This window comes from Streptomyces sp. NPDC016309, assembly GCF_043077235.1.
Lineage (GTDB): Bacteria > Actinomycetota > Actinomycetes > Streptomycetales > Streptomycetaceae > Streptomyces.
The window spans coordinates 1-230686 of sequence record NZ_JBIBSG010000002.1; the positions used below are offsets into that span (position 1 = coordinate 1).

General features: G+C 74.6%; 178 protein-coding genes and 6 pseudogenes (1 of these 184 cut by a window edge). 99 read left to right on the forward strand and 85 right to left on the reverse strand.

From position 1 onward, the window contains the following. Positions 1 to 192: 192 nt before the first annotated feature. The 3 genes from ACF068_RS04725 to ACF068_RS04735 all read right to left on the reverse strand — a co-directional run bounded on the left by ACF068_RS04725 (position 193) and on the right by ACF068_RS04735 (position 5006). Entirely contained in the window at positions 193 to 1815 is a 1623-nt protein-coding gene (locus ACF068_RS04725; RefSeq protein ID WP_392272700.1) for a DHA2 family efflux MFS transporter permease subunit, read from the reverse strand. 148 nt (positions 1816 to 1963) lie between these two features. Further along, positions 1964 to 3307, reverse strand: coding sequence for a salicylate synthase (locus tag ACF068_RS04730; protein ID WP_392272701.1), 1344 nt, complete (start codon positions 3305 to 3307; stop codon positions 1964 to 1966). A gap of 67 nt (positions 3308 to 3374) precedes the next feature. Beyond that, positions 3375 to 5006 carry a (2,3-dihydroxybenzoyl)adenylate synthase gene (locus ACF068_RS04735; RefSeq protein ID WP_392272702.1) on the reverse strand — a complete coding sequence of 544 codons (1632 nt, stop codon included), beginning with the start codon at positions 5004 to 5006 and terminating at the stop codon, positions 3375 to 3377. Positions 5007 to 5385: 379 nt separating this feature from the next. Between ACF068_RS04735 and ACF068_RS04740 the strand changes: the two genes are divergently transcribed. The 15 genes from ACF068_RS04740 (at position 5386) to ACF068_RS04810 (ending at position 33357) form a co-directional block, all read left to right on the forward strand. Beyond that, complete coding sequence (locus ACF068_RS04740; protein ID WP_392272703.1) at positions 5386 to 6177, forward strand: thioesterase II family protein; 792 nt, start codon at positions 5386 to 5388, stop codon at positions 6175 to 6177. Between the two features lie 30 nt (positions 6178 to 6207). Beyond that, positions 6208 to 7089 (forward strand): hypothetical protein, encoded by an 882-nt coding sequence (locus tag ACF068_RS04745; RefSeq protein ID WP_392272704.1) that lies wholly within the window; start codon positions 6208 to 6210, stop codon positions 7087 to 7089. After that, positions 7086 to 7595 (forward strand): hypothetical protein, encoded by a 510-nt coding sequence (locus tag ACF068_RS04750; RefSeq protein ID WP_392272705.1) that lies wholly within the window; start codon positions 7086 to 7088, stop codon positions 7593 to 7595. The genes ACF068_RS04745 and ACF068_RS04750 overlap by 4 nt, the downstream gene beginning before the upstream one ends. Then, positions 7592 to 9145 carry an amidophosphoribosyltransferase gene (gene purF, locus ACF068_RS04755; protein WP_392272706.1) on the forward strand — a complete coding sequence of 518 codons (1554 nt, stop codon included), beginning with the start codon at positions 7592 to 7594 and terminating at the stop codon, positions 9143 to 9145. Before ACF068_RS04750 ends, purF begins: the two co-directional genes overlap by 4 nt. After that, complete coding sequence (locus ACF068_RS04760) at positions 9142 to 9828, forward strand: class I SAM-dependent methyltransferase (protein ID WP_392272707.1); 687 nt, start codon at positions 9142 to 9144, stop codon at positions 9826 to 9828. Before purF ends, ACF068_RS04760 begins: the two co-directional genes overlap by 4 nt. After that, the gene (locus ACF068_RS04765; protein ID WP_392272708.1) at positions 9825 to 11582 is read left to right on the forward strand and encodes a fatty acyl-AMP ligase; all 1758 of its coding nucleotides are present in this window, start codon (positions 9825 to 9827) and stop codon (positions 11580 to 11582) included. Before ACF068_RS04760 ends, ACF068_RS04765 begins: the two co-directional genes overlap by 4 nt. Continuing rightward, positions 11579 to 13291: a type I polyketide synthase gene (locus tag ACF068_RS04770; protein WP_392272709.1), complete on the forward strand. Its 1713-nt coding sequence runs from the start codon at positions 11579 to 11581 to the stop codon at positions 13289 to 13291. The genes ACF068_RS04765 and ACF068_RS04770 overlap by 4 nt, the downstream gene beginning before the upstream one ends. Positions 13292 to 13321: 30 nt before the next feature. Continuing rightward, positions 13322 to 17410: an SDR family NAD(P)-dependent oxidoreductase gene (locus tag ACF068_RS04775; protein WP_392272710.1), complete on the forward strand. Its 4089-nt coding sequence runs from the start codon at positions 13322 to 13324 to the stop codon at positions 17408 to 17410. Further along, entirely contained in the window at positions 17407 to 20442 is a 3036-nt protein-coding gene (locus ACF068_RS04780) for a type I polyketide synthase (protein WP_392272711.1), read from the forward strand. The genes ACF068_RS04775 and ACF068_RS04780 overlap by 4 nt, the downstream gene beginning before the upstream one ends. 74 nt (positions 20443 to 20516) lie before the next feature. Continuing rightward, on the forward strand, positions 20517 to 22139 hold the full coding sequence (locus ACF068_RS04785; RefSeq protein ID WP_392272712.1) for an MFS transporter: 1623 nt from the start codon (positions 20517 to 20519) through the stop codon (positions 22137 to 22139). Between the two features lie 291 nt (positions 22140 to 22430). Next, positions 22431 to 23027 carry a LuxR C-terminal-related transcriptional regulator gene (locus ACF068_RS04790; protein ID WP_392272713.1) on the forward strand — a complete coding sequence of 199 codons (597 nt, stop codon included), beginning with the start codon at positions 22431 to 22433 and terminating at the stop codon, positions 23025 to 23027. Positions 23028 to 23212: 185 nt separating this feature from the next. Continuing rightward, on the forward strand, positions 23213 to 26803 hold the full coding sequence (locus tag ACF068_RS04795) for an amino acid adenylation domain-containing protein (RefSeq protein ID WP_392272714.1): 3591 nt from the start codon (positions 23213 to 23215) through the stop codon (positions 26801 to 26803). Beyond that, a complete protein-coding gene (locus ACF068_RS04800; protein WP_392272715.1) occupies positions 26800 to 30921 on the forward strand; it encodes an amino acid adenylation domain-containing protein in 4122 nt (1373 codons plus the stop codon). Before ACF068_RS04795 ends, ACF068_RS04800 begins: the two co-directional genes overlap by 4 nt. Then, on the forward strand, positions 30914 to 32575 hold the full coding sequence (locus ACF068_RS04805; protein WP_392272716.1) for a condensation domain-containing protein: 1662 nt from the start codon (positions 30914 to 30916) through the stop codon (positions 32573 to 32575). Before ACF068_RS04800 ends, ACF068_RS04805 begins: the two co-directional genes overlap by 8 nt. Further along, complete coding sequence (locus ACF068_RS04810; RefSeq protein WP_392272717.1) at positions 32572 to 33357, forward strand: thioesterase II family protein; 786 nt, start codon at positions 32572 to 32574, stop codon at positions 33355 to 33357. Before ACF068_RS04805 ends, ACF068_RS04810 begins: the two co-directional genes overlap by 4 nt. Before the next feature lie 34 nt (positions 33358 to 33391). Here ACF068_RS04810 and ACF068_RS04815 read toward each other — a convergent pair whose 3' ends face one another. Continuing rightward, positions 33392 to 33637 carry a hypothetical protein gene (locus tag ACF068_RS04815; RefSeq protein ID WP_392272718.1) on the reverse strand — a complete coding sequence of 82 codons (246 nt, stop codon included), beginning with the start codon at positions 33635 to 33637 and terminating at the stop codon, positions 33392 to 33394. 265 nt (positions 33638 to 33902) lie between these two features. Here ACF068_RS04815 and ACF068_RS04820 point away from each other — a divergent pair, with 265 nt between their 5' ends. Both ACF068_RS04820 and ACF068_RS04825 read left to right on the forward strand, forming a co-directional pair. Next, positions 33903 to 34580, forward strand: coding sequence for a response regulator transcription factor (locus ACF068_RS04820; RefSeq protein ID WP_392272719.1), 678 nt, complete (start codon positions 33903 to 33905; stop codon positions 34578 to 34580). Positions 34581 to 34590: 10 nt separating this feature from the next. Continuing rightward, positions 34591 to 35985 carry a sensor histidine kinase gene (locus ACF068_RS04825; RefSeq protein WP_392272720.1) on the forward strand — a complete coding sequence of 465 codons (1395 nt, stop codon included), beginning with the start codon at positions 34591 to 34593 and terminating at the stop codon, positions 35983 to 35985. An 18-nt stretch (positions 35986 to 36003) separates the two neighbouring features. Here ACF068_RS04825 and ACF068_RS04830 read toward each other — a convergent pair whose 3' ends face one another. The 3 genes from ACF068_RS04830 to ACF068_RS04840 form a co-directional block, all read right to left on the reverse strand. After that, positions 36004 to 38061, reverse strand: coding sequence for a phosphocholine-specific phospholipase C (locus ACF068_RS04830; RefSeq protein ID WP_392272721.1), 2058 nt, complete (start codon positions 38059 to 38061; stop codon positions 36004 to 36006). 163 nt (positions 38062 to 38224) lie between these two features. Next, complete coding sequence (locus ACF068_RS04835; RefSeq protein WP_392272722.1) at positions 38225 to 38785, reverse strand: quercetin 2,3-dioxygenase; 561 nt, start codon at positions 38783 to 38785, stop codon at positions 38225 to 38227. A 134-nt stretch (positions 38786 to 38919) separates the two neighbouring features. Beyond that, positions 38920 to 39366 carry a MarR family winged helix-turn-helix transcriptional regulator gene (locus ACF068_RS04840; RefSeq protein ID WP_392272723.1) on the reverse strand — a complete coding sequence of 149 codons (447 nt, stop codon included), beginning with the start codon at positions 39364 to 39366 and terminating at the stop codon, positions 38920 to 38922. 258 nt (positions 39367 to 39624) lie between these two features. Here ACF068_RS04840 and ACF068_RS04845 point away from each other — a divergent pair, with 258 nt between their 5' ends. The 3 genes from ACF068_RS04845 to ACF068_RS04855 all read left to right on the forward strand — a co-directional run bounded on the left by ACF068_RS04845 (position 39625) and on the right by ACF068_RS04855 (position 42911). Then, positions 39625 to 41190, forward strand: a complete 1566-nt coding sequence (locus tag ACF068_RS04845; RefSeq protein WP_392272724.1) for an SDR family oxidoreductase — start codon at positions 39625 to 39627, stop codon at positions 41188 to 41190. Between the two features lie 144 nt (positions 41191 to 41334). Continuing rightward, positions 41335 to 42708, forward strand: coding sequence for a cryptochrome/photolyase family protein (locus tag ACF068_RS04850; protein WP_392272725.1), 1374 nt, complete (start codon positions 41335 to 41337; stop codon positions 42706 to 42708). 59 nt (positions 42709 to 42767) lie between these two features. Then, complete coding sequence (locus ACF068_RS04855; RefSeq protein WP_392272726.1) at positions 42768 to 42911, forward strand: hypothetical protein; 144 nt, start codon at positions 42768 to 42770, stop codon at positions 42909 to 42911. 45 nt (positions 42912 to 42956) lie between these two features. Here the strand turns inward: ACF068_RS04855 and ACF068_RS04860 are convergent, their stop codons facing one another. Next, positions 42957 to 43916, reverse strand: coding sequence for a GlxA family transcriptional regulator (locus ACF068_RS04860; protein WP_392272727.1), 960 nt, complete (start codon positions 43914 to 43916; stop codon positions 42957 to 42959). 115 nt (positions 43917 to 44031) lie between these two features. On the opposite strand from ACF068_RS04860, the gene ACF068_RS04865 reads away from it, so the two are divergent. From ACF068_RS04865 to ACF068_RS04880, 4 genes are all read left to right on the forward strand, one after another. After that, entirely contained in the window at positions 44032 to 45090 is a 1059-nt protein-coding gene (locus ACF068_RS04865; protein ID WP_392272728.1) for a saccharopine dehydrogenase NADP-binding domain-containing protein, read from the forward strand. A 59-nt stretch (positions 45091 to 45149) separates the two neighbouring features. After that, positions 45150 to 46076, forward strand: coding sequence for an NAD-dependent epimerase/dehydratase family protein (locus tag ACF068_RS04870; RefSeq protein WP_392272729.1), 927 nt, complete (start codon positions 45150 to 45152; stop codon positions 46074 to 46076). Positions 46077 to 46424: 348 nt separating this feature from the next. After that, the gene (locus ACF068_RS04875; RefSeq protein WP_392272730.1) at positions 46425 to 49652 is read left to right on the forward strand and encodes an amino acid adenylation domain-containing protein; all 3228 of its coding nucleotides are present in this window, start codon (positions 46425 to 46427) and stop codon (positions 49650 to 49652) included. 10 nt (positions 49653 to 49662) lie between these two features. Further along, positions 49663 to 50895 carry a cytochrome P450 gene (locus ACF068_RS04880; RefSeq protein WP_392272731.1) on the forward strand — a complete coding sequence of 411 codons (1233 nt, stop codon included), beginning with the start codon at positions 49663 to 49665 and terminating at the stop codon, positions 50893 to 50895. Here ACF068_RS04880 and ACF068_RS04885 read toward each other — a convergent pair. The 3 genes from ACF068_RS04885 to ACF068_RS04895 form a co-directional block, all read right to left on the reverse strand. Beyond that, on the reverse strand, positions 50859 to 51296 hold the full coding sequence (locus ACF068_RS04885) for a hypothetical protein (protein WP_392272732.1): 438 nt from the start codon (positions 51294 to 51296) through the stop codon (positions 50859 to 50861). The genes ACF068_RS04880 and ACF068_RS04885 overlap by 37 nt on opposite strands. Before the next feature lie 218 nt (positions 51297 to 51514). Further along, positions 51515 to 52003: a hypothetical protein gene (locus tag ACF068_RS04890; protein ID WP_392272733.1), complete on the reverse strand. Its 489-nt coding sequence runs from the start codon at positions 52001 to 52003 to the stop codon at positions 51515 to 51517. A 2-nt stretch (positions 52004 to 52005) separates the two neighbouring features. After that, a complete protein-coding gene (locus tag ACF068_RS04895) occupies positions 52006 to 52659 on the reverse strand; it encodes an ABATE domain-containing protein (RefSeq protein ID WP_392272734.1) in 654 nt (217 codons plus the stop codon). Positions 52660 to 52747: 88 nt separating this feature from the next. Here ACF068_RS04895 and ACF068_RS04900 point away from each other — a divergent pair, with 88 nt between their 5' ends. From ACF068_RS04900 to ACF068_RS04910, 3 genes are all read left to right on the forward strand, one after another. After that, positions 52748 to 53536 (forward strand): MBL fold metallo-hydrolase, encoded by a 789-nt coding sequence (locus ACF068_RS04900; RefSeq protein WP_392272735.1) that lies wholly within the window; start codon positions 52748 to 52750, stop codon positions 53534 to 53536. Between the two features lie 142 nt (positions 53537 to 53678). Next, a complete protein-coding gene (locus tag ACF068_RS04905) occupies positions 53679 to 54593 on the forward strand; it encodes a diiron oxygenase (RefSeq protein ID WP_392272736.1) in 915 nt (304 codons plus the stop codon). A 24-nt stretch (positions 54594 to 54617) separates the two neighbouring features. Further along, positions 54618 to 56267 (forward strand): FAD-dependent oxidoreductase, encoded by a 1650-nt coding sequence (locus ACF068_RS04910; RefSeq protein ID WP_392272737.1) that lies wholly within the window; start codon positions 54618 to 54620, stop codon positions 56265 to 56267. 14 nt (positions 56268 to 56281) lie between these two features. Here ACF068_RS04910 and ACF068_RS04915 read toward each other — a convergent pair whose 3' ends face one another. After that, positions 56282 to 57874, reverse strand: a complete 1593-nt coding sequence (locus ACF068_RS04915; protein WP_392272738.1) for a peroxidase family protein — start codon at positions 57872 to 57874, stop codon at positions 56282 to 56284. A 142-nt stretch (positions 57875 to 58016) separates the two neighbouring features. Beyond that, positions 58017 to 59339, reverse strand: a complete 1323-nt coding sequence (locus tag ACF068_RS04920; RefSeq protein WP_392272739.1) for a cytochrome P450 — start codon at positions 59337 to 59339, stop codon at positions 58017 to 58019. A gap of 215 nt (positions 59340 to 59554) precedes the next feature. Here ACF068_RS04920 and ACF068_RS04925 point away from each other — a divergent pair, with 215 nt between their 5' ends. The 6 genes and pseudogenes from ACF068_RS04925 to ACF068_RS04950 form a co-directional block, all read left to right on the forward strand. Beyond that, positions 59555 to 60547: an acyl-CoA desaturase gene (locus ACF068_RS04925; RefSeq protein ID WP_392272740.1), complete on the forward strand. Its 993-nt coding sequence runs from the start codon at positions 59555 to 59557 to the stop codon at positions 60545 to 60547. A gap of 170 nt (positions 60548 to 60717) precedes the next feature. After that, entirely contained in the window at positions 60718 to 61947 is a 1230-nt protein-coding gene (locus ACF068_RS04930) for a beta-ketoacyl-[acyl-carrier-protein] synthase family protein (RefSeq protein WP_392272741.1), read from the forward strand. 126 nt (positions 61948 to 62073) lie between these two features. Continuing rightward, on the forward strand, positions 62074 to 62310 hold the full coding sequence (locus ACF068_RS04935; protein ID WP_392272742.1) for an XRE family transcriptional regulator: 237 nt from the start codon (positions 62074 to 62076) through the stop codon (positions 62308 to 62310). A gap of 549 nt (positions 62311 to 62859) precedes the next feature. Beyond that, positions 62860 to 63252 (forward strand): DUF2267 domain-containing protein, encoded by a 393-nt coding sequence (locus ACF068_RS04940; RefSeq protein WP_392272743.1) that lies wholly within the window; start codon positions 62860 to 62862, stop codon positions 63250 to 63252. A 79-nt stretch (positions 63253 to 63331) separates the two neighbouring features. Then, positions 63332 to 63892: a VanZ family protein gene (locus ACF068_RS04945; protein WP_392272744.1), complete on the forward strand. Its 561-nt coding sequence runs from the start codon at positions 63332 to 63334 to the stop codon at positions 63890 to 63892. Between the two features lie 31 nt (positions 63893 to 63923). Further along, a pseudogene (locus ACF068_RS04950) lies at positions 63924 to 64040 on the forward strand (MarR family transcriptional regulator); the annotation flags it as partial. A gap of 163 nt (positions 64041 to 64203) precedes the next feature. On the opposite strand, the gene ACF068_RS04955 reads toward ACF068_RS04950, so the two are convergent. Both ACF068_RS04955 and ACF068_RS04960 read right to left on the reverse strand, forming a co-directional pair. Further along, positions 64204 to 64488 carry a hypothetical protein gene (locus ACF068_RS04955; RefSeq protein ID WP_392272745.1) on the reverse strand — a complete coding sequence of 95 codons (285 nt, stop codon included), beginning with the start codon at positions 64486 to 64488 and terminating at the stop codon, positions 64204 to 64206. Between the two features lie 39 nt (positions 64489 to 64527). Then, the gene (locus tag ACF068_RS04960) at positions 64528 to 66747 is read right to left on the reverse strand and encodes a hypothetical protein (RefSeq protein WP_392272746.1); all 2220 of its coding nucleotides are present in this window, start codon (positions 66745 to 66747) and stop codon (positions 64528 to 64530) included. 499 nt (positions 66748 to 67246) lie between these two features. Here ACF068_RS04960 and ACF068_RS04965 point away from each other — a divergent pair, with 499 nt between their 5' ends. Beyond that, positions 67247 to 68266, forward strand: coding sequence for an isopenicillin N synthase family dioxygenase (locus ACF068_RS04965; RefSeq protein ID WP_392272747.1), 1020 nt, complete (start codon positions 67247 to 67249; stop codon positions 68264 to 68266). 63 nt (positions 68267 to 68329) lie between these two features. Here ACF068_RS04965 and ACF068_RS04970 read toward each other — a convergent pair whose 3' ends face one another. The 13 genes from ACF068_RS04970 to ACF068_RS05030 all read right to left on the reverse strand — a co-directional run bounded on the left by ACF068_RS04970 (position 68330) and on the right by ACF068_RS05030 (position 86306). Then, a complete protein-coding gene (locus ACF068_RS04970; RefSeq protein WP_392272748.1) occupies positions 68330 to 69133 on the reverse strand; it encodes an endo alpha-1,4 polygalactosaminidase in 804 nt (267 codons plus the stop codon). Further along, entirely contained in the window at positions 69130 to 70089 is a 960-nt protein-coding gene (locus ACF068_RS04975; protein WP_392272749.1) for an NAD-dependent epimerase/dehydratase family protein, read from the reverse strand. The genes ACF068_RS04970 and ACF068_RS04975 overlap by 4 nt, the downstream gene beginning before the upstream one ends. Positions 70090 to 70096: 7 nt before the next feature. After that, complete coding sequence (locus ACF068_RS04980; RefSeq protein WP_392272750.1) at positions 70097 to 70810, reverse strand: NDP-sugar synthase; 714 nt, start codon at positions 70808 to 70810, stop codon at positions 70097 to 70099. Between the two features lie 31 nt (positions 70811 to 70841). Then, positions 70842 to 71843, reverse strand: coding sequence for a GDP-mannose 4,6-dehydratase (locus ACF068_RS04985; RefSeq protein ID WP_392272751.1), 1002 nt, complete (start codon positions 71841 to 71843; stop codon positions 70842 to 70844). A 108-nt stretch (positions 71844 to 71951) separates the two neighbouring features. After that, positions 71952 to 73271 (reverse strand): hypothetical protein, encoded by a 1320-nt coding sequence (locus tag ACF068_RS04990; protein WP_392272752.1) that lies wholly within the window; start codon positions 73269 to 73271, stop codon positions 71952 to 71954. After that, on the reverse strand, positions 73268 to 74779 hold the full coding sequence (gene pelF / locus ACF068_RS04995; protein ID WP_392272753.1) for a GT4 family glycosyltransferase PelF: 1512 nt from the start codon (positions 74777 to 74779) through the stop codon (positions 73268 to 73270). The genes ACF068_RS04990 and pelF overlap by 4 nt, the downstream gene beginning before the upstream one ends. A gap of 85 nt (positions 74780 to 74864) precedes the next feature. Beyond that, on the reverse strand, positions 74865 to 77027 hold the full coding sequence (locus ACF068_RS05000; RefSeq protein ID WP_392272754.1) for a hypothetical protein: 2163 nt from the start codon (positions 77025 to 77027) through the stop codon (positions 74865 to 74867). 431 nt (positions 77028 to 77458) lie between these two features. Beyond that, the gene (locus ACF068_RS05005; protein ID WP_392272755.1) at positions 77459 to 77995 is read right to left on the reverse strand and encodes a hypothetical protein; all 537 of its coding nucleotides are present in this window, start codon (positions 77993 to 77995) and stop codon (positions 77459 to 77461) included. Positions 77996 to 78313: 318 nt separating this feature from the next. Continuing rightward, positions 78314 to 79504, reverse strand: coding sequence for a PP2C family protein-serine/threonine phosphatase (locus ACF068_RS05010; RefSeq protein ID WP_392272756.1), 1191 nt, complete (start codon positions 79502 to 79504; stop codon positions 78314 to 78316). 336 nt (positions 79505 to 79840) lie between these two features. Continuing rightward, positions 79841 to 82180: an Orn/Lys/Arg decarboxylase N-terminal domain-containing protein gene (locus ACF068_RS05015; RefSeq protein ID WP_392272757.1), complete on the reverse strand. Its 2340-nt coding sequence runs from the start codon at positions 82178 to 82180 to the stop codon at positions 79841 to 79843. A gap of 101 nt (positions 82181 to 82281) precedes the next feature. Beyond that, positions 82282 to 83871: a SpoIIE family protein phosphatase gene (locus ACF068_RS05020; protein ID WP_392272758.1), complete on the reverse strand. Its 1590-nt coding sequence runs from the start codon at positions 83869 to 83871 to the stop codon at positions 82282 to 82284. 1 nt (position 83872) lies between these two features. Next, complete coding sequence (locus ACF068_RS05025) at positions 83873 to 84457, reverse strand: methanogen output domain 1-containing protein (protein WP_392272759.1); 585 nt, start codon at positions 84455 to 84457, stop codon at positions 83873 to 83875. A gap of 178 nt (positions 84458 to 84635) precedes the next feature. Further along, on the reverse strand, positions 84636 to 86306 hold the full coding sequence (locus ACF068_RS05030; protein WP_392272760.1) for a sigma-70 family RNA polymerase sigma factor: 1671 nt from the start codon (positions 86304 to 86306) through the stop codon (positions 84636 to 84638). A gap of 166 nt (positions 86307 to 86472) precedes the next feature. On the opposite strand from ACF068_RS05030, the gene ACF068_RS05035 reads away from it, so the two are divergent. Next, positions 86473 to 87273 (forward strand): DUF1206 domain-containing protein, encoded by an 801-nt coding sequence (locus ACF068_RS05035; RefSeq protein ID WP_392272761.1) that lies wholly within the window; start codon positions 86473 to 86475, stop codon positions 87271 to 87273. 80 nt (positions 87274 to 87353) lie between these two features. On the opposite strand, the gene ACF068_RS05040 is transcribed toward ACF068_RS05035, so the two are convergent. Further along, positions 87354 to 89123, reverse strand: coding sequence for a S8 family serine peptidase (locus ACF068_RS05040; RefSeq protein ID WP_392273259.1), 1770 nt, complete (start codon positions 89121 to 89123; stop codon positions 87354 to 87356). Between the two features lie 345 nt (positions 89124 to 89468). Between ACF068_RS05040 and ACF068_RS05045 the strand changes: the two genes are divergently transcribed. From ACF068_RS05045 to ACF068_RS05055, 3 genes are all read left to right on the forward strand, one after another. Then, on the forward strand, positions 89469 to 90041 hold the full coding sequence (locus ACF068_RS05045; protein ID WP_392272762.1) for an antibiotic biosynthesis monooxygenase: 573 nt from the start codon (positions 89469 to 89471) through the stop codon (positions 90039 to 90041). Between the two features lie 123 nt (positions 90042 to 90164). Next, positions 90165 to 90584 carry a VOC family protein gene (locus ACF068_RS05050; protein WP_392272763.1) on the forward strand — a complete coding sequence of 140 codons (420 nt, stop codon included), beginning with the start codon at positions 90165 to 90167 and terminating at the stop codon, positions 90582 to 90584. Positions 90585 to 90706: 122 nt separating this feature from the next. After that, positions 90707 to 91066 carry a phage holin family protein gene (locus tag ACF068_RS05055; protein WP_392272764.1) on the forward strand — a complete coding sequence of 120 codons (360 nt, stop codon included), beginning with the start codon at positions 90707 to 90709 and terminating at the stop codon, positions 91064 to 91066. Here the strand turns inward: ACF068_RS05055 and ACF068_RS05060 are convergent. From ACF068_RS05060 to ACF068_RS05070, 3 genes are all read right to left on the reverse strand, one after another. Then, positions 91063 to 91581 carry a hypothetical protein gene (locus ACF068_RS05060; protein ID WP_392272765.1) on the reverse strand — a complete coding sequence of 173 codons (519 nt, stop codon included), beginning with the start codon at positions 91579 to 91581 and terminating at the stop codon, positions 91063 to 91065. The two genes, ACF068_RS05055 and ACF068_RS05060, sit on opposite strands and share 4 nt — an antisense overlap. A 289-nt stretch (positions 91582 to 91870) precedes the next feature. Beyond that, the gene (locus ACF068_RS05065) at positions 91871 to 93445 is read right to left on the reverse strand and encodes a glycerol-3-phosphate dehydrogenase/oxidase (RefSeq protein WP_392272766.1); all 1575 of its coding nucleotides are present in this window, start codon (positions 93443 to 93445) and stop codon (positions 91871 to 91873) included. Continuing rightward, on the reverse strand, positions 93442 to 94041 hold the full coding sequence (locus tag ACF068_RS05070; protein WP_392272767.1) for a TetR/AcrR family transcriptional regulator: 600 nt from the start codon (positions 94039 to 94041) through the stop codon (positions 93442 to 93444). The genes ACF068_RS05065 and ACF068_RS05070 overlap by 4 nt, the downstream gene beginning before the upstream one ends. A gap of 74 nt (positions 94042 to 94115) precedes the next feature. Here ACF068_RS05070 and ACF068_RS05075 point away from each other — a divergent pair, with 74 nt between their 5' ends. Together ACF068_RS05075 and ACF068_RS05080 are read left to right on the forward strand one after the other, a co-directional pair. Further along, positions 94116 to 95711 carry an FAD-binding oxidoreductase gene (locus ACF068_RS05075; protein WP_392272768.1) on the forward strand — a complete coding sequence of 532 codons (1596 nt, stop codon included), beginning with the start codon at positions 94116 to 94118 and terminating at the stop codon, positions 95709 to 95711. Positions 95712 to 95764: 53 nt separating this feature from the next. Then, a complete protein-coding gene (locus ACF068_RS05080; RefSeq protein ID WP_392272769.1) occupies positions 95765 to 96646 on the forward strand; it encodes a diacylglycerol/lipid kinase family protein in 882 nt (293 codons plus the stop codon). A gap of 204 nt (positions 96647 to 96850) precedes the next feature. Here ACF068_RS05080 and ACF068_RS05085 read toward each other — a convergent pair whose 3' ends face one another. Further along, positions 96851 to 97747: a GNAT family N-acetyltransferase gene (locus tag ACF068_RS05085; RefSeq protein ID WP_392272770.1), complete on the reverse strand. Its 897-nt coding sequence runs from the start codon at positions 97745 to 97747 to the stop codon at positions 96851 to 96853. A gap of 217 nt (positions 97748 to 97964) precedes the next feature. Between ACF068_RS05085 and ACF068_RS05090 the strand changes: the two genes are divergently transcribed. After that, entirely contained in the window at positions 97965 to 98642 is a 678-nt protein-coding gene (locus ACF068_RS05090; protein WP_392272771.1) for a hypothetical protein, read from the forward strand. Between the two features lie 10 nt (positions 98643 to 98652). On the opposite strand, the gene ACF068_RS05095 is transcribed toward ACF068_RS05090, so the two are convergent. Then, positions 98653 to 100896, reverse strand: a complete 2244-nt coding sequence (locus tag ACF068_RS05095) for an MMPL family transporter (protein WP_392272772.1) — start codon at positions 100894 to 100896, stop codon at positions 98653 to 98655. Between the two features lie 289 nt (positions 100897 to 101185). On the opposite strand from ACF068_RS05095, the gene ACF068_RS05100 reads away from it, so the two are divergent. Next, positions 101186 to 103030 carry a glycoside hydrolase family 15 protein gene (locus ACF068_RS05100; protein ID WP_392272773.1) on the forward strand — a complete coding sequence of 615 codons (1845 nt, stop codon included), beginning with the start codon at positions 101186 to 101188 and terminating at the stop codon, positions 103028 to 103030. Between the two features lie 146 nt (positions 103031 to 103176). Beyond that, complete coding sequence (locus ACF068_RS05105) at positions 103177 to 103401, forward strand: hypothetical protein (protein ID WP_392272774.1); 225 nt, start codon at positions 103177 to 103179, stop codon at positions 103399 to 103401. Positions 103402 to 103403: 2 nt separating this feature from the next. Here ACF068_RS05105 and ACF068_RS05110 read toward each other — a convergent pair whose 3' ends face one another. Beyond that, on the reverse strand, positions 103404 to 104435 hold the full coding sequence (locus tag ACF068_RS05110) for a lactonase family protein (protein WP_392272775.1): 1032 nt from the start codon (positions 104433 to 104435) through the stop codon (positions 103404 to 103406). A 67-nt stretch (positions 104436 to 104502) separates the two neighbouring features. After that, on the reverse strand, positions 104503 to 106569 hold the full coding sequence (locus ACF068_RS05115; protein WP_392272776.1) for a discoidin domain-containing protein: 2067 nt from the start codon (positions 106567 to 106569) through the stop codon (positions 104503 to 104505). 200 nt (positions 106570 to 106769) lie between these two features. On the opposite strand from ACF068_RS05115, the gene ACF068_RS05120 reads away from it, so the two are divergent. Beyond that, positions 106770 to 107156 carry a VOC family protein gene (locus tag ACF068_RS05120; protein WP_392272777.1) on the forward strand — a complete coding sequence of 129 codons (387 nt, stop codon included), beginning with the start codon at positions 106770 to 106772 and terminating at the stop codon, positions 107154 to 107156. A 65-nt stretch (positions 107157 to 107221) separates the two neighbouring features. Here the strand turns inward: ACF068_RS05120 and ACF068_RS05125 are convergent, their stop codons facing one another. The 3 genes from ACF068_RS05125 to ACF068_RS05135 all read right to left on the reverse strand — a co-directional run bounded on the left by ACF068_RS05125 (position 107222) and on the right by ACF068_RS05135 (position 112696). Beyond that, positions 107222 to 108067: a C40 family peptidase gene (locus ACF068_RS05125; protein ID WP_392272778.1), complete on the reverse strand. Its 846-nt coding sequence runs from the start codon at positions 108065 to 108067 to the stop codon at positions 107222 to 107224. 134 nt (positions 108068 to 108201) lie between these two features. Further along, positions 108202 to 112161, reverse strand: coding sequence for a helix-turn-helix domain-containing protein (locus ACF068_RS05130; RefSeq protein ID WP_392272779.1), 3960 nt, complete (start codon positions 112159 to 112161; stop codon positions 108202 to 108204). Between the two features lie 169 nt (positions 112162 to 112330). Beyond that, a complete protein-coding gene (locus tag ACF068_RS05135) occupies positions 112331 to 112696 on the reverse strand; it encodes a hypothetical protein (RefSeq protein ID WP_392272780.1) in 366 nt (121 codons plus the stop codon). Between the two features lie 228 nt (positions 112697 to 112924). Here ACF068_RS05135 and ACF068_RS05140 point away from each other — a divergent pair, with 228 nt between their 5' ends. Then, complete coding sequence (locus ACF068_RS05140) at positions 112925 to 113680, forward strand: ZIP family metal transporter (protein WP_392272781.1); 756 nt, start codon at positions 112925 to 112927, stop codon at positions 113678 to 113680. 23 nt (positions 113681 to 113703) lie between these two features. Here the strand turns inward: ACF068_RS05140 and ACF068_RS05145 are convergent, their stop codons facing one another. Together ACF068_RS05145 and ACF068_RS05150 are read right to left on the reverse strand one after the other, a co-directional pair. Next, a complete protein-coding gene (locus tag ACF068_RS05145) occupies positions 113704 to 113928 on the reverse strand; it encodes a hypothetical protein (protein ID WP_392272782.1) in 225 nt (74 codons plus the stop codon). Positions 113929 to 114114: 186 nt separating this feature from the next. Then, a complete protein-coding gene (locus ACF068_RS05150; protein WP_392272783.1) occupies positions 114115 to 114780 on the reverse strand; it encodes a TOPRIM nucleotidyl transferase/hydrolase domain-containing protein in 666 nt (221 codons plus the stop codon). Positions 114781 to 115112: 332 nt separating this feature from the next. On the opposite strand from ACF068_RS05150, the gene ACF068_RS05155 reads away from it, so the two are divergent. The 3 genes from ACF068_RS05155 (at position 115113) to ACF068_RS05165 (ending at position 126769) form a co-directional block, all read left to right on the forward strand. Next, positions 115113 to 115922 carry an alpha/beta hydrolase family protein gene (locus ACF068_RS05155; protein ID WP_392273260.1) on the forward strand — a complete coding sequence of 270 codons (810 nt, stop codon included), beginning with the start codon at positions 115113 to 115115 and terminating at the stop codon, positions 115920 to 115922. Positions 115923 to 116154: 232 nt separating this feature from the next. Next, positions 116155 to 118974, forward strand: coding sequence for an AAA family ATPase (locus tag ACF068_RS05160; RefSeq protein WP_392272784.1), 2820 nt, complete (start codon positions 116155 to 116157; stop codon positions 118972 to 118974). A gap of 169 nt (positions 118975 to 119143) precedes the next feature. Then, positions 119144 to 126769, forward strand: coding sequence for an SDR family NAD(P)-dependent oxidoreductase (locus ACF068_RS05165; RefSeq protein ID WP_392272785.1), 7626 nt, complete (start codon positions 119144 to 119146; stop codon positions 126767 to 126769). 69 nt (positions 126770 to 126838) lie between these two features. Here ACF068_RS05165 and ACF068_RS05170 read toward each other — a convergent pair whose 3' ends face one another. Next, positions 126839 to 127633: a VOC family protein gene (locus tag ACF068_RS05170; RefSeq protein WP_392272786.1), complete on the reverse strand. Its 795-nt coding sequence runs from the start codon at positions 127631 to 127633 to the stop codon at positions 126839 to 126841. A 146-nt stretch (positions 127634 to 127779) separates the two neighbouring features. Further along, the gene (locus ACF068_RS05175) at positions 127780 to 129468 is read right to left on the reverse strand and encodes an FAD-binding oxidoreductase (protein ID WP_392272787.1); all 1689 of its coding nucleotides are present in this window, start codon (positions 129466 to 129468) and stop codon (positions 127780 to 127782) included. Positions 129469 to 129570: 102 nt separating this feature from the next. Here ACF068_RS05175 and ACF068_RS05180 point away from each other — a divergent pair, with 102 nt between their 5' ends. Together ACF068_RS05180 and ACF068_RS05185 are read left to right on the forward strand one after the other, a co-directional pair. Further along, complete coding sequence (locus ACF068_RS05180) at positions 129571 to 130119, forward strand: DUF2165 domain-containing protein (RefSeq protein WP_392272788.1); 549 nt, start codon at positions 129571 to 129573, stop codon at positions 130117 to 130119. 144 nt (positions 130120 to 130263) lie between these two features. Further along, positions 130264 to 133407, forward strand: a complete 3144-nt coding sequence (locus ACF068_RS05185) for a BTAD domain-containing putative transcriptional regulator (RefSeq protein ID WP_392272789.1) — start codon at positions 130264 to 130266, stop codon at positions 133405 to 133407. Between the two features lie 64 nt (positions 133408 to 133471). Here the strand turns inward: ACF068_RS05185 and ACF068_RS05190 are convergent, their stop codons facing one another. Beyond that, positions 133472 to 134068 carry a Type-2Aa cytolytic delta-endotoxin gene (locus ACF068_RS05190; protein WP_392272790.1) on the reverse strand — a complete coding sequence of 199 codons (597 nt, stop codon included), beginning with the start codon at positions 134066 to 134068 and terminating at the stop codon, positions 133472 to 133474. A gap of 144 nt (positions 134069 to 134212) precedes the next feature. Here ACF068_RS05190 and ACF068_RS05195 point away from each other — a divergent pair, with 144 nt between their 5' ends. The 3 genes from ACF068_RS05195 (at position 134213) to ACF068_RS05205 (ending at position 137062) form a co-directional block, all read left to right on the forward strand. Next, the gene (locus ACF068_RS05195; RefSeq protein ID WP_392272791.1) at positions 134213 to 135163 is read left to right on the forward strand and encodes a glycoside hydrolase family 5 protein; all 951 of its coding nucleotides are present in this window, start codon (positions 134213 to 134215) and stop codon (positions 135161 to 135163) included. A gap of 233 nt (positions 135164 to 135396) precedes the next feature. Further along, positions 135397 to 136227 (forward strand): ammonia-dependent NAD(+) synthetase, encoded by an 831-nt coding sequence (gene nadE, locus ACF068_RS05200; RefSeq protein WP_392272792.1) that lies wholly within the window; start codon positions 135397 to 135399, stop codon positions 136225 to 136227. A 91-nt stretch (positions 136228 to 136318) separates the two neighbouring features. Further along, positions 136319 to 137062, forward strand: a complete 744-nt coding sequence (locus tag ACF068_RS05205; RefSeq protein WP_392272793.1) for a PIG-L deacetylase family protein — start codon at positions 136319 to 136321, stop codon at positions 137060 to 137062. Here the strand turns inward: ACF068_RS05205 and ACF068_RS05210 are convergent. Beyond that, positions 137052 to 138497: a pyridoxal phosphate-dependent aminotransferase gene (locus ACF068_RS05210; protein WP_392272794.1), complete on the reverse strand. Its 1446-nt coding sequence runs from the start codon at positions 138495 to 138497 to the stop codon at positions 137052 to 137054. The genes ACF068_RS05205 and ACF068_RS05210 overlap by 11 nt on opposite strands. Before the next feature lie 201 nt (positions 138498 to 138698). Here ACF068_RS05210 and ACF068_RS05215 point away from each other — a divergent pair, with 201 nt between their 5' ends. From ACF068_RS05215 to ACF068_RS05265, 11 genes and pseudogenes are all read left to right on the forward strand, one after another. Next, a complete protein-coding gene (locus ACF068_RS05215) occupies positions 138699 to 139676 on the forward strand; it encodes an NADPH:quinone oxidoreductase family protein (protein ID WP_392272795.1) in 978 nt (325 codons plus the stop codon). Further along, positions 139673 to 140854, forward strand: coding sequence for an acyl-CoA dehydrogenase family protein (locus ACF068_RS05220; RefSeq protein ID WP_392272796.1), 1182 nt, complete (start codon positions 139673 to 139675; stop codon positions 140852 to 140854). Before ACF068_RS05215 ends, ACF068_RS05220 begins: the two co-directional genes overlap by 4 nt. After that, the gene (locus ACF068_RS05225; protein ID WP_392272797.1) at positions 140833 to 141909 is read left to right on the forward strand and encodes an acyl-CoA dehydrogenase family protein; all 1077 of its coding nucleotides are present in this window, start codon (positions 140833 to 140835) and stop codon (positions 141907 to 141909) included. Before ACF068_RS05220 ends, ACF068_RS05225 begins: the two co-directional genes overlap by 22 nt. A 119-nt stretch (positions 141910 to 142028) precedes the next feature. Then, positions 142029 to 143633, forward strand: coding sequence for an ABC transporter substrate-binding protein (locus ACF068_RS05230; RefSeq protein WP_392272798.1), 1605 nt, complete (start codon positions 142029 to 142031; stop codon positions 143631 to 143633). A gap of 23 nt (positions 143634 to 143656) precedes the next feature. Further along, positions 143657 to 144622 (forward strand): ABC transporter permease, encoded by a 966-nt coding sequence (locus tag ACF068_RS05235; protein WP_392273261.1) that lies wholly within the window; start codon positions 143657 to 143659, stop codon positions 144620 to 144622. Continuing rightward, a pseudogene (locus ACF068_RS05240) lies at positions 144615 to 145480 on the forward strand (ABC transporter permease). Before ACF068_RS05235 ends, ACF068_RS05240 begins: the two are co-directional and overlap by 8 nt. A gap of 41 nt (positions 145481 to 145521) precedes the next feature. Continuing rightward, positions 145522 to 146421, forward strand: coding sequence for an ABC transporter ATP-binding protein (locus ACF068_RS05245; RefSeq protein ID WP_392273262.1), 900 nt, complete (start codon positions 145522 to 145524; stop codon positions 146419 to 146421). Then, positions 146414 to 147076: an ABC transporter ATP-binding protein gene (locus tag ACF068_RS05250; RefSeq protein WP_392272799.1), complete on the forward strand. Its 663-nt coding sequence runs from the start codon at positions 146414 to 146416 to the stop codon at positions 147074 to 147076. Before ACF068_RS05245 ends, ACF068_RS05250 begins: the two co-directional genes overlap by 8 nt. A 95-nt stretch (positions 147077 to 147171) precedes the next feature. Continuing rightward, positions 147172 to 147984 carry a hypothetical protein gene (locus ACF068_RS05255; RefSeq protein WP_392272800.1) on the forward strand — a complete coding sequence of 271 codons (813 nt, stop codon included), beginning with the start codon at positions 147172 to 147174 and terminating at the stop codon, positions 147982 to 147984. A 41-nt stretch (positions 147985 to 148025) separates the two neighbouring features. Next, a complete protein-coding gene (locus ACF068_RS05260) occupies positions 148026 to 148892 on the forward strand; it encodes an ANTAR domain-containing protein (RefSeq protein WP_392272801.1) in 867 nt (288 codons plus the stop codon). Between the two features lie 245 nt (positions 148893 to 149137). Next, positions 149138 to 149332 carry a hypothetical protein gene (locus ACF068_RS05265; protein WP_392272802.1) on the forward strand — a complete coding sequence of 65 codons (195 nt, stop codon included), beginning with the start codon at positions 149138 to 149140 and terminating at the stop codon, positions 149330 to 149332. 26 nt (positions 149333 to 149358) lie between these two features. Here ACF068_RS05265 and ACF068_RS05270 read toward each other — a convergent pair whose 3' ends face one another. Both ACF068_RS05270 and ACF068_RS05275 read right to left on the reverse strand, forming a co-directional pair. After that, positions 149359 to 150606: a phosphodiester glycosidase family protein gene (locus ACF068_RS05270; protein ID WP_392272803.1), complete on the reverse strand. Its 1248-nt coding sequence runs from the start codon at positions 150604 to 150606 to the stop codon at positions 149359 to 149361. Between the two features lie 162 nt (positions 150607 to 150768). Then, positions 150769 to 151536 (reverse strand): aminoglycoside N(3)-acetyltransferase, encoded by a 768-nt coding sequence (locus tag ACF068_RS05275; RefSeq protein WP_392272804.1) that lies wholly within the window; start codon positions 151534 to 151536, stop codon positions 150769 to 150771. A gap of 283 nt (positions 151537 to 151819) precedes the next feature. Here ACF068_RS05275 and ACF068_RS05280 point away from each other — a divergent pair, with 283 nt between their 5' ends. Then, complete coding sequence (locus ACF068_RS05280; RefSeq protein WP_392272805.1) at positions 151820 to 152191, forward strand: SAV_915 family protein; 372 nt, start codon at positions 151820 to 151822, stop codon at positions 152189 to 152191. A gap of 12 nt (positions 152192 to 152203) precedes the next feature. Beyond that, positions 152204 to 153545, forward strand: a pseudogene (gene lysA, locus ACF068_RS05285) (diaminopimelate decarboxylase). A gap of 27 nt (positions 153546 to 153572) precedes the next feature. On the opposite strand, the gene ACF068_RS05290 reads toward lysA, so the two are convergent. From ACF068_RS05290 to pgm, 5 genes are all read right to left on the reverse strand, one after another. Then, positions 153573 to 154163, reverse strand: a complete 591-nt coding sequence (locus tag ACF068_RS05290) for an ATP/GTP-binding protein (protein WP_392272806.1) — start codon at positions 154161 to 154163, stop codon at positions 153573 to 153575. Further along, a complete protein-coding gene (locus tag ACF068_RS05295) occupies positions 154150 to 154515 on the reverse strand; it encodes a DUF742 domain-containing protein (RefSeq protein ID WP_392272807.1) in 366 nt (121 codons plus the stop codon). The genes ACF068_RS05290 and ACF068_RS05295 overlap by 14 nt, the downstream gene beginning before the upstream one ends. Beyond that, positions 154515 to 154913 (reverse strand): roadblock/LC7 domain-containing protein, encoded by a 399-nt coding sequence (locus tag ACF068_RS05300; protein WP_392272808.1) that lies wholly within the window; start codon positions 154911 to 154913, stop codon positions 154515 to 154517. Before ACF068_RS05300 ends, ACF068_RS05295 begins: the two co-directional genes overlap by 1 nt. Further along, positions 154910 to 157279 carry a nitrate- and nitrite sensing domain-containing protein gene (locus ACF068_RS05305; protein WP_392272809.1) on the reverse strand — a complete coding sequence of 790 codons (2370 nt, stop codon included), beginning with the start codon at positions 157277 to 157279 and terminating at the stop codon, positions 154910 to 154912. The genes ACF068_RS05300 and ACF068_RS05305 overlap by 4 nt, the downstream gene beginning before the upstream one ends. A gap of 362 nt (positions 157280 to 157641) precedes the next feature. Further along, positions 157642 to 159282 carry a phosphoglucomutase (alpha-D-glucose-1,6-bisphosphate-dependent) gene (gene pgm, locus ACF068_RS05310; protein ID WP_392272810.1) on the reverse strand — a complete coding sequence of 547 codons (1641 nt, stop codon included), beginning with the start codon at positions 159280 to 159282 and terminating at the stop codon, positions 157642 to 157644. 159 nt (positions 159283 to 159441) lie between these two features. On the opposite strand from pgm, the gene ACF068_RS05315 reads away from it, so the two are divergent. Then, positions 159442 to 159876, forward strand: a complete 435-nt coding sequence (locus tag ACF068_RS05315) for a DoxX family protein (RefSeq protein ID WP_392272811.1) — start codon at positions 159442 to 159444, stop codon at positions 159874 to 159876. A 36-nt stretch (positions 159877 to 159912) separates the two neighbouring features. Here the strand turns inward: ACF068_RS05315 and ACF068_RS05320 are convergent. Further along, positions 159913 to 160758 (reverse strand): annotated as a pseudogene (locus tag ACF068_RS05320) (oxygenase MpaB family protein); the annotation flags it as partial. Between the two features lie 154 nt (positions 160759 to 160912). Further along, positions 160913 to 161308, reverse strand: coding sequence for a DUF5997 family protein (locus ACF068_RS05325; protein WP_392272812.1), 396 nt, complete (start codon positions 161306 to 161308; stop codon positions 160913 to 160915). A gap of 57 nt (positions 161309 to 161365) precedes the next feature. On the opposite strand from ACF068_RS05325, the gene ACF068_RS05330 reads away from it, so the two are divergent. From ACF068_RS05330 to ACF068_RS05345, 4 genes are all read left to right on the forward strand, one after another. Next, positions 161366 to 162127, forward strand: a complete 762-nt coding sequence (locus tag ACF068_RS05330; protein ID WP_392272813.1) for a LysR family substrate-binding domain-containing protein — start codon at positions 161366 to 161368, stop codon at positions 162125 to 162127. 185 nt (positions 162128 to 162312) lie between these two features. Beyond that, the gene (locus ACF068_RS05335) at positions 162313 to 163086 is read left to right on the forward strand and encodes a maleylpyruvate isomerase N-terminal domain-containing protein (RefSeq protein WP_392272814.1); all 774 of its coding nucleotides are present in this window, start codon (positions 162313 to 162315) and stop codon (positions 163084 to 163086) included. 160 nt (positions 163087 to 163246) lie between these two features. After that, positions 163247 to 164455: an RNA ligase gene (locus ACF068_RS05340; RefSeq protein ID WP_392272815.1), complete on the forward strand. Its 1209-nt coding sequence runs from the start codon at positions 163247 to 163249 to the stop codon at positions 164453 to 164455. 3 nt (positions 164456 to 164458) lie between these two features. Continuing rightward, complete coding sequence (locus ACF068_RS05345) at positions 164459 to 165376, forward strand: AAA family ATPase (protein WP_392272816.1); 918 nt, start codon at positions 164459 to 164461, stop codon at positions 165374 to 165376. 96 nt (positions 165377 to 165472) lie between these two features. Here ACF068_RS05345 and ACF068_RS05350 read toward each other — a convergent pair whose 3' ends face one another. Together ACF068_RS05350 and ACF068_RS05355 are read right to left on the reverse strand one after the other, a co-directional pair. Further along, complete coding sequence (locus tag ACF068_RS05350; protein ID WP_392272817.1) at positions 165473 to 165859, reverse strand: transglycosylase family protein; 387 nt, start codon at positions 165857 to 165859, stop codon at positions 165473 to 165475. 74 nt (positions 165860 to 165933) lie between these two features. After that, complete coding sequence (locus ACF068_RS05355) at positions 165934 to 166788, reverse strand: alpha/beta fold hydrolase (protein ID WP_392272818.1); 855 nt, start codon at positions 166786 to 166788, stop codon at positions 165934 to 165936. Positions 166789 to 166869: 81 nt separating this feature from the next. On the opposite strand from ACF068_RS05355, the gene ACF068_RS05360 reads away from it, so the two are divergent. The 3 genes from ACF068_RS05360 (at position 166870) to ACF068_RS05370 (ending at position 172766) form a co-directional block, all read left to right on the forward strand. Then, complete coding sequence (locus ACF068_RS05360; RefSeq protein WP_392272819.1) at positions 166870 to 168093, forward strand: MFS transporter; 1224 nt, start codon at positions 166870 to 166872, stop codon at positions 168091 to 168093. 75 nt (positions 168094 to 168168) lie between these two features. Continuing rightward, entirely contained in the window at positions 168169 to 170298 is a 2130-nt protein-coding gene (locus ACF068_RS05365) for a SpoIIE family protein phosphatase (RefSeq protein ID WP_392272820.1), read from the forward strand. A gap of 2 nt (positions 170299 to 170300) precedes the next feature. After that, positions 170301 to 172766: a SpoIIE family protein phosphatase gene (locus ACF068_RS05370; RefSeq protein WP_392273263.1), complete on the forward strand. Its 2466-nt coding sequence runs from the start codon at positions 170301 to 170303 to the stop codon at positions 172764 to 172766. Here ACF068_RS05370 and ACF068_RS05375 read toward each other — a convergent pair. From ACF068_RS05375 to ribA, 5 genes are all read right to left on the reverse strand, one after another. Then, positions 172738 to 174306, reverse strand: coding sequence for a sulfite exporter TauE/SafE family protein (locus ACF068_RS05375; protein ID WP_392272821.1), 1569 nt, complete (start codon positions 174304 to 174306; stop codon positions 172738 to 172740). The genes ACF068_RS05370 and ACF068_RS05375 overlap by 29 nt on opposite strands. Further along, complete coding sequence (locus tag ACF068_RS05380; RefSeq protein WP_392272822.1) at positions 174303 to 175679, reverse strand: tetratricopeptide repeat protein; 1377 nt, start codon at positions 175677 to 175679, stop codon at positions 174303 to 174305. Before ACF068_RS05380 ends, ACF068_RS05375 begins: the two co-directional genes overlap by 4 nt. A 98-nt stretch (positions 175680 to 175777) precedes the next feature. Further along, positions 175778 to 177331: a DUF4331 domain-containing protein gene (locus ACF068_RS05385; RefSeq protein ID WP_392272823.1), complete on the reverse strand. Its 1554-nt coding sequence runs from the start codon at positions 177329 to 177331 to the stop codon at positions 175778 to 175780. An 88-nt stretch (positions 177332 to 177419) separates the two neighbouring features. Beyond that, the gene (locus tag ACF068_RS05390) at positions 177420 to 177974 is read right to left on the reverse strand and encodes a hypothetical protein (RefSeq protein WP_392272824.1); all 555 of its coding nucleotides are present in this window, start codon (positions 177972 to 177974) and stop codon (positions 177420 to 177422) included. 106 nt (positions 177975 to 178080) lie between these two features. Next, positions 178081 to 178779, reverse strand: a complete 699-nt coding sequence (ribA, locus tag ACF068_RS05395; protein WP_392272825.1) for a GTP cyclohydrolase II — start codon at positions 178777 to 178779, stop codon at positions 178081 to 178083. A gap of 65 nt (positions 178780 to 178844) precedes the next feature. Here ribA and ACF068_RS05400 point away from each other — a divergent pair, with 65 nt between their 5' ends. Continuing rightward, entirely contained in the window at positions 178845 to 179606 is a 762-nt protein-coding gene (locus ACF068_RS05400) for a creatininase family protein (RefSeq protein WP_392272826.1), read from the forward strand. Next, positions 179603 to 180550 carry a RibD family protein gene (locus ACF068_RS05405; RefSeq protein ID WP_392272827.1) on the forward strand — a complete coding sequence of 316 codons (948 nt, stop codon included), beginning with the start codon at positions 179603 to 179605 and terminating at the stop codon, positions 180548 to 180550. Before ACF068_RS05400 ends, ACF068_RS05405 begins: the two co-directional genes overlap by 4 nt. Before the next feature lie 36 nt (positions 180551 to 180586). Here the strand turns inward: ACF068_RS05405 and ACF068_RS05410 are convergent. The 5 genes and pseudogenes from ACF068_RS05410 to ACF068_RS05430 all read right to left on the reverse strand — a co-directional run. Beyond that, a pseudogene (locus ACF068_RS05410) lies at positions 180587 to 181474 on the reverse strand (lysylphosphatidylglycerol synthase domain-containing protein); the annotation flags it as partial. Continuing rightward, a complete protein-coding gene (locus tag ACF068_RS05415) occupies positions 181387 to 182253 on the reverse strand; it encodes a class I SAM-dependent methyltransferase (RefSeq protein WP_392272828.1) in 867 nt (288 codons plus the stop codon). The gene ACF068_RS05415 and the pseudogene ACF068_RS05410, both read right to left, overlap by 88 nt. Continuing rightward, positions 182250 to 183365 carry a glycosyltransferase family 4 protein gene (locus ACF068_RS05420; RefSeq protein WP_392273264.1) on the reverse strand — a complete coding sequence of 372 codons (1116 nt, stop codon included), beginning with the start codon at positions 183363 to 183365 and terminating at the stop codon, positions 182250 to 182252. The genes ACF068_RS05415 and ACF068_RS05420 overlap by 4 nt, the downstream gene beginning before the upstream one ends. A 101-nt stretch (positions 183366 to 183466) precedes the next feature. After that, on the reverse strand, positions 183467 to 183865 hold the full coding sequence (locus ACF068_RS05425) for a 6-pyruvoyl tetrahydropterin synthase family protein (RefSeq protein WP_392272829.1): 399 nt from the start codon (positions 183863 to 183865) through the stop codon (positions 183467 to 183469). Between the two features lie 82 nt (positions 183866 to 183947). Continuing rightward, positions 183948 to 184928, reverse strand: a complete 981-nt coding sequence (locus tag ACF068_RS05430) for a zinc-binding alcohol dehydrogenase (protein ID WP_392272830.1) — start codon at positions 184926 to 184928, stop codon at positions 183948 to 183950. Positions 184929 to 185055: 127 nt separating this feature from the next. On the opposite strand from ACF068_RS05430, the gene ACF068_RS05435 reads away from it, so the two are divergent. Continuing rightward, positions 185056 to 185997 (forward strand): CDP-alcohol phosphatidyltransferase family protein, encoded by a 942-nt coding sequence (locus ACF068_RS05435; RefSeq protein ID WP_392272831.1) that lies wholly within the window; start codon positions 185056 to 185058, stop codon positions 185995 to 185997. Here the strand turns inward: ACF068_RS05435 and ACF068_RS05440 are convergent. Continuing rightward, on the reverse strand, positions 185975 to 187666 hold the full coding sequence (locus ACF068_RS05440) for a sulfatase (protein ID WP_392272832.1): 1692 nt from the start codon (positions 187664 to 187666) through the stop codon (positions 185975 to 185977). The genes ACF068_RS05435 and ACF068_RS05440 overlap by 23 nt on opposite strands. Positions 187667 to 187935: 269 nt before the next feature. Between ACF068_RS05440 and ACF068_RS05445 the strand changes: the two genes are divergently transcribed. Next, entirely contained in the window at positions 187936 to 188502 is a 567-nt protein-coding gene (locus ACF068_RS05445; RefSeq protein ID WP_392272833.1) for a PadR family transcriptional regulator, read from the forward strand. 61 nt (positions 188503 to 188563) lie between these two features. Beyond that, positions 188564 to 190294 carry an acyl-CoA dehydrogenase family protein gene (locus ACF068_RS05450; protein ID WP_392272834.1) on the forward strand — a complete coding sequence of 577 codons (1731 nt, stop codon included), beginning with the start codon at positions 188564 to 188566 and terminating at the stop codon, positions 190292 to 190294. A gap of 85 nt (positions 190295 to 190379) precedes the next feature. Here the strand turns inward: ACF068_RS05450 and ACF068_RS05455 are convergent, their stop codons facing one another. Beyond that, positions 190380 to 191003, reverse strand: a complete 624-nt coding sequence (locus ACF068_RS05455; RefSeq protein WP_392272835.1) for a TetR/AcrR family transcriptional regulator — start codon at positions 191001 to 191003, stop codon at positions 190380 to 190382. 209 nt (positions 191004 to 191212) lie between these two features. Here ACF068_RS05455 and ACF068_RS05460 point away from each other — a divergent pair, with 209 nt between their 5' ends. Continuing rightward, positions 191213 to 192667, forward strand: a complete 1455-nt coding sequence (locus tag ACF068_RS05460; protein WP_392272836.1) for a glyceraldehyde-3-phosphate dehydrogenase — start codon at positions 191213 to 191215, stop codon at positions 192665 to 192667. Positions 192668 to 192772: 105 nt separating this feature from the next. Here the strand turns inward: ACF068_RS05460 and ACF068_RS05465 are convergent, their stop codons facing one another. The 8 genes from ACF068_RS05465 to ACF068_RS05500 form a co-directional block, all read right to left on the reverse strand. Continuing rightward, positions 192773 to 193129, reverse strand: a complete 357-nt coding sequence (locus ACF068_RS05465; protein ID WP_392272837.1) for a DUF6204 family protein — start codon at positions 193127 to 193129, stop codon at positions 192773 to 192775. Between the two features lie 64 nt (positions 193130 to 193193). Further along, positions 193194 to 194180, reverse strand: a complete 987-nt coding sequence (locus ACF068_RS05470) for a TauD/TfdA dioxygenase family protein (protein ID WP_392272838.1) — start codon at positions 194178 to 194180, stop codon at positions 193194 to 193196. A gap of 74 nt (positions 194181 to 194254) precedes the next feature. Next, the gene (locus ACF068_RS05475; RefSeq protein WP_392272839.1) at positions 194255 to 195589 is read right to left on the reverse strand and encodes an LLM class flavin-dependent oxidoreductase; all 1335 of its coding nucleotides are present in this window, start codon (positions 195587 to 195589) and stop codon (positions 194255 to 194257) included. A gap of 88 nt (positions 195590 to 195677) precedes the next feature. Further along, entirely contained in the window at positions 195678 to 196592 is a 915-nt protein-coding gene (locus ACF068_RS05480; protein WP_392272840.1) for an ABC transporter permease, read from the reverse strand. Next, positions 196589 to 197437 carry an ABC transporter ATP-binding protein gene (locus ACF068_RS05485; RefSeq protein WP_392272841.1) on the reverse strand — a complete coding sequence of 283 codons (849 nt, stop codon included), beginning with the start codon at positions 197435 to 197437 and terminating at the stop codon, positions 196589 to 196591. Before ACF068_RS05485 ends, ACF068_RS05480 begins: the two co-directional genes overlap by 4 nt. Positions 197438 to 197445: 8 nt before the next feature. Continuing rightward, positions 197446 to 198567 (reverse strand): ABC transporter substrate-binding protein, encoded by a 1122-nt coding sequence (locus ACF068_RS05490; RefSeq protein ID WP_392272842.1) that lies wholly within the window; start codon positions 198565 to 198567, stop codon positions 197446 to 197448. 97 nt (positions 198568 to 198664) lie between these two features. Next, on the reverse strand, positions 198665 to 199225 hold the full coding sequence (ssuE, locus tag ACF068_RS05495) for an NADPH-dependent FMN reductase (protein ID WP_392273265.1): 561 nt from the start codon (positions 199223 to 199225) through the stop codon (positions 198665 to 198667). Positions 199226 to 199513: 288 nt separating this feature from the next. Beyond that, a complete protein-coding gene (locus ACF068_RS05500; RefSeq protein WP_391815688.1) occupies positions 199514 to 199612 on the reverse strand; it encodes a putative leader peptide in 99 nt (32 codons plus the stop codon). 377 nt (positions 199613 to 199989) lie between these two features. On the opposite strand from ACF068_RS05500, the gene ACF068_RS05505 reads away from it, so the two are divergent. From ACF068_RS05505 to ACF068_RS05535, 7 genes and pseudogenes are all read left to right on the forward strand, one after another. After that, positions 199990 to 200760: a GntR family transcriptional regulator gene (locus tag ACF068_RS05505; RefSeq protein ID WP_392272843.1), complete on the forward strand. Its 771-nt coding sequence runs from the start codon at positions 199990 to 199992 to the stop codon at positions 200758 to 200760. 36 nt (positions 200761 to 200796) lie between these two features. Next, positions 200797 to 201024 (forward strand): ferredoxin family protein, encoded by a 228-nt coding sequence (locus ACF068_RS05510; protein WP_392272844.1) that lies wholly within the window; start codon positions 200797 to 200799, stop codon positions 201022 to 201024. A 13-nt stretch (positions 201025 to 201037) separates the two neighbouring features. Further along, entirely contained in the window at positions 201038 to 202399 is a 1362-nt protein-coding gene (locus ACF068_RS05515) for an ABC transporter substrate-binding protein (protein ID WP_392272845.1), read from the forward strand. Beyond that, positions 202396 to 203223 (forward strand): annotated as a pseudogene (locus tag ACF068_RS05520) (ABC transporter permease); the annotation flags it as partial. The gene ACF068_RS05515 and the pseudogene ACF068_RS05520, both read left to right, overlap by 4 nt. Positions 203224 to 203429: 206 nt before the next feature. Next, entirely contained in the window at positions 203430 to 204197 is a 768-nt protein-coding gene (locus tag ACF068_RS05525; RefSeq protein ID WP_392272846.1) for an ABC transporter ATP-binding protein, read from the forward strand. Between the two features lie 11 nt (positions 204198 to 204208). Further along, positions 204209 to 206926, forward strand: a complete 2718-nt coding sequence (locus ACF068_RS05530) for a fumarate reductase/succinate dehydrogenase flavoprotein subunit (protein WP_392272847.1) — start codon at positions 204209 to 204211, stop codon at positions 206924 to 206926. A gap of 625 nt (positions 206927 to 207551) precedes the next feature. After that, a complete protein-coding gene (locus tag ACF068_RS05535; protein ID WP_392272848.1) occupies positions 207552 to 208307 on the forward strand; it encodes a DUF2637 domain-containing protein in 756 nt (251 codons plus the stop codon). Between the two features lie 76 nt (positions 208308 to 208383). Here the strand turns inward: ACF068_RS05535 and ACF068_RS05540 are convergent, their stop codons facing one another. Together ACF068_RS05540 and ACF068_RS05545 are read right to left on the reverse strand one after the other, a co-directional pair. Continuing rightward, positions 208384 to 208641 (reverse strand): helix-turn-helix domain-containing protein, encoded by a 258-nt coding sequence (locus tag ACF068_RS05540; RefSeq protein WP_392272849.1) that lies wholly within the window; start codon positions 208639 to 208641, stop codon positions 208384 to 208386. Further along, entirely contained in the window at positions 208641 to 209138 is a 498-nt protein-coding gene (locus ACF068_RS05545) for a DUF2975 domain-containing protein (RefSeq protein WP_392272850.1), read from the reverse strand. The genes ACF068_RS05540 and ACF068_RS05545 overlap by 1 nt, the downstream gene beginning before the upstream one ends. Before the next feature lie 187 nt (positions 209139 to 209325). Here ACF068_RS05545 and ACF068_RS05550 point away from each other — a divergent pair, with 187 nt between their 5' ends. The 8 genes from ACF068_RS05550 (at position 209326) to ACF068_RS05585 (ending at position 216819) form a co-directional block, all read left to right on the forward strand. Next, positions 209326 to 210384 carry an RICIN domain-containing protein gene (locus ACF068_RS05550; RefSeq protein ID WP_392272851.1) on the forward strand — a complete coding sequence of 353 codons (1059 nt, stop codon included), beginning with the start codon at positions 209326 to 209328 and terminating at the stop codon, positions 210382 to 210384. A gap of 683 nt (positions 210385 to 211067) precedes the next feature. After that, complete coding sequence (locus tag ACF068_RS05555) at positions 211068 to 211490, forward strand: acyl-CoA thioesterase (RefSeq protein ID WP_392273266.1); 423 nt, start codon at positions 211068 to 211070, stop codon at positions 211488 to 211490. A gap of 133 nt (positions 211491 to 211623) precedes the next feature. After that, entirely contained in the window at positions 211624 to 212238 is a 615-nt protein-coding gene (locus ACF068_RS05560) for a hypothetical protein (protein ID WP_392272852.1), read from the forward strand. Positions 212239 to 212523: 285 nt separating this feature from the next. Further along, complete coding sequence (locus ACF068_RS05565; protein WP_392272853.1) at positions 212524 to 212925, forward strand: ATP-binding protein; 402 nt, start codon at positions 212524 to 212526, stop codon at positions 212923 to 212925. Between the two features lie 57 nt (positions 212926 to 212982). After that, positions 212983 to 213330 (forward strand): STAS domain-containing protein, encoded by a 348-nt coding sequence (locus tag ACF068_RS05570; RefSeq protein WP_392272854.1) that lies wholly within the window; start codon positions 212983 to 212985, stop codon positions 213328 to 213330. Between the two features lie 133 nt (positions 213331 to 213463). Next, entirely contained in the window at positions 213464 to 214672 is a 1209-nt protein-coding gene (locus tag ACF068_RS05575; RefSeq protein ID WP_392272855.1) for a phosphatidylserine/phosphatidylglycerophosphate/cardiolipin synthase family protein, read from the forward strand. A 168-nt stretch (positions 214673 to 214840) separates the two neighbouring features. Next, positions 214841 to 215689: an RNA polymerase sigma factor SigF gene (locus ACF068_RS05580; protein WP_392272856.1), complete on the forward strand. Its 849-nt coding sequence runs from the start codon at positions 214841 to 214843 to the stop codon at positions 215687 to 215689. Positions 215690 to 215853: 164 nt separating this feature from the next. Continuing rightward, positions 215854 to 216819, forward strand: coding sequence for a YihY/virulence factor BrkB family protein (locus ACF068_RS05585; protein WP_392272857.1), 966 nt, complete (start codon positions 215854 to 215856; stop codon positions 216817 to 216819). A gap of 56 nt (positions 216820 to 216875) precedes the next feature. On the opposite strand, the gene ACF068_RS05590 is transcribed toward ACF068_RS05585, so the two are convergent. The 4 genes from ACF068_RS05590 to ACF068_RS05605 form a co-directional block, all read right to left on the reverse strand. Then, positions 216876 to 217391 carry a MarR family winged helix-turn-helix transcriptional regulator gene (locus ACF068_RS05590; RefSeq protein WP_392272858.1) on the reverse strand — a complete coding sequence of 172 codons (516 nt, stop codon included), beginning with the start codon at positions 217389 to 217391 and terminating at the stop codon, positions 216876 to 216878. 221 nt (positions 217392 to 217612) lie between these two features. Next, positions 217613 to 218038 carry a DUF6003 family protein gene (locus ACF068_RS05595; protein WP_392272859.1) on the reverse strand — a complete coding sequence of 142 codons (426 nt, stop codon included), beginning with the start codon at positions 218036 to 218038 and terminating at the stop codon, positions 217613 to 217615. A gap of 86 nt (positions 218039 to 218124) precedes the next feature. Further along, positions 218125 to 220608 carry a GAF domain-containing SpoIIE family protein phosphatase gene (locus ACF068_RS05600; protein WP_392272860.1) on the reverse strand — a complete coding sequence of 828 codons (2484 nt, stop codon included), beginning with the start codon at positions 220606 to 220608 and terminating at the stop codon, positions 218125 to 218127. An 80-nt stretch (positions 220609 to 220688) separates the two neighbouring features. After that, positions 220689 to 225203, reverse strand: a complete 4515-nt coding sequence (locus ACF068_RS05605; RefSeq protein ID WP_392272861.1) for a HAMP domain-containing protein — start codon at positions 225201 to 225203, stop codon at positions 220689 to 220691. A gap of 407 nt (positions 225204 to 225610) precedes the next feature. On the opposite strand from ACF068_RS05605, the gene ACF068_RS05610 reads away from it, so the two are divergent. Next, on the forward strand, positions 225611 to 225961 hold the full coding sequence (locus ACF068_RS05610) for a PRC-barrel domain-containing protein (RefSeq protein WP_392272862.1): 351 nt from the start codon (positions 225611 to 225613) through the stop codon (positions 225959 to 225961). 408 nt (positions 225962 to 226369) lie between these two features. Here the strand turns inward: ACF068_RS05610 and ACF068_RS05615 are convergent, their stop codons facing one another. After that, a complete protein-coding gene (locus ACF068_RS05615; protein WP_392272863.1) occupies positions 226370 to 226873 on the reverse strand; it encodes a MarR family winged helix-turn-helix transcriptional regulator in 504 nt (167 codons plus the stop codon). Positions 226874 to 226975: 102 nt separating this feature from the next. On the opposite strand from ACF068_RS05615, the gene ACF068_RS05620 reads away from it, so the two are divergent. Then, the gene (locus ACF068_RS05620; RefSeq protein WP_392272864.1) at positions 226976 to 228142 is read left to right on the forward strand and encodes a PP2C family protein-serine/threonine phosphatase; all 1167 of its coding nucleotides are present in this window, start codon (positions 226976 to 226978) and stop codon (positions 228140 to 228142) included. Between the two features lie 92 nt (positions 228143 to 228234). On the opposite strand, the gene ACF068_RS05625 is transcribed toward ACF068_RS05620, so the two are convergent. After that, a complete protein-coding gene (locus tag ACF068_RS05625; RefSeq protein ID WP_392272865.1) occupies positions 228235 to 228672 on the reverse strand; it encodes an ATP-binding protein in 438 nt (145 codons plus the stop codon). Between the two features lie 206 nt (positions 228673 to 228878). On the opposite strand from ACF068_RS05625, the gene ACF068_RS05630 reads away from it, so the two are divergent. Next, entirely contained in the window at positions 228879 to 229094 is a 216-nt protein-coding gene (locus ACF068_RS05630) for a hypothetical protein (RefSeq protein ID WP_392272866.1), read from the forward strand. Positions 229095 to 229176: 82 nt separating this feature from the next. Further along, on the forward strand, positions 229177 to 230355 hold the full coding sequence (locus ACF068_RS05635; protein ID WP_392273267.1) for a PP2C family protein-serine/threonine phosphatase: 1179 nt from the start codon (positions 229177 to 229179) through the stop codon (positions 230353 to 230355). Positions 230356 to 230362: 7 nt separating this feature from the next. Here ACF068_RS05635 and ACF068_RS05640 read toward each other — a convergent pair whose 3' ends face one another. Further along, positions 230363 to 230686, reverse strand: partial view of a DUF418 domain-containing protein gene (locus ACF068_RS05640; RefSeq protein WP_392272867.1) — the final stretch only. It continues 906 nt past the right edge of the window; the window shows 324 of its 1230 coding nt (coding positions 907–1230); its start codon lies off the right edge, out of view — the gene reads right to left on this strand; its stop codon occupies positions 230363 to 230365.

A 230686-nucleotide genomic window follows, 5' to 3' on the forward strand; every position in this document is an offset into this window, starting at 1 on the left:
CGACCTTGGTCATGCTGACGTGGGGGTCGCGGACGAAGCAGTCCAGGGCGGCGGCCACGATGGTCGCGATGCTGCGCTCCGCGTCCGCACGGCGGACCTTCCGGGGTGGCGTGGGCATGGGGAAGCGTAGGTCACCTCCTTCACGCGGTGCCACGACGGCGAGAGCCGGGTGGCACCGCGCATTCCGTCAGGTCAGCGGGGGGTTCGGGCGCCGGAGGGCTGGGTCGGGATGCCGTCGAGCCGCGCGTCGGCGGCGGGCCCGTCGCTCCCCTTGCCCTTGGGGAAGAGGAACAGCGCGACGAGGATGCCGGCGGCGGCGACACCGGCGCCCGTCAGCATCGAGGGCGCCATGCCCGCGACGTACGCGGAGCGCGCCGCCTCGGCGAGGGCCTGGCCGGCCTGCGCGGGAAGGTGCTCGGCGACCGCCAGCGCGGCTCCGACCGAGTCGCCGGCGGTGTCCATCGCCCCGTCCGGCAGCGCGGCGCCGGGCGCGCTCGCCGCGAGGTCGTCCCGGTACGTGCCCGACAGCAGGCTGCCGAGGACCGCGACGCCGAGCGCCGAACCGAGCTGCACGGCCGCGCTGTTGGTGGCGGAGCCGACACCCAGGTCGTCCTCAGGGAGCGAGCCCACGATGGCGTCGCTGGTCGGGCCGATGATGAAGCCGGCGCCGAAGCCCAGGAAGAGCATCGCCGCCAGGACCCGCCCGTAGCCGTCACCGCTGTCGGTGGTGGCGAGGAGCAGCAGGGACACCACGGCGAAGGCGAGGCCGGCGGCGGCCAGCCACCGGGTGCCGACGTGCTGTCCCAGGAACGAGGCCAGCGGGGCGGCGATCAGGATGATGAGCGCGGTGGGCGCGATGCGCATACCGGTCTCGCCGGCGTCGTACCCCAGCACGAACTGGAGGTACTGCACGAGGACGAACAGCGCCCCCAGGAGCGACAGCAGGCCGAGGAAGACCAGGATGTTGCCGACGGCCAGGCGCCGGTGCGCGAAGATGCCGAGCGGCAGCATCGGCTCGCGGGCGGTGCGCTCCCGCACCAGGAAGCCGGCGAGCAGGACCGCCGCGACGGCGAAGCCGGCGAGGACGGGGGCGCTGCTCCAGCCCTCGACCGGGCCCTCGATGATCGCCCACAGCAGGGTGCCGGTGCCCAGCACGGAGAGCGCGGCCCCCGCGAGGTCGAGACGCCGGGCCACGGCGGCACGGGAGTTGGGAACGATCTTCAGCGCCACCAGCAGGGCCAGGATCCCGATGGGGACGTTGATGAGGAAGACGGAGCCCCACCAGAAGCGGCCGAGGAGCCAGCCGCCGACCAGCGGCCCCATGGCGAGACCGACACCGATCATGGCGGACCACAGGCCGATGGCCTTCATGCGCTCGGCCGGGTCGGTGAAGACGGTGCCGATGATCGACAGGGTGGCGGGCATGATCAGTGCCTCGCCGACGCCCATGACACCGCGGGCCGTCATCAGCGAGGCGGTGCTGTCGGAGAAGGCGGCGACGGCGGAGGCGCCGGTGAACAGCACCAGTCCGGCGAGGAAGACGGGCTTGCGGCCGAACCGGTCGGCGAGGCTGCCGGCGAAGAGCATCAGGCCGGCGGCCATCAGGCTGTAGATGTCCACCAGCCACTGCAACTCGCTGGTGGAGGCGCCCAGTTCGGCGACGAGCGTGGGCAGGGCCACGTTCAGGACGGTGACGTCGAGCCCCACGATCAGCAGGCTCAGGCACAGGACCGCCAGGATCGGCCAGCGCAGCGGGTGGCCTTGCGCGCCGGCTCTGGCGGCGGCGGTGGGGGAGGGGGACGGGACGGAGGGCACGGACGTACTCCTTAAGTTGAACACTGCTGTTCGGGTTCAGGGTAGTGCCGGGCCCCGTGCAAGTCGAACAGTGCTGTAAAGAAAACGGCGTCCGCCGGCCGGTGGGAGCGCCGGACCGCGGCCCGGTCGCCGGCCCGGCCGGCTCCCGTCAGCCCTTCGCCACCGGGACCAGCGTGCGGGAGATGCTGCGCAGCTTCTCGCAGGTCTCCTCCAGCTCCCGCTCCGGGCTGGACTGTCCGACGATCCCGGCACCCGCCCGCAGCCAGGTCCGCCCGCCCTGCCGGAAGACCGTGCGCAGCACCAGCGCGGCGTCCAGGAATCCGTCGCTGCCGACGGTCAGCACGGCGCCGCTGTAGAGCCCGCGCGGTTCGGCCTCCAGGTCCCGGATGGTCCGGTAGGCGGCGTCCTTGGGCACCCCGGAGGCGGTGACCGCCGGGAACACGGCGGCGAGCGCCGGCCACGGCCCGCGTCCGGTGACGCGCAGCTCCCCGGTCACGCGGGAGGCGATGTGCTGGACGCTGCCGCGCTCCTTGACCGTCATGAACTCCTCGGCCCGCACCGAACCCGCCCGGCAGACCGTCGTCATCTCGTCCCACGCGACCTGCACGGATATCGCGTGCTCGTAGATCTCCTTGGCGTCCCTGAGCAACTCCGCCCGGCGGGAGGCGTCCTCCTCCCGGTCCCCGCTGAGCGCCCGGGTGCCCGCCAGCGGCTGGGTGGACACCCGGCCGCCGGGGGAGACCTCCACGACGGTCTCCGGGCTGAAGCCCACCGCCTCGACGCCGCCGAGGTCCAGCAGGAAGGAACGGGCCGGGGAGTTCGCCGACCGGCCGGCGAGGTAGGTCGCCGGGAGGTCCAGCTCCGTCTCCACCGGCACGGTGCGCGAGAGGATCACCTTCTGGAGGTCCCCGCGCCCGATGGCCGCCACCGCGCGGGCCACCGACTCGCCGTACGCCCCCTCGGTCCGCTCGCGCAGATCGACCCGCAGCACCTCCGGCCGGTCCCCTCCGGAGTGCGCGGGCGCGGCCGCCAGCAGGGCCGTGACCGCGTCCTCGTCCCGCTGCCGCCCGCACCGGACCTGAGCGCCGTCCGCCGTCAGACGCACCTCCGTCTCCGGGACGACCAGGTGGACCAGCGGCTCCTCGCCCAGGTCCGCCGCGTCCCCGGCGAGCGCGTACGACAGCTCGAACGTGGCCCAGCCGTAGGCCCGCCAGTCCGCGAACGGCAGGGAGGCCAGCGCCTGGTGGACCGTCTCCAGCGGCTCGCCGTGCCACGCGGTACGGGTACGGGTGCCCCCGTGCTCCAGGGTCACGTGGGACCGGTCGACGACCACGGTGGCCCGGGCGCCGCCGGCGTACCACCAGGAGCCGTCCCGTTCGTACACCACGTACTGCTCGTGCGGTCCGTCGCCGGCCAGGCGCGCCGCGGCCTCGGCCGGGCTGCCGGTGAACGGGACGAGGCTGGTCCCGGGCGACACGGTGGTGGTGGACATTCTGCGGTCTCCTTGACGTACGGATGCGGTGTGGGGCGGGGTGGGGCGGGTCGGCGGTCGTGGCCGGTCAGCGGCCGTTGCCGGCGGGCTCGGCCGCGAGCCGCGCGAGGGCGCGCTTGTCGGCCTTCCCGACCCCGGTGACGGGCAGCGCGTCGATGAAGCGGACGAGGTCCGGCTTCTTGTACGGGGCGAGGCCCCGCTCGTCGAGGAAGGCGTCCAGGCCGGGCTCGCCGAGGTCCGTGTGCCCCTCGCGCAGCACCACCCAGGCGCAGGTGCGCTCGCCGAGGTACTCGTCGGGCACGGGCACCACGGCCGCGTCCAGGACCGCCGGGTGCGCCCGCAGATGGCCCTCCAGCTCGTCGGACGAGACCTTGTCGCCGCCCCGGTTGACCAGGTCCTTCTTCCGGCCCTCGATGACGATGTCGCCATCGGGCAGGACCCGGACGAGGTCGCCGGTGCGGTAGAAGCCGTCCTCGGTGAAGGCGGTCCGGTTGTACTCCTCGGCCCGGTAGTAGCCGCGCAGCGTGTACGGCCCCCTGGTGAGCAGTTCACCGACGGTGCCGGGCGGCACGTCCGCGCCGTCGGCGTCCACCACCCGGACCTCGTCGTCCGGGCTCAGCGGCCGGCCCTGGGTGGTGGCCGTGCGCTCCGGGTCGTCACCGGGCCTCGTCATGCTGAGCAGCCCCTCCGCCATCCCGAAGACCTGCTGGAGCTCGCAGTCGAGGGCGGAGCGCACCTGGCGGGCGGCCTCCGGGCCGAGCCGGGCGCCGCCGACCTGGAGCAGGGCCAGGCTGCCGAGGTCCTCGGGGGCCCACTCGGCGGCCTGCGACCACAGGGCGGCCAGCGGCGGCACCACGGCGGTGAGGGTCACCCGGTGACGCTCGATCAGGGGGAAGGCGGTGTCCGGGTCGGGGGAGGGGCTCAGCACCACCGTGCCCCCGGCGTGCAGGGTGCCGAGCACCCCCGGGCAGGCGAGCGCGAAGTTGTGGGCGACGGGCAGCGCGGCCAGGTAGACGGTGTCACGGTCCAGGCCGCACAGCTCCGCGCTGGCGCGGATGTTGTAGGCGTAGTCGTCGTGGGTGCGCGGGATCAGCTTCGGCAGCCCCGTCGTACCGCCGGAGACCAGCAGCACCGCCGGGTCCTGGGGGTCCGGCGCGGGGAACGCCACGGGTCCCGGCCGGTCGCGTCCGGCCTCCTCCACACCGGCGAGCGAGGTGTACGGCCCAGCGTCGCCGGCCACCAGGACGTGACGCAGCCCCGGCGACCGCTCCGCCACCTCCCGGGCGAGCTCCCGGTAGTCGAAGCCGGTCGCCGGGTCGGTGTCCGGCACCACGTAGGCCACCGCCCCGCTATGGCCGCAGAGGTGCACCGCCTCGCTGCGGCGGTACGCGGGCAGGCCCAGCACCGGGACCGCGCCGGCGCGGAGGGCGCCGAAGAGCAGGACGAAGAAGTCCACGGTGTTGGGGAGCTGGACGACGATCCGGTCGCCGGGCGCCACCCCGAGGTCCACGAGTCCCGCCGCGAGGTGCCCGGCGCGCCGGTCCAGCTCGGCGTACGTGACACGCCGGTCGCCCGACACGAGGGCGGTGGCCGTGCCGGACGCCCCGGCGTGCCCGGTGAGGAAGTCCCCCAGCGGGCGGCCCCGCCAGTACCCCGCCCTCCGGTACCGCTCCACGGCCTCGGCCGGCCATCGAACCATGTCCACGTGAATCCCCGCTCCCGTCCCGAATGAACTCGTGGGAAGTATTTGTGACACACCCACAGCCTTAACGCCGCCGTAAAGACTTCCTTGTTCGAAATGGCGAAGGCAATCCGGATTAGATCACCGTTTCGCAAAATCGGGAGCCCGGATGGCGCAAATCCACGGGAGGATAACGGGACATGTGCGCCTACATCACCCATGACCCGGGCGGGTATTGCCCCTTCGGGTACCCACCTTCCGGGCGCCGCGTTTTTCCCGTACGTTCGAATGCGTCGCCGCTGGATAACCGAACTCGGCACAGCGGCCCACGTGCTGGACCAGCACACGGAATTTCTCATTCGCTCGACTCCGGGCACACTGTGGAAGGGCGACCCCCTTGGTCAGGTACGGGCTGACGTCGCGGGACCGGACGACCGATCCGGCACGGTCCTGGTTGCGCGTCCCGCTGCCGCGCCACCGTCCCGCCCTGCGGCTGGTGTGCTTCCCGCCCGCCGGCACCACGGCGGACTTCTACCGGGCCTGGCCTGACGGCCTGGCCGACCACGTCGAACTGGCCGCCGTGCAGTACCCCGCACGGGGCGACCGCCGCGGCGAGGCGATGCCCGACCACCTCGAAGGGCTGGCCCGCCCGGTCGCCGAGGCCCTCGCCGCCGCCGCGGACGCCCCACCGGTGCTCTTCGGCCACGGCATGGGCGCCGCCGTCGCCTTCGAGACCGCCCGCCTGCTGGCCCGCGACCCGGGCTCGGCGCCACGCGCCCTCTTCGTGTCGGCCCACCCCGCGCCGATGGAGGACCGGCCCCGTGAACCGGCGCCCCACACCGACGAACCCGTCGTCGCGCCCCGTCACATGAACAGCACCCGTCCGGAGGACCTGCCCCCGGCCACCGTCCACGCCGACCTCCGGCTCGCGGACCGCTACCGCTACCGCCCCGGGCCGCCCCTGGACTGCCCCCTCACCGCGATCGTCGGCACCCGCGACACCCGCGTCACCGCCCGGCACGCCGCCGGCTGGCGCCACTGCACCACCGGCCCGTTCACCCTGCGGGCCATGCCGGGCGACCACTTCTACCTCGTACCGCGCCGCACCGCGCTCGTGGCCTTCCTGCTCACGAGCCTGGGCGCCCGGGGAGGACCGGCGGCCCGCCCGGCCGGGCGCACCGCCCACTGACCGTACCGACCCCTGCTAGGAGACTCCTCCATGGCGGCTCCCGCCCCCACCCGCCCGGACACCCAGGTGCTCCAGGACGTCCACACCCAGGTCCTCACCCAGGTCCCGTACAACAGCGCCGCCCAGTACCACCTGCACTACGGGACGGGGAGCTCACCCGAGCGGTTCGGCACGGCCTGCGCGTGGCAGACCTTCACCGCCGGCGAGCGGGTCGCCCGGCGCACCGGGGCCGTGGCCGAGTACCGGGTCGGCGGCCGCCACGTCTGCGCGCTGTACGACGACGGCGACACGCTCACCGTCCTCGACCCCTACCTGATGCACCGGGCACCCCTCCGCCTCTCCCGCGCGGACGCGGTCGACGGCACCGTCCGCGCCGAGGCGGAGGCCTACCCGCTGCGCCGCCGCCCGGACGGCTCGCCCGCGCCGTCCTCCCTGCGCGCCGCGTGGAACCCCGGCGACGGTGTGCTGCGGCTGCGCTACCTCCGCTACAGCCCCCGCCTCGACGACACCGTCACCCACCGCGCCTACACCATGCGCCCCGGGGACACCGTCCGTGAACTGCCCGTCCCCGCACCGCTCGTACGGGAACTGCTGCTGCACCCCGAACAGAACAACCTGTCGCTGCGGGCCGTCCACCCCGGCGACGACGGACTGACGGAGATCGCCCTGCCCTTCTCCGGCCGCCCCCGCGGCGCCCTCGCCGACCCCCGCGCCCTCATCGGCCGCGACAACCAGGGCGCCGTGAGCACCTGGGGGACCGCCGCCTTCGCCCGCGAACTGGAGCGCGTCGCCGAGGCCGTGCGCGCCGGCACCGACGAGGTGGTCGACCACCTCCTCGAAGCCGCCGCCCTGTACGACAAGGCCGCCCCCGCCGCCCTCACCGTCCCCGCCTACTCCCTGGAGGACGCGTGACCACCCCCCGCCCCCGCAGCTACTTCCTGGCCGGCCTCATGCAGGGCGCCCGCCCCGGAGCCCACCTCGCCGACCAGGGCTACCGTGACCGGCTCCGCCGCAGCATCCTCGAACGGCACCCCGACGCCGTGGTGCACGACCCGCACGCGCTGATGCGCGACTGGATCGGTGACCGGGAGGAGGCCGTCAGACGGGGCCACGCCGCCCTGGCCGACGCACCCGAGGTGCGCCGTAGCGCCCACGACCCCGCCGTCACGGCGCTCATCGACACCTTCCACCGGCTGACCCGCGTCGCGGCCGCGAGCGACGTATGCGTCGCCTGGCTGCCGGACCACGAACCCAGCATGGGCACCGCCGCCGAGATGCTCAGCGCCCACCGCGCCGGCACCACCGTCGTCGCCATCACGGAGATGCGGCAGAACCTGGCCGTGCTGGCCTGCTCCGACGTCATCCTGCCCGACGTCCCGGCGTTCGAGCGCTGGCTGAAGGAGGAGGACGGCGCTTGAGCGGGACCAGCGACGAGGCGGCCAAGCCCCGCGAGGCGTGCGGCGTCGCCGGGGTCTGGGGCCTGTCCGGGGACGCCGCGCCGCTGGTGCGCGCCATGCTGACCGCGCTCCAGCACCGGGGACGGCAGAGCGCCGGCATCGTCGCGTGCCGGGACGGCCGGATGACCCGCCGGGCCGGCGCCGGCCGGGTCGCGGACGTGTTCCCCACGCCCGCCGGCCTGCCCCCGGGGCCCGGCGCCGTGGGCCACGTCCGCTACGCCACCTCGGGCGGCGAACGGGGCACAGCCGGCCGGCCCGCGTCGCCCGACGCCCTCGCCCAGCCCGTCACGGCCGGGCCGCCCGGACGTCCCGCCCTGGCCGTGGCGCACAACGGCACCCTCGTCGACATCGCCTCCCTGGCCGCCGCCCACGGCGTGGAGCCGGACCCGGCGGACTCCGACACCGCCGTCCTCACCCGGCTGCTGCACACCGTGCGGGAGCGGCACGGCGCCGACGTGCCCACCGCGCTGCACGACCTGCTGCCGGCGGTCACCGGCGCGTACGCCCTCGTCCTCACCGACGGCGAGCGCATGTACGGCGTCCGCGACCCGCACGCCTTCCGCCCCCTGTGCCTGGGGCGGCTCGGCGACGCCTGGCTCCTCGCCTCCGAGACGGCGGCACTCGACGCCGTCGGCGCCCGGCTGGTGCGGGAGCTGGAACCCGGCGAGGTCCTGGAGGCCGGCCCCGCCGGGATCCGCAGCAGCCGGCTGACGGCACCCGGGGCGCGCCGCGCGAGCTGCCTGTTCGAGTACGTGTACTTCGCCCGGCCCGACTCGCTCGTGGGCGCCCGGAGCGTCTACCGCACCCGGTACGCGGCCGGAACGGCCCTCGCCGACCACGCCCCGCCGCCGCCCGGCACGGTGGACCCCGTCGTCGTCGCCGTCCCGGAGACCGCCCGCGTCGCGGCCGACGGCTACGCCTGGCGCGCCGGACTGCCCACCGTCCAGGGGCTGCTGCGCCACGACGGGGCGGGCCGGTCCTTCATCGCCGGCACACCGGGCGAACGCGCGGCCGCCGTGCGCGCCAAACTCACCGCCGTACCCGAGGCGGTGGCGGGCCGGTCGGTCCTGCTGGTGGACGACTCGCTGGTGCGCGGCACCACGATGGCGGCGGTCACCGCCCTGCTGCGGGACGCCGGCGCACGCGACGTCCACCTCCGCGTCGCCTCCCCGCCCCACCGCTGGCCCTGCTTCTACGGCATCGACACCGCCCACGGCGGCCCGCTGTACGCCGCCGGCCGGACCGACGAGCCGCTCGCCCGGGGACTGGGCTGCGACACGGCGGGGTTCCTCCCGCTGGACGCGCTCCTCGGCGCCGTCGGCAAGGACGCCGGCGACCTCTGCACCGCCTGCCTCGACGGCCGCTATCCCACCGCCGTACCCCTCGGCACCCCCACCGCACGGAACCCCGCCCCGGCCCCGGCACCGGGCAACGCACCGGACAACGCACCGGATCGCGCGCCCGGCCGCGGACCGGACCACGCACCGAACCACAGGAGAAGCCTGCCTTGACGACGACCGTGGACAACAACCCGCAACTGGAGAGCCGCAGCGGCAGGTTCTTCGCCCGCTACTACGACCGCATGACCCAGCGGGCGGAGGAGAAGTGGGGACGCCCCCTGCGCACCCTCATGTTCGGCGAACTCACCGGCCGCGTCGTGGAGATCGGCGCCGGCTCCGGCGCCAACCTGCCCTACTACGCCAAGGCCGACTCGCTGGTCGCCGTCGAGCCGGCGAGCGAGATGCGCAAGAAGCTCGCCCGGCGCGCCGGGGAGGCGCCGTGCGAGGTCGAGGTGGTGGACGCCTGGGCGGAGCGGCTCCCGTTGCCCGACGACACCTTCGACACGGCCGTGTGCACCCTCGTCCTGTGCACCGTCGTCGACCTGCCGGCCGCCCTCGACGAGATCCGGCGCGTGCTCAAGCCGAACGGACAACTGGTGTTCTTCGAACACGTCAGGTCGCCCGGCGTCGTCGGTCTGCTCCAGGACGTCCTGGCCCCGCTGTGGCGGCGGGCGGCCGGCGGGTGCAACGCCAACCGGCGCCTGCTCACCGCCCTTCGGGACGCCGGCTACCAGGTGCGGGTCCACGAGGTCGTACGCCCCTGGCCCCGCTACCCCACCAACACCCCGTACGTGCGCGCCACCGCCGTGCCCCTGCCCCGGCCGACCACCCGCGACCGATCGGAAGCACCGTGACCGTCACCCCCCTGCCCGGCACCCCCGGGCTCGCCGCCGCGGTCCGGGACGCCGCACGCCGGCACCCGGGCCGTACGGCCATGACCTTCGTCGACTACACGGCCGACCGCGCCGGAACCCCGCGCGACCTCACCTACGGCCATCTGCACGGCAAGGCCCAGGCCGTGGCCGCCGAGCTCAGCCGCGTCACGGTCCCCGGCGACCGGGTGGCGATCCTCTGCCCGCACACCGCCGACTACGTGGCCGCGCTGGTCGGCTGCCTCTACACCGGCGTCCTCGCCGTGCCGCTGTACGCCCCGGAGGCGTTCCGCACCGACGAACGGCTCCGCCTGGCCATGGCCGACTGCTCGCCGGGCGTCATCCTCACCACCACACCCTTCGAACGTCCGGTACGCCAACTCCTCGCCGACGCACCGGAACTGGGCGAACCCGCCGTCGTATGCGTCGACGCGGTCGACCCGTCGCTGGGCCGCCGGGTCGTGCTGCCCGTCGCGGAACGCCCCGACGACATCGCCTACCTCCAGTACACCTCCGGCTCCACCAGATCCCCGGCGGGCGTCGAAGTCACCCACCGCAACCTCGCGGTGGGCGCGGACCAACTGCGCGAGGCGCTCGACGTGGGCCCGGACGCGCGCATCGCCGGATGGCTGCCCTTCTTCCACGACATGGGCCTGCTGATGATGATCGCCCTGCCCCTCGTCACCGGCACGCCCGCCGTCCTGATGGCACCCTTCTCCTTCATCCAGCAGCCGGTGCGCTGGCTCCGGACGATCGGCGAACACCGCGTCACCCATTCCGTGTCGCCCAACTTCGGTCTCGACCTATGCGCCGACCGCGTCCCCGAGCGCGCCCGCGACGGCCTCGACCTGTCGTCGCTGCGCGTGCTCGTCAACGGCTCGGAACCGGTCCGCGCCGCCACCCTCGACCGCTTCACCGCCGAGTTCGCCCCCTACGGCTTCCGCCACCGGGCGCACCGCCCCGGCTACGGCCTGGCCGAGGCGACGCTCGCCGTCACCCTCACCGGGCCCGGGGCCCCGCGCGTCCTCACCCTGGACCGCGCGGAGCTCGCCGGCGACCGGGTACGGCCGCTGCCCGACGGGTCCGCCGACGGCTACCGGGTGGTGAGCTGCGGCACCCCGGCCGGACAGGAGGTCCGCGTCGTCGACCCGCACACCGCCCGCGACGTGTCCGCGGACCGCACCGGCGAGGTGTGGGTGCGCGGCGCGAACGTGTGCGCCGGCTACTGGAACCGCCCCGAGCGCACCGCCGAGGTCTTCGGCGCCCGCCCGGCCGGCCCGGCGGAGGACGGGACCTGGCTGCGCACCGGCGACCTGGGCTTCCTCCGGGACGGCGAGCTGTACCTCACCGGCCGGCTCAAGGACCTCATCGTCGTCGACGGCCGCAACCACTACGCCGCCGACCTCGAACTGACCGTGCAGGAGGCCGACCCCGCCGTCCGGCACGGCCATGTCGCGGTCTTCCCCGTGGGACTGCTCGACGGGGCGGGCGAACGCGCCGTCGTCGTCGCCGAACTCGACCGCCGCTACGAGGCGCCGCGACTGGAGGCCGTCCGCACCGCGATCCGCACCTCGGTCCTCACCCGGCACTCGCTCGACGTGCACGACGTCGTCCTCATCCGGCGCGGAGCCATGCCCAAGACCACCAGCGGCAAGATCCGGCGTGCCGCCTGTCGCGACCTCCACCTCGCCGGGGAACTCGCCGTCGTCCGCACCGATCCGGTGGGGGCGGTGTGACCGGGGAACTGCACGCCCTGCTCGTCCGCCGCGCCGCCGCCCGCGCCGGGATCCCCGAGGACCGGGTGGACCCGGACCTGCCCTTCCAGGCGTACGGCTTCACCTCCCGGGACGCCGTCGCGCTCTCGGGCGAACTGGAGGAGCTCCTCGACCGGCCGCTCGCCCCCACCACCCTGTGGGAGCACCCCACCATCCGGCAGCTCACCGCCCACCTCACCGCCGGATCGCCGGAGCCGACGGGGGCGTCGGAGCCGACACGGCCGCCGGAGCCGGCCGGGCCGTCGGGCCCGCCCGGGCCGGTGCGGCCCGTGGGGCCGGCGGACGCGGCGGCCGGCGGTACGGCCCCGGCGGGCGGCGGCGTCGTACCGGTGACCGGAGGGGCGGTCCCGGTGGCCGCCGGCGCCACCGCGCCCGACGACATCGCCGTCGTGGGCATCGGCTGCCGGCTGCCCGGCGGAACGCATTCGCCGGACGCGTTCTGGGACCTGTTGCTCTCCGGCGGCGACGCCGTGGGCACCGTCCCCGACGACCGCTGGGACGCCCACCGGCACACCTCCCCGGCCCACGCCGCCGCCGTCGACCGGGCCTGCCGGCACGGCGGCTTCCTCGACGACATCGACGGGTTCGACGCCGACTTCTTCGGCATCTCCCCGGCCGAGGCCGCCGAGATGGACCCCCAGCAGCGGATCCTGCTGGAGGTCGCCTGGGAGGCGCTGGAGCACGCCGGGCTGCCGGCCGACCGCCTCGCCACCACGCGGACGGGCGTGTACGTGGGTGCCTGCGCCGACGACCACGGCCGCGCCGCCCTGGAGGACCTGCCGTCGATCGGTCCGCGCACCGGCACCGGCGCGGCCATGAGCATCCTCGCCAACCGCCTGTCGTACGCCCTCGACCTGCGCGGTCCCAGCATGACCGTGGACACCGCCTGTTCCTCCTCCCTGGTCGCGCTGCACCTGGCCCGCCGGGGGCTCGTGGCGGGGGAGTGCGACACCGCGCTGGTCGGCGGGGTGAACCTGCTGCTCTCGCCCGGCGTGACCCTCAACTTCGGCGAGAGCGGGGTGCTGTCCCCCGACGGCCGGTGCAAACCCTTCGCGGCCGCCGCCAACGGCTACGTCCGCAGCGAGGGCTGTCTGGTCGTGGTCCTGCGCCGGCTCGCCGACGCGCGGCGCGACGGCGACCGGATCCTCGCCCTGGTACGCGCCACCGGCACCAACCAGGACGGCCGCTCCAACGGCCTGATGGCACCCAACCCGGCGGCCCAGGAAGCCCTGGTCCGCGAGGTCTGGGACGCCTCGGGACTCGACCCCGCCGAAGCGGGCTACCTGGAGGCCCACGGCACCGGCACCCCCCTGGGCGACCCCATCGAGGCCTCCGCCCTCGGCGCCGCCCTGGGCCGCCGGCGCCGCCCCGGTTCCCCGCTGCGCATCGGGTCGGTCAAGTCCAACCTGGGCCACCTGGAGGGCGCGGCCGGCCTGGCCGGCCTGGTCAAGTGCGCCCTGGCCCTGCACCACGGCCGCATCCCGGCGACCCTCCACCACACCGGCCCCAACCCTCGCATCCCCTTCGCGGAGCTGGGGCTCGCCGTGGCCGACCGGCCCCTCGCCTGGCCGCGCGGGCACCGGCCCCGCACCGCCGGGGTCAGCTCCTTCGGGTTCGGCGGCACCAACGCCCACGCCGTGCTCGTCGAAGCCCCGCCCACGCACCCGTGACCCACACCGACCGAGAGTGGACGACCGCACATGAAGCACGGAGAAATGCCCTTCGCGCTCTCCGCCCGCACACCCGCGGCCCTGCGTGAGAACGCCGGCCGGCTGGCCCGCTGGCTCACCGAGGAAGGCGCCGGCACCCCGCCGGCCGACGTGGCGCACACCCTCGCCCGCCGCCGCGCCCACCTCACCGAGCGCCTCGTGGTGCGCGCCGCCGACCGCGACACGCTGACCCGGCTGCTCGCCACCGTCGCCGAGGGCGGTGAGCCGGGCCCGCTCGCCGTGCGCGGCAGCGTGCCGGACACCAGGGGCACCCGGCCGGTCTTCGTCTTCTCCGGGCACGGATCGCAGTGGGACGGCATGGGGACCCGGCTGCTCGCCGAGGAACCGGCGTTCGCGGCGGTCATCGACACGCTGGAGCCCGTCGTCCGGCAGGAGACCGGCCTGTCCCTGCGCGCGCTCATCACCGAGGACGGCCTGGCCGCCTCCGGGATGGACCGTGTGCAGCCCGCCGTCCATGCCGTCCAGGTCGGACTGGCCGCCGTGTGGCGCGCCCGCGGGATCCACCCCGGCGCCGTCATCGGCCACTCCCTGGGCGAAGTGGCCGCCGCCGTGGTCGCGGGCGCCCTCTCGCCCGAGGACGGGGCGCGCGTCGTGTGCCGCCGCTCGCGGCTGATGGAGGAACGGCTCGCCGGCAGCGGCGCCACCGCGCTGGTCGGACTGAACGCCACCGAGGTGCGCGGGCGCCTGGCCGGCCGGCCGGGGGTGTCCGTCGCCGTCCACTCCTCGCCCCGCGCGTGCGTCGTGGCGGGCGTGCCCGAGGCCGTGGCGGAGTTCGTCGCCGAGTGCCGCGAACAGGAGCTGCTGGCCCGGCTGGTGCCCGGGGTGCGCATCGGCGCGCACAGCCCGCTGGTCGACCCGCTGCTCGACGAGGTCCGTGCCGCGCTCGCCGGCATCACCCCCGGCCGGCCGGACGTCCCGTACTACGGCTGCACCCTGGACGACCCGCGCGAACGCCCGGCACTCGACGCCGCGTACTGGGCGGCCAGCCTGCGCCGCCCCGTCCGGCTCACCGAGGCGGTGGAGGCCGCCGTCCGGGACGGACGCCACGTGTTCCTGGAGGTCTCGCCGCACCCCGTCGTCGCCCAGTCGGTCCTGGAGACCCTCCTGGAGGCGGACGGCACACGGCGCGGCCGCGGCACGGTGCTCGGCACCCTCGCCCGGGGCGCGGACTGCGGCGACGCGCTGGCGGACACCCTGGCGGCCCTGCACTGCGCCGGGGTCACCCTGCCGCGCGAGGCGGTGCCCGAGGGCCGGCCGGTCGCGCTGCCCACGTACGCCTGGCAGCACCAGAGCTTCCCCCGGCCCCGGCGCACCCCCGTCGAGGCCCCCGGCCACCCGCTGCTCGGCCACCGGGTCACGCTGCCCGGCACACCCGTGCGGCACGTCTGGCAGAACCGGGTGGACACCGCCCGGCTGCCGTGGCTCACGGACCACCGCGTCCACGGCACCGCGGTCCTGCCCGGGACGGCGTACGCGGAACTCGTCCTGGCCGCGGCCTGCGAGGCGTTCGGCGCGGCACCCGGCGCGGTGGCGGTCTCCGGGCTGGTCCTCGCCCGGCTGCTGCCGCTGACGGAGGGCGTGACCCTCACCACGACGCTGGAGGAGGGCGCGGACGGCACCGGCGGCACGGTCACCGTCGTCACGGGCGCGGCCGGCACCAGTACGACCCTCGCCACGGCCCGGGTGACCGCCGGCCCCGCCCCCGCCGGCCACCCGGCCGACCACGAAGGTGCGGCCGGTCACGGCCTCCTGGCCGCCGCCGGCGTCCCGGCCGACGACGGCCTCCCGCCCACCGGCCGGGAAGGCACCGCGTACGAACCGGCCGACGTCTACGCCGCGCTGCGCGCGCTCGGGCAGGAGCACGGGCCGGCGTTCGCGTCCCTCACCGAGGTACGGGTGGCGGACGGCACCGCGACCAGCCGGGTGACCCGCCCCGCCGCGCTGCCGCCGGACGGCCGCTTCCACCTCGAACCCGCCCTCCTGGACGCCTGCCTGCACGGGCTGGGCGCCCTGGTCCCCGCCGGTACGGAGGGGACGTACCTGCCGACCGGTGTGGCGGAACTGCGCTTCTCGGGGCACCGGCCGGCGACGGCTTTGCTCTGCCGGGCCCGGCTGCGCCCCGGCGCACCCGGCGTCCTCGGCGCCGCTCCCGGTGGTCCCGGCGCGGAACTGTGGGCGGACGTACGGATCACCGACGAGTCCGGGGCCCCGGTCGCCGAACTGACCGGCGTACGACTCGGCCGCGTCGGTGAGGAGGCGCTGCCCGTGGACGTCGCGCCCCTGCTGCACGGGCTGCGCTGGGACGCCGTCGAGCCGCCCCCGCCCCGGCGGGCCGACGGGCAGCGGCTGCTGGTGGCGGGCGGCCGCCCCGGCGACCCCGCGCGTGCCGCGCTGCTGGACGCCCTCACCGCCGCGGGCGCCTCCTGCCGCACCGTCGACCGGGACGACGCCTGGGACGGCGCCTGGGACGTCCACCCGCTGCCCGCGGGCGTGGTCCTGACGGCCTGGGAGGGGCCGGTCGAGCCCGTGGACGTGGCGGAGTGCGCCGAGCGGAGGGTACGCGCGGTCCTCCGGGCCGTCTCCGGGATACTCCGCGCCTGCGACGAGGCGGGGACACCGCCTCCGCCGCTGACCGTCCTGACCGACCGGGGACAGCGCACCCGGGACGCCGAGGCACCCGATCCCGCGCAGACCGCGCTGCGCGGGGTGGTCCGGACTCTGCGCCTGGAGCGCCCCGGACTGCGCGCCCGCATCATCGACCTCGACGGGTCCGGCGCTCTGCCGGCCGACGAGATCCTGGCCACCGACGGCCCCGACGAGGTGGCCTGGCGGGACGGGGTCCGCCTCGCGGCCACGCTCGTCGCCGAGGCGCCCCCCGCCCCCGCGCCCGGCCGCGAACGCGTGGTCGTACGCCCGGGCGGCGGCTACCTCGTCACCGGCGGCACCCGCGGCCTGGGCCTCGCCACCGCGCGCTGGCTCGCCGAGAACGGCGCGGGAGCCGTCGTGCTGGGCGGACGCGGCGCACCCGCCCCGGACGCCGCCGAGGAACTGGCGCGCATCCGGGCGATGGGCACCCGCGTCGAGCTGGTGCCCGGCGACATCGCCGAACCCGGCACCGCCGAACGGATGCTCGGCGTGCTGGCCGCCACCGGGGCGGCGCCGCGCGGGGTGGTGCACACGGCCGCGGTCATCGAGGACGCGGTGGTGACCGACCCCGACCCGGGACGGCTCCACCGGATCTGGGCACCGAAGGCGGCGGGCGCCTGGCGGCTGCACGAGGCCACCAAGGACGCCGCGCTCGACTGGTGGGTCGGCTTCTCCTCGCTGGCCTCGCTGACGGGCTCCCCGGGCCAGAGCGCGTACGCGGCCGCCAACGCGTTCCTCGACGGGGTGGTGGCGCTGCGGCGCTCGGCGGGACTCCCCGCTCTCACCGTCAACTGGGGCCCCTGGGGCGAGGTGGGGGCCGTGCGCGACCGCACCGTCCCCGGACTCGGCATGCTCACCGTACGGGAGGGGTTCGCGGCCCTGGAGACGCTGCTGGCGCGCGGGACCGGGCAGGCCGGGGTCGCCCGCCTGGTGCCCGGCGACTTCCTCGCCGCCCACCCGGCGGCCCGGCACTCGTCCTTCTTCTCCGCGCTCACCGGCGCCGAGGGGCCGGACGACACCTTCGACCGGGCGGCGCTCGCCGCCATGACGAGCCAGGCGCGGAGCGAAGCCGTGCGCTCCCGCACCCTGCTCAGCGTCGGCCGGGTCCTCGGCTTCACCGACCCGGCGGGCGTCGCCGACCGTCCGCTGGTGCACCTGGGCCTCGACTCCCTGGCCGCCGTACGGATCAAGAGCGCCCTGTACGACGACTTCGCGGTCGACGTCCCGGTGGCCAGGCTGCTCCAGGGCGCCAGCGCCACCGACCTGGCGGACCAGGTGACGCGGGCGCTGGCCGACGGCGAGGGGCCGGACCGGGGAGCGGCGGACGCCGTACGCGACGCGGCACGCCGGGCCGGGGCCCGCACCCGCACCGCACGACCGCGCCGCCGTGGCGCCCAGGGGAGGAACGCATGACCGACGCACCGCACCCGGACGGCGCTGCGGAGGCGGTGGCGGTCGTGGGACTCGCCGGCCGGTTCCCCAAGGCCCGTGACGTCACCGAGTTCTGGGCCAACCTCAGCGCCGGCCGCGACTGCCTCGACGACCTCGACGACGACGAACTCCTGGCCGCGGGCGTCCCCGCGCCGGTGCTGGAGCACCCCGGCTACGTCCGCCGGGCCGCCGTCCTCGACGGGCACCAGGAGTTCGACGCCGACTTCTTCTCCCTGCCGCCGGCGACCGCGGCGGCCATGGACCCGCAGCAGCGGCTGTTCCTCCAGAGCTGCTGGCACGCCCTGGAGGACGCCGGGCACGTCCCCTCCCGCCACGACGCCGCGGTCGGCGTGTTCGGCGCGCCGTCGTTCAGCGGGTACTTCGGGTACAACCTGCTGTCCCACCGGGACCCCGCCGAGTTCCTCGGTGCCGGTACGTCGACCGCGCTGATCCACGCCCTCACCCTGACCGACCCCAACTTCTTCGCCACCCGCGTCGCCCACGCCCTGGACCTGCGCGGACCGGCCCTGACCGTGCAGACGGCCTGCTCCGGCTCCCTGGTGGCGGTGCACCTCGCCTGCCAGAGCCTGCTGTGCGGCGAGAGCGACCTGGCCCTCGCCGGGGGCATGACCGTCAAGGTGCCGCACCGCGTCGGCTACCTCCACGAGCCCCAGTCGATGATGTCCGCCGACGGGTTCTGCCGGCCGTTCGACGCGGGCGCCAACGGCACCGTCTTCGGCAGCGGCGGGGGAGTGGTCGCGCTCAAGCGCCTGTCCGACGCGCTCGCCGACGGCGACCGGATCCGCGCCGTGCTGCGCGGCACCGCCGTCAACAACGACGGCTCCCTGAAGATGGGCTTCACCGCCCCCAGCGTCGAGATGCAGGCCGCCGTCGTCGCCGAGGCCCTGGCCGTGGCGGGCCTCCACCCCCACGACATCGGTTACGTCGAGGCGCACGGCACCGGCACCGCCCTGGGCGACCCGGTGGAGACGGCCGCCCTCAGGCAGGCCCTGGACCCCGAGGGGGACCGTACGGCGCCCTGCCTCATCGGCTCGGCCAAGGGGAACGTCGGGCACCTGGAAGCCGCGTCCGGGGTGGTGGGCCTGATCAAGACGGTGCTCGCGCTGGAGCACCGGACCCTGCCCGGGACCGCCCACTACAAGGAGCCCAACCGCGAACTGCGCCTCGACGGCACCCCCTTCGAGGTGGTCGGGGGCACCCGGGCGTGGCCCGGCGGCGGACCGCTGGCCGCCGGGGTCAGCTCGCTGGGAGTCGGCGGCACCAACGCCCATGTCGTGGTGACCGAGGCACCGCCGGCGGCCCCCCGCGAGGGCACCCCCGGTCCCGGAGCCGCGGCGCCGGTCCTGCTCGTCAGCGCCCGCACGGCCGACGCCCTGCGGGAGGCGCGCCGGCGGCTGGCGGACGCCCTGGAACCCGGCGCCGACCTCGGGGACGTGGCCCACTCGCTGGAGCGGGGGCGCGCGTCCTTCCCGTATCGCACGGCGGTCACCGCCCGGGACCCGCGGCGGGCGGCCGAACTGCTGCGGTCGGACCGCGCGCCCGCCGAGGCCCCCGCGACCGCTCCCGGGATCGCGCTGCTCATGCCGGGCCAGGGCGCGCAGTACCCCGGCATGGGGAAGGGCCTGTACGCCGCCGGGGGCACCTTCCGCCGCGAACTCGACCGGTGCGCCGCTCTGTTCGCGGCCGAGACGGGCACCGACGTCCGCGAGGCGCTGTTCGGGGCGGGCGGGGACGACGGGGCCGCGCTGCTGCGCACCGACGTCGCCCAGGCCGCCCTCTTCGCCGTGGAGTACGCCCTGGCGGGCACGCTCGCGGAGTTCGGGGTGCGCCCTTCGGCGCTCGGCGGGCACAGCGTCGGGGAGTTCGCCGCGGCCTGCCTGGCCGGGGTGATGGAACTCGGCGACGCCGTCCGGCTGGTGGCGGCCCGGGGCCGGCTGATGGGCCGCGCGCCCGCCGGGACGATGCTCCAGGTGCGGCTGACGGAGGACCGGGTGCGCGAGGACCTCCCCGGCAGCGGCCTGGAAGTGGCCGCGGTGAACGAGCCGGAGGCGTGCGTGGTGGCCGGGCCGCCCGCCGCGGCCGCGGAGTTCGCCGGGCGGCTGGAGGCACGGGGCGTGGAGGTGACCGTGCTGCGCACCGCGCACGCCTTCCACACCACGGCCATGGACGAGGCGGCGGCACGGTTCGCCGACGTGGTGGCCACCGTCCCGCTGTCCGCGCCGGCCGTGCCGCTGGTGTCCAACGTGACCGGCGGGTGGATGACGGCCGCGGAGGCCACCGACCCGGCGCGCTGGGCGGCGCAGATGCGCGGCACCGTGCGGTGGGCGGAGTGCGTACGGACCCTGCTGCGCGGCTCCGCGCGGGTGCTGGTGGAGGCGGGACCGGGCCGGTCCCTCGGCTCGGCCGCCCGCCGGGGCGACGCGTGGGGGCCGGGGCACCGGGCGGTGAGCGCCATGCGGCACGCCCGGGAGGCGCTGGACGACGGCGAGGCGCTGTCCCGGGCGCTGGGGGCGCTCTGGGAGGCGGGCGCCGACCTCGACTGGTCGGCGGCGCGGCACGGGGGCGAGCGGCCGGTGACGCTGCCGGGCTACCCCTTCCGGCGGGCGCGGCACTGGACGGATCCGGCGTACCCGCCGCGGGTGCCGGGCTCGTCGGGGCCGGCCGGGCCACTGTCGTCGGAGTCGGAGTCGGAGTCGGGGTCGGGGTCGGGGTCGGGGTCGGAATCGCCGTCGCCGGTGGTGCCGCCGTCGCCGGCCGGCGAGGCGGACGTGGTGGCGGTGCTGGCGGAGGTCTGGTCCGAGGTGCTGGGCGTGGTGCCGGTGCGGCCCGACGACGACTTCTTCGACCTGGGCGGGGACTCGATGCTGGCGTCGCGGGTGGCGGCACGGGGCCGGGAGCGGGGCCTGGAGTTCGAACCGAAGGACGTCTTCGAGCTCCCGACGGTGGCGCGACTGGCGGCCAGGGTCCGGCCCCGCTCCTGTCCAACAACATGAACAACGCTGTTCAAATTATGGGCCGGGTGCCCTATGGTGAACCTTGACAGTGTTGTTCAAGTTAAGGAGTTCGGGTGAGCTCGGAGAGTCACACCCACGCGGATCCGGCCGGGGCGGGGCACCAGCCCGCGACCGCTTCCCCCGGCGGTGCGCACGGCCATGGGGACGCCGCCGGCCATGGGCACGGACCCGGGCATGGCCACGGACCCGGGCATGGACACGGGCACGGCCACCACGGTGACGGCCCCGCCGGTCCGCCCGACCCGCGCCGCTGGCTGATCCTGACGCTGCTGTGCATGGCCCAGTTCATGCTCATCGTCGACGTGACCGTGGTGAACGTGGCACTGCCCACGATCGGTGACGAACTCTCCCTCGGCGCCGGGTCCCTGACCTGGGTCGTGACCGCGTACACCCTGTTCTTCGGCAGCCTGCTGCTGCTCGGCGGGCGGGTCAGCGACCTGCTCGGCCGGCGGCGCGTGTTCCTGGCCGGTCTGGCCCTGTTCACCGCCGCCTCGCTGGTGTCCGGACTCGCGGAGAGCGGTGGGGTACTGATCACCGCCCGTGCCGCCCAGGGCGTGGCTGCCGCGATCATGTCCCCGGCGGCGATGGCCCTGGTGATGTCGGTCTTCCATGGCCCGGAGCGCAATCGCGCGCTCGGGGTGTGGGCCGCGATCGGCGGCACCGGTGCCGCCTTGGGCGTGCTGCTCGGCGGGGTGCTCACCTCCGGCCCGGGCTGGGAGTGGGTCTTCTACATCAACGTCCCGATCGGCGTCCTGGTCCTGATCGCCGTCCCGGCCATGCTCAAGGAGCAGCCGGCCGGACAGGAGCACGGGCACGGCCACGGCCACGGTCCGGGCGGTGCGCCCGGGGTGGACGTCCCCGGGGCGCTCACCATGACCGCCACCCCCGCGCTGCTCATCTACGGCCTGGTCCAGGCCCGCGACCACGGTTTCGGTGACACGTCCGCCTGGCTGCCCCTGGTCGGGGCGCTGGTGGGGGCCGTCCTGTTCGTGGTGGCCGAACGCTCCGTGTCCGCGCCGCTGGTGCGGCTGCCCTTCCTGGCGCGCCGCTCCCTGCTGGGCGGGTGCCTGGTGATGCTCGCCGCGTCGGGTGTCCTGATCTCGGCGTTCTTCCTGTGCTCGTTCTACCTCCAGCACGTGCGCGGCTTCTCCGCGCTCACGACGGGTCTGGTGTTCCTGCCGGTCGCCGTGGTCACCACGATGGGCGCCCACCTGGGCGGGCAGGCCGTCGCCCGGCTCGGCTGGCGGGTGACCGCCGGGGGCGGGCTCGGCATCGCCGCCGCGGGCGCCCTCCTGCTGACCGGGCTCGACCGCGAGGGCAACGCCTGGGCCGAGGTCCTGCCCGGCTTCCTGCTGCTCGCCTTCGGCCTGGGCGCCGGCTTCGTGTGCGCCATCACCAGCGCCATGCACGGGGTGGAGCACGCCGACGCGGGCCTCGGCTCGGGACTGGTCAACACCGGTCACGAACTGGGCGCCGCCCTCGGTATCGCGGTCGTGGCGGCCATCGCCGGGGCGAGCCTCGAGGGCGGTGGGGGAGCGGGCGTGCCGTCGGTCGACGGTTTCGGGGCCGCGTTCCTCACCTGCGCGGTCATCTCCGCCGTCGTTGCCGTGGCAAGCCTGGCCCTGCTCCCGCAGGGGCGCCCGGACCCCTCGGCGGGTCCGGTGTTCGCCCACTGACCACCGGCCGCCCGTGCGCCGGGTCGGAGCGCTCCGGCGGGAGGATTTCCCGCCGGGGCGCGCCACCACACCGCATAATGTTCCCCATGGCAAATTTGGGCAAATACTTTACATAAAATGAAGCTTGACTCCCCTGCTCCTATGGTCAATAGTGGGCGCGGTTCTTGGCTGAAATTTGCCGACCCAGGGGGAGGAAACGTGCAAGGTGAACGCCAAGGTGCGGAAGAAGACTGTAGTAACGTTCTGATAGTTGATCCCGATCCGGTGTCCCGGGCCTTGGTCCGGAAATTCGTGGAAAACGGCGGACAGGCCGGCCGGCTGATGTCGGCGGCGTCCGCGGCCGACATCCCGCTCGACCGGGCCCGCGGGCCGCTCAGCCTCTTTCTCTCGTCCGACGCCGGAGTGCGGGACCTCTCGCTGCTCGGCCCGCTGCTGTCCGCCCCGTCCACCCATGTGGTGCTCATCGTGCGGTCGCTCGTGCAGGGCCAGCTCGACACCGCCCAGTGGGTCCTCGCCGACGTCGTCCTCCGCCTGGAGGACCTCCCGCGCTCCAGCCTGCGGGAAGTGCTGAGCCGGCAGCGACGCGGAACGGTGGCCGTCTCGCCCGAGGCGCTGCGCCAGGTGGTGCAGCTCGCCTCCACCGCCGCCGAGGGCACGCCCCGGCGGCCCCGGCTCACCGAGCGGGAGACCGAGACCCTGTGGGGCGTCGCCCAGGGGCTGAGCAACCGTCAGATCGCCCGCGGCATGGGCATCACCGAGCATGGGGTCAAGCGCCACCTCGCCAATGCCATGGGCAAGCTGAACTGCCAGAACAGGGCCTCGGCGGTCGCCGTCGCCCTGCGCAGCGGCCTGCTCCAGCTGAGCGACGTCGCGACCGGCGTGTCCTGACGCCGGCACACGACCGGACCGGGTCGCTCGACCGTCCGGAAAGCACTCTCCGCCGCGGTGTGAAAATCCGCCGCCGCGTGAGGAAAAGTAGGGGACAGGTTCCGTAAATGGCACCGAATCATTCTTTTGCAAGAGGTGGCGAAGCCATGCAGTTGCTGCTGACAGACCTCCCGTCCGCTCCGGAAATGCCGACGGTGGCACGCACGGACACCGCTGACGACGGCGGGACCATGCAATACGGGCAGTTGGTCGAGCGGCCGGACTGGGATTCCTTCACGCAAATATCGACCGGCCGGAACATAGCCCCGGCGGTCGCCGCGGCGGCCGCCGCCGCCGATGTGCTGCGCCTGTGGTCGAAGCGTCCCGACTTCTCGCTCGACCTGGTCGTGCCCGACGGGAGCGGGACCCGCACCCTCACCTTCGAGGCGCCCGGGAGCGGCGACTCCTTCGCCGTACGGGCCGGCCGGGTCGGCCGGCAGCTCGACGACGGTCCGGTGGCCGGCACGGCACCGGACGCACCGGCCGGGACGCCGCTGCTGAGCTGCCGTCTCACCGAGGAGGACGGCGGCCTCGCGGTGACCTGGGAGACCCGCCGGGGGGCGTTCCCCGACGGCCTGCCCGAGGACATCACGGCGGTCTGCACCGACCTGCTGACCCGGCTCGCCCGCGACCCCGGTCTGTGGGACGCCCCCGGCAGGACCGCCTCCCTGCCCAGGTGGCAGCGGGAGGAGCGCGACGCCGTCAACGACACGGCCGCCGACATCCCCGCCACGACGCTCTGCGGCCTGGTCGAGGCCCGGGCCACCGCCACCCCGGACGCCGTCGCCGTCCTCGCCGAGGACGGCCGGCTGACCTACCGCGAGGTCGTGGAAGGCGCCCGGAGACTCGCCCGCCGCCTCACCGCCCTCGACGCCGCCCCCGGCGAACTCGTCGCCGTCGTCGTCGACAAGGGCCTCGCGCAGGTCCCCGCCGTCCTGGGCGTCACCCTCGCGCGCGCCGCCTACCTGCCCATCGACGCGCAGTGGCCCGCCGCCCGGCGGGCCCAGCTCATCGAGCAGGGCGGCGTCCGCACCGTCGTCACCACACCCGTACTGCGCGACCGGCTCGAATGGCCCGCCGGCGTAAGGCTGGTGACCCTGGAGGACCCCGAGGTGCGGGAGGCGGACGCCGGACCGCTGGACGTCGCGCCCACCCCCGACGACCTGGCCTACGTGATCTTCACCTCCGGTTCCACGGGTCAGCCCAAGGGCGTCGTCATCGACCACCGTGGCGCCGCCAACACCGTCCAGGACATCAACCGGCGCTTCGGCGTCGGCCCGGCCGACCGGGTGCTCGCCCTGTCGTCCCTCAGCTTCGACCTCTCCGTCTACGACGTGTTCGGCACGCTCGCCGCCGGAGCGGCCGTCGTCATGCCGGCCACCGGCCGCGTCCACGACCCGCTGCACTGGTCGGACCTGGTCGAACGGCACGGCGTGACGATCTGGAACTCCGTCCCCGCGCTCATGCGGGTCTGGCTGGAGGCCCCCGTCCCGCCCCCCGCCGCCGCGCCGCTGCGACTGGTGCTGCTGAGCGGCGACTGGATCCCGGTCTCCCTGCCGGACGCGATCCGCGCCCCGTACCCCGGCGCCCGCGTCATCAGCCTGGGCGGGGCGACCGAGGCGTCCATCTGGTCGGTGCACTTCCCGGTCGGGGAGGTGCCGCCCGAGTGGAGCCGCATCCCGTACGGCACGCCGCTCGCCAACCAGACGCTGCACGTCCTCGACCACGCCCTCGACCCCTGCCCCGTGTGGACCACCGGCGAGATCCTCATCGGCGGCACCGGAGTCGCCCAGGGCTACTGGGCCGACCCGGTCCGGACGGCCGAGCGGTTCATCGTCCACCCGAGGACCGGTGAGACGCTCTACCGCACCGGCGACCTCGGCCGCTACCTCCCCGGCGGCGACATCGAGTTCCTCGGCCGGGAGGACACCCAGGTCAAGGTCAACGGCTACCGCATCGAGCTCGACGAGATCGCCGCCGTCCTCCGCCGCCAGTCCGGCGTCGGCGAGGCCCTCGTCACCGTCGACACCAACCCCGCCACCGGCCGTGGCCAGCTCGTGGCCTACGTCCTCCCCGAGGACGGCTCGGCCGCCGCGACCGGCACCGCGACCGGCACGGACACCGCCGGCGACGTCCACGCCGGTCCCGGCACGGGCACCGACACCACGGTCACCTGGCCCACGGTGCTCGACGCGGCCCGCGACGAACTGCGGCGGGCCACCGCCGAACTGGCGCCCGCCATCGGCACCTTCCGCGACCTGTGGCACCGTCTGGAGGCCCTCGCCCCCACGGTCATGGCCCGCAACCTCGCCCGGCTCGGCGTCCTCACCAGCGACGGCGGGACGGCCACCGCCGACGACGTCGTCGAGCGCCGCGGCGTCAAGCCCCTGTACCGCGGACTCGTCGCCCAGTGGATGGCGGTCCTCGCCGACCGGGGGGACCTGCGCGCCACCGGCCGGCCCGGCGAGTACCGCGCCGAACGGGCCCTGGACGCGGACGCCCTGGACCGGGAGATCACCGCCGTGCTCGCGGACCTGAGCGCCGACGGCTCCGACGGGGTGCTCCTGGAGTACTTCACCTCGTGCGTCGAGCGCCAGCTCCCCCTCCTCCGGGGCGAGGTACGCCCCCTCCAGCTCCTCCTGCCCGACGGCGACTGGCGCGTCACCGAGGCCCTGTACGCCGCCAACCCGGCCGCCCGCCTCCAGAACCGGATCGCCGCCCGCGCCGTCCGCAGCTTCGTCGAAGGCCTCCCCGGCGACCGCACGGCACGGATCCTGGAGGTGGGCGCCGGCACCGGTTCCACCGCCGACGCCGTCCTCGCCGAACTGCCCGCCGGACGCGCCGAGTACCACTTCACCGACCTGTCCACCGCGTTCACCGAGACGGCCAGGAAGCGCTACGAGGACACGTACCCCTTCGTCACCTACGGGCTGTTCGACATCGACGCCGACCCCGGCACCCAGGGCCTCGCCCCCGGTGGCGCCGACGTCGTCGTCGCGGCGAACGTCCTCCACGACGCCAAGGACCTGACCCGCACCCTGGCCGCCCTCCGCGGGCTGCTCGCCCCCGGCGGGATCGCCGTCCTGATCGAGGGGACGTTCAACTCCCCCCTCAACATGATCAGTTTCGCGTTCCTCGAAGGCTTCGGGAACTACCAGGACCAGCGCGAGGCCACACTCCTCACCGTCCCCCAGTGGCAGGAGCACCTGACGGCGGCGGGCTTCGCCCGGGTCGTCCCGGTGCCCGACGGCGCCCCCGCCGTCGACGCCCTCGTCCAGCACGTCCTGATCGCGGGCACCGGCTCCGAAGGGACCTCACTCGACCTCACGGCGCTGAACAAGGTCCTCGGCGACCTGCTCCCCGAGTACATGGTCCCCCACCACTACCTGCTCATCGACGAACTGCCGCTCAGCGCCAACGGCAAGGTCGACCGCTCCGCGCTGCCCACCCCGTGGAAGGAGTCGGCGCCCGACCGGCGGACCGGACCGCGCACCGACCTCGAACGGCGGCTGTTCGAGATCTGGCGCGACGCACTGGGCCACGACGAGTTCGGCGTCGAGGACAACTTCTTCGACCTGGGCGGCGACTCGCTCCACGCGGTGCGCATGGCCGGCCGCTTCCGGACCGACCTCGGCGTCGAGCGGACCGGCGACGAGGCCATCGACATGCTGTTCGACGCACCGACGATCAGGGAGCTCGCCGTGATCCTGTCCCGCGACGCGAAGGCCGACGGATGACCGACCACGCACCCTTCCCGCTGACGCCCCTCCAGGAGGCGTACGTCGTCGGCATGTCGCGCATGGTCGAACTGGGCGGCTTCCGCCCGGGCTACTACGTCGAGCTCGACATGGTGAACCTCGACCCGGCCCGCGCCGAACGGGCCGTCGACCGGCTGCTGCGCCGCCACGGCCACCTGCGGACCGTCGTCGACGGCAGCGGCACCCAACGGGTCCTCGGCGAACGGGAGACCCTGCCGTACCGGCTCGTCGTGGAGGACCTCACCGGCCTCGGCGGCCCCGAGCGCGAGGACCGGCTCACCGCCACCCGCCGGCGCATGTGCGACGAGGGCGTCGACCCGGCGCACTGGCCGCTGTTCGACCTCGTCGTCCACCGCGTGCGCCCCCGGCGGTTCCGTGTCCACCTCGCGATGAGCCTGCTGCTCCTCGACGGCCGCGGCATCCGCCAGGTGATCGACGAGTGGCGCACCTTCTACCACGACCCCACCGCCGAGCTGCCGCCGCCCGGGCTCACCTACCGCGAGTGCCGGCTCAGGCTCGCCGAGCAGGAGGACACACCGGAGTACCACCGGCAGTGGCGGTACTGGGAGGAGCGGCTGGACACCCTCCCGGACGCCCCCCGGCTCCCGCTGGCCACCCAGCCCTCCGCCATCGGCACGGTACGGTTCACCCGGCGCACCCACCGGCTGAGCGCCGCCCAGTGGCAGCGGCTGTGCACCGCGTTCCGCCGGCACCGGATCCTCCCCACCACCGCGCTGCTGCACGTGTTCGCCGAGGTGCTCGGCGCCTGGGCCGACACCCCCCGCTTCAGCCTGAACATGCTGCACCAGAACTGGGCCACCAGCCGCCCCGAGATGGCCGGGGTGATGGGGCAGTTCGGCGCCACCCTGCCCCTCGAAGTGGACCTCGCCCGGCCCGGCGACTTCTGGGAACGGGCCAGGGGCCTCCAGAAGCAGGTGCTGCGCGACCTCCAGAACGCCGACGTCTCCGGCGTACGCATCACCCGCGAACTGGCCGCCCGGCGCGGCTGGTCCTCGCGGGCCGCCCTGCCCTACGTCTTCACCAGCATGCTCAAGGCCGCGTCCCCGGCCGGACGGCGGGAGCCGGCGGCGCCGGCCGGTGAACGGCTGGCGTGCCGGGAGGTCACCAGCGACCTGCGCACCCCGCAGGTGCTGGTCGACAACCAGTTGCACGACGGGACCGGCGGCGGCGTGGACTGCGTCTGGGACGTCGTCGACGAGGCCTTCCCACCGGGCCTCCCGGACATGATGTTCGAGGCGTACGGGCGGATGCTCGACGCCCTCGCCGGTCCCGACGGGGCGGCGGGCGAACCGGATCCGGTGCCCGCCGGCCACCGGGCCGTGGTCGCCGCCCTCAACGAGGCGGCCGGGCCCGCCCCGGCGGAACGGCTGGAGTACGGCTTCCTCCGCCGGGCGGCGGCGCGGCCGGACGACCCCGCCGTCGTCTCCGCCGCCCGCACCCTCACCTACGGCGAGACGGAACTCCTCTCCAGAGCCGTGGCCGCCTGGCTGTCGGCCCGGGGCGTGGGCCGCGGCGACGTCGTCCCCGTGGTGATGGCCAAGGGCTGGGAACAGGTCGTCGCCGTCCTCGGCGTGCTGCGCTCCGGTGCCGCGTACTGCCCCGTCGACGCCGCCCTCCCGGCCGACCGGGTGCGGCACCTGATGGAGTCCTGCGCCGCCCCGGCGGTGCTGGCGCAGTCCCACACCGGCCTCGGCGACGAGCGGTTCGGCACCCGGCCCGTGCTGTCCGTGGACCTGGTACGGCCGGGCGGGGAGCCGCTGCCCGCCCCCGCGGGCGCACCGGACGACCTCGCCTACGTCATCCACACCTCCGGCTCGACGGGCCTGCCCAAGGGCGTCATGATCGAGCACCGCGCGGCGGTCAACACCGTCGCCGACATCAACCAGCGGCTCGCCCTGGGGCCGGAGGACCGGGTCTTCGGCATCTCCTCCCTGAGCTTCGACCTGTCGGTGTGGGACGTCTTCGGCGCCCTCGCCGCCGGCGCGGCCCTCGTGCTGCCCGCCGCCTCCTCCCGGCCCGACCCCACGGGCTGGGCGCGGACGGCGGCCACCTACGGGGCGACCGTCTGGAACTCCGTCCCGGCACTCGCCCAGATGCTCGCCGAGGTGGTGGAGAAGCGGCCCGCGGACGCACCGCCCGTGCGCGCCTTCCTGATGAGCGGCGACTGGATCCCGCTCGCCCTGCCCGACCGGCTGCGGGCCCTGTGGCCGGACGTCCGGCTCATCGCCATGGGCGGGGCCACCGAAGCGTCCATATGGTCGAACATCCACGAGATCGGGAAGACCGACCCCGACTGGCAGAGCGTCCCCTACGGCGTTCCGCTGCGGAACCAGACCATGAAGGTCCTCGACCACCGGATGGGCCTCCGGCCGCCCTGGGCCGCCGGCCGCATCCACATCGGCGGCGTGGGGCTCGGTGCCGGCTACTGGCGGGACGAACAGCGCACCGCCGAGCGGTTCGTACGCCACCCGGACACCGGTGAACGGCTCTACTGGACCGGCGACCTCGGCCGCTACCGGCCGGACGGCACCATCGAGTTCCTCGGCCGCGAGGACCGGCAGCTCAAGATCCAGGGCTTCCGGGTGGAGCCGGGCGAGGTCGAGGCGGCCGCCCGCGAGCACCCCGCCGTGCGCGAGTGCGTGGTCAGCGGGGTGCAGGGGTCCGGCGGACAGCGGCGCCTGGTGGCGCTGGTCGTCCCCGGCGAGGGCGAGCGGCTCGACGACCGGCAGGTGCGCGCCCATCTCGCCTCCCTGCTGCCCCACTACCTGGTTCCCGGTCGGATCCACGTGCTGGACCGGCTGCCACTGACACCGAACGGCAAGGTCGACGTGGCCGCCGCGCTGGCCGCCGCCGACCGGGCCCGCACGGCACCGGACCCGGCCACCGCCGGGGACGGCACGGCCGGCGGCGAGCTCGTCGCCCGGCTGGCCGCGCTGTGGGCGGAACTGCTGGACCTGCCGGCGGTCGAACCCGACGGCGACTTCTTCGCCCTCGGCGGCAACTCGCTGCTCGCGCTGCGGATGATCGACCGGATCGACACCGAGCTCGGCGTCGAACTCCGCTTCGGCGAGGTCTTCGAGGCCCCGACCGTACGGGCGCTCGCCGGGCGGATCGAGGAACGCGACCGGGTCGCCTCCTGCCGGGTGCTGCTGGCCGGCGGCCCCGGCACCGGCGCGGGCCCCGACGGGGGAGCGGCTCCCGGCACCGCAGCGGACCCGGGCACCGCAGCGGCCCCCGGCACCGCAGCCGACCCCGGCGGCGAACTGTTCCTCTTCCACCCGGTCGGCGGTTCCGTCACCAGCTACACGCCGCTGGCGCGCGTCTGGCCGGGGCGCGTCCACGCCTTCCAGAGCAGGGCCCTCGCCGAGGGATCGGCCACGGCACTCGCACCCGACCTGCCCGCCATGGCCGCCGCCTACCGCGAGGAACTCCAGCGCGTCCGGCCCGAAGGCCCATACCTGCTGGGAGGCTGGTCCATGGGCGGGGTGCTGGCCCACGAGGTCGCCCGGCAGCTCACCGCCCAGGGCCACCGGGCCGCCGTCGTGATGCTCGACAGCGACGTGTCGGAGGTGCGGGCACCCGCCACCGAGGCCGAGCGGCACCTGGAGTTCCTCGCGGACCTCGCCGGCGGGCGGTTGCCCGGCGCGGTGCGGACCGCGATAGAACAGGCGCCGCCCGGCAGCCTCGCGGACACCGGGGCGCGGCTCGCGGCCGAGCACGGCTGGCTGCCCCCCGAGGCCGCCGCACGCCGGTACGAGCTGCTGGTGCGCGTGCACTCCCACAACCTGGCCGTGCTGGCCGCCCACCGGGTGGCCGCCTCGACCGTGCCCACCCTGCTGCTGGTGGCCGGCGAGGTGGACCGGCCCGACCCGGTGCCCGCGTGGCGCGCCGTCTGCCCCGGCCTGGAGGCGGAGGTCTGGCCGTACGACCACTACTCGATCGTGGACCCCGGAGTGCTGCCGTCCGTCGCGGCCCGGATCACCGCGTGGCTCGGCCGGACCCCGGCACTCCGGGCGCCCCGGCAGCGCACCCCCGAAGGCCTCCCTCACACACTGGCAAGGACCGCCCATGAATGACCTGTCCAAGGACGACGTCCGGCGCGCGGCCGCCGACGTCCTCGGTGTGGAGCCCGGCTCGATCCCCGACGAGGCGAACCTGATCGGGCACGGCATGGACTCCATCCGGATGATGAAGCTCGCCGGAGGATGGCGGCGCGCCGGGGCCTCCGTCACCTTCCGCGAGCTGGCCGAACAGCCCACCGTGGCGCACTGGCACGCCCTGCTCACGGCCACGGCCGCCACCCCCGGCCCCCCGGCGGCAGCCCCCGCGGCGCCGCTTCCCGCCGTCGACGGCTCGGCCGCCTTCGACCTCACCCCCGTGCAGCGCGCCTACTGGATCGGGCGCCGCGAGGGCATGACCCTCGGGGGCGTCGGCTGCCACGCCTACCTGGAGCTCGACGGGGCCGGCGTCGCACCGGACCGGCTGGAGACCGCCGTACGGCAGGTCCTGGCCCGCCACGGCATGCTGCGCGCCCGGTTCCTGGACGACGGCCGCCAGGTCGTCCTCGACGAGAGCCCCTGGACCGGCCTCACCGTGCACGACCTCGGCCGCTCCGGGGCGGAGGACGCCGAGCGGGCCCTCGCCGGGCTGCGGTCGCGGCTGTCCCACCGGTTGCTGGACGTCTCCCGCGGCGAGGTGTTCGACGTCCAGCTCTCCCTGCTCCCCGGCGGCCGTACCCGCATCCACGTCAACATCGACCTGCTCGTCGCCGACGTGGCCAGCATCGAGATCGTCCTCGCCGACCTGGCGACCGCCTACCGGGACCCCGGGAAGCTCCCCGCGGCGCCCGCCTACGGCTTCGCCCAGTACCTCCGGGACCACCGCGCCTGGTGCGGCTCCGCCACCGCACCGGGCAGCCCGCTGGCCACCGCCCGCGCCTACTGGCGCGAGCGGATCGCCGGGCTGCCCGTGTCCGGGCCGCGCCTGCCCCTCGCCGTGCCCCCCGAGCGGATCACCCGGCCGGTGTTCTCCCGGCGCTCCTTCCGGGTCGGCGCACCGGCCTGGGACCGCATCACCGCCGCCGCCCGCCGGCACGGACTGACCCCTGCCATGGTCCTCGCGACCGCCTACGCCGAGGTGCTGGGGGCGTGGAGCGAGGAGCGGCGCTTCCTGCTCAACGTGCCCCTGTTCGACCGGCAGCCCCTGGACCCGGCCGTCAACGACATGGTCGCCGACTTCACCAACCTGGTGCTCCTGGCGGTCGACCTGCGGCGGCCCGCACCCTTCGCCGAACGGGTGCGGGACCTCCAGCGGCAGATCCAGGAGAACGTCTCCCACGCCCAGTACTCCACCCTGAACGTCCTCCAGGACCTGCGCCGGGCCAACGGCGGCCGGCGCGTCGGCGCGCCCGTCGTGTTCGCGTGCAACCTGGGCTCGGCGTTCGTCCGCCCCGAGGTCCGCGGCGAGTTGGGGGAGTGGACCTGGATGCTCTCGCAGACCCCCCAGGTATGGCTGGACCACCAGGTCTACAAGGTCGACGACGAGGTGCTGCTGGCCTGGGACGCGGTGGACGAACTGTTCCCCGCCGGGCTGATGGAGGACATGCTCCGCGCCTACGAGGACCTGCTCGGCCGGCTGGCGGCCGACGACGACGCCTGGTCGCTGCCCGCCGGGGTGACGGCGGGGACGGCGGCCGGGACGTCCGGTCGTACCGGGGAGGAAGCGCCGTGAGCACGCCCGTACCGACCGACACCCGCTGGCTGCGGCGCTTCCACCCCGCGCCCGGGGCACCCCTCCGGCTGGTGTGCTTCCCGCACGCGGGGGGTGCGGCGGGGTCCTTCCACTCCTTCTCCAAGGGGCTGTCCCCGGTCGTGGAGGTCCTCGCGGTGCAGTACCCCGGCCGCCAGGACCGCCGGTCGGAGCCGGCCCTGGACGACATCGGCGGGCTGGCCGACGGCATCACCGAAGCCCTCCGGCCCGTCCTCGACGAACGGCCCCTCGCGCTGTTCGGGCACAGCATGGGCGCGGTGCTGGCCTACGAGACGGCCAGACGGCTCGAACACCGGCTGGGCGCCCCGCCCGTCCAGCTTTTCGCGTCCGGCCGCCGCGCCCCCTCCCGCCACCGCGACGAGCGCGCCCATCTCCTGGACGACGCCGGGCTGGTGGACGAGCTGCGCTCGCTGGGCGGCACCGACACGGAGGTCCTCGACGACCTCGACGTCCTGCGGCTGGTCCTGCCCGCCGTACGCGTCGACTACCGGGCCATCGAGACCTACCGCCACCACCCGGCCCCCGAGCCGAGCTGTCCGGTCGCCGTCCTGCTGGGCGAGGACGACCCCAGGGTGACCCGCGACGAGGGGGAGGACTGGCACCGCCACACGACGGGCCCCTGCACCCTGCACACCTTCCCCGGGGGGCACTTCTTCCTCCGGGACGCCGAGGACGCCGTCGTCCGTCTCGTCCGCGACCGGCTCCGTCCCCTGCTGCCGGCCGGAGCGGGTGTGCACATCTGAACTGCCGTCGTGTCCTTCCCAGGTCGTTTCCCTCCTAGGAGCGGTGCGCTCCGGAGAGCGGCGTGTCGCGGGAGCTGGCGCACTGCGCCCGCTCGCCCGGCGGCCGTTCACCCGGCGCCCGTTCGCCCGCGCAGCCCTTGGTGTCCTGCCGGGGCGAGAGGTAGAAGCCCAGCAGCAGCCAGCCCGCCAGCAGGAGCAGCAGGAGGGCGGGAGTGAGCAGGAGCCAGCCCGGAGCCGATCGGCTGCTTCTGCTGCTGCGAGTGGGTAGTGGCCAAGGCACCGTGGCCTGCCTCCCGTGATGCGGACTGCGGATCATTGCCCACATTAAGCCGTAGCGGTACGGGAAGGTGCCGAGCGGTGAAAACGGACGTCACCGCCCTGCGCGCGCCTCCCCGCGCCGCACCTTCCGAGGCCCGTCCTCCCGCCTGCCGTCCGTCACGACCGGTATGCGCCTCACGGACGCACGGTCACGTCCGGCGATTTCTCATCTAAGATCCACGGAGGGGGCCGGGGGTAGCCTCCGGAAGAGGACTCGGTGGACGTTCGTGCGCATACTTCTGGTTGAGGACGACGAGCGCGTGGCTGACGCACTGTCGGAGATCCTCGGGCAGCACGGTCACGCCGTCACATGGGTGCCGACCGGCGCGCGTGCGGTGGACATGGCGGGGGCGACGGAGTTCGTCCTCCTGGACTTAAACCTTCCGGATCTCGACGGCTACGAGGTCTGCCGCCGGATCCGCGCCTTCTCGCCGGTCCCCATCATCGCGGTGACCGCGCGCTCGGAGGAACTCGACCGCGTCCTGCTGCTCAAGGCCGGAGCCGACGACTACGTGGTCAAGCCCTACGGCATCCGCGAACTCCTGGCCCGGATAGAGGCGGTCACCCGGCGCAGCGGACTCCGCCCGGCCGCCGAGGCCGCACCCCGGCCACTCCTCGACGTGGGCCCGCTGTCCGTCGACGTCCGGGCCCGCCAGGTGACCCTCGCCGGCCGCTCCCTGTCGCTGACCGCCAAGGAGTTCGACCTGCTCGCCATGCTGGCCGAGGAGAGCGGCGCCGTACGGACCCGGGACGCCATCATCGAGCGTGTGTGGGAGGACAACGGGTACGGCTCCAGTCGCACCCTGGACGTCCACGTCTCGGCCCTGCGCGCCAAGCTCGGGGACAAGCGGTGGATCGAGACCGTCCGCGGGGTGGGCTTCCGTCTCGTCGAGCCCGACCAGTGAGGCCGGTGGCGTGCAGATACGGCTGATGTTCACGTACCTGTCGCTCACCGCGCTGATCCTGCTCGTCCTGGGGGTGCCCCTGGCGCTCAGCTACTCCATGAACGAGTACCACCACCTCGAAATGGTGCGCCACCAGGCGGTGGAGGACTTCGCCAAGGACGCGGCGACCGTCCTCACCGGTGAGTCGCCGGACGACCTCGAGGACCGTATCCGGGCCTACGACCGCCGCTACGACACCGCCATCGTGGTCGTCGACCACAAGGGCCGGACCGTCCTGACGTCCCGGGCGCCCGCCGGCGAGGTGACCGGGGCACTGGGCCCGCGCCTGCCGAGGGCGGTGCGCGGGATCCCCACCGGTATCTCCAACGACCGCCGGACCACGCTGCGTCCCGACCCCGTGCTCTACGCCGAGCCCGCCTACCGGGGGGAGATGGTCGTCGGCGCGGTCGGTGCCGTCGTCTCCACGACCTCCCTGCGCGACGACATCGTCCACCGCCTGTTGCTCCTGCTGGCCGTGGGGGCGCTGGCGCTCACCGCCGTGGCGCTCGCGGGCATCCCGCTGAGCCGCTGGCTGCTCCGCCCGATCGAACGGCTCGACAGGACGGCCCAGGCCATCGCCGACGGCGCGTACGACATCCGGGCCCGCTGCACCCAGGGCCCGCCGGAGATCCGGCGCCTCTTCCAGGCGTTCGACCGGATGGCGGACCGGCTGATCACGCTGCTGAACGCCCAGCGGGCGTTCGCCGCCGACGCGTCCCACCAGATGCGCAACCCGCTGACCGCGCTGCGGCTGCGTGTGGAGGCGCTCGAACCGTGGATCAGGCCCGAGGGCGCCCGGCAGCTCGAACAGGCCGTCGCCGAGGCCGAGCGGCTGTCCGCCATCCTCGACCAGATGCTGCGCCTGGCGCGGGCGCAGGGCCCCGACCAGCCCAAGGAGCGGACCGACGTGGCGACGGTGGTGGCGGAACGGATCACGGCCTGGAGCGAGGCGGCTGCCCGCAAGGGAGTGGAACTGGTGGCCTCCGGGGACGGCCCCGCCGTCTGCGCGTCCGTCCCCGGGCACCTGGAGCAGATCCTCGACGTCCTGATCGACAACGCCCTCCACGTGTCCGAGGAGGGGCAGCGCGTTCTGGTCCGCTACGGCACCGGCGGCGGCTCCGTCCGGATCCGGGTCAGGGACGAGGGCCCCGGCATGACCCCGGACGAGTGCCGGCGCGCCCTCGACCGCTTCTGGCGCGGCAGCAACTCCGCCGACCGGGAGGGGTCCGGCCTCGGCCTGGCGATCGCCAACGCCCTGACCGAGGCCAACCGCGGCTCCCTGCGCCTGGTGCCGGCCGCGCCGCCGGCCCGGGGCGTGGACGCCCGGGTCACCCTGCCGCCGTGGAGCCGGCGGGAACCGGCCTGACGCGCCCGCCCCGCCCGGTCAGGTGGTGAGGATGCCCGGGTCGCTGATACCGGGGGCGCCGGTCTCCACATGGCCGGCGAACCGGCGTACGAAGTCGGCGGTGGCGGCGGTGACCGTCACGTCGTACCAGTGGCCGCCGGCGCCGAGGTCCACGGTGTGCCGCACGGTCGCCCCCCGGGGGACGGTGACGGTGTGCGCCCCGCCGCCGTAGGCGTTGGTCACGGTGAGACGGGCCTCGCCCGTGCCGGCGTGGGTGAACGTCAGGTCGAGGTTGCCGGTGGTGCCGTTGTGGCGGGCGGTGACCTCCGGGCCGGCCGCCTTCCCGGGGTTGCGGAAGCGGCGCAGGAAGCCGTTCGGCCCGTGGACGGTCAGGTCCGTGACCCCCTTGGAGTACCGCGTGTTCCACGTGTCCGTCAGGGACTTGCCCGCCTCGGTGGTGTAGGTCCAGGGGGCGTCGGTGCGGTTGGCGGACGTCACGTGGAAGTGCGCGCCGGCCGCCGGGCCGCCGCTGAAGGTGAGCCGGTAGGTGCCGGCGGCGGTGTCGGCGGCACCGTCGACGTACGGGGCGTAGGCCAGCGGACGGGTGGGCCGGCTGCCCGGCTCCTGGCGGGGCATGGTGCCGACGGCCGGGGCGGTCGGCCTGAAGTCGGGGTGGCGCTCGCGATCCGGCGGGTAGTAGCCGGCGGTCGGCGGCAGCGCGGCCGGGGTCGTCCGTGTCCGCGCGAAGTCGAAGGCGGAGGTCAGATCACCGCACACGGCGCGCCGCCAGGGCGAGATGTTGGGCTCGCGCACCCCGAAGCGGCGCTCCATGAACCGGATGACCGAGGTGTGGTCGAAGGTCTCGGAGCAGTTGTACCCCCCGGTGCTCCAGGGCGAGACCACCAGCATCGGCACGCGCGGGCCCAGCCCGTACGGCCCGGCGACGAACCCGGTCCCGCCGGGGAACCGGTCGAGCGCGGTCGGCGTCGTCGACAGGCCCTCGGCGGGGCCGGACGGCGCGTACGGCGGTACGACGTGGTCGAAGAAGCCGTCGTTCTCGTCGTACGTGATGAACAGCGCGGTACGCGCCCACACGTCCGGGTTCGACGTCAGCGCGTCCAGCACCTGGGCGATGTACCAGGCGCCGTAGTTGGACGGCCAGTTGGAGTGCTCGGAGAACGCCTCCGGGGCGGCGATCCAGGACACCTGGGGCAGGCGTCCGGCCCCGACGTCGGCGCGCAGCCGGTCGAACAGGCCGTCGCCCGCCTTGGCGTCCGTCCCGGTGCGGGCCTTGTCGTACAGCGGGTCGCCGGGCCGGGCGTCGCGGTAGGAGGTGAAGTACAGCAGGGAGTTGTCGCCGTAGTTGCCGCGGTAGGCGTCCCCGATCCAGCCCCAGTGGCCGGTGGCGTCGAGACCGTCCCCGATGTCCTGGTAGACCTTCCAGGACACCCCGGCCGCCTCCAGGCGCTCGGGGTAGGTCGTCCAGCCGTAGCCGGCCTCGGCGTTGTCGAGCACCGGACCGCCGCCCGAGCCGTCGTTGCCGGTGTGCCCCGTCCACAGGTAGTAGCGGTTGGGGTCGGTGGAGCCGATGAAGGAGCAGTGGTACGCGTCGCAGACGGTGAACGTGTCGGCCAGGGCGTAGTGGAAGGGGATGTCGTCCCGCGTCAGGTACGCCATGGTGGTGGCCGTCTTCGCCGGCACCCACTGGTCGTACCTGCCCTTGTTGAACGCCTTCTGGCCGCCCGCCCAGTCGTGGTTGAGGCCCTGGAGGAACTCCATGCCGAGGTCGTCGCCGGCCGGCCGGAACGGCAGGGTGACCTTGCCGGCGGCATCGGCCTGGTGCCAGACGGACCTGCCGCCGGGCAGGGTGACGGGGCGCGGGTCGCCGAAGCCCCGGACGCCCCGCAGCGCTCCGAAGTAGTGATCGAAGGAACGGTTCTCCTGCATCAGGACGACGATGTGCTCCACGTCCTGGAGCGTGCCGGTGCCGCCCTGGGCGGGGATGGCGGCGGCCCGGGCGATGCTGTCCGACAGCATGGTGAGGGCGGCGGTGCCCCCGGCGAGTTGGAGGAAGCGGCGGCGGTTGAGATCTGCCATGGGTGCGTTGACCTCTGCGGGTGAGGGGGCGGCGGCGAGGGGCGCCCCAAGGACAACGTGCGTGGGGTACCGCACGGCGGACGCTCCATGACTGCCCGCCGTACGGCGGGCGAACGCCCCGTGCGGCACCCCTCCGAGCCGTGGCGACGCGCCGGCCGAACGGTCACTCGCCGGTGCGCCACCGGTGGTCGGGCAGGTGGCGCACGTCGAACTTCTCCTCCGCGGCGCGCCACTTCTCGGGACCGGGGAAGCGCGGCTGGTGGGGGAGGGTGACCTCCTCGGTGGGCGCGCCGAGGTTCTCGAAGAACCGCTCGAAGGTGGTTCCCGCGCCGGCGGCCACGCCGACGACCCGGCTGTGGTGGCGCTCTATGCGGTAGGCGTGCGGACAGTTCTTTGGCACGAAGCCGAAGTCGCCGCTGGTCAGCAGCTTTTCATGCTGCTCGCCCCGAAGGTCCTCGGCGAACAGGCGCACCGCGCCGTCGGTGACGTAGAACACCTCGTAGGTGTCCGCGTGGACGTGGGTGGGGATGAGGTCGCCCTTGGGGCCTTCGACGGTGAAGAAATTGAAACCGTTCTCGGTCTGCTCGCCGCCGGCGTAGACGGTGACCAGGTCGCCGATCAGGTGGGCGCGGTCGCCCATGCCCTTCTCGAGGAAATAGGGGACGCCCGGCTCGGTGGGAATGTGCGAGCGGGAGCGGTGCCGGGTGGCGAACTCCATGGTCATGGGAGACCTCCGAAAAAGGGGAAGAGATTGTCAGGCTACCTGACAGTCTCTTCCCCCTGAGGTCGGGGCAGGCCCCGGCCGGTGGGACGGCCACCCCCGCCCCTCGTGTGCGCCGTTCCGGCGGACGACCGCGGCTACCGGGGCACCTCGACAATCGGCGGCTCTCCCCGAGCCGCGCCCAGCCCCTCCCGCAACGCGGTGACCGTGGCGGCGCCGATCCGGTCGGCCAGGACGTCCTCGATGACGGCGATCGCGGCCAGGGCACGCCGATGCACCCGGCTGCCTTCGGCGGTGGGGCGGACCAGGCTGCTACGGCCGGAAGCCGGGTCGTGCACCTGCTCCAGCAGCCCCATGGCGACCAAGCTGCGCACGGCCTGGTGCGCGGTCTGCCGAGTGACCCCGATCCTGCGGGCCAGCTCGGAGATCGAAGTTCCCTCATCGGCGAGCACGGCGAACACCCCGGCCTGCGCCGCGGTCACCGATTGCTCGCCGGCGGCCCGCATGCTGGCCAGCAGCGCCTCTTCGAACCAGCGCTTGGCCTCGGCGAGCAGTTGGGGCAGGTTCGGTGCGGGCTCGCTCATGGCTCCTCTAAAGACAGGGGATTGCGAGCATAACCGCCGCTCGACGCCGCCCCTCGGCATCGCCGGGCCGGCCGGGCGGAGCGCGGATTCCGGCGGCCGGCGCGGGCCGCGCGCGGCGCGGAGCCGGCACCCGGGCCCGTGCATCCGGCCGGGCGTCCCGGGGGGAAGTCGTACGGGGCCACGACAGGCACCGAAGCGGCGTTGCGGTGATGATCGGCCGGAGGGGCACCATGCCGGACGACCGGGAAGGAGCGGACCGTGGAGACGGGACGGGTTGAGCACGGCGAGGGGCTGCACTGCCTGGTGACCGGTGCGACGGGCTACATCGGCGGACGGCTGGTACCGCCGCTGCTGGCCGCCGGACACCGGGTCCGCTGCCTGGCCCGTACCCCCGCCAAGCTCCGCGACCACCCCTGGGCGCACGACGTCGAGACCGTCCGGGGCGACGTCACCGACCCGGCGTCCGTCGCCGGGGCGATGCGCGGTGTCGACGTGGCCTACTACCTGGTGCACGCGCTCGGCACCGGGGCGGGCTTCGAGGAGACGGACCGCACGGCGGCGCGCGTCTTCGCCGAGCAGGCGCACGCGGCGGGCGTGCGCCGGATCGTGTACCTGGGCGGACTGACACCCGAGGGCGTGCCCGAACACGAGCTGTCCCCGCACCTGCGCTCCCGCGCCGAGGTCGGGCGGATCTTCCTCGACGGGCCCGTGCCCGCCGCCGTGCTGCGGGCCGCGGTGATCATCGGCTCGGGTTCGGCCTCCTTCGAGATGCTGCGCTACCTGACCGAGCGCCTCCCGGTGATGGTCACCCCGAGCTGGGTGCACACCCGCATCCAGCCCATCGGGGTACGGGACGTGCTGCGCTACCTCGTCGGCTCGGCCCGGATGCCCTCCGACGTGAACCGCGCCTTCGACGTCGGCGGGCCGGACATCATCACCTACCGGGACATGATGCTCCGCTACGCCGCCGTCGCCGGACTGCGCCACCGTCTGATCCTTCCCGTACCGCTGCTCACCCCCCGCCTGTCGAGCCACTGGATCGGCCTGGTGACGCCGGTTCCCGCGTCCATCGCCCGCCCGCTGACCGAGTCGCTGCGCCACGAGGTGGTCTGCCACGAGCACGACATCGCGCGGTACGTGCCCGACGGCCCCGGCCGGCCGCTGCCCTTCGACGAGGCGCTGAAGCTCGCGCTGACCAGGGTGCGGGACGCGAAGGTCGCCACCCGCTGGTCCTCGGCCTCGGTGCCCGGGGCGCCGAGCGACCCCCTGCCCACCGACCCCGACTGGGCGGGCGGCAGCCTCTACCAGGACGAGCGGCACCTCTCCGTGGACGCGTCCCGCGAGGCCCTGTGGAGGGTGGTCGAGGGCATCGGCGGGGACAACGGCTGGTACTCCTTCCCGCTGGCCTGGGCCGTCCGGGGCTGGCTGGACCGCTTCGTCGGCGGCGTCGGCCTGCGGCGCGGACGCCGGGACGCCGAGCGGCTGCGGGTGGGCGACTCGCTCGACTTCTGGCGGGTGGAGGAGATCGAGCCGGGGCGCCTGCTGCGGCTGCGCGCCGAGATGCGGCTGCCGGGCCTCGCCTGGCTGGAGATGTACGCCGAGACCGACGGAGACGGCCGCACCCGCTACCGCCAGCGGGCGCTGTTCCACCCGCGCGGCCTGTCCGGGCACCTGTACTGGTGGAGCGTGTCGCCCTTCCACGCCGTGGTCTTCGGGGGGATGGCCCGGAACATCACCCAGGCGGCGGCGAAGGGCATGGCGGCCCGCGCCGGCACCCGCCCCCCGGGACGGCGTGTCCGGAGGAGGCACACCGCCCGGAGGTGACGGGAGCCGCCCGGCACCCCGTACGGCCGCCGCCCCCGCCCCGCACCCCGCCTCCGCTCCGTGCGCCCCGGTGCTCTCCGTCCGTTCGCCCGTTCACCCGTTCACCGTTCACCCCGTTCACCCCGTGCCCCCAGGAGTGGCGCCATGACCGTCGCGGTCGTCCTGTTCACCTCGGACCTGCGCCTGCACGACCACCCACCGCTGCGGGCGGCGCTGCGCGCCGCCGACGAGGTCGTGCCGCTCTTCGTGCTCGACCCCGGCATCCGTGCGGCGGGCTTCGACGCCCCCAACCGGCGGGCCTTCCTCGCCGACTGCCTCGCCGACCTCGACGCCGGTCTGCGCCGGCGCGGCGGGCGGCTCGTGGTGCGCTCGGGACCCGTGGTGCGGGAGGTGACCGCCGTCGTCGCCGAGTGCGGGGCCACCGAGGTCCACCTCGCGGCCGGCGTCACCCGTTACGCCCACCGGAGGGAGGAGGCGCTCGCCAGGGAACTGGAGGCGCGGGGCGTCGCCCTCCACGTGCACGACTCGGTGATCACGGCCGTGGCCCCCGGTGTGCTGACCCCCGCGGGCTCGGACCACTTCGCCGTCTTCACCCCGTTCTTCCGCCGCTGGTCCCAGGCCGCCCTGCGGGACCCCTACGACCCGCCGCGTGCGGTCCGCGTCCCCGCAGCCGTACGAGGGGAGGACCCGCCGTCCCGCCACGACGTCACCGGCGTCTCGCCGGGCCTCGGGCCGGGCGGGGAGACCGCGGGCCGGGACCGGTTCGCCCGCTGGACGCGCTCCGGGCTCGCCGCGTACGCCGACCGGCAGGACGACCTGGCCGGGGACGCCACCTCCCGCCTGTCGCCCTACCTCCACTTCGGCGCGCTGTCCCCCGTGGAGCTCGCGCGCCGGGCGTCGGCGCACGGGGGGCCGGGCGGCGAGGCCTTCGTACGGCAGCTCTGCTGGCGCGACTTCCACTACCAGGTCCTCGCCGCCCGTCCCGCCGCGTCCGTCCGTGACTACCGGACGCGCCAGGACCGCTGGCGCACCCCCGAGGAGGCGGCGGAGGAGATCACCGCGTGGCGGGATGGCCGCACCGGCTACCCCGTGGTCGACGCCGCCATGCGCCAGCTTCGCCACGAGGGCTGGATGCACAACCGCGCCCGCCTGCTCACGGCGAGCTTCCTCACCAAGACGCTGTACGTCGACTGGCGCATCGGCGCCCGGCACTTCCTGGACCTCCTGGTGGACGGCGACGTCGCCAACAACCAGCTCAACTGGCAGTGGATCGCCGGCACGGGCACCGACACCCGGCCGCACCGGGTGCTCAACCCCGTGATCCAGGGCAAGCGGTTCGACCCGGAAGGGGAGTACGTACGGCGCTGGGTGCCCGAACTGCGGTCCGTCGACCCGCGGCGCGTCCACGAGCCCTGGCGGCTGCCCGAGGCCGAGCGCGCCGCGCTGGACTACCCCCCGCCCCTGATCGACCTCGACGCCGGCCTCGCGCGTTTCCGGCAGGCACGGGGCCGGTCCTGACGCCCGCCGCCGCCCGCGGCGGTTGCACGGCCCCGGGCCGTCTCGGCAAGGTGGCGGGCATGGACGTCCTCTTCGGGCCGCAGGGGGAGCGGGCCCACCAGCGCGCCCGTCCGGCCCGGAAGGCGGCCGGCACCGGGGACGCGGCCGGTACCGGTGACGGGACCGGCGACGACGGGACCCGCTTGCCCCCGGGTGCCGGCTGAGCGGAACCGGCGTGTGCGCGTACGCCCCGGCGTGCTCCCGGCGGGTCAGCCGGAACCGCCGGGGCGGGCGCTGCGGAAGGTGCGCCGGTAGGTGTCCGGGGGCACGCCCACGCTGCGGTGGAAGTGCCGGCGCAGGGTCGTGGCGGTGCCCAGGCCGGTGGCCGCGGCGATCGACTCGACGGTGTCGTCGGTGGTCTCCAGGAGCTCCTGCGCCCGGTGGACGCGCTGCGTCAGCAGCCACCGCAGCGGAGTGGTGCCGGTGACCGCCGTGAAGTGGCGGGCCAGGTTGCGGGAGCTCATGTTCGCCCGGCGGGCCAACTGCTCCACCGTGAGCGGCTGGTCCAGGCGCCGCATCGCCCAGGACAGCAGGTCGGCGAGGGACCGGTCGCGCGGCTCCGGCAGCGGCGTCGCGACGAACTGCGCCTGGCCGCCCGCCCGGTGCGGCGGCACCACCAGGCGGCGGGCCACCTGGTTGGCGACGGCCGCCCCGTGGTCCAGGCGCACCAGGTGCAGGCACAGGTCCATGGCGGCCGCCTTGCCGGCGGAGGTGAGCACCCGGCCGTCGTCCACGTAGAGCACGTCCGGGTCGACCCGGACGCGCGGGTACCGGGCGGCCAGCGCCGGGGCGTGCATCCAGTGGGTGGTGGCCCGCCGTCCGTCCAGCAGCCCGGCGGCGGCCAGCACGAAGGCGCCCGTGCACAGCGACGCCACCCGGGCCCCGGCGTCGTACGCGGCCCGTACGGCGTCCACCAGCTCGGTGGGCGGGTCCTCGTCCGGGTCGGCGCACGCCGGGACGATCACCGTGTCCGCGTGGACGAGCCGGTCGAGGCCCGCGTCCGGCTCCAGGCGGAACCGCTCGCCGACCCGTGCCCCGGCCGGGCCGCAGAGGGTGAACGTGTACCAGGGGTCGGCCAGGTCGGAGCGGTCGACGCCGAACACGTCGCACGCGGCGGCGAGTTCGAAGTGCGGGACTCCGGCGGAAACGGCCAGCGCGACGGTCCTCATGTCCGAAAGTGTACGGGTGCGGGCATTGCCGCCACTCCCGGCCGGCGCCCCGGCCGCAGCAGGATGGCACCAGTGATCGATGCGTGTGGTCGGAACGGAAAAGGGGAGACATCCGATGGGAACGACTCAGACGGTCGCGGTCTACGGCGCCTACGGGCACACCGGCCGATTCGTGGTGGCGGAGCTGGTGGAGCGGGGACTGAACCCGGTCCTGTCCGGACGGGATCCGGACGGGCTCCGCGCGCTCGCGGAGTCGTTCCCCGGCCTGGAGGTCAGACAGGCGTCCGTGGACGACGCCGCCGCCCTCGACGCCGCGCTGTCCGGCGCCGCGGCGGTGATCAACTGCGCGGGACCGTTCGCCGCGACGACCGCGCCCGTGATCGAGGCGGCCCTGCGCGCACGGATCCCCTACGTCGACGTGGCGGCCGAAGTGGAGGCGGTGGCCGACACGTTCGCGCGGTTCGACGGGCCCGCCCGGGACGCCGGCGTCCTCGTCGTACCGGCGATGGCCTTCTACGGCGGCCTCGGCGACCTGCTCGCCACCGCCGCGGCGGGCACCTGGGCACAGGTGGACGAGGTCCACCTGGCGTACGCGCTCAGTAGCTGGCACCCCACGTCCGGCACCCGCAAGTCCTCCCGGGTCTCCCGGAGCCGGCGCGAAGGGCGGCGCCTGGTGTTCGCGGACGGCCGGCTGCACCTGCGGACCGACCGGGCGCCCACCGGGCGGTGGACCTACCCCGCACCGGTCGGCCAACGGGACGTGGTGGGGGAGTTCACCACCGCGGACAGCGTCACCATCCCCCGCCACGTCACCACCCGGGCGGTGCACACGGTCATGACGGCCGAAGCGGTACGGGACGTGCTCGACCCGGACGCCACGGCGCCGGTGCCGGCCGACGAGCGCGGGCGCTCCGACCAGACGTTCCTCGTCGACGTCGTCGTGCGCTCCGGCGGCGACCGGCGCCGCGCGGTGGCCCGTGGCCGGGACATCTACGCCGTCACCGCGCCCCTCGCCGTGGAGGCCACCCTGCGCGTCCTCGCCGGAGAGGTCACGAGGACCGGTGCCGCCACCGCGGGGGAGGCCTTCGACGCTCCGGGCTTCCTCCGCGCGCTGTCCCCGCACCTGTCGTTCGAGCTGGGTCCGGTCGAGTCCGGCGAGCCCGCCCGCACATGAGCCCCGGGCGACCGGGGACCACCCGAGGCCGTGCGCGGCACGCGCGTTAGTGTGCGCGGATGAGTCTTCATGTCGTCATCGGGTTCGGGCCCGCCGGGGCGGCCACCGCCCGGCTGCTGGCCCGTCAGGGCCATACCGTACGTGTCGTCACCCGGTCGGGGAGGGCCCCGGAGCCGGGCATCGAGCACCTCGCGCTGGACGCGAGGGACGGCGAGCGGCTGAGCGACGCCGCACGGGGCGCGGCCGCCATCCACGGCTGCGCCGCGCCGCCCTACCACCGCTGGGCGGCGCAGTGGCCGCCGCTGGTCGCCTCGCTCTGCTCGGCGGCCGAGGCGACCGGGGCCGTCCTGGTCCTGCTGGGCAACCTCTACGGCTACGGGCCGGTGGACGGCCCCCTCACCGAGGACCTGCCCCTCGCCGCGACCGGCACCAAGGGGCGGGTGCGCGCCGCCGGATGGGAGCGGGCCGCCGAACTGCACGAGCGGGGCCGCATACGGGCGGTCGAGGTCCGGGCGTCGGACTTCTTCGGGCCGGGCGTGACCGACGGCGGCCACCTCGCCGCGCGGGTCGTGCCACGGCTGCTGCGCGGCAAGCCCGTCACCACGCTCGGTGACCCGGACGCCCCCCATAGCTGGACCTACGTCCCCGACGTGGCCAGGGCCCTGGTGGAGGTCGCGGGCCAGGAGCGGGCCTGGGGGCGTGCCTGGCACGTGCCGACCGCACCCGCCCTGTCGGTGAGGGAGATGGCCGCCCGGCTGGCCGCCGAGGCGGGCACCGGGCCGGTCGCGGTGCGCCGTCTGCCGCCGGCCGTCCTCACGGCCGGGGCGATCGTCTCCCCGCTGCTGCGTGAACTCAAGGAGATTCGTTACCAGTTCGACCGGCCCTTCGTCCTGGACGCCCGTGCCTACGAGGCCGCGTTCACGGTCCGGGCCACCCCCCTGGACGAACAGGTCGAGGCCACGGTGGCCTGGTGGCGCGGCCGGTGAGCCGAAGGGGCGCCGTTCGAGAGCACCCCGGAGGCGGACCGGGCACGGGAGGGAGGACGCCCGACCTGCGAGAGTCCGCACAACACGCCGGTGTTTTCCCGGCGTCGCCCGCCGTCCCCCTGTGATGCCGTGCCGCACCGCCGAAACGCCCCCCACCGGGCCCTGCGGCCGCGCCGGGGCCGTGGCGGCACGGACGCCCGTCCTCCCGCGCGGCCGTGCCGCCCGGTGATCCCGCCCCGCGCGCCCGCCGCGCGGCCGCCCCGCGACCGTACGATCCCGTCGGCCGCACGGGCGGCGCGATCATGACGGCGGCAGACCGGCGGAGGCGGCCGGGAGGGGAGCGGTCCGATGACCACCGACGGCGCGACACGAGCGGCGGACACGTACACCGGCACCCGCCCGCCCGCGACCCCCGGCCCCTACGAGCGGTCACTGGCGGACCTGTTCGCCGACGTGGCGCGCGCCCACCCGCGGCGGTGCGCGGTGGCCGGGCGCGAGGTGAGCCACACGTACGCCGAACTGGCCGCGCTCGCCGAGCGGTTCGCGCGGGGGCTCATGGCGTACGGGGTGGGGCCGGGGTCCGTCGTCGGCGTCATGGGCCGGCGCGGACCGGAGTCCTGCGTGGCGATCCTGGGTGCCGCGTACGCCGGCGCCCCGTACCTGCCCCTGGACGCGTCGCTCCCGGCCGACCGGCTGGACGCCATGCTGGAGGACGCCGGCGCGGCGGTGGTGGTCCGGCTGCCGGGGACGGACCGGGCCGGGACCGGCCGGGTGCCGGTGCTGGACCACCAGGACGTCCTGGACGCCGGCGGCTCCCGTGCGGCGGCGGCGTCCGGCCCGCCCGCCCCGCCCCGCGCGGCGGCGACGACGCCCGCGTACGTGATGTTCACCTCGGGCACCACGGGGCGCCCCAAGGCGGTCGCGGTGCCCCAGCGCGGGGTGGCGAGGCTCGCGCTCGGCAACGGCTTCCTGGACGTCCGCCCCGAGGACCGGGTGATGCACGCGGCGGCCCTGTCGTTCGACGCCTCGGTGCTGGAGACGTGGCCGGCCCTGCTGAACGGTGCCTGCCTGGTGCCGGTGGCCTCGGAGGTGCTGCTGGCGCCGCACGCGCTGCACCGGTTCGTCGTGCACGAGGGCATCACCGTGCTGTTCCTGACCACCGGCCTCTTCCACCTGGTGGCCCGGGAGCGGCCGGAGACGTTCGCGGGGCTGCGCTACGTGGTGACGGGCGGTGAGGCGCTGCGGCCCGACGCCGCCCGCCGCGTCCTCGCACGGGGCAGGCCCCGGCACCTGGTCAACGCGTACGGGCCCACCGAGGCGGCCTGTGTGGCGCTCGCCCACGAGGTCACCCGGGTGGCCGCCGACGCGACGTGCGTCCCGGTCGGTCGCCCGATCGCCGACACCGTCTGCCATGTCCTCGGCGAGGACGGGAAACCCGCCGCGACGGGCGAGGTGGGCGAGCTGTGCATCGGCGGGGGCGGCGTCGCCCACGGGTACCTCAACGATCCGGACGGGACCGCCCGCCGGTTCGTCACCCTGGACCCGGCGTCCGCGTCGGACCCCGTCACCGGACCCGGCGTACCCCCGGGCGGCGGACCGCGACGGGTGTACCGCACCGGTGACTTCGTGCGCCGCCGCGCCGACGGGGTGATCGAGTTCTGCGAGCGCCGGGACGACCAGGTCAAGGTCAGGGGCTTCCGCGTCGAACCGGAGGAGGTCCGCACCGCCCTGACCCGGCATCCCGAGGTGGGGGACGCGGTCGTGGTGGCCCGCGAGGACGGCACCAGCCGCGCCCTGCACGCCTACGTCACCCCCGCCGGGCCCGGACGGGCCCCCGCCGCACCGGAGTTGCGGACGTTCCTCACCGAGGCGCTGCCGGCGTTCATGGTCCCGGCCACCTTCACCGTGCTCGACCGGCTGCCCCTCGCCCCGAGCGGCAAGGTGGACCGTGCCGCCCTCCCGGCACCCGCGGCCCCCGCCCCCGCCCGCGTCGCCGGCACCGGCGCCGCCGGCCCGGACCCGGAGGCTCCCGGCGGGCACGGCGCCGGGCCGGGTTCCGTGGCCGCCGCGGTCGCGGCGGCCTGGGCGGACCTCCTGCCACTGGGCCGGGCCGAACCGGACGACGACTTCTTCGCGTGCGGCGGCAGTTCGCTCCTGGCGGTCCGGCTCGTGGCCCGCGTGCGCAAGGCCCTGGGCATCGACCAGCGGCACGGCTACGAGCTGGTCACCCGGCTGCTGGACGAGCCGACCGTACGGGCCTTCACCGCCGCCGTCGAAGCCGTCGCCGGCGACACCCGGGATCCCGGTGACACCGGGGTTCCCGGCGACCCGGGTGATCCCGGGGCGCGTGGACCGCGGACCGCGCCCGTGGACCGCTGGCGCCCCGACCTCCACTGGGACATGCCGCCGGTCACCGGCGCCGCCCCCCGCCCGCGGTGGCGGGCCCCCCGGCACGTGTTCCTCACCGGAGCCACCGGGTTCGTCGGCGCCTATCTGCTGCGTGAACTGCTGGACCGTACGGACGCCGACGTCCACGCCCTGGTCCGCGCCCGGGACTCCGCGCACGCCCTGGACCGCCTCGTCCGGGCCCAGGCGCGCTACGGCATCACCCGGCCGCTGCCCGCGCACCGGGTGCGCCCGCTCGTCGGGGACCTCACCCTGCCCCGCCTGGGCCTGGGCGAACGGGACTGGGAGGAGCAAGCCGCCCGCGCCGACGTGGTCCACCACTGCGGGGCCGAGGTCAACTTCCTGTACCCGTACGAGAAGCTGCGCGCCGCCAACGTGTACGGCACCCGCGAGGTCATCGCCCTGGCGGCCCGCCGCGCGGTCCCGCTGCACCACGTGTCCACCGTGGCGGTGGTCCACGGCATGGGCGCCGCGGGCCTGCGGACGGTCACCGAACGGACGCCGCTCAACCACGTCGAGCTGCTGTCCATGGGGTACACCGAGAGCAAGTGGGTCGCCGAGGAACTCGTCCGGGGCGCGGGCCGCGCCGGTCTGCCCGTCACCGTCCACCGGCCGTACGAGGTGTCGGGCGACACCACCGGCCACACCTGGAACAGCGGCGCGGCACTGTGCGAGTTCTTCCGCGTCATCACCGAGACCGGTCTGGCCCCGGATCTCGACCTCCCGCTGAACCTGGTGCCGGCCGACTTCGTCGCCGGAGCCGTCGTCCACCTCGCCACGCACCGGCGGGCGGTGGGCCGGACCTACCACCTGACCAACCCGCGGCCCGCCGTGCTCGGCACCATGGTGGACCGGCTGCGCGCCCACGGGCACCGGATCCGCACCGTCGGCTACCGGGAATGGGTGGACGCCATGACCGCCGAGCTGGCGCGGCGGCCGTCGCACCCCTTCAGCCCGTTCGCCGAACTGTTCACCACCGGGACCACCGCCGGCGGCACCACGGTCACGGTGCAGGAGCTGTCCACCGCCGGCCACGCGCCGCTGCTGGACCGTACCGGCCTGGAGACCGACCTGGCGGGGAGCGGCCTGACCTGCCCACCGGTCGACGCCCGCCTCCTGGACGCCTACATCCGCCGGTTCCACGCCTCCGGCTTCATCCCCGCCCCGTGAGAGGACGACCGTGACCGTTCTCCCCCCGCCCGTCCCGGACCTGACCGATCCCCGCACCTTCCTGCCCGAGCCGCCGCACGAGCTGTGGGCAGCGCTGCGCCGCCGCGACGGTCTGCACCACCAGGAGCGGGACGGCGCGCCCGGGTTCCACTCGGTGACCCGCCACGCCGACGTCGACGCGGTCCTGCGGGACTCGGCCACATACAGCTCCGAATGGGGCATGACACTGGACACCGCGCTCGGCGAACGGGACGCGGCGGCCGGCCGGATGATCGAGCTCACCGATCCGCCGCGCCACCGGCGGCTGCGCCGGCTGGTCAGCGGCGGGCTGACCCGCTCGGCCGCGCACACGATGGACGGGGTGCTGCGCCGGTACGTCGACCGGTGGGTCGAGGACGCGGTGCGGGCCGGGCGGACCGACTTCGTGGCGGCCGTCAGCGCCCGCGTACCGGCGGCGGCGACGGGGCTGCTGCTCGGCCTGCCCGAGCCGGAGTGGCGGCCCCTGTCCGAGCACGCGAGCCGCGCGGTGTGCGGCTCCCTCGCCGCGCACGACCCGGCCGCCGGTGACCTGACGGCCCGGCGCCGGTCGACGGCCACCGCCAACGGGCAGCTCCTCGCGCACCTGGCCGGTCTGATCGAGGACGAGGACCTCCTGGCCGCCGACGGGCTGGTGCGCCGGCTGCTGGAAGGGGAGATCGACGGCGACCGTCTCACCCGCGAGGAAGTGCTGCTGAACTGCCTCAACCTCGCCATCGGGGGCAACGAGACCACCAAGAACGCCACGGCGGCGGGAGTGGCCGCGTTCGCCCGGCACCCCGAGCAGTGGCAGTGGCTGCGGGACCACCCCGAGCACCTGGACCGGGCCGTCGAGGAGGTCCTGCGCCACACCACCCCGCCCCTGCACCTGGTGCGGACGGTGACGTCCCCGGCGGTGCTGGGCGGTACCCGCCTGGAGCCGGGCGACCTGCTGTGCCTGTGGCTGCCGTCGGCCAACCGCGACGAGGACGTCTTCCCCGACGCCGACGACTTCCGGGTCGACCGCGCCGACAACCCGCACCTGGCGTTCACCAGCGGCCGGCACTTCTGCATGGGCGCGGCCCTGGCCCGCACCCAGATGCGCCTGGTCTTCGGGGCACTGCTGGAGCGGGTCGCCCGCATCCGCCCGGCGGGCGCCCCGGCCCGCCGGGCGTCGAACTTCGTCGCCGCCTACGACAGTCTGCCGGTCACCCTCGTCGCCGGCTGACCCCGGCGCACGTCCCGCGCCCGGCCGGCGCGGGCCACGGCCGTACCGAGGAGGGCGGCGGCGGTGAGCAGCCCGATCCGGTAGGCGTCGGTCAGGCCCTGCCACGCCAGCTCGCCCTGCTGGTGGACGACGAAGCCGTCGTAGAAGAGCCAGCACACCGCGGTGCAGAGGGGGACCGCCCGGGGGTGGGCCCGCAGCCCCAGGGTGGCCGAAAGCGCGCAGTACGCGACCAGCGCGACCGCCGGGTGCCGCAGCCCGCCCACCGCCCCCAGTACGGGCAGCAGGTAACCGGACCCGACGAACGCGGCCGCGCACACGGCGGCGGTGGAGTACGTCCACGGTGCGGAATCCTCACCGGGGCGGACGACAGTGCCCAGGGTGCGCCGCAGAACGCCGACCATGGCCTCTCCTCGGTTCCAGCCGTACGCGTGTCCCGCCGTGCCGGGCGCCGGCGGTACGCCCACCGGTGCCGTCCACCACTGTGGGACCGCGGCACGGCCGGGACAAAGACGTCGACCGGCCATGTCCGCCGCCCGGGGGGACGCGTGCCGCGCCCGCCCGGAGGGGTGTGACGGGGCGCGTGCCGGACCCGGTGCGCCGGGGGGCGCCGGGCGCCGGGTCAGGCGCCGTCGCGGAGGACGACCACGTACCGGTCGTCGTAGGGGGCGCCCTCGTCCTCCGGCAGCAACCGCAGCTCCAGGGGCGCGCGTTCACCGGGGAAGCGGACCTCCACGTACGCCTCCTTCCCGCCCGGGGAGAACGCGGCCGTGCCCGGGCGCCGTGCGGCGTCGTGCCAGCGGGCGACCCAGCGCTCGGCGTCGTCCTCCGTGCCGCCCCCGTCCCCGGCGAGTTCGGCCAGGCCGGCGGCGTCCCCGTCCTTCAGACGGGCCAGCACGTGCTCGGTGGTGGCGAGGCTGCCGGGGGTGGGGCGCCCGGTGACCGTGAGGTCGAGGGCGGCGGTGCCGTCCTTGACACGGCCGGGCGTTTTGTCGGTGACCAGGGCGTCGCAGCCGCCGAGCAGCGGTACGAGCAGGACGAGTCCCAGGGCCGCGGCCCAGGTGCCGCCCGCCCGTCCCGTCCCGGCGCCGGGCCGGGTGCCGCGTGCCACGTTCACTCCTCCCCGGAGCCCGGGCCGGAGCCGGAGTCGGCGCCCGGGCCGGAGCCGGCGCCCGAGCCGGTGCCGGTGCGGCGGGCGTAGGCGCGGGCGGCGCGGGCGCGGTCGCCGCACCGGGTGGAGCACCAGTGGCGGCGTCCGTGGCGGATCAGGAACCGGTTGCAGGGCGGTGAGCCGCAGGCGGTGAGGCGCTCGGCGTGGGGGCCGGTGAGCAGGTCGGCGGCGTCGGCGGCCAGGGTCGCCACCGCGTGGTCCACGATCTGGGTGGTGGGGTGCGGGGCCACCCGGTAGGGGCCCTTCCTGTCGTCCCACTGCAACAGCGGGGCCGTGGGCACCCGGTTCATGGCGTCGTTGAGGGCGCCGACGGCGGCGGGGAGCGCGGGCACCGCGGCGACCCGGGACGCGAGCAGCGATCTGACCTGCTCCCGGAGCGAGCGGAGCTGTGACGCGCACATCTCCCGCATCCCGGCGTCGGCCGGGGCCAGCCCGCGGTCGAGGAGCCACCGGTTGGCCGCCGCCGGGGTGCCCAGCAGGTCGGTGAACTGCCCGCCGGGCAGTGCGACGGCGCTGTTGGCCAGGGCGAGGGAGAGGTGCCGCTCCTCGCCCGGCGCGGGCGGCGGGGCGGGCTCGGCCGTCGGGATTCCACTCATGGGTCTCATGGTACGCCTTGCCGTCATCCGTGAGAAACGTCTACTGTCCTCTCACGGATAGAGTTGATTTCAACCGTGAGGAACTGTCATGCCCTCTTCTGCTGCGACCGTTGAAGCGCGTTTTCCCGTCCGGGTGTTCGGGGGCCCGACCGCCCTCTTCGAGTACGGCGGCCTGCGCTTCCTGACCGACCCGACCTTCGACGCCCCCGGTGACTACGGGACGCCGGGCCGCCCCGTGCTGACCAAGACCGCCGCACCCGCCGCCGCTCCCGCCGGCCTCGGCCCGGTCGACGTGGTCCTGCTGTCCCACGACGAGCACGCCGACAACCTCGACACCTCCGGCCGGGCGCTGCTGGCCGACGTGCCCCTCGTCCTCACCACTCCGGGCGGCGGCCGGCGCCTCGGCGCCCGGGGGCTGGCCGACTGGGAGTCCGTCGAGCTGGACCGCCCCGGCGGTGGCACGGTCACCGTGACCGGCGTCCCCGCCGTCCACGGGCCCGGCTCCCGCGAGGAGGTCGAGAGCGTCACCGGGCAGGTCGTCGGCTTCGTCCTCACCGGGGAGGGGCTCCCCACGGTCTACGTCAGCGGCGACAACGCCTCGCTCGAAGCGGTCCGGTCGATAGCCGACCGCTTCGGCCCCGTGGACACCGCCGTGCTCTTCGCCGGGGCGCCCCGCTTCCCGGTCCTCTACGACGGCGGGCTGCTGGTGCTGGACAGCGTCCAGGCCGCCGAGGCCGCCCGCGTCCTCGGGGCGCGCCGGGTCGTCCCCGTGCACTACGACGGCTGGGCGCACTTCACCGAGGGGCGTGACGCGCTGCTGGCCGCCTTCACCGCTGCCGGGCTGGCCGACCGCCTCGACTGGGGCCACCGGGGCTGACCCGGGGGCGGCGCGGCGGCCTCGTGGAGATTTCTACCGAGGGGTAGGCCGGGGCGGCCCTCCTGCTGTACGGTCCGTGCGACGGCTTGCTTACATCTTGTCTAACAAGCGGGGGATCCCGCTCGATTCGAGGAGCACCAGCATGGCCAGCAGCACCGTCCGGCCGGAGAACCGGAACGGACCCCACGCACCCGAGGTCGCCCGCCGCCTGCTCGACTCGGCGGCGACGCTGTCGTACGACCCGGCCACCGAGGTGGACTGGGACACGCCGCTGGACAAGGACTTCCACGGCGCCAGCCCCGAGTGGAGCACCCTCTACGGCACCGCCTACTGGCGGGAGATGACCGAGGCGCAACGCAAGGAGCTGACGCGCCAGGAAGCCGCCTCGGTGGCCAGCACCGGCATCTGGTTCGAGATGATCCTCCAGCAGATGGTGCTCCGCGACATCTACGCCAAGGACCCGACCGACCCCCGCTTCCAGTGGGCGCTCACCGAGATCGCCGACGAGTGCCGGCACTCCATCATGTTCGCGCGCGGCGCGCAGAAGCTGGGGGCACCCGCCTACCGCCCGCACCGTGTCGCGGTCGAACTCGGCAGGGTCTTCAAGACCCTCGCCTTCGGAGAGGCCGCGTACGCCGCCATCCTCGTCGCCGAGGAGGTGCTCGACGTCATGCAGCGCGACTGGATGCGCGACGAGCGGGTCGTGCCCTTCGTCCGCACCATCAACAACATCCATGTCGTCGAGGAGTCACGGCACATGAAGTTCGCCCGCGACGAGACGCGCAAGCGCCTCGCCCGCGCCGGACGGCTGCGCCGCCGCGTCCACGCGGTCCTCGTCGCGATCGCCTCCTACGTCATCGTCACCAGCATGGTGAACAAGGACGTGTACGCCCGGACCGGACTCGACCGGAAGCGCGCCGTCCGCGAAGCCGCGGCCAACGAGCACCACAAGGCCCTGATGCGGTCGAGTTGCGCCGGACTCATGGAGTTCCTCGCCTCGGCCGGGCTGCTCACCAAACCGGCCCTGGTGTTCTACAAGCGCGCCCACCTGATCTGACCGCGGCCGGACCGAGCGGACGACATGACCTACGCCATCACCCAGACCTGCTGCGCCGACGCCACCTGCGTCGCCGTCTGCCCCGTGAACTGCATCCACCCGACCCCGGACGAACCGGAGTTCGGCACCACCGAGATGCTCTACGTCGACCCGCGGTCCTGCATCGACTGCGGCGCCTGCGCCGACGCCTGCCCGGTCGACGCGGTGTTCCCGGCCGACGCCCTGCCCGCACCGCAAGCGGACTTCGCGGCCGTCAACGCGGCGTACTACCAGGACCGCCCGCCGCCCCCGCCCGCCACCGGACCCACCCTCCACCCCTGGGGCGGACCGGACTTCGCACGCGGCCTCCCCGCCGACTTCGCCCCCATCCGCGTCGCCGTCGTCGGCACCGGCCCGGCCGGCATGTACGCCGCCGAGGACCTGCTCCTGCACACCAACGCCGAAGTGACCCTGATCGACCGGCTGCCCGTCGCCGGCGGGCTCGTACGGTACGGCGTCGCCCCCGACCACCCGGGGACCAAGCGGATCGGCGACGCCTTCGCCCGCTTCCGCTCCCACCCCCGCGCCCGGACGCACCTGGGCGTCGACGTGGGCCGGGACGTCACGGCGGAGGAACTCGCCGCGCACCACCACGCCGTCGTCTACGCCGTGGGGGCCCCGGCCGACCGCGGCCTCGGGATCCCGGGGGAGGACCTGACCGGCAGCCACTCCGCCACCACGTTCGTCTCCTGGTACAACGCCCACCCCGACGTCCCGGCCGACACGGTCCGGCCGGCCGGCGAACGCGTCGTCGTGGTCGGCAACGGCAACGTCGCCCTCGACATCGCCCGGATCCTGGTGTCCGCCCCCGAGACGCTCGCCCGTACCGACATCGCCGACCACGCGCTGACCGCCCTGCGCGCGGCCCGGGTCCGCGAGGTCGTGCTCCTCGGGCGCCGGGGCCCCGAGGACGCCGCGTACACCGCCTCCGAGCTGCGGGCCCTGACGCACCTGGACGGCGTGCGGCTGGTCGTCGACGACCATGACCCGCGCGTCGCCCGGGCCGTCGACGGCGCCCGGCCCGGCGAGAAGGCCGCGCTCCTCCGGGACGTCCCCCGCGAACCGGTCGACTGGACGCGCCCCCCGCCGCCCGGACGCCGCATCGTGTTCCGCTTCCACTCCGCGCCCGTGGCGGTCCTCGGCGACGGCGCCGTCGCCGCCGTACGGGTCACGGGCCCCGCCGCCCCGGCGGACGTTCCGGCGGGCATGGTGCTGCGGGCGGTCGGGTACCGCGGGGTACCGGTGCCGGGGCTGCCCTTCGACGACGCCACCGGGACCGTGCCGCACCGGGCGGGGCGCGTACCGGGCCCGCCGGGCACCTACGTCGTCGGCTGGGTCAAGCGCGGCCCCTCGGGCGGCATCGGGACCAACCGCACCTGCGCCGCCGAGACCGTCGGGACCCTGCTCGCCGACGCCGTCGCCGGGGCGCTGCCCGAACCGGCCCGTACCGCGAAGGACTTCCGACGGCTGCTGCGCGGCCGTGTCGGCGACGTCGTCGACGCCCGGGGGATGGCCGCCATCGACCGGGCCGAGCTCGCCGCGGGCGAGCGCGAGGGCCGGACCCGGGTCAAGATCGCCACGGTCGGGGAACTGCGGGCGACCGCGCGACGCGGCCGCCGGTGGGTGCGCCCCTGAGCGAACGCCCCCGCCTACCGCGCGTGCTTCACCCCGAGCGACACCAGGTGGCGCCCGTCGTCCTCCGGCAGGTTGCGGTGGACGACGTCGGACAGCGAACGCGTCCGGCGCAGGATCTCCATCCCCTCCGGCGAGAACGTGGCCGGGGTGAAGAGCCGAGGGGAGAGCAACGGATTTGTGAGGGCCTCGGAGAACGCGTCGATCCCGATGATCCGCCCGAGCAGGTTGCCGAAGAGGCTGCCGTGCCGGGCGTCCTCGGCGAAGAGGCCCACGTACAGGTCCAGCTCGTCGACGCCGCCGTACAGGTCGTGCAGCGCCTCCCGCACCACCGGGTCCCCGGACACCTGGCGCAGGTCGGTCGCCCGGGGGAAGCCGAAGTGCTCCCGGTAGTCGTTGTACGAGGCCACCTCCAGCTCCCGGCCGACCTCGACGCTCCGGGCCTCGACGGGCAGCAGCAGGGGGTCGGTGTTGAACAGTCCCATCCGGCCGGCGGGCTGGCGCGACAGGTCGTCGAAGAGCGGCCCCATGCCGCGCTCCTCGATGACGCGGCCGTTGGCGAGGGTGTGCATCAGGGGCACGTCCTCGCCCGCGATCCGGTACGACGACGGGATCAGGCTGTGCCAGCGGTACACCAGGCTGAACTCGATCGTCGACCAGTTCTCCCGGTGCCAGCTCGACTTCACCGTGCGCCGCGGATCGAGCCGGAACCGGAAGTGGAACGGCGTCAGGTGGTTGATGTACTCCTCCAGCACCAGCCGGATCGTCATCACCACCAGGATGTTGCGGGTGGTCTGGAAGACGCGTTCGTCGTCCCACGACGGGTGGGCGCGGGCCAGCAGGCCCGCGATCCGGTTGTGCTCCCGCAGGAAGAGCACGTTGACGAGCATGGGCCCGAGGTGGGCGTGCGCCCGGTCGCCGCCCGACGCGAAGACCGTGTCGCGCAGTGGCTCCGGCACGTCCTCCCACCGCGCCGGCCTGAGGGCGCCGAACTCCGCCTTGATCCGCCCGCCGTCGCACAGCAGGGGAGGGAACTCCCCGCCGTTGACGGTCCGGCTCTTCAGCCGGCCGCCCTCGAACTCCCGCAGGCAGGCCGTCATCTCCTGGGTCGCGCCGTAGAGCTGCACCATGTCGATGGTGTGCGGCGAGTCGGTGCGCCGCGGGTCGCCGCCCCTGCCGTGCCCCCGCAGGAACCCGTCCGTGAACCACTGGGCGAAGGCCGGCAGCAGTGCCGTCGACCGGGCGCAGGACCGGCCCTCGCCGTCCCGGCGGAACAGCTCGGCCGCCCGGTGCGGGGTCGGGCGGCCCGGGTGCGGCGCGCTGTCCGGGGGCAGGTGCCGGCCCACGTACGACCGGTCCGTCAGGGAGACCCACGAGGTGTAGGGCGCCAGCGTGCTCAGCGGGTTGGGCCGGGGCGGCGCCTTGAGGATGGCGAGGTCCGTCAGCACCGCGTTGGTCCTGCGGTACAGCCACCGATTGCCCTGGACGGCCCGCCACAGGGGCGCGTAATGCGTGAGTACGTGCGCCTCCACACGGTTGCGCAACCCGTCCCTGGAGGGGTCGCGGCCGTCCTCCGCCCCGGTGCGCGCGCGGCGCGCGATGGTGGTCATCCGTCCCTGCTCCCTCGTCGGTGCGTCAGGTGCGTCAGGTGCGTCAGGTGCGTCAGGTGCGTCGGGTGTGGCGGTGCGTCGGGTGTGTGGCAGGGATGTCCGCCGCGCCGGCGCGGTGACCGGGTCCCGGCGGGCGGTAGCGTCACGAGGACGGCATCGCGCCCGCCGTCACCGTGTAGTGCTGGGGGTACGGCGTGCCCGCGAAGTCCAGCTCCCGCTCGGCGCCCGGCAGCGGCCTGATGCCTGGCCGCAGCAGCACCCGCCGCACCATCTCGGGGACGATCGCCCGGGCCGGGTACTTGCCCACGCACTCGTGCGCCCCGTACCCCAGCACCATGTTGTGCACCGGGGTCCGGTCCGGCCGGAAGGCGTACGGGTCCTCGACGACCGTCTCGTCGAACATCGCGGACGCCATGTGCGCGTGCACCACGGTGCCGGGGGCGAGCCGCGTGGCGCGCGGGGTCCCGGCGGCCAGCACGTGCTCGCGGACGCACAGCCGCGGCGTCGACGGCACGAAGGGGTGGAACCGCAGGGCCTCCCAGACGAAGCCGTCGAAGCCCGCCGGGTCCTCCTCGGCCGCCGCGCGCTCGGCCCGGGCCAGCTCCTCGGGGCGTGCGGCCAGCTCCTTCAGGGCCGTCACCGCGCACTGCGCGGCGTTCTGCTGGTAGCCGATCAGAAAGCCGACGAGCTGGTTGTTGATGCGCTCGTCGGTCAGCTCCGGCCCGGTCCCCGGCGGCAGGGCCGTACGCAGCATCCGGCCGAGGACGTCGTCCGTCCCGCCGTCCGCCGCCCCGGACCCGCCGTCCGGCCCGGCCCCGGCGGCCCGGCGCCGCTGGATGACGCCCGCCACGATGTCGTGCAGTTCCTTGCCGGCCGCGACACCCGAGGCGTGCACCTCCGGGTCCCGCTCCTGGTTCACGAACACCGCCCGCTGCACCCGCTGCGACAGCGTGTGCAGCACCTCCACCGGCACGTCCGTGAAGCCCAGGTACTCCACCGCCACCCGGGCGGCCACCGGGGCCGCGTACTGCCGCACGTGGTCGAAGGTGGTACGCCCCTCGATCCGCGCCACCGCCACCGCACGGTCCAGGGCGTCGTCGGCGATCCGCGCGGTCAGCCGGCGCACCGGGCCGAAGTCCTCCGCGGGCAGCATCAGCCGGGCGTGCGCGCGGTCGTGCCCGTGCAGGTCGGCACCGTCCCGCGCCAGCATGAACGGCCCGTGCAGCGCCTCCTCCAGCACCGGCCCGTACACCCCGACGGTGAACACCTCGGGGGTGGACAGCACCTCCACCACATCGGGCATCCGGGTGACGAAGACGCCCGCCGGTGTGTCGAACACCGGCCGCTCGGCCCGCAGTTCACGCAGCAGGGCCGGACCGTCCGCCTTCATCCGCCGCCTCAGCAGACCCACCCGTCCCGCGGCGTCGGTCTGCGGGATCGCGTCGTACGCCGCGAGGAACTCCATGGGACCACCCAGACGTCATCGGGCGACACCGAAGCGGTCGCCGGCGGATGCCCTCCCATTACGGCACGGCGCCCCCGGGGGCGCACCCGGACCGCGCCGGCGGTGTGAATATGCGCGCAGCACGCCGTCCCGGCCGCGCGCCGCCGCCCCGCCGCACCACCGGCGGCCCCAGCATGGACCCGAACCCGCCCCGCTCGGTCCAGGAGGCCGCACGCATGCTTCGACGAGGCGAACCCCCGAAGACGGCCACCGGCGACCCGGGGGACCCACCCACCGGCACACCGCCCGGCACCGTGCCGGTGTCGGGCGCCGAGTACACCGGCTACCTGGTCGGCATCATCGTCCTGCCCTTCCTCGTCCTGGCGGCCGCCCTGCCCTTCGCGTGGAACTGGGGCGCGAGCGGCCTCGACCTGGCCCTCGGGCTGGTCATGTACGCGATCTCCATCGCGGGCATCTCCACCGGCTACCACCGCCACTTCACCCACCAGTCCTTCAAGGCGAAACGGCCCCTGCGTATCGCCCTCGCCCTGGCCGGCGGCATGGCGATGGAGGGACCTGTCTCGCTCTGGGTCGCCGAGCACCGCCGCCACCACCAGTTCTCCGACCGTGCGGGCGACCCCCATTCCCCCTGGGCCTTCGGCACCGGGCGCCGCGCCCTGCTGCGCGGCCTGTGGCACGCGCAGATCGGCTGGTTCGCCCGCCGGCGCCGCGCCGACCTCGACCACTACGCGCCCGACATCCTCCACGACCCCGACATCGGCCGGCTGGACCGCTGGTACTGGCTGACCGTCACGGTGTCGTTCGCGCTGCCCCCGCTGGCCGGCGGACTGTGGACCATGTCCTGGCAGGGGGCCGCCACCGCCTTCTTCTGGGGCAGCCTGGTGCGCTACGCCGTCGTCCACCACGTCACCTGGTCGGTCAACTCCCTCGCCCACGCCTTCGGCCCGCAGCACTACCGCAGCCGTGACCAGTCGCGCGACACCGGCTGGGTCGCCCTCCTCACCTTCGGCGAGGGCTGGCACAACCTGCACCACGCCGACCCCACCAGCGCCCGGCACGGCGCCCTGCGCGGACAGCCCGACGCCACCGCCGCCCTCATCCGGCTCTTCGAACGCCTCGGCTGGGCCCATGACGTCCGCTGGCCCGACAAGGACCGCCTCGCCTCCCGCATGCTGCCCGGCACGACCCCACGTTGGAGTGAACGGTGAGGTCACCCCGCGTGTCGCGGTGACCGACCGGGCCCGGCGCGGGCCGGCGTGGGGTAGGCAGGGTCCGACCGTTCCCCACCCCCGCACAACGCCACGCACCCCCGTCCCGGGACGCCACCGGCCGGACGGGCGTGCACGGCCGTGCATGCCCCACCTCCGGAGGCCCCCCGTTGGACCCGCGCACGCGCGACGTCGCCGTCACCGGCGTCGGGCTCCTGTCCCCGGCGGGGACCTGCCCCGACTCGAGCTGGGCCACCCTGCTGCGCGGCGCCTCGGTGGCGCGCCCCGACCCCGTGCTCGCCGGGCTGCGCACCGACTTCTCCTGCGCGGTTCCCGACTTCTCGGCCCGTACGGTCCTCGGGCACGCCACGGCGCGCCGCCTGGACCCCTACGCCCAGATGGCGGTGGTGGCCGCCCGGCAGGCGGTGGACGACGCCGGACTGGACCCCACGGGGTGGCGCGGCGACCGGGTCGCCGTCGTCCTCGGCGTGGGCAGCAACAGCCTGCACTCCTACGAGGAACCCTTCCGGCTCCTCCGCGAGAACCGCGGCGACCGGGTCTCGCCGTACCAGGTCACCCGCAGCGTGCCCAGCATGGCCGCGGCCGAGGTGGCGCTCGACCTCGGGGCGCACGGCGTCAACTTCACCACCAGCAGCGCCTGCGCGTCCGGGGCCACCGCCCTGGGCACCGCGCTGGACCTGCTGCGGGCGGGCCGCTGCGACATCGTGCTGGCCGGCGGCAGCGAGTCGGCCCGCAGCCGGATGACGACCACCTGCTTCGGCCAGATGCGCGCCATGTCGTCACGCCGCTCCGACCCCGCCACCGCCTCCCGGCCCTTCGACGTCGAACGCGACGGCTTCGTCCCGGGCGAGGGGGCCGCCGTGATGGTCCTGGAACGCACCGACGACGCCCACCGGCGCGGCGCGGCGGTACGCGGCTACCTCGCCGGCTACGGGGCCAGCGCCGACGCCCACCACCCCGCCGCCCCGCACCCGGAGGCGCGCGGGGCCGAGGCGGCGGTGCTGGCGGCGCTGGCCGACGCCGGCTGCACGGCCGCCGACATCGACCACGTCAACGCGCACGCCACCTCCACCCCGCTCAACGACGTCACCGAGGCCCGCATGCTGCGCCGGCTCTTCCGGCACGACCCGCCGGTGACGGCCAACAAGAGCGTCATCGGCCACGCCCTGGGCGCTGCGGGCGCCATCGAGGCCGTACTGACCCTGCTGAGCCTCCAGCACCGCACGGTCCCGCCGACGGCGAACCTGACGCGCCAGGAACCCGGCGCGGAACTGGACGTCGTCACCGGGACGCCCCGTGCCGTCCGGATGCGCACGGCCCTCAGCACGTCGTTCGGGTTCGGCGGCCAGAACACCGCCCTCGTCCTCCGCGCCCCCTGAACGAAGCGGCACACGGCGCCCCGTGGCGGCCGGCGGCCGGGGGGCAACCGCCGGCCGGGCGGGGCCCCGCTACTCCGAAAGGGTTGGTTCCCGTATGACGGCGGTCGGCCGGGGCAGGCGGGATACATGGCCGACCTTGGAGAACTTCTGCGAGTAACCATGCGCCGCCGTCACCTGACCGCGCAAGCTCTTGCGGACCGGACCGGTATTCGCACTCCGCGTATCAGGGTGTTCGCCCAAGATGGCGCACAGGGCCCTGTTCCTCCCACCGAACTGGAATTGGCCGAGATCGCTACGGCGCTGAGGCTGCCGCTCACCGACATCCTTGACGCCGCCCGTAGTCCTGCCGGGACGATGGCCTGACACCTGAGTCCGCCGTGGTGGTAATGCCGGTGATGCTCCGCAAGGATCGGTAAGCAGCGACGATCGTTTGCGGTTCTGGATCACTTTCCGCGCAGTGCGATAGCGATCAGGAGTGCTTCGAGTGCCTGGAGGGCTGTCGCACTACCTGGCGCCGCTGCTCGGCGCCGTCCGCCCAGCCAGTCGCCAGTTCTGATCCGTCCTGGAGCACACGGTGCACTGCGAGCCCGGCCGACGTGCGGAGCAACGTCGGGAGTTCGGGCAGCAGTCCTCGCGATGGGGCTGACCGGGAGGACTGGCGACGAGCGCGCGGAGGCAACGGCTTCGGAGCCGTCTCCACCATATTCCTCACACCAAGCGCAGCCGAGGCCCGCTTGCCTCAGGAAGGCTCCATCACGACGCGCAGGCTTCACCCACTCGAAGGAACCCACTGCTCCGACGCGAGCTGGTGCAGGATTGCCGCCCAGGATGCCGGGTAGCTGGACGGTCACCCTGCGTATCCGCCACCTGTCCGGTGGTGCTGCGGTGGAGACAGCGAAGGAGGGAGCGTTTATGAACGCGTCCGTGGAAGTGCTGCTTGATCGGGTCCAGGAGCGCGGAGGTTACGCGGTGCGCCAGGAGGCGGCCGGAGCGGTACAGAGTGTGCTGGAGGTGCTGGGCGCGCATCTGGTGGGTGATGACCGCACGGACCTGGCCGGTCTGCTGCCCCGGCAGTGTGGCCCGCTGCTCACCGACATCGCCCCGGCCAGTGAACCCCTGACTCCTCGGGGTTTCGTCGAGGCGGTCGCCGCACGCAGTGACGTCGATGTCGCGCAAGCTCGCCGCGCTGTCACCGCGGTGCTCGCCACGGTCGCAGAGGTGGCCGACGACGCACTGCTGCGCCGCATCCTCACCCAACTTCCGCCAGGCCACGCGGGGCTGTTCGGCCGTACGGACCCTGTGTGAACCCGCCGCACACCGAGTAGCCCCCTCCGAGCGGGTTATCGGACGGTGCAAGCAGACCAACCCTGACTGGGGGCTCGTGATGGCACGGACAGTCCTGCACGACAAGACCGCGAAGGAACCAGAAAGACAAAACCTCCCCGGCCAACCGCCTCTCTCCAAGCGCGGGCGCGCGGTGGCCATGCTGCTGGCTCTCGCCGGGACTGTGATCTTCGCAGTGCTACTGGCCCGGCTGACGCTGGAGTCCTCGGCCGCTTCCGCACCGTTGACGCACACCAACCTGCGGCCGGGTGACTCCATCCGCGACTATCTCGCGCAGTCGGCCTTCCGTGACACCGTCAAACAACTTGGCGGCAACGTTGTGCTGGGCATGCCGTTCGGTCTGCTACTGCCAGTGCTGGTGCCCCGCGCCCGGGGACTCGTTCGCGTCATAGCGGTCACCGCGCTGGTGATGACGCTGGTCGAGTTGATCCAGGGCGCACTTATCGCCGGGCGTGCATTCGACGTCGACGATGTCCTGCTCAACACGACGGGCGCCCTCCTCGGCTACCTGCTGATCGGTCGCCGCCTGGGCCGCGCTGTCCATCCCCGCCGCCGGCACTGGTGGCACCGCTTCACCAAGCAACCGACCGCCGTCAGCTAGCGGTGGGCTGGGTGCGCCCCCATGAGCGGGGCATCCGGCCGAGGCCGGACGGACTGTTGCCTCGCTGCTGTCCTGGCTTCCTCAGGATGAAGCCGACCGCGCCACGGCCCCCAGCGGCCACAGCCACCAGCCACACGCCACGGCTTGAACGTGGTGAGATGCCGACGGAATCGGCGCCGAGGGCGCCAGTGCAGCGGCGGGCGTCATCGACGGTGTGAGGACAGCTGAGCTGCTCTCAAGCGTGAGAATCTGCGAACCTGTGCGCTTTCGGTTGCGGGTCCCGCAAGCTCGCGCCGGGACCGGCAGATCCGTCAGGGCACGCGGCCGGCCACCGCCGGGCTGCCGTCCACGGCCCGGGCCGCGTGCCTGCCGAGGACGGCCGCCGCCTCCGCCAGGTCCGCCGCGGCCGCCCGGCAGCACTCCGCCTGCCGGCGCAGCGTGGGCACGCACCAGTCGGGCACCCCGGGCCGCCCCTCCAGCGCCGCCGCCCGCTCCAGCAGCCGGCGTGCCGTACCGGTGAGCACCTCGGCGTCGGCCCGCAGCCGCGCCTCGTGGGCGGCCGTGCCGCCGTCCCCGCCTGCCGGGTCCACGGTCATCCGGGTACCTCCCTCTCCTGGCGTCGTCCTGCCCGCAGCTCAGCGGGGCAGGGGTGCCCCCGCCCCCCGGCGGGCCTGGTACTCCGGCGTGCTCAGCACGCACAGCGGCCGCGCCCCGTCCAGCCCCAGCGCCCGGGCCTGCCGCACCAGCGGCTGCTCCGCCGCCCCGGGCCCCGGCGCGCAGCGCAACCGCAGCCGGGGCGCGGCGTGGAACCGCTGGCGTCCCGCGCAGTGCACCATCGAGCGCAGGGTGGCGTCGGCCGTACGCCCGTACAGCACCGAGTCCACGTGCGGGGCCGGCAGGTACGGGCCGAGGTCGCCGCTCAGCGCGAGGAGCGGCGGGGGCGCCTCGCCGTCCGGCCCGGGGCCCGACCCGGCCAGCACCGCGTGCAGCCGGTTGCCCGCCAGCCGCACGTCCACGAAGGCCGTCCCGGCCGGCTGGCCCCACACCTCCCGGCTCACCGCCGCCGCCTCCTCGGACGTCACGGCCAGCGCGGTCACCTGGCGCCCGGTGCGGCGGGCGTCCGCCCGGCGCAGCAGCTCGCGCAGCACGTCATGGGCGCGGGGCCGCCACAGGTCGTTCACCAGCACGGCCAGGCTCAGTTCGCGGTACGGACCGAGGCTCGCGCAGCGGTGCTCGTACGCGGACAGCGCCACCAGGACGCGCCGTCCGAACCGGCTCGGGCTCATCCACGAGGTCCCGGACAGCAGACCGGCAGCCCGGTCCGGGTCCACGGCGAACACCGCCACCACGGCCGTCGAGTCGTAGTAGCGCACCGGCACCTCGGCCGGGCCCGCGGAGGTGTCCACCGTGCTCACCGGCACCGCCATCAGGGGGTACCCCTGCGGCGGGTTCGCCCGGTCCTTGAGCTGGTACACCTGGGAGCGCAGCACCGGCCCCCGGTACGGCGCCAGCGCCTCGTCGATGTCCCGCCGGGCCTCGTCCAGGTCCGTCTCCAGGTTCCCCATGTACGTGCCGAGCGAGTGGCAGAGCGGGAAGTCGTGACTGGGGTCGGTGTAGTCCACCTCGTACCAGTCGGGGTGCGGGGTGAACACCGCCCCGGAGCCCGCGCCCCTGCCGTCCAGGGTGGGCACCAGGTCGTGCTGGTTGGTGACGCTCGCCACCCAGGTGCGGGCGTCGGCGGGCCTCTTGTTGTCGATCGGCGACCCCACGGCCACCACGTGCGTCACCCGGAAGCGGCGGCAGAAAGCGCCGTTCTGCGCCAGGTTCATCAGGGCGATGCCGCCCTCGCTGTGGCCGACGAGCGCCAGGTCCGCGCCGGCGGGCAGCCCGTACTCCTCGATCGCCAGCAGGATGCCGCGGGTGTACGGGGACTCCGGGTCGAACAGGTTGCTCCACGCGCCGACGAAGTCCTGGGGCGAGTCGTTGCGCGGCTTGCCGGGAGCCATCCCGGGCGCCTGGAGGACGTGCCGCACCACGCCGTCGGGCCCCCGCACGTCCTGGATCAGGATGCGCCCGTCCGTCCCCAGCAGGTCGATGTTGCGCAGGAACCCCATGAGGGAGCCCTCGCCGGCGAGCGACCGCCGCCCGTCCTCGGCCAGGTCCACCGCGACGGCGGCCCCCTCACCCGCGTCGAAGGCCGCCAGGTGGCGCGCCGAGATCCCGAACCACGGATCGGCGTGCAGCGCCTCACCGGTCGCGATCTGCCAGCCCACCTCGTCGTTGAGCGGGTTCTCGTCCAGCAGCGCCCGGATCGCCGACAGCTCCGCGAACAGCGGCGCCACCGTGGACATCGCCCGCTCGGCGCCCTTGTCCTTCAGCAGGGCCCGCAGCGCGCGCAGCGCCTCCACGTCCCGGTCGCCCGTCACGGCGTCCATCAGGCGCCGTACGCCCGGGTCCCGCCCCAGCTCCGGGTGCTCCGCCAGCACCGCGGCGGCACGCAGCCGCAGCGACGTCACCGCCACCCGGTTCGCGAGGCTCTCCCGGCCGCAGACCTCGCCGGCCTGGCCCACCCGCCTGAGCACCCCGTCCCCGGCGCCCAGCGCGAAGCCGAGCCCCGCCTCGCTGGTCAGCGCCCGGACGAGCGCCCACTGGGCGGCCATCCCGGTCCGCGGGTGCCGGAGGCTCGACCGGGTGAACCGGGACGAGCCCAGCACCGCCCCGGTCCGCGCGGCGACGTCCCGGATCTCCCGCGCACCGCGCGACACCTCAAGGGCCGCCTCGCGCAACAGTCGCGCGGTCCCGGCCGCGTCGGCCGCGCCGGGGTGCCCGGCACCGGCATGGTGGTGGGACGCCATGGCGGCCTCGCAAGGACGTGAGAGCCGGGCCGACCGGTTCGGCCCCTCCCGGCCGATCATCGGCCCTGCCCTCCGGCCGCGCATCCCGGGACCCGTCCGGATCCGGACACGGCCCACGGGCACGGGGGGTGAGCGTCACCGGGCCCGGCCGAGCGCCTCCGGGCCACGGCCGAGCGGCGCCGGGCCCGGGCGGGCGGCGGGCCCGGCGCCGTGGGCGGGGGCACCGCCGCCCGGTGTGGCCAAGATCTCCGGGCCGGCCGCCCCGGCCCGGGTTAAGCTCACCGGGTGACTCTTCTCGTGATGCGCCGGCACGTGGACTACGTGCGCGTCACGACCATGAGCTGTCTGCCGCAGGACTGACCTCTTCCTCACCGTCCCCACCGGTCCTGTCGCGGACACGCGGCCCCTCGGCACACCCCTGCCGACCGGCCCTGCGTACCCCCGCGATCCCGCCATCTCCGGGAGCAGGGCCTCGTCACCGCAGAAACGGAAGGCCATCATGCCGTCCATGCCACCAGCATTCCCGGGCTCCCTGCCCGTCATCGATCTGTCCTTGGCCGACGACCCCGAGACCCGGGCGGCGTTCCACAAGGAACTGCACGACGCCGCGCACCACGTCGGCTTCCTCCACCTGACCGGGCACGGCATCAGCTCCCCGGAGACCGACCGGATATTGCGCCTCACCAGGGAGTTCTTCGCACTGCCGGAAGCCGACCGGCTGGCCGTCAGCAACCTGCGCTCGCCGCACTTCCGCGGCTACACCCGGATCGGGCACGAGCTCACCGGCGGCCGCTCCGACTGGCGCGACCAGCTCGACGTCGGCGCCGAACGGCCCGCGCCCGCGGTGGGCCCCGACGACCCCGCGTACCTGTGGCTGGAAGGCCCCAACCAGTGGCCGGCCGCCTTGCCGGAGCTGCGCTCGGTGGTGCTCGACTGGCAGGAGCGGCTGGCGGCGGTGGCCCACCGGCTGCTGCGGGAACTGCTCGTGTCCGTCGGAGCGCCGGCCGACTTCTTCGACGAGGCGTTCGCCGACCGGCCCCACCTGCACACCAAGCTGATCCGCTACCCCGGGTCGGCCCCCTCCGGCAGCGGCCAGGGGGTGGGCGCGCACAAGGACTACGGCTTCCTCACCCTGCTGCTCCAGGACGACGTGGGCGGGCTCCAGGTCCGCTCCGGCGACACGTTCCTCGAAGTGCCGCCGCTGCCCGGCGCGTTCGTGGTCAACCTCGGCGAGCTGCTGGAGATCGCGACCAACGGCTACCTCGCGGCGACCGACCACCGTGTCGTCAGCCCGCCGGGCGCGGTGGAGCGCTTCTCGGTGCCGTTCTTCTACAACCCCCGCCTCGACGCGGTCATCGACACCGTCCCCGGCGCCTACCTGAGCCGGGCACCGGGCATCGCGCACGACCACACCAACCCGCTGCACGCCGAGTACGGGCGCAACGAGCTCAAGGGCTGGGTCCGGGCCCACCCGGAGGTCGCCCGCCGCCACCACCCCGAGCTGGTCGGCGCCGGCTGACCCGCCCGGGCGGTACGGGGGGGCGGCCGCGCCACCGCCCCCCCCGCCCCGGTGCCGTCCCCGTCAGCAGGCCTGGCGCCAGGGGTCGAGCCGCAGCCGCTTGCGCATCGACGACAGGCCGAGCCGGCGCGTCTCGGCGCAGAAGTCGCCCGGCGCCAGCGCGTACTCGACGTGGAACACCGCCTTGCCCGCCCGGACGAACGGCACCAGCCGCGCGCACTCGTCGAACTCGGCGCACTGCTCGTTGACCGCGAAGTCGAACCGGCCCACCAGCTCCGGGATCTGCGGCAGGTCGTTCTTCAGCCCCACCGACAGGCCCCGCCGGTGCGCCGCGTCGGCGATCATGCGGTTGTACGCGAGCTGGTGGGCCGCCCGCAGCGGGAACCCGGTGTCATGGAGGTACCCGTCCATCAGGTCCGGCTCCACCGCGTCGAAGCCCTTGCGCCGGCACATGTCGAGCCGCCGCTCCATCAGCGGCCGCAGCACGTCCAGGCGCCGGACGTCGAGCCAGCGCTCACCGCTCCAGCCGTTGGGCCTGCCCCGTACGGACGCGGGGAAGTCGTCCTTGTCGGGCCGGAAGTCCTCCCACGCGCCGGCGTTGAGGTAACAGATGACGCGGCGCCCGTCGCGGTGCAGCCGCGCCACGTCCCCGGCGGTGTTCTCGAACCCGTCGATGTCGTACACGGGGACGTCGGCCCGCGGATCGACCCGCCCGTCGAGCTGCCACTGCCAGGCCGTGCCCGGGCGCGGCACCCAGCGCCCCGCCGGGGGCCGGGGTCCGGCCGGTGCCGTGCACCCGGCGACCACCACCAGCACCACCGCGAGCAGCGCCGTCCACCGCGCCCCCCGTCCGCCGGACCCGGTCACCGCACCGTGCCCCTGCCGGACTCCGGCACCGCACCGGCCGGCGCCTCCGGTCGCGCGGGCGGCCGCGGACCGGCCAGGTCCGCCCAGAGCGCGGCCACCGAGTCGTCCAGGCCGAAGCGGGGCGACCAGCCGAGCGCCCGGCGCGCCGCCGAGACGTCCGAGCACTGCCACGCCACCGCGGCCGAGCGGGCCGACCCGTCGCCGGCCTCCTCGACACGGCCCGGGAAACCGGCCGTCCGGACCAGCCCGTGGACCAGGTCCCGCACCGGAACCGCCCGCCCGCCGCCGACGTTCAGCACCGGCGGCACCGGTCCCGGCCGGGTCACCGCCAGCTCCACCGCGCGGGCGACGTCCCGTACGTCCACGAAGTCGCGGTACCCGGAGAGGTCGCCGAGCCGGACCACCGCCTCCGCGTCCCCGCCCGCCCGCAGCAGCCGCCGCGCCAGCCCGCCCGGCAGCCCCGCGGCCGGGGCGCCCGGGCCGACCGGGTTGCCCACCCGGAGGACGACGGCGTCCAGCCCCGAGGAGGTGACGGCGACCGTGCCGGCGAGCTTGGTGGCACCGTAGGGGGCCACCGGCCGGGTCGGCGCGTCCTCGGTGACCGGCTCACCGGGCCGGCCGGGGCCGTACTCGGCGGCCGAGCCCAGGTGGACCAGCCGGGCACCCGGCACGGTCTCCCGCAGCGCGGCGCACAGCACGGCGGGCCCCCGGGCGTTGACCTCCGCCAGTGTCACGGGGTCGCCGCCCACGGCGCCCGCGCAGTTCACCACCGCGTCGGGAGCGAGCGCGGCGAGCGCCTCGGCGAGCGGACCGGTCCGGACGGTCGCGAGGTCCACCACGAGGTCCGAGCCGGGGGACCGGCCGCCCAGGAGCGGCCGCACCCCCTCCACGGCACGCAGCCGCTCGGTGACGTGGGCCCCCAGATACCCGGTCGAACCCAGGACGAGGATGCGCATGAGGTGCTCAGGCTCCCTTCAGCAGCAGCGACTGGTGGGTGGTGAACTCCGCGTTGGCGCGGTCGTAGTCGTCCGGGCGCCCGATGTCGAGCCAGTAGCCGTCGAACTCGTACGCCGCCGGGGGAGTCGGTGTCTTCAGCAGGTCCAGGATCAGCTCGTCGAAACCGAGCGGCAGTCCCGGGGTGTAACTGTCCAGCGTGGAGCGCGACAACCCGTACACCCCCATGGAGACGCGGTAGTCGAGGCTGGGCTTCTCCCGGAAGCCCACCACCTTGCCCGCGTCGGTGGTCAGCACCCCGAAGTCGATGTTCACCTGCCGGGAGTAGGTGGCGATGGTCAGCGGAGCACCCCCGGCGCGGTGCCGGTGCAGCAGATCGGCGTAGTCGAGGTCGGTCAGGACGTCCCCGTTCATCACCAGGAACGACTCGGGCAGCCGGTCCCGCATGGTCAGCAGCGGCCCGATGGTGCCCAGCGGGCTCTCCTCGGTGGAGTAGTCGACCTCCATGCCCCAGCGCGAGCCGCTGCCGACGTAGGCCCGGATGATCTGCCCGAGGTGGCCGATGGCCAGGGTGCAGCTCGTGAAGCCGGCCGACGCCAGTTGCCGCAGCACGATCTCCAGGATCGCGTGCCGGTCCCCGATGGGAACCAGCGGCTTGGGCAGCGCCGTGGTGTACGGCCGCAGCCGGACGCCTTTGCCCCCGGCGAGTATCACGACGTGCATGGGATACCTCCCTCTCCATGGGCCCATTGGGTCAGATGTTGTAGATGTCCGTCTTGTAGCGGGCGAGGTGCGCCGGGTCGCGGAAGAACTCGACGGTCCGGGCGAGGCCCTGCTCCAGGTCGTGGGCCGGTTCCCAGCCCGTCGCCTCCCGCAGCCGGGTGGCGTCGGCGACCAGCCGCATGACCTCCGAGGCGGCGGGCCGGATGCGCTGCGCGTCCTCCTGGACGTCCAGGTCGGCGCCCATCACCTTGCCGACGAGCCGGACGAGGTCACCGACCGAGATCTCCTGCCCGGTACCGGCGTTGAAGGTCCGTCCCACCACACGGTCGGCCGGGGCGGTGCCCACGGCGAGGAACGCCCGGGCCGTGTCGGCGACGTAGCAGAAGTCGCGGGTCGGCCGCAGGTCGCCGAGGGTGATCGTGCGCGACCCGGCCGCGACCTGACCGATGACGGTCGGGATCACGGCACGCATGGACTGGCGGGGGCCGTAGGTGTTGAACGGACGCAGGGTGACCACCGGGGTGTCGAAGCTCGCGTGGTAGCTGTCCGCGAGCCGGTCGCCGCCCGCCTTGGAAGCGGCGTAGGGGGACTGGGTGTTGATGGGGTGGTCCTCGGTGATCGGCACGGTCCGGGCGGTGCCGTAGGTCTCGCTCGTGGAGGTGTGCACCAGCCGGGGCGTGCCCAGGACGCGCACCGCCTCCAGCACGTTGAGGGTGCCGGTGACATTGGTGTCGACGTAGCTGTGCGGCGCCCGGTAGGAGTACGGGATGGCGATGAGCGCGGCCAGGTGGTAGACCGCGTCCGCCCCTTCGGCCAGGGCGCGCACCGAGCCGGGGTCGCGTACGTCCCCCAGGACGATCTCGACCTGGTCGAGCACGTCGCGCGGCAGCACCTCCAGCCAGCCGTACGACGAGAAGGAGTTGTACTGCGCCATGGCGCGGACCCGGTGGCCCGAGGCCACCAGCGCCTCGGTCAGGTGGGAGCCGATGAAGCCGTCGGCCCCGGTCACGGCGGCGAGCGGTGCGGAGGTCACGTGGTCGTCCTTTCGTCCGGTGTGCGGTGTGCGGTGTGCGGTGTGCGGCCGGCGCTCGTGCGCCGGCGGTCGCGGTGCGTGCGTGGTGCGGCGGTGCGCGGAGCGGCCTCAGGCGTGGGCCGAGGGGCGGCCCAGCGCGTACAGGGCGAGGCCCGCCAGGGCGACGGCGGCGACGGAACAACAGGCGGTCAGCAGCCATGGCCACGGGGGCGAACCGGTGACCGCCGCCACCGTCACGGGCGCCGCCGCCCCGAGACACACGACCGCCGGGGACAGCCCGACACCGAAGGCCTGCAACAGCAGGGCCGTCCACAGGGTCGCCCCCAGCGCGGCCAGCTCCCCCACGGGCGCCCCGGTCAGCAACGCCGCCGGTACGAGCAGCGCCAGATACGCCACCAGACAGACCGTCAGGGTGCGCGCCGACCGCAGCCGGAACCCCCGGGGCGTGGCCGACGCCCGCAGCGCCGCCACCGACAGGCCCCGGAACCGGTACAGCAGCCACTCGGCGGGCCCCATGCTGACCGTCAGCGCGATCACCGCGTACGGGTGGCGGGCTCCCTCGGACAGCACGAGCGCCCCGGCGGCCAGCCCGAACAGCCCGTACGGCAGGGACGCCAGGTACCCGGTCCGGGCCGGCCCCGGCACCGCGGCCGACCGGAGCGCGTCCCGCACGGCGTGCGCGGCCAGGGCGGTCGACGCCACCAGGGTGAGCAGGGGCAGCCCGATCCGCGGGCCCGTACCCGGCTCCCCGTACAGCAGCAGCGCCCCGCCGGCGACGAGCGGCGACAGCGCCGCCGCCAGCAGCCGCTCCCGGCCCAGCACCAGCAGCACGCCCGCCGCCGCGAGGTACACGGACTGGCCCACCGCGAACAGGACCGCCGGCCCCGGCCCCACCATCAGCAGCGCGGCCAGCACGGGGAGGGCCGCGCCCACCGGGGCACCGGCCCGCAGGGTGAGCCCCGCCTCCCGGCGCCCGGCGGCCAGCCGCACATAGGTCCGGTGACTCAGCGCCTGGCCCCAGGCCCACGACAGCAGACCCGCGACGACCAGGGCGGACACCGCGCCCGCGCCCCGCCACAGCGGCGCGGTGAGCGGGTAGGCGAGCCCGGGCAGCGCGAACACCACACCGCGCAGGGCGCAGCGCACGTGGTCGGGCGCCCAGGGGTCCGTCGCCGGGGGAGGCTCGGGGAAGGCCCGGGGCACCCGCCGGTAGAGCTCCTCGGCGAGCGAGAAGATGTCGGGGTGCCCGTAGCGGGCGCGGATCTGTTCACCCGTCAGCCCCTCCGATTCGAGGAGCGCGGCCACCTCGTAGGGGTGCACCGCGGGGGCCGTCCGGTCGGCCAGCTCGGCGGCCAGTTCGTCGACGGGCCCCGCCAGGCGCAGCGAGACCGTGTCGCTGTCCGGCTCGGGAACGGGCCGCCCGCTCATCCGGCCACGCTCCCGTGCGCCGTGAGCCGCTCGCGGTCCGCGCGGGGGACGGCGCCCGTGCCGGCGGCGGGCGAGGAGAGCTCCAGGTAGATCGAGCGGAAGGTCTCCACGGTCTGGCGCAGCGTGAACTGCTCGATCACCCGCAGCCGTGCCGCCTCGCCCATCTCCGCCCGGCGCGGGGCGTCGGTCAGCAGCTCCAGCGCCGCGTCGGCCATCGCCCGCGGATCGCGCGGGGGGACGACGAGCCCCGCGGTCCCCACCGCCTCGCGGACCCCGCCCACATCGGTCGAGACGGTGGCCCGCCCGCACGACATGGCCTCGATGAGCGTGAAGGGGAACCCCTCGCTGATGCTGGACAGCATCACCACGTTGCCCGCGGCGTAGGCGTCCCGGATGTCGTCCACCCGCCCCTCGAAGGTCACGCCGTCGCCCAGGCCCAGGGACCGCGCCAGCTCCTCGCACCGCTCCCGGTAGGCCTCGCCGCCCCGGGGCGTCCCGCCGAACAGCCGGAGCGCGGCCCCGGGTATGCCCTCGCGCACCAGCGCGAAGGCACGGATCAGCGTCTCCAGGTCCTTGATCGGGTCGACCCGGCCGGCCCAGCTCAGGGTGGGCCGCTCCGGTTCCGGCCCGGCGGCCGGGAACGCGGCCGGATCGACGCCGTTGTAGACGGTACGGATCAGGGCGGGATCGGCGCCGCCCTGCTCCTCCCACAGCCGGTTGTAGCGGTTGCCGGGCGTGATCAGAGCGGCGCGCCGGTAGGTCTCGCCGGCCAGCAGCCGGAAGAAGCCCAGCATCACCGCCTTCACCGGCCAGCGGTAGGCGCCGCCGCGGTAGCCGATGTACCGCTCGCGCAGGTACACCCCGTGCTCCGTCAGCAGCAGTGGCACGCCGTGCAGTGCGTTGGCGGCGAGGCCGGGCAGCGCGGCGATGCCCCCGCTGACGGCGTGGGCCACGCCGTGCCGCGGCGGGTCCGCCGCCAGCGGACGCAGGGCGTGTTCCAGGAGGTTCGTCGCCGTGACGGCGTCGTGCAGGGTGGGGCGGGACTCCCGGACCGTCAGGCCGGGGCGGTTCCACACCCCGGTCAGCACGGCCACGGCACGGTCGGTCCCCAGCGCCGGGGTGAGCAGCCCGTCGCGGGCGGCGTGCGCCAGCTCGTGGAGCGCCGGACCGAAAAGGTCCTCCTGGGCGGGGTCGAGCAGGGCGGTGAGGAAACGCTCGTACGCTCCGATCAGCCGTCGCCCGCGGCGGCCGCCCGGGGCGGAACCGGTGGGCGTCGGCCCCCACATGGGGACCGACACGGGCTCGGCCACGTGCGGCGGGATCTGCCAGACGAGGGGTTCACGACCCGTTCCCGTCACCGCGATCACCTCGAAGTCGATGTCGGGCATGCCGCTGACGAGCTGGTCGCACCAGACGCTGACCCCGCCGTGGCTGTGCGGGTACGTGCCTTCGGTGAGCAGGGTGACGTGCGCCGCGCCGGTGCGCGGCGCGTGGTGCGTTACGTGCATGGACGTGCTCCGCGGCAGCAGGGATCGGCCCGGGAGGGCACCGGTGGCGGACCGGTGCCCGGGCCGGGTGGGGAAGAGGGTGCGGTCAGTGCCCGGGGCCGTACGGCACGGGCCGGGCGACGCCCGCGGGCACCGGGGCGCGCGGTGCCGGCCGGGTCGGGACCGGGGCGCGCGCGGTGTCCTGGGCGCGGGCCGTGTCGTGGGCGGCGGCGGCCGCGCCGGGCAGCGTCAGGGACGTCGTCCCGTCGGCGCCGCCCGCGACCCGTCCCGACGTGGTCCCGGCGTACGGCTCCCCGAACGGGGTGGCCCCGTCCCCGGTGCCGATGACGGTCCCGGCCGGCACGGTGGCCGCGACCGGGAGGCCGGCGGGCGCCCGTACGGTCACGGTGTCGCCGATCCGGTAGCCGGTGACGTCACCGGCCCGCACGGCGGCCTGCCAGGCCGCCCGGTCGCGCAGCTCGGCACCGATGCCGCCCATCGGCAGGTTCACCAGCGGGGCGTTGTCGGCGTGGAGCCCGGCGTACCGGTCCAGCACCCCGTCGAGGACGGGGTAGCCGATGCGGTCCTCGGCGAGGTTGGACTGGTGGATGAAGTGCGGCCGGGGGTCGCCGGACAGCACGTGGCCGAGCGCGACCCGGGTCTCCAGCGGGACGATGTGCCCGGTGTAGCCGGTGGTGGTGTCGAGGGGCCGGTCGAGGCAGGTGGTGCCGGCGAGTTCCTCGCACAGGCCGCTGCCGCCCTGGGCACGGCTGGTGTAGATCCAGTTGTACTCGTCGACCTGCTCGGCGACCCGGCCCGCGTTGTAGAAGATGTTGACCGGGTGACGGGCGACGGTGAGGGCGGAACCCACCGCGCGCTGGCCGGGGTCCCGCGAGTTGTCGGCCCCGAGCCAGGCGATGCCGTTGCCGGTGAGCGAGGGCGCCAGGTTCGGGTTGTCCTGCGGCTGCTGGGGCAGCAGCTTGAGCCCCGAGTGCTCGCCGGTGACCAGCTCGTCCGGGCGCAGCGGCAGCCCGGCCCGCTCGGCCCAGGTCCGGTTGTCGGCGATCTGGTGGTCGATCTCGGCCCGGCTCACATATCGGGGGGAGCCGTCCGCGTCGGTCGCGCACTTCCACGGCACGGTGCCGACGTCCTGCTCGCAGCCCAGGTACGGGTGATCGTAGGTGTGGTTGATCCAGCGGAAGGCGTCCCGGTCGGCGACCAGCCGGTCGGCGGCGGGGTCGGCGCCGCCGTGCTCCTCGCGGTGCTCCACGCTGCCGCCGCCGTTGAACGCCATGTCCAGGGTGAAGCCCCGGTCGCGCGACCACCGCACCGCCTGCTCGACGTCCGCGGCGGTCATCCGGATCGGGTCCGGGGTGCCGGTGCCGGGGCGGCAGTCGACGTCCCCGGGGGTGCAGTCGAGCGTGGTGTCCCAGCGGTCGTCGGCGGCGAAGACGTCGTCCACGTGGACCGCGAAGTAGTTCCGGGACGTGCCCAGCCGGGTCTGCCGGGTCATCCAGTCGACGATTCCGCGCGCCAGCAGCCGGAACTGCTGCTGGTACCGGTTGTAGGCGAAGGTCACCACCAGTTCCCGGCGGCCGTCGTGGCGGTACTCGCCCACCAGCACGCCCCGGGTCTGCCGGCCCGGCACGGGCGCGTCGACGTAGGTGGTGAAGTCGGCACCGGCGGCCGGCCGGGAGAGGAAGGCGTAGCTCTCGTTCACGGTGGGGGAGTTGTCCTCGAAGGGCACGGTGCCGTCGAGGTAGCCGAACGGCCCGGCCTTGCCCGCGGCCGTCACCTGGGCGCGGACCCCGTCCACCGGGCCCAGGTGGCCGCCGTTGACCGGGTACTCGAGCCCCACCTGGGGCCTGGCGTAGGTGTACGCGTCGACCTGCGGGACCGCGTAGGTCCTCTCGTACGCGACGAGCGCCGCCATCTCCCCCGAACCGGCGGCGAAGGGCGCGTCGTCGGGCAGCACCACCGCCTGGTACTTCGCCCTCGGGCGGCCGTCGACCGTGTCGGCGAGGAACGCCGCGTCGACCACGGGCCGGTCCGGCCGGGTGAGGTCGACGAGCGTGTACGGCGTGCCGGCGCCGTCCAGTTCGGCGGCGACCGCCGCGGTGGCCGGCCCGCCGTCCGTGACGACCAGCACGCGCAGGTCGACGCGGGGCGCCGGGTCCGCCGCCGCGGCCGTCGCGGGCGTGACCGCGGATATCGGTCCGAGTAACAGCGCGCCCATGGCGAGCGCGGTCGTGCGCAGAGTCCGCCTCATGCGGTGATGTCCCCTCCCGGAAGGGCGGTCCGCCTCCCCGGCGGTCGCGCCCCACCCCCCAGCGTCACGGACACCCTCACGGCTGCCGTTCCGCTCCGACGCGTCACATAGTGCGGCCTGTGTGGAGGATTCGTGAGCGCGATGTGGAACATGACGGAAAAGCGCAGGTGCCTCCCGGCGCGGAGGCGGTTCTCCGGGGCCCTCTCGGGCCCGTGCGCCGGACCCTCGCGGACCGGCCCCGCGCCCGGCACGGCGCTGGTGTCACGGGCGGGCAATCGCTTGCTCGCGGGAGCCTCGGCGGCCCCGTGCCGGGGGCCTTTCGGCGGTCCGGGGCGGGCGCGGCGACCGCTGCCGGTTTTCGGCCAGACGGCGGGGCGGCCGGTCGCACACGAGGTGCGGCCGGCCGCCCGACGGGGTCCGGGGCGGACGGGTCAGGAGCGTGCGGCGGCGGTGGCCGGGGCGCAGGCCACCCGCGTCTCGGGGGTGTTGACGACCATGTCCTTCGTGGCCTGACCGTTGTTGTGCTCGTAGTACAGGTACGAGTAGAAGCCGATGTTCCCGTTGCAGCCGGAGTCGGCGGCCAACTGCACGGTGAGCGTCACCGTCCGGGTGGCGCCCGGGGCGAGCGGGATCGCGTAACCGACGCCGAGGCTCGTGCCGCCGGTGCCCGAACACGTCACCCCGTCGCCCGTGCAGGAGGTGAAGGCGTACTTCAGGTCCTTGCGCTGGGTGGTGAGCCAGGTCGGCTGCACCGACTGGTAGACGAACCAGATGTCCGTCTCCTGGTTGTTGGTGAACGTCATGGTCAGGTTGACCGTGGAGCCCGGGGTCACGCTCTGCTGGTCGGCGGTGAACGTCAGGTCGGCCGCGGCCGGTTCGGCGGCGGCCGCCGGCCCGCTCAGGCCGAGCAGGGCGACGAGAGCGAACAACGCGGTCAGGGTCACTCGTGCGAGGTGTGTGAGGCGCATGGCGCGGGAGGTTAGGTCACGCCCGGCGCGCCCGTCTGCCCCGCCCGGCGCGGCCGGCGCCGTCCCCGGCTCGAACCGCACACGGCCCGGTGGCCCGGCCGGCGGGCGTCCCGGCCGCCGGCCGGAGCGCATATGCCCCGGATGGGGGCCCGGGGACGCCGGGCGACGACTGGTGACTCTGCGCACGCAAGCGATTGCCGCACGTCGTGAAGGAATGGCGTATTCCGCCACGTTGCGCGTCCCTCCAGCCCATGCTCCGGCCCCGCGACGAACCGCGCCCACGGGCGTACGCGGCGCCCGTCCGTCCCGCGCGTACCCCTACGCGTACTGGGGGGCGCGACGACCGGCCGCGTCGGCGCCGTACCAGTCCAGGCACAGCGCGGTCGCGTCGTCCTGGAGACGGTCCCGGCAGGCCGTCCGCACCGCGCCCACCAGGGCGGTGACCGTCTCGCGGGGATGCAGACGGCGGGTGTCCCGCACCAGCGCGGGCAGGTCGACCCCCGACGCGGCACGCTCCTGCATCCCGTCGGTCAGCATGACCAGCCGGTCACCGGGGCGCAGCTCCAGCTCCTGCACCCGGTACGGCGTCCGGGAGGGCACCCCGAACGGGAGGTTGACGGACAGGGGGAGTTCCTCCACCGTGTCGCCGCGCATCCGCAAAGGGCGCGGGTGACCGGCGTTGACGAGCTCGAGGCGGCCCGTGTCCAGCCGGATCCGGAACAACTGGCCGGTCGCCATGCCGTGGCTGTGGTCGACCAGGGCCTGATGGGCCCGGCGGGCCTGCTCCGCGATGTCGCACCCGGCCCGCCGGGCCCCTCTCAGCGCACCGACCAGCAGGGTCGCCAGCAGCGCCGACTCGGTGTCGTGCCCCATGGCGTCGGTGATGGACAGGTGCAGTGTGTCGCGGTCCAGCGCGTAGTCGTAGGTGTCACCGCCGATGTCGTCGGCGGGCACCAGGCCGCCGGCCACCGAGAACTGCGCCGCCTCACAACACGAGGCGGACGGCAGCAGGTTGTGCTGGATCTCGGCGGCCAGACTGGTCGGCGTGGTCCGCCGGCTGCAGTGGTAGAGATCGGTGAACCGCCGGTCGGTGACGATGATGTACGCCAGCGCCCGCGCCGCCTCCCCGACCTGGCGCAGCACCGCGTCGTCCGCGTGGGGGAGCGTCATCTCCAGCACCCCGATGCAGTCCCCCCGGTTGGTGACCGGCGCGACGATCCGCCGGGCGTCCTCCCCGTCCGGCTCCTCGTGCAGGCGTTGGGACAGCAGCACCTTCTCGTACACACTGCCGCGCAGGCCGATCCGGGTCGTGCCCCGCTCGCTCTGCACCCCGTCGGCGACGGCCAGCCGGACGAGCTGCTCCCCGATCAGGTCGGCGAACAGGAAGGAGACGCACACCGCGTGGAAGCGCTTCTGGAGGTGACGGGCGACGACGTCGACCGACTCCACCGGCGAGGCGTCCGCCGCCTCCGCCAGGACATCGCCCAGCCTCAGGTCCTCACCCTCCACAGCGGCCTCCCTTCGCTGCCGCTACTTCTTCCCCCGGCCGTCCGGTTCTCACCCGGACGCTGCCCGCCGCGACGTACATCACCCCCGTACCGGAGGGCCGCGACCGGCGGGGGGGGGGGCGCCCCCCCCCCCCCCCCCCCCCCCCCCCCCCCCCCCCCCCCCCCCCCCCGCCCCCCCCCCCCCCCCCCCCCCCGGCCCCCCCCGCGCCCCCCGCCCGCCGGCCGCCCCCCGCCCCGCGCCCCCCCGCCACGACCAACCCCCCCCCCCCGGCGGCCCGCCCCCCCCGGGGCCGGCCCCCCCCCCGCCCCCCCGCCCCCCCCCCGGCCCGCCCTCCCGTCAAGCCGGGGACACGCGCACACACTCGATCAGGTAATCCCCGGTCGCGGGGTCGACCGTGACGCCGTGGGCCTCGCTGTGGAAACCGGGGAAGGCCCGGTCGAACGCCTCCAGCGCGCCCAGGTACCGCAGCAGCGGCCCGTCCGCCGCGCCGGTGGACTCCCCGGGCATCAGCACCGGGATGCCCGGCGGGGTCACCGTCACCATGGCGGCCGCGACCCGCCCGGCGGCCTCGCTCAGCCGCAGCCGCTCGGTGCCGCCCCGGATCAGTCGCTGGTAGCACTGCCGGGGCGGCGCGACCGGCTCGGGGAGCTGCTGGAAGGCCGTGTCCAGCGCGCTGATCAGCCGCGCCCCGGTGAGGTGCTCGTGCATCTCCTGGCACAGCTCGCGCAGGGTGGCCCCGCAGTACCGGCGCGGGTACTGCTCGACCAGATCGGGCAGCACCTGGTCCAGCGGAGCGTCCGTGTCGTACAGGGCCTTGAAGTCCATCAGGGCGTCCATCAGCGTGCCCCACTTGCCCTTGGTGATGCCCATGGAGAACAGCACCAGCGTGGTGTAGCTGTCGGTCTTCTCGACGACGATCCCCCGGGTGGCCAGGTACGCGGTCAGGACGCGTGCCGGGATGCCCCACGGCGAGGTCTCACCCGTGGCGCTCACGCCCGGGCAGGTCAGCGTCACCTTGATCGGGTCGAGCATGCAGTAGCCGTCGCTCAGGTCGCGGAACCCGTGCCAGGGCGCGCCGGGCTCCAGGTGCCAGCAGGACGGCTCGCTCCGCAGCAGCGCGGCCGGCGCGTCGGCGAAGTCGAGACGTTCCCCGGTGGCCGGATCGGTCACCGCCTCGGGCTGCCACACCCCGAAAAACCACCCGGGACGGTCACCCGCGCCCGCGACGCGCCGTGCGGTGCGCACGACGGCCTGCCGGAACCGGATGGCCTCCGTCACCGCCTCGTCGATCAGCCACTGCCCCTGCGGACCGTCCATCATGGCGGTCGCCACGTCCAGCGAGGCGATCGCCGGATACAGCGGCGAGGTGGTGCCGTGCATCATGAACGCCTCGTTGAACCGCTCGTGCGCGACCGGCGCCCGGGGCGCCGACTTCACGTGGACCATCGCGGTCTGCGAGAGCGCGGCCAGCAGCTTGTGGGTGGACTGGGTGGAGAACACGGTGGGGCGCTCCGGTCCGGTGAAGGTCTCCGGGCCGACGGCCATCCCGTAACGCCCCGCGTACAGGGGATGGAAGCGGGCGTAGGCGAACCAGGCCTCGTCGAAGTGCAGGCGCGGCGTGCTCGGCGCGAAGGCCCGGGCCGCCGCGACCGTGTCGTAGCACAGCCCGTCGTACGTGGAGTTGGTCAGCACCGCGTACTGCGCCTCGCGCGAGACCGCCCCCGCCGTCAGGGGATTGGCCGCCACCCGGGCGGCGACCGCGGCGGGGTCGGTCTCCGTCGGGGGCAGCGGCCCCGCCAGCCCGTACCCGTTGCGCGTCGGGACCAGGTACACCGGACGCGCTCCGGAGATCACCAGGCCGTGCAGGACGGACTTGTGGCAGTTGCGGTCCACCAGCGCGATCTCGTCGGACGTGACGCAGTAGTGCCCGACCATGCGGTCCGCGGTGGAGTCGCCGTGCAGGACGAAGTACGTGCGGTCGGCCCCGAAGACCCGGGCGGCGTTGCGCTCCGCCTCACCGATGGGACCGTTGTGTTCGAACAGCGAGCCCAGTTCCCCGACCGAGATCGACAGGTCGCTGCGGAAGAGCCGCTCCCCGAAGTAGTCGAAGAACGCCCGGCCCGTCGCCGACTTGAGGAACGCGACGCCCCCCGAATGGGCCGGAGTGTGCCACGAGTACTGGTGGGCGTCGTCGAACCGGCGCAGCGCCTTGAAGAACGGCGGCAGGATGTCCTGGTGGTAGGCGCGCGCGGCGGTGACGACCCGGCCGGCGATGAACGCGGCGGTGTCCTCCAGCGGCCAGATGTACCCGACCACCGCCTCGGAGACCCACAGCGGCAGCCGCTCCAGGTCCTGGTCGGAGTCGTCCGCCATCAGCAGGAAGACGGGCAGGTTCTTGAACCGTCGCTGGATCCGGCGCAGCACGTCGGCCCCGCCGCCCTCGCCGTCCCGGTCGTCCTCACCGTCACCGCCGCCCGGCAGGTCCCAGGCGACCACGGCCGCCGCGAGCCCCGACTCCGTGTGCAGGGTGGCGCGGGCCTCCCGCGCCCCGGCGGCCCACCGGAGCTCCATGCCCTGGTTCTCCAGCTCCTTGCCGATGCGGCGGAGCTGCTCGGTACTGACACCACCGCCCAGCGGGTTCTCCCGCACCGCCAGCAGGACCGTGCCGTTCGCCATGACGTCCGCCTCCTCGATAGGTGGGCCCCCGGGTTGTATCCGCGGCCCGCGGCACAGTCTTGTGGCGTCATGGCGGGAAATGCCGCTCTTCGCCCCGTGCTTCACCCGCAGGGGGGCACCCCGTCGCCGCCCGGCGGGAAACGGACGACCAGCAGGGCCCGGTCGTCGGGCATCTCCGTGTCGGGCTGCTGGTGCAGCAGCAGCTCGCAGGTGCCCCGGGCGTCGAGTCCCGCGGTCGTGGCCGCCGTCCGGGCCAGCCGGTCGAGCCCGACGTCGAGGCACTCGCCCCGGCGCTCGATCAGGCCGTCGGTGTAGAACACCAGCGTGGCGTCCGGCGGGACGGTGATCTCCGCCTGCGGGTACCGGGTGAACGGCACCGGGCCGAGCGGCGGGGCGAGCGCGCCCTCCAGGTACGTGGTGGAGCCGTCGCCGTGGACCAGCAGGGGCGGGGGGTGCCCGGCCCGGGTGTAGCGCAGGGTCCGGGTGCGCCGCTGGTAGGTGGCGTAGCAGGCGGTGGCCATGAGGCCCTCGTGGTAGGTGCCCAGGAAGTCGTTCAGCTCCGCCATCACCGCCGGCAGGTGCTCGCCCAGCCGCCGGGAGATGCTGCGCAGCACGGTGTTGATCTGCGCCATGGCCGTGGCCTCGGCGATGCCGTGCCCGGCGACGTCCCCGATGGTGAAGCCGACGACGTCCTCGCCCAGCGGGTGGACGTCGTACCAGTCGCCGCCGACGTCCACCATGTGCGTGCCCGGGGCGTAGCCGCTGGCGATGTCCAGGCCGGAGACCTCCGGCAGCCGGGGCAGCAGACTGCGCTGGAGCCGTACGGCCAGGCGGTGTTCGTGCTCGAACAGGCCCGCCCGCCGCACGGCCTGGGCGATCTGCTGGGCGATGGCGGTGATGTGGTCGGTGTCCGGCTCGGCGCCGGCGGCGTGGTGGATCACCAGGCTGCCGAGCACGACCCCCTCGGCCTCCAGCGGCACCCGCAGCGCGGTGTCCGGCAGGGGGGCGGCCGGCGGGGCGCCGTGCAGCCGGTCGAGGTCGGTCCAGGCCGCGGTCGTGACCGGGAGGGTGTCCGAAGGGGCCAGCGACGGCACGATGCGGCGCGGGTGCAGCTCCAGGGTCACCCCCGCCGCGTCCAGGGCCTGCGGCGCGCTCTTGTGCACCGCCTCGCACACGTCGGTGAGGTCGGCGCTGGACGCCAGCGCGGCCGTGAGCCGGTAGAGGCGCTGCATCCGGGCGCGGGCCTCCGTCTCGCCGCGCAGCAGCCGGTCCCGCTGCTCGGCGATGGCCCGGCGGTAGGCCATCTGCTGGTGCATCAGGCCGACCCGCTGGCTCAGGGCCACGAAGCGGTCGCTGATGTCGAGCCGCGACAGGTGCAGCTGGAGGGCCGGCTCCGGCCCCTGCCACCAGGTGGCGCGCGCACCGTGGCACCGCAGGCGCACCGGGGTGCCGTCCGCGTCGGGCACGGTCATGACGCCGGGCAGGGGCGATCCGCTGCGCAGCCACTGCTTCAGCCGCTCCGCCACCCGCTCCGGGTCGAGCACCAGTTCCAGGAGCTGCGCACCGGGCCGGAGGGTGCCCACCGTGCGGCGCGTGGCGGGGTTGACGGCCAGGATGGTGCCCGAGGCGGTGCACACCACGACCGCGTGCGGGAGGAGCTTCGCCATGGCGCGGAACGCCGCCAGGTCCATCTCACGCCCCGGCCGGGGGCGTAGGGGCGGAGCCGCCGTGACCGGCCGGCGCGGCGGGGCCGGGCGGGTGCTCGTCGCCGAAGTACTCGCGGCCCGGCTCGTCGTCCATGTCCAGGTCGGGCGTGAGGTGCACCACCACCCGGCAGCCGGAGCTGCCGCGGGCGATCGTCTCCTCCAGCTCGACCCGGGCGTATCCGAGGTTCTGGGCGGCGATGGTGCCGAAGATGTTCGACGTCATCATGCACATCGACTCCCTCCCCAGCACCTTCTCGGCGAACGGACAGCTCCGGCTGCCCAGGACGATCCGCTCGTCGTCCTGGGAGATGACGTAGAAGTCCCCCTCGATCCGCTGCTTGAGGTCGACCATGACATCGGCGACCTGCTCCCGGGTGAGCCGGCGCACCCCGAGGGCGCCGGCGTAGGCGTCGTTGATCTGCGAGCCGACCGACTGGCCGACCAGACTGATGTAGCCGGAAGCCTCCTCCAGACCGACCACGGACTCCAGCGACGTCGCCAGCTCCCGGATGAGGCCGCGCATGAAGACGTCGCGATCGAGGCCCACGTCCGCCGCCTTCGCCGGCTTCACGGCCGCTCCCTTCCACGCGGTGGAGCACCGTGCGGTCAGCCGGCGCTGCGTCATCGGCGGGGCACACGATCCCGCCGGCCCCGGTTCCCGAGGATAAGCCTCTCGTCATCCTTCGCTGAACCCTCTGCGCGGCAACCCCTCGTTCGGGGCATGGCGGAAGCCGGCGCGGCCCGCCCGCTCAGCCGCGCGCGCCGAACACCTGCGTCCACCACGGCCCGCCGGACCCCTCGTGGAGGCCGAGGCCGATCTCCTTGAACGAGCAGTTGAGGATGTTGGCCCGGTGGCCCGGGCTGTTCATCCAGGAGTCCATGACCGACGCGGGGGTCTGCTGGCCCCGGGCTATGTTCTCGCCGTACGTCGACCACTGGTAGCCGGCGGCGGTGATCCGCTCGCCCGGGCCCTCGCCGTCGGGGTTGGTGTGGTCGAAGTAGTCGCGTGCGGCCATGTCGTCGGAGTGGCCGCGGGCCGCCGCGTCCAGCAGGCCGTTCTGGCTCACCGGGCCGCAACCGTTGTCCGCCCGGGCCGAGTTGACGAGCGCGGTCACCTGCTCGGCGAACGAGCCGGACGGCGCCTGGGGCCGTTCGGGCCGCGGCGCGGAACGCGTCCGGGCCGGCGTCCGCTCGGGGCGGGGCGCCGACGCCGTCCGGCTGGGCGACGGCTTCTTCGTCGCCGGGGGCGAGGCCGAGGCGGAGGGCGACGGGCTCGCGGAGGCGGACGGGGACGCCGAGGCGGACGGGCTCGTGCTGGGCCGGGCCGGTGAGGCCGGCGGCGGCAGCGGAGCGCGGGAGGGGGCGGTCGCGGTCTCGGTACGCACCTGCCGGGCGCCCTCCTCGGGCTTCAGTAGCTGCCACCCGGCCACCCCGCCGCCCGCCACCAGCAGCGCCGCGGCGGCGGCCGCCCCCCGGCGCTGCCGCCGGCGCCGGGCGAATCGTTCCTGCCGCCGATTGCCCGGCCCGTCGCCGGCCCGTCCGCCCCGTCCGCGTCCCGCCCCGGGAGCGGTCGCCGGTGCCGCGGCCGATCCCGCCGGGGAGCCCGACCCGGCGAGCACGAAGGCGTCCCCGTCGCCGGCCGGCAGCGCCGCCCCGGCCCCGGCCAGGGCGGCCCCCAGCGGCACCAGGCCCAGGCCGACCAGCAGCCCCTCGGCGGGCACCAGTCCGGCACCGTGACCGGAACACACCGTGCAGTCGCGCGCGTGCCGTGCGATCCGCTTGCGCCACAGCGCGGACGGCACCCCGTCCCAGCCGGCCAGCGCGTCGTCCAGCAGCACACAGCGCGGCCGGGCCGCCAGCGCCCGTACGACGATCCGCGCGGTCTCGAGCTGGGCCTTCATCCGCTGCACGCGCACGGCCGTGTGCTGGGGCGTGAGCTCCATGGCGTCGGCGACCTCCGCACGGCTGAGCTCGCCCGCCGCCTCCAGCCACCACAGCGACAGCAGCTCCCGGTCGGCGTCGTCCAGCCACCGGGTGGCCTCGGCCACCTCCCGCCGCTGCCCCGACAGGCCCAGCCGCAGGATGGTCAGGTCCACGAAGTCGGCGCCCGGGTCGGCGAGGTCGGCCGCCTCGTGCGGGGCGCCGGCGAGCGCGGGGTCGAAGCGGTGGTCACGTATCTGGTTCATGGTGATGGCCACCAGCCACGACCGGAACCGCTGCGGGTCCCGCAGCGAGCCGAGACCGCCGAGCGCCCGGATCATCGTCTCCTGCACCACGTCGTCCACATCGGCGTGGCCGCTCAGTGCCCGCCCCGCGATGTTGTAGACGAGCGGCAGGTACGCCGCGACGAGCTCGTCCTGCGCCCGCTGGTCCCCGGCCCGGGCCGCCTCGACCAGCCGTACCTCGTGTGTCTGGCTCATCCCTCGCTCCTCTTTCCCCCCGGACGGCCGTCCCGCCCGGTACATGGGAGACCGGTCGGCGGGCCGGTGATAACGAAAACCACGGAGGACTTCGGGAATCCGCCCCCGGGCCGCCCCATTGTTTCCCGGCCGCTTCCCGGGGCAGCGGGGGAGGGGAGGTGTCGAGGTGAGCGTACGCAGCAGGGCGAAGGGCAAGAGCGGCAGAACCGCGGTCGAGGTCGCGGGGCGGTGGGGGTTCGCGGCACGGGGGGTGATCTTCCTGCTCGTGGGCGTGCTCGCGCTGCGGATCGCCTTCGGCGACAACGGCGAGCAGGCCGACCGGGGCGGTGCCCTCACCGAGGTGGCGGCGCAGCCCCTGGGGTCGGTGCTCCTGTGGCTGCTGGGCGTCGGCCTGGCGGGGATGGCCCTGTGGCAGCTCACCGAGGCGCTGTGGGGACGCAAGACCACCAAGCGCGTGCTGGCGGCCGGCAGGGCCGTCTTCTACGCGGTGGTGGCGTGGTCGGTGTTCGTCTTCGCCGGCGGTGACCACAGCAGTGGCGGCGGGGAGAGCGACCGGCAGTCCCACGACATGACGGCGCGCGCCCTGGAACTGCCCGCCGGGCAGTGGCTCGTCGCGGCGGCCGGTGTCGCGATAGCGGTCACGGGCGTCGTGGGCGCGGTGCAGGCGGTCCGCCGCAGCTACCGCAAGCACCTCCGCCTGGGCGAGATGAGCGCCCGGGTGCGGACCGCCGTGGACGTGGCGGGCGTCGCGGGCGGAGTGGCCCGCGGTCTCGTCTTCGTCGTGGCGGGCGGCTTCGCCCTGCGCGCGGCGGTCACCTACCGGCCGAGCGAGGCGAAGGGCCTGGACGACACGATCCGCTCCTTCGCCGACACACCCGCCGGCCCCTGGCTGCTCGTGGTCGTCGCCCTGGGCCTCGCGCTGTACGGGCTGTTCTCCTTCGCCATGGCGGTGTGGCGCCGGGTCTGACCGGTGCAGCCCGTGACGACGCCGCCGCACGCCCCGCGCCGGAGGCGGGACGCGCGACGGCGGGCCGTCGGACGCGGGGATCAGAAGGTCAGGTTCCAGGCGTCGATCGTGCCGGTGTCCTGGGTCGCGATGTCACGGACCCGGAGCTTCCAGGTGCCGTTGGCGGCCTCGGCGGAGGCGTTGACCGTGTACGTCTTGGCCACGTCGTCCGTGCCGTCGTTGTCGGCGAAATCCTCCAGCGGGTAGACCGTGCCGTCGGGCGCGACCAGCGAGAGGACCAGGTCACCGCGGTAGGTGTGCCTGATGTCCACGCCCACCTTGAGGGTGGCGGGCGCGTTGCCGCTCAGACCCGAGACGGTGAGGGGGCTGTCCACGGTCGCGTTGTCCGCGATGGCGACGTCCGTCGTGGACTCGAAGTACGAGCCGGGCGGGGGCGTCGTACCGGAGACCGCCTTCAGCGCGTCGGTCTGGCCCTCGCCGAAGAAGCCGTTCTTCGCCGTGGTGCCCGTGCACCGGGTGTCCGAGGGGCAGGACGTGTCCACGGCCTGGACGCCCAGCCGGGTGCGGAGGTCGGCGGGGGTGGCGGCCGGGTCGGCGCTCGCGAGCAGCGCGGCCACACCGGCGACGTGCGGCGACGCCATCGACGTACCGTTCATGTTGCCGTACTTGCCGCCCGGGAGGGTGGAGTAGACACCGGACGCACCGTCGCCGCCCGGGGCGGCGATGTCGATGACGCCGTTGCCGTAATTGGAGTACGACGCCTTGACGTTGCCCTTGCCCATCGCGGCCACCGTCACGACGCCCGGGAGCTCGGTGGGGATGTCGAGGCAGGCGTTGGTGATGGTGCGCCGGACGGGGGTGGAGTCGTTGGGGCTCTCCGTGTCGACCGTCTTGTTCGCCAGGTCGAGGTTGGAGTTCCCGGCCGCGGCGACCTGGAGCGAGCCGCGCTTCTCGGCGTACTCCTGCGCACGCCGCACACCCTCGATGATGGCGGCCTGGTCGGCGTTGTCCGGGCAGTTGAACTGCCACGGGTCCGTGTAGTAGCTGTTGTTGGTGACCTTGAAGCCGTGGTCACCGGCCCACATGAAGCCGCAGACGGTGTTCTCCGCGAAGAACAGGCTGGTGCCCGGTTCGGCGATGCGGACGGAGGAGATCTTCACCCCCGGGGCCACGCCGACGACACCCTTGCCGTTCTTGGCGGCCGCGATGGTGCCGGCGACGTGCGTCCCGTGCGTACCGACGTCACGCCAGGCGCCCGCCCGCGTGTCCGCCCTGCCGTACGCGCAGGAGACGGAGTCCGCCGCGTTGAAGTTGGGGGCGATGTCCTGGTGCTTGTCGTCCACGCCGGTGTCGAGCACACCGACCTTGACCGTCGCCGAGCCGGTGTTCACGGCCCAGGCCCGGTCGGCCTTGATCTGCGTCATGTCCCAGCGCGTCAGGCTCTCGGCGAGCGTGGTCGGCGACTGGGCCGGGTTCGCCGGGAGGGCCGGGTCGTACGCGTCGGCCGGCACGTCCGAGGTGCGGGTGGCGCCGACCTGCTGCACGCCGGGCACCGCGCGCATGGCGGAGGCGAAGCCGGCCGAGGCGGAGTGGGCGACGATCACGCCGATGGCGTCGTAGGAGGCGAACACCGAGCCGCCGTTGGCGGTCACGGCGGCCCGGACGGCGGAGGTGTCGCCGGGAGTGGTGATCACCAGGTGGGCACGGGTGCCGGCGACCCACGCGGCGGTCGCCGCGGGTGCGGCCGGAGCGGCGGTGGTGGCGGCGGTGGCGGGAACCCGCGGCGCGGCGCCGAGGGCCGCGGCGGGCGTCCCCAGGGCGAGGGTGGTGCCGAGGGCGGCCACGGCCACCGTGAGCGGCTTCGCCGGGAGCCAACGGGATATGTGACGTATCAACGCGTCCTCCGAGTCCCGGCGTGCTGGTCGGGCCGCCGGGCCGAATGTGTAAGGGGCGAACGCAAGATGTCAGACCGGCGAACCCGCTGAGAAGGAGGGGAAACCCTTGCTGCTCCCGTACGGGACACGAGGGTTGCCGGCCCGCCCCGCGTCCTGACCCCCGCCCGGCCGGGGCTCCGCCCGGCCGGTGCTCCGTCCCGCGCCCCGGCCGGGCCCCCGGAGCGTGGGAGGGGAGCGGGACGTGCGGCGGGGCGGCCCCGTAGAGTGCTCCCGGGCGCGGCACGAGCATCAGGAGAGCAAGTGACTGCGGTGAGTCTTGAGCACACGGCCGTGCCCGCCGACACCGGCGAGGTGACCTTGCTGATCGCCCGGCAGGTGCAGCCCGGCTACGAGGCCGCGTTCGAACGCTGGGCGCGCGGCATCCTCGCCAGCGCGGCGGGCTTCCCCGGGCATCTGGGGCACGGCCTGTTCCGGCCGTCCGCCGAGGGCGCGCCCTGGTTCCTGGTCCACCGTTTCCGGGACGCCGCCGCGTGCCGCGCGTGGCAGGAGTCGCCGGAGCGGGCGGCCTGGTTCGCCCGGTGCGAGGGCCACCACCACACCGAGATCGCGCGGCGCGAGCTCACCGGGATGGAGACCTGGTTCGCCAAGCCCGGAGCCACGTCGCCGGCACCCCCGCGGTGGAAGATGGCCATCAGCGCGACCCTCGCCATCTACCCGATCTCCCTGCTCGGCGGCTACCTCCTGGTCCCCCGTCTGACCGGACTGCACCCGGTCGTCAGCAGCGCGGTGATCGCCTGCGTCTTCAACGTCCTCATGACGTACGCGGCGATGCCGGCCGTGAGCCGGCTGCTGCGCGGCTGGCTCGGCCGCTAGGTCGTGTCCGCAAAGTCTCGCCTGGCCCGCGGTGTCCGGCACGCGGACGGTCCCTAGGACCACCGTGCCGTTGCGCCGTGCCACCGGTCCGCGAGGATGGGGGCGAACAGAAAGGGGCACAACGTGGCATCTCGCCTCAACCCGTACATCAGCTACGACGGCAACGCGCGCCAGGCCTTGGAGTTCTACCAGCAGGTCTTCGGCGGTGACCTCACCCTCAACACCTACGGCGACTTCGGCGCCGACGCCCCCGGCCGGGCGGAGAAGATCATGCACGGCATGCTCGAGACCGACCGCGGCTTCACCCTCATGGGCGCCGACCACCCGCCCGGTTCGGAACACCGGCCGGGCAACGACATCGCCGTCAGCCTGAGCGGCGACAGCGCGGACGCGGACACCCTGCGCGGGTACTGGGAGAAGCTCTCCGACGGCGGCACCGTGGCGGTGCCGATGGAGGTCCAGATGTGGGGCGACGAGTTCGGCATGTGCACGGACCGCTTCGGCATCACCTGGATGGTCAACATCGGGCAGTCACAGGGCTGAACCCCCGGCGGCGGGGGAGGGCCGGGCCGCCCACCACGGTGCGCGGCCCGGGCACGGCCGGGCGCGGCGCGCACAGGGGCCGGCCCGGCATGCCCCGGGTGCGGCGGGGTACGCGCGCTGTCATGGAGCAGTCGGTCCCGGACGTACACACCTCGCTGCGCGAGGACATCGACACCGCGCGCGAGGAAGCCGCCCTCGGTGTGGCGGAGGCGCGGCACGGCATGGCGGCGCTCGCGGCCGGCGGCGCGTGCGGCCTGCTCGCCCTCTGGTCGGCGCACCAGGTGCTGCTGCGCGGCCTGGAGCGCGTCTGGCGGCCGGGGCCCGCCGCCGGCGCCCTGACGGTCGTCTACGCCTCCGGCGCCTCGGCCCTCCTCCACTACGGCTCGAAGCGGCTGCGGGTCGCCCAGGACGCGTCCCGTGAAGCCGTGCACGCCTCCGTCGACGTGGTGCGCCACGTGGTCGAGGAGCTGAAGGACTCCTAGGCCGTGCGCCGGGAGTCCCCCGATCGGCCGTCCCGGTCCAGGACGGCCAGCAGGGCCCGCGCCTCGGCGTGCGCGCGGGGGACGTCGACGTCGTCGCAGACCACCTCCAGGCCGAGGGACGTCATGCCCGGCCCGCCAGGGAGGGCGTAGTACGACTGGTACGCGAAGTAGGCCCGCAGCTCGTCCTCCGGGTCGCGGCCCACCCACAGCGTGGCGAAGCGCTGTTCCTCCACCGGGCCGTGCGCCATCGCCCTCGTCACCGTCTCCGCGAGGTCCATCCGGTACTCGTAGGGAGCGGGCGCCGGCGGCAGGGCGAGCACCGCCCGGGCGAACTCCCGGGCGTGCGCCGCGTCGTCGAACGCCAGCAGCTCGCTGAACACGGGCAGTCCGGCCAGCAGCAGCCAGCGCCGCGGCCCGTCCCCCTCGGCCGGCTCGTGGGCGACGGACAGCACCGAGGTGCCCCCGTCCGCCCCGTCGTGCCGCCACGCGTAGGTGAAGACCTGCTCGAAGTCCACTCCGTCCCCTTCCCGCCCCTCCATGGTGCGTCCACCCGTCCACCGCCCCTGACGGCAGCGGTGCGTGAGGGCGCGTCACCCGCCCGTTACGGGGTAGGCGCGGAACGTGACACGACACGACCACCACGGCGACCGCGCCGACCACGAAACGATCAGGAGGCATCGATGAATACCATCATGGCCGCTTCGCAAGACGCCTCGGCCGCACCCGCGTGGCTGCACGTGACGGTGATGGCCGTGGCGGTGCTGGTCCTCTTCTACAGCCTGGCCCGCCGCAGCAACTGAACCCTCATGACGTCCGCAGCACCTCGCCGGCCGTGGCCAGGGCCGCCCGCCGGTCGTGGGGCACCATGCCGATCCGGGTGCGGCGGTCGAGCAGGTCGGCCTCGTCGAGGGCGCCCTCGTGCCGTACCGCCCAGACGAGTTCGGCCACCGTGACCGGGTGGCCCGGGACCACGGGGCGGGCCAGGTCCGGGTCGGCGACCCCCAGGGCGTGCACCGCCGGGGCCTCGGTGCCGTAGCGGCGGACCAGCCGCCCGGGGACGTCCAGGGCGGCGAGCGTCGCCGGGGCGGCGGCCCCCACCAGGGGCAGGCGCGCCGTCCGGCAGGGGCCCGCGGTGAGACCCCGCGCGGCGACGGCCGCGTCCAGCGCGTCCTGCGCCATGCGCCGGTACGTGGTGAGCTTCCCGCCCACCACGGTCACCACCCCGTCCGCCGACGTCAGCACGGCGTGCTTGCGCGAGATGTCCGCCGTACGGGACGCGCCCGCCGTGGCCGAGGTGTCGAGCAGCGGCCGCAGCCCGGCGAAGGCGCCGATCACGTCGTCGCGGCCCAGCGACACGTCGAGGGCCGAGCCCAGCACGTCCAGCAGGAAGCCGATGTCCGTCTCCGGCACCTCGGGCACGTCCGGGACGTCCCCGTCGACGGGTTCGTCGGTCAGCCCCACGTACACCCGTCCGTCGCCCTGCGGGAGGACCAGGACGAAGCGGTTGGCCTCCCCGGGGATGGGGATGTGCAGGCCCGCCGTGAGCGAGCCGAGGTCCTCGGAGCGGAGCACCAGATGGGTGCCCCGGGAGGGGCGCAGCCGGATGTCGTCGATCAGGCCGCCCGCCCAGACGCCGGTGGCGTTGATCACCGCGCGGGCCCTGATCCGGGTCTCCTCGCCGGTGAGTTCGTCCCGCACCAGGGCGCCGCCCCCGTCGAGGGACAGTGCCCGGGTACGGGTCAGGATCCGGGCGCCGTGCGCGGCGGCCGTGCGGGCGAGGGCGGTCACCAGCCGGGCGTCGTCGCTGAGCCGGCCGTCCCAGGACAGCAGCCCGCCGCGCAGCCCGGAGGACCGCAGCACGGGAGCCATGTGCCGGGTCTCCACGGGCGACAGGGCGCGCGGCGCCGGCAGGGTGGACCGCGACGTGCGGGCCGAGGCGCGCAGCAGGTCTCCGGCGTGCAGCCCCGCCCGCGCCAGGGCCGCCTGCGCCCGGGAGACCAGGGGGGTCAGCGGCAGGACGAACGGCTGGGCGCTCACCAGGTGCGGCGCGGTCCGCTCCATCAGGACGCCCCGTTCCACGGCACTCTCGTGGGCGACGTCCAACTGCCCGGAGGCCAGGTACCGCAGCCCGCCGTGGATGAGCTTGGAGCTCCAGCGCGAGGTGCCGAAGGCCAGGTCGTGGGCGTCGATCGCGGCGACGGACAGCCCCCGGGACGCGGCGTCGAGCGCGGCGCCCGCGCCGGTCGCCCCGAGGCCGACGACCAGGACGTCCACCTCGGTTCCGTCGGCCAGTTCGGCCAGCTCGCGGCGGCGGCGCGCCGCGGTGAGGGACGACGGCACGCGGTCGGGGGCGGGGGCGGTGTCACGCGAGGGGCTCATGGGGCGAGGGTCCTTTCCAGGAGGGTCCGCAGTTCACCGAGGAAGGCCGCTTCGTCGAGCCCGGGGTCCGAGTCGTCGGTCATGGTGCGCAGCGAGAGCGTGAAGGACTGGACGATCAACAGCACGGACCGGGCCTGGAGGTCGGGGCGCACCGCCCGGACGGACCCGTCCGCGTGCCCCTCCTCCAGCGCCCCGGTGATGAGGCCCAGCAGGGCGTCCTGGCTCGCGCCGCGCCGGTCGAGCACGTAGGGCAGCAGGAGTTCGGGGTCCACGTCGAGGATCTTGTGGAAGAGCGGGTGGGCGCGGAACGCCTCGACTCCGGTCACCAGCCCGTCGACCAGCCGCCGCCGGGCGGGGGCACCGGACTCGCGCCCGGGCATGGCCGCCACGGCCAGGGCGACCCACTCACGGGTCATCACGTCGCCGACCAGGGTCCGCACATCGGGCCAGCGGCGGTAGAGCGTCATGCGCGAGACCCCGGCGCGGCGGGCCACGTCGGTGAGCGTCGTACGGCGCACGCCGACGGCGAGGACGCAGTCGCGGGCCGCGTCGAGGACGGTTTCCCCGTCCGAATGGTTGTGACGAATGGGCGTCATCTGTCACAGTGTACCGCCAGTGCGGGCCTCAGAGCACGCCTCGATCCGGAACCGACGGTGAGGAACCGAACCCCGTGGACATGTTGTGGAGCGGCTGGGGCGACCCGGCCAAGGCGGCACCCCTGCCCGACACCGTGACCGGCCTGCTGCGCGACCTGCTCGGGGTCACCCCCCGCGACCGGGGCCCCGCCGCACTGGAGGACATCACCGTCCCCGAGCCGCCGCTCACCGACGCGGCCCGCCGCGCCCTCGCCGACTGCCTCGGCGACCCCGCCCTGCTGCGCACCGACGCCGAGACCCGCGTCCGCCACACCCGCGGCAAGTCCACCCCCGACCTGCTGCGCATCCGCGCGGGCGAGGTCGACGACATCCCCGCCGCCGTCCTGCTGCCCGGCACGCACGAGGAGGTCCTCGCCGTCCTCCGCGTGTGCGCCGAACACCAGGTGGCCGCCGTGCCGTTCGGCGGCGGCACCTCGGTCGTCGGCGGCCTCGCCCCCGAGCGCACCACCTTCGTCGCCCTCGACCTGCGCCGCATGAACGCCCTGCTCGACCTGGACGAGGTCTCCCGCACGGCGACTCTCCAGCCCGGGATGCGCGCCCCCCACGCCGAGGCCCTGCTCAACGAGCGCGGCTACACCCTCGGCCACTTCCCCCAGTCGTACGAATGGGCCACCATCGGCGGATTCGCCGCGGCCCGCTCCAGCGGCCAGGCCTCCGCCGGGTACGGCCGCTTCGACGAGATGGTCCTCGGCGTCACCGTCGCCACCCCCCAGGGCACCTGGGCCGCCGGACAGGCACCCCGCTCGGCGGCCGGCCCCGACCTGCGCCAGCTCGTCCTCGGCTCCGAGGGCGCGCTCGGCGTGATCACCTCCGTCACCGTACGGATCCGCCCGCTGCCGTCCGCGCGCCACTACGAGGGCTGGCGCTTCGCGTCCTTCGAGGCCGGCGCCGCCGCGCTGCGCAAGCTCGCCCAGGACGGCCCCCGCCCCACCGTCCTGCGCCTGTCGGACGAGACCGAGACCTTCGTCGGCCTCGCCCACCCCGACCGCATCGGCAGCGGCGGCACGGAGTCCGCCGGCTGCATGGCCGTCGTCGGCTACGAGGGCACGGCCGCGTCCACCGAGGAATGCCGGGACGCCGTCCACCAGGTGCTCCTCGCCGAGGGCGGCGAACACGTCGGCACCGAACCGGGCGACCGCTGGGCCCACGGCCGCTACGACGCCCCCTACCTCCGTGACGCGCTGCTCGACGCCGGCGCCTTCGCCGAGACCCTGGAGACCGCCGCCTTCTGGTCCGCGATCCCGGACCTCTACCAGGGCGTGCGGCAGGCACTCACCACCGCCCTCACCGACGCCGGGACGCCCCCGCTCGTCATGTGCCACATCTCGCACGTGTACGAGAACGGCGCCTCGCTGTACTTCACCGTCGTCTCCGCCCAGGGCGAGGACCCCGTCGCGCACTGGGCACCGGCCAAGCACGCCGCCAACGAGGCCATCCTGGCCGCCGGCGGCACCATCAGCCACCACCACGGCGTCGGCACGGACCACCGCGACTGGTACGCCCGCGAGGTGGGCCCGCTCGGCGTCCGCGTCCTCCAGGCCGTCAAGACGGAGCTCGACCCGGCGGGCGTGCTCAACCCCGGCATCCTCGTCCCCGTCCGCCACCCCTGATCCGGCCCGGCCCACCCGGCCGCCGGCCCGCCCTGCCCTACGGAGGCGCGCACATGCGACAGTTCACCGCCGTCGTCAACCCGGCCGCGGGAAGTTCCAGCGGCACGGCGGCCCTGCTGCCCGTGGCCCGGCTCCTGCGGGAGGCGGGCGCCGGACTGGAGACCCGGTACAGCCGCAGCCTCGACCACGCCCGTGAACTGGCGCGCACGGCCGCGGCGCGGGGGCACACCGTGCTCGCGGTCGGCGGCGACGGCATGGCCGGCGCCGTCGGCGGCGTCCTCAGCGGCACCGACGCCGTCCTCGGCCTCGTGCCCTCCGGCCGCGGCAACGACTTCGCCCGCGCCCTGGGGCTGCCCACCGACCCCCCGGCCCTGGCCGAGCTGCTGCTGCACGCGACGCCGCACGCCGTCGACACCATCCAGGTGGAATCGGCCACCCACCCCGGGACCGCCGTGCTCGGCAGCGTGTACGCCGGGGTCGACGCGGTCGCCAACCGGTACGCCAACCGGTCCCGGCTGCTGCGCGGCGCCGCCTCGTACTACGCCGGCGGTGCGCGCGCGGTGGCCGGCTGGCGGCCGGCGACGTACCGCATCACCGTCGACGGCACCGTCCACGAACGGCGCGGCTACACCGTCGTCGCCGCCAACTCCGGCTTCTACGGCTTCGGCCGCCGGGTCGCGCCGGACGCGCGCGTCGACGACGGACTGCTGGACGTCGTCGTGCTGGGCCACGCCTCCAAGCTGCTCTTCTTCACGATGATGAACGAGCTCAAGACCGGGGCGCACCTGCGGCGCCCGCAGGTCGAGGTGCTGCGCGGCAGGGAGATCCGCATCGAGGCCGACCGCGACCTCCCCTACGGCGCGGACGGCGAGGTGGACGCGGCCCTGCCGGTCACCGTACGGGTCCGGCCGGGCGCGCTGCACGTCCTCCGGTGAGGGGGTGGCGAGTGGAGTGCCGCAGGGTTCTCGGGGGGGACCTGCGACACTCCCTCCCTTCCGGGCGGCGGCTGGAGGCGCCCACGCCCCGGCATCCGTCGCCTGCCCGGCCCCTGCCGCCGCACACGGGGCCGTACGGCTGACGCGGCGGCGCCGGGCCGCCGGGGCCGGCGCCGCCCCGCCTCGCCCCGGTGTGGCGAGACGTCAGTCCGGGCGGCCGGGAACCAGATTGACCCGCTCCCGGACCACCGGGTACCCCGCCTTGGTGAAGTTCGCGGCCATCGGGGTGTTGCCCTGGTCGGTGGCCCCGGCGATGAAAGCGGCCCCCCGCTCGGCCAGGAAGTGGGTGCACTCGGCCAGCAGGTCGTAGGCGTAGCCGCGCCCGCGGTGCTCCGGGAGCACGCCGATGAAGCCGACGCAGGGCCCGGCCGGGTTGTGCGCCGGGACGTGGAGGCCGGCCAGGTCACCGTCCGGGGCGTACGCCACCTGCCACCACTCGCGCGGCGACGGGCACCAGTGGAAGAAGTCCAGCTCCTCCTGCGCCGCTTGGTCGAGCCCGCCCTCCTCGACGGCCCGCAGCGCGTGGGCGTCCAGCGTCACCGCGTGGACGCGCCGCAGCGCCTCGAAGAACACGGCGTCGTCCGGCTCCGCCGCGAACGTCAGCCGCCCGGGGCGCTTCGGGAGGCCGCACTCGGGCGTCCAGCGGTACATGTACCGCTCGACCAGCACCTCGTAGCCGGCCGCCCGCGCGGCCCGCAGCCGGGCCGCGCCCGCGGCACGGGTGACCGGGTCCTCCCGCCAGCCGGCGGGCAGGTTGAGCTCCAGCTCGACCCGGTGGGGGGCGGTCCGCAACAGCGCGGAACCCGCGTCCTCCTCGCCCTCGGCGACGTCGAACCAGTTGATGTTCAGGGGGGTGCGGTCGTCGGGACCGCCCCACCAGGCACCCCGGGCGACCACACGGCCGTCACGGAGCGCGACCCGCTTCCACTCGGGACGGTGCGTGGTCCGGGCGTGCACGGTACGCGCGCCGAGCGGGTCGGGCAGGGTGTCGAAGAGATGGGCGTCGCTCGGACCGAGCGCGCGGATGACCGGATCGGTCATGGGAGTCGTCCTCCGGTACAGATGCGTACGGAGCGCTCCCGGTCAGATCGTGGACGCCGGGGAGACGGAACGGGAGCGCGGGGAACGTGACTGGTGCACGGCACTCGCCTCCTTCCGTCGTCGTGGGGCGTCGCCGCCCACCCTAGGTGCCCCGGTCCGGCCGCGTCCACGGGTTTGTGTGAGGCTGTTCCCCGCACCGTCCGAAGGGGGAACCACCATGCACACGCCGAGCCTGCCCGACGACCTGGAGGCCCCGGACCGCCTCTGGGCACGGGCCGTCACCTTCGCCCTGCTGGAAGAGGCGTGCGGCGACGGCCGGCCCGAGCACGTCCTCGACCGGCACGGACTGTGGTGCCACAGCACCGGCGCCTGCGGCTGGTGGCGGCTGACCCTGCTCGACGGCGGGCGGGCCGTCCTCGTCGGCCAGGACCCCGACGGCAGCCACACGCACATCGACGGCCGGCAGATCGACTTCCTGGCCGGCGGCCCCGACTGGCTGCCCTGGGAGCAGTTGCGCGAGGACGCCGAGGGCAACCTCCTCGGCTTCGCCTACTGGTGGGAGAACGGCGCCTGGCACCGCATCCCCTATCCGGAGGAGCTCGACGAGGACGGCCTGGAGGGCGCCGCGCCCTGGGTCGGGTCCGAGGACGAGTTCGTGGTCCTCACGGCCGTCCTCGCGGACGCCGACGAGCTGACGGGGGACCAGCGGCGGGCACTGGACGGGGCCGTCACCCGGTTCCGCGAGCGCGCCGAGGCACGCACCGTCGACGCGGCCGCCGTGACCGACCTCCTCACCGCCGCATTGCCCGGCGGCGTACCGCCCGGGCGGCCGGAGGCGGCGCTGGACCTGGCCCGGCGGGCCGGACTGACCGGCGCCGCGAGCACCGGGGCCTGACCCGGGCCGGTCACCGGCCCGCCGGGGGAGGGGTGCCGTCGCGGACGGCCCCCTCGCCCTCGGCGTCGATGTGCGGCAGCACCCGGTCCAGCCACCCCGGCGCCCACCACGCCGACCGGCCGAGCAGCGTCATGGCGGCCGGCACGAGCAGCAGGCGCACGATCGTGGCGTCGATGAGCACACTCGCGGCCAGGCCCAGCCCCAGCATCTTGACCACGATGCTGTCGCTCAGGATGAAGGCGGCGAAGACGCTGACCATGATGAGCGCCGCGCAGGTGATGACCCGTGCCGTGATCTCCAGCGCGTGCGCGACGCTCGCCTTCGGGTCCCCGGTGCGCAGCCAGGCCTCGTGGACCCGGGACAGCAGGAAGATCTCGTAGTCCATGCTGAGTCCGAAGACGATGGCGAACATCATCATCGGGACGTAGCTCTCGATGGGCACCTCGCCCGAGACGCCCAGCGCGGGCCCGCCCCACCCCCACTGGAACACCGCCACCACCACGCCGTACGAGGCGCCGATCGACAGCACGTTGAGCACGGCCGCCTTGACCGCGACGAGCACCCCGCGGAAGACGACGAGGATCACCAGGAAGGCCAGGCCGACGACGACGGCGATGATCAGCGGCAGCCTCCTGGACACGATGTCCAGGAAGTCCACCTGGGCGGCGGTGGTCCCCGTCACGTACGTACGGGCGCCGGTCCCGCCGACCGCCTGCGGAAGGACGTCGTCCACGAGGTGGTTCACCAGGTCGGTCGTCCTCTTGTCCTGGGGGTCGGCGACGGAGTAGGCCGTCGCGATCAGCACGTCGCCGTCCTGGGTGGGCTTCAGAGGGGTGATCACCGCCGCGTCCGGCACGTCGGCCAGCGCGCTCGCGGCCTTCGAGGCCAGGGAGGACCGGTCGGCGGACGGCACGTCCGACTGGTCGATCACCAGCGTCAGTGGGCCGTTCGACCCCGGCCCGAAGGCCGAGGACATCAGGTCGAAGGCCCGCCGGTCGGTGAACGACTCCGGGTCCGCGCCGTCACCGATGTGCCCGAGCCGGATGAACAGCAGCGGCACCGCCAGCACCGCCAGCACCACGACCCCGGAGACCAGGAACCACCACGGCCGGCGCTCCACCCGCTGCGCGTACCGGTGCCAGGTTCCGTGTGCCGCCTGCCCCGGTCCGGTGTCCGTCTCGGCGATGGGCCGCCGGACGTGGAGCCGGTCGATCCACCGGCCGGCCAGGCCCAGGACCGCCGGTACCAGGGTGAGCGCCGCCAGGACGGCGGTGACCACCGTGACGGCCGCGGCGAGACCCAGCTTGCCGATGAAGTCGATCCCCGACACCCACAGCCCGGAGAGCGCGATGACCACCGTGCAGCCGGACACCAGCACCGCCTTGCCGCTGGTGGCCGCCGCCAGCCCGGCCGCCGTCACCGGGTCCCGCCCGTCCATGAGGTTCTGCCGGTGGCGGGTGATCAGGAACAGCGCGTAGTCGATGCCCACGCCCAGGCCGATCATCGTGGCCAGCGTGGGCGAGACGGTGGCGAACGTGAACGCCGCGGCCAGCAGCCCCAGCAGGGCGATCCCGCAGATCACCGCGATCAGCGCGGTCAGCAGCGGTGCCACCGCCGCCACCACGCTGCCGAACCCGATCAGCAGCACCAGGATCGCCACCCCGAAGCCGATGGCCTCGCTGGTCCGGTCGTCCGGTTCGGGCCGTGCCAGCTCGCCCAGCGGGCCGCCGTACTCCACCTCCACGCCCGCCGACCGCAACGGCTGGACCGCCGTGTCCACGCCGCCGAGGTAGGACGAACCGAGCGTGGAGGGCTGGACGTCGAACCGTACGGTGATGTAAGCCGTCTTCCCGTCCGAGGACAACGGGCCGACGTCGGTGGCGCCCTGCGCGGGTGGTGGTGTCCCGGGCGGCGGCAACGGGTTCTGCGCGCTGAGGACGTGCGGCAGCTTCTGGAGGCCGCTCACCGCCGTGCCGATCTGCCCGGAGAAGTCGGTCAGCGGCTTCCCGGCGTCGTGCAGCACGACCTGGGCGCTGTATCCGCCGGCCGCCGGCTCGTGCGCCTGGAGCACGTCGAGGCCGTCCTGCGACTGGGACCCCGGCAGGGCGAAGTTGTCCGAGTAGTCGCCCCCGTACGTCCGGTCCAGCACCTGGAGGCCCACCAGAGCCGCCAGCCACAGCACGACGACGGTCACGCAGTGGCGGGCGCACCAGCCCCCGACCTGCCGGAGGATGCCCTTCCGCGACGAGGCCACGCGCCCTCCCGGACTGCCTGCCCGGCGGTGGGGCGCGGGCGCGACGACGCACGGCACCCGGCGGCGGATGACGCACCTGTTGACGCCATTCAAGGACGACGGGCACCGGGTGGCACCTCCCGCGCCGCCCGAAGGGTGAACCCGCGCCGGCCCGAAGCCCGTCCGCGTCCCGTACCACCGCCCTACCGCCGCCATGCTCCCGCGGGGCGTCCGCCCGCGCCGCACCGCGTGCACGGCCGTGCGCCCGGACGTAGCGTGGCGTGACGGGCGAGCTCGCGAAGGGACCGCCATGCGCCGCTACCCACCGATCGCCGACCACGGGCTCGTCGGCGACCTGCGGACGGCCGCCCTCATCTCGTCGGACGGGGTCCTCGACTGGTTCTGCGCGCCCCGCTTCGACTCGCCCAGCCTGTTCGCCGCCCTGCTCGACCACGACCGGGGCGGCCACTTCGCCATCACCCCGCGGGCCGACGGGGCGACGACACGTCAGCTCTACCTCGCCGACACCGCCGTCCTGGTCACCCGGTTCATGACGGAGGAGGGCGTCGGCGAGATCGTCGACTTCATGCCGCCGGCCGGGACCGGCCCCGGCGACCGGCAACGGATCGTCAGGATCCTGCGCGTCACCCGCGGCGAGGTCCGCTTCCGGCTGGAGTGCCGGCCCCGGTTCGACTACGGACGGGCCCCGCACCGCCTCGACCTCGACCACGACACCGCCCGCTTCACCGGCCCGGACACCACCGTCTTCCTGCACCTCGGCGGCGAGGCGGCCCAGCCCCCGCGGCTGCTGCGCGACCCGCGCGGCCACGGGGACGTCCGGGCGGAGCTGACCCTGCGCCAGGGGCAGAGGGCGGCGGCCGTACTGACCGTCTGCCCCGGCACCGACCCGCCGCCGCCCCCGCGGCCGACCGCGGACACCGTCCGGGAGGCGTTCGGCGCCACGTACGACCACTGGCACCGCTGGGTGCGCCGCAGCCGGTACCGGGGCCGCTGGCAGCAGGTCGTCAACCGGTCCGCGATCACCCTCAAGCTGATGACGTACGCCCCCACCGGCGCGCCCGTGGCCGCCGTCACCGCGGGCCTGCCCGAACGCCTCGGCGGCGAGCGCAACTGGGATTACCGCTACACCTGGGTGCGCGACGCGTCCCTGTCCGTGAAGGCGCTGCTGGACCTCGGGTACGAGGAGGAGGCGGACGCCTTCCGGCGCTGGCTGGGCGCCCGCGTGGCGGCGGGCGCGACGGTGACCGGGGAGCCGCTTCAGATCATGTACCGGGTGGACGGCGACCCGGAGCTGGGCGAGGAGGTCCTCGGTCACCTGGCGGGCTACCGGGGGTCCGCCCCGGTACGGGTCGGCAACGACGCGGCCGGCCAGCTCCAGCTCGACATCTACGGCGAGGTCGCCTTCGCGCTGAGCCACGCCCACGACGCGGCCCAGCTCGCCGGATACGACGGCTGGCGCGGCCTCGCCGCCCTCCTGGACTGGCTGGCCCGCACCTGGGACCGGCCCGACGAGGGCATCTGGGAGACCCGGGGCGGCCGCCACCACTTCACCTTCAGCCGCGTGATGTGCTGGACGGCCTTCGACCGGGGCATCCGGCTGGCCCGCGACCTGGCCCGCCCCGCCGACGTCGCCGGCTGGACCGCCGCGCGGGACGCCGTCTTCGAGCAGGTCATGGAACGCGGCTGGAGCGCCCGGCGCGGGGCGTTCGTCCAGCACTACGACACCGAGGTGCTGGACGCCTCCCTGCTGCTGATGCCGGTGGTGGGCTTCCTCTCCCCGAAGGACCGCCGCTGGCTGTCGACCCTGGACGCCATGGAGGCCGAGCTGGTCTCCGACAGCCTGGTCCACCGCTACGACCCGCTCGCCTCACCGGACGGGCTGCGCGGTGACGAGGGCACCTTCTCCCTGTGCAGCTTCCTGTACGCCGGGGCCCTCGCCCGCGCGGGCCGGCTCGGCATGGCGCGGTACGCGTTCGACAAGATGCTGACCTACGCCAACCACGTCGGGCTGTTCGCCGAGGAGATCGGGCCGAGCGGCGAGCAACTGGGCAACTTCCCGCAGGCCTTCACGCACGTGGCGCTCATCATGGCGGCCCTCGCCCTCGACGAGGAGCTGGACCGCGCCGGCGACTGAACCCGGCCGGCCGGCGAGGGAAGCGGCGGCCACGGAACCGCGCCCCGCCGGCGGAACCGCGCCCCGGCGGCGGAAGGGTGCCCCGGACTGCGCCGTACGGGCGACGGCGGTGGTGACCCGGGCGGCGCGGCGGTCGTTGGCCGGGCATGTCACGCGCCACGCAGCACACCCTCGTCCTGCTCGCCCTCACCGGTGCCGCCCTCGCCGTCCCCGGCACCGCCCACGCCGACTCGCTCAACGAGGGACTCGTCGACCGGGTCCACGTCGGCGTCGACGGCAAGGCCGGACAGCACGTGGTGGACGAGGCCGTCCACACGCTGGACGCCGTGCAGTCCAAGGCGTCGATCCGGCCGGGCGGCCACGGCCGCTGAGGTCAGGCGAACACCACGCACGCGGCGGCCGGCACCTCCACCGCGCCGCCGCGCCGCGGCTCACCGCTCTCCGTGTCCACGTCGAACCAGGTGACGTCGCCGGACCACTCGTTGGCGACGTACAGCCGCCCGCCCGGGCCGGCCACCAGATCGCGCGGCCACACCCCACCGCAGTCCACCGCGCCGGCCGGCCGCGGCTTCCCCGGCCCGTCGGCCAGCGAGAACGTCAGGATCCGGTTGCTGCCGCGCACCGCGGCCCGGACGAAACGGCCGTCGGGGGAGACGGCGACCACCGAGGGGTACACCCGCTCCCCGGCGGGCACGCCCTCCGGGTCGACCGCCACCTCCGCGAGCGGCTCCAGGCGCCCGGCCGCCCCGTCCCAGCGGCAGACGGTCATCTGCGGCTCCAGCTCGTGCAGCACGTACACCTCCTCGCCGTCCGGGTGGAACGCGAGGTGACGCGGCCCGGACCCGGCCCGGAGCACCGTCTCCGTGTGCACCTGGAGCTCCCCCGACGGGCCGGGCGCGCACACCCGCACCGCGTCGGTGCCCAGGTCCACGCCCAGCACCCACCGCCCGCCGGGGGCGGGGAGCACCTGGTGGGCGTGCGGCCCGCGCTGCCGCTCGGGGTCGGGGCCCGCACCGTGGTGCGCCAGTACGGCCGGGGGCCCCGTGACGCTCCCGTCCGGGCCCACCGCGAGGCCGCTGACGCTCCCCGAGCCGTAGTTGGCGGTGAACAGCCGGCCACCGGACACGGCGAGGTGGGTGGGGCCGGCGCCCGCCACCTGGACCGGGGGGCCCAGCGGGGTCAGGCTCCCGTCGGCCCCGGCGCGAAAGGCCGTGACGGTGCCCGGATCCGTGTCGGCCACCGCGTACAGCGTCCTCGTCTCCGGGGCGAACGCGAGGGACGAGGGGTTGACGACGGTGGCGACGCTCGTGTGCGGGGTGAGCGCCCCGGTCGCCGGGTCGACGGCCGCGACCGTGATGCCGCGGCCGCCCCCGGAGGTGAACGAGCCGATGTATGCCCAGTGCACGCCGATGCCCTCTTTCCTGCCGTTGCCGACGACGACTGGCTGGGCACTGTAGGCGCGGGCGCGGGGGTCAGCGGCCGTACACGCCGACCTCGCGCAGCGAGTAGCCCCATCCGGTCCCGCGCGCGAGGCCCGTCACCCGGACGTGCCGGGCCGGCACGGGGGTGAACCGCGCGGTGTCCAGGCCGCCGTCACCGGTGGTGGTGGACAGGACGGTCCGCCAGTCCGCCCCGTCGGCGGACACCTCGATCCGGTACGCCTTGGCGTACGCGCGCTCCCAGTCGAGGGTGACCCGCCCGACCGTGCGCGTGGCGCCCAGGTCGACCGCCAGCCACTGGGGGTCGTGCCAGTCGCTCGCCCAGCGGGTGCGCGGGTCGCCGTCCACCGCACGGGCCGGCGCGTAGCTGGTGAAGGGGTTCCACTCGGCGCTGCTCGCCGAGGCCGCGGCCCCGGCGGCCAGGTTCTCGTCCGGGCGGTGGCGCTCGGAGGCGCCCCAGGTGGTGAGGTAGGACTCGGCCCCGCGGAACAGGTCGTCGACGACGTCCTGGCCGCCCACGCTCCGGATGTCCTCCAGCCAGTCCGGCACCAGTCCGTAGTGGGCGGCGCCGTCGGTGTTGAGGTCCCAGGTGCGTTCACCGGTGGTCTGCCGGTCGAGGAGCGAGCCGCCGTCGGCGCTGCGGAACGGGTAGCGCACCGGGTGGGGGGCGTCGGCGCCCCGGGGGCCCGGCCAGCCGCCGACGCCGTTCATGTCGGTGCCGTAGCCGTAGCCCACGCCGTACTTCTCGCGCAGGGCGTCGGTGCGCCGGGCCTCGGCGGTGAAGCCCTCGGCGCCGTGCATGTACTGGGCGATGAAGCCGCCGAGGCGGTAGACCCGCTCCGTCCAGTCCGAGTCCATCCAGCTATGCGAGGAGATCACGCCGGGGTACGACTCGGCCTCCAGGACGTCCAGGACGCGGCCCGCCGCCTTGACGCTCATGTGGTCGATCTCGACCATCATTCCCCGCCGCGCCATGCCCCGCAGCGCGTACTCGCCGAGCGCGCTCAGCCCCCGGGTGTTGCAGCGGGCGCCGGCGGCGTACGAGGGGACCGCCACCCCGGGCGGCAGCTTGCTCTCCGCCCCGGGCGCCGCGGCGAGGCCGATGGGGTTGTCGGCTTGCGGGCCGGCGCACTTCTCGGTCTTCCAGAACGTGCCCGTCGACAGGAACTGGCCCACGTTGATGGCCGTGCCGAGGGTGCCCTCGTCGAACCTGACGCCGCACAGGGCGTTGTCGAACTTGTGGCACAGGAACATGCTGCGGACACCGAGCGCGTGCAGTTCGTCGAGGCCCCGGTCGATGTCGTCCCTGCCGCACTGCGGCACGTCGAGGATCTGCTTGCAGCCGAACGGCTCCGAGGTCTCCACGCCCAGTACCACGGCCAGTTTGCCCTGCTCGATCACCTCCCGGGCCTGTGCCGAGTCGGTGACGATCCGGAACCACCCCTTCCCGGGGCCGCCGTACATCCGGTCGACGAAGGCCTGCATCTCGTACGTCTTGCGGGCCTGGAGGCGGATGGAGGTCATCTCGTCGCAGCCGCGGTCCTTGAAGAAGTAGACCGAGCAGATCACGCCGTTGGTGACCAGGTCGTTGACGAGGACGCGCTGGCCGCCGCGCCAGGCGCGCTCCACCCAGGCGTAGTAGTTCTGCTGGTGGGTGAGGGAGTCGTGGGCGGGCCAGTCCTTGAACGTCGGCCAGCCGTGGGGGTCGTGTTTGCCGTCGCCGCCCTTGGTGATGAAGTCGAAGACGGCGAGGGAGCCGTCGGGGTAGTGCTCGGGGCAGTCCTTGAGCGCGTCGGCGACCCCGAGCTCCGAGAAGGGCTTGCCGCAGATCAGCCGGCCGCCGAAGGCCTCGTTGGACATCAGGTGGTCGTGCGCGTCGACGAAGCCGCGCACCCGCCCCTGGGCGTCGGTGCCCCTGAACGGTTCGCCGGTGACGCCCACCCGGGAGTCGGGGGCGGGCCGGGCGACCGGATCCCACCACCCGGAGGCGGGGGAGGCGCCGGCCACGGCGGGCGCGGGCCCGAGGGCCACCAGTGTGAGGAGCAGGGAGAGGGCCGCGAGGACCTTCACCCTGCCGTGCGAGCGTAGCGACGAGGTCATCACCCGTGTCCTGTCCCGGCCGGAGGGGCACCGCCGGACGCCGGGACGGGGGGCCGTCCGGCGGCCGCGGCACTGGTCATGTGCTTGTCATGTCCTCATAAAGCGTGGAAGAGGATCGCCGCTGCGGCCCGGGCAGTCAAGACATCCGGCGCCGCCGCTCGGGCAGGCGCGCCACGGAGGACACGGCGTAGGGTCGCCCCATGGTGCACGTACTGAGCAGCAGGGTCCTGCTGCGGCCCCGCGATCCGCACGCCTCCCGCGTCTTCTACGGCGAGACCCTGGGCCTGGCCGTCTACCGCGAGTTCGGTACCGGACCGGAGCGCGGGACCGTCTACTTCCTGGGCGGCGGGTACCTGGAGGTGTCCGGCCGGTCGGACGAGCCGCCGACCGGCACGCTGCGCCTGTGGATGCAGGTCGCCGACTGCGCCGCCGCCCACGAGGAGCTGACCGGGCGGGGGGTGACGGTGCTGCGGGAACCGGTGCGGGAGCCCTGGGGCCTGATCGAGATGTGGATCGCCGACCCGGACGGCCACCGCATCGTGCTGACCGAGGTGCCCGCCGATCACCCGCTGCGCTACCGGCCCTGACGTGCCGTTCGCACCAGTGGCCGACCCCCGTGGCGGTCACTGGTGCGAACGGCGGTTCAGGTGCGTCAGAAGGTGCAGGTGGAGACGTCCTTCAGCCACGCGGGGCCCTGGATGTAGATGTTGGTGACCCAGGCCTTGTAGTCGGGCAGGTAGGACCAGGCGTCGTTGGTGTAGCCGTCGGAAGTGACCTTCTCGGCGTGCTTCTGGCACTGGACGCGGATGGTCGTCGGACCGGGAAAGGCGTACACCCGGGCGGCCTTCGTCGACGGCTCCGCCTTGGTCCAGACGCCGGTGCCCCAGGTCCGGAACAGGGGGCCGGACACCGGACCGGTGTCGACCCGGACGGCACCGAAGTAGCCGCCGGTCAGCCGGACGTCGCTGACCATCAGCTTGGTGCCGGACTGCCGCGCCTCCACCATCTTGCCGGCACCCAGGTAGATGGCGATGTGGTGCAGGTCCCGGGACGTGCCCCAGACCAGCAGGTCACCCGGCAGCAGCGGGGCCAGGCCCTGGGCGGCGGTGAAACGCTCCGCGGCCCGGTGCGTGTAGAACTGGGCACTGGCGTCCCCGTTGAGCGGGTCCGACCCGGTGGCCTCGGCGTAGGCGTGGCGGACCAGACCGGAGCAGTCGAAGCCGAGCCGCTCCGGGTCGTGTTCGCTGGCCGGGTCGGTCGGGTCCACCTGACCGTACGTCGGACCGGGCCGCGGGCCGTGCCCGCCGCCCCACGTGTACCAGACGCCCGCGGCGACCTGCGCGCAGGCCGCGGCGACGGCCCGCTCGGCCGCCGCGGAGGCCCCCGGCGCCCGGACGCCGCACGTGTCGTCGGCCGCCGCCGACGCGGACCCGGGCGCCCAGAGGAACAGGGCGACCAAGGCGAGGAGTGTGCCGATGAGACCGGAGCGGCGAAGCATGCGAAACCCCTGTTCCGTGTGGACGTGCTGCCGGACAGCAGCCTGACGGGCGTGGCCCGGGCCCGTCGACACTTCCGCGTCGCCCACCCGGACGGGCAACGGGAAACACCCGGGAAACCCCCGGTGACCAGGCGTCAGCCGTCGGCGCACGCCGTGCCGGAGGCCACCGGCAGACCGGACGCCGACGGCTCCCGGCCCCCGGGACCAGCGCGCTGCCGCACCCGGCAGACCTCCGCCAGCCGGGCACCCACGTCCGGACTCCACAGCCTGACCGTGCCGTCGTTGCTGCTGCTGGCGACCGTCCGCCCGTCGGGGGAGAAGACGACGCCCCACACCGCGTTCGTATGACCCGTCAGCGCCGCCCACAGCCGGCGCGTGCCGACGTCCCACAGCCGCACCGTACGGTCGTTGCCGCTGCTGGCCAGCGTCCGCCCGTCGGGGGAGAAGGCGATGCCCCGCGCGGAACCGGTGTGACCGGTCAGCGCCCCCACCGGGCGCCGCAGCCGGGGGTCCCACAGCCGCACCGTCCCGTCGTTGCCGCTGCTCGCCAGCAACCCCCCGTCCGGGGCGAACGCCACACCGCGCACCGCGCCCGTGTGCCCGGTGAGCGCGGCCAGCGGCCGGCGCGTGCCGACGTCCCACAGCCGCACCGCCAGGTCGTCACCGGCGCTCGCCAGAGTGCGCCCGTCGGGGCTGAACACCACGTCGTTGACGAAGTCCGTGTGGCCGGCCAGCGCGGTCAGGTGGCGGCGCGTGGCCACGTCCCACAGCCGCACCGCACGGTCGGAGCCGGCCGACGCCAGGGTCCGCCCGTCCGGGGCGAAGACCACCGAGAACACGTCCCCGTGCGTCCCGGTGAGCGCGCCCAGCGGGCGGCGCCCGGCCACGTCCCACAACCGGACCGTGCCGTCGGAGCCGGCCGACGCCAGGGTCCGCCCGTCGGGCGAGAAGTCCACCGAGTACACCGATTCACGGTGCCCGGTGAGCGTCGCGGGCGGCCGGCGCCCCGTCACGTCCCACAGCCGCACCGTGTGATCGGCGCCGGCGGCGGCCAGCAGCTTCCCGTCCGGGCTGTAGGCGGCCCGGAGGACCTCGGTGAACGGGTGCGACGTCAGCACCGGACCGCGCAGGTCCCACAGCACCACGGTCTGGTCGAACCCGGCCGTGGCCAGCACCGCGCCGCGCGGGTCCACGGCCACCCCGAGCACATAGTCCGTGTGCCCCGTCAGCGTCGCGGTCGGCCGGCCGCCGCGCACGTCCCACAGCCGGGTCGTGCCGTCGCCGCCCGCGCTGACCACCCTCGTGCCGTCCGGGGTGTACGCGACCGCGTTGACGTCGTCGTCGTGCCCGGTCAGGGTCTTCACGGCACGGTGCGAGCGGGTGTCCCACAGCCGCACCGTCCGGTCCATGCCCCCGGTGGCGACCGTCCCCCCGTCGGGCGCGAACGCGGCTCCCAGCACCTCGTCGGTGTGCTCCCCGAGGACGGCGGGCGGCCGGTCGCCGGCGGTGTCCCACAGCCGTACGGTCCGGTCCGAGCCGGCCGACACGAGCGTCCGCCCGTCCGGGGCGTACGCCAGCGCGTTGACGCGCCCCCGATGGCCCCGCAGCGTCCCCGCCGCCCGGGGCCGGGCGCCACCGACGTCCCACAGTCCGACCGTGCCGTCGGCGCCCGCGACGGCCAGCGTCCGCCCGCGCGGGGCGAAGGCCACCGCCCGGGCCCCTGCCGTGCGCGCGGGCAGCGCGCCCGCCGGCACCGGCCGGTCCGCCGCCGTGTCCCACAGCCGCACCGGCCCGTCCGTGGACGTCACCGCGAGCACCCGCCCGTCCGGGCCGAAGGCGACCGAGCGCACCCGCCCGGGGACCGGCAGCGCCGCACCGGTCCAGTGGTCGGCCACCCGCCACAGCCGCACCGTCCCGTCCGAACTCGCCGACGCCAGCAGCCGGCCGCCCGGCGCGAACGCCACGGCGTTCACCGGCCCGTCGTGCCCGCGCAGCCGGCCGGAGAAGGGCTGCGCCTGGGTGCTCAGCAGCGCCCCCCGCGCCTCGGTCGTGGGCGCCGTACGGTAGGCCTCCTCGGCGAGCAGCATGGACGCCTCCGGCTGACCGGCGGCCAGCGACGTGGACCGCGCGGCCAGCGCCTGCGAACGGGCGGCCCGCTCCTGGTCCAGCGCGCCCGCGCGCTGCTGGTACGCCACGCCCCCGGCCGTCAGGGCCACGGCCAGCAGGACCACGAGCGTGGCCAGCATCCGCTGCTGCCACCGGACCTGACGCCGGGCCTGCTCGGCCCGCGCGTCCTCCTCGGCCCGGCTGGCCCGGAGGAAGGCGGCCTCCCGCGGGCCGAGCCGGCCGATGCCTTCCCACTCCTGTGCCCAGGCCCGCACCGTGTCCAGCCGGGTCCCCCGGTACAGGGCGGACGGGTCGCGTCCCTCGCGCTCCCAGTCCTCCGCCGCGTGGGTGAGCTGCTGGTGCGCCAGCAGCCCCGCCCGGTCGGCGTGGATCCAGCCGCGCAGCCGGGGCCAGGCGTGCAGCAGCGCCTCGTGGGTGATCTCCACGGTGTCGCAGTCCACGGTGATCAGCCGGGCCCGTACGAACGCGTCCAGCGCGGCCGCCGCCCCGTCCGCGTCCGTCAGCTGCTCCAGCAGGGCCGTCCGGCTCGTGCGGCGCCGGGTCGCCCCGGTGCCGTCCTCCACATGGACCAGCCGCACCAGGATCCGGCGGATGGTCCTCTGCTCGGCCGGGTAGAGGCGGGCGAACACGTCCTCCGCCGTACGGGCGATCGCCCCCTGGATGCCGCCGGTGTCCTCGTAACCGGCCACCGTCAGCGTGCCGTCCTCACGCCGCTGCCACGTGGCCATGAGCGCGTGCGACACCAGGGGCAGGGCACCGGACGGCGCGTGCTCCGCCGCCCGGCCCGGTTCGCCGGCGCCCGCCTCGCGCAGTCCGGCGTCCCGCAGCAGCAGGGGGACCAGGCCCCGTTCGAGCGTGACGCCGGCGAGCCCGGCCGGGCCGGTGATGGACTCGCGCAGCTCCGCCACCGACATCGGCGGCAGCACGAACAGACCGCCGGTGAACACCGGTGCGAGTTCCGAAAGTTCGAGGCAGTTGCCGGTGAAGTCGGCCCGCACCCCGATCACGACGGCCGCGGCGTCCTGGCCGGCCGCCTCGGGCGGGGACGCGGCGAGCGCGGTGAGCACCCGGACGAAGGCGCGCCGCTCGTCCTCGTCGGGGCAGAGGGTGAACAGTTCCTCGAACTGGTCGACGATCAGCACCGGCCGGACGGGTGGCGCCGGCCGGTCGCCGGGCTCCGGCGCGGACCGGCCGTCCGAGAGCCGCCGCACCGCGTCGAGCAGCGCCCCGGGCCGGTCGCGCAGCTCCCGCGTACTGACCCCGAGGTCGCTCCCCACGGCCTTTGCGGTGCGGTCGAGCAGCTCCTGGAGGGGCTGTGCGGTCGGCGTGCACAGCACCACGGGCCACTCGTCGGCACCCGGCATCGGGAAGCCGCCACCGCGCCGGAGGGCCGGTACGAGACCGGCGTTGAGCAGCGACGACTTCCCGGCGCCCGAGGGGGCGACCAGCAACACCGGTCCGGAACCGATCCGTTCGAAGACCCGCTCGACCAGCGCGGCCGTCGCCCGCTCCCGGCCGAAGAACCACCCCGCGTCCTCGGGGGTGAAGGCCGACAGCCCCCGGTAGGGGCAGGGTCCGTCCGGTGGGTCGCCCGGCGGGGGAGGGGGCGCGGGCCCCTCCCGTACCAGGCGCAGCAGCTCGCCCTCCGCCCGCAGGACCTGGTCGCACCGGCGTGCGACGTCGAAGGTGACCCGCTTGGCGCCCGTCTCGATCTTGCTGAGGTAGCCCTTGCTGTAGTGCGTCCGGCGAGCCAGATCGGCCAGCGACAGCCCGCGCTCCAGTCGCAGGTGTCTCAGCCGCGCGGAGAAGGGCGCCGCCGTGTCCCCGGGCGACTCGCGCGGACGGCCGGTTCCGCGCGGACGGCCGGTGTCGTGCGGACTCTCGGTTGCGTGCGGACTTTCGCTCTCGTGCGATCGGTCGGTTGCGTACGGACGGTCGGTCTTCCGTCCGCGGTCCGGATCCCCCAAAGCATCCCCCCTGGCAAGGCGCGCCCGGATCGTGAGATGACAGGTGCCCAGGCTACAGCGGGGGTCCGACAACCGGCCAAGTCGTCGGGCCGGTGTGGCGGGAACAGGACTTCCGGAACCGCCGCGTGGGCGGTTCCGGAAGCTGTCCCTCGGGTGGGGAGGCCGGTGACTACGGCTGGAGGGTGATCGAGTTGATGGGCGTCATGTCCTTGTCGATGTACCAGCCGGCCGGCAGGTAGCCCTGGCAGCCGGTGCCGTTGTAGCCGGTGCAGGTCCGCACCGTGGCCCCGCCGGTCTGGTTGTTGTAGATGCGGTAGGTGCCGTACATGTTGCTGAGGTTGTGGGCCCCGTAGGTGTAGTAGGTGTGCGTGGGCCGGTCGTTGTTCCAGCCCGCACCCGGGTAGAGGCAGACGTACCCTGACGGGCACCCGTGGCTCGTGGCCGCCTCGGCCGCCTGGGCCTGGGTCGCGCCGACGGTGGTCATCGTCCCGACGGCCAGTGCGAGCGCCGCGACGGTCCGCATCATCTTGCGCATGTTTCCCCCTTGGTGGGTCGTGTGGAGCGCTGACGACTCCAGACTGTCCACGGGGTCCGCCCGGGTCGACGGGTTTCCTGTTGCCCGTCCGGCCGCCACCCGGGAAACAGCCCCTGACCAGCGCGTCCACCACCGCCCGGTCAACGGCTCCGGGGGTACGGCGGGCCCGCCGCACATGCGACCCGCCCGGGAGGAACGGCGGCCGCCCCGGTGGGTATGAGGCACGGCATGACTGAAGTGGTGCAAGCGGCTCTGTGGGGTGGAGTGGCGGGTTCGGCGCTCCTGCTGGGCGCGCTGGTGGGGTTCGCGGTGCCCGTGCCCCGGTGGCTGATCGCGTCGGTGATGGCGTTCGGGGCGGGCGTCCTGCTGTCCGCCGTGTCGTTCGAACTGGTGGAGGAGTCCTACGAACAGGGTGGTCTGGCGCCCGCGGCCGTGGGCACGGTCGCGGGCGCCGTCGCCTACACGGCCGGCAACCTGTGGCTGGCCCGGCGCGGCGGCCGCCACCGCAAACGGTCCGGGCACCGGCAGGCCCAGCCCTCGGAGGCGCAGGCCGGCGGCTCCGGCCTCGCCCTGGCCCTGGGCGCCCTGCTCGACGGCGTACCGGAGTCGGCGGCCATCGGGGTGAGCCTGCTCGACGGCGGGGCGGTGAGCACAGTGACGGTCGCCGCGGTGTTCCTCAGCAATGTGCCGGAGGGGCTGTCGAGTTCAGCGGGCATGAAGCGGGCGGGCCGCGGCAAGGGGTACGTCTTCGGGGTGTGGGGCGCGATCGCGGTGGCGAGCACCGTCTCGGCGGTGCTGGGCTACACGGTGGTCGGCGCCCTGCCGACGGCCGTGGTGGCCTCGGTGACGGCCGTGGCCGCCGGGGCGATCCTGGCGATGATCGCGGACACGATGATCCCGGAGGCGTTCGACGACGCGCACCTGGGCATCGGGCTGATCACCGTCTGCGGCTTCCTCGTCTCCTTCGCGCTCTCCCACGCGTGACGGAGGCGGCGCTCCGGGACCCGTCAGCACGACGGGGAGCGGAACGTGGGGGAGGACCACTCGTCCTGGGCCGCCCAGTCGGGCATGCCGTGGGCCCGTTCCCGCAGTTCCCACGGGGCGCGGCGCTCCCAGGGCGACGCGGCGGCCCGGAAACCGGCGGGGAGGCCGGCGGGTAACCCCGGTAAGACGGTCAGTCCAGCGTCCGCCTCCCGGTCCGTCCAGTGATCGGTCCCGGATTCTTCGATCATCCGACTGCCCTCCTGGTGGTTCGGTGCCTGCTGAGCACCGTAGGGGCAGGGCGGCGGCAGCACATCCTCCGCGGTGCGTATACCTCACCGGTCCGGAGCCCGAGCCCGAGCCCGAGCCCGGTTCCGGTTCCCGCTCGCCGGAGCGGGCCGGTGGTGGCGCCCCGGCGGGCCGGCGGCCCGGGCGGGTCAGGCCGTCGCGTCGGCGAGCAGGCGCGTCAGCGGTGCGGGGACGCGCTCCGGGTCCAGACGCGTCACGAGCAGCCGCGCGTACCGGGCCTTGCGGCCGCTGTGCGTGCCCATGAACCGGTGGAGCTGTCGCTCGACCGGCCGGTCCCGCTGCGCGGGCTGGTTGCGGAAGGTGCGGAAGGCGCGCAGCTCCCCCGCGGCGGCGATGACCTCACCCACCGCCTCGGCGCCCGACGCCCGTATCAGCTCGTCCTCCAGGTCGGCGTCGCACACATGGAAACCGCACCGCTCCATGCCGGCACGGCCGAGGCCGCCGCCGAGACCGGCCCGCTCCAGCCCGCGCCGGAACCAGCGCTCCTCCGCCACGTCGCACAACCCGGCCAGACCGAGCCCCAGCCCCCGGGGCCCCACCACCTCCAGGAACCGGCCGATGCTCGTCACGCCACCGAGCGGGACGACCGGGAAGCCCTCCGCGTCCAGGTCCCGGCCCCGGCACGCGGCCAGGGCCTCCACCGCGACCCGGTCGCTGGGACCCTCGACCAGCAGGACCTTCTTCGGCCGGGCCCGCGCGGCCAGTTCGCGCGCCGCCACGGCCGCCGCCGGGGCGTCCTCGCCGCCCGCGGCCCAGGCGATCACCGCCGACCGGAAACGCTGTACGTCGTTCATCCGCGCCAGTCTGGCAAACCCGTACCGACCGCGTCGCCGCGTTTTTCCCGCCGCCGAGACCGGCGATTACACCGATGCCGCAGCCCCCGGGCCGCCGTGACAGTGGCACCCCCACCCGCCACGGCGATGCGGACCGGGCCGCTCCGGGCCGCAGCCGCCACGACAGAGAGGACGACTCCGTCGTGCAGCACGCACCCGCCGGCACCCCCCTCGGCGCCGCCCACCCCACCCAGCAGCCCGCCACCACCGCCTCCGCCGCGCGCCGGCGCCGCCACCGGCCGTTCACGGCGGCCCTGGTGGCGTTCCTGGCCGTCACCGGCCTCAGCAGCGCCATGACCACCGGCGCCCAGGCCGCGGACAACCCCTACGAGCGGGGCCCCGCTCCCAGCACCGCGAGCATCGAGGCCCTCCGCGGGCCCTACGCCGTCTCGCAGACCGGCGTCTCCTCGCTGAGCGTCACCGGCTTCGGCGGCGGCACCATCTACTACCCCACCACCACCGCGGACGGGACGTTCGGGGCGATCGCCATCTCCCCCGGCTTCACCGGCACCCAGTCGTCCATCGCCTGGCTGGGCCCGAGACTCGCCTCCCAGGGGTTCGTCGTCATGACGATCGACACCCTCACCACCCTCGACCAGCCCGACAGCCGGGGCCGCCAACTGCTCGCCGCCCTCGACTACCTGACCCAGCGCAGCACGGTCAGAGGCCGGATCGACAGCACCCGGCTCGGCGTCATGGGGCACTCCATGGGCGGCGGCGGCACCCTGGAGGCCGCCAAGAGCCGGCCCTCCCTCCAGGCCGCGATCCCGCTCACCGGCTGGAACACCGACAAGACCTGGCCCGAACTGCGCACCCCGACCCTTGTCGTGGGCGCGGACGGCGACACGATCGCGCCCGTCGCCACGCACTCGGAGCCGTTCTACGAGTCGCTGCCCGGCACGCTCGACAAGGCGTACCTGGAGCTGAACAACGCGACCCACTTCACGCCCAACACCTCGGACACCACCATCGCGAAGTACAGCATCTCGTGGCTCAAGCGCTTCATCGACAATGACACCCGCTACGAGCAGTTCCTCTGCCCCCTCCCGCGCCCCAGCCTGACGATCGAGGAGTACCGCGGCACCTGTCCGCACACCTCCTGACCGCACCGCCCGGCTCCTGACCGCACCGCCCGGCCGGCGGCGACCGCACCCCGCGGCCGCCGCCGGCCCTGGTTGTGCACGCGCACAGAGTTGGCCCACCGCGCTTGGGGACGCGCCCACCGGAACCACCCCACGCGCATCGTCTCCGCAGGTCGACGCGGGTTCACCGGGTCGGAGAAGCCGGTGGACGCCAGGCTTCCGGCACTCGTTACGCGCAAGTAACGTGATCGGCGTGACCACGAAGACGACCGCTCGGACCGCTCCGCGCCTGCACGGCCGCGAGGCCGAACTGGACGCCGTCGCCGCCCTGTCGGAACGCCTGCGCTCCGGCCGGTCCGGCGTGCTGCTCGTGGCCGGTGGACCCGGCCTCGGGCGGACCGCCCTGCTGGACCGGGCGGCGGCCGGCGTCACCGACGGGACCGTCCTGCACACCCGAGCCGCGCCCGCCGAACGCCACCTCGCCCACAGCGGGCTGCACGCCCTGCTGAGCACCGCCCCCACCGCCGCCCCCCTATCGGGCGCTCCCGGCGACCCGGCACCCGCCCCGGCCGCCCCGTGCTCCGCCGCCCCCGCCCCATCGCCCGGCGGCATCCTGCACACCGGACTGCCGCCCACCGCCCTCCTCGACCTGCTGCGGTCCACCGCCGCCCGCCGGCCCCTCCTGGTCTGCGTCGACGACGCCCACCTGTGGGACCCGGCCTCACGCGCCGCCCTGGGCTTCGCCGCCCGGCGCGTCGACTCCGCGCCCGCCGTCGGCCTGCTGCTCTCGGTGGCCGCCCACCGGGCCACCGCACCCGACTTCGCCGGTCTGCCGCTGCTTCACCTCGGCCCGCTGACCGACCGGGCGGCCGGCGGCCTGCTGGACGACCTCACCGGGGGCGCCGCCGACCCCCTCGTACGCGAGGAACTGCTGCACGAGGCGGAGGGCAACCCGGCGCTCCTCACCGCTCTGGCCGGCCGGCTGTCCGCCGCACAGCTCTCCGGGCACGCCCCGCTGCCCCGGCCGCTCGCGGACGGCCCCGCCCTGACGGGCGTCGTGGGCGCCCGGCTGGCCGAACTGCCCGCGGCCACCCGCGACCTGCTGTTACTGGTGGCCGCCGCCCATGAGGGGCAACCGGACGGCGGGGGCGCCGACGCGGCCCTGGTGCTGCGCGCCGCGCACGCCGCCGGTCTCGACCCGGCCGCGCTGGACGCGGCCGAGGTGGCGGGCGTGGCCCGCGGCACCGGCGACCGCATCCGCTTCGACGACCCGCTGGTGCGCCGCGCCGTCCACCGGGGCGCCCCGCTCACCCGCCGCCGCGCGGCGCACACGCTCCTGGCCGCCGCCCTCGACGGCGAACGCCACCGGCTCGCCCGCCTGTCGCACCGCGCCCTGGCCGCCGACGGACCCGCCCCCCGGCTCGCCGCCGAGCTCGCGGCCGCCGCGGCCGACCCCGACGCGCCCGCCGAACCCCACCAGCGGTCCCTGGCGTTCGCCCGCGCCGCCGGCCTCACCGGCACCGACGGCGACCGCGCCGCCCGGCTGACGGCCGCCGCCGAGTACGCCAGGCTCGGTGGCCGGCCGCGCCGGGCACGGGAACTGCTGGCGGCGGCCCAGCGGGGCACGGCCGGCCACGACGACGCGGTGCGGGGCGGCGCCGAACTCGTGCGCGGCGCCCTCGCCCTGCGCGACGGCCCCGTGGGCGACGCCCACCAGGCCCTGCTCCTGGCGGCCGCCCTGCTCGACCGGCACGACCCGGCCGGCGCCCGCGACGCCCGGTTCGGCGCCATGGAGGCGGCCTGGGCGGCCGGTGACGTGCCGTCGTGCCTGGCCGCCCTCGGAACCGGACCGGCCGGTCCCGATCCGTACGACGAGGACTTCCGCGCCGGGATGGTCGCGGCGCTGGGCGGCCGGTTCGACGAGGCGCGCGGACCGCTGCGCCGCGCCCTCGACCGCACGGCGGACGACGCCGATCCGGCGCGGCTGATGCGCGCCGGGGCCGCGGCGCTCGTCCTCGGCGACATCACCGCCGCGTGCCGGGTCAACGCCCGCGCGCTGGCGGTCGCGCGGGCTCGCGGCATCACCACCCTGGTCCCGCAGGCCCTGGAGCACCTCGCCTACGCCGAGCTGCGGGCCGGGCGGCACGCCCGCGCCCGCGCCCACGCCGAGGAGGGCCTGCGGGCCGCCCACCGCGCGGGCCAGCGCAACGTGGTGGCCCACCACCACGCCGTACTCGCCCTGGTCGCCTCCATCGAGGGCGACGGCCCGGCGCTCGCCGCGCACACCGGCGCCGTCCAGCAGGCCGCGGCCCCGCACGGGCTCACCCAGGCCGCATCGCTCGCCGAATGGGCCCGCGCCCGCGCCGACCTGGCCCGTGGCCTGGCCCCGGAGGCCGCCGCCCGGCTGGGTCCCCTGGTGCGCCCCGGGCACCGGCGCGGCCACTTCGCCGTACGGATGCTCATGGCGCCGTGCTTCGTCGAGGCCACCGTGCTCGCGGGCCGGTGGGACGCCGACACCGGCACCGCGGTCGAGGAGTTCGCCCTCTGGACGGCCCTGGGCGCCGACCCGCGGGCGCCCGCGCAGCTCGCCCGCTGCCGCGCCCTGCTCGCCCCGGCGGCGGAGACCGAGGCGCTCTACGGGCACGCGCTCACCCGGCACGAACGGGCGGGCGGTGACTTCGAGCGCGCCCGCACCCTGCTGCTGTACGGCAAGTGGCTGCGGCGCCGACGGCGGCCCCGCGAGGCCCGGGGCCGGCTGCTGGACGCGCTCTGCGCCTTCGAGCGCTCCGGCGCCGCGGTGTGGGCCGAGCAGACCCGGGCGGAGCTGCGGGCGACCGGCGGGGCGTCCGCGCCCGGGACGGCCGGCCCGCTGGCGTGCCTCACCCCGCAGCAGCTCAGGATCGCCCGGTGCGTCGCCGAGGGGGCGACCAACCGGGAGGTGGCCGTGCGGCTGTCCATCAGCCCGCGCACCGTCGACCACCACCTGCGCAACGTCTTCGCGCTCCTCGGGGTCCGCTCCCGCGTCGAACTCTCCCGGCTGGTGGCCCGGGAGGAATCCGTTCCCACCGGCTGACCGCCCGTCCCTGCCGTCCCCGGGCCACGCGGACGATTTCCCGCCGGGGGAAGTGCCCCGATCCGGCGGAGTCCGGCGTGTGGGGCGGGCGTCTTCCGCCGACGGCCGTAGGTTGCAGTGCCGAGCACCGTGCCGACCACGGCCGTCGATTTCTACGGGAGGCGTATTCATGGGATTTTCCGACGTCGAGGGTCGCGGGCCCGCCGTCGCCGTGGTCGGTGCCGGATGCCGGCTCCCCGGGGACATCGCCGACCTGGCCGGACTGTGGAGCGCCCTGGACGACGGACGCGACCTCGTGGGCGAGGTCCCCGACGACCGTTTCGACGTACGGAGGTTCGTCGACCCGGCCGCGCCCCGGCCTGGGAAGTCGTACACGGCCGCGGGCGGATTCCTTTCCGACATCGCCGGGTTCGACGCCGCCTATTTCGGCATCTCACCCAGAGAAGCGGCGCAAATGGACCCCCAGCACCGGCTCTTGCTGGAATTGGCGGTCGAGGCCCTGGACGACGCCGGAATTCCCGCCTCTTCACTGGCCGGATCGGACACCGGCGTATTCATCGGAATGTCCGACCATTCCTACGGCACGCTCCAGCTCTCCCTCACCGACGACGTCGACCCCTACACCATGCTCGGCGCGGCGAGCGCGCTCGGGGCGAACCGCCTGTCGCACGTCCTCGATCTGCGCGGACCCAGCATGGCCATCGACACGGCCTGCTCCTCCTCGCTCGTCGCGCTCGACCGCGCCTGCCGCTTCCTCGCCGAGGGCGGCGGCCGCGCCGTCCTGGCCGGCGGCGTCAACATCCTGACCGGTCCGCTGTGTTACGTGGGCTTCGCCCAGGCCGCCATGCTGTCGAAGCGGGGGCGGTGCGCCGCCTTCTCCGCCCGGGCGGACGGCTTCGTACGCGCCGAGGGCGGGGGAGTGGTCGTCCTCAAGCGCCTGGCCGACGCCCTGGCCGACGGCGACCGCGTCCACGCCGTGATCCGCGGCTCCGGCACCAACTGCGACGGCCGGACCCAGGGCGTGGCCCTGCCCAGCGCGAGCGCGCAGGAGCGACTGCTGCGCACCGTCTACGGCGAGGCGGGCGTGGACCCGGACGACCTGGTGTACTTCGAGGCCCACGGCACGGGCACCCAGGCCGGTGACCCCGTCGAGGCCCGCGCCGTCGGCAACGCGCTGGGGCGGCGGCGCGGCGGCGGAGCGCTGCCGCTCGGCTCGGTCAAGTCGAACCTCGGGCACCTGGAACCCGCGTCCGGCGTGGCCGGACTGTTCAAGGCCCTGCTGGTGCTCCGCCACGGACACGTCCCCGCGTCCCTGCACGCCTCGCCGCTCCACCCGGACATCGACTTCGCGGGCCTCGGACTGGCCCCGGCCGTCGAGCCGCACCCGGTGACGGTGACCGAACGGTCCGCCGTGGGCGTCAACTCCTTCGGGTTCGGCGGTGCCAACGCCCACGTCGTGCTCACCCCGCCGCCCGCCCCCGCCCCGCTGCCCCGGCAGGCCACCCCCGCGGACGGCCGGCCGCTGCCGGTGCTCGTCTCGGCGCGGTCGGCACGGGCACTGCGCGAGGCGGCCGCCCGGGTCTCCGAACGCCTCGCCACCGCCGGGCCGGAGGAGTTCTACGACCTCGCCCGCACAAGCTGCCTGCGGCGGGACGCGCACCCCCACCGCGCCGTCGTGTTCGCGACCGGCGCCCCGGAGGCGGCGGCGCGGCTGACGCACCTGTTCGGGGGCGACGAGGGCCCGGAGGCCACGCCCCGGACGGCCGCCACCGGCCCGGCCGGCCCGGCCGACCCGACAGGCCCGGCCGACTCGGCCGACTCGGCCGAAGCGGTCCGTTCGGCCGGCGCGGTCGGGGAGGCGACCGGGCCCGGCGGCGTGACGTTCGTCTTCTCCGGCAACGGCTCGCAGTGGCCCGGCATGGCCGCCGACCTGATGGCACGCGAGCCGGTCTTCCGGGCGGCCGTCGACGAGGCGGACACGGCCCTCGCCCCCCACCTCGGCTGGTCGGTGGCCAAACGGCTGGAGACGGGCGAGGCCCACCGGTGGGAACGCACCGAGATCGCCCAGCCGATGCTGTTCACCGTGCAGACCGCCCTGGTCGCCCTGCTCGCCGACCGCGGCGTGCGCCCCGCCGCCGTCATCGGGCACAGCGTCGGCGAAGTGGCCGCCGCCCACACCGCCGGGGCACTGGACCTGCCGTCCGCCGCCCGCGTGATCGCCGAGCGCAGCCGTGCCCAGGCCGCCACCACGGGCAGCGGGCGCATGGCCGCCGTGGGCCTGGGCGAGGCGGACGCCCTGGCGGCCATCGCCCCGTACGAGGGCCTCCTGGAGATCGCCGGGACCAACAGCGCCCGGGACGTCACCGTCGCCGGCGACCCCGACGCCCTCGCCGACCTCGGCGACCGGCTCGCCGCCCGCCAGGTCTTCTTCCGCGACCTGGACCTCGACCACGCCTTCCACAGCGCCGCCATGGACCCGCTGCGCGAACCCCTCGCGCACGCCCTCACCGGCCTCACCCCCACCGCCACCCGCCTGCCGATGATCTCCACCGTCACCGGCGCCCCCGTGCGGGGCGAGGAACTGACCGCCGACTACTGGTGGCGCAACGTCCGCGAACCCGTCCGCTTCGCGCGGGCGGTCGAGCACGCGCTCACCGACGGGCCCCGCGTCGTCCTGGAGGTCGGCCCCCATCCGGTGCTGCGCCCCTACGTGCGGCGCGCCACCGGTGCGCACGCCCCGGTCGCGTACGTCCCGACCCTGCACCGCGACTCCGACGGCGTGGCCGCCGTCGCCGACGCCCTGGCCGCGCTCGCCGCGGCCGGCGCCGGCGTCGACTGGAACCGCCACTTCCCGCACCCCGCCCGGCCCGCCGACCTCCCGGCCTACCCGTGGCAGCGCGAACGCCACTGGAACGGCACACCGGAGCAGTGGGTGCTGCGCACCGGCGGCGACGGCCGCGTCGACCACCCCCTGCTCGGCGAGCGGATCCCGGCACCGCAGCCCCTGTGGTCCGGCGCCGTCGATCCCGCCCTGGTCCCGTGGCTCGCCGGGCACCGCGTCGCCGGGACCGTCGTCATGCCCGCCACCGGGTACGTGGAGATGGCCCTGGCCGCCGGCCGGCGCACCGGAAGCAGCCCCGTCGAGGTGTCCCACCTCCGCATCGAACGCCCGCTCGCCGTGCCCTGGCCCGACCCCGGCCGGCTGCGGACCCAGGTGACGCTGACACCGGACGACGGCATCCTCACGATCACCAGCACCGACGCGCGCGCCGCCGAACCCCGCGCCCATGTACGGGCCCGGGTGCGCGCCCTGCTCGACCCGCGCCCCGAACCCCTGGACCCCACCGCCGTGCGCGACCGGTGCCGGCGCACCGTCACCGGCCCCGACCACTACCGGACCTGCGAGCGGGCCGGCCTGTCCTACGGGCCCGCCTTCCAGGTGCTGACCGAACTGCGGGTGGGACGCGGCGAGGTGCTCGCCGCCTACCGGCACGCCCCCGCCGGCGACGGGCGCGAGCCACGGGAGTACGAGGTCCACCCCGCCCTCCTGGACGGCGCCCTGCAAGCCGGGGCACCCCTGCTGTACGACGACCCGGCCGCCCGGTCGGCCCACCTGCCGTCCGCCGTCGGCGCCGTACGCGTCTGGCGCACCCCCGCCGCCACCGGCCTGGTGCACGTCCGCGAGCGGTCCCGCACCGCCACCGACGTCTGCTGGGACGTCACCGTCACGGACGACGACGGCACCGTCACCGTGGAGATGGAGGGCTGCCGCCTGCGCCGGCTCACCGAGGCCGACCCCGCGCCCCTCATGGTCCGCCGGACCGAGTTGCGCGCCGCCCCCCGGCCCGGCGACCCCGCGCCCTCGGCACCCCCGCCCACGCCGTCCGGCCTGGCCGCCGCGGCCGCCGAGCGGATCGCCGCGCTGCGCACCGCCTGGCGGGACATGCCGCACGACCGGTTCTCCACCCGGGCGAAGGAGGCCCTCGCCCACGTCTGGGCCGAGGTGCTGGACGGCTTCCTGCCCGGCCCGGGCACGGCCTTCGACACCCGGACGCTCATCCGCTGCGGCCTCCGGTCCAGGCACCGTTCGCTGGTGGACCTGATGCTCCCGGCGCTGGAGCGGCACGGTCTGCTCGCACCGCTCCCGGACGGACGGTGGTACCTGACCGACCGGGTCCGCCGGGGCGGGGAACTCCTGCGCGCCCTCGTCTCGGACCACCCGGCCTTCAGCGCGGAGGCCGCGCTCTGCGCCCGGCGGGCCCGGCACCTGGACGCGCTGCTCCGCGGCACCCGGGACCCCATGGAACTGGTGGCCGCCGACGCGATCGCCCTGGAACACGTCTACGACCTGTCGCCGGTGACCCGGTTCCACAACCGCATCGCCCAGACGCTGGTGCGCTCCCTGGTCGCCGCCTGGCCGGCCGACCGGCCGCTGCGGGTCCTGGAGGTCGGCGCCGGAACGGGTGGCACCACGGCCGCCCTGCTGCCGCTCCTCCCGCCGGAGCGCACCCACTACACGTACACGGACGTCTCCGCCGCCTTCCTCACCCGCGCCGAACACCGCTTCGCTGCCTACGACTTCCTCGACCACCGCACCCTCGACCTCGACACCGACCCCACCGCCCAGGGCTTCCCCGAAGGCGCGTACGACCTGGTCGTCTCCGCGCACGCCCTGCACACCACCACCGACCTGACCGCCGCGCTGCGCCGGGTCCGCGCCCTCCTGGCGCCGGGCGGGCTGCTGCTGGCGCTGGAGCCGCACGACCCGGAGGAGCTCAGCGGTCTCTTCGGCACCCTGGAGAGCTTCTGGCAGCGTGCGGACACGCACCTGCGGCCCCACTCCGTCCTCCTCGCCCGCGACCAGTGGCCGCCGCTGCTGGCCGAGTGCGGTTTCACCGACGTCGTCGTCACCGGCGACGACCGGCGCCCGACGGGCGAAAGCTGCTCCGTGCTCCTCGCCGCCGCCCCCACCGGCGACCCGGCCCCGCCCCCGCCCCCGGCCGCCCCGGGACCGGACACCGCCTGGGCCGTCGCCGTCGAGACCGACGAGGAGAGCGAGGCCGGCCGGGCGCTGGCCGACCGCCTCCGGGAGGCGACCGGAGCCTCGGCGGACGGCGCCTCAGCCTCCCGCCCGGCCGCCGCCGTCCTGACCGCCGCCGCCGGTTCCGCCCCGGAGACCCTCGCCGGGCTGCTGGCGTCCGGCGCCCGGGAGGTCACTCTCGTCCTGCTGTTCGCCGCACCGGAGACCGACCCCGTCCGGCTGACCGCCCAGGCCACCCGCCGGACGGCCCTCCTGCGCGACCTGGCCGGGGTCTGCCGGGACGGCCTGCCCGAGGACGTCACGCTGCGGCTGTGGCTCGTCACCCGGCCCAGCGGCCTCTTGCCCGCCCCCGAGAACCCCGCCTTCCCCGGCGACGCCGCCGTGTGGGGCACGGCCCGCACCCTCGCCAACGAGCAACCCCGGCTCGGCATCCGCCGGGTCAGCCTGGAGCGCGGCGACGACCTCGGGGCGGACGCCCGGCGACTGGTCGCCGAGCTGCTCGACCCCGGCGACGAGGACGAGATCGTGCTCACCCGGGGCGGCCGCTTCGTCCCGCGCGAGAGCCACGCCCGGCCCGGCCTCACCCGGCCCGGCCTCACCCGGTCCGCCGCACCGGCCGGGCCCTTCACCCTGCGCGTCTGCGACCCCGGCCTCGGCTACCGCCTCGGCTGGGAACGCGCCACTCCCGCACGGCCCGGCACCGGACAGGTCACCATCGCCGTGCGCGCCGCCGGGCTCAACTACCGCGACACGCTGACGGCCAACGGGCTGCTGCCCCCCGAAGCGGTCGAAGGCACCCCCACCGCCCTCGGCCCCGGGCTGGAGTGCGCCGGTGTCGTCACCGAGGTCGGCCGCGGCGTGACCCGGTGGGCCGTCGGGGACCGGGTGTACGGGCTCGCACCCGCCGCGCTCGCCTCGCACACCGTCACCTCCGAGCGGTCCCTGGGCCGGGTGCCCGAGGGAATGGGCTTCGCGGAGGCCGCGACCCTCCCGGTCGTCCACGCCACCGTCCACCACGGTCTGCACCGCCTCGCCCGCCTCGCACCCGGCGAGACCGTCCTCGTCCACGGCGGCGCCGGCGGCATCGGCATCGCCACCCTCCAGTACGCCCGCGCCCACGGCGCCCGGCTGATCGCCACCGCGGGCACCGAGGCCAAGCGGGACTGGCTGCGCGCCCAGGGCGTCGCCCACGTCCTGGACTCCCGCGGCCTGGACTTCGCGCCCGAGGTGCGCCGCCTCACCGACGGCACCGGCGTCGACGTCGTGGTGAACTCCCTGGCCGGCGAGGCCCTCGCCCGGAGCTTGGAACTGCTGCGGCCCGGCGGGCGCTTCGTCGAACTCGGCAAGCGGGACATCCTGGAGGACAGGCCGCTGCCGATGCGCCCCTTCGACCGCAACATCGCCTTCTTCGGCGTCGACCTCAACACCCTGCCGCTGGACGCGCCCGGCAACGCCGGCCTCTTCGCCGAGGTGGCCGACCGGGTGGCGGCGGGCACCTACCGGCCGCTGCCCTACACCGCGTACCCGGCCGCGCGCGTCGAGGAGGCCTTCCGCCTCCTCCAGCACTCCCGCCACACCGGCAAGGTCGTCGTCACCTTCGACCCCCTGGACGAACCGGTCCCGGTCACCACCGGACCCGACGAACCGTGCCTCGACCCGTCCGGCACCTACCTGGTCACCGGCGGGCTCGGCGGCTTCGGCGCCGCGACCGCGAACCGGCTGGCCCGCCTGGGCGCCGGGCACCTGGCCCTGGTGAGCCGGCGCGGGGAGCGGGCCCCGGAGGCGGAAGCCGTCCTGGCGCGCCTGGCCGAACGGGGCGTACGGGCGACCGCGTACGCCGCCGACATCACCGACCCGGACGCCGTACGGCGCCTGTTGCGGGACGTCGACGCCACCGGCCACCCCCTGCGGGGCGTGGTGCACTGCGCCATGCACCTGGACGACGCGCCCCTGACCGAGCTCACCGACGAACGGACCGCCGCCGTCCTGGCACCCAAGACGACGGGCGGCGCCCTGCTGGACCGGCTCACCCGTGACCGGCCGCTCGACCTGTTCGTCGCCTACTCCTCCCTCACGGCCTCCGTCGGCAACGTCGGCCAGGCCCCCTACGCGGCCGGCAACGCCTACCTGGAGGCGCTCGCCCGCCACCGCGCGGCGGCCGGACTGCCCGCCACGACCCTCGCGTGGGGCGCGATCGCGGACACCGGGTACGTCGCCCGCCACGACCTGGAGCACGCCGTCGCGCGCCGCGGAATGGTGCCCGCCGTCCCGGACGAGGCGCTCACGGCGGCCGGCCCGTCGCTGGTCGCCGGCACCGCCGTCGCCGGCGTCGAGCGGTGCGAGTGGGGGCGCGTCAAGGGGCTGCTCCCCCTGCTGGGCGGCGCCCGCTTCCGGGCCCTCGTACCGGACGCCACGGACGACGGCGACCACGCGCGGGCCGACCTGCCGGCGCAACTGGCCCACATGGCGCCCCAGGAGGCCGAGGCCGCCATCACCGCGGCCCTCGTCACCCTGCTGGCGGGCGTACTGCACATGAGCGGCGACGGCATCGACCCGAGCCGCCGGCTGGAGGACTACGGAATGGACTCCCTCATGGGCGCCGAACTCCTCGTCGCCGTCCGCAACCGCTTCGACCTGGTCGTCTCACCCGCCGAACTGATGGGCAACGGCCTGACCCTCGCCGACATCGCCCGCCTCGTCCACCAACGGCTCACCGCCCGCCCCGCCACCCCCGCCCCGGCCACCACCCGCTGACCATCCGTCCCGTCCCCCCCGGGGCCCGGAGACCCGGGCGCCGGGGGAGCGGACCCCCCGTCCGGGGAGTCAGCCCATGGACGGGGTCAGGACCACGAAGTCCGCGCCCGCCGGGTCGACGCAGACGGCGAGGCGGCCGACGCCCTCGGCGTCCTCGGGGCCCATCTGCACCGTGCCGCCCTTCTCCCTGACCTTCGCGATCGTCGCGTCGCAGTCGGCGGAGCCGAAGACCGGGTGCCAGTAGGGGCGGCCGCCGGTCAGGGTGAGCGCGTCGGCGGGGAGCTGCATCAGACCGCCGTGCATGCGCTCGGGAGGCAGCCCGGACGGCGTGATCAGCGAGTACGTCCCGCCGCCGCCCGGCAGGTCCATGTCCTGGGTCTGCCAGCCGAACAGGCTGCCGTAGAACTCCTTCGCGGCCGCCGCGTCGGTCGTGTACAGCTCCGTCCAGCCGAGGCTGCCCGGCCCGTCCACCACGTCCACGCCCTTGGTGCCGCCCGGCTGCCAGACCGCGAACTGGCCACCTTGCGGGTCGGTGTACTGGGCCATCCGGCCCTCACCGCCGGCGTCCATCGGGGCGACCCGGACCGTGCCGCCCGACCGTCGCACGGCCTCGGTGGTGGCGTCCGCGTCGGGCGTGCTGAAGTAGATCATCCAGGCGGAACGGGCGCCCTCCTCGGTGAGCTTCCCGAGTCCGGCGACCGTCTTGCCGTCCAGCCGGAAGGAGCCGTAGTCCCCCTCCTCGGCGCTGAACGGCAGGAACTCCCAGCCGAACACCGAACCGTAGAAATCCGCCGCTGCCGGGACGTCGGGCGCCCCCAGGTCGAGCCAGCAGGGGGAGCCGGGTGCGAAGTCAGTGGTGATCACGGCGCATGCCTCGTTTCGCGGGTCTCACGGAAGTCGCGTACGGCACGAGCCTGGCACCCGCCACCGGCATCCGCCCTCCGGGAGGGACGAACCGGTGAAGCGGCGGACCGGCCGCCGGACCGGCCGCGGGGCCCGGCGGCCGGGGCTCAGAAGCCGTGCGGGTGCCGGAACAGGCGCCCCGGGTCGTACGTCGCCTTCACCTTCGCCAGCCGGCCGGCGTTGCCGCCGTAGTAGGCGCGGCGCCAGTCCCGCAACGCCGGGTCCGTGTAGTTCTGGTACGCCTGCCCGCTCGCCCACGGCCGCATCACGTCGTACGTGCCGTCCAGCCACGCCCGGTGGCGGGCCACCGTCGCGGCCGGGGCACGGTCCGGCCAGGAGACGATGTACTGGGCGAGGAAGAGCGCGTCACGGTGGACGAACGCGGTGTCGGCCGCCCGTACCCGGTTCACCGCGCCGCCCATCGCGTCCAGCGCGATGCTGCCCGACCCGCCGCCGCTCAGCCGCGCCAGGCCCTCCACGCGGGAGATCAGCGCCTTGATCCCGGCGGCGGGGACGGGGCGCGTGTAGAAGTCGGAGCGCGCGGTGTACGACTCGCGGGCCACCCGGCCCTGCGCGGTGCGCCCCGGCAGGGTCCCCTTCTGGTGGGCCTGCGGCACGGTCCAGCCGGACACCCCGCCCATGACCTTCATCGCGTCCATGAACGGCCGGGTGCGGATCGACTCCGACCGGGGCGCCGCGCCGATCGCCCCGGCCAGCCGGTCGAGCCGGTTCTCCAGGTCCCGGCGGCCGGTGAGGGCGAGCCCGCCGACCCGTACCGAGCCCGGCCGCCCGCCCACCGGGGCGGCGAGGTGGAGGTTGGCCCAGATGCCGTCCGGCGCGGTGGGCGCCCACCGCTGCCACTCCCGCACCACCGCGGCGGCGCGCGACCAGGGCCAGGAGAGGAAGAACGTGGTGCACTCCGGCGCCGCGTGTGTACGCATCCGCAGCTCCGTGACCACACCGAACTGTGCGTTGCCCGCGCCGCGCAGCGCCCAGAACAGGTCCGGGTCGTGGCGGGCGTCCACGTCCCGTATCCGGCCGTCGGCGGTCACGATCCTGGCACCGGTGACGCTGTCGCTGGTCAGGCCGTACGCACGGCTGACCACCCCTATGCCGCCGCCCAGCGCCAGACCCGCCACCCCCACGGTCGGGCAGGACCCGGCCGGCACGGTTCGGCCGCGGGCGGTCAACCGGTCGTAGACGTCGATGAGTTTGGCGCCCGCGCCGATCGTCGCGGTCCCGCCCGTCAGGGAGACGGACGCCATCCGCTGGACGTCCACGACCAGCCCCGGACCGGACGACCAGCCCGCGTACGAGTGCCCACCGCTGCGCACCGCGACCGGTACCCCGTGCCGGCGGGCGAACGCCAGGCAGCTCCGGACGTCCTCGGGGCGCGCGCAGTAGGCCACTCCGGCCGGACGCACCCCGTCGAACCGCGGGTTGAAGAGCGTACGGGCCACGTCGTAGTCACGGTCGCCCGGCCGGACCAGCGTCCCGTCGAGCCCCTTGGCGAGCGCCGTCCAGTCCGCCGCCCGGGGCGGGGCCGGCGCCTTGGCCGCGCCCGCCGTCCCGGCTCCCGCGCCCGCCGTCCCGGCTCCCGCGCCCGACGCCCGGGTGCCGGCCGTCCCCGCGAGGAACGCCCCCGAGAGCACCGCGGCGGCACCGGCGCCGAGCAGACGGCGACGGCCCGGAGCGCCGCCCGGATCCGTCCGCGCCGCCGCGCCGCTGTCCGCGCCCGTCCTCGTCCCCGTCGTCGCCCTGTCCGCCCGCCGTGCCTTCGCCGCCGACTCGTCCATCGTCCGTTCCCCACTGCCGTGTTGACCTGTCGCAGGGAGGATGATGGGAAGGAGCGGCGCGGGGTTGCCCGCGACCGGCCGACCGATGAGGGGGATCTCGACGTGGCAGGCACCACCGAACGCACCGGCACCACCCCGGCCGACCGGCTCCTCCGGCTGGGCACCCCGCCCGTCGCGGCAGCCGTGCTGACCGCCACCGTCGCGCTGTCCATGGTCCTGGTGGCCTTCGGCAACATCACCGACTACGGCACCAACCAGCAGTTCGTCCGGCACGTCCTCGCCATGGACACCACCTTCAGGGACCCGCAGCTCATGTGGCGGGCCGTCACCTCCCCGGCCCTCCAGAACGCCGCGTACCTCGCCATCATCGTGTGGGAGGTCCTGACCGCCGCCGTGCTCGTGCTCGCCACCTGGCTGTGGGCCACCGGCCTGCGGCGGGGCATCCACGACCGCGCCCGCCGGGCGAGCACGCTCGGCCTGGTGATGGTGCTGCTGCTGTTCGGCGCCGGCTTCTTCGGCATCGGGGGCGAGTGGTTCGCCATGTGGCAGTCATCCGACTGGAACGGCCTCGACTCGGCGCTGCGGTACGTGGTGCTGGCGGCGTTCGCCCTGCTCACGGTCAACCTCCCCGGCACCCGCGACCGGCACTGACGGCGGCGCGCGGCAGCGGCGCGTCACGAGGGCGCGACCGGGGCGCGTGAGGGCCCGCGGGCGGAAAGTCCGGAATCAGCCTTGGGCCCGAGGCCGTTGGCGGATAGGCCGGTGTCCGACACAACCGTGACGGAGGCGGGTCGGGTGGCTGTGCGGTTCGGGGTTCTGGGCGCCGTCGAGGTCCGGCACGACGGCATGCCGGTGGAGGTGGGGCACGTGCGGCAGCGGCTGGTCCTCGGGGCGCTGCTCCCCGATGCCGACCGGGTCGTGCCCGCCGACGTACTGGTGGACCGCGTATGGGGCGACCGTACGCCCCGGCGCGGGCGGGAGGCGCTGTACGGGTACGTCTCACGGCTGCGCCACGCGCTGGCCGGCAGCGGGGCGGTCCTCCGCCGGGAACGCGGCGGCTACCGGCTCGCCGTGGACCCCCGTACGGTCGACCTGCACCGGTTCCGCGCCCTCGCGGGGCAGGCCCGGGCGGCGGACGGGGACGGGACCGCGCTGGCCGCCTGGGAGGAGGCACTGGCGCTGTGGCGGGGGGAGCCTTTCACCGGGGCGGACACCCCGTGGTTCAACGCCCAGCGGGAGGTCCTGGAGCGGGAACGGCTGGCCGCGCGGATCGAGTTGGTGGACGTGCGGCTGCGGCTGGGGCAGCACGCCCGGGTGCTGGGCGAGTGCGCCGCCCGGGCGGCGGAGCACCCGCTGGACGAGCGGGTGGTCGGGCAGCTCATGGTGGCCCTGCTCCGCAGCGGTCGCCAGGCGGAGGCCCTGGAGTGCTTCGAACGGACCCGGCGGCTGCTGGCCGGTGAGCTGGGGGTGGACCCGGGAGCGCCGCTGCGACGGCTGCACCGGCGGATCCTCACCGCCGACCCCACCCTCACCGCCGCCCCGGCGCCCATCCCGGGCCCCGGCCAGGACACCGGCCCGGGCCCCGGCACGGACCTGGACCCGACCCCGGCCTCCGGCCGTCCACCGGACGCGCCCACCCCCGCCCCCGCCGCCGCCCCACCCGCGCCGCGGCCGGTGGACGGCGGCACCGGGGAGGCGCCGGAGGACCGGCCGGGGGCGAGTGCGCGGCAGCCCCTGCCACGGCTCCTGCCACCCGCGCCGCCCGTCTTCGTGGGGCGGGAGGAGGAGATCGCCCGCGCCCGCCGGCTGCTGGGGCGAGGCGGCTCCGGTCCGGTGACGCTGCTGGTCACCGGGCCGGCCGGGGTCGGCAAGACCGCCTTCGCGGTGCGTACCGGCCATCTGCTGGCGCCCCGCTACCCCGACGGCCAGCTCTACGCGGACCTGCGGGGCTTCGGCGACGGACCGGCCGAGCCGTTCACGGTGCTGGGCACCTTCCTGAGGGCCCTCGGCGTCCGGGGCGGGGCGGTGCCCACGGAGGCGACCGGGCGGCTCCACCTCTACCGCAGCCTGCTGGCCCAGCGGAAGATCCTGGTGGTCCTGGACAACGCCGCCGACGCCCTGCACGTCGACGACCTCCTCCCCAGCGGCGACGCCTGCGGCGCCGTCGTCACCAGCCGCACCACGCTCGCCGGCCTCGGCGGGCACCGGCTGCCCCTCGGCGTGCTCGATCCCGCCACCGGCCTGACCCTGCTGCGCGAGATGCTGGGCGCCGACCGGACGGCGGCCGAGGCGGAGTCGGCGCGGTCCATCGTGGAGACCTGCGACGGCCTCCCCCTCGCGGTCTGGGTCGCCGGGGCCCGCCTGGCCGCCCGGCCGCACTGGCCGCTGGCGAAGGTCGCCCGGGCGCTGGCCGACGAGCAGCGCAAGCTCGACGAACTGGCGGTGGGTCACATCGCCGTACGGGCCAGTCTCGAACTCACCTACCGGGGCATGGACCGGACGAACCGGCACGCCCTGCGGATGCTCGCCCTGCTGCCCGGACCCGACTTCGCCGCCTGGGCCCTGGCCGCCCTGCTGGACCTCGACCTGCGCCGCGCGGAGGCCGTGCTGGACGACCTGGTGGAGGTCCACCTCATGGAGGCCGGCCCGGCGGGCGGCGCCGGGACGCGCTACCGGCTGCACGACCTGGTCCGGCTGCTGGGCCGGGAGCGGGCGGAACGCGAGGACCCGCCGACGGGCCGCACGGCCGCGTTCGGCAGGCTGCTGGACGCGAGCCTGCACCTGGCCGACCTGGCGGCGGACACCCTGAGCGTCGACTTCCAGGGCATCTCGCACCGGGAACTGGCGTCCTGGCGGTTGTCCCCTGAGGACGTCGACCAGCTCCTCGCCGACCCGCTGGCGTGGTTCACCGACGAGCGCCAGTTCCTCATCGACGTGGCGGACCGGGCGCTCGACGGCGACGGGATCGCCCCCGCCGCCGCCCTGGCCACCACGCTCACCACGCTCTTCCAGGTCGGCAGCCACTTCGACGACTGGGAACGGCTCCAGAGCCGCGCCCTCAAGGCGGCGCTGAGCGCCGGCGACCGGCGCAGCGCCACCCAGCTCCACCGCTGCCTCGGCGAACTCACCACCGTCCTCGACCGCTACCCGGAGGCGCTGGACCACTTCGAGCAGGCCCTGCGGCTCGCCGACGGAGAGGGCCCCGCCCACCGGGCCGGCGCCACCGCCGGGCTGGCGTACGTCCACCGGTTGCTCGGCCAGTACGCCTCGGCCGTGCGGTACTTCGACCGGGCGGCGGAGCTGGCGCGCACGGCGGGGAACGTCAACTGCCTCGTCTACGCCACCAACGGCATCGGCGTCATCGACCTCGAACAGGGGCGTGTGCGGGAGGCGATGGAGCGGTTCACGCAGTGCCTGCGGGCGAGCCGGGAGGCCGGCTACCGGCCGGGCGAGGCCCAGGCCCTGCGCTGTCTGGGACAGAGCCACCGCGCGCTCGGCGCCCTCCAGGAGGCGGCCGACTGCTTCCGGAGGGCCGCCTCGATCAGCGAGGGCCTCGGCGACCGGCTCGGCGCCACCCACGCCACCTGCTGGCTCGGGGACGTCCTGGTGCGCCGGGGCGCCCACCGGGAAGGGCGCCGGCTGCTGGCCCGGACCCTGTGGACCTACCGGGAGTTCGGCAACGTGTGGGGCGAGGCGGCGACGCTGTACGCGCTCGCGGAGGCACAGCTCGCCGCCGGCCGCCCGGAGCGGGCCCGCCGCCGCGCGGAGGCGGCCGTGACGCTGTGGCGGCGGATCGGGTCCCGCACCTGGCTGGCCGTCGGCCTCGACACCCTGGCCCGGACGCACGCCCTGGCCGGTGACCCGGAGGGCGCCGCCCGCGCACGGGACGAGGCCGCCGCGCTGCGGGCGGCGGCCATGGACGGCGCCCGGGAGCGGTGAGGCGGGACGCCGTGCCCCGCGCCGAGCGCGTAGCCACGACGGCCCGCCGGCGGCCGGGGGGCGGTCAGTCCGCCAGGGGCGGGGTCCGCCGTACGGTGATGGCGTTGACCCGGATCGTGTACGGGGCGGTGTCCTCGACCGTCAGGGTCCGGACGTCGTCCGGGCCGAGGGCGACCGTCACGTCGGCACAGAGGGCGACGGCGTACACGGAGCCCTCGGTCTCCTCGTCCTGGAGGGCGAACAGCAGGTTGTAGTAGTAGCCGGTCGCGTCCGGCTCCTCCCGGTAGAACGACAGATGGGTGCCCGTCTGCCCGTACAGCCCCACGAAGGCGTCGGTGAGGGCCCGTTCGGTCCGGTCCCAGAAGGCGGGGTTGGCGAACGGCCGCGGCAGGGCCTGGCGCACCGCCTCCCGCAGGGAGAGGACCATCACGCTCACGGGCGCGGTCTCCTGGAGGCCCCAGCCGCGGACGATCCTCACGGTCGAGCCGTCGGGGATGCCGTGCGCCGCCCGGCTGATCTCGCCGAAGTCGAAGTCCACCGTCGCGGGCGCGATCGCGTGCTGGAACCGGGCCTCGATGCCCCGCGCCTGCTCCATGAAGGACGATCCCACCTCGAAGACCGGCCGGAAGGTCGTCTTCTCGGCGGCGATCCGGTCAACCATGGCTGCTCCTAGCAAGTCGGAAGTGATCGCGCCCGGTCGCAGTATGCCGTTCCGCCGCCCGGCCGCCGCACGGGCGTCCGGATGCCGGCCCGGAGGACCCGCCCGCCGCCACCGCGCCCGGCAGGCGGGGCGGATCATGGAACGGTGAACAGCTCACCCGCCCCCACCGCCGCGACCCCGGTCGCCGTCCACGGCAGGCTTCAGGTTCGCGGAACCAGGCTCTGCGACCGCCACGGCAGGCCCGTCCAACTGCGCGGCATGTCCACCCACGGTCTTCAGTGGTACCGCCACTGCCTCACCCGCGAGTCCCTGGACGCCCTGGCCACCGACTGGAACGCGGACGTCCTGCGCCTCTCCCTGTACGTCCAGGAGGACGGCTACGAGACCGACCCGCGCGGCTTCACGGACCTGGTGCACTCCCTCATCGAAGAGGCCTCCGCGCGCGGGATGTACGCCATCGTCGACTGGCACGTCCTGGACCCCGGCGACCCCCACCACAACCTGCGCGACGCCACGGCCTTCTTCACCGAGATCGCCCGGCGCCACGCCGGCAAGGAGAACCTGCTCTACGAGATCGCCAACGAGCCCAGCGGCGTCGGCTGGTCCCGCATCAGGAGCTACGCCGAGGAACTCGTCCCCGCCATCCGGGCCTTCGACCCGCACAGCCCCGTCCTCGTCGGCACGCGCGCGTGGTCGTCGTTCGGCGTCTCCGAGGGCTCCGACGAGAACGAGGTGGTCCGCGACCCGGTCCGGGCCTCGAACATCATGTACACCTTCCACTTCTACGCCGCCTCCCACGGCGAGGAGTACCTCCGGACCCTCTCCAGGGCGGCGGACGAGCTGCCCGTCTTCGTCACCGAGTTCGGCACCCAGGACCACGCGGGCGAAGGCGCCGACGACTTCGCCATGGCGCAGCGCTACCTCGACCTCATGGCCCGGAAGGGGATCGGCTGGGTCAACTGGAACTTCTCCGACGACCACCGCTCCGGCGCGGTCTTCCAGCCCGGCACCGGCGCCCGCAACGGCCCCTGGGCCGGAACCGCCGCCCTGAAGCCGGCCGGTGTCTGGATCCGCGACCGGCTCCGAGCGTCCTGACCGCCCCCGGCCGGCCCCCGGCCGTCCGCACCACCGGCCCCCCCCGCCCGCACGGCTCCCCGTCCGCACGCCCCGCCGTGCGCGCGGGGCGCGGGGCGGGGCCGTCGCCGGGCCGTCGGCGCACGTCGCCGCCCTCCCCCTTTAGAGTGCTCGTGTCCCCTGCGCGCGTCCGCGGCCCCGGCCCGGTCGCGCGCGCCCACCGTGCCCACGGGCCCGACCGAGGAGCAGCAGCCGTGACCGACCTGGCGCCCATACCGACCCAGCGCGAGATCGCCCGCGATCTCGGGGTGAGCGAGTCCTTCGACGCACAGCAGGAGATCGAGCGCCGGGTGGCCTTCCTCGCCGACCGGCTCCTCTCCACGGGCCTGCGGTCGCTGGTGCTGGGCATCAGCGGCGGCGTGGACTCCACGACCACCGGCCGGCTCTGCCAGCTCGCCGTCGAGCGGGTGCGTGGCACCGGGCGGGAGGCGACCTTCTACGCGATGCGGCTGCCGTACGGCGTCCAGGCCGACGAGAAGGACGCGCAGCGGGCGCTGGAGTTCATCCGCCCCGACCGGGTCCTGACCGTCGACGTCAAGCCCGCCAGCGACGCCGCCCTGGAGGCCGTACTGGCCGGTGACGCGGTCTTCCGGGACGCGCACCACCAGGACTTCGTGCACGGCAACATCAAGGCCCGGCAGCGCATGATCGCCCAGTACGCGGTGGCGGGCGCGCACGAGGGCCTGGTCGTCGGCACGGACCACGCCGCCGAGGCGGTCTCCGGCTTCTTCACCAAGTTCGGGGACGGCGCGGCCGACCTGGTGCCGCTCACCGGGCTCACCAAGCGCCGGGTACGGGCCGTCGCCGAGGCCCTGGGGGCGCCGTCCGAACTGGTGCGCAAGCCCCCGACGGCCGACCTGGAGTCCCTGAACCCGGGCAGGCTCGACGAGGAGGCGCTCGGCGTGACGTACGACGACATCGACGACTTCCTGGAGGGCAGGCCGGTCGACGGGGCCGCCCACGAGGCCATCGTGAACCGCTACCGGCTCACCGAGCACAAGCGGCAGCTCCCGATCGCCCCCTGAACCGGCGCCGCCCGCCGTCCGGTTGCGGTGTCCGCGACCGGTCGGCGGGACGTCCCGCCCCGGGGACGAGCACGCCCGTAGGCTGGCGGCCATGACCGATCATGTGAACGACCAGCTCAAGCCGATGCCCGAGGACTGGCGGCGCGCCCTCGCCGTGGTCGCCCACCCCGACGACCTGGAGTACGGGTGCTCCGCGGCCGTCGCCGCCTGGACGGACGGCGGCCGGGAGGTCGCCTACGTCCTCGCGACCCGCGGCGAGGCGGGCATCGACACCCTCGCCCCCGCGACCTGCGGGCCGTTGCGGGAGCGGGAGCAGCGGGCGAGCGCGGCGGTCGTGGGCGTCTCCGAGGTGGAGTTCCTGGACCACCGGGACGGTGTCATCGAGTACGGCCTGGGGCTGCGCCGGGACATCGCGGCGGCGATCCGGCGCCACCGCCCCGAGCTCGTCATCACGCTCAACCACCGTGACACCTGGGGCGGGGTGGCCTGGAACACCCCGGACCATGTCGCGGTCGGCCGGGCCACCCTCGACGCGGCCGGTGACGCGGGCAACCGCTGGATCTTCCCCGAGCTGACCGAGCGGGGGCTCGAACCCTGGAACGGTGTGCGCTGGGTGGCCGTCGCGGGCTCGTCCACGCCGACCCACGCCGTCGACGCGACGCCCGGGATGGAGCGCGCCGTCAGGTCGTTGCTGGAGCACCGCGCCTACATCGAGGGGCTGACCGACCAGGACCCGGAGGAGTACTGCCGGTCCTTCCTCGCCGCCAACGCCCGGACCGTGGCGGAACGCTTCGGCGGGCGTCCGGCCGTGGCGTTCGAGCTGTTCAGCCGCTGACGAGCCGGTCCACGGCCGCGGTGCCGGAGGAGGTGTACCCCCGGGCCATCGCCATGGGGCCGACCGCCGGCGCCGCGGGCGCGGCCGGGGCGGCGGGGACGGTCGCGGCGGCGGGTGGCGCGGCGGCGGGCCGCGACGGCGGCGGCACCAGGACCGGTGCCGACGCGGGCACGAGCTGGAGGCCGTGCGGCACGCCCGCCACCGCGAGCGGGGTGCCCCCGTCCGGCGTGCCCGCCACCGCCGGTGCCGGGAGGGGCGGCGCGGCGAGGGACGGCGCCGGCAGGGGAGCCGGCCGCACCGGGCCCCCGTACAGCACTCGCTCCAGCGCGGACACCAGCCGCCCCACCTCCTCCGGCGGGCGGACGACCAGCCGCAGGAACCGGCTGGAACTGCCCAGCTTGTTGCCGCACTCCCGCACCAGTACGGAGTGCTCGGTCAGCAGCCGGTCCCGCAGTGCCGCGCCGTCCACGCCCACCGGCAGTCGTACGTAGACGAAGTTGCCCTGCGAGGGGTAGACGGTCAGGCCCGGCAGGCCCGAGAGCCGGACGGTCATCTCCTGCCGGTCCTGCCGGGAGCGGCGCAGACTCTCCTCGTACTCCCGGCCGTGCTCCCGGAGCATGAACACCACCGCCTCGGCGAAGGAGTTGAGGTTCCACTTCGGCAGCATCGAGCGGATCAGCCCGGCGATCGCCGGGTTGGCGACGAGGTAGCCGAACCGCACGCCGTGCAGGCCGAAGTTCTTGCCCAGGCTGCGCAGCACGATCACATTGGGCCGCAGCACCGCCTCGTCGGCGATGCTCGTCGCGGCGGCCGCGTCGGAGAACTCCAGGAACGACTCGTCCACCACCACCAGGTCCAGGTCCTGGAGGGCGTCGCACAGCGCCAGCACCTGGTCCTTGGCCAGCAGCCCGCCGTCCGGGTTGTTGGGGTTGCAGATGACGGCCGTACGGGACCCCCGGGTGCGGATGAAGCGTACGAAGGCGTCGGGATCGAGCCGGAAGCCGTGCGCCTCGGGCAGCAGCATCATGTCGACGCGCTTGCCCGTCTCCATCGGCTGGTCGGTCCACCGCCCGAAGGTGGGCACCGGCACGGCGAGGGATTCCCGCACCAGCAGGTGGTCGATCCAGGTGATCAGCTCGGTGGAGCCGTTGCCCATGGCGACGGTCTGCGGGTTGAGTCCCAGCGTCTGGCACAGCTCGGCGGTGATGGTGTCCGCGCTGCTCGGGTAGTACGTGAGGATCTCTCTGAGGCGTCCGCCCAGCCGCTCGAACATCGCGGGGGTGGGGAAGTAGGGGTTGCAGGGGATGCAGAAGTCGGTGATCCGGCCGGGCGCCCCGCCCCCGCCTCCGCCTCCGCCTCCCGCCCGGTCCAGCATGGCGATCGAGGGGCTGTGCGCGGTGGACGCACGGAAAAGCGTGGTGATGTCGCCGGCCATGGATCTGCCCTCCCTGCCCGAGGAAGGCCCGCACGGGGGAGTGCGGGCCGCCGATCCATACGGATCCGGCCGGGACCCCGTTCAACCGGTGACGGCACCGCCGGGCGGGCGGCGAGGTGTTCCCAACCAGGCAAGCGACCGCTTAGTATGCGGTCCAGTGCGACCCAGCGCGGTACTGCCCGACTCTTGTGGAGGCCCCCGATGCAGGCATGGCGAGTACACCGGAACGGCGAGCCGGGCGAGGTGATGCGGTGCGAAGAGGTGGACCGGCCCGTGCCCGGCGACGGGCAGCTCCTGCTGAAGGTCCTGGCCGCGAACATCAACTTCCCCGACGCCCTGCTGTGCCGCGGCCAGTACCAGGTGCGGCCGCCGCTGCCGTTCACCCCGGGCGTGGAGATCTGCGGCGAGACCGAGGACGGCCGGCGCGTGATCGCCACGCCCGCCCTGCCGCACGGCGGACTCGCCGAGTACGTCGTCGCCGACGAGGCGGCGGTCCTGCCCGCGCCCGACGCGCTCGACGACGCGGAGGCCGCCGCCCTGCACATCGGCTACCAGACCGGCTGGTTCGGGCTGCACCGCCGCGCGGGCCTGGAGGAGGGTGAGACGCTGCTCGTGCACGCCGCCGCCGGCGGGGTCGGCAGCGCGGCCGTCCAGCTCGGCAAGGCGGCCGGGGCGCGGGTCATCGGCGTCGTGGGCGGCCCGGACAAGGCCGCCGTCGCCCGTGAGCTCGGCTGCGACGTGGTCGTCGACAGGCGTACGGACGACATCGTGGCGGCCGTCAAGGAGGCCACCGGGGGCCGGGGCGCGGACGTGGTCTACGACCCGGTGGGCGGCGACGCCTATGCCAAGTCCGCCAAGTGCGTGGCCTTCGAGGGCCGGATCGTGGTCGTCGGCTTCGCCAGCGGCGACATCCCCGCCCCCGCCCTCAACCACGCCCTGGTGAAGAACTACACGATCATGGGCCTGCACTGGGGCCTGTACAACCAGAAGGATCCCGGGGCGATCCGCCGCTGCCACGAGACACTCACCGCGTACGCCGCCAAGGGCCTGATCAAGCCGTTGATCAGCGACCGGGTCGCCTTCGCCGACGCGGCCGCCGCGGTGCAGCGCGTCGCCGACGGCACCACCACGGGCCGGCTGGTCGTCCTCCCGCCCGTCCGGGAAGGAGCCGCACGATGACCGACACCGCCGAACTGCGCCGCCGGGTCCAGGAGTTGGTGGCCGCGCACCCGCCCGCCACCACCGGCCGCACCGAGTTCCTCCGGGCCCGTTTCGACGCCGGCCTCGCCTGGGTGCACTACCCCGCCGGACTCGGCGGGCTCGGCGCGCCCCGCTCCCTCCAGAGCGTCGTCGACGCGGAACTCGAAGCCGCCGGCGCCCCCGACAACGACCCGCGCCGCATCGGCATCGGCCTCGGCATGGCGGCCCCCACCATCCTCGCGTACGGCACCGAGGAGCAGAAGCGGCGCTTCCTGCGGCCCCTGTGGGTGGGCGAGGAGGTGTGGTGCCAGCTCTTCAGCGAGCCCGGCGCCGGCTCCGACCTCGCCGCGCTCGGCACCCGCGCCGTCCGCGACGGGGACACCTGGGTCGTCAACGGCCAGAAGGTCTGGACGTCCAGCGCCCACGTCGCCCGCTGGGCCATCCTGATCGCCCGCACCGATCCCGACCTGCCCAAGCACCGGGGCATCACCTACTTCCTGTGCGACATGACCGACCCCGGCGTCGAGGTGCGGCCGCTGCGCCAGATCACCGGCGAGGCGGAGTTCAACGAGGTCTTCCTCACCGACGTGCGCATCCCCGACACGCACCGCCTCGGCGAGGTCGGCGACGGCTGGAAGGTCGCGCAGACCACGCTGAACAACGAGCGCGTCGCCATCGGCGGCGCCCGGATCCCGCGTGAGGGCGGCATGATCGGCCCCGTCGCCCGGACCTGGCGCGAGCGCCCGGAACTGCGCAGCCACGACCTCCACCAGCGGCTGCTCGACCTGTGGGTGGACGCCGAGGTCGCGCGGCTGACCGGGGAGCGGCTGCGCCAGCAGCTCGTGGCGGGCCAGCCCGGCCCCGAGGGCAGCGGCATGAAGCTCGCCTTCGCCCGCCTCAACCAGCAGATCAGCGGCCTGGAAGTGGAACTCCTCGGCGACGAGGGCCTGCTGTACGGGGACTGGACGATGCGCCGCCCCGAACTCGTCGACTTCACCGGCCGCGACGCCGGCTACCGCTACCTCCGCTCCAAGGGCAACTCCATCGAGGGCGGGACGAGCGAAGTGCTGCTGAACATCGTCGCGGAACGCGTCCTCGGGCTGCCCGCCGAGCCGCGCAACGACAAGGACGTCGCATGGAAGGACCTGGCGCGATGACGGACCTGCTCTACTCGGAGGCCGAGGACGACCTGCGCGCCGCCGTGCGCTCCCTGCTCGCCGGCCGGGCCGCCCCTGCGGACCTGACCGGCCGCGTCGAGGACGCCGGCCCGCACGACCCGGCCCTCTGGAAGGCCCTCGCCGCCGACATGGGCGCGGCCGGGCTCCTGGTCCCCGAGAAGCTCGGCGGGCAGGGCGCGTCCCACCGTGAGGCCGCCGTCGTGCTGGAGGAGCTGGGCCGCGCGGTGACGCCGGTCCCGTACCTCACCAGCGCCGTCGTCGCGACCGAGACGCTCCTGGCGGCCGGGGCCGGCGACCTCGCCGGAGAACTCGCCACCGGCCGCACGGTCGCCGTGCTCGCCGTCCCGCTGTCGGCCGGGCCCGGCCACGAGCCCGCGAGCACCGGGACGGTCACCGGCGTCGCCGACGCCATCCGCGCCGACGTCCTGCTGGTGGTGCGGCCCGACGGGCTGTACGCGGTCGGCGCCGGGGACGCCACGATCACCCCCCGGACCCCACTGGACCTGACCCGCCCGCTCGCCGACGTGGCCGCCACCACCGGCGGCACCCGCCTCGCGGACGCCGCCACCGCCCGCGAGGCGGTGCGCCGCGGCCTGCTCGCCGGCGCCGGGCTGCTCGCCTCCGAGCAGCTCGGGGTGGCCGAGTGGTGTCTGGAGGAGACCGTCCGGCACACCCGCGAGCGCCACCAGTTCAACCGGCCGGTCGGCTCCTTCCAGGCGCTCAAGCACCGGATGGCGCAGCTCTGGCTGGAGGTGGCGGGCGCCCGTGCCGCCGCCCGCAACGCCGCCGACGCGCTGGCCACCGGCAGCCCGGAGGCGCCGCTCGCGGTGGCCGTCGCCCAGGTGCACTGCTCGCGGGTCGCGGTGCACGCCGCCGAGGAGTGCGTCCAGCTTCACGGCGGCATCGGGATGACCTGGGAGCATCCTGCCCACCTCTATCTGAAGCGGGCCAAGTCCTCCCAGAGCGCCCTGGGGTCGGCGGGACACCACAAGCAGTCCCTCGCCGATCTGGTCGACCTCCCCGCCCCGGCGTGACCGGGTAAGGACCGCGGTAGGCACCCACCCCTCTACATGCTGTTTAATTGCGAATCGTTCGCAACAACGGTTGATCTTCAGTAGCTGTTTCCCGGCTGCTCGACGAGGGGTGTGGAACCATGACCACCCGATCCATACGCGGCACGGCCGCCGCGGCGCTGGCCGGGGCCCTGGCCCTCACCGCGGCGGCCTGCTCGAACCCGGGCACCGGTGGCACCGGCCACCGTGCCGGGGACAGCGCGGTCGTCGGCATCGCCTACGAGCCCGAGTCGCTCAGCCCCCTCCTCGGCTACGGCAAGGACGGCAACTCCAAGATCTTCGACGGTCTGCTCGCCTTCGACGGCGACATGAGGCTCACACCGGCCCTCGCGGTCGCGCTGCCCGAGGTGAGCGCGGACGGCCTGACGTACACGTACAAGCTTCGCAAGGGCGTGAAGTTCAGCGACGGCACCCCCTTCACGGCCAAGGACGTCGTCTTCACCTACAAGACGGTGCTCAGCCCGAAGACCAACAACGCCTCCAAGACCGAACTGGACGCCCTGAAGGACGTCAAGGCGGTCGGGGACGACACCGTCGTCTTCACCCTCGCGTACCCCTACGCGCCCTTCGCCGAGCGCACCGTCCTCGGCATCGCACCCGAGCACATCGCTGCCGGGCAGGACGTCAACAGCGGCCCCTTCACCACCAGGCCCGTCGGCACCGGACCGTACGTCCTCACCGACTGGTCCAAGGGCGAGAAGATCAGCTTCAAGGCCAACCCGAACTACTGGGGCGGCGCGCCCAAGGTGAAGAAGTTCACCATGGCGATCATCAAGGACGACGACGTCCGCGCCACCCGCCTCCGCTCCGGCGACCTCGACGGCGCGATCCTGCCCCCCAACCTCGCCAAGGGCTTCACGAACGACGACACGAAGAAGACGTACGAGGCCACCACCTACGACTACCGCCTGGTGACCCTGCCCACCCACAACGAGGTCACCGGCGACACCGCGATCCGCCGCGCCCTCGACATCGCCGTCGACCGCCGGGCCATGGTCGACACCATCCTCGAAGGCGCCGGAAAGCCCGCCTACGGCCCGGTCCCGACCGACAGCGAGTGGTTCACCAAGGGCACCGAGCGCCGCCACGACCTCGCCGGGGCCAAGAGGATCCTCGACGCCGCCGGCTGGAAGCCCGGCCCCGACGGCATCCGCGTCAAGGACGGCGTCCGCGCCGCCTTCCCCCTCTGGTACCTCTCCGGCGACAAGCTCCGCCAGGACCACGCCCTCGCCTACGCCTCCGACGCCAAGAAGGCCGGCATCGACATCCGGACCCAGGCCGGTACCTGGGAGGTCATCGAGCCGCGCATGAAGCACGACGCGGTCCTCGCGGGCGGCGGCTCGCCCGGCGACCCGGACTTCGACCAGTACTCGCTGCTCAGGTCCTCCCTCGGCGGCGACGGCTTCAACAACATGGCCCGGTACGACAACCCCGCCGTCGACAAGGCCCTCGACGACGGCCGCAAGACCGACGACAAGGCCGCCCGCAAGGCCGCGTACGACACCATCCAGCGCGAACTGGTGAAGGACCCCGGCTACACCTTCCTCACCCACATCGACCACCTCTACGTGGTGAACGACTCCTGGAAGGGCCTGTCCACCCAGGTCGAACCGCACGACCACGGCCTGGCCTCCGGCCCCTGGTGGAACGTCGAGGACTGGATCCCCGAGGGCGGGGAGAAGTGACCCGCCGCCTCCCCTGGGCGGCGATGGCCAGGATGGCGGGACGGCGGGCCCTGTTCGCCGTCCCCGTCCTCCTGGTGGTGACGTTCGCCGTCTTCGCCGTCGCCGCCGCCTCCCCGTTCGACCCCGTCAAGGCCTACGCCGGCACCGCCGGGCTCACCGCCTCGCAGGAGAACCTCGACCAGCTGCGCGCCAACCTCGGCGTCGACCAGCCGCTCGTCCCGCGCTGGTGGAACTGGCTGACCTCCGCCCTCACCGGCGACCTCGGCGACTCCGGCGTGATGCGCCAGCCCGTCGCCGACGTCATCGGCGAACGCATCGGCTGGTCGGCCCTGCTCGCCGCCACCGCCTTCGCCGTCGCCGTCCTGCTCGGCACGGCGCTGGGCGTCCTGGCGGCCCGGCGGCAGGGCGGCTGGCTCGACCGGTGCGTCAGCTCGGCCGCGTACACCCTGGAAGCCGCCCCCGCCTTCTGGCTCGGGCTGCTCGCCATCTGGTTCTTCGCCCTGGAGCTGGGCGTCCTGCCGGCCGGCGGGCTCACCGACACCGCCAGCGAGACCGTCACCCCCGGGCAGGTCGCCTCGCACCTGGTGCTGCCCGCCCTCGTCCTCGGCGTCTCACAACTGCCCTGGTTCTTCCTGTACGTCCGCCAGGGCGTCGGCGACGCCCTCGAAGAGGACCCGGTGCGGGGTGCCCGCGCGCGCGGCCTCGCCGAACGCACCGTGCTCCTCGGACACGCGCTCCGCTCCGGCATGCTGCCGATGCTCACCCTCATCGGCTCGCGCGTCCCCGAACTCATCACCGGCGCCCTGCTCGTCGAAACGGTCTTCAGCTGGCCCGGCATCGCGGCCGCCACCGTCCAGGCGGCGACCTCCGTCGACTTCCCGCTGCTGGCCGCGCTCACCGTGCTCGCCACGGCGGCCGTCCTGCTCGGCAACCTGCTGTCCGACCTGCTCTACGGACTCGCCGACCCGAGAGTGGGTTTCGATGGCTGACCCGGCCTGGCGCTCCCACGGGCGCACCCGCCGCTCCACGCGCACGATCCGGATCTCCGCCTCCGCCGCCGTCGTCGCGGCGGTCACCCTCGCCGTGCTGCTCGTACCCCCGCTGGTCCAGCTCGACCAGCAGGCCGTCGACCTGTCCCTGAAACTCCGGCCGCCCTCCTGGGCACACCCCTTCGGCACCGACGACGTCGGCCGCGACCTGCTGCTGCGCTGCGTGTACGGCCTGCGCGTCTCGCTCCTCGTCGGCCTGGTCGCGGCGTTCGTCGCCACCGTCATCGGCACCGCGGTGGGCGCGGCGGCCGCCGCCTTCGGCGGCTGGACCGACCGGCTGCTGATGCGGCTGGTCGACACCTTCGCGTCCGTGCCGCACCTGCTGCTCGGCATCTTCGTCGTGGCGATGTTCCGCCCCGGCGTCTGGCCGGTCATCGTGTCCGTCGCCCTCACCCACTGGCTGTCCACCGCCCGGATCGTCCGCTCCGAGGTGCTGTCGCTGCGCTCCCGCCCGGCATCGACGCCGCGGTCTCCGGCGGGGCGACCCGGTGGCGGGTGACGGTCCGCCACCTGCTCCCGGCGGTGCTCCCGCGAGCCGGGCTGGCGGCGGTGCTGATGGTGCCGCACGCCATGTGGCACGAGTCGGCCCTCTCCTTCCTGGGCCTGGGCCTGCCCGCCCACCAGGCCAGCCTCGGCACCCTGGTGCAGACCGCCCGCGGCTCGCTCCTCGCCGGCGACTGGTGGCCCACCCTCTTCCCCGGGCTGTTCCTGATCGTCCCCACGCTCGCCGTCGCGGGCCTCGCGGGCGCCTGGCGGGAACGGCTCGACCCCCGCCGCCGATCGGAGCTGATGCTGTGAACACGGTCCTGTCCGTCCGCGACCTCTCCGTCCGGTTCCGGATGCGCGGGGGCCGCCACGTCGCCGCCGTCAGCGGGGCGAGCTTCGACCTCGCCACCGGCGAGTGCCTCGCCCTCGTCGGCGAGAGCGGCTGCGGCAAGTCCGTCCTCGCCTCCGCGCTGCTCGGCCTCCTGCCCGGCAACGCCCGGACCGCCGGCACGGCCGTCATCGACGGCACCGACCTGCTCTCCGCCGACGAACGCACCCTCGCCCGCACCGTACGCGGCCGGCGCGTCGGCCTCGTCCCGCAGTCCCCCGCCGCCCACCTCACCCCCGTCCGCACCGTGCGCGCCCACCTGGAGGAGACGCTGCGAGAGCTGGCCGGCACGCCCCGGGCGGAGCTGGGCCGCGCGGCGGTGGCGGCCGCCGAACGGGCCGCCTTCCCGCCCGCCCTGCTCGACCGCTACCCGCACGAACTGTCCGGCGGCCAGGCCCAGCGGGCCGCCACCGCCCTCGCCCTCGTCGGCGACGCCCCGCTGCTCCTCGCCGACGAGCCGACCACCGGACTCGACCGCGACCTCGTCCACCGCACGGCCGACGAACTGCGCCGCCACACCGACGACGGCCGCGCCCTGCTGCTCATCACCCACGACCTGGCCGCCGCCGAGCGCATCGCCGACCGCGTCGCCGTGATGTACGCGGGGCGGATCGTCGAACTGTCCGCCGCCGGCCGCTTCTTCGGCCGCCCCGGCCCCCGGCACCCCTACGCCCGTGGCCTGCTCGCCGCCCTCCCGGAACGGGACTTCACCCCCGTCCCCGGCATGCCCCCCGAACTCGGCGCCCTGCCGGACGGCTGCGCCTTCGCCCCCCGCTGCGACCGGGCGAGCGGCGCCTGCGGGACGGCACCGCGCTTCGAGGACGGCGTCGCCTGCCACCACGCCGAGGAGACCGACCGTGCTTGAACTCGACGCGCTCACCGCCGGGTACCACCCCCGCACCCCCGTCTTCCGGGACGTGTCCCTGACCGTCCCGCCCGGCGAGGCCGTGGGCCTGCTGGGGCCCAGCGGCTGCGGCAAGTCGACCCTCGCCCGGGTCGCCGCCCTGCTCCACCGCCCGGACGCCGGCCGGGTCGTCGTGGACGGCCGGGAGGTACGCGGCTGGCGGCACCGGGCCCCGCGGGACCTGCGTACCGCGATCGGCGTGGTGTTCCAGCAGCCGCGCATGTCCGCCGACCCCCGGCTGCGGCTGCGCGACCTGATCGCCGAACCGCTCCGGGCCACCGGCCGCCGCCACGAGGTGGACGGCCGGGTGCCCGGACTCGCCCGGACCGTCGGCCTCACCGGCGACCTCCTCGGCCGGCGCCCCCACGAGGTCAGCGACGGCCAGCTCCAGCGCGCCTGCCTGGCCCGCGCCCTGGCCCTCCGCCCCCGCTGGCTCGTCTGCGACGAGATGACCGCCATGCTCGACGCCTCGACCACCGCCGCGCTGGTCGCCGCGGTCGAGGCGTACCGCCGGGAAAACGGCGCGGGGCTGCTCGCCGTCGGCCACGACCGGGTGCTGCTGGACCGCTGGTGCGACCGCACCGTCGACTGGGCCGACCTGGTCGCCGCCCCCTGACGGGCCCCTGGTAACGTCGCGCTCTTCGGCCCCGCGCACGTTCCGTCCCGGAGCAGGCCCGCGCGGAGGCAGGCCGGAGTACCCCGGGGGTCCCCTTGGACCGCGCCACCACGGCCGCCGCCGCCGACCTCGAAGCGGCCCTCCACCGCGTACGCCGCGCCTTCGCCGGCATGACGGCCCGCCCCGACGAGTCCAACTGCCCGTGCCACTGGGGCAGCGAGGAGGAGCTCCGGCTCCTCAAGACGCCGGACGTGCCGCTCGACCCCGACCTGCTCCACCGCACCTGGTCGGCGCCCGACTGGCGCGACCACGCGGCGGTCACCCGGCGCGTCCTCCCGCAGTTCGCCGAGGCCCTGGCGGCAGGGGAGTGCGACGAGGCCGGCCGGGCCGGCAGGTCCCTGGCGATGGCCGGGTGGCGCACCTGGCCCGAGGCGCCGGTCGTCCGCGCCTTCCTCGACGCGTGGTGGGCCCGCACCCTGGAGCGGGACGCCCCGCCCCGGCCGGCGTACGACGTCTTCGAGACGTGTGTCGTCGCGTCCGGGTCCGTCACTCCCTGGCTGGCCGCGTGGAGCCGCCGCACGGACCCCACCGCGGACCGGCACCTGCTCGCCGCCGCGCGGTGGTGGGTCGACGACCTGGAGAGGGACGAGTACCCGTCGTACGACGTCCACTGGGACGACGACGAGGAGGAGCTCGCGCGCGAGCTGAGCGCCTGGCTGGGCCGCCACGCCCCGGCCCGGCTGGCCGCCCTCGGGGCGGAACCGGCACTGGTGGACCGGCTGACCATGCTCGGGGTGCCGTCCGAGTGGCGCCGGCCCGACGAGGGCGGGACCGACATGGGCGGGCCCCCCACCGGCGGTCCGGCCACGGGCGGGACCGTCGGCGGAAACCGGCCCCCGCAGCGGTGAGCCGGGGTGTGGCCCGCACCGCAGCGGGCAGGCGCGCCCTCATGACCGAGATGTTCGAGGCCGGCGCGTGGCGGACGGACGATCCGCGCGACGAGCTGGCGCGGCTGCGGGAGCAGGTCCGTCACCTCCGGGCCCAGGCCCGCAACCGGCCGCTGATCGCCGAGGCGCAGGGCATCCTCGCGGAGCGGTACCGGCTCGCGGACGCCGAAGCCGCCTTCGCGCTGCTCCAGCTCGCCTCGCAGCGGTACAACGTGCGGCTGCGCACCCTCGCCGACGCGGTCGTCCGGCTCGAACGGCCCGACGAACGGGCCGGGACGTGGTTCCCCGGCCGGGTGCGCCACCCCGCCCCGGCCCTGGACTCGCTGGCCATCGAGGACGCCACCCACGCCCACCGGAGCGCCGTCCTGTCCGGGGTCCTGGCGCAGACGCTGGCGGTCACCACCACCCACATGGGCAACGTGCAGGTCGGGGACCGCGCGGCCGGCGGGCTGCTGATGGAGAAGCACACGGGACTCTGCGACGACTTCGTGAGCTTCTTCGAGTTCGTCGGCGGGGAGGGCACCTCCTGCGCCCAGGCGGCCAAGGAGGTGGCCCAGGTGACCGTGCGCGACGTGGCGACCGCGCCGGTGTTCACGGAGGACGCCCGCCGGACGATCCTGGAGGCCGGGAGCCGTTCCTGCCACAGCGTGCCGCTGGTCAGCGGCGGGCGCTGCATGGGCATGGTCTCGGCCCACTTCGACCACCCCATCCAGGACCTGAAGGCCGCGCAGCTCAAGGCCCTCGACCACACCGGCCGCCAGGTGGGACGCTGGCTGGCCTGGTACGACCGTACGGTCGTCCTGGACGCACTCGAGCACCTGCACGCCGCCGCCCGCCACCCCGGAATGGCACGGGCCCGCCGGCGCTGACCCGCGGGGGCGCCCCTCCCGGCCCCCGCCCGGACCGAACCGCCCGCCGTCCGCGCCGGCCACCTCGGCACCGACGACCCGGCCGGTCTCGCGCGCTTCCTCCCCGCGCACGGCGAGTAACGGGTCACGGCCCGGCAATACCCGTTCGGCCGACATGCCGTACGCCCGGACGGCGCCCCCGCTCCGCCAGACTGGCCGCCGGACGCCGCACGCCCGGTGCGGCGACTGGCCGAGGAGGGTGACACATGGCCGTATCCATCTCCGTGGTGCTGCTGCTGCTGGTCCTGGCGGTGATCTTCCTGCGCAACGGCGGGCTGAAGATCTCCCACGCTCTGGTGTGCGGGCTGCTCGGGTTCTTCCTCGCGAGCACCAGCCTCGCCCCGACCATCTACAACGGCGTCTCCGCCACCGCCGACGTCGTCAGCAGCCTCAAGCCCTAGGGAGCGTCTCGCCGATCAGGCCGGGCTCACGACGCCTGGGCCCCGCCGTTGCCACGGACGAAGATCCCGATGCCGTTGGGGACCGGACGCTGGGCGCCACCGCTGGGGTGGTTGAGCACGCTGACCTTCGCCGCCCCACCCTGCCGCGCCACCAGCGTGGAGGACCCGCCGCCGTCCAGGTTGACGGCGTCGGTCGCACCCTGGTCCCGCATCGCGTCCGCCACCTCCACCACCGTCAGGCCGCTGCGGAACCCCGGGGAGCCGTCCAGCGCGAGCAGCAGCATCCGCCGCCCGCCGTCCCGGACCCCCGCCGCCGTGCGCACCGCGGGCGTCACCTTGTCCATCCCGCTCAGCGGCTCCCCGTCCCGCAGCACCGGATAGCCGCCCACCGCGAAGCGGTACGCGCCCCCCGCGGCACCCGCCCCGCCCGCGGCGAGCGCGTACCGGACGTCCACCCGGTCGCCGACCGCCAGCTTCCGCAGCTCCCGCGCGCCCGCCTCACGCCCCACCAGCACCTCCGTGCCCGGGGCGACGGCACCCCGGCCGGGCGTCTGCGCGACCTCGACCACCTGGCCGCCGCGCACCGTCACCTCGTAGGTCTCGTCGCTGCACGGCGCGTCCCGCCGCGTGTCCGTGCCGCAGGTGGCCCGCACCCGTGAGGCGGCGCCCCAGTCCTTGGTGAACACCCCCACCGAACCCACCGGCAGGGCGTACTGGTTGAGCCCGCCCAGCTCCACCTCCGCCCCGTCCCACGACACGGTCCCCTCCAGCACCAGTTCACCGGTGCGCGCCACACCGTCCTCGCCGACGCCCAGCACCTGGCGGGTGTTCGTGCCCGGCGGCAGAGCGGGACCGAACCGCTGCCCGTCCGGCACGGCGGCCTTCAGCGCCCGCCCGTCCGCGACGGCCGGCCCCACCGGGGAACCGGTCGCCTCCACCCCCGGGTGCTGGGTCTCCGACAGATGGAAGAAGTCACCGTTGACACCACCCACCGCCCCGGCTCCGTCGGCGAGCGCGGACAGCGGCGAGCGCGCCGCGACCACACCCGGGTACAGCAGCCCCACCGACACCCGCGCGTCGGCCAGGTCCACCGAGAGCAGATGCGCCCGGGCCGTACCCCGGGACGACCGGATGTCGAACCACCGGTACTCCACCCCCGGCGCGACCCGCTGCCACACGGGCGCCGGGGCGGCGGGCGGCGCGGCCGCCAGCAGGGCACCCAGCAGCGACACCAGAACGAGCGTCAGAAAGGCACGGCCGCGCAGCACGGTCACAGTCCCCCCACGGTCCAGGGCAACTCCCACAGGTCTCGGAAGAGTTGCCCGCCCGGGACCGGTCCCGAACCGGCCGGCCGTGAACGGGTGAGTGAACGTAGGCCATTCGGGGCCTCCCGGGTCACCCGTTCGGGACCGCCCGGCCGGGTCCGGCGGTGACCGTCACCGATTCCGGGCCAACCACAGCCGCGCGAAGTCCACCGCCTCGGCCACCCCCAGCAGCCGGCACCGCGCCGCCCCCACCCGTCCCGTGCGCACCGTCCCGCCGCCGGACCGCTCCAGGTCCGCGCCCAGCTCGGCGAAGTCCCCGTCGTCCAGGGCGACGTCCTCGTACGGCCACCAGCGCCGCGCCCCACCGTCCCGCACCACGCAGCGGTACATGCGGCGCGGCGGCCGTGCCACCCGGTACTCGCCGAGGTGGAAGGCGGTGCAACTGCCGAAACCCGCGCCCAGGAGCAGGATCCGCCCCCGCAGGTCGTAGAGCCGCGCGAGGGGCGAGTCCTCGCCCAGGTGACAGTCCGGACGGTGACCCGAGACCACCTTCTCCGCGTACGCCCCCAGGGCCGCGAACGAGGTCTGCGGGTGCGCGCTGCGCAGCGCGCCCGGGCTCGTCCGGACGACCTCCGGCAGCACCCCGAGCCCCTCGTCGCACGGCATCGTCTCCGCGTCGTACGGGGGCATCGCCGCCCGCACCGCCGCCCGCTCCGCCGCGCCCAGCCCCCGCACCCGCTCCCGGTAGACGGCGGAGGTGTCCGAATTACGCGCCGTGAACGCCGGGACCACCACCGTGCCGTCCGGCCCCAGCGCCGCCCGCAAGGCCCGGAGCACCGCTTCCGCGCCGCCCGCCACCGGCCCCACCGCCCGCAGCGACGCGTGCACCAGCAGGAACCCGCCGGGCTCCACGCCCAGCTCGGCCAGGTGCGCCGTCAACTGCCGTTCCGTATGGACCCCGGTCCCGGTCAAAGCCACTCGTTCCCGTCCGCCGCCGGCCATGGGCGCCCATCGTAGAACCTCCGGCAGGCGCCGTCCGCCCCCGGAAACAGCCAACCCACGAACCGTCAGAAAGGCGTCAACACACGGCACCGCCCCGTCAGCATGGCGTCAACGACGTTCGGACCGCCCGGCCCACCGGGCATACCGTCGACAGCACGCCCCGGCGGCCTCCCCGCGCCGGGGCACCCGCCTCGTTCCGAGGATCCTCCAGGAGGGACCCATGCCCACGATCCCGTGCGGTGACGGTCCGGAACCCTCACCACCCGCCCCGGCCGGACCGCTGTACGTGCCCGTCCGGCCGGGGCCCCGGGGGTGCGCCGTACGGCTGTTCCGCACCTCGTGCGGCGCCCGCACCGCCATCGGCTTCACCACCGCCCCCCGGCTCACCGCCGCGCTCGGACCGGACCAGGCGTGGATCCGGCTCACCCGCCCCGCCCTGCGGACGCTCACCGCACCCCTCGGCGTCACCACCCTCAGCGTCGACCCCCGGCTCACCGCACCCGCCGCCACCCCCGTGCCGTCCCCGGCCGGACCGGGCCGCACCACCGCACCCGCCCCGTCCCGGTGGACCGGGCCCCTGCGGACCGGCTGAAAGGACCGCCCGATGACCACCCTCGACACACCCGCCGCCGCCACGGCGACACCGGACGACGGCGACCTCGCCCTCTGGCCCGCCTCCACCCGGCGGCTGCCCGACGGCGACCTCCGGGTGGGCGGCGTCCCGCTCACCCGGATCGCCGACCGGTTCGGCACCCCCGTCCACCTGCTGGACGAGGACGAGGTACGCGCCCGGTGCCGCCTCTACCGCCACGCCTTCCCCGACGCCGGGGTCTTCTACGCCGCCAAGGCGTTCCTGTCCCGCGCCCTGGTGCACTGGGCCGACGAGGAGGGACTCGGCCTGGACGTCTGCTCCGCCGGGGAACTCCAGCTGGCGGTCACCGCCGGCTTCCCGCCGGAGAACATCGTGCTGCACGGCAACGCCAAGTCCCCGTACGAACTGGACACCGCGCTGCGGCTCGGCGTCGGCCGCATCGTCATCGACAGCGCCTCCGACATCGTCCGCCTGGCCGCCGCCCTGGGCCCCGACGGGCGCCAGAAGGTGATGGTCCGGGTGGCGCCCGGCATCAGCGCGGGCGGCCACGACAGGATGCGGACGGGCACCGAGGACCAGAGGTTCGGCCTGGCGATCAGCGACGGCTCGGCCCAGCACGCCGTCGGACGCGTGCTGGACCGGCCGGAGCTGCGCCTCACCGGGCTCCACTGCCACCTCGGCTCCCAGATCGCCTCGGCCAAGCCCTACGCCACGGCCGTGCGCCGCATGGTCGGCCTGATGGCACGCGTCCGCGACGCCCACGGCGTCGTCCTGCCCGAACTGAACCTGGGCGGCGGCCACGCCGTCGCCTACCGACCCGGCGAACGGGCCCTCGACGTCACCCGCCTCGCCCGCACGGTCCGCGGCGCCCTGGCGGACAGCTGCGCCGCCGCCCGCCTGCCGGTGCCCCGCCTGCTGATCGAACCGGGGCGCGCCGTCGTGGGGCCGGCCGGCGTCGCGGTCCACCGGGTCCTGGCCGTCACGCACTCGGGCGAGCGGATCTTCGTCGCGGTGGACGGCGCCATGAGCGACAACCCCGGGTCCGCCCTGTACGGCGCGCGCCGCACCCCCCCGGCTCGTCGGGCGGCTCCCGGCGGCCCCGCCCCGCACGGTCACCGTCGTCGGGCGGCACTGCGAGGCGGGCGACGTGCCGGCGGACGTCGCCCTGCCGGGGGACGTCCGCCCCGGCGACCTGCTCGCCGTCCCGGTGGCGGGGGCCTACCAGTCGTCCATGGCGTCCGGCCACCACCTCGTCGGCCGCCCGCCCGTCGTCGCCGTCACCGCGGGCCACGCCCGGCTGCTCGTCCGCCGGGAGTCCCTGGCCGACTTCCGCACCCGGGACGTCGGGCTGTGAGCGCGGGCCGCGCCGAGGCCGGCCGTCTCAGGCGGGGGCGGCCGCCCGCGCCCCGGCGATGACGGTGTCCAGGAGCGCGAGCAGCACCGCCCGGACGTCGGCGCGGGCACGCGCGTCCAGCATGAGAACGGGCGTGCCCGGGTCACGCAGGTGCAGGGCGGCCCTGATCTCCGCCTCGGTATAGGCCTGTTCACCGTGGAAGCAGTTGGCGCCGACCACGAACGGCAGCCCCCGGCTCTCGAAGAAGTCGACCGCGGGGAAGCTGCGCTCCAGGCGGCGGGTGTCGACCAGCACGACCGCCCCGAGCGCCCCGTTCAGCAGCTCGTCCCACATGAACCAGAAGCGCTCCTGCCCCGGCGTGCCGAACAGGTAGAGGACGGCCCCGGCGTCGTCGAGGGTGATGCGGCCGAAGTCCATCGCCACGGTGGTCACCGACTTCGACTCGATGCCGTCGAGGTCGTCGACGCCGACACCGGCGGCCGTCAGCCGCTCCTCTGTACGCAGGGGCTCGATCTCCGAGACCGTCTCCACCAGCGTCGTCTTGCCCACGCCGAACCCGCCGGCGATCAGAATCTTGACGGGGGCCGCTTCCTGGGCAGGAGTGTCATATCCGGGCAAGGTTGTCCCTGATTCTCATGAGCAGATGGACGTTGCTGGTCCCGGCCCCCTCCAGGGGCGGCCGGTGGTGGATCAGTCCGCGGTCCGCGAGCTCGCCGAGGAGCAGCGCCATCGGGGTCAGGCGCATCCCCATCCGGGCCGCGATCTCGGCGACCGCCCGCCCCGCGGGGGGCGGGCACATGGCGAGGACGGCCCGCCACTCGGTCGGCAGGCCGTCCTGGGCGTCCCCGGCGACGGCCGCGGTGATGGTGGTGTCCATCGTCAGGACGGTCCGGGGCGCGGCCGTACGGCCGTCGGTCAGGGCGTACAGCCGCGTCCGGCGACGGCTCCCGCGCTGCGGCTCGTCGGGCATTACGACGTGGCAGCCTGGTCGCGCTCCGGTGTGCCCAGCCACTCGCCGAGCGCCTGCGCGGTCCGCACCGCCTCGCCGCCCAGCTCCCCGAGCCGTGCTTTGCGGGACGTCACGACGATCAGCGTGCTGCCCTCGCCGCAGCCGACGATGCACAGGTACCGGTCGTCCATCTCCACGAGCTGGCGGATCACCCGGCCGCCGTCGATGTCCCGGGAGATCGCCTTCATGGTCGAGGCGATGCCGGAGGACGCCGCCGCGATGCGTTCCGCCTGCGGCCGGTCCAGCAGGTACGCGCTCAGCTTGATCCCGTCGTTGGACAGGAGCACGGCTCCCTGGATGCCGGCGATCCGGCTCAGGTTGTTGTCCAGAACGCTGTAGATCATGTCGTTCGTCGTCATGGCTGATCCTGTCGGAGTTCGTTTTCCACTGTCCGGGTCCCTCGTTCGTAGTCGTCCCAGGCGTCGGCCACCTCCTGCGGCGTGGCCCCGTCCGGGCGGGGCGACGGGTCCGTCGCGCGCGGCTCGCGGAGTTGCTCGGCCATGTGCGTCTGCGGCACCCGTTCGGGCAGCGCCGGGCGTTCCGCGGCGGGCCGGCCGAGCGCGGGGCGGTCGGGGGCGCGGCGCGCCGGCGGCAGCGAGGGGCGGTCCGTGACCCGCCGGACCGGGAGCGGGTCCGCCGCGTGCGGCACGGGGCCGGGCGCGTCCTCGCCGGAGCGCCGCGCGGCGAGCGCGACCGGTGCCGCCGGAGCGGGCAGGGGCTCGCGTTCCGGGGCGCGTTCCGCGTCGCGCTCCCGCCCGTGGTCCCGCTCGGGCGCCGGTGCGCGATCCGTCGGCACGAGCAGGTCGCGGGGGAGGATCACCACGGCCGACGTGCCGCCGTACACCGAGCGGCGCAGCGTGACGGTGGCGCCGAGCCGGTCGGCGAGGTGGCCGACCACGAAGAGCCCCAGCCGGTGGGCGTTCTCGGCCAGGACGGAGTACGGCGGCGCCGAGTGCAGCCGGCCGTTCATCTCCGCGTACCGCGCGGCCGTCACGCGCGGACCGCGGTCCTCGACCTCGACCGACAGCCCGTCGGCCACCAGCTCGGCGCGGATGACGACCTTCGAGCGCGGCGGGGAGAACCGGGTGGCGTTGTCCAGCAGCTCGGCGAGGAGGTGGCTGACCTGGCTGATGACCCGCGGTTCCACGCTGATCTCGTCCAGGGCCTGACGGTCGATCCGCCGGAAGTCCTCGACCTCCGCGGCGGCCTCCCGCAACAGGTCGGCGACGCGCATCGGTTCGGTGTGCGGGTCGGGGACCTCGCCGCCCGCCAGGATCAGCAGGTTCTCGATCTGCCGCCGCATGCCCACCGTCAGCTGGTCGGACCGCATCAGCCGGGCCAGCAGGGCCTCGTCGCCGCCGAAGGTGTCCTGGAGCTCCTCGGTGAGCGCAAGCTGGCGGCTCACCAGGTTCCCGGTCCGCGAGGCGATCCCGGCCGCGAACACCCCGAAGCCATGACGCTCCGCCGCGAGCTCCCGGTGCCCGTCGACCGACACGGCCACGACCCGGGCGAACGCGTCACCGACCCGCCCCACCTCGTCCTGCTCGCCGCGCACCACCGGCAGGGCCGCGGTGTCCACGGGCCGGCCCTCCTGGAGCCGGGCCACGACGTCCGGCAGGGTCTCCTCGGCGACCCTTACGGTCCGGTCGTGCAGCACCCGCAGCCGGCGCAGGACCGAGCGGGTGGTCAGCACGACGACGGCCGTGACGAGCAGCAGGGCGCCACCGCTGCCCGCGATCAGCCGGACCACCTCGGCCTCCAGCTCATCGGCCCGTGCGTCGCCGTGGGCGAGCAGCGCCCGCGTCCGGGCCGCGTCGAGGGCCTCCAGCCGGGGCGACCACATCCGGTGCGCGGCCGCCCAGTCGCCGATCCCGCGCGGCAGCCGGACGACGCCCGACGCGGTGTCCTTGTGGTCCGACAGGACCTGGTCCTCGACGCGGGTCTTGGTCTGCCAGGCGTCCGTGCCGGTGACGCGGATGAAGCGGTCGGAATCCTCCGCGGGCAGGTACGGCAGGATCCACCGGTCGTACAGGTGCCGGTGGGCCCCTACCGCGTTGACGAAGTCGGCGAACCGGCGGGTGGACAGCTCCCGGGAGGGGCCGGCGAGCGCCAGCAGCGCGTCCTCCTGGGCCAGGGTCTCGGAGGCGGAGAACATGGTGATGACGACACGGCTCTCCTGGGTGAGGCCGACGTCGTCGGTGTGCCCGAACGCGTCCTGGAAGTAGCGGATCATCTGGCCGATGAGGTCGCCGTAGAAGACGAGCATGCCGTCGGCGCTGCCGATCCGGGCGTCCGCGCGTTCCCGGAGGGCGTCCAGGTCGTCCAGGCCCTCGATGATCTCCAGCAGCCGGCGGTCCGCCTCCTCCGACCCCGATCCGGCGGCGGTGGCGGACCGGCGGAAGTCCTGGGCCGCCGCGTCGGTGGAGGCGCGCTGGGAGCGCACCGCCTCGTCGGAGACGGTCGTGCCGGCCCACCGGGCCGCGGCCATCGTCCGCTCGGTCTGCATCTCGGCCATGAGCGCGTGCAGCGGCAGACCGATCCGCTCACCCGCCGCCACGTCGTCACGCAGGTGCCGGGACTGCTCCAGCAGCCCCTCCGCCATCATGGCGGCCTGCGTGCCCATCGCCACGGTGGGAACCAGCGCCAGCAGGATCAGCAGCGTACGGAGGCGCACGGTGCGCCGTCGGCGGCGCGGCGGCGCGGTGCGTGGACCTTCGGGTTCCATGGGAGACATCAGCCCTCGGGAGCGGGGAGCGGGACGGGCCGGTGGCCGGGACCCGCGCAGCCCTGGGCGAGGGCGTGGCGGACGGCCGGTCCTGGCTCCGGTGGAGCGTGCGGGTGCCGATCATAACCAGCCAAGTCCGGTTACGGAGGGGTTGCTTCCAGGCTCACCGCGTGGTAGTCGCGCTGGTCGGCGCGTGGATGCGCAGCGGTTCCGCCCTCCAACCGGAGAGGCAGGGTCCCGTCCTGCCGTCGTGTCAGGGGTACCGATCGGGCCGCTTCGGGGCGTTCGGGACGCTTGCGGCCGGTGGGCACCACCGGCCGCAAGCGGGACCATCCGGCCGAAACGCCGCAGGGGAAAAGGTTTCAGCCGCTCAGAGCCGCCGACACCACCGACCGGGCCTCCTCCTGCACCCGGGCCAGGTGGTCCGGGCCGAGGAAGGACTCGGCGTACACCTTGTAGACGTCCTCGGTGCCCGAAGGCCGCGCGGCGAACCAGGCGTTGTCGGTCGTGACCTTGATGCCCCCGATGGCCGCCCCGTTGCCCGGCGCCTCCGAGAGCACGGAGGTGACCGGCTCCCCGGCGAGCGTGCCGGCCGTCACCTGCGCGGGCGACAGACGCCCGAGGACGGCCTTCTCCTCCCGGGTCGCGGGCGCGTCGACCCGCGCGTACGCCGGTTCGCCGAACCGCGCGGTGAGCGACGCGTAGTGCTCGCTGGGCGTCCGCCCCGTGACGGCGAGGATCTCCGACGCCAGCAGCGCCAGCACGATCCCGTCCTTGTCCGTGGTCCACACCGATCCGTCCCGGCGCAGGAAGGAGGCGCCGGCGGACTCCTCACCGCCGAAGCCGAGCGTCCCGGCGGCCAGCCCGTCCACGAACCACTTGAAACCGACCGGCACTTCGACCAGCGGCCGCCCCAGGTCCGCGGCGACCCGGTCGATCATCCCGGACGACACCAGCGTCTTGCCCACCCCCGCCCCCGCCGGCCACCGCTCCCGGTGGCGGAACAGATGGCCGATGGCCACCGCCAGGTAGTGGTTCGGGTTCATCAGCCCGCCGTCCGGCGTGACGATGCCGTGCCGGTCGGCGTCCGCGTCATTGCCCGTGGCGATCCCGAACCGGTCCCGCCGCTCGATCAGCGACGCCATCGCATACGGCGACGAGCAGTCCATCCGGATCTTCCCGTCCCAGTCCAGCGTCATGAAACGCCAGGTCGGGTCGGTGACCGGATTCACGACGGTCAGGTCCAGCCGGTGCTCCTCCGCGATCCGGCCCCAGTACGCCACGGACGCCCCGCCCAGCGGGTCGGCCCCGATCCGGATCCCCGCGGCGCGCACCGCGTCCAGGTCGAGCACGGACGGCAGGTCCCGCACGTACGAACCGAGGAAGTCGTACCGTCCCGTGGTCCCGGCCGCCAGCGCCCGCGCGTACGTCAGCCGCCGCACGTCCTTCAGGCCGCCCGTCAGGATCTCGTTGGCCCGGTCCTGGATCCAGCCGGTCGCCTCGGACCCGGCCGGGCCGCCGTTCGGCGGGTTGTACTTGAACCCGCCGTCCGAGGGCGGGTTGTGCGAGGGCGTCACCACCACGCCGTCGGCCAGGCCCGAGGCCCGGCCCCGGTTGTGGGTGAGGATGGCGTGCGACACCGCCGGGGTCGGCGTCCAGCCGTCGGCCGCGTCGATCAGGACGGTCACGCCGTTCGCCGCGAACACCTCCAGGGCGGTCACCCGGGCCGGCTCCGACAGCGCGTGGGTGTCCGCGCCCAGGAACAGCGGCCCGTCGATCCCCCGCCCCGACCGGTACTCGCAGATCGCCTGGCTCGTCGCCGCGATGTGGTCCTCGTTGAACGCCCCGTTCAGCGAGGACCCGCGGTGCCCGGACGTCCCGAAGGCGACCCGCTGGGCCGGTTCCGCCGGATCGGGGTGCAGGGCGTAGTACGCGGTCACCAGCCGGGCCACATCGATGAGGTCCTCCGGCCGCGCCGGCCGCCCCGCGCGCTCGTTCGGCATCCGTCCACTCCTCCATGTCCGTCAGGAATCCCCTGCGTGCGATCCGTACACGAGCGATGATCGCCCGCCGACCGCGTTCCGTGCGAACGCCCCTCCGCGGGTCCCCGCGAGCGCGTTCCCGTGGGGCATGCCCCGTGCGGTCGCGGGCACCCGCATCGCATGGCGATTTTCCGAAAGTTGGCACGTCCGCTGCTGGCCTCCACCTTCATCTCCGGGGGACTGCGCACCTGGCGCGACCCCGGCGCCGTGGCCCCGGTGGCCGAACCGGTGACCCGGCCCGTCAGCGAGCGGATCCCGGCCGTCCCCGACGACCCCACGACGCTGGTACGGCTCAACAGCGCCGTCCAGATCGGCGCCGGCGTGCTGTTCGCCACCGGCAGGCTCCCGCGCCTGTCCGCGCTCGCCCTGGCCGGCTCCCTGGTGCCCACGACGCTCGCCGGACACGCCTACTGGACGGTGCGGGACCCGGAGGAGCGCGCCCGCCGGCGCGTCCACTTCTACAAGAACCTGTCCATGCTGGGCGGCCTGCTGATCGCGGCCGCCGACACGCACGGCAAGCCGTCCCTGGCGTACCGCCTGGAGAACGTCCGCTAACGGCCCGCCCCGGCCGCCCCGGCCCGGTGGGGGAGCGCCCGGCCGGGGAGCGCTCATCGCCCAGCGGATCGTCCTGGTCAGCGCGTGCCCGGACGCCCGGACGACGGTCCCCTCGACGCCCGGGAGGCGCGGCAGCCCCAGCGGCGCCCGCGCCCAGGGCGGCAGGGCGGCCACCGCGTTCGCCCCGAGGACGGCGTACGGGCCCCGGGCGATCCGGGGCAGCGGCGGGTGGAGCAGGATGAACCGGGCGGCCTCCCGCGCCTCGCGCGTGGCGCGCAGTTCCGGGCGGTACGCCGCCAGCCGCTCGGCCAGCCCCGCCAGGTCCCGCGGCGGGTCCACCACCCCGAGAGCGCTCGCCACGCGCGCGGTGTCGGCGACGTACGCGTCGCAGCCCGCCGCGTCCAGCGGACGTGCCCCGTAGCGCTGGTGGGCGGTGAGGAAGCTGTCCACCTCGGCCACGTGCACCCAGCCCAGCAGGTGCGGATCGGCCGCGTGGTACGCCTCCCCGGCCGCGGTGGTCCCCCGCACCCGCTCGTGCACCGCCCGCACCCGGTCGACCGCCCGCTGCGCGTCCTCCGCCGTCCCGTACGTCGTCACCGCGAGGAACCTGCTGGTGCGCTGGAGGCGGCCCCACGGGTCGCCCCGGTAGCCGGAGTGGGCCGCCACGGCCGCCATCGCCAACGGGTGCAGCGACTGGAGCAGCAGCGCCCGCAGGCCACCGATGAACATGGACGCGTCGCCGTGGACGATGCGGATGGGCCGGTCGGGAGCGAACCAGCGGGGCCCCGGCGTGCCGTGGATGCGGGCGCGGTCGACCGGGCCGGTGGGCCCGGCGACCCGGGCGAACAGATCACGGCCGAGACGTTCCCGGAGGGTGTCCATGCGGCAAGTATCCGCCCGCCGCCCGGCGCTCCGGGAGCCCCGTGCAGGACCCCGCTGCCGGTGCGGCGGAGCGGGCGGCGCCATGACGTACGACGGCGGCCGCACCGGGAGGATGCGGCCGCCGTCGTACGTCACCGGGGGTGACGGGGTGGTGTCAGTCGCGCGGCTTCTCGGCGCGCTCGGCCTGCATCTCCTTGATCCGGACCGCTTCCTTGCGGACCTCCGCCTGGACCGCGCGCTCCCGCACCAGCCACTCGGGGGCCTCCGCCTTCAGCGCCTCGATCTGCTCCGTGGTCAGCGGCTCCGTGACACCGCCTCGCGCGAGACCGGAGATGGAGACGCCCAGCTTGGCCGCGACCACCGGCCGGGGGTGCGGGCCGGTACGGCGCAGCTCCCGCAGCCACTCGGGCGGATCGGCCTGGAGCGCGGCGAGTTCGGCGCGGGAGACGACACCCTCCTGGAACTCGGTGGGGGTGGCCTCGAGGTACACACCCAGCTTCTTCGCCGCCGTGGCGGGCTTCATCGTCTGGGTGGTCTGGTGCGACTTCATGCGTCAAGGGTATCGAGCGCGTGCACGACCTCCGACCACGGCGGGTAACCTGGCGGGGTGACAGGCTCGGATGTATCCCCTTCGTTCCGGCTCGCCTACGTCCCGGGTGTGACGCCGACCAAGTGGGTGCGGATCTGGAACGAGCGGCTGCCCGACGTCCCGCTGACCCTCGTCCCGGTGTCCGCCGCCGAGGCGCCCGCGGCGCTGCGCGCCGGCGACGCCGACGCGGGTCTCGTACGGCTGCCCGTCGACGGGACGGACCTCAGCGCCATCCCCCTGTACACCGAGACGACGGTCGTCGTCATCCCCAAGGACCACCTGGTGGCCGCGGTGGAGGAGGTGTCCGCCGGTGACCTGGCCGACGACGTGGTCCTGCACCCGCTCGACGACACCCTCGGCTGGGACGACCCGCCGGGGGTGCCCGCGAAGGAGCGTCCCGCCACGACGGCGGACGCCGTCGAACTGGTGGCGGCGGGCATCGGGCTGCTCGTGGTGCCCCAGTCGCTCGCGCGCCTGCACCACCGCAAGGACCTCACCTACCGGACGGTGACGGACGTCCCGCAGTCGCGTGTCGCGCTGTCGTGGCCGGAGGGGGAGACCACCGACCTGGTGGAGCACTTCATCGGGATCGTCCGGGGCCGGACCGTCAACAGCACCCGCGGCCCCAGGACCCCGGACGGGCCGAAATCCGAGCGCCCCGAGAAGAAGAAGGGCGCCGCCTCGCGCAAGGCCGCCGGCAAGCCGGCCGGCAGGACCGCCCGTGGCGGCTCCGCCGCGTCCAGGGGCGCCAAGCGCGGCAAGCCCCGCCGCCGGTCCTAGGGAGTGTCCGGAAAGTATCGGCGTCCGCCCGGAGGGCGGGCCAGGCGAGACTTTGCGGACACGACCCAGTGCTCTCGTGCTCAGGAGGCCGACCGACCCGGAGGGCCTGGCGCCGCCGGGCCGCACCCTGCGCAGGCCGACAAATTCGCTACCCGGCGGCCGGAGCGCCGTGATACACAGCCGAGGTGCACAACACTGTGGAGTTCCCCGAGGTCCTGCGGCTGATCGAAGACCGCTCGGCCGCGTTCCGCGCCGCGATGGCGTCCGCCCCCGACCTCGACGTCCAGGTCCCGAGCTGCCCGGACTGGACGCTGCGCGAACTGGCGCAGCATCTCGGCGACGGCCGCCGCCGCCAGGCCGCCGTCGTCGCGGCGGGCCCGGGCGCCGAGCCCCCGGCGAGGACGGACCCGAAGGGCGCACCGACCGCGCCCCGCGACCGCGAATCCCTGGACGCCTGGCTCGCCGAGTCGACCGAGCTCATGCTCGACGCGATGCGCGAGGCCGGCCCGGACCGAGGCTGCTGGACCTGGTGGGGCCGCTCGCAGGCCCCGGAGACCAGCGGGGCCGTGGCCCGGCACCAGATCCAGGAGATCGCCGTCCACACCTACGACGCCCAGCTCACCCAGGGGGCCCCGCAGCCGCTGCCGACCGACGTCGCGGTCGAGGGCGTCGACGAGTTCCTGACGACCGTCTCGGCGACCTCCGTCCCCTGGCCGTTCACGCCGGCGACCATCGACCTGCACGCGACCGAGGGCCGCTCCTGGCGCCTGACCCTCGACGCCGACGGCGTCCGCTGCGACGACCTCGCCGCCGACGCGGAGCCGGGCGACATGGCGATGCGAGGCGTGGCGAGCGACCTGGTCCTCTACTTCTACGAGCGCCTCCCGCTCGACGGCCTGGAGACCACCGGCGACACCGAGCCGATGGAGCGGCTCGCGGACTGGGACCCGAACGCGTAACACGCGCACGTGTGACGCGTCCGCCGGCTGTGCGCGCGCTGCCGCGGGCGGCGCACCCGAGACGCCCGCCGTCCCCGTACCGGCACCGGTCATGGGGTTATTCACTGTCGTACGGACCCTCCCGAAGGCGAGAATGCGACATCTCGAACGGGAGGAATCCATGGGCCGGGCACACCTGACTCTTCATGAGCTGCTGCCGCCGCGCGAACTGGCGGCCGCGCTCGACGCCGGGCACGTCGTCCGCAAGACGCACCCCGAACTGCCGCTGTCGCTCTACACGTACAGCAGGGCGTGCCAGTACGAGCGGATCTGGAACAGCGTCACCATGCGCTGCCGCGGGCTGGTGGCCGACGACGTCACCGGTGAGGTCGTCGCGCTGCCGCTGCCGAAGTTCTTCAACGTCGGGGAGCACGAGGCAGGTCAGCCCTACGCCCCCGCGCTGCCGGACGAACCGTTCGAGGTGTACGACAAGGTCGACGGCAGCCTCGCCGTGGTCTTCCACTACGCCGGCCGGTGGCGGGTCGCCTCCAAGGGGTCGTTCACCAGCACCCAGGCCACCTGGGCACAGCGGCGGCTGGACCGCGCCGACACCTCGGAGCTCACCCCGGGCGTGACCTACCTCGCCGAGGTCCTCTACCCCGAGAACCGCATCGTCGTGGACTACGGCGACCGCCGTGACCTAGTGCTGCTCGCCGCGATCGGCGAGGACGGCACGGAGATACCCCTGGCCGACGCCGCACCCGCCTGGCGGCCGGTCGGCTCCGTCGTCACGGTCCGCCCGCCGATGCCGCTGGCCGAGCTGCTGGCGCTCACCGAGTCGAGCACCCTGCCCGACGGCCGCCCCTCCACCGGCACCGACGCGGAGGGCTTCGTCCTGCGCTTCGCGTCCGGCGTCCGGGCGAAGGCCAAGCTGTCGGAGTACGTACGCCTCCACAAGGTGCTGACCGGTGTCACCGAACGGGACGTCTGGCGCGGCCACGGCATCCAGCGCTTCGCCGGTCTGCCGGCCCAGCGGGTGGCGCAGGCGCTGGGCTGCTCGGCGTCGGACGTCACCGCGTCGGACGGGCGGCCGCTGGACGCCCTGCTGGAGCAGGTGCCGGACGAGTTCGACGCCTGGGTGCGCGAGGTGATCGCGCGGATCGAGAAGGACGTGGCGGACCGCGAGCGGGCCGTCGACGACGCCTACCGGTCCCTCGCCCCGCTCGCCGGTGACCGGGCCGCCTTCGCGCGCGCCGTGCGGGCCCTGCCGGACCCGGCCGTGCGCCCCGCCATGTTCCTGCGTCTGGACGGACGTCCGACGGAGCTGGTGACCTACCGTTCCGTGCGTCCCCGGGCGGCGGACCCCTTCAAGAACGACGAGGAGAACTGACCGGTGCCCGTAGTACACGTCATGACGGGGCTGCCCGCGTCGGGGAAGACCACCGAGGCACGCCGGCTCCAGGCGGAGGCCGCGGGCCGGCTGCGCCGGGTCAACCTGGACGACCTGCGCGGGATGCTCGACCTCCCGTCACCCGGCGGCGAACGGTCCTCCTACGCCCATGAGCAGACGGTCCTGGCGATCCAGGACGCGGCGGTCCGGGCGGCCGTCGACGACGGCTTCGACGTCGTCGTGGACAACACCCATCTGACGCCCCACATACCCAAGCGGCTGAAGGCGGCCGTCGGCGGGCAGGCGACCTTCGTGGTGCACGACTTCACGCACGTGCCGCTGGAGGAATGCGTCCGGCGCGACGGCGAGCGGGAGCGCCCGGTCGGCGAGGAGATCATCCGCATCCTGGCCGACAAGCACGCCAAGGCCCGCCAGGGCGGCTGGCGGCTCACCGGCGCGTGGCTGAACGACCAGCCACCGGTGGAGCCGTACGTCGCCGACCCGTCGCTGCCCCCGGCGGTGCTGTGCGACATCGACGGCACGCTCGCGCTGCGCGGGGACCGCGGCCCGTACGACTTCACCCGCTGCGGCGAGGACCTGCTCAACGTCCCGGTGCGGCAGGCCCTGCGCTCCTTCCGGCGCGCCGACGGCGATGTCGTCGTCCTGCTGTCCGGGCGGGGCGAGGAGCACCGCGGGACGACGGAGGAGTGGCTGCGGCGGCACGAGGTGCCGTACGACGAGCTGTGGATGCGGGCGGCCGGGGACGGCCGGCGTGACGACGTGGTGAAGGCCGAGCTGTTCGACCGGCACGTACGCCACCGCTTCGCCGTACGGGTGTCGCTGGACGACCGCGACCGCGTCGTCGCCGTGTGGCGCCGCATGGGCCTGCCGACGTGGCAGGTCAACTACGGCAACTTCTGACCGGGGACCAGGGGCGGGAGGCCGGGGGCCGGAGACGGGGACCGGAGACCGGGGACCGGCGCGTGCGCCGTGAGCGCCGCGCCCGCCGGCGCCCCGTCAGCGCCGGGCGCACGCCCAGGCGCCCATGCCCTGCATGGCGGCCAGCCGCCGGGCGGTGGCGATCTGCTCGCGCTTGGTGGCCAGATCGGCCCGGGGCGCGTACTTCAGGCCTCCGGCGGCCACCCAGCTCGACTGCTTGAACTGGAGGCCGCCGTAGTGCCCGTTGCCCGTGTTGGCCCGCCAGTTGCCGCTGGACTCGCACTGGGCGATGGCGTCCCAGTCCACGCGTCCGCCGGTGCGGTCGGCGGCGATCCACGGGGCGTGGGCGGCCTGGGCGGCGGTGGGGGCGACGAGCACCAGGGCGGCGGCCGACGCGCACAGCGCCGCCGCGGCCAGCCCCCCGACGGTGTTCCTGCCGCCGGTACGGGCGTGCTGACCGTGCATCGGGTTCCTCCGGATCGGTGGCGCCGGGTCCGGGCGAGGGACCGGCAAGGTGACTACGACCGTAGGCGGACGAGTCACGGGTGGCACGCGGGGTTGCGCCCATCGGGTCCCGGGTGTTCCGGCCGGGGGAGGGAGAGGTACCGCGCGACGCGCCGGCCCCAGGTGCGGACGTAGGACGGGGTGCGGGACACGTGCAGGTCCGCGTGGAGCAGCCGCGCCAGCGCCCCGGCGGTGGAGAGCGGATGGCCGGGGTCGCCCGCCCAGGCGAGAACCAGGGCGGGCACGTCCAGCGCGGCGAGTTCCTCCGGGGGCGGCAGGTCGGACATCGCCAGGCCCCGCAGCACGGACGGCAGCAGCCGCTCGGCGGGCGTCGGCGGTACGTCTGGGACGCCGGCCGCCACCGCGGGGCGGGGCGCGCCGGCGCGGGCGGCTCGCCAGGCGGCCGCGCCCTCGCGTGCGACGGTGCGGGCGGCCTCGCGGTTGCGGCCGGCGTACTCCTCGCGCGTCGCCCAGGCGGTGGGCGGGACGAGGAGGACCAGCCGGGAGAACCGGCGCGGCGCCCGGACGGCCGCGTGCAGTACCGTCCCGCACCCCATGGACGCGCCCATGGCGTCGACCGGCCCGGTGGCCCCGAGGTGGTCGAGCAGGGCCAGCAGGTCGTCGGCGAGGCGGGGATAGGTGTAGTCGGCGTCCACCGGCTCGCCCGTGGACCGGCCGTGCCCGCGGGCGTCGTACCGGACCAGGCGCCGTCCCGCGGCCACCACCGGAGACCAGTCGAACAGGCCCATGGCGTCCTCGGCGGCCCGGCCGGCGAAGCCGCCGTGCGCGTACACCGCGAGGGGACCCCGGCCGGTGTCCTCGTACGCCAGTTCTGCGCCGCGGTGCCGGAAGGCGCCTTCCCGGGCCGTGTGTCGTCCCTGCTCTCCCACTGCCGGCCTCCGAGCCCAAAACGGCGTTCCCCGCGTGCGGGTTTTCGAGAATGATCGGATTTCTTCCCTAGTGTGATCGTCATGACCCGTCCATCCCCCGCGTCCCGGCGTACCCGCCCCGACCGCGACAGGCGCCCCGGCTACCGGGCGGCGGCCGCCGTCTTCGCCATCGGCATGGCCGGCACGACGCTCCCCACCCCGCTGTACGGGCTGTACCGCGAGGAACTCGGCTTCTCCGAACTGATGGTGACGGTCGTCTTCGCCAGCTACGCCGTCGGTGTGATCCTCACCCTGCTGCTGGTCGGCAACCACTCCGACCGGGCGGGACGGCGCCCGGTCCTGCTGTGCGCGCTGGGCCTGGCCGCCGCGAGCGCCGTGTGCTTCCTCCTGGAGGGCGGCCTGCCCGCCCTCTTCGCCGGCCGGGTCCTGTCCGGCTTCTCGGCCGGGCTGCTGAGCGGGGCGGGCACCGTCACCGTGCTGGAACTCGCACCGCTTGAACACCGGTCCCGGGCGGGCTTCGCCGCGACGGCCGCCAACATGGGCGGCCTGGGCTGCGGACCCCTGCTGTCCGGCTTCCTGGCCGAGTACGCGCCGCTCCCGCTGTCCCTGCCGTTCCTCGCCCACCTCGGGCTCGTCGCCGTCGCCTGCGTCATCGTCCTGCTGCTGCCCGAGACCGTCCCCGACGCCCGGCCACGGGCGCGGCCGAAGCCGCAGGGCCTCTACGTGCCGCCGGAGGTCCGCGGCGTCTTCGCGCCCTCCTCCCTCGCCGCCTTCGCCGGGTTCTCCCTCCTCGGCCTGTTCACCGCCGTGGCACCGAGCTTCGTCTCCCGGACCCTCGGCATCGACAACCTGGCGGTCACCGGACTCGTCGTCTTCTCCGTCTTCCTCTCCTCGACCGCCGGCCAGTCGCTCACCGGCCGGGTGGCCGCCCGGTCCGCCCTGCCGCTCGGCTGCCTGGTCCTGGTGGCCGGACTCCTCCTCGTGGGCGCGTCCCTCTGGGTGAAGGCCCTGCCGCTGATGGTGGCCGGCGCGGTCTGCGGCGGGCTCGGCCAGGGCCTCGCCTTCCGCGCCGCCCTCACCGCGGTCGGCGACGCGGCGCCCCCCGCGCACCGGGCGGCCACCATCTCCTCGTTCTTCGTCGTCGCCTACACCGGCATCTCCCTGCCGGTCGTCGGCGTGGGAGCGCTGACGATGTGGCTGGGCCTGCAACGCGCCGGACTGACCTTCACGGCGTGCGTCACCCTGCTCGTCGCGGCCACCGCCCTGTACCTGGTGCGGCACCCCGCCCCGACGCGCGGCCACTGACACCTCGGATAGGATGATTTTTCAGTATTCGGCGCCCATGAGGCGGCGTCATGCCCCGGTGGTGAGGTCATCGCGTTGGACACGCCCGAGTCGACCAGTGGTGCACCGGACCAGCCCCTGACCGCGGTGGGGTACGCGGGAGTGCTCGGGGACCTGCTGCCGATCGCGCTCTGGCGCACCGACGCGGACAGCCGCATCGTCGAGTGGTCCCTCGCCGCCCAGGACCTGCTGGGCCACCTCCCGGAGGAGGCCCTCGGCCGGCACGCCGAGCCGCTCCTGGTCCCCGAGGCCAACTGGGAACTGGCCGGGCAACTGGCCGACCGGGTTCTGGCGGGCGAGGCCGTCGTCGCCACCCTCCCGGTGCGGCACCGCGACGGACACTTCGTCCAGATGGAGATGTGGCTCTGCCCGGCCCCCGACCGGCGCGGCGGGACCGGCACCCTGGCCATCGCCATGGAGACCTCCGCGGTCCGGCGGATGCGCGACTCCCTCGCCGCCCTTGAAGGGCTGTTCACCCAGTCGCCCATCGGCCTCGCCCTCCTCGGACCCGACCTGCGGTTCCTGCGGGTCAACGAGGCGCTGGCCCGGATGAACGGCGTCCCCGCCGCCGACCACCTCGGCAAACGCCTCACCGAGGTCGCGCCCGGCATCAACGCGGGCACCCTGGAGACGGTCATGCGGCGGGTACTGAAGAGCGGCGAGGCGGTGGTCGACGTCCGCCGCACCGGCCGCACCCCCGCCGACCCCGGCCGCGACCGCACCTGGTCCTGCTCCTACGCGCCCCTCCGCGACACCGCCGGCCGGAGCCTCGGCGTCGTCGCCTCGCTCATCGACATCACCGACGGGCAGCAGGCCCAGCTCGAGGCCGAACGGGCCCGCCGGCGCTTCGCCCTGCTGGCCGAGGCGGGCACCCGCATCGGCACCACGCTGGACCTGCGGCGCACCGCCGGGGAAGTGGCGGACCTGCTCGTGCCCCGGCTGGCCGACTCCGCCGACGTCCACCTGCGGGAGGCACTCCTCGACCCCGACGAGGCCGCCGCGTCCACCCAGGGGGTGATGCGGCGCGTCGCCATGTCCTTCACCGACCCGGACGCCCCCGCCGAGGAGCTGGCGGCCGGGCTGACCTACCGGATCCCCAGCGGATCGGTGTACGAGCGGGTCATCGCCGAGGGCGTGCCCATGAACCTCTACCGCACCGACGTCCCCGCCCTTATCAGCGACCCCCTCGCCGGGGAACTGCGCACCTACCTCAGCACCCGGCTCGGCGCCGCCCGGCTGGTCCCGCTGGTCGCCCGCGGCAAGGTGCTCGGCGCGGTCGTGGTGACCCGCACCCTCAGCCGCGAACCCTTCGACGAGCAGGACCGCGTCCTCATCGACGACCTGGTCGCCCGGGCGGCGCTGAACATCGACAACGCGCTCATGTACACCGGCCAGCGGGAAGCCGCCCTCACCCTCCAGCGCAGTCTCAGCAGCAACGCCCTGCCGGACGTGCCCGGACTGGAACTCACCGGCCGCTACCTCCCCACCAGCGACCACCAGGTCGGCGGCGACTGGTTCGACGCCATCGCCCTCCCGCGCGGCCGCACCGGCCTGGTTATCGGGGACGTCATGGGCCACGGGATCCACGCCGCCGCCGTCATGGGACAGCTCCGCACGGCGGTCCGCACCCTGGCCCGGCACGACGTCCCGCCGACCCGGATGCTCCTCTCCCTGGACGCCGCCGTCGCCGACCTGGGCGAGAACGAGATGGCGACCTGCGTCTACGCCATCCACGACCCGGTCGCCGGGGAGTGCCTGATCGCCCGGGCCGGCCACCCCCCGCCCGCCGTCGCCGACCCCCGGGGCGTGATCGCCTTCCTCGACGGACCCCCCGGAACGCCCCTGGGCACCGGAGTACGGGACTTCCGCACGGAGCGCGTGCCCCTGGCGCCCGGCGGGCTGCTGGTGCTCTACACCGACGGCCTCATCGAGGCCCGCGACCGCGACCTCGACCAGGGCATGGCCCAGCTCGCCCGGGCCCTCCACCACCTCGACCGCCCCCTCGACGAGATCTGCGACCACGTCCTCGGCAGGCTGCTGCCCGCCGCCGCGCAGGACGACGTGGCCGTGCTCCTCGCCCGGGCGCTGCGCCCCACGGGTACACCGGTGGGCCGCGCCGACCGCCATCACCTGCCCGTACCCACACGTAAGGTGCGAGAGTGGTGACGATGGACACACCGGTGACGACGTTCAGCGAGGGCCCCGAGGACCCGTTCGCCGTGCGCCACTCGGCCTCGGCCGTGGTGGACGACCGCGGCACGGTCGTCGGCTGGAGCGAACGGGCCGAGGCGCTGCTCGGCCACTCCGCCGAGGAGGCCCTGGGACGCCCGGCGGCCGCGTTCCTGGTCGACCCGCGCGACCGGCACGTCGTCATGGACGCCGTGGCCGACTGCGTACGCGGCCTCGGCTGGTTCGGCGTCCTGCCCGTACGGCACCGCGACGGCCGGCGCGTCGACATCGGGTGCCGGGCCCGGGCGATCTCCCGGGAGGGCGGCCACCACGAGTGGTTCCTCGTCGGCGCCCCCGCCGAGGAGGTCATCCAGTGGGAGACCGACCGCTCCGTCCTGGACGGCCTGTTCAGCCGCTCACCGATCGGCCTGTCCATCCACTCCCCGGACCTGACCATCCTCCGGGTCAACCGGGCCATCGCCAAGTTCAGCGGCATGCCGGTCGAACAGCACCGCGGGCTGCACACCAGCGACTTCCTCATCCAGCGCGACACCGACACCGTCGAGGGCCAGCTCCGCGACGTGCTGGAGACCGGCCGCTCCTCCGTCTTCGCCGAGCAGCCCTGCGTACTGCGCCACGACCCCGGCCGCGAGCTGTACGTGTCGGTGTCGGCGTTCCGCCTCCAGGACCCCTCCGGACGCGTCCTCGGAGTGACCCAGACCGTCGAGGACGTCACGGACCGGCACCGCGCCCGCCGGCGGCTCGCCCTGCTCAACGAGGCCAGCGCCCGCATCGGCACCACCCTGGACGTCACCGAGACGGCCCGGGAACTCGCCCAGGTCGCCGTCCCCGGCCTCGCCGACCTGGTCTCCGTCGACCTGCTCGAACCCGTCACCCGGGGGGAGGAACCCCGCCAGGAGGTGGCCGGCCCACTGCGCCGGGCCGCGGTGCGCACCGTCCCGCCGGACGCGGCGCGGCTGATGCACCCGGTGGGCAGCACCCTGCCCGTCCCGCCCGGAACGGTCCAGGCCCGCTGCCTGGACGAGCGCAAACCCCTCCTGGACGAGGGCTCCCGCGGCCCGGCCGCATGGCGGTCCGTGGAGCCGGAGCGCCCGGAGCGGGTGCCCGGACCGGACGTCCACTCCCTGCTGGTCGTGCCCCTGGTGGCGCGCGGACTGGTGCTCGGTCTGCTCAGCCTGTGGCGGTCCCGCCGTCTCGAACCGTTCGAGGAGGACGACGTCACCCTCGCCGAGGAGTTCGCCTCCCGCGCCGCCGTCTGCATCGACAACGCACGCCGCTACACCCAGCAGCACGAGGCCGCGCTCACCCTCCAGCACAGCCTGCTGCCGCACGTGATCCCCCGGCACCCCGCGGTCGACGCCGCCCACCTCTACCTGCCGGCCGATGCCACGGCCGGGGTCGGCGGCGACTGGTTCGACGTCATCCCGCTCTCCGGCCTCCGCGTCGCCCTCGTCGTCGGCGACGTGGTCGGCCACGGCATCCACGCCGCGGCCACCATGGGCCGGCTCCGCACGGCCGTGCACACCCTGGCCAATCTGGACCTCGCACCCGACGAGGTGCTCTCCCACCTCGACGACCTGGTGGACCGGCTGGCCGCCGAACAGGAACCCTCCGACGACCTCTCCCGCCAGGTCGTCGGCGCCACCTGCCTCTACGCGGTGTACGACCCGGTCTCCCGGCACTGCGCGCTCGCCCGCGCCGGTCACCCGCCACCCGCCGTCGTCACCCCGGAGGGGGAGGTCGGCCTCCTCGACCTGCCCGCCGGCCCGCCGCTCGGCCTCGGCGGCCTGCCGTACGAGTCCGCCGAGGTCGACCTCGCCGAAGGCAGCCTGCTCGCCCTCTACACCGACGGCCTCGTCCAGGCCGGCGACCGGGGCAACGACGAGCGGGACGTCGACGAGCGCGTGGCGGACCTGTGCGCGGCGCTCGTCCGCCCCGCCCGCACCCTCCAGGAGCACTGCGAGGCGGTGCGCGACGCGCTGCTGTACGACCACCCCACCGACGACGTCGCCCTGCTCGTCGCCCGGACCCGGGTGCTGGCCGAGGAGAAGGTGGCCACCTGGGAGCTGCCCGTGGAGGCGACCGCCGCCGCCCGCGCCCGGGCGCTGACGGCGGACCGGCTCGCCGAGTGGGGGCTGGAGGACATGCTCTTCACCACCGAACTGGTCGTCAGCGAGCTGATCACCAACGCCTTCCGGTACGGCGGCGGGCCGATCACCCTGCGGCTGATCCGCGACCGGCACCTCATCTGCGAGGTGTCCGACACCAGCAGCACCTCGCCGCACCTCCGGCGCGCCCGCAGCACCGACGAGGGCGGCCGCGGACTGTTCCTGGTCGCCCAGCTCACCGAGCGCTGGGGAACCCGCTACACCCGGGACGGCAAGACCATCTGGACCGAGCAGGCGCTGCCGGCCGTCACGCCAGAGCCGTCGCCGCGCCCCTGAGCACCAGACCGCACCCCAGCGCCAGGACGACGGCGGCGGTGCCGAGCGGTGCCGTCCGGTGGGCCAGCGCGACCAGCCGGCCCCGCGGCCGCCGCACCAGCCGGCGCCGGGTGGTCTCCCGCAGGCGCACCACGGCGAACCCGGCGCCCGCCAGGGTGAGGGCGAGCCCCGCCCCGTACGCCAGGACGAGCAGGAACCCGAACCACGCCTGCCCCAGGGCGGACGCCCCGACCAGGACGACCACGGCGGACGGGCTCGGCACCAGCCCGCCGGCCAGGCCGAGCAGGACCACCCCGCGCAGGCCGGGAGCCGGGGGGAGGTGGGAGTGCCCGTGCGCGTGACCGTGGTCGTGGTCGTGCGCATGGGTGTGGCCGTGGCCGTGGCCGTGGTCGTGCGGGTGACCGTGCTCGTGGTCGGCGTGTGCGTGTGCGTGTGCGCGTGCGTGTGCGTGGGTGTGGCCGTGGGCGTGATGGCGTCGGCGCCATGCCCGGCGCAGCAGCAGCGCGCCCGCCACCGCGACCAGGGTGCCGCTCGCGATGCCCAGCCAGGACACCACGGAGGGCGCCGCCGCCGAGCCCGCGGTGATCAGGGCGCCGAGGGCGAACACGCCCAGCGTGTGGGTGAGCGTCACCGAGGCGCCGAGCGCCAGCATGTCGCGCACGGAACTGCGGCCCCCGGCCGCCGCGGCGGCCGCCATCATGGTCTTGCCGTGCCCCGGGGCCAGCGCGTGCAGAGCACCCAGCAGCAGGGAGGCGCCGAGCGCCAGCACCGCGAAGCCCGCCGTCAGCTCGTGCCGGGCCACCAGGCCCGTCAGCGCCTGCGCCCAGCGGTCCGCGCCGCGCGGCAGCACGCCCGCCACCGGTGACGCCCCGGCCCCGGCCCCGTCCGCGTCGCCGGCCAGCGCCGGGCCGCCGGACCGTACGGTGAGGGACACCGACCGCGCGTCCGGCGGCGAGGAAAGCAGGTCGTCCGGGTAGGCGGTCAGGCGCCGGGACACCGAACCGGCCGGCACGCCGCCGCCCGAGAGGGTGGTGCGGTCACCCCGCGCGGTGATCTCCCGCCATCCGTCGCCGGCCGCCACCGCCGCCGGGCGGTACGACAGCCGGGTGCCGTCCGCGCGCGGCAGCGGCGCGGTGAGCGCGCACGTCACCCGCAGCGTCTCCAGCCCGGCCTGCCCCGGGCGCACTTCCGCCCGGGCGGCCCCGGCGGTCACCGGGCGGGCGGCGGCGTCGCCGGTCACCAGCCGCGCGTCCCGGGCCGCCGCGTCGCACCGCGTCCGGGCCCACGCCGCGAGCTCGCCCGGCGCCAGCCGGTCGTTCCCGTCGGTGTCGATCCGCGCGCGTTCCTGGGAGGCCGGGATCTCGGCCAGGTCCTCCACGTGGTCCACGAGCAGCTCGCCCGGGGCGACGACGAGGCCGTCGTACTGGCTGACCGTGAAGTTGCCCAGCGGGTGGGCCTGGGCGGCCTGGGCGGGGAGCAGCGCCAGGGCCGTGCCGCCCAGCAGGGCCGCGAGGGCGCGGGCGGTCGTCCGGCGGTTCACGACGCACCCCCGGTCGCGGCCAGGGCGGCCTTCGCCGTGCGGGCGCCGGTCGCCGAGAAGCCGGGGTTGAGGTCCAGCGCGGCGCGCAGGTCGCGACGGGCGGCCGCGTCGTCACCGAGGGCGCGCTCGATCATGCCCCGGTGGAAGAGGAACGAGGCGTTGCGGTAGCCGGGCGAGGGTGCGGTGGCGCGCTCGGCGTACGCCAGCGCCTCCCGGTCCTTGCCGTTGGCGTGCAGGGCCCAGGCCAGGGCGTCCGCGGTATGGACGCTTCGGCGGCGGCCCCATTCGGCGCGCGCCGCCGTCAGCGCGCCGGCCGCGTCGCCGTGGTCGGCCCCGACCAGGGCGGACTCCAGGTCGGTGGCCACGCCGTTCGCACGAGCCAGCCGGGTCCAGGTGCGGACGAGCGCGTACTGCTCCTCGGCCCGGTCGCGCCGGCCCAGCACCTCGTACAGTTCGCCGAGCGCCGCGAGCTGCCCCGGGAGCGGGTAACGCCGTACCACCTCCTCGAGGTCGGCCAGCGCGCGCTTGGTGTCGCCGAGCGCCGCGTACGCGCGCCCCCGGCCCTCCCGGGCGGGCAGGTGCCGCGGGTCCGCGCGCAACGCCGCCGCGAAGTGCTCCAGGGACTCTTTGTACGCGCCCCGGCTCCACTCGAGCTGACCCAGCGCGGTGGAGACGTAGGCCACGTCGGCCGGGCCGAACGCGGACTGCCGAGCGCGCGACAGCACCCGGCGCGCCCCCGCCACGTCGCCGCGCAGCTCCAGGACGTACGCGTACCGCGTGAAGACCGGGATGCCGGGACGGCGCCGGTCGGCGAGCCGTACCGCGGCCAGGGCCTGGTCGTAGCGGCCGAGCTCGACGAGGGCGTCGACCCGGACGGACAGGGCCCGCTCGCTGTACGGGTTCACCGCCAGCGCCCGGTCGGCCTGGCGCAGCGCCCCGGTGAAGTCGTGGCGCGCGGCGGCCAGGGCCGCCCGGCCGGCGAGCGCCGCGTCGTTCGAGGCGGCCGGGCGCAGCTCCAGGGACCGACCGAACGCCTTCTCCGCCCGCGGGTACCGGGTCGGATCGCCCGTGGTGCGGGCCTGTTCGACGTACGCCGCGCCCAGCGTCGCCCATCCGGTGGCGTCGCGGGGCTGGTCCTCCAGGTGCCGTTGCAGGGCGGCGACGCCCTGGGCGAGGTCCCCGGCCGCCAGGCGTTCCACCGGGACGACCGCCGCGAGGGCGGGGGCCGGCCGCCTGCCGGGGCCGGGGTCGTCCGCGGCTCCGTAGGCCACCGAGCCGGCGGTGAGCCCGAGGGCCACGGCCACGACCGCGGCGGTCCGCCACCGGCCCGGCCGCCCCTCCCGGGGGGCGGACTGCGGCTTCCGTACGAGCATCGGTTGTGCCTTCCTGGGTCGTGCGTGCGGAGAGGGGCCCGGCAGCGCCGTGGGGGGAAGGAACGCTGCCGGGCCGTCAGGGGGTGGGGCGGTCCGGGTCAGCCGATCCAGGACCGCTGCTCGGGCCGGCGGCGGGACCGCGACCACATCGCCCGGCCCAGGCCCACCAGCAGCACGCACGCGGCACCCGAGGCGGCCGAGACGAGCATCACCGTGTTGTCGCCCCACGACGAGGTGAGCGCGGAGACCCCACCGGTGAGGCCCGTGGCGTCCGCCTTCGTGGCGGCCTGGGCGGCCTTGGTGTCGGACCCGGCGCTGGGCAGCGCCACGTACGGGAAGCTGCTGCCGAACTTCTTGTCGTTGGCGTCGACCGCGTCACCCAGGTCGTTCTCGGCACCCACGAGTTCGCCCTCGACGACCTGGAGCGCGATGTCCAGCACGTCGTCCGTCAGCCGCCGCCCGTTGGGGAAGCCGGCGTTGTCACCGTCGAGCACGCCCAGCCGCTTGGGTTCGGCCACCGGCTTGATCGAGGTGTTGAGGCGCAGCATCTCCGACGGCTTGCCGTTCGGCTGCTGGTTGAGGTCCTTGACGCCGGTCAGGAACACCGAGACGAGGTCGTTGCGGGGCTCGGCCGGAGCCTTGATCTTGTAGATGCCCTCGATCAGCTTGGGCAGTTCCGGCTCGGTGACGTTCTTCAGGAAGCGCCCGTCGTTCTCGGGCGAGGAGGCGTTGAACCGGTCCTTGTCCTTGACCGGGTTGACGACCTCGTTGACCAGCGGCATGCCGAGCCGGGACACCCGGGTCCACTCGCCGTAGGCGTTCTTGCGCTCGGTCGTCGCGTAGAGGCCGACCACCGGCTGCTTCTCCGACTCCCTGAGGTACGAACTCGGCACCTGGAGGGCGATGGTGTTGACGTTGTAGCCCTTGAGCGTGTCGTTGCCGACCTCCGAGAGGTCGCCGCCGTACAGCAGGTCGAAGACCCGCAGGTCGAGGAAGAACGGGTCGTCGGCCTGGCCGGCGAACGCCTTGAGCCCGCCGGGGACCTTCCGTACCGCCTGGTCGCGCAGCTTCTGGTAGTCCGGCATCGACGCCTTGCCGACGTTGGAGGGCGCGACCGGCAGGTGCTCGGCGAGCATGTGCCGGGAGGCGACCTTCCCGTGCTTGAGGCGCTGCAGCTCGATGTCGTACGACTGCGTGAAGTTGAGGTCGGGGTCGTCCAGGCTCTCCACCGCACCCGTGTTGTAGAGGAAGGTCTTCTCGTTCTTGCGGTGGTCCTTGAAGGTGAACCGGTACAGCAGGTCGTCCTGGGCGTCACCGTCGCTGTCGACGTGGATGTCGTAGCGGGCGTCGGTGGCGAAGGGGTAGAAGTTGGGCCCGCCGGCCGGCTCCTGGAACGGCAGCCAGTTCGCCACCACCGTCGTCGAGTCGGGATGGTCCGGACTGACGAACGCGTACACGTCGGTGGTGTCGAACTGTGGTTGCCCGGATATCAGCGGGGCCTCCCGGTGGCTGGAGGCGCTCGCCGTCCCCGGCTGGAGCACCCCCACGCCGGCGGCGGCCAGGCCTCCGGCGGCCAGGGCGCCGCAGGCGAGCAGTGCGACGCTCCTGCTCCGCCAGGTCCGTCCGCTCCCGGTGGGTGATGTCGTGGTCATCTCGTCCGTCCTTCATTCGTCAACGCGTCCGTCCGGCTTGCTTGTTGGACCATTACGTGCGCCGTGGCCGTTGTGTTCGGCACGGGCGTCACCGGGACGGGGCCGCGGGGTCCTGGAACCTGGCCGCGACGGCCTGGACCTCGATGTGGTAGTGCCCGTGGGACCCGCCGCCCGGGTGCAGCCGGGGCAGCCGGTAGGTGCGCCGGGGCGCCTCGCGCCCTTGGGTGCCGGGGTCCGCGCGCGAGCCGTTCACGTCCTCGTGCGGCGGGCGCGCCCGCTGCCCGGACGGGCCGGCGTCACCGGGCGCCAAGGCGCCGTGGGACAGCATCGAGGACACCACGAGGAGGCCGCCCACCGCGCCGACGCCGCACGCGCCGACCCACCGCGCCCGCCTCGGCGGTCCGGCCGTCCGGAGGTCCTCGGGGTGCGTCGCGTCACGCGCCCACAAGGGTTCCACGGTGCGTCGCGGCGGTGGGACGTCGGCGAGCGGGGCGTCGGGGAGCGGCGCGGTGCCGCGCAGTTCGGCGCGTGCGGCGTCCAGATCGTCCAGCACCCGCTGGAAGGACTCCATGATCGACTGTGCGGAGGCGGGCTCCGCGCCCGGAAGTCGCGGGTTGCGCTGGGGTATGTCGTCAACGTGCACGGCGGTGCTCCTCGCGGGGGTACATGCCTTCCGTGGCGATCCGGGGGTGATCCGGGCCGCGGTGTCGCTTCGTCGTCAGGCAGTACGCAGGGCGAGCGGGCTTGTCTCATCCGCCGTCGTGCGCCTGGGCCACCAGGGGGCCGTGGCCGGCGCCGCGGTCCGGCCCGGCGGGCAGGTGCGGGAGATGGTGACCGAGGCGCTCCCGCTTGGTCCACTGGTAGGCGAGGTTCTCCTCCCGCGGCGGGATCAGCAGCGGCACCCGCTCGCTGATCGCGATCCCGTACCGCTGCAACGCCTGGTGCTTGCGCGGGTTGTTGGACAGCAGCCGCACGGACCGCACGCCGAGGTCGTGCAGGATCCCCGCCGCGCCCCCGTAGTCGCGGGCGTCGTCCGGGAGCCCCAGCGCCAGGTTCGCCTCGACGGTGTCCAGCCCCTCCGCCTGCAACCGCATCGCGCGCAGCTTGGCCAGCAGCCCGATGCCCCGGCCCTCGTGGCCGCGGAGGTACACCAGGACGCCGCGTCCCTCGCTCGCGATGGCACGCAACGCCGCGGAGAGCTGCTCGCCGCACTCGCAGTGCCGGGACCGGAAGGCGTCCCCGGTCAGGCACTCGGAATGGAGCCGGGCGAGGACGTCATGGCCCTCGATCTCGCCGTACACCAGGGCTATTTGCTCCTCGCCCCGGTCGTGGTCCATATACCCGGCGGCGCGGAAATCGCCGAATTCGGTGGCCAACTGCACATTCACCACATGCTCGACGCCCGTTCGGCGAGTGGTGTCACGGAGCACATCATCGGTGTCTATCATGGCCCGATCGTATCGGGTAACGTCCGGCAGTGGGCGGGAAACTGACGAAGGAAAGGGCGGGGAAGATGAGCGTTCCGCAACCGCGGATACCGGCATTGGGCATGCTGCCGCTGGACACGACGACGGAGGACGTCCGCCGGGCGCCGGCGGACGTGGCGATCCTCCCCATCGGGAGTTTCGAACAGCACGGTCCGTTCCTCCCGTTGATGACGGATACCGTGGTCGCCTGCGCCATCGCCCGCGAGGTCGCGGCCGCCCACCCCGTACACCTGCTCCCACCTGTGACGATCTCCTGCTCGCACGAGCACGCCGGGTGGCCGGGGACCGTGAGCATCTCCGCCGTGACCCTCTGCGCCGTCGTCCGGGACATCGCCGGATCGCTCCGCCGCTCCGGTATCGAAAACCTCGTCCTGATCAATGGGCACGGCGGCAACTATGTATTGCGCAATGTGGTTCAGGAATCCGCGGACACCGGTACGCGAATGGCGCTTTTCCCCGGACCCGACGATTGGCGGACGGCGCGGGAACGGGCCGGTGTGCTGACGTCGTCGCACAGCGATATGCATGCGGGGGAGGTGGAGACATCCATACTTCTCCACGATCACCCGGAACTCGTGCGTCCCGGTTATGAAACCGCCGATCTGATCGCCGACGACCGCAAGCATTTGCTGTCGCTCGGTATGCGTGCCTACACGGAATCCGGAGTGATCGGCCGCCCGTCACGGGCGTCCGCCGAAAAGGGGAAACTCCTGCTGGCCGCCCTGGCCGAATCGTTCGGCGCGTACCTCTCCCTCCTCGCGCCCGCCTCCCGGCATGGTGCGCGGTGACCGCCCTGCCCACCGGACCCGCGACCGGTGCCCGACCCGCCCCCACGACGGACGTCCGCCCCCTCGACGCGGACCGCGCCTGGCGGTCGCTGCGCGGCATCCGCACCCCGGCGGACGCCGGGGCCGCCGGTCTGGTCACCGGCGAGGACGGCCGGCCGCGCTGGCGGAACGGCTCGCCCGAGGCGGACGACCTGGCCCGCCGCTACCTGCCGCTGTGCCTGGCCGGCCCGCACGTCACCTTCGCCCAACTGGGCCAGAGCCTCGACGGCTTCATCGCCACCCGCACCGGTGACGCCGACTACGTCACCGGCGAGGAGGACCGCGCGCACCTGCACCACCTGCGGGCCCTGGCCGACGCGGTGGTCGTCGGGGCCGGCACCGCCGTGGCGGACGACCCCCGGCTGACGGTGCGGGCCTGCCCCGGAGACAACCCGGTCCGCGTCGTCCTCGACCCGCGCGGCCGGGTCCCCGCCGGGCACCGGGTGTTCACCGACGGGGAGGCCCCCACCCTGTGGGTGGTGGGCGCGGGCGGCGGGCACGCGCGGGCGGTGGCCGGCCGCCGCACCGGCACCGGCACCGTCGATGTGCTGGAGCTGCCCGACCGGGACGCGTTCGCCCCGCGCGCGCTGGTGCGCCACCTCGCGCGGCGCGGCCTCGGCCGGGTCCTCGTCGAGGGCGGCGGTGTCACCGTCTCCCGCTTCCTCCGGGAAGGCGCCCTGCACCGGCTGTACGTCACCGTGGCACCGGTCCTGCTCGGCGACGGCGTCCCGGGACTCGCCTTCCCCGGCCCGGAACGGATGCGCGACGCGCTCCGCCCGCCGACCCGACGCACCCTCCTCGGCGACGACACCCTCTTCGAACTCGACCTGGGGACGCCGCGCCCCGGCGAGCCGGTCGGCCACCAGTACACCGGCGCCGGGCAGGCTCGCGGCGAGGCTCAGTAGCCCGTACACCACCGAGACGGTCAGCCCCTGCGCCGCCCCCAGGCCCGCCGCGCCGAACGCCCAGGCGGTGGCCCCCTCCCGGGGCCCCCACCCGGCGACGTTCAGCGGCAGGGCCATGGCGAGCAGCGCCAGCACCATCAGCGGCAGCAGCACGCCCGCCGGGGCGGTCGCCCCGGCGGCACGGGCGGCGACCAGGAACATGGCCAGGAACCCCGCCAGCACCGCGACGGACGACCCCAGCACCCCCGCCCACACCCACGGCCCCGCCCCCGGGGCCACCGGGCGCCCGGCATCCCCCGGCGCCCGGCGGCGGCGCCGCACGGCCACCACCGCGCCCCCCGCACCCAGCACACCGGCCACGACCGCCACCACCGCGCCCCGGCCCGGCCCCGCCTCCGCGAGGGCCGGCACCGGGTACGCGCACAGCAGCACCGCACCGGCCGTGACCAGCACCGCCTGGCCCGCGACCCGCTCGACCACCACCGCCCGCACACCCCGCCCGACGTCACCGGCGCTCCGCCCGTGCCGCACCGCCCGGTGCACGTCGCCGAGGACCCCGCCGGGCAGCGCCGCGTTCAGGAACAGGGCGCGGTAGTAGTCGGCGACCGCCCGGCCCAGCGGCAGCCGCACGCCCAGCGCGCGGGCCACCAGGCACCAGCGCCACGCGCTGAGCACGGTCGTGAACAGGCCGATGCCCAGGGCGGCCGCCAGCACGGGACCGTCGACGCCCCGCAGCCCCGCCACGAAGGCACCGCCGCCGTGCCACCACACGACCGCCCCCAGAAGGGCCGCCCCGGCCACCGCGCCGAGACGGCCCCGCACCACCGCCGGTGCCCTCACGCGCCGCCCCCCGCCGCCCCGCCACCCGGCAGGGCCAGCACATCGGTGTGATGGACCACCACGCTCAACCGGCCCTCCTCGCACGCCTCCAGCCGGCGCCGCAGGTACGCGGTGGTACGCGGCGCCAGGTCCGGCCGCTGCTCCCGCGCCGCACCGACCCAGCCCCGCAGCCACTCGGCCGTCAGCGCCGAGTCGCCGGGTCCCAGCCGCCACGGACTCGACCGCGTCAGCACGGTCATGCCCCGGGCCGCGAAGAGCTGCCGGGCCGCCGCCACCGCGTCCGGCCCGAGCAGCCGGCGGCCGCCCTCCATCCGGCGCTGGTGGTCGTTGAACGCCCCCTCGACGGCGCCGTCCAGCGGGTCACCGGGCGTCAGCTCGACGCGCCCCGCCACCGACAGCGCCAGCAGCACCGGACACCCCGCCTCCGCGCAGGCCGCCGCCAGCCCGTCCAGCTCCTCGCGGGTGAGCAGGTCCAGCAGCGCCGACGCCGTCACCAGCGCCGTACCGGCCAGTTCGGCCGCCGTCAGCAGCCCGATGTCACCCTGCCGGGTCGTCACCGTGATCCGGCCGCCGCCGTCGCCGGTGCGCGGCATCCGGGTGGCGGCCAGGTCCAGCAGCCCGGCGTCGTGGTCGTGCAGCACCCAGTGCTGCGGCCCCGCCAGCCGGGGCGCCAGCCAGCGCCCCATGGAACCGGTGCCGCACCCCAGGTCCCGGATCACCGGCACGCCGTCCCGCCGCGCCGGGTCGAGCCCCGGGAGCCGGCGCAGCGGGCCGAGGAGCCCGGCGGCGCGGGCCGCCGCGTCGGCGGGCTCGCGGAGCGCCAGCCAGTCGGGGGCGTAACGAGGTCTGCCGGTCACGCTCACGCGGCCTCCCGGGGTTCGTGACGGAGCTGGTCCAGGGCCCGGGCCAGGCCGCGGGCGGTCGTCTCCCACCCGGCCAGCGCGGTACGCCGCCCTCGTGCGGCGACCTTGGCGCGATGGCGCTCGCCGGGCTCGCCGAGCCAGCGCCGCAGGGCGGCCACCAGCGCGGCCGGGTCGTCCGGCGGTACGAGGACCCCCGGCACGCTGCCGTCGGGCGCGCGGCCGACCGCCTCGGGGAGGCCCCCGACGGCGGTCGCCAGCACCGGAACGCCCCGCGCCAGGGCCTCGGTCACCGCCATGCCGTACGTCTCCGCCCGCGAGGCGAGCACCAGCAGGTCGGCGGCCGCGTAGTGGGCGTTCAGCTCCGGGCCGCCGCGCGGGCCGGCGAGCCGCACGCGGTCCTCGAGACCGGACCGCGCGATCAGCTCCCGGAGCCGCTCGACGTACCCGGGGTCCTGCCCCAGGCCGCCCACGAGGACGCACTCCCACGGCAGGCCGGCGACGGCCGCGAGGGCCTCCACCAGTTCGTACTGCCCCTTGCGCGGGGTCACCGAGGCGACGCACAGCAGACGTGGGACGCCGGCCCCGCCGCCGGGCGCCAGCGGTCCGACGTCGGCCCCCGGCGCGGCGACCCGTACCCGCTCCGGGGCCAGCCCGTGGTGGTCCACCAGCCGGTCCGCCGCCCAGCGGCTGGTGGCGACGACCAGCGCCACCGCCCGCAGCGTCCGGCGCTCGGCGGCGTCCAGTTCCGCCGCCTCCTCCGGGGCGAGCCCCGTCTCGTCGGCCAGCGGCAGGTGCACCAGCACCGCCAGCCGCAGCCGGCCGGCCTCCGGGACGACGACGTCGGGGACGCCGCACGCGACGAGCCCGTCGAGCAGCACCACGGACCCGTCCGCCGACTCCGCCAGCACCCGGGCCAGCGCCGCGCGTTCGGCGGCCGTGGGGCGCGGCCAGGCGCCCGCGACGAGCCGATCGTGGACCTGCCAGCCGACGGCGGGCAGGTCCCGGCACACCCTGCGGTCGTAGACGTTGCCGCCGCTCGGCGCCGCCGGGTCGTCGACGCCTCCGGGCAGCACCACGCGGACCGAGCGCGCCGGCGGGGCCGCGTCCGGCACCTCCGGCCGGCCCGCGCCCCACCCGTCCGCGCCCGGCCCGTCCGCGCCCCGCCCGTCCGCGTCCCGCGGGTGCGGGTCGTGGCCGTGCACCGCGTCGTCGCTCACAGGGCCCGCTCGTAACTCGCCCACGCGATGTGCGACTCGTGCAGCGTGACGGTGATGCCCGCCAGTCCCCGCGCGCCGCCGCCCAGCGCCCCGGCGTGCACCCGGTCGGCGAGACGGTCGGCGATGACCTTCGCCAGGAACTCCGTCGAGGTGTTGACCCCCGCGAACTCGGACTCGTCGTCGAGGTTGCGGTAGTTGAACTCCGCCACCACGCTCCCCAGCTCCTTGGTGGCGAGCCCGATGTCCACGACGATGTTGTCGGCGTCCAGCTCGGCACGGCGGAAGGTGGCGTCCACGAGGTACGTCGCCCCGTGCAGGCGCTGCGCGGGTCCGAACACCTCCCCCCGGAAGCTGTGGGCGATCATGAGGTGCTCGCGGACTGTGACACTGAACAACGGCTGTGACCTCCCGGTCCGTCCTTTCGGTGACCCGCTCCGGGCCCCCGTCGTTCCAGTACGGACCGGGGGCGCCGTGCGTTCAGTGCCCGTCGTACCGCACCCGGTGGCACAGTCCGGGCAGGTCGCCCGAGGCGATGGCGCCCAGCACCGACGGCAGTTCCTCGAAGGCGCACTCGCCCGTGACCAGGGCGTCGAAGACCGGGTCGGCCAGCAGGTCCAGGGAGAGCGCCAGCCGGTCGGCGAACGTACGGCGGGAGCGCCGCGCCTCGGACACCCGGCCCACCTGGCTGCCCCGCACGACCAGACGCCCCGAGTGGAACGCCTCGCCCAGCGGCAGGCTCACCCGCCGGTCCCCGTACCAGCTCAGCTCCAGCACCGTCCCCTCCGGGGCCAGGAGTTCCAGGGAGCGCACCAGCCCGGCCTCGGTGGCGCTCGCGTGGACGGCGAGGTCGCAGTCGCCCAGCGCGTCCCCGGGGAGCGCGAAGTCCACGCCCAGGGCCGCGGCGACGGCGGCGCGGGCCGGGTCGGCGTCGACGAGCTGGACGCGTACGCCCGGGAAGCGGGCCAGCAGCGCCGCGACCGAGCAGCCCACCATCCCGCCCCCGACGACGGCGATCCGGTCACCGACCAGCGGCGCCGCGTCCCACAGGGCGTTGACCGCGGTCTCCACCGTCCCGGCCAGCACCGCCCGCGCGGCCGGCACGGTCCCGGGCACCGGCGTGACGGAGCCGGCGGGCACGACGTACCGGGTCTGGTGCGGGTAGAGGCAGAAGACGGTCCGCCCGACCAGGTGACCGGGGCCCTCCTCGACCAGACCGACGTTGAGGTACCCGTACTTGACGGGCCCGGGGAACTCGCCGTCCTGGAACGGCGCCCGCATCGCGCGGTACTGGCTCTCCGGGACACCGCCCCGGAAGACGAGGCCCTCCGTCCCCCGGCTCACCCCGGAGAACAGGGTGCGGACGACGACGTCGTCGGCGCCCGGTTCGGGCAGGACGACCTCGCGGGTCTCACCATGGCCGGGGGAGCGCAGCCAGAAGGCGCGCGCGGTGCGCTGCATGGGGTTCTCCTGTTGAACGCTGGGGTGTCGGTGCACGTTGTGAGGGTGACGAGGCCGCGCGCCCTGCCGGGCGGCGGCCCATGACTCTGTCACAGGTCCGAAAGGGTGTCCCGTGTCCGTGGGCGACATGACCGCTGCACGTCCGTTGCGCCGTTTGCTGGCCCGGTTCCCCTCGGGGGCGCCGGTCGTGCCCGCCGGCGGCCGTCGGCGGCCGGCGGGCCGTTCCGAACGGCCGCCGCGCACCCTCCCGTACGACGGGGCCCCGCGGCCGCCGGCCCCCGTGGGGGGAGCGGCGCCGTGGCGGGCCCGCCGTGAACCGGCGGTCGCCGTGGCCGCCCTGCTCGGCCTGCTGGCCGCGCTCGGCACGGTGACGGATCTGGGGCCCGCCGGGTGGCTGACGGGCGGGGTGTTCGCCGTCGCCCTGTGGGCCGTGCTCACCCGGGCCCTGGACCGGTGGTGGCCCGGGGGCGCGGCCTTCGGTCCGGCCAACGCCGTGACCCTCGCCCGGACGACGCTCGTCGGGGGCGTGACGGCGCTGGTCGCCGAGCTGTGCGCGGGCGCGGCGCCGGGCGCGGCCCTGGTCGGGCTCACCGCGGTGGCCCTGTCCCTCGACGCTGTCGACGGCCGGGTCGCCCGCCGCACCGGGACGGCGACCGCCTTCGGGGCGCGCTTCGACATGGAGGCCGACGCCTTCCTGATCCTGGTGCTGAGCGTGTGCGTGTCCCTGTCGCTGGGCGCCTGGGTGCTGGCGATCGGTGGGATGCGGTACGTCTTCGTCGCCGCGGCCCGGGTGCTGCCCTGGCTCGACGGGCCGCTGCCCCCGAGCACGGCGCGCAAGACGGTGGCCGCCGTGCAGGGCGTCGCGCTGCTGGTGGCCGGCGCCGCGATCCTCCCGCGCGGAGCGGCGTTCGCCCTGGTGGGGGTGGCGCTGGCACTGCTCGTGTGGTCCTTCGCCCGGGACGTGCGGTGGCTGTGGCGCGTCCGGGTCGTGCGGGACGGCGCGGCGCTGGTGCCGGTGGCGGCGCGCGAGCGGGCCCGAGGCCGCCTCACCGCGGGCCGTACGCGGTGAGGAAGCGGTCACGGAAGGCGTCCATCCGCCACACCGGGGCGTCCGGGCCGGGCTTGAGCCCGTCCTGCCAGCCCCACCCGGAGATCCGGTCCAGCACCGCGCGGTCGCGGGCCAGGACCGTCACCGGTACGTCCCGCCCCAGCCGGTCCCGGGTGACGGTGGGGACGGGCTGGTGGTCACCGAGGAAGACCACCACGGTGTCGTCGTCGCCGTACGTCTCCAGGTACGAGACCAGGCTGTCGAGGGAGTACTCGATCGCCCGCCGGTACTCGGTGCGCACCTGGGCGGGGTCCTTCCACACCTCCTTGGGGTCCTTGCCGGACCGCTTGACCGACTCGTAGACCGAGCCGTCGCCGAGCTCGTCCCAGCCGAGCTTGGTGGGTATCGGCGCCCAGGGGTTGTGGCTGGAGGTGAGGATGATCTCCGCCATCATGGGGCCGCGGCCGGGCCTGCCGTGTTCGAGGCGCTCGAACGCCGCGAGGCTGTACTGGTCGGGCACGGGCGTCCAGCTGAACTTGGGGCCCCGGTAGCCGAGGTCCCGCGAGTCGTGGACGTGGTCCAGGCCGTAGAACCGCCCCTCCGGCCACGCCCGGGTGACGCCCGGCATGATGCCGACCGTCCGCCAGCCACCGGCCCGCCGGAAGGCGCCGGTGAGGGTGAGCCGGTCGCTCGACGTCAGATCGCGGTAGCGCTGCTGGTTGTCGATCCACAGTCCGGAGGCGAACGTGGAGTGGGCCAGCCAGCTCCCGCCGCCCGCCGTGGGGGAGGTGAGGAAGGCGCTGCGGGAGGAGAAGCCGGCGGCCCGCAGCCGGCGGTCGCCGTCCGCGAGCACCGCGCCGACCCCCGGCGCCAGATCCGGGTCCTGGACGGCGCTGCGGCCGTAGCTCTCGATGAAGACGAACAGCACGTCCTTGCCCCGCAGCCCCGTCAGCAGCCGGTCGGCGGGCGTGCCGCGGAAGGCGTCGACGGCGGACTCCTCGGCGAACGCCTCCCGGTCGGCGATCCCCGCACGCACCTGCTGGACCCGGCCGCGTACGGCGTCGGCCGTGCCGCGGGAGGCGACCGCCGCGCCCGAGACCTGCACGCCCAGGGCCGCGCAGACGACCCAGGCGGTGCCCGCGCCCAGGACGGCCCGGGTCGTCACGGCGCTGTGCCGGACCGCGAGGCGGCCGAGCCGGACCACCGACAGGGCCATGAGGACCACCACGAGGAGGGCCAGCAGCCCCGCCCCGATGACCACACCGGTCGCACCGGCCCCGCCTATGGAGTCCCGGAGGAACGCCTCGGCGTCGTCCAGCAGGACCCAGTCCAGGACCGGGTCGAAGGGCCGTGAGAGCACGGAGCGGAAGCCCATGTCGAGGAGGTTCAGCAGCGTGACCAGCCCGAGGCCCGCCCCGGCGGCCACCGCCACCACCCGCCTGGCGCGCGGCCGCAGCACCAGCAGCAGCGCGGCTCCGCCCACCGCCTCCACCGGGATGCGGGCGAACGCGCCCGGCGTGAGGCGCTCCACCCGGTCCGGCAACAGCAGCGCCGCCCCGACCAGCACGGCGGCGAGCACCGTGGCGGCCCTGGACGCGACGGCGCGCACGAGCACCCGGTCCGCCCGGAACCGCTCCCGGGGAGCGGCCGTGCCCGCGCGTGGCAGTTGACGAGACGTCCCGATCGACACCCGAAGTCCTTTCGTCCATGACCCGCCGGCAGGGCGGACCGGCCCACCGGCCGGGGCCGCCGTGGAAGGTACGGTTCGCCGGCCGGTGCCGTTCACGTCCGGGCCGGCGGTGCCGTTCACGTCCGGGCCGGCGGTGCCGTTCCCGTCCGGGGGCGCCGGTGCCGATCACGGCCGGGCCGCCGGGTGGGGGGCCCTCCCTCGGGTGAGCCGCGTCTCACCCGGGCTGCCGCGCTTGTCTATGCAACGAGTTGCATAAGAGGATCGGGGGCATGGCGCTCGACCACGCGATCCTCGTCTCCCTGCTGGAGAAACCGGGCTCCGGCTACGAGCTGGCCCGGCGGTTCGAGCGGTCCATCGGCTACTTCTGGACCGCCACGCACCAGCAGATCTACCGCGTGCTCAAGCGCATGGAGAGCGACGGCTGGATCGACGTTCGTGACGTGCCGCAGCAGGGCCGCCCGGACAAGAAGGAGTACTCCGTCGCCGCTCCCGGCCGGACCGCGCTCTCCGCGTGGCTGCACGAGCCGATCGAACCGGAGAGCATGCGCCACGACCTGGCGGTCAGGATCCGCGGCGCGGCCTTCGACGACCCGGCCGCGCTGATCCGCGAGGTCGAGCGGCACCACGCGGTCCACGCCGAGCGGCTCGCCCACTACCTCGCGGGTCAGGAGCGCGACTTCACCGGCCCGGACGCCCAAGGCGCCCCCGGCCCGCCCGACGCGGGGCGGGAACTCCAGCACGTCGTGCTGCGCGGCGGCATCGCGTACGAACGGATGACGCTGGCCTGGCTGGACGACGTGCTCGCCACCCTCCGCGGCCTCACCCCCGAGAGCTGAACCACCGCTCACCCCGCACCATCACCACGCAATCCCCATCCCTCCGGAAAGGCGGACACCCATGGCCGACCCGCTGCTGTTCAACCCGCGCACCTACGACCCGGCCCACTTCGACCCGGAGACCCGCAGGCTGCTGCGCGCCACCGTCGACTGGTTCGAGGAGCGCGGCAAGCGCAGGCTGATCGAGGACTACCGCTCCCGGGCGTGGCTCGCGGACTTCCTCGCCTTCTCCGCCAAGGAGGGGCTGTTCGCGACCTTCCTCACCCCCGCCTCCGCCGCCGCCGGACGGCCCGGCGAGGACGACAAGCGCTGGGACACCGCCCGGATCGCCGCCCTCAACGAGATCTTCGGCTTCTACGGGCTCGACTACTGGTACGCCTGGCAGGTCACCATCCTCGGCCTCGGCCCGGTCTGGCAGAGCGACAACGCCGCCGCCCGTACCCGCGCCGCCGAACTCCTGGACCAGGGCGAGGTGTTCGCCTTCGGCCTGTCCGAGAAGACGCACGGCGCCGACATCTACTCCACCGACATGCTGCTGGAGCCCGACGGCGAGGGCGGCTTCCGCGCCACCGGCTCCAAGTACTACATCGGCAACGGCAACGCCGCCGGACTGGTCTCCGTCTTCGGCCGCCGCACCGACATGGAGGGCCCGGACGCGTACGTCTTCTTCGCCGCCGACAGCCGCCACCCGGACTACCACCTGGTGAAGAACGTCGTCGACTCCTCCAAGTACGTCAGCGAGTTCCGCCTGGAGGGCTACCCCGTCGCCGCCGAGGACGTCCTGCACACCGGCCGGGCCGCCTTCGACGCCGCCCTCAACACCGTCAACGTCGGCAAGTTCAACCTGTGCACCGCCTCCATCGGCATCTGCGAGCACGCGATGTACGAGGCCGTCACCCACGCCCACAACCGGGTCCTCTACGGCCGGCCCGTCACCGCCTTCCCGCACGTGCGCCGCGAGCTGACCGACGCGTACGTCCGGCTGGTCGGCATGAAGCTGTTCAGCGACCGCGCCGTCGACTACTTCCGCTCCGCCGGCCCCGACGACCGCCGCTACCTGCTCTTCAACCCGATGACGAAGATGAAGGTGACCACCGAGGGCGAGAAGGTCATCGACCTGATGTGGGACGTGATCGCCGCCAAGGGCTTCGAGAAGGACAACTACTTCGCCCAGGCGGCCATCGAGATCCGCGGCCTGCCCAAGCTGGAGGGCACGGTCCACGTCAACCTCGCGCTGATCCTGAAGTTCATGCGCAACCACCTGCTGGACCCCGCCGCCTACGAGCCCGTCCCCACCCGCCTCGACGCGGCGGACGACGCGTTCCTCTTCCGGCAGGGACCGGCCCGGGGCCTCGGTTCCGTACGCTTCCACGACTGGCGTCCGGCCTTCGACGCGTACGCCGACCTGCCGAACGTCGCCCGCTTCCGCGAGCAGGCCGACGCGCTGTGCGCGTTCGTCACCACCGCCGCCCCGGACGAGGAGCAGAGCCGCGACCTCGACCTGCTCCTCGCGGTGGGCCAGCTCTTCGCACTGGTCGTCCACGGCCAGCTCATCCTGGAGCAGGCGGGCCTGACGGACCTGGACCGGGACGTGCTGGACGAGCTGTTCGCCGTCCTCGTGCGGGACTTCTCCGCCCACGCCGTGGAGCTGCACGGCAAGGACTCCGCCACCCAGCAGCAGCAGCTCTGGGCGCTGGACGCGGTCCGCCGCCCGGTCGTCGACGAGGCCCGCTCGGCCCGCGTCTGGGAGCGCGTCGAAGCGCTGTCCGGCGCCTACGAGATGGCGGAGTGACACCGCCCGGGGCGGGGGGCGTGAGCGTCCCCCGCCCCGGGACCCGGCCGCACACCCGGTCCGGCCCCCCGCCTCGGCCGCGACCTCAGACCGCCGGCGGCTGCCGCAGCAGCGGGGTGAGCGTCCGGTCGAGCACGTCGGGGACCTCCGACGTCCTGAGGCGCCGGGCGGCCGCCTCTCCCGCGGCGGCGTGGAGGAGGCTGTAGAAAGTGGTGACGAGCCAGGTCATGGGGAGGTCGGTGCGGAAGGTTCCTTCGTGCTGGCCTCGGGTGAGGATGCGTTCGACGCGGCCGAGGACTTTTCGGTGGTGTGTGCGGCGGCGGGCGGGGGCGATGACGCCTTCGGATGCGGCGAGGAGGAAGGCGTGGCGTTCGAGGATGCGCCAGCTTGAGTGGATGAGGCGGGAGAAGGCCTGGTCGGCGGGGAGGTCGTCGAGGTTCTGTTGGTGCAGGAGGGTGTCGGCCTGTTCGACGGAGTGGGCGAGGACGGCGTCGAGGAGGGCTTCGCGGGAGGGGAAGTGGGCGTAGAGGGTGACGCGGCTGACGCCCGCGGCGGTGGCGACCTTGGTCATGCTGACGTGGGGGTCGCGGACGAAGCAGTCCAGGGCGGCGGCCACGATGGTCGCGATGCTGCGCTCCGCGTCCGCACGGCGGCGGGGAGCACCCTGGCCCCCGGTCGAGGGACGGGCCTTCTGGTGCGGCGTGGGCATGGGGGGAGCGTATTCCACCCGTGCGGAGCGGACGGCGGTCCGGGCCCGTCATCTGCCCGCCGGCCCGGCCCCACCCCACGGCACACGTGGTGAAATCCGGTCGAACCGGGCGGCCTCCGGGGCCCGGAAGGCCCGTGGCGGGACCCCCTGAGTGACCACAGGAGCGGGGGGTTAGCATATGAGCGCCGCCTAGCTCGAAAGATAAACCTGTGACTGTCAACGACGACTCGTTCACCAACTGGAAGAACCGCGAGGAGATCGCGGAGTCGATGATCCCGATCATCGGGAAGCTGCACCGGGAGCGGGACGTCACCGTCCTCCTCCACAGCCGCTCCCTGGTGAACAAGTCGGTGGTCAGCATCCTCAAGACCCACCGGTTCGCCCGGCAGATAGCCGGCGAGGAGCTCTCGGTCACCGAGACCCTGCCGTTCCTCCAGGCCCTCACCACGCTCGACCTCGGCCCGTCCCAGATCGACATCGGCATGCTCGCCGCCACGTACAAGACGGACGACCGCGGTCTGTCGGTGGACGAGTTCACCGCCGAGGCCGTCGCCGGTGCCATCGGCGACAACAAGATCGAGCGCCGCGAGGGACGCGACGTCGTCCTCTACGGCTTCGGCCGCATCGGCCGCCTCGTCGCCCGCCTCCTCATCGAGAAGGCCGGCTCCGGCAACGGCCTGCGCCTGCGCGCCATCGTCGTGCGCGGCGGCGGCGAGCGGGCCGCCGAGGACATCGTGAAGCGCGCCTCGCTGCTGCGCCGCGACTCCATCCACGGCCAGTTCCAGGGCACCATCACCGTCGACGAGGCGACCAGCACGATCGTCGCCAACGGCAACGCGATCAAGGTGATCTACGCGAACGACCCGTCCGAGGTCGACTACACCGCGTACGGCATCAAGGACGCCATCCTCATCGACAACACCGGCAAGTGGCGCGACCGCGCGGGCCTGTCGAAGCACCTGCGCCCCGGCATCGACAAGGTCGTCCTGACCGCCCCGGGCAAGGGCGACGTCCCGAACATCGTCCACGGCGTCAACCACGACACCATCAAGCCGGACGAGCGGGTCCTGTCCTGCGCCTCCTGCACCACCAACGCCATCGTCCCGCCGCTGAAGGCGATGGACGACGAGTACGGTGTGCTGCGCGGCCACGTGGAGACCGTCCACTCGTTCACGAACGACCAGAACCTGCTGGACAACTACCACAAGGCCGACCGCCGGGGCCGCTCCGCGCCGCTCAACATGGTGATCACCGAGACCGGTGCCGCCTCCGCCGTCGCCAAGGCGCTGCCCGACCTCAAGGCGCCGATCACCGGCAGCTCGATCCGCGTCCCCGTCCCGGACGTCTCGATCGCCATCCTGAGCCTGCGCCTGGGCCGCGAGACCACCCGCGACGAGGTCCTGGAGTACCTCCGCGACGTCTCGCTGCACTCGCCGCTCAAGCGCCAGATCGACTTCACCACCGCCCCCGACGCCGTCTCCATGGACTTCGTCGGTTCGCGCCACGCCTCGATCGTCGACGCCGGCGCCACCAAGGTCGACGGCGACAACGCCATCCTCTACCTCTGGTACGACAACGAGTTCGGCTACTCGTGCCAGGTCATCCGGGTCGTCCAGCACGTCTCCGGGGTGGAGTACCCGACCTACCCGGCGCCCGTGGTCTGATCCTCCCGGGCGACACGAGGGGGCGGCGACCGGACCCGCGAGGGCATCCGGTCGCCGCCCCCTCCGCCGTCCCCGGCGCGCCGCCCCGGGGACGGCCGCGACGGCTCAGCCGTTCTTCCGCACGGCCCGCCGCTGCCGGGCACCCAGCGGCGCGCGGGACAGGTCCTCCGCCTGGGACCTGAGGTGCTTGTAGCCGTACCCGCGCCCGTCCAGCCAGGCCCTCGCCGCGTCCTCGGCGCGTAGCGTCGCGTCGAGGATGTCCTCCTCCTCCTCGCCCGAGTCCAGGAAGCGGAAGGTGAAGGCCGGCCGGGCGGCGATGTCGTAGCTGAGGTGCCCCTCCGGGGTGAAGGCGGCGTGCATCGCGTCGTGTTCGGCGGCGTGCGCCAGCAGCTCGGCCCGCCGGTCGGAGTCCAGCCCGTCGAAGACGCCACGGACCATGATGCGGAAGGTGCGTTCGCTCATCCCCGGACCCTAACCAGCGGGACCCGCACGGTTCCACCCGTTTTCGCCCGGCTCCGGTGCGGGATCAGGCCGCCGCGGGCGTGTAGTGGGCGGCGTCGTCGCCCTCCACGGCATGGCTGCGGCCACCGTCGGCCCCGACGGGCACGTCCCCGGCGACCGTGACGCGGTGCAGCAGGCGCGGCAGGTCGCCGTAGTCGTCCGGGGCGTAGTGCTGGGTGATCCGGTTGTCGAACAGCACCAGGTCACCCGGGCGCCAGGCGATCCGCACGACGTTCTCGGGCCGCGTCACGTACGCCTGGAGGAGCCGCAGCAGGTCCCGCGACTCCGACGGGCCGAAGCCCACCAGCCCCTGCGCGAACCCGCCGATGAACAGGCCGCGTTCCCCGCTCTCCGGGTGCACGCGCACCACCGGGTGGGCGGTGCGGTACCGGCGCGACACGAACCGCCGGCGGTGCTCCGCGGCCTTCTCGTCCTTCGGCTCGGCGTAGTCGTACGCGTTGGTGTGCACCGCCCACAGCCGGTCGGCGAACTCCCGGAGGGGCTCCGGCAGGTCCCGGTAGGCGGCGGCCGTGTTGGCGATCAGCGTGTGGCCCCCGTACGGCGGGACGACGAGGGCGCGCAGCGTGGACGCCTTCGGCGGCGTACGGACGAAGGTGACGTCCGTGTGCCAGTGGTTGGCGCGGATGCCCTCGTCACCGTCCACCGGAAGGATGTGCGGCTGCCCGTCCACCGACGGCACCGTGGGGTGGGCGGTGGTCAGGTCGCCGAACAGTGACGCGAAACGTAGCTGACCGGCCTCGTCGAGGTGCTGGTCCCGGAAGACGAGGGCCTTGTGCTCCAGCAGCGCCCGGCCGACCGCGGCGACGGACTCGGGCGTGAGATCGCCCGACAGGTCCAGGCCGAGGACCTCGGCGCCGATGCGCCCGCCGATCCGGCGGACCTCCGGGCCGCCCGCCGCGGCGGGCGCGGTGACCGGCGCGGTGGCCGCAGAGGCGTCGGGCGTGGTGGCGGGTGCGGCGTCGGGAGTGGTGGCGGGTGTCGTGGTCGTCATGACCGGTCGTCCTTTCGTCGTCGTACGGGGGGAAGGGGAGAGCGAGGGGTACGGGAGGGGCGCGGGGCCGGCCGTCACGCGGGCTCCGCCACCCGGCCGGCCGGCCGGGCGAGCCCGTAGTGCTCGCGCAGCGTGCGGCCCGTGTACGCGGTGCGGAACAGGCCGCGCGCCTGGAGGATGGGGACGACCTGGTCGACGAAGTGGTCCAGCCCGCCCGGCAGATAAGGCGGCATGATGTTGAACCCGTCGGCCGCGCCCTCGGTGAACCACTCCTGGAGCTCGTCGGCGATCTGCTCCGCCGTGCCCACGACCACCCGGTGGCCGCGTCCGCCACCGAGCCGGGCGATCAGCTCCCGGAGGGTGAGCCCCTCCCGCCGGCCGAGCTCGGCGACCAGGGCGAAACGGCTCCTGTTGCCGTTGATGTCCCGCTCGTCGGGCAGCTCGGGCAGCGGGCCGTCCAGTGGCAGGCCGGTCAGATCGGTGCCGAGCATCCCGGAGAGCTGGGCCAAACCGTACTCGGGCACCTGGAGGTCGGTGAGCTCCCGCTCCAGCGCGCGGGCCTCGGCCTCGGTGGACCCGATGACGGGGCAGATGCCCGGCAGGATCCGCACGTCGTCCTCCGTGCGCCCGTGGCGGGGCAGCCGGCTCCGGAGGTCCTTGGCGAAGGCCTGCGCGTCGGACAGCGTCTGCTGCGCGGTGAACACCGCCTCCGCGTACCGGGCGGCGAACTCCTTGCCGTCCTCCGAGGCCCCGGCCTGCACCAGCAGCGGGTGCCCCTGCGGTGGCCGGGGCACGTTCAGGGGACCGCGCACCCCGAAGTGCGTCCCCCGGTGGTCGACGGGGCGGACCTTGTCGGTGTCCGCGTAGATCCCGGCCGCCCGGTCCAGGACGATCGCGTCGTCGTCCCAGCTGTCCCAGAGCTTCACGGCGACCTCGACGAACTCCCGCGCCCGCTCGTACCGCAGTCCGTGTTCCAGGTGCTCGTCACGGCCGAAGTTGCGGGCCTCGTCGACCGTGCCGGAGGTCACGATGTTCCAGCCCGCCCGGCCGCCGCTGAGGTGGTCCAGGGAGGCGAAGGCGCGCGCCGTGCTGAACGGCTCGTTGAACGTGGTCGAGACGGTGGCGATGAGCCCGATGCGTTCGGTGACCGTCGCCAGTGCCGACAGCAGCGTCAGCGGTTCGAAGCCGCCCAGGGCGTTGTGGCGGACCTTGCCCCACAGGGCCAGTCCGTCGGCGAGGAACACCGAGTCGAGCAGGCCCCGTTCGGCCGTTCTCGCCAGCTCCTGGAAGTACGTGAGGTCGGTGACGCGTTCGGGTGTGGTCAGCGGGTGGCGCCAGGCCGCGTCGTGGTGGCCGGCGTTCATGAGAAAGGCGTTCAGGTGCAACTGGCGGGGTGGCGATGCGGGCACGGCGGCGTCCTTCGGGTAGGTAGGTGGGTGGTACGGGAGGGGAGGGAGGCCCGGGGCCGGGGCCGGGAAGTCGGGCGGCGCGGCGGGGTCAGCCGTTCGCCGGGACCCGCCAGGAGCTGAGCCGCCGCTCCAGGGCGACGAGAAGCTGGTTGAACGCCACGCCGATCGCCGAGATGGTGATGATCCCGGCGTACATCTGCGGGATGGCGAAGTTGTACTGCGAGGCGTTGATCAGGTAGCCCAGCCCGGCCTTCGCGCCGATCATCTCCGCCGCCACCAGCACCAGGATGGACACGGCTCCGGCGAGCCGGATGCCGGTGAACACCGCCGGCACCGAGGCGGGCAGGATCACCTTCTGGAACAGCCGCACCGCGGGGAGGTCCAGCGACCGCGCCAGCCTCAGCAGCGTCGGGTCGACGGACCGGACGGCGCTGATGGTGCTGAGCAGCACCGGCCAGGCGCAGGCGTACACCACGATGGAGATCTTGGACGTCTCGCCGATGCCCAGCAGCAGGACGAAGACCGGCAGCAGTGCCAGGGCGGCGGTGTTGCGGAAGACCTCCAGCAGCGGTCCGAGGAGGTCCGCCACCCGCCGGTACCAGCCGATCAGCAGGCCCAGCGGCACGGCCACCGCCACCGCGATCCCGAAGCCGGTCAGGGAACGGGTGAGGCTGGCCAGGGTGTGGTCGGTGAGCTGCCCGTCGGCGGCGAGCCGCCACCAGGCGAGGGCCACCTCGCCGAACGGCGGCAGGAACGTGCGGTCGGCCAGCCCCAGCCGGGGCGCCGTCTCCCACACCAGGAGCAGCGCCACGACGGCGGCGGACCTGGTGCCGGCCCGCACGGCTCCGTACAGCACCCGGCGGACCGTGGACCACGCCCGTCCGCGGCGCGGCCGGGCCGGGGCGGACGGCGGTACGGCCGTGTCCGCGCGGGTCGCGGTGGGCGGGGGGACCGGACCCGTGGCGACGGGGCTCCCGGTGGCGATGTCGGTCAGGGAACTCATAGGGTGGCTCCTTGCCTTTCCTCCTGCTGGGCCCTGGACACCTCGTCGCGCAACAGGGACCAGATCCGGTGCCGGTACCGTGCGAACTCGGGGGTGGAGCGCGGGTCGTCGCCGCTCGTCCCGGACGGCAGGTCGATCGGTACGACCTCCTTGATCCGGCCCGGCCGTGAGGTCATCACCGCCACGCGCTGCCCCAGGTGCACGGCTTCGTCGATGCCATGGGTGATGAAGACGATCGTCTTGCCGGTCCGCTGCCAGATCCGCAGCAGCTCGTCCTGGAGGGACTCCCTGGTCTGGGCGTCCAGCGCCGCGAACGGCTCGTCCATGAGCAGGACGTCCGGGTCGTACGCCAGGCTGCGCGCGATGGCGACCCGCTGGCGCATGCCGCCGGACAGCTCGTGGGGGTGGCGCCCCTCGAAACCGCTGAGCCCGACCAGGTCCAGGAACTCCCGGGCCCGCTCCGCCCGCCGGCGGCGCGGCACCCCGATGGCCTCCAGCCCGAACTCCACGTTGCCCTGGGCGGTGCGCCAGGGGAGCAGGGCGTACTGCTGGAAGACGATGCCCCGGTCGAGGCCGGGCCCCGTGATCGGCGAGCCGTCCAGCAGGATGGTGCCGGACGTGGGGCGGGACAGCCCGCCGAGCAGGTCCAGCAGCGTCGACTTGCCGCAGCCGCTGGGGCCCACGACGACGAGGAACTCGCCGGCGCCCACGGTCAGGTCGATCCCGTCGAGCGCGGTGACCGCCGACCGTGAGCCGTCCTTGGCCCGGACGGGGAAGTCCCGGCGTACGTCCCGGAACACGATCTTGGCGGTGTGGGCGGTGTGGGTGTCGGGGGATCCGGTCATGGTGTCCTTCACCTCCCGCTCGCCGTCGCCGTCGCCGTCGCCGTCGTAGCGGCGCGTGGGGCCGGCGAGGTCGCTGTGGGGGTGGGGGTGGGGGTGGAGACGGGTGCCGCCGGGGCGGAGGCGTTGTACGCGTTGGTGTAGAGGGAGTCGAGCCGGACGCGGCCGGGGTCGACGTCGCCGCGCTCGGCGAGCCAGTCGATCCACAACTGGAGCTCCTTGCCCGTGATGCGCCCGCCCGGCTCGGCCACGCCGAAGGACTTCCAGTACCGCAGGTTGGCGGCGTCCTCGTTGCGGCCGCGCTTCTTCACGATCTCCGTCATCCGGTCGACCACCTCCTCGCGCGGTGTGGCGCGGGACCAGTCGAGCGCCCGCCCCACACCGGTGACGAAGGTCCGGACGGTGCCGGGGTTCCGCTTGATGAAGCGCTCGGTCAGGACGTACGTCCCGGCGCTGAACGAGCCCAGTAGCTGGTGGTCCGTGAACAGTTGGCGCAGCCCGCCGCCCGCCAGTGCCTTGTCCCGCAGCACGCCGCTCAGCACCGCGACGTCGATCTGCCGCTGCCGCAGGGACTGTTCGGTGTTCACCGGCGGGACGACCAGGGCCTCGACCTTGTCGGCCTCCGCGGCGGGGACGCCGCCGCGCTGGAGGTAGATGTCCAGCATGGCTTCGGAGTGGGCCCCGAGGGTGTTCATCCCGACCTTCTTGCCGACCAGGTCCCGGGCGGTGCGGATCGGGCTGTCGGCGCGTACGTAGTAGCCGCTGTAGGCGTGGGCGTCGGAGCCGTAGTAGCTGATGACGGCCTTGATCGGCGAGCCGTTGGCGGCCAGCTTCACCACCGCGCCGTTGAAGGCGCCGCCGAAGTCGGTCTGGCCGGTGGCCGCGGACTGGATGTCCTGGGGGCCGCTGATGGTGTTGCCGACCCACTCCAGCTTCACGTCCTCCAGGTAGCCCAGGTCCTCCGCCAGTTCGGCGGGGGTGACCTGGCCGGTCCAGCCCTGGTAGCGGAGCGTCTTGGTGCCGCCCTGACCGGACGGGCCGCCGCCCACGGCGGTGCCGCAGCCGACCGTGACCGCCGAGAGGCCGAGGAGGCCGAGGAAATGGCGTCGGTTCACCGGGGACAACGTGCTCATGGAAACGTCCTGTTCGGAAGGGTCGAAAGGGTCGGAAGGGTCGGAAGGCCGGATGGATCGGAAGGCCGGAAGGTCGATGGCTCGGAAGGCCGGATGGTCAGGGGGTGCCGCTGAGGGCGAGCGCGTCACGGCCGGCGAGGGCGTCGGCGAACCCGTCCACCGCGTGCAGCAGCCGCAGTTCGGCCTCGGGCTCGATCCGGCAGGCGCCCGCCCCGACCCGCTCGATCACGGAGTCGAGCAGGAACGCCCCCGGGACGACGTGCCGGGCGCCGAGCGCGGAGAGCACCGGGCGCAGCGCGTAGTCCATGGCGAGCATGTGGGCGAGGCTCCCGCCGGTGACCAGCGGGAGCACGGCCTTCCCCGCCAGCCCGGACTGGGGCAGCACGTCGAGGAACACCTTCAGCAGACCGCTGTACGAGGCCTTGTACACCGGAGTGGCGACGACGACCCCGTCGGCGCGGGCCACCGTTCCCAACGCCCGCCGCAGCGCGGGGTGTTCGACGGCACCGGTGACGAGTTCGGCCGCGGGGAGGTCCCGTACCGCGAGGTGCTCCGCGTGATGCCCGCCGGCCGCGAGCCGGCGCACCACGTGTTCCACCACACGCGCGGTCCGCGAGTCCGGGGACGGACTTCCGGAGAGGGCGGCGACGTACGACAAGGGGACCTCCTGGAGGGAACGCGGCAGCGCGCGGCGGAACATGACGGCGCGGGGCATGCCGTGAAGGGGAACGGGTGGGACGGGTGAGAGGGCGCGCGGGCGCCACCGCCGAGCCGGCGTGACGGCCGCGCCCGCGTCACCGCCGTGGGGGAGCCGGGGGCGGGGCGGGGGAGCGGGAGGGAGAGGGGGAGGGGTGCGGGCCGGACGCCCGCGTCGAGCGGGGCGGGGCGCCGCTTCCCCTGACGCGAGGGGGCGGGGAGGGCAGTTCCTCAGACCCCCGGAAGGCGTCTAACAGCCGCGGAGGTCGAACGCACAGAGGGCGCTGGCGTGCCGACGGAGATCGACGTGGCGCCGCGCGGAGAAGTTCGCTGACTGGCTCACGTCCATGAGGCTGGCAGCGGAATCCAGCCACGTCAATGCGGGAAACGGCGCCGTCTCACATTCGGTGCCTCCCGCCACGCGCGTGAAGCGCGCCGTTCACAAAAGGGCCGCCGATCCCGCTTTCCCCGCCCGGAAACGTCCGCGACGCCGTCCGGGAGCACCCGGTCCGCCCGCCGTCCCGCCCCCGGCGCCGACGCCGCCCGCCGCCGGGACCGGGGCGACCGGTCCGGGACCGGGGGCGACCGCGCCGGTCCCCGCCCCGCTGTGGCGGATCTCCCGCCACCGCCCGCGAACATGCAGGTCACAGCGGTGTCGTGGCGTACGGAAGTGGCGCAATACTGCCGCAACACCACGGGGCGGGGTACGTCGGTATGGTCCGGCCCATGCCTGCCGAACGCACCCGTGACCATGCGCCGCCCGTCGCCGCCGCCCGCCGGCGACGGCTGCGCGCGGACCGCGCCCGGCAGCTCGCGGACCTGCTGCGGCACCAGGCGCGCACCACCGGTTTCCTCCGGGGCGTCCTGCCCCTGGAGAGCCGGATCGGCGCCGACTACGGCGTGTCCCGCAACACCGTGCGCCAGGCGCTCGACCTGCTCCGCGCCGAAGGACTGGTCGAACGGCAGCCCGGTGTCGGCACCGTGCTGGTGACCGAGAAGTACCCGCACGGCCTGGACCGGCTCCAGGGCCTCGCCGAGACCCTGCACGAACACGGCGAGGTCACCAACGAGGTACGGACGGCGGGACCCGTCCCGGCGCCCGCCCCGGTGGCCCGCCGACTGGAACTGCCCGACCGCGCCGACGTCCTGTGCGTCGAGCGGCTGCGCCGGCTCAACGGACTGCCCCTGTCCCTGGACCTCACGTACATCCCCATGGACATCGGCTCCGCCCTGCTCGACTGCGACCTGGAACACAACGACGTCTTCCGGCTCATCGAACAGCTCACCGGACAGCCCCTCGGGACCGCGGGCATCACCCTCGAGGCCGTCAGCGCCGACCCCCACTCCGCCGCGGTGCTGGAGGCCCCGCGCGGCGCCGCCGTGCTGATGCTGGAACGGCTCACCCACCTGCGCGACGGCCGGCCCGTGGACCTGGAGTTCATCCGCTTCCGCGGCGACCGCATCGCCATGAGCGGCCTGCTGCACCGCTCCCACTGACCCCGCCCCCCGCCCCGCCCCTTCCTGGAGACAGCCATGCCCCTGGCGCCCCAGCGTGCCGACGTGCCCGTGACCATCGACGAGTCGAAGTGCATCGACGGCTGCACCCTCTGCGTCGACATGTGCCCGCTCGACTCACTCGCGATCCACCCGGACAGCGGCAAGGCCTACATGCACGTCGACGAGTGCTGGTACTGCGGCCCGTGCGCGGCCCGGTGCCCCACCGGCGCCGTCGAGGTCAACATGCCCTACCTGCTCCGCTGAGAGGCCACCACCCATGATCCGCAGAGGACTCCTCCCCGCCGTCCTGACCACCGCGCTGACCGCCGGCCTCCTCACCGGCTGCGGCGGCGGCAACGGCGCGAACGGCTCCCGCACGGTCACCGTGACCGTCGGCTACCAGTCCAAGACCATCAACACCGTCACCGCCGGAACCCTCCTCCGCGAACTCGGCTACTTCGAGCGGGAACTGGAAAAACGCGGCACCAAGGACGGCATCACCTACCGCGTGCGGTGGCAGGACTACGCCACCGGGGCACCCATCACCGCCCAGATGACCGCCGGGAAGGTCGACATCGGCTCCATGGGCGACTTCCCCCTCCTGATCAACGCCGCCCGCGGCACCCAGCTCCACCGGCCCACCCGGCTGGTCTCCGTCACCGGCTACAACCCGCGCGGCGGGCTCAACACCATCGTCACCGCCCCCGGCTCGTCCCTGGACACCCTCGAAGACCTGCGCGGCAAGAAGGTGTCCACCTCCGTCGGCTCGGCCGCCGACGGCACCCTCGTCCGCGCCCTGCGGCGGGCGGGCATCGACCCCGGGAAGGACGTGCGCGTACTCAACCAGCAGCCGTCCGTCGGGGCTTCGGCCCTCCAGTCCGGGAGCGTCGACGCGCTGTCCCAGTTCGTGGCCTGGCCCGGACTGCTCGCCCACCAGGGCCGGGCCGAAGCCCTCTACGACGGGGCCGAGCTGAACCTGCCGACCTTCCACGGCGTCACCGTCCGCGAGGACTTCGCGAAGGAGCGCCCCGCCGTCGTCGAGGCCTTCCTCCGGGCGCAGGTCCGCGCCACCGACCACCTCCGGAAGGAGCCGGTGGCCGCCGCCGAGTCGGTCGCCCGCGCCACCGGCCTGCCGGCCGAGGTCGTCTACCTCTACAACGGCGCCCACGGCATCGCCACCTTCGACCCGTCCCTGAAGCCCGCGCTGGTCGAGGCCCTGCGCAAGGACGTCCCGGTCCTGACGTCGGCGAAGCTGATCGGCGACGTGGACGTGGACGCGTTCGTCGACGACACCCACCTCAAGCGGGTGTACGGCGCGGCCTACGGCAAGGTCCGGGACGCCGGGGCCCCCGCCGCCCGCCCCGAGGTGTGGTTCAAGGACGGCACCACCACGTCGTTCGACACCCCGGCGGCGCTGCTCGCGGCCGTGTCCGCCGCCGGTGCCAAGGTCCGCGCCGCGTACGTCCCCGACACCACGACCGGCACCCCGTGGTTCGCCGACAAGGCGGTGTGGGTGCTGGACGGGACGGAGCCGCGGCCGTTCGTCACCCGCTCGGCCGCCGCCAGGTACACCGCCGCCCACCCCGGGGCGCGGACCGTCCCCTACGGCCGACTGCTGGGCGCGCGGGGTGCGTCATGACGCGCCGCCGATTCCTGAGGCTGCTGTCGCCGGCCGCCGCACTGGTCCTGTGGCAGCTTCTCACCTCGTACGACGTCAACCTGTGGCTGCGGTTCGAGCAGTTCCCGACCGTGACGGACGTGGCCCGGGCCTTCGGGCAGCGGGTCCGCGGCGAGGCGTACTGGCAGGACCTCGTCGACAGCCTCACCCGCATCGTCACCGGCTTCCTGCTGGCGGCGGTCGCGGGCGTCGCCGTCGGCACCGCGATCGCCCGCTCCCGGCTCGCCGCCGACCTCGTGGGGCCCGTGCTCGAAGTGCTCCGCCCCATTCCCGCGATCGCCCTGGTGCCGGTGGCGATCCTGCTCTTCCCGAGCAACGAGCAGGGCATCGTCTTCATCACCTTCACAGCGGCGTTCTTCCCCGTCCTGGTGTCCACCCGGCACGCGGTCCGCGCGCTGACGCCGGTCTGGGAGGAGGCCGTCCGCACCATGGGCGGCGGACGCCGGCGCGTGCTGTTCTCCGTGGTGCTCCCCGGCGCCCTGCCCGGCATCCTGGGCGGCCTGTCCGTCGGCATCGGGGTCTCCTGGATCTGCGTGGTCTCCGCCGAGATGATCTCCGGCGAGTACGGGGTGGGGTACCGGACCTGGCAGGACTACACGGTCGTCGACTACCCGGGCGTGTTCGTCGGCATGGTGACCATCGGCCTGCTCGGCCGGCTGACCTCGACGGCCGTGGAGGTGCTGGGCCGGCGGCTGACCCGGTGGCTGCCCCGGACGCCGGCCGGCCGGCCGGCGCCTCCGCCCCACCACCGCCCGGCCCCCGCCACCACCCCGCGCGCGCCCGCCACCACCCGGCACACCCCGGCCCCCGCGGCGCACACCCCCGCCGCCGCGTCGGCTGCTGCGCCGGCCGCCGCGCCGGCCGCCGAGGAGCACGCCCCCGCACCAGCGCACGCCCCCGCCCCGGAGCGGGCGCCCGCACCGCCGGGCGACGCCCCGCGGCAGGACCGTTCCGGTGCCGTGCGGGTGCCCGTACGAGGAGAGACCCCGTCATGACCATCACCACGGCCACGAGCGCCGCCCCCCGGCCGTCCCCGCCCGGCGCCCGCCTCGCACTGCGCGGCGCGGTGCTCGGCCACGCCGGCGCGCCCGTCCTCGCGCCGGTCGACCTCGACGTCGAGCCCGGCGAGGTCCTGACCGTCGTCGGCCCGTCCGGCTGCGGCAAGTCCACCCTGCTGCGCACCCTCGCCGGGCTGCTCCCCGCCCTCGGCGGCGAGGTCACCCAGGACGGGGAGCCCATCGCCGGGCCCGGCGGCGACCGGGCGCTGGTGTTCCAGGAGGACGCCCTCCTGCCCTGGCGGACGGTGCGGGCCAACGTCGAACTTCCCCTGGCCGTCCGGGGTGTACCCCGGGCCGAACGGAGGGCCACCGCCACCGGCTGGCTGGAGCGCGTCGGGCTCGCGGAGCACGCCGGCAGCCACCCCCACCGGATCTCCGGCGGCCAGCGCCAACGGGTCCAGCTCGCCCGCGCCCTGGCGGCCGGCCCGCGCGCCGTACTCATGGACGAACCCTTCGGCGCGCTGGACGCCGGCACCCGCGCCGGAATGCAGCGGTTGCTCATCGACGTCCTGCGGGGCACCGGGGCGACCGTCGTGTTCGTCACCCACGACGTGGACGAGGCGATCCTCCTCGGCGACCGGGTCGCGCTCCTCGGCACGGGCCGGGTGCTGCCCGTACCCCGGCCACGTGACCGCGACGACCACGCCGACCCCGCCACCGACGCCCTGCGCCGCGACGTCCTCGCGTCGCTCGGCACCTGAGAGGCACGCACATGGACATTCCCTCCCTCACGGACGCGGAGGAGCTCTCCTGCGACGTCCTCGTCATCGGCGGCGGCACGGCCGGGACGATGGCGGCGCTCACCGCGGCCGAGCACGGCGCGCACGTCCTCCTGCTGGAGAAGGCGCACGTACGCCACTCGGGCGCCCTCGCCATGGGCATGGACGGTGTCAACAACGCCGTCATCCCCGGCCGCGCCGAACCCGACGACTACGTCGCCGAGATCACCCGTGCCAACGACGGCATCGTCGACCAGTCCACCGTCCGGCAGACCGCCACCCTGGGCTTCGCCATGGTGCGGCGGCTGGAGCGCTACGGCGTGAAGTTCGAGAAGGACGAGCACGGCGAGTACGCCGTCCGCCAGGTCCACCGCTCCGGCTCGTACGTCCTGCCCATGCCGGAGGGCAAGGACGTCAAGAAGGTCCTCTACCGGCAACTGCGGCGCCGCGAGATGCGGGAGCGCATCCGCATCGAGAACCGGGTGATGCCGGTCCGCGTACTGACCGGCGACGACGGCCGGGCGGTCGGCGCGGCCGGGTTCCACACCCGCACCGGGGCCTTCGTGACCGTACGGGCGGGCGCGGTGGTCCTGGCGACCGGCGCGGCCGGCCGGCTCGGACTGCCCGCGTCGGGCTACCTCTACGGCACGTACGAGAACCCCACCAACGCCGGTGACGGCTACGCCATGGCGTACCACGCGGGAGCCGAACTCACCGGCATCGAGTGCTTCCAGATCAACCCGCTCATCAAGGACTACAACGGCCCCGCGTGCGCTTACGTCGCCAACCCCTTCGGCGGCTACCAGGTCAACCGGCACGGCGAGCGGTTCGTCGACTCCGACTACTGGTCCGGCGCCATGATGGCCGAGTTCGCCGAGGAACTCGCCTCCGACCGGGGCCCGGTCTACCTGAAGCTGAGCCACCTCCCGGAGGAGTCGGTGGCCGCCCTGGAAGGCATCCTGCACACCACCGAACGCCCCACCCGCGGCACCTTCCACGCCAACCGGGGCCACGACTACCGCACCCACGACATCGAGATGCACATCTCCGAGATCGGCCTGTGCGGCGGCCACTCCGCCTCCGGCGTCCGCGTCGACGCCCACGCCCGCACCACCGTGCCCCGGCTGTACGCGGCGGGGGACCTGGCCTGCGTCCCGCACAACTACATGATCGGGGCGTTCGTCTTCGGCGACCTGGCCGGCCAGGACGCCGCCCGGTACCGCGCGTACGAGGGCGAACTCCCCGCCGATCAGCTCCGCGAGGCCCACGAGCTGGTCTACCGGCCGCTGCGCCACCCCGACGGCCCGCCGCAGCCCCAGGTCGAGTACAAACTGCGCCGCTTCGTCAACGACTACGTGGCGCCCCCCAAGTCGGGCGCCCGGCTGTCGCTCGCGGTCGAGCACTTCGAGCGGATGCGCGCCGAGATCGCCGGCATGGGGGCCACCACCCCGCACGAGCTGATGCGCTGCGCCGAGGTGGGCTTCATCCGGGACTGCGCCGAGATGGCCGCCCGCGCGTCCCTCGCCAGGACCGAGTCGCGCTGGGGGCTGTACCACGAGCGCACCGACCATCCCCGGCGCGACGACCAGGACTGGCTGCACCACCTGGACCTGCGCAAGTCGGCCTCCGGGGCGATGGAGTTCACCGCCCGGCCGGTCGCCCCCTACCTGGTACCGGTCGACGAGTACGCCCCGGCCGGCGGCCCGTCACGGCACCTGGGCGAGGTGGTACTGGAACAGGTGGCGACCGCCGGGCCGCGCGACGCCGCGCCGACCGGCTCCCGCGCCGCCGCGCCCGTACGGGGGCGCGAGGGGGCCGCGGCCGGGTCGCCGCGCATCCTGGAACTGCTGGCGCTCGCCGAGACCGCGCCGCCGCTGACGGCCCTCGCGCCGTACCTCGCGGACCGCGACCCCGCGGTGCGCCGTGCCGCCGTCGCCACCCTCACCGAGACCGCCCCGGACGGCACCGGGCCCGCGCTGGCCCGGGCGCTCGCGGACGGGGACGCGGAGGTCCGGGGCGCGGCGGCCGACTCGCTGCGCGAACTGGCCGGGACGCTGCCGTCCGAACCGGCGCTCCGGGAACCCCTGGTGGCCGCGCTGTCGTCGCCGGACCCGGTGGTCCGCACCGCGGCGACCGCCGTGCTGCGCGCGCTGCGGCTGGGGGACGCGGCCCTGTACCGGCCCGGCCTGGCCGACCCGGACCGGGCGGTACGCGTCGAGACCGTACGGGCGCTGGTGTCCGTCGACGCGGCGGGGGACCTGGCGGCGGCGGCCCGGGACGACGACCGTGAGGTGCGGGTCGCGGCGGCGAAGGGCCTCGCCGCGGTGGCGGCGGCCGGCCCGGGCGCCGTCCTCGGCACCCTGGCGGACCTGGTGCGCGACGGCGACGCGTTGGTGCGCGGCGCCGCGTTCGAGGCGCTGGGCACCACCGGCTGCCCGCCCGCCCTCGCCGCCGCCGCGGTCGCCGCGCTCGCCGACGCGGCGTGGCGGCCCCGCGCGGGCGCGGCGACCGCACTCGGCGCGGCGGATCCCGGGCCGGCCGTCCCCGCCCTCGCCAAGGCGCTCGACGACGCCAACGCCGACGTACGCAAGGCCGTGGTCCTCGCCCTGCTGCGGCACCGGGACCACGACGGGGCCCGCGCGGCGCTGGCGACCGCCACCGGCGACCCGGACGCCGACGTCCGCGCCTACGCGGCGCGCGGCAGCACCTGACGGCGGCCGCCGCGATTCCCGGATCCGTCGCGATTCCCGGATCCGCCGCGACGGTGACAATGAGTCACCGTCGCGACGGATCCGGGACGTGCCTCGTCCTGTCGCGGGCGAGGGGCGGAACGGCGCGCGTCGCGGCGATGTCCGCTCGGGAAGCGGGGCCGCACGAGGGAGAACGAGGCCCGCACGAGAGAGAGGGGGAGAAGTCACCGCGCTGTCCTCCGTACGCCACCGGGGTGATAAGCGGCTCGCGGAAACACCCGGTCGTCCCAGCGCTGTCACCCGCTTGACACGCACCCGGAGCGCAATCCGTGGCGTTAGGGGGACATGACCACAGCGCAGGTGAGTTCCTCGTTCCCACCCAACGTGGCCGGAGACCGTCGTGTCGGCCGCATCGGGGCGACCCGGGCGGGCACGTGGACATTCACCCCGGGTTTCTCCGCACCGAACGCCGGAAGGGGAACCGTACTGCCTACTCTGCGTAACGGGAGGCGGTGCGTCGATCTGCACTACTCGTCCGCCGACCTCGAGGACCTGCTGGTGACCCTGGGCAGGATCCAGGCCGAGTTCCACGCCGCCGAACCATCGGCAGGCCGGCGTGCCACCCCCCTCACGGGACGGGCCCGTGATGTATGAGACGCCCCCGCACTGCACCCCGCCCCACCTCGACGACCGGCAGCCCACGCCGTTCGACCCCCTGGACGCCTCCTGGGACGACGAACTGGCCCGTCTGCTGCTGGCGTCCGACCCGTCCTGGCAGTGGGACACCGCGCCCCCGCCTGTCCCCCCGGTGGTCGTCCACGCCGCCCCGACGGCGGGCGGTGCCGGGGTGTCCCCGGCCGGGCCCGAACGGACCACCGCCGAACCGGCCCCGCTCCCGCGCCCTTCGGCTGGCCGTCGCAGGGCGCCGCGGAAGAGGCGCGTCATCACCCTGCTGCGCACCGGCAGCGTCCTCATCGCGGCGCTCACCGCCGTGATCGTCGCCATGGTCGGCGTGTACGGCGGGGTGATCGCCTACGGTCCGCTGCTGCGCAACGCCTCGCAGCCCGGCACGTCCGCCGCGGTGGTCCGCTGGTGGCCCCTGCTGGTCTACGGCCCCTGGCTGGTGGCCTCCCTGTCCATCCTCCGGGCGGCCTTCCACCGGCGGCGTGCCACCCACTCGTGGTTCGCGGTCCTGCTCTTCTCGACGGTCGCCGTCCTGCTGTGCGTCGCCCAGGCGCCGAGGACGCCCCTCGACGCCCTGGCGGCCGCGCTGCCCGCCCTGGCGGCGCTGGCCTGCTTCCAGCAGCTCGTCCGCCAGATCACGCTGACCCGGCCGCCGCGCCAGGCCGCCCCCCGCCACCGCGACGCGACGGCCCCGCCCCGCCAACACCCGCCCGCCTGACCGCGGGTGCCCCGCCCGGGTGCCTGGGCGCCCCGCCCGGGCCGGTCCCGGGGGCCGGCCGGGGCGCGCCCCGGCGTCATCCGTCCACGACCTCCGGGGCCTCGGCGGGCCGCGGAGCCTCGGCGCCGGTCCCGGGCACCCACCGCAGCAGGTCGCCCGGCTGGCAGTCGAGCACCTCGCACAGCGCGGCGAGCGTGGTGAAGCGCACCGCCTTGGCCCGGCCGTTCTTGAGCACCGCCAGGTTGGCGGGCGTGATGCCGACGCGCTCCGCGAGTTCGCCCACGGACATCTTCCGCCGGGCCAGCATCACATCGATGTCGACGGCGATCGGCATCAGATCACCTCGTCCAGCTCGGCCCGCATGCGCGCCGCCTCGACGTCGCGTGCCACGGCCTGGGCGAGCAGCATGCGCAGGACGAGCACGATGAGCGCGACCCCGAGGACCGCCACAACGGCACCGCACACCAGCAGGACGATCCCCGGGGCGACGGCCTCGCCCGGCGCCAGCAGCACCGCGACGGCGAACAGCAGCAGGGCGGCCGCGGTGACCGCCCCGATGACGACGTCCACGTACCGGAAGGCGGCGTCCGAGAACACGGTGCCACGGCGCACCATCGTCACCAGCCGCCACACACAGACCAGGACGACCTGGACGGTCACGATGCCCAGGACCAGCACCGTCAACAGCGGTGCGCGGCCGTACGCCAGGCTCTCGGCGGACTCCTTCAGGTCAATCGCCAGCAGCGGCACCATCACCGCCTGCACGAACACCGAGCCGGCCAGCAGCACCACCAGCACGGCGCGCAGCGCAAGCACCGTCAGCTTCCCCATGACCACTCCCTCGATCGAACCACGATAGGAATCTATCGAGATTCGATAGATCGAGCAACAGGGCTTTCCGGACACCGGACGGGCGGCGCGAGGGGGGAGGCCTTGGCGCGCCCCGGCCCCCGGTGATGGGATGCCGGTCCCGACCACCACACGCACCACCGTCCACACCCAAGGGGGTTGTTCTGGCATGCACCAGTCCGGACACAGCGGTTTACCCAGGGCGCTCGCCGTCCTCGTCGCCGCGCTCTGCGTCACCCTGGGCCTGACCGCCCAGACGGGTACGGCCCACGCCGACGACGGGCCCGGCCTGACCGGCCTCACCTTCACGTCCGTCAACAGCGGCCGGAACCTGGACGTCCAGAACGGCAACACCGGGGACGGGGTCTTCCTCGTCACCAACTCGGCACCCGGCTACCACCAGAAGTGGAACGCCCAGACCCAGCCCGACGGATCGTTCACTCTGGTCAACGGGACCACCGGCAAGTGCGTCGAGGTCGGCTTCCCGCTCCGGCAGCAGTCCTGCACCGGATCGACCGCGCAGCGCTGGTACTTCCAGCCGGTGCGCGGTACCGGCGACGTGTTCATGCTCCGCAACGCCGGCGACAACAAGTGCGTCGACGTCGTCCTCGCCTCCCAGAGCGATGACGCGTGGACCCAGACCTACGGCTGCAACGGGACCAGGGCGCAGCAGTGGCGCGTTCCCCCGGCGGCGGCCGGTGCCGCCTTCCGGACGGCGGTGGACTACGCGTCCAAGCGCTGCCAGAAGGACGCGTCGACGTGCTTCTGGACCAAGGGCTCCCAGGCGCCCGCCGAGCCGCTGCCGACGCAGTGCGTCTCGCCCGTCTGGTTCAACGGCACCGAGGCGCCCGTACCGTGGACGTTCTCGCTGCACACCTCCACCGGCTGGGCCAGCCAGCTCGGGGTGTCCTTCACCTCCAGTCTCGGCACGGGCATGGCGAGCCCCGTCCAGACCAGCGTCAGCCTCACCCTGTCCGGCAGCGTCAGTTACGACCTGCGCCAGGACCTGGGCAACAGCCTGATGATCAGCGTCCCGTCGCACCAGTACGGGTGGGTGGCCCTGTCGGAGCTGGCGACGAAGGTCACCGGTGAGTGGACCTTCGACGCGAACGGCCTGCCCTGGAAGGCGACCGACACCGTCACCGTTCCGCTGAAGAGCGACGACCAGGGCAGGTCCAGCATCTACCTGGCCCGGACGAGCCCCCGGTTCACCTCCTGCACCGACTGAGAACGACCGGTGGAGTGCCCGCACGGATCGACCCGTGCGGGCACTTCCGTGTCCCCCGGCCCCCGCAGAAGGTGGTCCTCCCGCCGAACAACCAGCACGACAACCACCCGGCCGAGCTGACGGTCCAGGGCCCGCCGCACACCCGGATCACCCACGTCAACCCCAACTGCTACGGCATGTCCTGCCCGGTGACGATCTCGCCGGACGGCAAGGCGGCGAGGGTGCCGTTCAACAGCAACAACCACGTCAACACCCGCCCCTACGACGTCTACCTGCGGGCGGAGAAGGACGCCCCTCTGGTCGGCGGCACCTTCCACGGCTCGTTCACCGCCCACGGCGAGACGCAGGACCTGACCGTCAAGATCAAGCCGCGCCCGGTGGTGCAGGTCGAAGGGGTGACCGCGGTACCCGGTGGCCTGGCGGTGCCGAAGGTCATCGTCACCAACACCACCGGCGAGCGGATCGGGCAGCGCGACGTCACCCTGACGCTGGGGCCGGGCGGCCTGCACTGGATGGGCTGGCAGAGCGTCTACACCCCGCGCAACGGCGGTACGGAGGAGTTCAAGAACGCCCGGCCGGGCCCCGGCCGGGCGTTCCCGGTGGGCCGGCGGAATGCCCGGCCCGGCGCGGCGGTTGCCAAGGTCAACAGGCGCCCGATCAGCGCCGACACCGGGAGGAGCGACGTGGCAGAGCCGTTTTCCGTGGCCGTTGTGGTGCGCGGGTACGAGACCGATACTCAGGGCCACCTCAATCAGGCCGTCTACCTCCAGTACGCGGAGCACGCCCGCTGGTCGCTGTTGCAGGCGGGCGGTATCCGGCAGACGGACCTGCTGGCCAAGGGCGTGGGACCCGTCGCCCTGGAGGTGACGGTGCGCTATCTGCGGGAGTTGCGGGCGGGCGACGAGGTGGAGGTGACGTGCGCCTTCGTCTGGGGCGAGGGCAAGACCTTCCGCATCGAGCAGACGATCCGCAGGACCGACGGCACGGTGGCCGCCGAGATCACCGGTGTCGGGGGCCTGCTGGACCTCGAGCGGCGGAAGCTCGTGGCCGATCCGCGCGAGCGCTTCAGGGCGCTGGCCGACGCCCCGGAGGTCTTCGGCCTCTGAGCCGGGCCGGGCCCGGCTGCCGGCCCCCGGTACGCTGCCCGGGCGATCCATGTCGAGCGACGGGGGACGGACGATGCGCATCCGGGGTTTTTCCGACATGCGGGGTTTCTCCGGCATTCGCCGGGTCAGGGCCGTGACGCGGGTGGTGGGCCGGCGCACCGCGCTCCGCTACCTGGCCGTGGGAGTCGGGGCGTCGCTGCTGGCGGCGTGCGGGAAGGGCACGGGCGACGGCGGCGGACCGGGCGCCGGCGCGGCCGCGCCGGGCGCGGGGAACACGGGAGCCGGGAACAACGGGCCGGGGAACACCGGGTCGGGCGGTACGGGGTCCGGTCCCGTCACCAAGGCCTTCGCCGCCTTCGTCACCGGTACGTGGAACGTCGTCGTCGAGCCGACCGGGAACGGCACGGCCACCACCCTGACCGCGGACATCACCGCCAGTAGCTGGAGCCTGACCCTCGCCGGCCGCCAGAGCGCCCCGTGGGGCGGCCAGTGGGCCCTCATGGGACGCACCCTGGCCATCCACGGCCCGGAGAACCCCGAGGACCTCGACGAACTGGTGCGGGTGGCCGCGCTGAACGTCCCCGCCCGGGTGGGCCCGCGCGAATCGCTGGTCCTCCCGTGGCAGCCGCCCGGCGGTTCCTCGGCCGACACGGGCCAGAACCTCGAGGTCGAGTACGCCAAGGGCACCCTCCGCATCGCCCACGTCGAGGGCGACAGCCGGACCGTGTACACCTGCACCCGCGGCTGACCGCGGCGGCACCCGGCGGAGACCGCCGCGGTCACCCCAGGAACTCGGACGGGTGAGGTTTCGCCGAACCGGCCTGCCGGTGACCTACCAGAAGAGGCAAGCTTGCGGGGCGCTGGAACGGTGTCAGTGGCCTGATTCAGAATATGGGTACGGGGTAGAGGCCAGCGGAAGGAGACCGGAGCGCAATGGGGGGCGGATTGGATGCACAGTGACAGCACAGCCTCCCTTGAGGCTTCGCGACCGGACCGGGTGGCTGAGCGGATGACGAGGCGGGGAGGTTCGCCTGTGGGAGGCACGCAGGCATCCGCCTCGAAGGTCTACACGGACCTGAACGGGGCCATCGGATCGGCCAGGGACTTCACCGCTGCGTTCCTGCTGGCGAACAAGGGCGACGGGGCGTCGATACGGCCCCGCGCGGTGGACGACGCCCGGCTCGTGGTGAGCGAGCTCGTCACCAACGTCGTCCGGCACGCCGGCGGGCCCTGCCGGGTCGAGCTCGACCTCAACGGCGGGATGCTGGAGATCGCGGTGTCCGACGGGTACGAGGTGGCTCCGGTCGCCCACGCACCCGACCCGGGCAGGGTCGGGCAGCACGGCCTGGAGATCGTGCTCGCGCTGTGCGTGAGCGTGGACGTGGAGCCCCTCTCGACGGGCAAGCGCGTCCGGGCCTGCCTCGTGATGGAGTGACGTACCCCCTGATTTTCGGCCGGTCCAGACAGTTGCGGTGCTGAGGAGGAAGCAGACATGGAGCGCTCCGGGGTGCAGGTGGGGGTCGAGGTGCGTCCGGGCGGCGTGGGGGTCGTGACCATCGGTGGCGAGCTCGACTACGAGGGCGTGGCCCACCTGGACGAGGCGGTCGACCGTGCCCGGGAGCAGGGCGTCCACTGCCTGCTGCTCGACCTGTCCGGCCTGACGTTCATGGACTCCTCCGGGGTCAACGCCTTCCTCCGGGTCCAGCGCGACACCCACGCCCGGGGCGGCTGGGTCCGGCTGGTCAACCCGCAGCCCTCGGTGCTCAGAGTCATCGAACTGGTGGGCCTCGGCGAGGCGATCCCGCTGTACCCCACCGTCGGCGACGCCCTCGCCGCCTGACCCGGCGCCCACCGCGGAGGCGGTGGCGTGGAACGGGCCCGACAGGGCATGCGGAGCTTCGTCAGTGTCCCCGCGACCCGCGGCCGTCCAGGCATCCCCGGGAGCCGCGGGTTCCCCCGGAGCTGGAGCCCACATGACTGTCACCGACCCCATGAGACCCGGCGCCCCGGTCGCGCGCATGACCGTGACCGAACGGAAGCAGCGCCTGCGCCGGCGCCTCGAACGGCTGATCGGAGCCGCCGCCACCGAGGGGAACCAGCTCCTCCGCCTGCGCAACGGCGACGAGATCTTCCCCGCCATGCTGCGCGCCATCCGGGGCGCCGAGCACACCATCGACATGATGACTTTCGTCTACTGGCGGGGCGAGATCGCGCGTGAGTTCGCCGCGGCCCTCGCCGAGCGCGCCCGGGCGGGAGTGCGCGTACGCCTCCTCCTCGACGGCTTCGGCGCCCGGCAGATCGAGAACACCCTGCTCGACGACATGGAGAGTGCCGGCGTCCGCGTGGCCTGGTTCCGCAAGCCGCTGTGGCTCTCACCGCTCAAGCAGAACCACCGGTGCCACCGCAAGGCATTGATCGTCGACGAGCACACGGCGTTCACGGGCGGCGTCGGCATCGCCGAGGAATGGTGCGGCGACGCCCGCAACCCCGACGAGTGGCGGGACACCCACGTCCAGGTCCGCGGCCCGGCCGTCGACGGGATAGCCGCCGCGTTCGCCCAGAACTGGGCCGAGTGCCACACCGAGCTGTTCGACGCCCGGGACCGCTTCACCGAACACTCCCAGCACGGTGACGCGATCGTGCAGGTGGTGCGGGGCTCCGCCAGCATCGGCTGGCAGGACATGCAGACGCTCATCCGCGTCATGCTCGACTCGGCGCAGGAGCGCTTCCGTCTCGCCACCGCCTACTTCGCCCCCGACGCGTACTTCGTCGACCTGCTCTGCGCCACGGCCCGACGCGGGGTCACCGTCCAGATCCTGCTCCCCGGTGAGTACACCGACCAGCGGGCCTGCCGGCTCGCCGGGCAGCGCCACTACGGTGCGCTGCTCGAGGCCGGCGTCGAGATCCGCGAGTACCGGCCGACCATGATGCACGCCAAGATCATCACGGTGGACGGGATCGCCTCCCTGATCGGATCCACCAATTTCAACCGGCGCTCCATGGACCACGACGAGGAAGTGATGCTCGCCGTCCTGGACGAGGCCTTCACCGCCACCCTCGACGGCGACTTCGACGAGGACGTGGACCGCAGCCGTGCGGTCAGCCTCACCCGCTGGCGCCACCGCTCCCCCCTCCACCGCGTTCTCGAGGCGGCGGTCACCCCCATCCGGCGCTTCCTCTGAACCTCCCCCGAACCGCCCCCGGCCCGGCCCCCGAACCGTCCCCGTCGTGTCCGCGGAAGACGCCGTAAAAAATGTGTGCATGAGATGCTTAGGACGGGGTAAGCGCCGATCTGCGGCCGACTACCAGGCCTTTTTCGATGATGTGTTCGTGTGGGAGGGGACAGGGCGATGACGACTGCCGTGGCATGGGGAACGGACACGCGGGCCGGTGTCGCCGAACTGCCCGAGATCGAGGCACCGGAGAATCTCGCGCCCAAGGACGCCCGCGCCCTGTCCAGAATGTTCTTCGACAAGCTGGCGGTCCTCGAGGAGGGCACCCCGGAGTACCAGTACGCCCGGAACACCCTCATCGAGATGAACATGTCGCTGGTCCGCTACGCCGCGGGCCGGTTCCGCAGCCGCGGCGACCAGATGGAAGACATCGTCCAGGTGGGCATGATCGGACTGATCAAGGCGATCGACCGGTTCGAGCTCTCCAGGGAGGTCGAGTTCCCCACCTTCGCCGTGCCGTACATCGTCGGCGAGATCAAGCGGTTCTTCCGCGACACCTCCTGGGCGGTGCACGTGCCGCGCCGGCTCCAGGAGGCGCGCGTCGAACTCGCCAAGGCGACCGACGAGCTCAGCACCCGGCTCGGCCGCGCTCCCAAGGTCAGCGAGCTGGCCGCCCTGATGAGCCTCACCGAGGACGAGGTCATCGAGGCCCGGCTGGCCTCCAACGGATACAACTCGACCTCACTGGACGCCGCCATCAACAGCGGCGACGAGGACGACGCGGCCCTCGCCGACTTCATCGGCACCGAGGACCCGGGCATGGAACTCGTCGAGAACTTCCAGTCCCTGGCGCCCCTCATCCACCAGCTCGACGAGCGCGACCGCTCCATCCTGCACCTGCGGTTCGTCGAGGAGCTCACCCAGGCGCAGATCGGCGAGCACCTCGGCGTCTCCCAGATGCACGTCTCCCGCCTCCTCACCCGCATCCTCGGGCGCCTGCGCGCCGGGATGCTCACGGTGGACTGACCCCGAACCCCCACCGACACCCACGCGGGCCGGCCCGCACCGCCGCGCCGGCCCGCGGTCGTGCCACCGGGCCTTCCGGTACCGTTCGGCGACGCGGACGGCCACGACCGTGGCGACCGCGCCCACGGCCACGACCGCGGCGGCACAGGCAGGCGGAAGGACCCATGGGAACGGTCGTACACGTCCCGCAGACCCGGGACATGGTCGGCGAGGAACTGTCCGGCGACGAGGCGTTCGCCGCCCTGCGGCGCTACGGCGGGCGCAAGCTGCTCATCGACTCCTTCGCGCGCTTCCGCTACGCGGACGGGTTCAGCTTCGCCCGCAGCCTCGGGTACCAGGTCGTCCTCGGCATCGTGCCGTTCACCATCGCCCTGGTCGGCATCGCCACCACCATGCACACCGAGAGCATCGGACGGGCCATCGAACTGGCCCTGGCCGGGATCGTGCCCGGCGTCAGCGGCGACGTGGTGCGCCAGGTGCTCAGCGACACCCGGCGCAGCGCCGGCGGGGACACGGCCGGCGCCGTGGCCATGTGGATGGGCCTGGTCTTCGCCGTGGTCAACCTCGCCTCCGCCATGGGCCAGGTGGAACGCGGCTGCAACCGCATCTACGGCATCGAGCGCGACCGGCCCTTCGCCGTGAAGTACGGCAGGGGAATGCTGCTCGCCCTGTTCGCCGGACTCCCGCTGGGCGGCGGGTTCCTCGCCATCGTCGCGGGGCGGGACATCGGACGGGCCGTGGTGCGGGCGGCACACTGGCCGCCGTCGCTGCTCACCTGGTGGGACCACCTCCACCTGCCGGTCGGGGTCGTCCTCGCCGCGCTCGCCTCGGCCGTCGTCTTCCGCTGGGCGCCACGCCGCGACCAGCCGGGCTACACCTGGCTCGTCTTCGGCTCGTGCGTCCACCTGCTGCTGTGGGTCGGCGCCACCGTGCTCCTCGCGCTGTACATCAACACCAGCGGTTCGTTCGGAGCCGTCTACGGTCCCTTGAGCGCCTTCGTCGCCCTGCTGCTGTGGGCGAACGTGACCGGCGCGGCGCTGTTCCTCGGGATCGCGTTCGCCGCCCAGCTCGAAGCGGCCCGGGCCGGCATCACCCGGCCCGTCCACCCCGACCCCGGCCCCGGCCGCTGAACGGGGCGGCCACGGGGGCCGCCCCCGGGACGCCCGCCGGCCGGTCACGGGGCGGCTCAGGCGGTCTCCACGGACTCCACCGTCGCCGGGGCACCGCCGTCCGTACCCGCCGCCGCCTCGCCGTCCTCGAGGGCGAGGCGGAAGCCGTTCAGGCCGGTGGCGAGTGCGGCGCGTTGTGCGGGTGGCATGGCGGAGATGACGTCGAGCAGGGCGGTCTGGCGGCGGGCGCGGAGGTCCTTGAGGTAGCTTTCGCCGCGGCTGGAGAGGCGTAGTTCGAGTTCGCGGCGGCTGGCGGTGCTGGGGGAGCGTTCGATGAAGCCGAGGGCGTCGAGGCGGTCGCACATCCTGCTGATGGAGGAGGGTGCGGAGCCGAGGTCGTCTCCCAGGGTGCGCAGGTTGATGGGCCGGTCGCGGTCCAGGATGTAGAGCACGCGTAGCTGTGAGGAGGAGACGGGGGCGGGCGAGGTCATGTCCCGGCCCTTGTTCCACAGCACTTCGAGCAGCTCGATGACTTCCCGCGCGGCGTGGGCGGCGGCATCCCGGTCGGCACCTGGAGAAGTCTCGGAATGCATGTCATCAACTGTGACACTTCGCAACGGCCTTGTCAGGGGCTGGGACACGTGACCCTCCTTGGTACCGCTGATCGACAACCTCGACGTACGACTCGTCCGTGGCACCGCGGGACGCTTCCGAGCCGCGGGCCAGCCTATGCCCCCGTCGCGGGGCCCCCGGGGGCTTGCCGCCCCGGGGCACGCGGGGCGCGGCGAGCACCGGGACGGGGACACGACGGCCGTCAGGACTGGAGCAGCCGGCCGATGTCCTGCGGGTCCAGGCCCGTGAGCAGGGCGATGCGTTGCGCCGGCACACCGGCCGTGAAGGCCCGGTGCACCAGGGCCTCCCAGTCCTGCGTCGTCTCCCGGAACTCCAGGAGCTCGGTCTCCATCTCGGTGACCGTCTGCGGCGCGCACTCCTGGCGGACCCGCGTCTCCTCCTCCTCGCTCAGCGGTACGGGAAGGCGCTCGGCGTCCTCGGGGATGAAGACCTCCGCGTCGGCGGGCAGCACCCGGAGCTGCTCCGAGGCGGCGGGCACCTCGTGGGCCTGGAGCCAGGCGCGTACGGCCGGTGTCTCGGCGCACTCCAGCGGGCCGACGGCCGCCAGGGCGGCACCCAGCCGGGGGCGCCGGTCGGGGAGCAGGAACAGGTACGCGTCATCGGCCATCGGGTGCATCGCCTTCTTCCGTCGGTCCTGAACAGGGGGCGTCGCCGCCACCGGCTCCGTATGCCCCGGCACACGGAGCCGACGCGTCAGACGACCTGGATACCGATGAGACAGGTGTCGTCGTCGGTGTCCGACTTGCTGTGCGTGAGCAGACCGTCCAGCCGCTGCTCGAGGGTGGTGGTCGGTATACGGGCGTTGGTGAGCAACTGGGCCAGGGAGTCCTGGACCGACTCGTCCCGGCGCTCCACCAGTCCGTCGGTGTACATCAGCAGGGTGTCGCCCGGCGACATCTGGAGTTCCTCCTCCTCGTAGGAGGTCTCCGCCAGGGCGCCGAGGAGTATGCCGCTGACGGTGCGCAGCGTGGTGGCCTTCTGGCCCCGGATCAGCACCGGCGGGAGGTGCCCCGCCCGGGCCCAGCGCAACGTGCCCTTGTGCGGGTCGTACAGACCGCAGACGGCCGTGGCGGTGACGGGCTCGGTCAGGTAGTGGGCCACGATGTTCAGCCAGGACAGAAGCTGCCCGGGGCCCGCACCGGTGACGGCCAGACCGCGCATGGCGTTGCGCAGCACCACCATGCTCGTGGCGGCCTCTATCCCGTGCCCCGCCACGTCCCCCACGCACAGCATGACCTGCTTGGAGGGCAGGACGACGGCGTCGTACCAGTCCCCGCCCACCATGGACTCGGACTCGGCGGGCCGGTAGCGCACGGCGATCTGGAGGCCCGGACTGTCCAGCGGCGCCTGGGTCGGGGGCATGATCGCGTGCTGCAACTGGAGCGTGAGCCGGTTGCGTTCGGCGGCCTGCTGCTCGGTGTGGGCGAGCTGGTCGCGGGTCGCCGCCAGCGCCACCTCGGTCCAGTGCTGCGCGGAGATGTCCTGGTAGGCGCCCCGGACCGCCAGCAGCCTGTGGTCGGCGTCCAGGACCGGCTCGGCGATCACCCGGATGTGCCGGGTCACCCCGTCCGGGCGCTGGAGGCGGAAGGCGGCCGACGCCGGCCGGCGGTGGTGCAGCACCGCCCGCAGGAAGCGCCCGATGGACACCGCGTCGTCCGGGTGCGCGTGCGCGGCGAGCTCCGCCAGGGGCACGGGCCGCGTGGTGTAGGGGAGGCCGTACAGGTCGAAGAGCTGGTCGTTCCAGACGATCTGGCCGGTGGCCACGTTCTCCTCGAAACCGCCGATCCGGCCCAGCCGCTGGGCGTGCTGGAGGAGGTTCGCCAGCCGTGCCGCCTCGTCCTCCACGCGCCAGATGAGCAGGACGCTGCTGCCGTGCCGGCTGGCGCTGATGTCGACGACGGCGCTCAGGGGAACCTGGTCGACCAGGGCGGTCAGCGTCATCCGCTGGGCCCGGAACGGCTCACCGGTGGCGTAGACGCGCTCGATCTTCTCGAACAGCTCGCTGCCGCCCATGGCCATGGGGTACGCCTCCAGCAGCAGCGCCCCGTGCACCGCGTTGCGGGGACGGCCGGCCGGATCGACGAAGTGGTCGTTGACGTGGTGGATGCGGAAGTCGGCGAGCTGGCCCTCGGGGGTCAGGAAGGGGACCAGGACCAGCGCCGGGTCGTACAGCCCTTCCACCAGGTCCACCAGCTCGGTCAGGTCCGGCATGCCCGTCCAGGCGTCCGCCGACGGCGGGGCCACCGTGCCGGGCCGGCCCTCCAGGGTGTGGGCGCAGAGCTCGGCGAGCGCCTCGATCTGCCGCACGATCTGCGGCGGCTGCGGCTCCAGGGGGCCGGGCCAGCAGATCTCCAGGATCCCGTGGATCCGGCCACCGGTTCCCGCGGGGACGGCGATGCGCCCGCCGCCGGGGTTGCGCGTCCAGCCGATGGACGGCGGGCCCGCCGCGGACAGGGAGGCCGCGCGGACCGCCTGCCGCCGGCTCAGGGCCTGACGGGCCAGGGTGGCCACGCCCGGCGGTACGTACCGCCAGCGGCCCGCCTCGTCGGCCGGGAACCCGGCGTACCCGGCCAGGGTCAGCGACGCGTCGGAGCCGACCGTCCACACGGCGACCGCGACGGCGCCCAGCGGGGTCAGCGCGTGGGCGAGCAGCGATTCGGCCACCGCCTGGGTGTCCCCGGCCGCCAGGGCGCCGCTCTCGGCCGTGCGCAGCCGTACGCCCACCGAGGCGCCGTCCTCCTCGTCGGTGTCCGCCTCGCCGCTCGTCCTGCGGACGAAGCCGGTGGCGATCTCGGTGACGTGGTCCCGGGCCGCCTGGTTGACGATGTCCGCCGCGAGTTCCAGCTGCGAGACGCCCGACTCGTCCGCCAGCGCGGCCAGTTGCTGGGCGGCCACCGTGGGGCCGCAGCGGAGCCGCTCGATGAGCACGCCCTTGGCCAGCTCGATCAGGGCACGGCCGTCGGCCGCCGCCTGCGCCGCCAGGATCTCGCCGCGCAGCCGCTCCACGGTCGCGGCCAGTCTGCCGACTCCCTGCGCCTCTCCGCCGGGGACGGCCGGTGCCGTCGGTTCCGCACCGGCCTGGACCGGGACGTGCGGGGAGGGCCGGCCCGGCGGGAGGCCGGGCGTCGGCGACTCGTCCTCCTGGACGGGTCGCCCGGGATACTCAGGAGTGCTCACGGTGTTGCTGACTCCTCGGTCGGCAAGGACGGGGGACGGCGCGGGGACGCGGGCCCGGCCAGGGCCCGCGTCGTGGTACCTCAGGCGGGCAGCCACCGCCCGATGCAGGCGATGAGGTCGTTGGCGTCCACCGGCTTGGTGACGTAGTCGCTCGCCCCCGAGGCCAGGCTCTTCTCCCGGTCGCCCGGCATGGCCTTGGCCGTCACCGCGATGATCGGGAGCTGGGCGTAGGCCGGGTCCTCCCGGATCGCCAGGGTCGCGGCGTAACCGTCCATCTCGGGCATCATCACATCCATCAGGATCAGATCGACCTCGGGGTGCTCGCGCAGTGCCTCGATCCCCTTGCGGCCGTTCTCGGCGTGCAGCACCTCGATGCCGTGCAGCTCCAGGATGCCGCTGATCGCGAACAGGTTGCGGGCGTCGTCGTCCACCACCAGTACGGTACGCCCGGTGAGGGTGCCGTCGACGGGCTGGGAGGACTGCTGGCGTGTCTCGTCGGCGCGCACCAGCGGCAGGACGTCCCCCGGTTCCTCCGCCGACAGGTGCAGCGCGATGCGTTCGCGCAGCTCGTCGAGGCTGGAGATCAGCTCCAGCGGCCGGGTGGCCGACCGGGACTCCAGCTTCTCCTCCTGCGCCCGCTCCAGGCGGCGGCTGTTGTGCGCCAGGACCGGCACGGTCGTCACCGCCGGGTCGCCGTCCATGGCGTCCAGGAACTGCGTGGCCGCGTCCTTGGGCATGTCCAGCTCCAGGACGACGCAGTGGAACGGGCCGGCGGCCAGGCTCTCCGCCGCCTCCTGCGCGCCCACCGCGCTGATCACCTCGATGTCCGACGTGCGCTTGGCGAGGTCGCCGTTGCCGGACAGGTCGGACACCGCGCTCTCGGCCACCAGGGACAGCAGGCCCCTGTTGCGCTCCTCGACGACCAGGAGGCGCCGCTTCTGCCGTGGCACGGGCGTCGGGCGGACCGGTGCCGCGCCGCTGTCGGCGGACTCGGCCGCCCCGGCCGCCGCCTCCAGGGCGGGGCTGCCCGCCGTGCTGGTGCTGACCTCCCAGTCGCCCCGCGCCACCGGCAGGTAGAGGGTGAAGGTGCTGCCCCGGCCCAGGGTGCTCTCCGCGGTCACCGCGCCACCGAGGAGGTGGGCGATCTCCCGGCTGATGGAGAGCCCCAGTCCGGTGCCGCCGTACTTGCGGCTGGTGGTGCCGTCGGACTGCTGGAAGGCGCCGAAGATGGCCTCCAGGTGCTGCTCGGGGATGCCGATGCCGGTGTCCTTGACACGGAACGCCATCACCGGCCCGCCCCGGTGGACCGACGGCGGCAGCTCGCCTTCCGCGGCCATCTCGATGCGCAGCTCGACGCTGCCCCGCTCGGTGAACTTGACCGCGTTGGACAGCAGGTTGCGCAGCACCTGCCGCAGCCGCGAGTCGTCGGTCATCACATCGGTCATCACACCCGGAGCGGTGCTGATGGTGAAGTCGAGGTTCTTCTGCGTGGTCATCGGCCGGAACGTCGCCTCGACGTAGTCGAGGAGCTGCCGCAGCGCCACGACCTCCGGGTTGATGTCCATCTTGCCGGCCTCGACCTTGGACAGGTCCAGGATGTCGTTGATGAGCTGGAGCAGGTCGGACCCGGCCGAGTGGATGATGCCCGCGTACTCGACCTGCTTGGGGGTCAGGTTGCGGGTCGGGTTCTGCGCCAGCAACTGGGCGAGGATGAGCAGGCTGTTCAGCGGGGTGCGCAGCTCGTGGCTCATGTTGGCCAGGAACTCCGACTTGTACTTGGAGGCGAGGGACAACTGCTGGGCGCGCGCCTCCAGTTCCTGCCGGGCCTGCTCGATCTCCAGGTTCTTGGTCTCGATGTCGCGGTTCTGGGCGGCCAGCAGCGCCGCCTTCTCCTCCAGCTCCGCGTTGGACCGCTGGAGCTCCTCCTGCTGCACCTGGAGTTCCTCGGAACGGGCCTGGAGCTCGGCGGTCAGGCGCTGAGACTCGTCCAGCAGCTCGTCGGTGCGGGCGTTGGCGACGATGGTGTTGACGTTGACGCCCAGCGTCTCCATGAGCTGTTCGAGGAAGTCCCGGTGCACCGGGGTGAAGGTGGTGAACGACGCCAGCTCGATGACGCCGAGGACCTGGTCCTCCACGACGATCGGCAGGATGATCAGGCTGGCCGGGGCGGACTCGCCGAGTCCGGAGGACACGCTGACGTAGTCGCCCGGCAGCTCGTCGACGGCGATCGTACGGCGGCTGCGCGCGGCCTGGCCGACCAGGGACTCGCCGAGTCTGAAGCGGGCGTGGCCGGCGAAGTCGACGGGACGGCCGTAGGAGCCGACGAGCGTCAGCTCCGTCCCCTCCTGGGCCTCCTCGGCGAGGTAGAAGGCGCCGTACTGGGCCGACACCAGCGGCGTCAGCTCGTCCATCACCAGCTCGGCGACCACGGCGAGGTCCCGGTGGCCCTGCATCAGACCGGAGATGCGGGCGAGGTTGGACTTGAGCCAGTCCTGCTCCTGGTTGGCCAGGGTGGTCTCGCGCAGTGACTCCACCATGGAGTTGATGTTGTCCTTGAGCTCGGCGACCTCGCCGGAGGCGTCGACGGTGATGGAGCGGGTCAGGTCGCCCTCCGCCACCGCGCTGGCCACCTCGGCGATGGCCCGCACCTGCCGGGTCAGGTTGCCCGCGAGTTCGTTGACGTTCTCCGTCAGGCGCTTCCACGTGCCCGACACGCCCTCGACCTCCGCCTGCCCGCCGAGCCGGCCCTCACTGCCCACCTCGCGTGCCACACGGGTGACCTCGGCGGCGAAGGCGGAGAGCTGGTCGACCATCGTGTTGATGGTCGTCTTCAGCTCCAGGATCTCGCCCCGGGCGTCGACGTCGATCTTCTTCGACAGGTCGCCGTTGGCGACGGCGGTGGTGACGAGGGCGATGTTGCGCACCTGATTGGTCAGGTTGTTCGCCATCGAGTTGACGTTGTCGGTGAGGTCCTTCCAGGTGCCCGCCACGTTGGGCACGCGCGCCTGGCCGCCGAGCATGCCCTCGGTGCCCACCTCGCGGGCCACACGGGTGACCTCGTCGGCGAACGCGGAGAGCGTGTCCACCATGGTGTTGATCACCCCGGCGAGCGCGGCGACCTCACCCTTCGCCTCGACGGTGATCTTCTGCGACAGGTCACCCCGGGCCACCGCGGTGGCCACCTGGGCGATGGACCGCACCTGTCCCGTCAGGTTGGAGGCCATGACGTTGACGTTGTCGGTGAGGTCCTTCCACGTGCCCGACACGCCCCGGACGGTCGCCTGCCCGCCGAGGTTGCCCTCGGTGCCCACCTCGCGGGCGACGCGGGTGACCTCGTCGGCGAAGGCGGAGAGCTGGTCGACCATCGTGTTGATGGTCTCCTTCAGCTCCAGGATCTCGCCCCGGGCGTCGACACGGATCTTCTGCGACAGGTCTCCCTGTGCCACCGCGGTGGTCACCTCGGCGATGGAACGCACCTGGGCCGTCAGGTTGTCGCCCATGACGTTCACCGACTCGGTGAGGTCCTTCCAGGTGCCCGAGACGCCCTTGACGTCGGCCTGCCCGCCGAGCCGCCCCTCGGTGCCGACCTCGCGGGCGACGCGGGTGACCTCGTCGGCGAAGGCGGAGAGCTGGTCGACCATCGTGTTGATGGTGTTCTTCAGTTCCAGGATCTCGCCGCGGGCCGTGACGGTGATCTTCTGGGAGAGGTCGCCCTTGGCCACCGCGGTCGCCACCTGGGCGATCGAGCGCACCTGGGCGGTGAGGTTGCCGGCCATGAAGTTCACCGAGTCGGTGAGGTCCCGCCAGGTGCCGGAGACCCCCTTGACGTCGGCCTGGCCACCGAGGATCCCCTCGGTGCCCACTTCCCTCGCCATACGGGTGACTTCGTCGGCGAACGACGACAACTGGTCGACCATCGTGTTGATGGTGTTCTTCAGTTCCAGGATCTCGCCGCGCGCGTTGACGGTGATCTTCTGCGACAGGTCGCCCTTGGCCACCGCCGTGGTGACCTGGGCGATGTTGCGGACCTGGTCGGTGAGGTTGCCGGCCATGAAGTTCACCGAGTCGGTGAGGTCCCGCCACACGCCGCCGACGCCGGGCACCTCGGCCTGGCCGCCCAGCCGGCCCTCGCTGCCGACCTCGCGGGCGACGCGGGTGACCTCGTCGGCGAAGGCGGAGAGCTGGTCGACCATCGTGTTGACGGTGTCCTTCAGTTCCAGGATCTCGCCGCGCGCGTCCACGTCGATCTTCTGCGACAGGTCGCCCTTGGCCACCGCCGTCGCCACCTGGGCGATGTCGCGGACCTGGGTCGTGAGGTTGCCCGCCATGGCGTTCACCGAATCGGTGAGGTCCGCCCAGGTGCCCGACACGCCCGGCACCACCGCCTGGCCGCCGAGGGTCCCCTCGGTACCCACCTCCCGGGCCACACGGGTCACCTCGGAGGTGAACAGCGACAACTGGTCGACCATGCCGTTGAAGACGGTGGCGATCTCGCCGATCAGCCCGTCTTCCTCATCGGGAAGCCTGGTGCCGAAATCCCCGTCGCGCACCGCCGTGAGACCCGCCAGCAACTGCCGGAGTTCCGTCTCACCCACCTTGCCGCCCCCTCGGGAGGGCCGTGACCGCGGCACGGCACGTGCACCTTCGACCGCCGTCTCAGCCATGACCAACCTCGTTCCGCTCAGATCCCGCGACGAAAAGACCGAACCGGCGCACACCCAGGATCGAGGGAGCGCGCCGTCATACCATTCTTTCGACACTTAACCATTGCCGTACGACAAATACGCCGCAGGCTAACCCACGTGGCATCACGAGAGCAATCGGGGCCCAAGGCGCACTTCCCGCCAGTCCCGGCCGAATCCGGCGGCCCCGGGGGCAGGCGCCGCGGCCCCCGCGGCCCGTGCGGGGGCGCATGACCGTCCGGCGCCCGGGAAGAAGCGCGGCCAGGAGTGAAGCACACCACCTGAGCATGCCCCACAGCGGGCCGCACCAAGGGAGCCGTATGTCCGAAAGCCTCTGGGAGTACCCGTCCGTCCTCCGCCACATCGACCCCGCACAGCTCGAGGGCTACGAGGTGGAGGCGACCGACGGGAGCATCGGCAAGGTCGACAGGCACTCCGGTGCGGCCGGATCCGCCTGCCTGGTGGTCGACACCGGTCCGTGGATCTTCGGCAGGCGCGTGCTGCTGCCCGCCGGCACGGTGACCGAGATCGACCTCGAAGAGCACATCGTACGTGTGGACCGCACCCGCGAGCAGATCGACAACGCCCCCGGGTTCGACCCGGCCGAGCACCTCGGGAACCCGGAGTACCGCCGACTGCTCGGCGGCTACTACGGCACCCCCGCCATGTGAGGGGCGGTCACCCGGGAGGGTGGTCCACCGGGCCGTGACGCCCGGCACCGCCCTGCCTCCAGGGCGGTGCCGGGCCGCCCTGGAGGCAGGCCACGGCGTTCCGGTCGGCGGACCCCGACGGCGCCGGCCCGGGCGGGGCGCCGGCTCGGTGGCGAAATGGTGGGTATGCACCGGAACGGCGACGTCGAGTGCGCGGAGCGGGTGCCGGTGGGGCCACCGTGGCGGACGGGCGGGGGTGCGGGTGAACGCAAGGTGACGCGAAGAAACAGTTGCCGTTTGACAACTATGCGCCGCAGGAAACACTCTTGCCTCGTGCGAGTCGCTCTGCGTGCTCCGTCGATGACCGCGCGCCCGAGAACCGAAGGCAGGTGACTGTGTACCCGGCGACATGCCGACCGCTTCCAGTGGTCATGCGGACTCGGCCGTGCCGTCCTCGTCCGTGCCGTCGGATCTCTCCGTGGTGTCCTCGAGGGCGAGGCGGAAGCCGTTCAGGCCGGTGGCGAGTGCGGCGCGTTGTGCGGGTGGCATGGCGGAGATGACGTCGAGCAGGGCGGTCTGGCGGCGGGCGCGGAGGTCTTTGAGGTAGCTTTCGCCGCGGCTGGAGAGGCGTAGTTCGAGTTCGCGGCGGCTGGCGGTGCTGGGGGAGCGTTCGATGAAGCCGAGGGCGTCGAGGCGGTCGCACATCCTGCTGATGGAGGAGGGTGCGGAGCCGAGGTCGTCTCCCAGGGTGCGCAGGTTGATGGGCCGGTCGCGGTCCAGGATGTAGAGCACGCGTAGCTGTGAGGAGGAGACGGGGGCGGGTGAGGTCATGTCCCGGCCCTTGTTCCACAGCACTTCGAGCAGCTCGATGACTTCCCGCGCGGCGTGGGCGGCGGCATCCCGGTCGGCACCTGGAGAAGTCTCGGAATGCATGTCATCAACTGTGACACTTTGCAACGGCCTTGTCAGTCGCTGGGACATAAGAGGCCATCCACTCCTTCTACTCTTTCTTCCCGAACAGGTGGTAATCGAACGGTGGACAGATTCTCGGCTGTGGAACGCGCGCTGCGCGGGGCCCCGCCCCACGCTCTCCTGGAAGCAGTACGGGACGCGCTCATCACCCACTACACGGCCGTCTCCGTCGACCTGCTCATGGCCGATTACGCGATGACCATACTGCAACCGGTCAATGCCCTCCCTGTCACCACCGAGCCCGTTCCCGTCCACGCCAGCGCTCCCGGACGCGCCTTCGGCTCCCAGCGGCCGCACGTGGAGAAGCGCGTCCCCGGCGCCGACGTGATCGCCCACCTCCCCGTCAGTGTGCGCGGCGACCGCATCGGCGTGCTCACGGTCCGCCTCCCCGAGGACGCGTACACCACCGCCACCGAGCGGGAGCTGCACGACATCGCCGAGGTCCTCGGGCACGAGATCGTGGTGGCGGAGCGCGACACCGACCTGTACCTCCAGGCCCGCCGCGCCAGCCGGCTGACCCTCGCCGCCGAGATGCAGTGGCAGCTCCTGCCCGGCCGCTCCTGCTCCCGCCCCGAGTACGAGATCGGCGCCCAGCTCGAACCGGCCTACGCGATCTACGGCGACAACTTCGACTGGTCCGCCTCCGCCGACCATCTCACCCTCACCGTCACCAACGGCATGGGCGAGGGCATCGAGGCGGCCATCCTGACCAGTCTCGCCATCAACGCGCTGCGCAACGCCCGCCGCGCCGGCCTGTCGCTCGCCGACCAGGCGTTCCTCGCGGACCAGGCCATCTACGGTCACTACCACGGAGCCGCGCACCTCTCCGTCCTCCTGCTCCGCTTCGACCTCGCGACCGGGCAGGCCGAGATCGTGGACGCCGGATCGCCGAAGATGTGGCGGCTGAGGCAGGGCAAGGCGGAGCCCGTCGCCCTCGAGGCCCAGCTCCCGCTCGGCATGTTCGAGGACACCAACTACGCGCCCCAGTCCTTCAGCGTGCAGCCGGGCGACCGCCTGTTCTTCCTCAGCGACGGGGTGTACGACGTCGCCTCACCGGCCGGCGAGCGCTACAGCGAGCAGGCCCTCACCCGGGCGATGGCCGCGACCCGGCTGCTCCCGCCCTCCCAGGTGCCCCGCGCGGTGCTCCAGGAGCTCGCCGGACACCGCGGGTCCATCGACGCCGATGACGACGCCATGGTCGTCTGCCTCGACTGGCACGGCCGCCACTAGCCCGCGGCCCGGCCGGACCCCCTCCCCGGCCGGGCTCGGGGAAGGCGGCCCGGAGGCGGGGCGGCCCGGCGCCCACCGGAGCGGCCCGGCGCCTACCAGGGCAGGAAGACGTGCACCTCTTTGCCGTCCTCCTGGAGCAGTACGCTGACCTCGCCCAGCGCCTGGACGATCAGCCAGCCCAGCCCGCCGGGCTTCCCGGCCGAGCTGCGCGGCACCGGCCTCGGCGGCTCCGGGTTGCCGTCCCGGACCATCACGTGGACCCCGTCGAAGGTGCGCCGCACCCGCAGGGCGAAGGGCCCCGGAGCGTACTGGACGGCGTTGGCCGCCAGCTCCGTGACCACCAGCATCACGTCGTCCCTGCTGTCGGCCTCCGTGGGTGGATCGGAGCACCCGAGGGTGTCCAGGAAGAGACCCGCCGCCAGCCGTGCGTCCGTGACATTGCCGATGTCCCCGTCGAAACGTGCGCTCAGGCCCTCGGCGACGTCGCCGTGCACTCCGTTCCAGTCGTCCTTGAGTGGTCCGGAAACCATCCTTGACCTCCCGCCTGTCCGTCTGGTGTGAATTGTCCGCCTTCCCGGTCGCCGGTGATCTACTCACCGGCGATCGCCGCCTCACGCGACCGGCCGACCCGCCCCGCCCCACCGCTACCGGGAACCACCGGCGGCGGGGCGTCGAGCGGCCGATCACGGGTATCCGCGCCGGTGACCTTCAGTCGTCCCACCGACCCGGAGCGCCGATGAACCTCGTCCATGCCGTTCCCACCCTGATGCTCGCCGCCGCCTTCCTCACCCTGGCGGCGATCATCGCCTCCCTCTGCTCCGCGAGCGGCCCCCGCGGGCGCGCCGGGGCCGGGGCGACGGACCGGCGCGGTGCCGTCCCGGGCGGTCACCGGCGGGACCGGCCGAAGGCCGCCGGGACGGGCATGCGGCGCCCCGCCGGTTCTGGTCGGTGACCGCGGGCGGCCCCGGGCCGCCCGGCCTAGACTGAGGCAGGTGGAGCCCCTACCGTCGCCCCAGGGAAACACCGTGCAGGACGTGGACAGGCTCACCGCCGTCGACCGGGCCCTGCGGGCCGCCGCGCCGCACACGCTCCTCGAAGTCGTCACGACCGCCCTGACCCGGGAGTACGGGGCCGACCGCGTCGACCTCAGGCTCGCGGACTACGGGGTGCGGTCCCTGCAAGCCGTCGAACGGGTGCCGTGGGCCAGCGAACCGGTCGCCATCCACAACAGCCCGGAAGGCCGCGCCTTCGGCTCCCAGGAGCCGGTGGTCGTCGCCGACGAGGCGACCGGCGCGACCGACGTGCACCTGCCGGTCACCATCCGCGGCGACCGGCTGGGTGTCCTGTCGGTGCGGCTGCCGGCCGGCCGGCCCGTCACGGAGGTGCTGCCGGAGATACAGCACATCGGCGAGGCGCTCGGCCACGAGATCCTGGTCGCCGAACGGGACACCGACCTCTACGTCCTGGCCCGGCGCGCCGCCCGTCTCACCCTCGCCGCCGAGATGCAGTGGCAGCTCCTGCCCGGCCGTGCCTGTTCCCGCACGGAGTTCACCATCGGGGCACACCTGGAACCGGCGTACGCGATACTCGGCGACAACTACGACTGGTCCATCTCCGCCGACCACCTGACCCTCACCGTCACCAACGGGATGGGCGAGGGCATCGACGCGGCCCTGCTGACCAACCTCGCCGTCAACGCGCTGCGCAACGCCCGTCGCGCCGGCCTCGACCTCGCCGGCCAGGCCGCCCTGGCGGACCAGGCGGTCTACGCCCAGTACCGCGGCCGCTCCTATGTGTCGGTGCTCCTCCTGCGCTTCGCGCTCGAAACGGGACAGGTCGAGGTGGTCGACGCGGGATCACCCCGGGCCTGGCAACTGCGCGGAGGCGTGGTGGAACCCCTCCACTTCGAGGCCCAGTTGCCCCTCGGCATGTTCGAGGACACCCAGTACCGGCCGGAGTTCTTCACCGCGGAACCCGGTGACAGGCTGCTGTTCGCCAGCGACGGCGTCTACACGACCCCCTCGGCCACGACCGGGGAGGCGTACGGGGAGCAGGTCCTGGCTCGGGCGCTGAGCGCCGCCCGCCTGCTGCCTCCCACCCAGGTGCCGGCCGCGATGATGCGCGAACTCACCGCCCACCACGGCGACAACCCGCTGGACGACGACGCGCTGGTCATCTGCCTGGACTGGCACGGGCGTCCCGCCCAGGCCTGACCGGTCGCTAGCGGGCTCCGGTCCTCCGCCAGGCGGGCCGGGCGAGGTTGGTCCAGGCCCGCAGCACCCATTCGACCGGCCCGTACGGATGGCGGGCGAGCCACCACCGGCAGGCCACCGCCTGGACGGTGAACAGCGCGACGGCGACGCCCGCGACGCCCGCGGGCGGCACACGGCCGACGAGCCCGGCTCCGTATCCGGTGAACAGCAGGGCGCACACCAGTGACTGTGTCAGGTAGTTGGTGAGCGTCATCCGCCCGGCCGGTGCCAGCGCGGCGGTCACGGTACGGGCGCGGGGGCCGTGGGCGAGGCGCAGGACGGTGGCCGCGTA

Bases quoted from the DNA above. Each gene is read 5' to 3' on its own strand.
- ACF068_RS05215 (WP_392272795.1), top strand. From the start codon at position 138,699: ATGCAGGCATGGCGAGTACACCGGAACGGCGAGCCGGGCGAGGTGATG.
- ACF068_RS04905 (WP_392272736.1), top strand. From the start codon at position 53,679: ATGGCCAGCAGCACCGTCCGGCCGGAGAACCGGAACGGACCCCACGCA.
- ACF068_RS05000 (WP_392272754.1), bottom strand. From the start codon at position 77,027: ATGAGGCGGACTCTGCGCACGACCGCGCTCGCCATGGGCGCGCTGTTA.
- ACF068_RS05245 (WP_392273262.1), top strand. From the start codon at position 145,522: ATGCGCGGGGGCCGCCACGTCGCCGCCGTCAGCGGGGCGAGCTTCGAC.
- ACF068_RS05145 (WP_392272782.1), bottom strand. From the start codon at position 113,928: ATGATCGAAGAATCCGGGACCGATCACTGGACGGACCGGGAGGCGGAC.
- ACF068_RS05150 (WP_392272783.1), bottom strand. From the start codon at position 114,780: ATGAACGACGTACAGCGTTTCCGGTCGGCGGTGATCGCCTGGGCCGCG.
- ACF068_RS04975 (WP_392272749.1), bottom strand. From the start codon at position 70,089: ATGCGCATCCTCGTCCTGGGTTCGACCGGGTATCTGGGGGCCCACGTC.
- ACF068_RS05525 (WP_392272846.1), top strand. From the start codon at position 203,430: ATGACCATCACCACGGCCACGAGCGCCGCCCCCCGGCCGTCCCCGCCC.
- ACF068_RS05385 (WP_392272823.1), bottom strand. From the start codon at position 177,331: ATGACCACGACATCACCCACCGGGAGCGGACGGACCTGGCGGAGCAGG.
- ACF068_RS04870 (WP_392272729.1), top strand. From the start codon at position 45,150: ATGAGTCTTCATGTCGTCATCGGGTTCGGGCCCGCCGGGGCGGCCACC.
- ACF068_RS05630 (WP_392272866.1), top strand. From the start codon at position 228,879: ATGAACCTCGTCCATGCCGTTCCCACCCTGATGCTCGCCGCCGCCTTC.
- ACF068_RS04900 (WP_392272735.1), top strand. From the start codon at position 52,748: ATGCCCTCTTCTGCTGCGACCGTTGAAGCGCGTTTTCCCGTCCGGGTG.
- ACF068_RS05015 (WP_392272757.1), bottom strand. From the start codon at position 82,180: ATGGCGAACGGCACGGTCCTGCTGGCGGTGCGGGAGAACCCGCTGGGC.
- ACF068_RS05510 (WP_392272844.1), top strand. From the start codon at position 200,797: ATGCCCCTGGCGCCCCAGCGTGCCGACGTGCCCGTGACCATCGACGAG.
- ACF068_RS05125 (WP_392272778.1), bottom strand. From the start codon at position 108,067: ATGCTTCGCCGCTCCGGTCTCATCGGCACACTCCTCGCCTTGGTCGCC.
- ACF068_RS05070 (WP_392272767.1), bottom strand. From the start codon at position 94,041: ATGACGCCCATTCGTCACAACCATTCGGACGGGGAAACCGTCCTCGAC.
- ACF068_RS05165 (WP_392272785.1), top strand. From the start codon at position 119,144: ATGGGATTTTCCGACGTCGAGGGTCGCGGGCCCGCCGTCGCCGTGGTC.
- ACF068_RS05115 (WP_392272776.1), bottom strand. From the start codon at position 106,569: ATGACCTCGTCGCTACGCTCGCACGGCAGGGTGAAGGTCCTCGCGGCC.
- ACF068_RS05585 (WP_392272857.1), top strand. From the start codon at position 215,854: ATGGGAACGGTCGTACACGTCCCGCAGACCCGGGACATGGTCGGCGAG.
- ACF068_RS05480 (WP_392272840.1), bottom strand. From the start codon at position 196,592: ATGAGTTCCCTGACCGACATCGCCACCGGGAGCCCCGTCGCCACGGGT.
- ACF068_RS05515 (WP_392272845.1), top strand. From the start codon at position 201,038: ATGATCCGCAGAGGACTCCTCCCCGCCGTCCTGACCACCGCGCTGACC.
- ACF068_RS05505 (WP_392272843.1), top strand. From the start codon at position 199,990: ATGCCTGCCGAACGCACCCGTGACCATGCGCCGCCCGTCGCCGCCGCC.
- ACF068_RS05610 (WP_392272862.1), top strand. From the start codon at position 225,611: ATGTCCGAAAGCCTCTGGGAGTACCCGTCCGTCCTCCGCCACATCGAC.
- ACF068_RS05470 (WP_392272838.1), bottom strand. From the start codon at position 194,180: ATGACGACCACGACACCCGCCACCACTCCCGACGCCGCACCCGCCACC.
- ACF068_RS05535 (WP_392272848.1), top strand. From the start codon at position 207,552: ATGTATGAGACGCCCCCGCACTGCACCCCGCCCCACCTCGACGACCGG.
- ACF068_RS04830 (WP_392272721.1), bottom strand. From the start codon at position 38,061: ATGGCAGATCTCAACCGCCGCCGCTTCCTCCAACTCGCCGGGGGCACC.
- ACF068_RS05575 (WP_392272855.1), top strand. From the start codon at position 213,464: ATGACTGTCACCGACCCCATGAGACCCGGCGCCCCGGTCGCGCGCATG.
- ACF068_RS04920 (WP_392272739.1), bottom strand. From the start codon at position 59,339: ATGGAGTTCCTCGCGGCGTACGACGCGATCCCGCAGACCGACGCCGCG.
- ACF068_RS05085 (WP_392272770.1), bottom strand. From the start codon at position 97,747: ATGACCGATCCGGTCATCCGCGCGCTCGGTCCGAGCGACGCCCATCTC.
- ACF068_RS05400 (WP_392272826.1), top strand. From the start codon at position 178,845: ATGAGCGTTCCGCAACCGCGGATACCGGCATTGGGCATGCTGCCGCTG.
- ACF068_RS05155 (WP_392273260.1), top strand. From the start codon at position 115,113: ATGACCACCGGCGCCCAGGCCGCGGACAACCCCTACGAGCGGGGCCCC.
- ACF068_RS05005 (WP_392272755.1), bottom strand. From the start codon at position 77,995: ATGCGCCTCACACACCTCGCACGAGTGACCCTGACCGCGTTGTTCGCT.
- ACF068_RS05030 (WP_392272760.1), bottom strand. From the start codon at position 86,306: ATGAGCCAGACACACGAGGTACGGCTGGTCGAGGCGGCCCGGGCCGGG.
- ACF068_RS04965 (WP_392272747.1), top strand. From the start codon at position 67,247: ATGCCGTCCATGCCACCAGCATTCCCGGGCTCCCTGCCCGTCATCGAT.
- ACF068_RS04885 (WP_392272732.1), bottom strand. From the start codon at position 51,296: ATGGTCGGCGTTCTGCGGCGCACCCTGGGCACTGTCGTCCGCCCCGGT.
- pelF (WP_392272753.1), bottom strand. From the start codon at position 74,779: ATGCACGTAACGCACCACGCGCCGCGCACCGGCGCGGCGCACGTCACC.
- ACF068_RS04835 (WP_392272722.1), bottom strand. From the start codon at position 38,785: ATGACCATGGAGTTCGCCACCCGGCACCGCTCCCGCTCGCACATTCCC.
- ACF068_RS05300 (WP_392272808.1), bottom strand. From the start codon at position 154,913: ATGACGACGAACGACATGATCTACAGCGTTCTGGACAACAACCTGAGC.
- ACF068_RS04955 (WP_392272745.1), bottom strand. From the start codon at position 64,488: ATGACCGTGGACCCGGCAGGCGGGGACGGCGGCACGGCCGCCCACGAG.
- ACF068_RS05020 (WP_392272758.1), bottom strand. From the start codon at position 83,871: ATGGACCTGGCGGCGTTCCGCGCCATGGCGAAGCTCCTCCCGCACGCG.
- ACF068_RS05490 (WP_392272842.1), bottom strand. From the start codon at position 198,567: ATGAGCACGTTGTCCCCGGTGAACCGACGCCATTTCCTCGGCCTCCTC.
- ACF068_RS04940 (WP_392272743.1), top strand. From the start codon at position 62,860: ATGAACGCGTCCGTGGAAGTGCTGCTTGATCGGGTCCAGGAGCGCGGA.
- pgm (WP_392272810.1), bottom strand. From the start codon at position 159,282: ATGCCGAACGAGCGCGCGGGGCGGCCGGCGCGGCCGGAGGACCTCATC.
- ACF068_RS05100 (WP_392272773.1), top strand. From the start codon at position 101,186: ATGCGCCGCTACCCACCGATCGCCGACCACGGGCTCGTCGGCGACCTG.
- ACF068_RS05260 (WP_392272801.1), top strand. From the start codon at position 148,026: ATGACCGAGATGTTCGAGGCCGGCGCGTGGCGGACGGACGATCCGCGC.
- ACF068_RS05370 (WP_392273263.1), top strand. From the start codon at position 170,301: ATGGACACACCGGTGACGACGTTCAGCGAGGGCCCCGAGGACCCGTTC.
- ACF068_RS05465 (WP_392272837.1), bottom strand. From the start codon at position 193,129: ATGAGCGAACGCACCTTCCGCATCATGGTCCGTGGCGTCTTCGACGGG.
- ACF068_RS05360 (WP_392272819.1), top strand. From the start codon at position 166,870: ATGACCCGTCCATCCCCCGCGTCCCGGCGTACCCGCCCCGACCGCGAC.
- ACF068_RS04800 (WP_392272715.1), top strand. From the start codon at position 26,800: ATGACCGACCACGCACCCTTCCCGCTGACGCCCCTCCAGGAGGCGTAC.
- ACF068_RS05545 (WP_392272850.1), bottom strand. From the start codon at position 209,138: ATGGGGAAGCTGACGGTGCTTGCGCTGCGCGCCGTGCTGGTGGTGCTG.
- ACF068_RS05220 (WP_392272796.1), top strand. From the start codon at position 139,673: ATGACCGACACCGCCGAACTGCGCCGCCGGGTCCAGGAGTTGGTGGCC.
- ACF068_RS05500 (WP_391815688.1), bottom strand. From the start codon at position 199,612: ATGGACGTGAGCCAGTCAGCGAACTTCTCCGCGCGGCGCCACGTCGAT.
- ACF068_RS04795 (WP_392272714.1), top strand. From the start codon at position 23,213: ATGCCGACGGTGGCACGCACGGACACCGCTGACGACGGCGGGACCATG.
- ACF068_RS04850 (WP_392272725.1), top strand. From the start codon at position 41,335: ATGACCGTCGCGGTCGTCCTGTTCACCTCGGACCTGCGCCTGCACGAC.
- ACF068_RS05435 (WP_392272831.1), top strand. From the start codon at position 185,056: ATGACCGCTGCACGTCCGTTGCGCCGTTTGCTGGCCCGGTTCCCCTCG.
- ACF068_RS05120 (WP_392272777.1), top strand. From the start codon at position 106,770: ATGGTGCACGTACTGAGCAGCAGGGTCCTGCTGCGGCCCCGCGATCCG.
- ACF068_RS04925 (WP_392272740.1), top strand. From the start codon at position 59,555: ATGCTTCGACGAGGCGAACCCCCGAAGACGGCCACCGGCGACCCGGGG.
- ACF068_RS05580 (WP_392272856.1), top strand. From the start codon at position 214,841: ATGACGACTGCCGTGGCATGGGGAACGGACACGCGGGCCGGTGTCGCC.
- ACF068_RS04775 (WP_392272710.1), top strand. From the start codon at position 13,322: ATGAAGCACGGAGAAATGCCCTTCGCGCTCTCCGCCCGCACACCCGCG.
- ACF068_RS04865 (WP_392272728.1), top strand. From the start codon at position 44,032: ATGGGAACGACTCAGACGGTCGCGGTCTACGGCGCCTACGGGCACACC.
- ACF068_RS05595 (WP_392272859.1), bottom strand. From the start codon at position 218,038: ATGGCCGATGACGCGTACCTGTTCCTGCTCCCCGACCGGCGCCCCCGG.
- ACF068_RS04980 (WP_392272750.1), bottom strand. From the start codon at position 70,810: ATGCACGTCGTGATACTCGCCGGGGGCAAAGGCGTCCGGCTGCGGCCG.
- ACF068_RS04910 (WP_392272737.1), top strand. From the start codon at position 54,618: ATGACCTACGCCATCACCCAGACCTGCTGCGCCGACGCCACCTGCGTC.
- ACF068_RS05280 (WP_392272805.1), top strand. From the start codon at position 151,820: ATGCCCACGATCCCGTGCGGTGACGGTCCGGAACCCTCACCACCCGCC.
- ACF068_RS04915 (WP_392272738.1), bottom strand. From the start codon at position 57,874: ATGACCACCATCGCGCGCCGCGCGCGCACCGGGGCGGAGGACGGCCGC.
- ACF068_RS04855 (WP_392272726.1), top strand. From the start codon at position 42,768: ATGGACGTCCTCTTCGGGCCGCAGGGGGAGCGGGCCCACCAGCGCGCC.
- ACF068_RS05305 (WP_392272809.1), bottom strand. From the start codon at position 157,279: ATGGAACCCGAAGGTCCACGCACCGCGCCGCCGCGCCGCCGACGGCGC.
- ACF068_RS05205 (WP_392272793.1), top strand. From the start codon at position 136,319: ATGACCGATCATGTGAACGACCAGCTCAAGCCGATGCCCGAGGACTGG.
- ACF068_RS05230 (WP_392272798.1), top strand. From the start codon at position 142,029: ATGACCACCCGATCCATACGCGGCACGGCCGCCGCGGCGCTGGCCGGG.
- ACF068_RS05055 (WP_392272764.1), top strand. From the start codon at position 90,707: ATGGAGCAGTCGGTCCCGGACGTACACACCTCGCTGCGCGAGGACATC.
- ACF068_RS05530 (WP_392272847.1), top strand. From the start codon at position 204,209: ATGGACATTCCCTCCCTCACGGACGCGGAGGAGCTCTCCTGCGACGTC.
- ACF068_RS04895 (WP_392272734.1), bottom strand. From the start codon at position 52,659: ATGAGTGGAATCCCGACGGCCGAGCCCGCCCCGCCGCCCGCGCCGGGC.
- ACF068_RS04840 (WP_392272723.1), bottom strand. From the start codon at position 39,366: ATGAGCGAGCCCGCACCGAACCTGCCCCAACTGCTCGCCGAGGCCAAG.
- ACF068_RS04780 (WP_392272711.1), top strand. From the start codon at position 17,407: ATGACCGACGCACCGCACCCGGACGGCGCTGCGGAGGCGGTGGCGGTC.
- ACF068_RS05570 (WP_392272854.1), top strand. From the start codon at position 212,983: ATGGAGCGCTCCGGGGTGCAGGTGGGGGTCGAGGTGCGTCCGGGCGGC.
- ACF068_RS05455 (WP_392272835.1), bottom strand. From the start codon at position 191,003: ATGCCCACGCCGCACCAGAAGGCCCGTCCCTCGACCGGGGGCCAGGGT.
- ACF068_RS05090 (WP_392272771.1), top strand. From the start codon at position 97,965: ATGCACACGCCGAGCCTGCCCGACGACCTGGAGGCCCCGGACCGCCTC.
- ACF068_RS04945 (WP_392272744.1), top strand. From the start codon at position 63,332: ATGGCACGGACAGTCCTGCACGACAAGACCGCGAAGGAACCAGAAAGA.
- ACF068_RS04990 (WP_392272752.1), bottom strand. From the start codon at position 73,271: ATGAGCGGGCGGCCCGTTCCCGAGCCGGACAGCGACACGGTCTCGCTG.
- ACF068_RS05380 (WP_392272822.1), bottom strand. From the start codon at position 175,679: ATGCTCGTACGGAAGCCGCAGTCCGCCCCCCGGGAGGGGCGGCCGGGC.
- ACF068_RS04745 (WP_392272704.1), top strand. From the start codon at position 6,208: ATGGCGGCTCCCGCCCCCACCCGCCCGGACACCCAGGTGCTCCAGGAC.
- ACF068_RS05265 (WP_392272802.1), top strand. From the start codon at position 149,138: ATGGCCGTATCCATCTCCGTGGTGCTGCTGCTGCTGGTCCTGGCGGTG.
- ribA (WP_392272825.1), bottom strand. From the start codon at position 178,779: ATGATAGACACCGATGATGTGCTCCGTGACACCACTCGCCGAACGGGC.
- ACF068_RS05325 (WP_392272812.1), bottom strand. From the start codon at position 161,308: ATGAAGTCGCACCAGACCACCCAGACGATGAAGCCCGCCACGGCGGCG.
- ACF068_RS05065 (WP_392272766.1), bottom strand. From the start codon at position 93,445: ATGAGCCCCTCGCGTGACACCGCCCCCGCCCCCGACCGCGTGCCGTCG.
- ACF068_RS05235 (WP_392273261.1), top strand. From the start codon at position 143,657: ATGGCCAGGATGGCGGGACGGCGGGCCCTGTTCGCCGTCCCCGTCCTC.
- ACF068_RS05225 (WP_392272797.1), top strand. From the start codon at position 140,833: ATGGAAGGACCTGGCGCGATGACGGACCTGCTCTACTCGGAGGCCGAG.
- ACF068_RS05175 (WP_392272787.1), bottom strand. From the start codon at position 129,468: ATGGACGAGTCGGCGGCGAAGGCACGGCGGGCGGACAGGGCGACGACG.
- ACF068_RS05350 (WP_392272817.1), bottom strand. From the start codon at position 165,859: ATGCACGGTCAGCACGCCCGTACCGGCGGCAGGAACACCGTCGGGGGG.
- ACF068_RS05550 (WP_392272851.1), top strand. From the start codon at position 209,326: ATGCACCAGTCCGGACACAGCGGTTTACCCAGGGCGCTCGCCGTCCTC.
- ACF068_RS05295 (WP_392272807.1), bottom strand. From the start codon at position 154,515: ATGCCCGACGAGCCGCAGCGCGGGAGCCGTCGCCGGACGCGGCTGTAC.
- ACF068_RS05485 (WP_392272841.1), bottom strand. From the start codon at position 197,437: ATGACCGGATCCCCCGACACCCACACCGCCCACACCGCCAAGATCGTG.
- ACF068_RS04805 (WP_392272716.1), top strand. From the start codon at position 30,914: ATGAATGACCTGTCCAAGGACGACGTCCGGCGCGCGGCCGCCGACGTC.
- ACF068_RS05340 (WP_392272815.1), top strand. From the start codon at position 163,247: ATGGGCCGGGCACACCTGACTCTTCATGAGCTGCTGCCGCCGCGCGAA.
- ACF068_RS04875 (WP_392272730.1), top strand. From the start codon at position 46,425: ATGACCACCGACGGCGCGACACGAGCGGCGGACACGTACACCGGCACC.
- ACF068_RS04730 (WP_392272701.1), bottom strand. From the start codon at position 3,307: ATGTCCACCACCACCGTGTCGCCCGGGACCAGCCTCGTCCCGTTCACC.
- ACF068_RS05080 (WP_392272769.1), top strand. From the start codon at position 95,765: ATGCGACAGTTCACCGCCGTCGTCAACCCGGCCGCGGGAAGTTCCAGC.
- ACF068_RS05315 (WP_392272811.1), top strand. From the start codon at position 159,442: ATGGCGATTTTCCGAAAGTTGGCACGTCCGCTGCTGGCCTCCACCTTC.
- ACF068_RS05590 (WP_392272858.1), bottom strand. From the start codon at position 217,391: ATGCATTCCGAGACTTCTCCAGGTGCCGACCGGGATGCCGCCGCCCAC.
- ACF068_RS05210 (WP_392272794.1), bottom strand. From the start codon at position 138,497: ATGGCCGGCGACATCACCACGCTTTTCCGTGCGTCCACCGCGCACAGC.
- ACF068_RS05615 (WP_392272863.1), bottom strand. From the start codon at position 226,873: ATGCATTCCGAGACTTCTCCAGGTGCCGACCGGGATGCCGCCGCCCAC.
- ACF068_RS04860 (WP_392272727.1), bottom strand. From the start codon at position 43,916: ATGAGGACCGTCGCGCTGGCCGTTTCCGCCGGAGTCCCGCACTTCGAA.
- ACF068_RS05625 (WP_392272865.1), bottom strand. From the start codon at position 228,672: ATGGTTTCCGGACCACTCAAGGACGACTGGAACGGAGTGCACGGCGAC.
- ACF068_RS04935 (WP_392272742.1), top strand. From the start codon at position 62,074: ATGGCCGACCTTGGAGAACTTCTGCGAGTAACCATGCGCCGCCGTCAC.
- ACF068_RS05430 (WP_392272830.1), bottom strand. From the start codon at position 184,928: ATGCAGCGCACCGCGCGCGCCTTCTGGCTGCGCTCCCCCGGCCATGGT.
- ACF068_RS05450 (WP_392272834.1), top strand. From the start codon at position 188,564: ATGGCCGACCCGCTGCTGTTCAACCCGCGCACCTACGACCCGGCCCAC.
- ACF068_RS05140 (WP_392272781.1), top strand. From the start codon at position 112,925: ATGACTGAAGTGGTGCAAGCGGCTCTGTGGGGTGGAGTGGCGGGTTCG.
- ACF068_RS05135 (WP_392272780.1), bottom strand. From the start codon at position 112,696: ATGCGCAAGATGATGCGGACCGTCGCGGCGCTCGCACTGGCCGTCGGG.
- ACF068_RS04735 (WP_392272702.1), bottom strand. From the start codon at position 5,006: ATGGTTCGATGGCCGGCCGAGGCCGTGGAGCGGTACCGGAGGGCGGGG.
- ACF068_RS05540 (WP_392272849.1), bottom strand. From the start codon at position 208,641: ATGCCGATCGCCGTCGACATCGATGTGATGCTGGCCCGGCGGAAGATG.
- ACF068_RS04960 (WP_392272746.1), bottom strand. From the start codon at position 66,747: ATGGCGTCCCACCACCATGCCGGTGCCGGGCACCCCGGCGCGGCCGAC.
- ACF068_RS05445 (WP_392272833.1), top strand. From the start codon at position 187,936: ATGGCGCTCGACCACGCGATCCTCGTCTCCCTGCTGGAGAAACCGGGC.
- ACF068_RS05190 (WP_392272790.1), bottom strand. From the start codon at position 134,068: ATGGTTGACCGGATCGCCGCCGAGAAGACGACCTTCCGGCCGGTCTTC.
- ACF068_RS05105 (WP_392272774.1), top strand. From the start codon at position 103,177: ATGTCACGCGCCACGCAGCACACCCTCGTCCTGCTCGCCCTCACCGGT.